Source organism: Streptomyces sp. NPDC087300 (assembly GCF_044744425.1).
In the GTDB taxonomy this organism is placed as follows: domain Bacteria; phylum Actinomycetota; class Actinomycetes; order Streptomycetales; family Streptomycetaceae; genus Streptomyces.
The window spans coordinates 111,908-293,461 of record NZ_JBIUYI010000011.1 but is presented as its reverse complement, the minus strand read 5'-3'; the positions used below and the strand labels follow the sequence as shown (position 1 = coordinate 293,461).

163 protein-coding genes and 4 tRNA genes (1 of these 167 running past the window's edge) are annotated in these 181,554 nt (G+C 71.2%); 79 read left to right on the top strand and 88 right to left on the bottom strand.

From position 1 onward, the window contains the following. Positions 1–90: 90 nt before the first annotated feature. The 3 genes from ACIO9J_RS37240 to ACIO9J_RS37230 all read right to left on the bottom strand — a co-directional run bounded on the left by ACIO9J_RS37240 (position 91) and on the right by ACIO9J_RS37230 (position 5,471). A complete protein-coding gene (locus ACIO9J_RS37240) occupies positions 91–1,740 on the bottom strand; it encodes a von Willebrand factor type A domain-containing protein (protein ID WP_402009363.1) in 1,650 nt (549 codons plus the stop codon). Positions 1,741–1,917: 177 nt separating this feature from the next. Further along, complete coding sequence (locus ACIO9J_RS37235) at positions 1,918–2,796, bottom strand: ABC transporter permease (protein WP_402009362.1); 879 nt, start codon at positions 2,794–2,796, stop codon at positions 1,918–1,920. Next, positions 2,793–5,471, bottom strand: coding sequence for an alpha/beta fold hydrolase (locus ACIO9J_RS37230; protein WP_402009360.1), 2,679 nt, complete (start codon positions 5,469–5,471; stop codon positions 2,793–2,795). Before ACIO9J_RS37230 ends, ACIO9J_RS37235 begins: the two co-directional genes overlap by 4 nt. 110 nt (positions 5,472–5,581) lie before the next feature. On the opposite strand from ACIO9J_RS37230, the gene ACIO9J_RS37225 reads away from it, so the two are divergent. Then, on the top strand, positions 5,582–5,998 hold the full coding sequence (locus ACIO9J_RS37225) for a GNAT family N-acetyltransferase (RefSeq protein ID WP_402009359.1): 417 nt from the start codon (positions 5,582–5,584) through the stop codon (positions 5,996–5,998). Here the strand turns inward: ACIO9J_RS37225 and ACIO9J_RS37220 are convergent. From ACIO9J_RS37220 to iolC, 7 genes are all read right to left on the bottom strand, one after another. Further along, positions 5,991–7,430: an APC family permease gene (locus ACIO9J_RS37220; RefSeq protein WP_402009357.1), complete on the bottom strand. Its 1,440-nt coding sequence runs from the start codon at positions 7,428–7,430 to the stop codon at positions 5,991–5,993. The genes ACIO9J_RS37225 and ACIO9J_RS37220 overlap by 8 nt on opposite strands. A gap of 387 nt (positions 7,431–7,817) precedes the next feature. Beyond that, the gene (locus ACIO9J_RS37215) at positions 7,818–8,165 is read right to left on the bottom strand and encodes a 5-carboxymethyl-2-hydroxymuconate Delta-isomerase (protein WP_402009386.1); all 348 of its coding nucleotides are present in this window, start codon (positions 8,163–8,165) and stop codon (positions 7,818–7,820) included. 104 nt (positions 8,166–8,269) lie between these two features. Then, a complete protein-coding gene (gene mmsA, locus ACIO9J_RS37210) occupies positions 8,270–9,772 on the bottom strand; it encodes a CoA-acylating methylmalonate-semialdehyde dehydrogenase (RefSeq protein WP_402009355.1) in 1,503 nt (500 codons plus the stop codon). 17 nt (positions 9,773–9,789) lie between these two features. Continuing rightward, positions 9,790–11,673 carry a 3D-(3,5/4)-trihydroxycyclohexane-1,2-dione acylhydrolase (decyclizing) gene (gene iolD, locus ACIO9J_RS37205; RefSeq protein ID WP_402009384.1) on the bottom strand — a complete coding sequence of 628 codons (1,884 nt, stop codon included), beginning with the start codon at positions 11,671–11,673 and terminating at the stop codon, positions 9,790–9,792. A 2-nt stretch (positions 11,674–11,675) separates the two neighbouring features. Next, positions 11,676–12,479 (bottom strand): 5-deoxy-glucuronate isomerase, encoded by an 804-nt coding sequence (gene iolB / locus ACIO9J_RS37200; protein WP_402009353.1) that lies wholly within the window; start codon positions 12,477–12,479, stop codon positions 11,676–11,678. 30 nt (positions 12,480–12,509) lie between these two features. Next, positions 12,510–13,490, bottom strand: a complete 981-nt coding sequence (locus ACIO9J_RS37195) for a deoxyribose-phosphate aldolase (protein ID WP_402009352.1) — start codon at positions 13,488–13,490, stop codon at positions 12,510–12,512. After that, on the bottom strand, positions 13,490–14,416 hold the full coding sequence (gene iolC, locus ACIO9J_RS37190) for a 5-dehydro-2-deoxygluconokinase (protein ID WP_402009382.1): 927 nt from the start codon (positions 14,414–14,416) through the stop codon (positions 13,490–13,492). The genes ACIO9J_RS37195 and iolC overlap by 1 nt, the downstream gene beginning before the upstream one ends. A gap of 193 nt (positions 14,417–14,609) precedes the next feature. Between iolC and ACIO9J_RS37185 the strand changes: the two genes are divergently transcribed. The 5 genes from ACIO9J_RS37185 to ACIO9J_RS37165 all read left to right on the top strand — a co-directional run bounded on the left by ACIO9J_RS37185 (position 14,610) and on the right by ACIO9J_RS37165 (position 20,003). Then, on the top strand, positions 14,610–15,509 hold the full coding sequence (locus ACIO9J_RS37185; protein ID WP_402009350.1) for a sugar phosphate isomerase/epimerase family protein: 900 nt from the start codon (positions 14,610–14,612) through the stop codon (positions 15,507–15,509). 89 nt (positions 15,510–15,598) lie between these two features. After that, positions 15,599–16,504 carry a helix-turn-helix domain-containing protein gene (locus tag ACIO9J_RS37180; RefSeq protein ID WP_402009380.1) on the top strand — a complete coding sequence of 302 codons (906 nt, stop codon included), beginning with the start codon at positions 15,599–15,601 and terminating at the stop codon, positions 16,502–16,504. 466 nt (positions 16,505–16,970) lie between these two features. Next, the gene (locus tag ACIO9J_RS37175; protein ID WP_402009348.1) at positions 16,971–17,168 is read left to right on the top strand and encodes a helix-turn-helix transcriptional regulator; all 198 of its coding nucleotides are present in this window, start codon (positions 16,971–16,973) and stop codon (positions 17,166–17,168) included. Positions 17,169–17,302: 134 nt separating this feature from the next. Continuing rightward, on the top strand, positions 17,303–17,626 hold the full coding sequence (locus ACIO9J_RS37170; RefSeq protein WP_402009346.1) for a heavy-metal-associated domain-containing protein: 324 nt from the start codon (positions 17,303–17,305) through the stop codon (positions 17,624–17,626). 103 nt (positions 17,627–17,729) lie between these two features. After that, on the top strand, positions 17,730–20,003 hold the full coding sequence (locus ACIO9J_RS37165) for a heavy metal translocating P-type ATPase (RefSeq protein WP_402009344.1): 2,274 nt from the start codon (positions 17,730–17,732) through the stop codon (positions 20,001–20,003). A 471-nt stretch (positions 20,004–20,474) separates the two neighbouring features. Here the strand turns inward: ACIO9J_RS37165 and ACIO9J_RS37160 are convergent, their stop codons facing one another. Continuing rightward, complete coding sequence (locus ACIO9J_RS37160; RefSeq protein ID WP_191094959.1) at positions 20,475–21,773, bottom strand: citrate synthase; 1,299 nt, start codon at positions 21,771–21,773, stop codon at positions 20,475–20,477. 133 nt (positions 21,774–21,906) lie between these two features. Beyond that, positions 21,907–24,213 (bottom strand): ATP-dependent RecD-like DNA helicase, encoded by a 2,307-nt coding sequence (locus tag ACIO9J_RS37155; protein WP_402009342.1) that lies wholly within the window; start codon positions 24,211–24,213, stop codon positions 21,907–21,909. A 282-nt stretch (positions 24,214–24,495) separates the two neighbouring features. Between ACIO9J_RS37155 and ACIO9J_RS37150 the strand changes: the two genes are divergently transcribed. Next, complete coding sequence (locus ACIO9J_RS37150; protein WP_402009340.1) at positions 24,496–25,062, top strand: DUF937 domain-containing protein; 567 nt, start codon at positions 24,496–24,498, stop codon at positions 25,060–25,062. A gap of 24 nt (positions 25,063–25,086) precedes the next feature. Here the strand turns inward: ACIO9J_RS37150 and ACIO9J_RS37145 are convergent, their stop codons facing one another. Genes ACIO9J_RS37145 through ACIO9J_RS37135 form a run of 3 tightly spaced genes read right to left on the bottom strand, consistent with a single transcriptional unit; the run spans position 25,087 to position 28,258 of the window. After that, positions 25,087–25,947, bottom strand: coding sequence for a sugar phosphate isomerase/epimerase family protein (locus ACIO9J_RS37145; RefSeq protein WP_402009338.1), 861 nt, complete (start codon positions 25,945–25,947; stop codon positions 25,087–25,089). After that, the gene (locus tag ACIO9J_RS37140; protein ID WP_402009337.1) at positions 25,944–27,101 is read right to left on the bottom strand and encodes a dihydrodipicolinate synthase family protein; all 1,158 of its coding nucleotides are present in this window, start codon (positions 27,099–27,101) and stop codon (positions 25,944–25,946) included. Before ACIO9J_RS37140 ends, ACIO9J_RS37145 begins: the two co-directional genes overlap by 4 nt. Next, positions 27,098–28,258 (bottom strand): Gfo/Idh/MocA family protein, encoded by a 1,161-nt coding sequence (locus tag ACIO9J_RS37135; protein WP_402009335.1) that lies wholly within the window; start codon positions 28,256–28,258, stop codon positions 27,098–27,100. Before ACIO9J_RS37135 ends, ACIO9J_RS37140 begins: the two co-directional genes overlap by 4 nt. Positions 28,259–28,428: 170 nt before the next feature. Here ACIO9J_RS37135 and ACIO9J_RS37130 point away from each other — a divergent pair, with 170 nt between their 5' ends. Next, a complete protein-coding gene (locus ACIO9J_RS37130; protein WP_402009333.1) occupies positions 28,429–29,484 on the top strand; it encodes a LacI family DNA-binding transcriptional regulator in 1,056 nt (351 codons plus the stop codon). 188 nt (positions 29,485–29,672) lie between these two features. On the opposite strand, the gene ACIO9J_RS37125 is transcribed toward ACIO9J_RS37130, so the two are convergent. Beyond that, entirely contained in the window at positions 29,673–31,217 is a 1,545-nt protein-coding gene (locus ACIO9J_RS37125; RefSeq protein WP_402009331.1) for a PLP-dependent aminotransferase family protein, read from the bottom strand. A gap of 28 nt (positions 31,218–31,245) precedes the next feature. Here ACIO9J_RS37125 and ACIO9J_RS37120 point away from each other — a divergent pair, with 28 nt between their 5' ends. The 5 genes from ACIO9J_RS37120 (at position 31,246) to ACIO9J_RS37100 (ending at position 36,780) form a co-directional block, all read left to right on the top strand. Beyond that, positions 31,246–31,857 carry a LysE family translocator gene (locus ACIO9J_RS37120; protein ID WP_402009329.1) on the top strand — a complete coding sequence of 204 codons (612 nt, stop codon included), beginning with the start codon at positions 31,246–31,248 and terminating at the stop codon, positions 31,855–31,857. Between the two features lie 120 nt (positions 31,858–31,977). Further along, positions 31,978–32,961, top strand: coding sequence for a GNAT family N-acetyltransferase (locus ACIO9J_RS37115; RefSeq protein ID WP_402009328.1), 984 nt, complete (start codon positions 31,978–31,980; stop codon positions 32,959–32,961). A gap of 31 nt (positions 32,962–32,992) precedes the next feature. Beyond that, on the top strand, positions 32,993–33,793 hold the full coding sequence (locus ACIO9J_RS37110) for a sugar phosphate isomerase/epimerase family protein (protein ID WP_402009326.1): 801 nt from the start codon (positions 32,993–32,995) through the stop codon (positions 33,791–33,793). 393 nt (positions 33,794–34,186) lie between these two features. Then, complete coding sequence (locus ACIO9J_RS37105; protein ID WP_402009324.1) at positions 34,187–36,028, top strand: glycoside hydrolase family 3 protein; 1,842 nt, start codon at positions 34,187–34,189, stop codon at positions 36,026–36,028. Positions 36,029–36,141: 113 nt separating this feature from the next. Next, the gene (locus tag ACIO9J_RS37100) at positions 36,142–36,780 is read left to right on the top strand and encodes a hypothetical protein (RefSeq protein ID WP_402009322.1); all 639 of its coding nucleotides are present in this window, start codon (positions 36,142–36,144) and stop codon (positions 36,778–36,780) included. A gap of 43 nt (positions 36,781–36,823) precedes the next feature. Here ACIO9J_RS37100 and ACIO9J_RS37095 read toward each other — a convergent pair whose 3' ends face one another. The 7 genes from ACIO9J_RS37095 to ACIO9J_RS37065 form a co-directional block, all read right to left on the bottom strand. Continuing rightward, positions 36,824–38,269, bottom strand: coding sequence for a S28 family serine protease (locus ACIO9J_RS37095; protein ID WP_402009320.1), 1,446 nt, complete (start codon positions 38,267–38,269; stop codon positions 36,824–36,826). 77 nt (positions 38,270–38,346) lie between these two features. Continuing rightward, positions 38,347–38,754: a hypothetical protein gene (locus ACIO9J_RS37090; RefSeq protein WP_402009319.1), complete on the bottom strand. Its 408-nt coding sequence runs from the start codon at positions 38,752–38,754 to the stop codon at positions 38,347–38,349. Between the two features lie 153 nt (positions 38,755–38,907). Then, positions 38,908–42,654 (bottom strand): ABC transporter ATP-binding protein, encoded by a 3,747-nt coding sequence (locus ACIO9J_RS37085; RefSeq protein WP_402009317.1) that lies wholly within the window; start codon positions 42,652–42,654, stop codon positions 38,908–38,910. Between the two features lie 101 nt (positions 42,655–42,755). Then, on the bottom strand, positions 42,756–43,682 hold the full coding sequence (locus tag ACIO9J_RS37080; protein WP_402009316.1) for a serine hydrolase: 927 nt from the start codon (positions 43,680–43,682) through the stop codon (positions 42,756–42,758). Between the two features lie 145 nt (positions 43,683–43,827). Beyond that, entirely contained in the window at positions 43,828–45,516 is a 1,689-nt protein-coding gene (locus ACIO9J_RS37075) for a thiamine pyrophosphate-binding protein (protein WP_402009314.1), read from the bottom strand. After that, complete coding sequence (gene speB / locus ACIO9J_RS37070) at positions 45,513–46,496, bottom strand: agmatinase (RefSeq protein ID WP_402009312.1); 984 nt, start codon at positions 46,494–46,496, stop codon at positions 45,513–45,515. The genes ACIO9J_RS37075 and speB overlap by 4 nt, the downstream gene beginning before the upstream one ends. A 51-nt stretch (positions 46,497–46,547) precedes the next feature. Beyond that, on the bottom strand, positions 46,548–48,014 hold the full coding sequence (locus ACIO9J_RS37065) for a sodium:solute symporter (RefSeq protein ID WP_402009310.1): 1,467 nt from the start codon (positions 48,012–48,014) through the stop codon (positions 46,548–46,550). A gap of 179 nt (positions 48,015–48,193) precedes the next feature. On the opposite strand from ACIO9J_RS37065, the gene ACIO9J_RS37060 reads away from it, so the two are divergent. Continuing rightward, entirely contained in the window at positions 48,194–49,654 is a 1,461-nt protein-coding gene (locus ACIO9J_RS37060; RefSeq protein ID WP_402009308.1) for a PucR family transcriptional regulator ligand-binding domain-containing protein, read from the top strand. A gap of 171 nt (positions 49,655–49,825) precedes the next feature. After that, entirely contained in the window at positions 49,826–50,623 is a 798-nt protein-coding gene (locus ACIO9J_RS37055) for a phosphatase (protein WP_402009306.1), read from the top strand. On the opposite strand, the gene ACIO9J_RS37050 is transcribed toward ACIO9J_RS37055, so the two are convergent. The 4 genes from ACIO9J_RS37050 to ACIO9J_RS37035 form a co-directional block, all read right to left on the bottom strand. Next, on the bottom strand, positions 50,584–51,564 hold the full coding sequence (locus tag ACIO9J_RS37050; RefSeq protein ID WP_402009304.1) for a cation diffusion facilitator family transporter: 981 nt from the start codon (positions 51,562–51,564) through the stop codon (positions 50,584–50,586). The genes ACIO9J_RS37055 and ACIO9J_RS37050 overlap by 40 nt on opposite strands. Before the next feature lie 68 nt (positions 51,565–51,632). Beyond that, a complete protein-coding gene (locus ACIO9J_RS37045) occupies positions 51,633–52,493 on the bottom strand; it encodes an acyl-CoA thioesterase (RefSeq protein WP_402009303.1) in 861 nt (286 codons plus the stop codon). 43 nt (positions 52,494–52,536) lie between these two features. After that, positions 52,537–53,694, bottom strand: a complete 1,158-nt coding sequence (locus tag ACIO9J_RS37040) for an acyl-CoA dehydrogenase family protein (protein ID WP_402009302.1) — start codon at positions 53,692–53,694, stop codon at positions 52,537–52,539. Between the two features lie 118 nt (positions 53,695–53,812). After that, positions 53,813–54,403 (bottom strand): TetR/AcrR family transcriptional regulator, encoded by a 591-nt coding sequence (locus ACIO9J_RS37035; protein ID WP_402009300.1) that lies wholly within the window; start codon positions 54,401–54,403, stop codon positions 53,813–53,815. Between the two features lie 133 nt (positions 54,404–54,536). Between ACIO9J_RS37035 and ACIO9J_RS37030 the strand changes: the two genes are divergently transcribed. From ACIO9J_RS37030 to ACIO9J_RS36990, 9 genes are all read left to right on the top strand, one after another. Continuing rightward, positions 54,537–56,153 (top strand): carboxyl transferase domain-containing protein, encoded by a 1,617-nt coding sequence (locus ACIO9J_RS37030; protein WP_402009298.1) that lies wholly within the window; start codon positions 54,537–54,539, stop codon positions 56,151–56,153. A 52-nt stretch (positions 56,154–56,205) separates the two neighbouring features. Then, the gene (locus ACIO9J_RS37025; protein WP_402009296.1) at positions 56,206–58,182 is read left to right on the top strand and encodes a biotin carboxylase N-terminal domain-containing protein; all 1,977 of its coding nucleotides are present in this window, start codon (positions 56,206–56,208) and stop codon (positions 58,180–58,182) included. Then, positions 58,179–59,123 carry a hydroxymethylglutaryl-CoA lyase gene (locus ACIO9J_RS37020; RefSeq protein ID WP_402009294.1) on the top strand — a complete coding sequence of 315 codons (945 nt, stop codon included), beginning with the start codon at positions 58,179–58,181 and terminating at the stop codon, positions 59,121–59,123. The genes ACIO9J_RS37025 and ACIO9J_RS37020 overlap by 4 nt, the downstream gene beginning before the upstream one ends. 6 nt (positions 59,124–59,129) lie before the next feature. Further along, on the top strand, positions 59,130–60,284 hold the full coding sequence (locus ACIO9J_RS37015) for an acyl-CoA dehydrogenase family protein (RefSeq protein ID WP_402009292.1): 1,155 nt from the start codon (positions 59,130–59,132) through the stop codon (positions 60,282–60,284). Between the two features lie 119 nt (positions 60,285–60,403). After that, on the top strand, positions 60,404–61,468 hold the full coding sequence (locus tag ACIO9J_RS37010; RefSeq protein WP_402009290.1) for an ABC transporter substrate-binding protein: 1,065 nt from the start codon (positions 60,404–60,406) through the stop codon (positions 61,466–61,468). Positions 61,469–61,686: 218 nt separating this feature from the next. Further along, on the top strand, positions 61,687–63,129 hold the full coding sequence (locus tag ACIO9J_RS37005) for a pyridoxal phosphate-dependent decarboxylase family protein (protein WP_402009288.1): 1,443 nt from the start codon (positions 61,687–61,689) through the stop codon (positions 63,127–63,129). Next, positions 63,113–64,402 (top strand): lysine N(6)-hydroxylase/L-ornithine N(5)-oxygenase family protein, encoded by a 1,290-nt coding sequence (locus ACIO9J_RS37000; protein WP_402009286.1) that lies wholly within the window; start codon positions 63,113–63,115, stop codon positions 64,400–64,402. The genes ACIO9J_RS37005 and ACIO9J_RS37000 overlap by 17 nt, the downstream gene beginning before the upstream one ends. After that, entirely contained in the window at positions 64,399–64,971 is a 573-nt protein-coding gene (locus tag ACIO9J_RS36995) for a GNAT family N-acetyltransferase (protein ID WP_402009284.1), read from the top strand. Before ACIO9J_RS37000 ends, ACIO9J_RS36995 begins: the two co-directional genes overlap by 4 nt. Then, on the top strand, positions 64,968–66,734 hold the full coding sequence (locus ACIO9J_RS36990) for an IucA/IucC family protein (RefSeq protein WP_402009283.1): 1,767 nt from the start codon (positions 64,968–64,970) through the stop codon (positions 66,732–66,734). Before ACIO9J_RS36995 ends, ACIO9J_RS36990 begins: the two co-directional genes overlap by 4 nt. A gap of 64 nt (positions 66,735–66,798) precedes the next feature. On the opposite strand, the gene ACIO9J_RS36985 is transcribed toward ACIO9J_RS36990, so the two are convergent. After that, the gene (locus ACIO9J_RS36985; RefSeq protein WP_402009281.1) at positions 66,799–68,412 is read right to left on the bottom strand and encodes a beta-N-acetylhexosaminidase; all 1,614 of its coding nucleotides are present in this window, start codon (positions 68,410–68,412) and stop codon (positions 66,799–66,801) included. A 172-nt stretch (positions 68,413–68,584) separates the two neighbouring features. Between ACIO9J_RS36985 and ACIO9J_RS36980 the strand changes: the two genes are divergently transcribed. The 3 genes from ACIO9J_RS36980 (at position 68,585) to glmS (ending at position 71,672) form a co-directional block, all read left to right on the top strand. Continuing rightward, positions 68,585–69,478 carry a DUF4429 domain-containing protein gene (locus tag ACIO9J_RS36980; RefSeq protein WP_402009280.1) on the top strand — a complete coding sequence of 298 codons (894 nt, stop codon included), beginning with the start codon at positions 68,585–68,587 and terminating at the stop codon, positions 69,476–69,478. Positions 69,479–69,563: 85 nt separating this feature from the next. After that, a complete protein-coding gene (locus ACIO9J_RS36975) occupies positions 69,564–69,821 on the top strand; it encodes a hypothetical protein (RefSeq protein ID WP_402009278.1) in 258 nt (85 codons plus the stop codon). 33 nt (positions 69,822–69,854) lie between these two features. Continuing rightward, positions 69,855–71,672 carry a glutamine--fructose-6-phosphate transaminase (isomerizing) gene (glmS, locus tag ACIO9J_RS36970; RefSeq protein ID WP_402009276.1) on the top strand — a complete coding sequence of 606 codons (1,818 nt, stop codon included), beginning with the start codon at positions 69,855–69,857 and terminating at the stop codon, positions 71,670–71,672. Positions 71,673–71,770: 98 nt separating this feature from the next. Here glmS and ACIO9J_RS36965 read toward each other — a convergent pair whose 3' ends face one another. Continuing rightward, positions 71,771–72,340 (bottom strand): GPR1/FUN34/YaaH family transporter, encoded by a 570-nt coding sequence (locus tag ACIO9J_RS36965; RefSeq protein WP_402009275.1) that lies wholly within the window; start codon positions 72,338–72,340, stop codon positions 71,771–71,773. Between the two features lie 219 nt (positions 72,341–72,559). Further along, positions 72,560–73,084, bottom strand: a complete 525-nt coding sequence (locus tag ACIO9J_RS36960) for a universal stress protein (protein WP_055551855.1) — start codon at positions 73,082–73,084, stop codon at positions 72,560–72,562. A gap of 544 nt (positions 73,085–73,628) precedes the next feature. Here ACIO9J_RS36960 and ACIO9J_RS36955 point away from each other — a divergent pair. The 5 genes from ACIO9J_RS36955 (at position 73,629) to ACIO9J_RS36935 (ending at position 76,615) form a co-directional block, all read left to right on the top strand. Then, positions 73,629–73,952 (top strand): hypothetical protein, encoded by a 324-nt coding sequence (locus tag ACIO9J_RS36955; RefSeq protein ID WP_402009274.1) that lies wholly within the window; start codon positions 73,629–73,631, stop codon positions 73,950–73,952. 396 nt (positions 73,953–74,348) lie between these two features. Further along, positions 74,349–75,581 (top strand): GlxA family transcriptional regulator, encoded by a 1,233-nt coding sequence (locus tag ACIO9J_RS36950; protein WP_402009273.1) that lies wholly within the window; start codon positions 74,349–74,351, stop codon positions 75,579–75,581. 10 nt (positions 75,582–75,591) lie between these two features. Continuing rightward, complete coding sequence (orn, locus tag ACIO9J_RS36945) at positions 75,592–76,194, top strand: oligoribonuclease (RefSeq protein WP_402009272.1); 603 nt, start codon at positions 75,592–75,594, stop codon at positions 76,192–76,194. A gap of 110 nt (positions 76,195–76,304) precedes the next feature. Then, a tRNA-His gene (locus ACIO9J_RS36940) sits at positions 76,305–76,377 on the top strand. Between the two features lie 109 nt (positions 76,378–76,486). Beyond that, positions 76,487–76,615: a hypothetical protein gene (locus ACIO9J_RS36935; RefSeq protein WP_402009270.1), complete on the top strand. Its 129-nt coding sequence runs from the start codon at positions 76,487–76,489 to the stop codon at positions 76,613–76,615. Here ACIO9J_RS36935 and ACIO9J_RS36930 read toward each other — a convergent pair. The 7 genes from ACIO9J_RS36930 to ACIO9J_RS36900 all read right to left on the bottom strand — a co-directional run bounded on the left by ACIO9J_RS36930 (position 76,609) and on the right by ACIO9J_RS36900 (position 81,535). Then, positions 76,609–77,247 carry a hypothetical protein gene (locus tag ACIO9J_RS36930; RefSeq protein WP_402009269.1) on the bottom strand — a complete coding sequence of 213 codons (639 nt, stop codon included), beginning with the start codon at positions 77,245–77,247 and terminating at the stop codon, positions 76,609–76,611. The genes ACIO9J_RS36935 and ACIO9J_RS36930 overlap by 7 nt on opposite strands. Before the next feature lie 40 nt (positions 77,248–77,287). Next, a complete protein-coding gene (locus ACIO9J_RS36925) occupies positions 77,288–77,917 on the bottom strand; it encodes a hypothetical protein (RefSeq protein ID WP_402009267.1) in 630 nt (209 codons plus the stop codon). Then, positions 77,904–78,317 carry a hypothetical protein gene (locus ACIO9J_RS36920; protein WP_402009265.1) on the bottom strand — a complete coding sequence of 138 codons (414 nt, stop codon included), beginning with the start codon at positions 78,315–78,317 and terminating at the stop codon, positions 77,904–77,906. Before ACIO9J_RS36920 ends, ACIO9J_RS36925 begins: the two co-directional genes overlap by 14 nt. 66 nt (positions 78,318–78,383) lie before the next feature. Next, positions 78,384–79,739 (bottom strand): hypothetical protein, encoded by a 1,356-nt coding sequence (locus ACIO9J_RS36915; protein ID WP_402009264.1) that lies wholly within the window; start codon positions 79,737–79,739, stop codon positions 78,384–78,386. Beyond that, positions 79,736–80,050 (bottom strand): hypothetical protein, encoded by a 315-nt coding sequence (locus ACIO9J_RS36910; protein WP_402009262.1) that lies wholly within the window; start codon positions 80,048–80,050, stop codon positions 79,736–79,738. The genes ACIO9J_RS36915 and ACIO9J_RS36910 overlap by 4 nt, the downstream gene beginning before the upstream one ends. A gap of 286 nt (positions 80,051–80,336) precedes the next feature. Beyond that, positions 80,337–80,468 (bottom strand): hypothetical protein, encoded by a 132-nt coding sequence (locus ACIO9J_RS36905; RefSeq protein WP_402009260.1) that lies wholly within the window; start codon positions 80,466–80,468, stop codon positions 80,337–80,339. A gap of 11 nt (positions 80,469–80,479) precedes the next feature. Continuing rightward, complete coding sequence (locus ACIO9J_RS36900) at positions 80,480–81,535, bottom strand: LacI family DNA-binding transcriptional regulator (protein WP_402009258.1); 1,056 nt, start codon at positions 81,533–81,535, stop codon at positions 80,480–80,482. Between the two features lie 320 nt (positions 81,536–81,855). Between ACIO9J_RS36900 and ACIO9J_RS36895 the strand changes: the two genes are divergently transcribed. From ACIO9J_RS36895 to ACIO9J_RS36865, 7 genes are all read left to right on the top strand, one after another. Further along, the gene (locus ACIO9J_RS36895) at positions 81,856–83,190 is read left to right on the top strand and encodes an ABC transporter substrate-binding protein (RefSeq protein ID WP_402009256.1); all 1,335 of its coding nucleotides are present in this window, start codon (positions 81,856–81,858) and stop codon (positions 83,188–83,190) included. 5 nt (positions 83,191–83,195) lie between these two features. Next, positions 83,196–84,212 carry a carbohydrate ABC transporter permease gene (locus tag ACIO9J_RS36890; protein WP_402009378.1) on the top strand — a complete coding sequence of 339 codons (1,017 nt, stop codon included), beginning with the start codon at positions 83,196–83,198 and terminating at the stop codon, positions 84,210–84,212. 9 nt (positions 84,213–84,221) lie between these two features. Then, complete coding sequence (locus tag ACIO9J_RS36885) at positions 84,222–85,097, top strand: carbohydrate ABC transporter permease (RefSeq protein ID WP_402009254.1); 876 nt, start codon at positions 84,222–84,224, stop codon at positions 85,095–85,097. 112 nt (positions 85,098–85,209) lie between these two features. After that, entirely contained in the window at positions 85,210–86,679 is a 1,470-nt protein-coding gene (locus tag ACIO9J_RS36880; RefSeq protein WP_402009252.1) for a glycoside hydrolase family 1 protein, read from the top strand. A 112-nt stretch (positions 86,680–86,791) separates the two neighbouring features. Beyond that, complete coding sequence (aspT, locus tag ACIO9J_RS36875) at positions 86,792–88,468, top strand: aspartate-alanine antiporter (RefSeq protein ID WP_402009251.1); 1,677 nt, start codon at positions 86,792–86,794, stop codon at positions 88,466–88,468. Positions 88,469–88,471: 3 nt separating this feature from the next. Further along, positions 88,472–90,175: an aspartate-alanine antiporter gene (aspT, locus tag ACIO9J_RS36870; protein ID WP_402009249.1), complete on the top strand. Its 1,704-nt coding sequence runs from the start codon at positions 88,472–88,474 to the stop codon at positions 90,173–90,175. 41 nt (positions 90,176–90,216) lie between these two features. Continuing rightward, complete coding sequence (locus ACIO9J_RS36865; protein ID WP_402009247.1) at positions 90,217–91,866, top strand: bifunctional aspartate transaminase/aspartate 4-decarboxylase; 1,650 nt, start codon at positions 90,217–90,219, stop codon at positions 91,864–91,866. Positions 91,867–91,920: 54 nt separating this feature from the next. Here the strand turns inward: ACIO9J_RS36865 and ACIO9J_RS36860 are convergent, their stop codons facing one another. From ACIO9J_RS36860 to ACIO9J_RS36850, 3 genes are all read right to left on the bottom strand, one after another. Next, positions 91,921–92,964: a chitinase gene (locus ACIO9J_RS36860; protein ID WP_402009245.1), complete on the bottom strand. Its 1,044-nt coding sequence runs from the start codon at positions 92,962–92,964 to the stop codon at positions 91,921–91,923. A gap of 287 nt (positions 92,965–93,251) precedes the next feature. Continuing rightward, positions 93,252–94,640, bottom strand: coding sequence for a sensor histidine kinase (locus ACIO9J_RS36855; protein WP_402009243.1), 1,389 nt, complete (start codon positions 94,638–94,640; stop codon positions 93,252–93,254). Next, complete coding sequence (locus ACIO9J_RS36850; RefSeq protein WP_402009241.1) at positions 94,637–95,341, bottom strand: response regulator transcription factor; 705 nt, start codon at positions 95,339–95,341, stop codon at positions 94,637–94,639. Before ACIO9J_RS36850 ends, ACIO9J_RS36855 begins: the two co-directional genes overlap by 4 nt. Positions 95,342–95,438: 97 nt before the next feature. Between ACIO9J_RS36850 and ACIO9J_RS36845 the strand changes: the two genes are divergently transcribed. Continuing rightward, positions 95,439–95,978 carry a hypothetical protein gene (locus ACIO9J_RS36845; RefSeq protein ID WP_402009240.1) on the top strand — a complete coding sequence of 180 codons (540 nt, stop codon included), beginning with the start codon at positions 95,439–95,441 and terminating at the stop codon, positions 95,976–95,978. Positions 95,979–96,047: 69 nt separating this feature from the next. On the opposite strand, the gene ACIO9J_RS36840 is transcribed toward ACIO9J_RS36845, so the two are convergent. Continuing rightward, a complete protein-coding gene (locus tag ACIO9J_RS36840; RefSeq protein WP_402009238.1) occupies positions 96,048–96,908 on the bottom strand; it encodes a spermidine synthase in 861 nt (286 codons plus the stop codon). Positions 96,909–97,008: 100 nt separating this feature from the next. Further along, on the bottom strand, positions 97,009–97,515 hold the full coding sequence (locus ACIO9J_RS36835; protein WP_402009237.1) for a hypothetical protein: 507 nt from the start codon (positions 97,513–97,515) through the stop codon (positions 97,009–97,011). 297 nt (positions 97,516–97,812) lie between these two features. On the opposite strand from ACIO9J_RS36835, the gene ACIO9J_RS36830 reads away from it, so the two are divergent. After that, complete coding sequence (locus ACIO9J_RS36830; RefSeq protein ID WP_402009235.1) at positions 97,813–99,267, top strand: tetratricopeptide repeat protein; 1,455 nt, start codon at positions 97,813–97,815, stop codon at positions 99,265–99,267. A 21-nt stretch (positions 99,268–99,288) separates the two neighbouring features. Here the strand turns inward: ACIO9J_RS36830 and ACIO9J_RS36825 are convergent, their stop codons facing one another. Beyond that, positions 99,289–99,882: a histidine phosphatase family protein gene (locus ACIO9J_RS36825; protein WP_402009234.1), complete on the bottom strand. Its 594-nt coding sequence runs from the start codon at positions 99,880–99,882 to the stop codon at positions 99,289–99,291. Between the two features lie 223 nt (positions 99,883–100,105). Between ACIO9J_RS36825 and ACIO9J_RS36820 the strand changes: the two genes are divergently transcribed. From ACIO9J_RS36820 to ACIO9J_RS36790, 7 genes are all read left to right on the top strand, one after another. Beyond that, positions 100,106–101,059: a phosphatase PAP2 family protein gene (locus ACIO9J_RS36820; RefSeq protein ID WP_402009376.1), complete on the top strand. Its 954-nt coding sequence runs from the start codon at positions 100,106–100,108 to the stop codon at positions 101,057–101,059. Then, complete coding sequence (locus tag ACIO9J_RS36815) at positions 101,010–102,158, top strand: hypothetical protein (RefSeq protein WP_402009232.1); 1,149 nt, start codon at positions 101,010–101,012, stop codon at positions 102,156–102,158. The genes ACIO9J_RS36820 and ACIO9J_RS36815 overlap by 50 nt, the downstream gene beginning before the upstream one ends. Positions 102,159–102,513: 355 nt before the next feature. Beyond that, positions 102,514–104,109, top strand: coding sequence for a hypothetical protein (locus ACIO9J_RS36810; protein WP_402009230.1), 1,596 nt, complete (start codon positions 102,514–102,516; stop codon positions 104,107–104,109). Next, positions 104,109–105,482 (top strand): AAA family ATPase, encoded by a 1,374-nt coding sequence (locus tag ACIO9J_RS36805; RefSeq protein ID WP_402009228.1) that lies wholly within the window; start codon positions 104,109–104,111, stop codon positions 105,480–105,482. The genes ACIO9J_RS36810 and ACIO9J_RS36805 overlap by 1 nt, the downstream gene beginning before the upstream one ends. A gap of 361 nt (positions 105,483–105,843) precedes the next feature. Beyond that, a complete protein-coding gene (locus ACIO9J_RS36800; protein ID WP_402009226.1) occupies positions 105,844–106,197 on the top strand; it encodes a hypothetical protein in 354 nt (117 codons plus the stop codon). Between the two features lie 172 nt (positions 106,198–106,369). Next, complete coding sequence (locus ACIO9J_RS36795) at positions 106,370–107,014, top strand: bifunctional DNA primase/polymerase (RefSeq protein ID WP_402009225.1); 645 nt, start codon at positions 106,370–106,372, stop codon at positions 107,012–107,014. Beyond that, positions 107,005–107,078, top strand: a tRNA-Lys gene (locus tag ACIO9J_RS36790). The genes ACIO9J_RS36795 and ACIO9J_RS36790 overlap by 10 nt, the downstream gene beginning before the upstream one ends. Before the next feature lie 70 nt (positions 107,079–107,148). Here ACIO9J_RS36790 and ACIO9J_RS36785 read toward each other — a convergent pair. Continuing rightward, positions 107,149–108,429 carry a M6 family metalloprotease domain-containing protein gene (locus ACIO9J_RS36785; protein ID WP_402009223.1) on the bottom strand — a complete coding sequence of 427 codons (1,281 nt, stop codon included), beginning with the start codon at positions 108,427–108,429 and terminating at the stop codon, positions 107,149–107,151. Positions 108,430–108,756: 327 nt separating this feature from the next. Between ACIO9J_RS36785 and ACIO9J_RS36780 the strand changes: the two genes are divergently transcribed. Further along, on the top strand, positions 108,757–110,580 hold the full coding sequence (locus tag ACIO9J_RS36780; RefSeq protein WP_402009222.1) for a putative bifunctional diguanylate cyclase/phosphodiesterase: 1,824 nt from the start codon (positions 108,757–108,759) through the stop codon (positions 110,578–110,580). 144 nt (positions 110,581–110,724) lie between these two features. On the opposite strand, the gene ACIO9J_RS36775 is transcribed toward ACIO9J_RS36780, so the two are convergent. Continuing rightward, positions 110,725–111,855, bottom strand: a complete 1,131-nt coding sequence (locus tag ACIO9J_RS36775) for an LLM class flavin-dependent oxidoreductase (protein WP_402009220.1) — start codon at positions 111,853–111,855, stop codon at positions 110,725–110,727. 121 nt (positions 111,856–111,976) lie between these two features. Here ACIO9J_RS36775 and ACIO9J_RS36770 point away from each other — a divergent pair, with 121 nt between their 5' ends. Together ACIO9J_RS36770 and ACIO9J_RS36765 are read left to right on the top strand one after the other, a co-directional pair. After that, the gene (locus ACIO9J_RS36770) at positions 111,977–112,225 is read left to right on the top strand and encodes a hypothetical protein (RefSeq protein ID WP_402009218.1); all 249 of its coding nucleotides are present in this window, start codon (positions 111,977–111,979) and stop codon (positions 112,223–112,225) included. Beyond that, a complete protein-coding gene (locus ACIO9J_RS36765; RefSeq protein ID WP_402009216.1) occupies positions 112,222–112,482 on the top strand; it encodes a hypothetical protein in 261 nt (86 codons plus the stop codon). Before ACIO9J_RS36770 ends, ACIO9J_RS36765 begins: the two co-directional genes overlap by 4 nt. A gap of 19 nt (positions 112,483–112,501) precedes the next feature. Here ACIO9J_RS36765 and ACIO9J_RS36760 read toward each other — a convergent pair whose 3' ends face one another. Both ACIO9J_RS36760 and ACIO9J_RS36755 read right to left on the bottom strand, forming a co-directional pair. Next, positions 112,502–113,239 carry a decarboxylase gene (locus tag ACIO9J_RS36760; RefSeq protein ID WP_402009215.1) on the bottom strand — a complete coding sequence of 246 codons (738 nt, stop codon included), beginning with the start codon at positions 113,237–113,239 and terminating at the stop codon, positions 112,502–112,504. Then, positions 113,236–114,075 (bottom strand): decarboxylase, encoded by an 840-nt coding sequence (locus ACIO9J_RS36755; protein WP_402009213.1) that lies wholly within the window; start codon positions 114,073–114,075, stop codon positions 113,236–113,238. The genes ACIO9J_RS36760 and ACIO9J_RS36755 overlap by 4 nt, the downstream gene beginning before the upstream one ends. Before the next feature lie 287 nt (positions 114,076–114,362). Between ACIO9J_RS36755 and ACIO9J_RS36750 the strand changes: the two genes are divergently transcribed. Both ACIO9J_RS36750 and ACIO9J_RS36745 read left to right on the top strand, forming a co-directional pair. After that, entirely contained in the window at positions 114,363–115,319 is a 957-nt protein-coding gene (locus ACIO9J_RS36750; RefSeq protein WP_402009212.1) for a D-2-hydroxyacid dehydrogenase, read from the top strand. Positions 115,320–115,381: 62 nt separating this feature from the next. Then, on the top strand, positions 115,382–116,800 hold the full coding sequence (locus ACIO9J_RS36745) for an amidase (protein ID WP_402009210.1): 1,419 nt from the start codon (positions 115,382–115,384) through the stop codon (positions 116,798–116,800). 158 nt (positions 116,801–116,958) lie between these two features. Here the strand turns inward: ACIO9J_RS36745 and ACIO9J_RS36740 are convergent, their stop codons facing one another. After that, positions 116,959–117,459 (bottom strand): DUF3830 family protein, encoded by a 501-nt coding sequence (locus ACIO9J_RS36740; RefSeq protein ID WP_402009208.1) that lies wholly within the window; start codon positions 117,457–117,459, stop codon positions 116,959–116,961. A 97-nt stretch (positions 117,460–117,556) separates the two neighbouring features. Here ACIO9J_RS36740 and ehuB point away from each other — a divergent pair, with 97 nt between their 5' ends. From ehuB to ACIO9J_RS36695, 9 genes are all read left to right on the top strand, one after another. Then, positions 117,557–118,489 carry an ectoine/hydroxyectoine ABC transporter substrate-binding protein EhuB gene (gene ehuB / locus ACIO9J_RS36735; protein ID WP_402009207.1) on the top strand — a complete coding sequence of 311 codons (933 nt, stop codon included), beginning with the start codon at positions 117,557–117,559 and terminating at the stop codon, positions 118,487–118,489. Beyond that, on the top strand, positions 118,486–119,223 hold the full coding sequence (ehuC, locus tag ACIO9J_RS36730) for an ectoine/hydroxyectoine ABC transporter permease subunit EhuC (protein ID WP_402009205.1): 738 nt from the start codon (positions 118,486–118,488) through the stop codon (positions 119,221–119,223). The genes ehuB and ehuC overlap by 4 nt, the downstream gene beginning before the upstream one ends. Then, positions 119,220–119,867 carry an ectoine/hydroxyectoine ABC transporter permease subunit EhuD gene (gene ehuD, locus ACIO9J_RS36725; RefSeq protein ID WP_402009203.1) on the top strand — a complete coding sequence of 216 codons (648 nt, stop codon included), beginning with the start codon at positions 119,220–119,222 and terminating at the stop codon, positions 119,865–119,867. Before ehuC ends, ehuD begins: the two co-directional genes overlap by 4 nt. Then, on the top strand, positions 119,857–120,672 hold the full coding sequence (gene ehuA / locus ACIO9J_RS36720) for an ectoine/hydroxyectoine ABC transporter ATP-binding protein EhuA (protein WP_402009201.1): 816 nt from the start codon (positions 119,857–119,859) through the stop codon (positions 120,670–120,672). Before ehuD ends, ehuA begins: the two co-directional genes overlap by 11 nt. A 147-nt stretch (positions 120,673–120,819) precedes the next feature. After that, the gene (locus ACIO9J_RS36715; RefSeq protein ID WP_402009200.1) at positions 120,820–121,587 is read left to right on the top strand and encodes an IclR family transcriptional regulator; all 768 of its coding nucleotides are present in this window, start codon (positions 120,820–120,822) and stop codon (positions 121,585–121,587) included. A 97-nt stretch (positions 121,588–121,684) separates the two neighbouring features. Beyond that, a tRNA-Lys gene (locus ACIO9J_RS36710) sits at positions 121,685–121,758 on the top strand. 143 nt (positions 121,759–121,901) lie between these two features. After that, complete coding sequence (locus ACIO9J_RS36705) at positions 121,902–122,588, top strand: DedA family protein (protein WP_402009198.1); 687 nt, start codon at positions 121,902–121,904, stop codon at positions 122,586–122,588. 172 nt (positions 122,589–122,760) lie between these two features. After that, entirely contained in the window at positions 122,761–123,918 is a 1,158-nt protein-coding gene (locus ACIO9J_RS36700) for a sensor histidine kinase (protein WP_402009196.1), read from the top strand. Continuing rightward, complete coding sequence (locus ACIO9J_RS36695; protein WP_402009194.1) at positions 123,909–124,553, top strand: response regulator; 645 nt, start codon at positions 123,909–123,911, stop codon at positions 124,551–124,553. Before ACIO9J_RS36700 ends, ACIO9J_RS36695 begins: the two co-directional genes overlap by 10 nt. A gap of 158 nt (positions 124,554–124,711) precedes the next feature. On the opposite strand, the gene ACIO9J_RS36690 is transcribed toward ACIO9J_RS36695, so the two are convergent. The 8 genes from ACIO9J_RS36690 to ACIO9J_RS36655 all read right to left on the bottom strand — a co-directional run bounded on the left by ACIO9J_RS36690 (position 124,712) and on the right by ACIO9J_RS36655 (position 133,323). Next, positions 124,712–125,086, bottom strand: coding sequence for a hypothetical protein (locus tag ACIO9J_RS36690; RefSeq protein WP_402009192.1), 375 nt, complete (start codon positions 125,084–125,086; stop codon positions 124,712–124,714). A gap of 61 nt (positions 125,087–125,147) precedes the next feature. Continuing rightward, positions 125,148–125,807, bottom strand: coding sequence for a response regulator (locus ACIO9J_RS36685; protein ID WP_402009190.1), 660 nt, complete (start codon positions 125,805–125,807; stop codon positions 125,148–125,150). Then, a complete protein-coding gene (locus ACIO9J_RS36680; protein WP_402009188.1) occupies positions 125,786–127,105 on the bottom strand; it encodes a sensor domain-containing protein in 1,320 nt (439 codons plus the stop codon). Before ACIO9J_RS36680 ends, ACIO9J_RS36685 begins: the two co-directional genes overlap by 22 nt. A 447-nt stretch (positions 127,106–127,552) precedes the next feature. Next, complete coding sequence (locus tag ACIO9J_RS36675) at positions 127,553–129,226, bottom strand: AMP-binding protein (RefSeq protein WP_402009186.1); 1,674 nt, start codon at positions 129,224–129,226, stop codon at positions 127,553–127,555. 156 nt (positions 129,227–129,382) lie between these two features. After that, a complete protein-coding gene (locus tag ACIO9J_RS36670; protein WP_402009184.1) occupies positions 129,383–129,985 on the bottom strand; it encodes a lytic polysaccharide monooxygenase in 603 nt (200 codons plus the stop codon). Between the two features lie 78 nt (positions 129,986–130,063). Beyond that, positions 130,064–130,723 carry a nucleoside/nucleotide kinase family protein gene (locus tag ACIO9J_RS36665; RefSeq protein ID WP_402009182.1) on the bottom strand — a complete coding sequence of 220 codons (660 nt, stop codon included), beginning with the start codon at positions 130,721–130,723 and terminating at the stop codon, positions 130,064–130,066. Beyond that, complete coding sequence (locus tag ACIO9J_RS36660; RefSeq protein WP_402009180.1) at positions 130,707–131,882, bottom strand: SPFH domain-containing protein; 1,176 nt, start codon at positions 131,880–131,882, stop codon at positions 130,707–130,709. Before ACIO9J_RS36660 ends, ACIO9J_RS36665 begins: the two co-directional genes overlap by 17 nt. Positions 131,883–131,973: 91 nt before the next feature. Then, on the bottom strand, positions 131,974–133,323 hold the full coding sequence (locus ACIO9J_RS36655; protein ID WP_402009178.1) for a peptidoglycan-binding protein: 1,350 nt from the start codon (positions 133,321–133,323) through the stop codon (positions 131,974–131,976). A 200-nt stretch (positions 133,324–133,523) separates the two neighbouring features. On the opposite strand from ACIO9J_RS36655, the gene ACIO9J_RS36650 reads away from it, so the two are divergent. From ACIO9J_RS36650 to ACIO9J_RS36635, 4 genes are all read left to right on the top strand, one after another. Next, a tRNA-Lys gene (locus ACIO9J_RS36650) sits at positions 133,524–133,597 on the top strand. A gap of 82 nt (positions 133,598–133,679) precedes the next feature. Then, positions 133,680–134,393, top strand: coding sequence for a FadR/GntR family transcriptional regulator (locus ACIO9J_RS36645; RefSeq protein ID WP_402009177.1), 714 nt, complete (start codon positions 133,680–133,682; stop codon positions 134,391–134,393). Between the two features lie 300 nt (positions 134,394–134,693). After that, positions 134,694–136,697, top strand: coding sequence for a glycosyltransferase family 2 protein (locus ACIO9J_RS36640; RefSeq protein ID WP_402009175.1), 2,004 nt, complete (start codon positions 134,694–134,696; stop codon positions 136,695–136,697). After that, positions 136,694–138,631 (top strand): galactose oxidase-like domain-containing protein, encoded by a 1,938-nt coding sequence (locus ACIO9J_RS36635; protein ID WP_402009174.1) that lies wholly within the window; start codon positions 136,694–136,696, stop codon positions 138,629–138,631. Before ACIO9J_RS36640 ends, ACIO9J_RS36635 begins: the two co-directional genes overlap by 4 nt. 167 nt (positions 138,632–138,798) lie before the next feature. Here ACIO9J_RS36635 and ACIO9J_RS36630 read toward each other — a convergent pair whose 3' ends face one another. Next, positions 138,799–139,830 carry a glycoside hydrolase family 6 protein gene (locus ACIO9J_RS36630; RefSeq protein ID WP_402009171.1) on the bottom strand — a complete coding sequence of 344 codons (1,032 nt, stop codon included), beginning with the start codon at positions 139,828–139,830 and terminating at the stop codon, positions 138,799–138,801. 157 nt (positions 139,831–139,987) lie between these two features. On the opposite strand from ACIO9J_RS36630, the gene ACIO9J_RS36625 reads away from it, so the two are divergent. Further along, positions 139,988–140,746 carry a GAF and ANTAR domain-containing protein gene (locus ACIO9J_RS36625; RefSeq protein WP_402009168.1) on the top strand — a complete coding sequence of 253 codons (759 nt, stop codon included), beginning with the start codon at positions 139,988–139,990 and terminating at the stop codon, positions 140,744–140,746. Positions 140,747–141,128: 382 nt separating this feature from the next. On the opposite strand, the gene ACIO9J_RS36620 is transcribed toward ACIO9J_RS36625, so the two are convergent. From ACIO9J_RS36620 to ACIO9J_RS36560, 13 genes are all read right to left on the bottom strand, one after another. Next, positions 141,129–141,797, bottom strand: a complete 669-nt coding sequence (locus ACIO9J_RS36620; protein ID WP_402009165.1) for a class F sortase — start codon at positions 141,795–141,797, stop codon at positions 141,129–141,131. Positions 141,798–141,813: 16 nt separating this feature from the next. Next, complete coding sequence (locus tag ACIO9J_RS36615; protein WP_402009162.1) at positions 141,814–142,362, bottom strand: hypothetical protein; 549 nt, start codon at positions 142,360–142,362, stop codon at positions 141,814–141,816. A gap of 146 nt (positions 142,363–142,508) precedes the next feature. Beyond that, positions 142,509–143,288 carry an HAD-IIA family hydrolase gene (locus ACIO9J_RS36610; protein WP_402009159.1) on the bottom strand — a complete coding sequence of 260 codons (780 nt, stop codon included), beginning with the start codon at positions 143,286–143,288 and terminating at the stop codon, positions 142,509–142,511. A 71-nt stretch (positions 143,289–143,359) separates the two neighbouring features. Further along, positions 143,360–144,853 carry an alkaline phosphatase family protein gene (locus ACIO9J_RS36605; protein ID WP_402009156.1) on the bottom strand — a complete coding sequence of 498 codons (1,494 nt, stop codon included), beginning with the start codon at positions 144,851–144,853 and terminating at the stop codon, positions 143,360–143,362. Positions 144,854–144,980: 127 nt separating this feature from the next. Next, a complete protein-coding gene (locus ACIO9J_RS36600; protein WP_402009153.1) occupies positions 144,981–146,060 on the bottom strand; it encodes a 2-aminoethylphosphonate ABC transporter substrate-binding protein in 1,080 nt (359 codons plus the stop codon). Positions 146,061–146,102: 42 nt separating this feature from the next. After that, positions 146,103–146,900, bottom strand: a complete 798-nt coding sequence (locus ACIO9J_RS36595; RefSeq protein ID WP_402009150.1) for an ABC transporter permease — start codon at positions 146,898–146,900, stop codon at positions 146,103–146,105. Further along, entirely contained in the window at positions 146,887–147,792 is a 906-nt protein-coding gene (locus ACIO9J_RS36590; RefSeq protein ID WP_402009147.1) for a 2-aminoethylphosphonate ABC transporter permease subunit, read from the bottom strand. Before ACIO9J_RS36590 ends, ACIO9J_RS36595 begins: the two co-directional genes overlap by 14 nt. Positions 147,793–147,853: 61 nt before the next feature. Beyond that, on the bottom strand, positions 147,854–148,906 hold the full coding sequence (locus tag ACIO9J_RS36585; RefSeq protein ID WP_402009144.1) for an ABC transporter ATP-binding protein: 1,053 nt from the start codon (positions 148,904–148,906) through the stop codon (positions 147,854–147,856). Then, positions 148,906–149,598: an HAD family hydrolase gene (locus ACIO9J_RS36580; RefSeq protein WP_402009141.1), complete on the bottom strand. Its 693-nt coding sequence runs from the start codon at positions 149,596–149,598 to the stop codon at positions 148,906–148,908. The genes ACIO9J_RS36585 and ACIO9J_RS36580 overlap by 1 nt, the downstream gene beginning before the upstream one ends. Positions 149,599–149,603: 5 nt before the next feature. Continuing rightward, the gene (locus tag ACIO9J_RS36575; RefSeq protein ID WP_402009138.1) at positions 149,604–150,728 is read right to left on the bottom strand and encodes a TIGR03364 family FAD-dependent oxidoreductase; all 1,125 of its coding nucleotides are present in this window, start codon (positions 150,726–150,728) and stop codon (positions 149,604–149,606) included. A gap of 132 nt (positions 150,729–150,860) precedes the next feature. Then, positions 150,861–151,643 carry a GntR family transcriptional regulator gene (locus tag ACIO9J_RS36570; protein ID WP_402009135.1) on the bottom strand — a complete coding sequence of 261 codons (783 nt, stop codon included), beginning with the start codon at positions 151,641–151,643 and terminating at the stop codon, positions 150,861–150,863. A gap of 161 nt (positions 151,644–151,804) precedes the next feature. Beyond that, a complete protein-coding gene (locus ACIO9J_RS36565) occupies positions 151,805–152,575 on the bottom strand; it encodes a hypothetical protein (RefSeq protein WP_402009132.1) in 771 nt (256 codons plus the stop codon). 240 nt (positions 152,576–152,815) lie between these two features. Then, complete coding sequence (locus ACIO9J_RS36560) at positions 152,816–153,949, bottom strand: ROK family protein (protein ID WP_402009129.1); 1,134 nt, start codon at positions 153,947–153,949, stop codon at positions 152,816–152,818. A gap of 56 nt (positions 153,950–154,005) precedes the next feature. Here ACIO9J_RS36560 and ACIO9J_RS36555 point away from each other — a divergent pair, with 56 nt between their 5' ends. The 4 genes from ACIO9J_RS36555 to ACIO9J_RS36540 all read left to right on the top strand — a co-directional run bounded on the left by ACIO9J_RS36555 (position 154,006) and on the right by ACIO9J_RS36540 (position 157,001). Then, on the top strand, positions 154,006–155,094 hold the full coding sequence (locus ACIO9J_RS36555) for a Gfo/Idh/MocA family oxidoreductase (RefSeq protein WP_402009126.1): 1,089 nt from the start codon (positions 154,006–154,008) through the stop codon (positions 155,092–155,094). Continuing rightward, positions 155,091–155,570, top strand: a complete 480-nt coding sequence (locus tag ACIO9J_RS36550) for a heme-degrading domain-containing protein (RefSeq protein ID WP_402009123.1) — start codon at positions 155,091–155,093, stop codon at positions 155,568–155,570. Before ACIO9J_RS36555 ends, ACIO9J_RS36550 begins: the two co-directional genes overlap by 4 nt. Positions 155,571–155,665: 95 nt before the next feature. Next, the gene (locus ACIO9J_RS36545; RefSeq protein ID WP_402009120.1) at positions 155,666–156,580 is read left to right on the top strand and encodes a radical SAM protein; all 915 of its coding nucleotides are present in this window, start codon (positions 155,666–155,668) and stop codon (positions 156,578–156,580) included. Positions 156,581–156,590: 10 nt separating this feature from the next. Beyond that, a complete protein-coding gene (locus ACIO9J_RS36540) occupies positions 156,591–157,001 on the top strand; it encodes an NUDIX hydrolase (RefSeq protein ID WP_402009117.1) in 411 nt (136 codons plus the stop codon). On the opposite strand, the gene ACIO9J_RS36535 is transcribed toward ACIO9J_RS36540, so the two are convergent. The 9 genes from ACIO9J_RS36535 to ACIO9J_RS36495 form a co-directional block, all read right to left on the bottom strand. Then, a complete protein-coding gene (locus ACIO9J_RS36535) occupies positions 156,973–158,727 on the bottom strand; it encodes a hypothetical protein (protein ID WP_402009115.1) in 1,755 nt (584 codons plus the stop codon). The genes ACIO9J_RS36540 and ACIO9J_RS36535 overlap by 29 nt on opposite strands. A gap of 46 nt (positions 158,728–158,773) precedes the next feature. Further along, entirely contained in the window at positions 158,774–159,529 is a 756-nt protein-coding gene (locus ACIO9J_RS36530) for a trypsin-like peptidase domain-containing protein (protein ID WP_402009112.1), read from the bottom strand. A 231-nt stretch (positions 159,530–159,760) separates the two neighbouring features. Then, the gene (locus tag ACIO9J_RS36525; protein ID WP_402009109.1) at positions 159,761–160,327 is read right to left on the bottom strand and encodes a hypothetical protein; all 567 of its coding nucleotides are present in this window, start codon (positions 160,325–160,327) and stop codon (positions 159,761–159,763) included. Between the two features lie 85 nt (positions 160,328–160,412). Continuing rightward, the gene (locus ACIO9J_RS36520; RefSeq protein ID WP_402009106.1) at positions 160,413–161,270 is read right to left on the bottom strand and encodes a fumarylacetoacetate hydrolase family protein; all 858 of its coding nucleotides are present in this window, start codon (positions 161,268–161,270) and stop codon (positions 160,413–160,415) included. Positions 161,271–161,383: 113 nt separating this feature from the next. After that, positions 161,384–162,145: a YidC/Oxa1 family membrane protein insertase gene (locus ACIO9J_RS36515; RefSeq protein ID WP_402009103.1), complete on the bottom strand. Its 762-nt coding sequence runs from the start codon at positions 162,143–162,145 to the stop codon at positions 161,384–161,386. Between the two features lie 106 nt (positions 162,146–162,251). Continuing rightward, positions 162,252–162,551: a DUF6412 domain-containing protein gene (locus tag ACIO9J_RS36510; RefSeq protein ID WP_402009374.1), complete on the bottom strand. Its 300-nt coding sequence runs from the start codon at positions 162,549–162,551 to the stop codon at positions 162,252–162,254. 238 nt (positions 162,552–162,789) lie between these two features. Then, positions 162,790–164,322 (bottom strand): sodium:solute symporter, encoded by a 1,533-nt coding sequence (locus ACIO9J_RS36505; protein WP_402009100.1) that lies wholly within the window; start codon positions 164,320–164,322, stop codon positions 162,790–162,792. Continuing rightward, on the bottom strand, positions 164,315–164,539 hold the full coding sequence (locus tag ACIO9J_RS36500) for a DUF3311 domain-containing protein (RefSeq protein WP_402009097.1): 225 nt from the start codon (positions 164,537–164,539) through the stop codon (positions 164,315–164,317). Before ACIO9J_RS36500 ends, ACIO9J_RS36505 begins: the two co-directional genes overlap by 8 nt. Before the next feature lie 69 nt (positions 164,540–164,608). After that, complete coding sequence (locus ACIO9J_RS36495; protein WP_402009095.1) at positions 164,609–165,463, bottom strand: class E sortase; 855 nt, start codon at positions 165,461–165,463, stop codon at positions 164,609–164,611. Between the two features lie 176 nt (positions 165,464–165,639). Between ACIO9J_RS36495 and ACIO9J_RS36490 the strand changes: the two genes are divergently transcribed. The 3 genes from ACIO9J_RS36490 (at position 165,640) to ACIO9J_RS36480 (ending at position 168,156) form a co-directional block, all read left to right on the top strand. Then, positions 165,640–166,686, top strand: a complete 1,047-nt coding sequence (locus ACIO9J_RS36490; RefSeq protein WP_402009092.1) for an SEC-C domain-containing protein — start codon at positions 165,640–165,642, stop codon at positions 166,684–166,686. Positions 166,687–166,861: 175 nt separating this feature from the next. Beyond that, entirely contained in the window at positions 166,862–167,677 is an 816-nt protein-coding gene (locus tag ACIO9J_RS36485; RefSeq protein ID WP_402009089.1) for an HNH endonuclease, read from the top strand. Between the two features lie 74 nt (positions 167,678–167,751). After that, entirely contained in the window at positions 167,752–168,156 is a 405-nt protein-coding gene (locus ACIO9J_RS36480) for a very short patch repair endonuclease (RefSeq protein ID WP_402009086.1), read from the top strand. Here the strand turns inward: ACIO9J_RS36480 and ACIO9J_RS36475 are convergent. Both ACIO9J_RS36475 and ACIO9J_RS36470 read right to left on the bottom strand, forming a co-directional pair. After that, positions 168,133–169,272: a DNA cytosine methyltransferase gene (locus tag ACIO9J_RS36475; protein WP_402009083.1), complete on the bottom strand. Its 1,140-nt coding sequence runs from the start codon at positions 169,270–169,272 to the stop codon at positions 168,133–168,135. The two genes, ACIO9J_RS36480 and ACIO9J_RS36475, sit on opposite strands and share 24 nt — an antisense overlap. An 89-nt stretch (positions 169,273–169,361) precedes the next feature. Then, the gene (locus tag ACIO9J_RS36470; RefSeq protein WP_402009080.1) at positions 169,362–170,015 is read right to left on the bottom strand and encodes an HNH endonuclease; all 654 of its coding nucleotides are present in this window, start codon (positions 170,013–170,015) and stop codon (positions 169,362–169,364) included. 152 nt (positions 170,016–170,167) lie between these two features. Here ACIO9J_RS36470 and ACIO9J_RS36465 point away from each other — a divergent pair, with 152 nt between their 5' ends. Next, a complete protein-coding gene (locus tag ACIO9J_RS36465) occupies positions 170,168–171,202 on the top strand; it encodes a DNA cytosine methyltransferase (RefSeq protein ID WP_402009077.1) in 1,035 nt (344 codons plus the stop codon). A gap of 28 nt (positions 171,203–171,230) precedes the next feature. Here ACIO9J_RS36465 and ACIO9J_RS36460 read toward each other — a convergent pair whose 3' ends face one another. The 3 genes from ACIO9J_RS36460 to ACIO9J_RS36450 form a co-directional block, all read right to left on the bottom strand. After that, positions 171,231–173,051: a DEAD/DEAH box helicase gene (locus ACIO9J_RS36460; protein WP_402009074.1), complete on the bottom strand. Its 1,821-nt coding sequence runs from the start codon at positions 173,049–173,051 to the stop codon at positions 171,231–171,233. Continuing rightward, on the bottom strand, positions 173,048–174,463 hold the full coding sequence (locus tag ACIO9J_RS36455; protein WP_402009071.1) for a transcriptional regulator: 1,416 nt from the start codon (positions 174,461–174,463) through the stop codon (positions 173,048–173,050). Before ACIO9J_RS36455 ends, ACIO9J_RS36460 begins: the two co-directional genes overlap by 4 nt. A gap of 107 nt (positions 174,464–174,570) precedes the next feature. Then, positions 174,571–175,254 (bottom strand): hypothetical protein, encoded by a 684-nt coding sequence (locus tag ACIO9J_RS36450; RefSeq protein ID WP_402009068.1) that lies wholly within the window; start codon positions 175,252–175,254, stop codon positions 174,571–174,573. A gap of 338 nt (positions 175,255–175,592) precedes the next feature. On the opposite strand from ACIO9J_RS36450, the gene ACIO9J_RS36445 reads away from it, so the two are divergent. Then, positions 175,593–176,306 carry a hypothetical protein gene (locus ACIO9J_RS36445; RefSeq protein ID WP_402009065.1) on the top strand — a complete coding sequence of 238 codons (714 nt, stop codon included), beginning with the start codon at positions 175,593–175,595 and terminating at the stop codon, positions 176,304–176,306. A 30-nt stretch (positions 176,307–176,336) separates the two neighbouring features. On the opposite strand, the gene ACIO9J_RS36440 is transcribed toward ACIO9J_RS36445, so the two are convergent. Next, positions 176,337–176,969: an ATP-binding protein gene (locus ACIO9J_RS36440; protein WP_402009062.1), complete on the bottom strand. Its 633-nt coding sequence runs from the start codon at positions 176,967–176,969 to the stop codon at positions 176,337–176,339. A gap of 212 nt (positions 176,970–177,181) precedes the next feature. On the opposite strand from ACIO9J_RS36440, the gene ACIO9J_RS36435 reads away from it, so the two are divergent. From ACIO9J_RS36435 to ACIO9J_RS36425, 3 genes are all read left to right on the top strand, one after another. Next, positions 177,182–178,027, top strand: coding sequence for a helix-turn-helix domain-containing protein (locus ACIO9J_RS36435; protein ID WP_402009059.1), 846 nt, complete (start codon positions 177,182–177,184; stop codon positions 178,025–178,027). Beyond that, entirely contained in the window at positions 178,027–178,263 is a 237-nt protein-coding gene (locus ACIO9J_RS36430; protein ID WP_402009056.1) for a DUF397 domain-containing protein, read from the top strand. The genes ACIO9J_RS36435 and ACIO9J_RS36430 overlap by 1 nt, the downstream gene beginning before the upstream one ends. 94 nt (positions 178,264–178,357) lie before the next feature. Continuing rightward, the gene (locus tag ACIO9J_RS36425; protein ID WP_402009053.1) at positions 178,358–178,660 is read left to right on the top strand and encodes a hypothetical protein; all 303 of its coding nucleotides are present in this window, start codon (positions 178,358–178,360) and stop codon (positions 178,658–178,660) included. Positions 178,661–178,747: 87 nt separating this feature from the next. Here the strand turns inward: ACIO9J_RS36425 and ACIO9J_RS36420 are convergent, their stop codons facing one another. The 3 genes from ACIO9J_RS36420 to ACIO9J_RS36410 all read right to left on the bottom strand — a co-directional run. Further along, positions 178,748–179,170, bottom strand: a complete 423-nt coding sequence (locus ACIO9J_RS36420; protein ID WP_402009050.1) for a hypothetical protein — start codon at positions 179,168–179,170, stop codon at positions 178,748–178,750. Positions 179,171–179,263: 93 nt separating this feature from the next. Continuing rightward, a complete protein-coding gene (locus ACIO9J_RS36415) occupies positions 179,264–180,268 on the bottom strand; it encodes a GlxA family transcriptional regulator (RefSeq protein ID WP_402009048.1) in 1,005 nt (334 codons plus the stop codon). 43 nt (positions 180,269–180,311) lie between these two features. Next, positions 180,312–181,554, bottom strand: partial view of an MFS transporter gene (locus ACIO9J_RS36410; RefSeq protein ID WP_402009045.1) — the 3' portion only. It continues 227 nt past the right edge of the window; 1,243 of the gene's 1,470 nt are visible here — the last part of the coding sequence; its start codon lies beyond the right edge, outside the window; the stop codon is at positions 180,312–180,314.

Here is a 181,554-nt window from a genome sequence, read left to right as displayed (position 1 = left end):
GAGGGGGCACCTCCCTGCTCGAGCGAAGCCGAGAGCTTGGGGGAGGGCGTGCCAGACCCCGCGAGCCCGGCCTGATCCAAACGAAAGACCCTAGGTCCCCCGGCTCGGATCGATCTCTCCCCTGGGCCCGGTACCGCCGGGCTCGGGGGCGGCGCCGTTCGTGAGGCGGACGGCCTGTTCGACGGCGGTGGTCAGTTCGCGGACCGGCTTGCTCTCGGCCACGCGGTCCGGCAACTCGTGGGCACGCAGGGCGAGTTCGTCCAGTGAGGGCGTGTCGGGGAGTGCCTTCATGCTCTGGGGCCTCGGGTAGCCGTCGGTGCCGGAGCGCAGCCCGTCGGCGAAGTAGGCGGCGATGGCGGTGACTTGGAGCCCGCTGTCGGCCCGCCAGAGGTCACCTTCCAGGTCGGCGGCCTCGATGCCGGCCGACTCCTCGTGCGGGGCGCGGCTCTCCGGGTCCAGCCAGCGCACGCTCGCCGTGGCGAGGTGCCCGTCGGCGCCGGGCTTGGCCCGCACCGCGTAGAGCGCCGTCACCGTGTGGCCGGGGCCGATCTCGCCGCCGTCCACCGAGTCGTCGCGGAAGTCCTCGTCGGCGACCCGGCGGTCGTCGTAGCCGATGAGCCGGAACCGCTCGACGGTCTCCGGGTCGAAGGCGACCTGCGCCTTGGCGTCCCTGGCGCGCAGTTCGATGTGGGCGGGCAGCTGCTCGCAGAAGACCTCGCGGGCCTTCTCGATGTCCGAGACGTACGTGGTGTGGCCGTCGCCCTTGTCGGCGAGCCGCTCCATCAGCGCGTCGCCGTAGTCGCTGCCGACGCCGACGCCGAAGAGCGTGACGCCGTGCTCGCGGCGGGCGTCGGAGATCCGCTCCAGGATGGCGTCGGCGCTGGTCTCGCCCGTGTTGGCGAGGGCGTCGGAGAGCAGGACGACCCGGTTGGTGGCGCCCTGTTTCTTGCCGCGCACGGCGGTGTCGTAGCCGGTCGTGATGCCCGCTTCGAGGTTGGTGGACTGGGTGGGTTCGAGGCGGTCGATCGCCGCGTGCACCCGGGAGCGGTGCTCCCCCGTGTCGCCGAGGCGGGTCATCGGCAGGACCGTCTCCGCGGTGTCGCTGAAGGTGACGAGGGCGAGGGAGTCGTCGGGTCGCAGGCGGTCGGTCATGAGGCCGAGCGACTTCTTGACGAGGTCGAGGCGGCCGGGCTCCGCCATGGAACCGGACACGTCGATGACGAACGTGAGGGCGGCGGGCGGCCGTTCGGACTCGGCGTCGGCGGCGCGCGTGGCGAGGCCGACGCGCACCAGGGACCAGCCGTCGTCGCCGGTGCGGGCACCGTCCACGCTCACCGAGAAGCCGTCGCCGTCCGGCCTTTCGTAGTCCTGCCGGAAGCTGTTGACGAACTCCTCGGGGCGGACCGTGGCCGGGTCGGGCAGCCGCCCCTCGGCGAGCGTGCGCCGCGCGAAGCCGTACGAGGCGGTGTCCACGTCCAGGGCGAAGGTGGAGAGGTAGTCGGGCGGGGGCGCGCTGTCGCTCCGCTCGTCTTTCTGCGCGCCGTCGGGCCGTGCGGCGTCGCCCGTGCCGGGTGAGGCGGGGGCGGGCAGCGGTCCGCTGCCGCCTCCCCGGCTCCTGCCGTCGGCGGTGGCGCGGTCGCCGCCGCCTCCGCCGCTGCAACCGGTGAGCAGCAGGCCGCCCGTCAGGAGCGCGGCCAGCACGCCGTGGCGTATGTTCCGGGTCCGCGTGTCTGCCCGCATCCTGTCCCCTCACGTCGTCGGCTTTCCTGACTGTGACGTGAGGAGTGGCTCGAACGATCGCTCGGGGACGTTGCGGAACCGTCTCGATGCGGATACGGCGGCGCCGGCGCGGCGGCCCCGATGCGGCTCAGCGCGCCGCGGAACACTCCTCTCCGCGGGTGCGTCGTGGCGGGGCACTCACGACACCACGTCCTTGCGCGCGAACCCGCGGAAGGCCAGCGCGAAGAGCACCAACGCGTACGTCACCGAGACCGCGGCGCCCTGGATCATGCCGCCCCACTCCATGCGCGGCTGGATGACGTCCGCCCAGGCGAACTGCCAGTGCGCGGGCAGGAAGTCGCGCCAGTCGCCGAGGGCGGTGACCGCGTCGAGCACGTTGCCCACGATGGTCAGGCCGACCGCTCCGCCGACCGCGCCGAGCGGTGCGTCGGTCTTGGTGGAGAGCCAGAACGCGAGCCCCGCGGTGACCAGTTGGGAGACGAAGACGTACGCCACGACGATCACGAGGCGCTGGGCCGCCGTGCCCGCGGGGAGCACGCCGCCGGTCGGGATCTCCAGCGGTCCCCAGCCGTACGCCGCCGTGCCGACGATCAGCGCGACCACCGGGAGCAGCACCATGGCGGCGGCGCTGAGCCCGAGCGCGACGGCGAGCTTGGACCACAGCAGGCGGGCCCTGGGAACCGGCGCGGCGAGCAGATAGCGCAGCGATGACCAGCTCGCCTCGGAGGCGACGGTGTCGCCGCAGAACAGCGCGACGGGGATGACGAGCAGGAAGCCCGCCGACACGAACAGGCAGGTCGCGGCGAAGTTCGCGCCGGACGCGGTGGCCGTGTCCATCAGGGTCACCCGGCCGTCGCGCGAGTCGGGCGAGCCGCCCGCGACGGCGAAGGCGATGACGAGCACGACCGGCAGGAGCGCCATGACGGCGCCCATCACCAGCGTGCGCCGCCGCTTGAGCTGGCGGACCGCCTCGACCCGCAGCGGCAGGGTGCGGCCCGCGCGGTAGCCGGGGGCGGTGTCCAGCAGGCCGGTTCCGGTTCCGGTGGGCGCGCTCACGCGGCACCGCCTCCGATCAGGGTCAGGAAGGCGTCTTCGAGGCGGCGGTGCGGGCCCATGGACTCCACGGGCACTTCCAGGCGCACCAGTTCGGGCAGGAGCCGGGCGGCGCTCGCGCCCTCGGTGCCGTCGAGGCGCACCAGGAGCCCGTCGTCCGAGCGGACCGCGGAGGCCACTCCGGGCAGCGCGGCGACCTTGTCGACCAGCGGGTCGGGGATCTCGGCGGCGAGTCCGACGGACAGCGTGTCCCCGGAGCCGACGATCTCGGCGACCGGGCCCGCCTGGACGAGGCGGCCACGGTCCATGACCACCAGGTGCGTGCAGGACTGCTCGACCTCGGCGAGGAGATGGCTGGAGACGATGACCGTGCGCCCGCCGCGCGCGTACCGGATCATGACCTCGCGCATCTCGCGGATCTGCGGCGGGTCCAGGCCGTTGGTCGGCTCGTCGAGGATCAGCAGGTCGGGCAGGCCGAGCATGGCCTGGGCGATGGCGAGGCGCTGCCGCATGCCCTGTGAGTACGTCCGCACGGCGCGCGCGAGCGCGTCGCCGAGGCCGGCGATCTCCAGCGCCTCGTCCAGGTGGGCGTCGTCGGCGGGGCGGCCGGTGGCCTTCCAGTACAGCTCCAGGTTCTCCCGGCCCGAGAGGTGCGGCAGGAAGCCGGCGCCCTCGACGAACGCGCCGACCCTGGAGAGGACGGGCGCGCCGGGGCGGATCGCCTGTCCGAAGACGCGGATCTCGCCCGCGTCGGGCCTGATCAGGCCCATCAGCATGCGCAGGGTCGTCGTCTTGCCCGCGCCGTTCGGCCCGAGCAGGCCGAGGACCTGGCCCTTCTCGACGGTGAAGGAGACGTCCTTGACCGCGTACCGGTCGGTGGAGCGCGCGTACCGCTTGCTCAGGTCGGTGATCTTCAGGGGCACTTCGGCGAGTGCGGGGTCGGGCGCGGGCGCCGTGGTCCGCCTGCGTCCGGCGATCAGGAGCAGGGCGGCGAGCACCGCTCCGGAGGCCGGCAGCCACCACACCCAGGAGGGCAGCGGGGCGGCTGCGGTCTCCACGCCGGGCGCCGTCGGCACCGTGAGGCCGCTCTTGAGGGAGGCGGTGTACGTGGCGGGCGCGGCCGGCGAGGCATAGCCGAGGTCGGTGGAGGCGAGGGCGAGGCGCAGCTTGTGGCCCTTCTGCACCTCGTGGTCGACGGCGGGCAGCGTCAGCTCGACGTCCTTGCCCTGCCGGGTGCCCTCGACCCGTACGGGAGCGACGAGTTGGGAGGGCAGCACCTGCTGCTTGCCGCCCGGCCCCACGTCGTACACCTTCGCGAAGAGCACCGTGTCCTCGCTGGAGGACTTCAGATGGACGCGGACCGTGGGCGATCCGGTGATCCGCAGGTCCTTGCCGAGCGTCGCGGAGTCGAACTTCGCGTACTGACCCGGGAAGTCGAGGGAGACGCCGACGCCGAGCGAGGTGAGCCGGGAGAGGCCGCCGCCGCCGAGTCCCGGCAGGGCGGAGATGGCGGGCGGGCTGGCGCCCGCGGGGTTGTCGAAGGTCTGCTCGCGGCCGCCGAGCGCCACCTCGCGGGGGCCGCTGGAAAGGCCCGGGTAGCGGTCGCCGCTCGCGCCGCGCAGGGTGGCGGCGCCGTCGGTGGAGTCGATGCCTCCGGTGCGCGTGACGCGGAAGGCGGGGCCGGTGTCGGCGCTCTTGTCGTCCTTCAGATAGCGGTCGAACCAGGCGCCGACGCGCTTCTCCACGCGGCCGCGCTCGCTGTCGCCGCCGTCGTGGCCGCCCGCGATCCAGTCGACGGACACGGGCGCGTGGTTGGCGCGGATCGCCTTGGCCATGGCGTCGGCCTGGCCGAGCGGGAAGAGCGAGTCGGTCTGGCCCTGCGCGATGTACGTGGGCACCTTGATGCGGTCGGCGACGGCGGAGGGGCTGCGTCCGGCGAGCAGCTCGCGCGCCCGCTCGTCCGGCTTGCCCGCCTCCGCGACCCGGTCGTACATGGCGCACAGCTGCTTCTCGAACTGGTCGCAGCCGCCCCCGGTGTTGACGAAGAGACCGGCCCAGAGCTTCTTGAAGACGCCGTCGGGGAACAGGGCGTCCGCCAGGTTCCAGTACGTGATCTGGGGGGCGATGGCGTCCACCCGCTTGTCGTACCCGGCGGCGAGCAGGGAGACCGCTCCGCCGTACGAGGCGCCGGTGACGCCCACGCGCGGGTCGCCCTTCCCGTCCAGCTGGACCTCGGGGCGCTTGGCCAGCCAGTCGATCAGCCGGGACACGTCGGCGACCTCGCCCTTGGGGTCGTTGAGCCCGACCTTGCCCGTGGACCTGCCGAAGCCGCGCGCGGACCACGTCAGGACCGCGTACCCCTCCCGGGCCAGGTCTTCGGCCTGCTCGCGCAGGTCGGCCTTGCTGCCGCCGAAGCCGTGCCCGATGAGGACGGCGGGGCGCTCGGTGCCGCGGTCGCCCGCCGTGAAGTACGAGGTGTCGATCCGGACGCCGCCCCGGCCGCCGTCGGTGTCGATCATCAGGTCCGAGCGGTGCACGGCGGGCCCGTCGTCCGAGGCGACCGCCGTCCACGTGCCCGCGCCGGCCAGCACCGCGACGGCGGCCGCCGCGGCGAGCAGCCTGCGCCTGCCGTGCCGCGCGAGGGGCCTGAGCCTGACCCTGGGCAGTCGTAGATCCATGCCGTCAACCGTACGGGCGCCGACTGACATCCGGGGCAGCCGCCGGTCTGAACCCGTATGCCTCCCCCGGGAGTAGACTCCGCGCTCCGCGTACCGCGATCGTGGTACGCATGGAGATCCGCCGCGCGACGACCGTCGCCGAAGTGACCGCTGCCGGACACCTCTTCGACGGCCCGGCCCGCCCCGAGTGGGCGCGCCGCTTCCTCGACACCCCCGGCCACCACCTCTTCCTCGCGTACGAGGAGGGGGCGGACGTTCCGGTCGGGTTCATCAGCGGCGTCGAGACGATCCACCCCGACAAGGGCGTGGAGATGTTCCTCTACGAGCTCGCGGTCGCCGAGGAGCACCGCGGGCGCGGCACGGGCCGTGCCCTGATCCAGGCGCTCGCCGCGCTCGCCGAGGAGCGCGGCTGCTACGGCATGTGGGTGGGCGTCGACACGGACAACGACCCCGCGCTCGCGGCGTACCGCAGTGCGGGCGCGCGGGACGAGGGGGAGTTCTCCTCGCTCAACTGGTCGTTCAGGTGATCGGAAGCTCGTCCTCCGGAATGCTCACCAGCCACCGCGTCTCCCGCCGCGGCCGCAGGTAGAGCGCCCAGTACAGGGTGGCCGCGAGGACGATCCCGCCGGTCCACAGGAGGTAGGGCACCTCCTGCTGGCTGAGGATGTACGCGAGTACGGCGATGAGCACCACAGGGACCGCGGGCCACAGCGGCATGCGCCAGGCCGAGCGTCCACCGTGCGAGCCCCGCCTGGCGAGCAGCGCGGCGACGGCCACCAGGAGGTACATGCCGGTGACGGAGACGCCGGTCACCCCGTAGAGCGTGTCCAGGTTGACGAAGCAGAGCACGGCTCCGGGGACGCCCACCAGGAGCGTGGCCACCCAGGGGGCGCCGGTGCCGCCGAGGCGCGCGAGGGCCTTGTTGACCGGCGCGGGCCATGCCTTGTCGCGGGCGGACGCGAACAGGACGCGGGAGTTCTGGATGACCATGACGATGCCCGCGTTGATGATCGCGAGGGCCACGCAGAGGCTGACGAACGTGCCGACCGCCGAGTTCGACCAGGCCGTCACCATGCCGCTGATGTCGCCCTCGGTCAGCGCGGTCAGGCTCTCCGCGCCCATGGTGATCGCGATCACCGGGACCAGGATGATGACCGAGGAGATGGCGAGCGTGGCGAGGACGGTGCGGGCGACGTTGCGGCGCGGGTTCTCCAGCTCTTCGGAGAGGTAGACGGCCGTCGAGAAGCCCTGCGTGACGAAGAGCGCGATGGCGAGGCCGGAGACGATCAGCATGGCGGTGACGGTGTCGACACCGCCGGAGCCCGACCCGGAGCCCGACGCCACCGACAGGTCCACCAGGCTGGCGGGACCGCGCTCGGCGTGCGTGAAGCCGAGTACGGCGACCACTCCGGCCGCGATGACTTCGAGGACCAGGAAGATGCCGGTGATCCAGGCGTTGGCCCGCAGGTCGAGCAGGCCCGCGAGGGTCGCGAGGATCATGACGCCCGCGCCCGCGTAGGACGGGTCGAGATGGACGACGGGGGCGAGGTAGTCGGCCGTGCCCATCGCGATGACGGGCGGCACGATCATGACGACGAGCAGGGAGAGGACGAAGACCAGCCAGCCGGCCAGGCGTCCCGCCATCGTCGAGACCATCGCGTACTCGCCGCCCGCGCTGGGGATCAGCGTGCCGAGCTCCGAGTAGCAGAAGGCCACGCCGACGCAGAGCAGCGAGCCGATCGCGATGGTGAGCGCGGTGGCGGTGCCGAGGGTGGAGAAGAGGTCGGGCACGACCACGAAGAGCGTGGAGGCGGGCGTCACGCAGGACAGCGTGAGGAGGGTGCCTCCCACGACGCCGATGGAACGCTTGAGCTTCTGGTGGCCGCCCTGACCGGCCGGGGCCGCCGAGGAGGGGGCCTCGGTGGCGGCGGGCGTGGGCGGGCGAAGCGTATCGGTCATGGAGCGCGGTTCCGATCGACTCGTGCGGCAGGTGCTGCGGCCGGGAGCGCTATCGCCTCCGAAGGCTGTCGAGCTGTGTGTTCCAGTGACTCCCGGCGCGTCATCGAACCCCGGCGGTAACCGGAACGTCAACGGTCATTTGCCTACGGAATCCGCAGGTGCGCCAAGGCCCAAGTCGCCTGGCTTTCCCAAGAGTTTGCCCCCTGGTGTTGCAATGAGCATGAGAACACCAGAGATGACCTTGCCTTTACAGGCATATGAACTCGAATGCTTTAGCTGCCCGAATTGCGCCCTGTGCACGGGAACCGCAAAGGAGCCGTTAAAAAAGAAACGGCACCGTCCGGAATCCGGACAGTGCCGCCGCACCCTCGGTCACCCCGCCATGACTCAGTGCGTCGGATGCAGCCGGTACGAAGGGTCGAGGTCGCGGACCTCCACCGAGTACGTCGCGCCGTCGACGACCCCCGACAGGTGCTTGCCGAGCAGCGCGAGCACGTCCTCGGAGAGCCTCGCCTTCACGCCGCTCGTGCGCCCTTCGAGCAGACCCACGGTGACGTGTACGAAGGGGGCTTCGGGCCTGCCGTCCACGAAGGCCGCGGCGGGCCGGCAGAACGTCTTGCCGACCCCCACCGAGTCCACCCGCTCCACGACCAGCGGATGCAGCTCCGCCACCAGGGCGGGCAGATCCAGGACGCCGGACAGGGTGTCGGCGTAGTCGATGTCGATGTGCGGCATGCTCACGGCCTCTCATGTAGTGCACACGCATCGTAGAACGGTGAACCAACGGCAGAGCCCCCGGCCGGGGTGGCCGGGGGCTCGGGAGCCGGTGAGGGGGCGCCTCAGTGGTTGCGCGGGAAGCCCAGGTCGACCCCGGACGGCGCGTCCGACGGGTCGGGCCAGCGCGTGGTGACGACCTTGCCGCGGGTGTAGAAGTGCGTGCCGTCGTTGCCGTAGATGTGGTGGTCGCCGAAGAGCGAGTCCTTCCAGCCGCCGAAGGAGTGGTAGCCCACCGGTACCGGGATCGGCACGTTCACGCCGACCATGCCCGCCTCGATCTCCAGCTGGAAGCGGCGGGCCGCGCCGCCGTCGCGGGTGAAGATCGCCGTGCCGTTGCCGAACGGCGAGGCGTTCATCAGCGCCACGCCCTCCTCGTAGGTGTCCACGCGCAGCACGCACAGGACCGGGCCGAAGATCTCGTCCTTGTAGGCGTCCGCCGTCACCGGCACCCGGTCGAGCAGCGAGAGGCCGATCCAGTGGCCGTCCTCGTGGCCCTCGACGGTGTAGCCGGTGCCGTCGAGGACGACCTCGGCGCCCTGGGCCGCGGCGCCCGTGACGTACGAGGCGACCTTGTCGCGGTGGGCGGCCGTGATCAGCGGGCCCATCTCGGACGCCGGGTCGTTGCCGGGGCCGATCTTGATCTTCTCGGCGCGCTCCTTGATCTTGGCGACGAGCTCGTCGGCGATCGAGCCGACCGCGACCACGGCGGAGATGGCCATGCAGCGCTCGCCCGCGGAGCCGTACGCGGCGGAGACCGCGGCGTCGGCGGCCGCGTCCAGGTCGGCGTCCGGCAGCACCAGCATGTGGTTCTTGGCGCCGCCCAGGGCCTGCACGCGCTTGCCGTTGGCGGAGGCGGTGGTGTGAATGTACCGGGCGATGGGCGTCGAACCGACGAAGGAGACGGCCGAGACGTCCGGGTGCTCCAGGAGACGGTCCACGGCGACCTTGTCACCGTGCACGACGTTGAAGACGCCGTCGGGCAGACCGGCCTCGCTCAGCAGCTCGGCGATCTTCATCGACGCCGAGGGGTCCTTCTCCGAGGGCTTCAGGATGAAGGTGTTGCCGCACGCGATGGCCAGCGGGAACATCCACATCGGCACCATGGCCGGGAAGTTGAACGGCGTGATGCCCGCGACGACGCCGAGCGGCTGGCGGATGGACGACACGTCCACGCGGCTCGCCACCTCCGTCGACAGCTCGCCCTTCAGCTGCACCGTGATGCCGCAGGCCAGGTCGACGATCTCCAGACCGCGGGCGACCTCGCCGAGCGCGTCGGAGTGCACCTTGCCGTGCTCGGCGACGATCAGCTCGGCGATCGCGTCGCGATTGGCGTCGAGCAGCGCGCGGAACTTGAAGAGGATCGCGGTGCGCTTGGCGAGCGAGGAGGTGCCCCAGGTCGCGAAGGCCTCGCGGGCGGCGGCGACGGCCGCGTCGACCTCGCCGACCGACGCGAAGGCGACCTGCGTCGTGACGGCGCCGGTCGCCGGATCGGTGACCGGGCCGAACGTTCCGGACGCGCCTTCGACAGGCTTCCCACCGATCCAGTGATTGACGGTCTTCGTCATGACAAGCATCCCTACTCTCACAGGTGGCGGCGTCGGGCGGTGACGTGCCGGTCGTACTCTTCCCTGGCCTTGACCGCCGACGCTCGGGTCGCGGTCTCGGCCACGGGCACATCCCACCACGCCTGTGCGGGAGGCGGGCCCGACACTGTGTCTGCCGTTTCCGTCTCCACGTAGACACATGTGGGACGGTCTGCCCCGCGCGCTTCGCGCAGCGCCGCGCGCAGGTCACGGATGGTCTTGGCGCGCAGGACCCGCATGCCGAGCGAGGCCGCGTTGGCGGCGAGATCGACGGGCAGGGCGTCCCCCGTGTACGTCCCGTCGGGCGCGCGGAAGCGGTAGTCGGTGCCGAAGCGCTCGCCGCCGACGGACTCCGAGAGCCCGCCGATGGAGGCGTAGCCGTGGTTCTGCAGGACGACGACCTTGATCGGGACGTTCTCCTGGACGGCCGTGACCAGCTCCGTGGGGTTCATCAGATAGGTGCCGTCGCCGACCAGCGCCCACACGGGCCGGTCCGGCGCGGCGAGCGCGACGCCGATCGAGGCCGGGATCTCGTATCCCATGCAGGAGTAGCCGTACTCGACGTGGTACTGCCGCGCCGAGCGGGCCCGCCAGAGCTTGTGCAGATCGCCGGGGAGCGACCCCGCCGCGTTGATGATCACATCCTCCTCGGTCACCAACTCGTCGAGCAGGCCGAGAACTTGGGGCTGCGTCGGGCGTACGTCCGGTTCGTCGGTCGCGTACGCGGCGTCGACGCGCTGCTCCCAGCGCTCCTTGTCGTCCGTGTACTCGACGACGTAGGCGGGCTCGACGCGGTGGCCGCGCAGCGCGGCCGTGAGCGCCCGGAGTCCGGCGCGGGCGTCGGCGATCAGTGTGGCGCCCGCCAGCTTGTGGCCGTCGAAGGGCGCGATGTTGAGGTTGAGGAAGCGCACCCCTGGACGCTCGAAGAGGGTGCCCGACGCGGTGGTGAAGTCGCTGTAGCGGGTGCCGACGCCGATGACCAGGTCGGCGGTGCGGGCCAGTTCGTCGGCGGTCGCGGTGCCGGTGTGGCCGACGCCTCCGACGTCCGCGGGGTGGTCGAAGCGCAGCGAGCCCTTGCCGGCCTGGGTGGCGGCGACGGGAATGCCGGTCGCGTCGGCGAGCTCCCGCAGGGCCTCCTGCGCGGCGCTGTGGTGCACGCCGCCGCCCGCGACGATCAGCGGCCTGCGCGCCTCGCGCACCGCCCGCACCGCGTCGGCCAGTTCGCGCGGGTCGGGCGCGGGCCTGCGCACGGCCCAGGTCCGCTCGGCGAAGAACTCCTCCGGCCAGTCGTACGCCTCCGCCTGGACGTCCTGCGGCAGCGCGAGCGTGACGGCGCCGGTCTCGGCGGGGTCGGTGAGCACGCGCAGCGCGGCGAGGGCGGCGGGGATCAGCGCCTCGGGGCGGGTCACGCGGTCGAAGTACCGCGACACCGGGCGCAGGCAGTCGTTGACCGACACGTCGCCCGCGTAGGGCACTTCGAGCTGCTGGAGCACCGGGTCGGCGGGCCGGGCGGCGAAGGTGTCGCCCGGCAGCAGCAGGACGGGCAGCCGGTTGACGGTGGCGAGCGCGGCGCCGGTGACGAGGTTGGTGGCGCCGGGGCCGATGGAGGTGGTGACCGCGTGGGTGGAGAGCCGCCCCGACTGCCGGGCGTACCCGACGGCGGCGTGCACCATGGCCTGCTCGTTGCGTCCCTGGTGGAACGGCATCTCGTCGGCGTGCTCGACGAGCGCCTGCCCGATCCCCGCCACGTTGCCGTGCCCGAAGATGCCCCAGGTCGCGCCGATCAGCCGCTGCCGGTCGCCGTCCCGCTCGGTGTACTGCCGGGACAGGAAGCGCACGAGCGCCTGCGCGGTGGTCAGCCGGACGGTCCTCGTCGGGGCCATCGTCATTGATATCCCTCCGTGTGATCGGGGTGGAAGCAGATCCGCCACTCCCTCTCCTGACCAGGACCCGCCATCACATTCAGGTAGTACATCGCGTGTCCCGGCTGCGCGACCGAGGGACCGTGCCAGCCGTCGGGCACCAGGACCGCGTCGCCGGTGCGGACCTCGGCGAGGACGTCGGTGCCGCCTTCGCGGGACGGGAACACCCGCTGGTACCCGAATCCCCCGTCGCCCTCGATCTCGAAGTAGTAGATCTCCTCCAGCTCGGCCTCGACGCCGGGGCGGTGCTCGTCGTGCTTGTGCGGCGGGTACGAGGACCAGTTGCCGCCCGGCGTGATCACCTCGACGGCGATGAGCCGGTCGCAGTCGAAGGCGTCGGCGGACGCGAAGTTGCGCACCTCGCGGGCGCAGCCGCCGCTGCCCCTGGACTCGACGGGAACCTCCGGCGCGGAGCCGTAGCGGGCGGGGAGTCGACGCTCGCACTTCGCTCCTGCCAGGGCGAAGCGGCCTCCCGCGCCGGAGGCGATCTGGATCTGGGCATCCCGGGGAAGGTAGGCGAAGTCGCTGACTCCGCTGAACACGCTCTCCCGGCCCAGCAGTTCGATGATCTCGCCTTCCGCGTGCACCGTACAGCCGCCGGTCAGCGGCAATACGATCCATTCACTCTCACCGGTGGCGAACGCGTGCGTTCCGCCGGGCTCCAGTTCGACGACCCGCAGCCCGGAATAGGCCCAGCCGGCCCTCTTGGGGTCGATGTCGAGGGCGTACGGCCCCTCGGCCGCGCTCCCCTTCGGTACGTACGTCATGCACACCTCCGCAACGTTCCTACCCCCTGGCTAGAGCAGCCCTACCGCGGTGTCGACCGCCCCCGCCACGTCCCCGTCGGGCGGGTAGAGCAGCGCCCTGCCCGCGACGAGGCCCTGCACGGTGGGCAGTTGCAGGGCGCCGCGCCACTTCTCGTACGCGGCGTCCTGATCATCCCCAATGTCCCCGCCGAGCAACACGGCGGGGAGCGTCGAGGTCTCCATGACCCGGGCCATGTCGTCGGGGTTCTCGGTGACGGGGACCTTCAGCCAGGTGTACGCCGAGGTGCCCCCGAGGCCCGAGGCGATCGCGATCGACGTGCTGACGGCGGTCGCGCTCAGATCGTTGCGGACGGGGCCCGTGCCGCCGCCGTCCCGCCGGGACAGGAACGGCTCGACGAACACCGGGAGCCTGCGCTCCGCCATCGCGTCGACGGCACGCGCCGCGGAGTGCAGGGTCTCCAGGGACCCCGGGTCGGAGTGGTCGACGCGCAGCAGCAGCTTGCCCGCGTCGAAGCCGAGCCGCTCGATGTCCTCGGGCCGGTACCCCGTGAACCGGTCGTCCAGCTCGAAGGAGGCGCCCGCGAGTCCCCCGCGGTTCATCGACCCCATGACGACCTTGCCCTCCAGGGCGCCGAGCAGCAGCAGGTCCTCCAGGATGTCGGCGCTGGCGAGCACCCCGTCGACCCCGGGCCTGCCCAGCGCGAGACGGAGCCGCGCGAGCAGATCACCGCGGTGGGCCATGGCGAACGGATCACCCCCGACCCCGAGGGCCCCACGCGCCGGATGATCGGCGGCAATGACCATCAACCGCCCCCGCTCCCCGAGCAACGCCCGCCGCTCCCGCCGGGAAGCGGCTTCGAGGATGGCTTCGGGCTGCTGCACACGAGTACGACAGAGCGCGGCGACGTCGACCGGTCGCAGCCCCTCCGCAGCTGAAGAATCAAGCCCCTCCGGCGTTTGAGGAGCGGGGTCTGGGGCGGAGCCCCAGGAGCCCCGGCCGACATCAGCCATCACGTCACCGCCCCCGCATCCACCACCAAGGCGACCTCGCCCGAAAACGGCATGGCGGAAGAACACTCCAACCGCGAAGCGACGATCGCCCCCGCCGCATTGGCGTACCGCATCACCCGCTCCAACTCCCACCCGCCGAGCAGTCCGTGACACAGCGCCCCGCCGAACGCGTCCCCCGCCCCCAGCCCGTTGAGCACCTTCACCGGCAGCGGCGGCACCTCCACGGACTCGCCGGAGCGGTGCACGGCGAGAACCCCCTCGGGCCCCTGCTTCACGACGGCCAGCTCGACCCCCGCGGCCAGCAACGCCCGCGCCGCGGCGTGCGGTTCGCGCTCCCCCGTGGCGATCTCGACCTCGTCGAGGTTGCCGACGGCGACGGTGGCGTGGGCGAGCGCCGCGGCGTAGTGCGGCCGCGCCGCGGCGGGATCGGCCCAGAACATGGGCCGCCAGTCGAGGTCGAAGACCGTGGTCCCGCCCGACCGCGCCGCGAGCGCCGCCAGCGTCGCCGTGCGGCTCGGCTCCGCGCAGAGCCCCGTCCCCGTCATCCAGAAGATCCGCGCCGCCGCGATCGCGCCGAGGTCGAGCTCGGCCTCGTGGATCTCCAGATCGGGCGCCTTGGGCAGCCGGTAGAAGTACAGCGGGAAGTCGTCCGGCGGGAAGACCTCGCAGAACGTCACCGGCGTCGGCAGCCCCGCGACCCCGCTCACCCAGCGGTCGTCGACGCCGAACTCGCGCAGCGCCCCGTGCAGATAGGCCCCGAAGGGGTCCTCGCCGGTGCGGGTGACGACGGCGACGCGGCGCCCGAGCCGGGCCGCGGCCACCGCGACGTTGCTGGCCGAGCCGCCGAGGAACTTGCCGAACGTACTGACCTCGGCGAGCGGCACCCCGGCCTGCAGCGGATAGAGGTCGACCCCGATCCGGCCCATGGTGATGACGTCGTACGGATCGACGTCACGCCGATCGACGTCGTACGGATCGCTCACCCTGCACGTCCCCTCGTCGGGCCGGTCGCTCGTGTGCCCCCAGGTCTAATCCCGCCCCAGGAACCCTGTCAACATTTTGTCCTTACATTCGGACCAGTCCTTGACACTCTTCTCCGGCGGCCGGGAGGCTTTCGGCATGACGACGCTGTCACGCATCCGCATCGGTTCGGCGCCCGACTCGTGGGGAGTGTGGTTCCCCGACGACCCCCGGCAGGTGCCCTGGCGCCGCTTCCTCGACGAGGTCGCCGAGTCCGGCTACGAGTGGATCGAACTCGGCCCGTACGGCTATCTGCCCACCGACCCCGCCGTACTGACCGAGGAGACCGCGCGGCGCGGCCTCAAGGTCTCCGCGGGCACGGTCTTCACGGGTCTGCACCACGGCCCGGCCGTCTGGGAGAAGACCTGGGCGCACGTCGCGGACAACGCCGCGCTCGCCCAGGCCATGGGCGCCGAACACCTGGTCGTCATCCCGTCGTTCTGGCGCGACGACAAGACCGGCGAGGTCCTGGAGGACCGGGTCCTCACCCCCGCACAATGGCGCGAACTGACCACCCAGACCGAGCGCCTGGCCCACGAGGTGCGCGAGCGGTACGGGCTGCGCGTCGTCGTCCACCCGCACGCGGACACGCACATCGACAGCGAGGAGAACGTCACCCGCTTCCTCGACGCCACCGACCCCGGCCTCGTCTCGCTCTGCCTGGACACCGGCCACTACGCGTACTGCGGCGGCGACAGCGTCAAGCTCATCGAGACGTACGGCGAGCGCATCGGCTATCTGCACCTCAAGCAGGTGGACCCGGACGTCCTGGCCGAAGTGCGGGCTGACGAGGTGCCGTTCGGGCCCGCCGTGGCGCGCGGCGTGATGTGCGAACCGCCGGCCGGTGTGCCCGCCATCGAGCCCGTGCTCGCCGCCGCGCAGGGCCTGGGCGTCGAGCTCTTCGCCATCGTGGAACAGGACATGTACCCCTGCGAGCCCGAGCGGCCCCTGCCGATCGCCCGCCGCACCCGCTCCTTCCTCCGGTCGTGCGGCGCTTAGGAGGCCCGCAAGGACCGGAACCCTTCCGGGGGCCCGACGGGGAGTGGGAGGCCGCCCTCGCGCACCCGCACCCCCGGCTGCGGCCCGGTGTGCTCAGCTACCGCGGCTTCCGGTTCGCGACGGGCGGGCCCCGGCGCCGCCTCGAGGTGCCGATCGGCGCGGTGACGCTGCTGCTCGGATTCGCCGGGCCCGTACGGATATCCGGGCTCGACGACCTGGGGCCGGGGCGCACCGCCCCCGTCCGGCCCCCCGTCTCGCTCGTCTCGGTGCTCTCCGGGCTCGGCACCACCCCGGTGCTCGGCGAGCACGACGGGCGGCTCGCGGGCGTCGAGGTGCTGCTCAGTCCGTGGGCCGCGTTCCCGCTCTTCGGCACCGCGCTGTACGAACTGGCCGATCTGACCCTCGATCCCGACGCGCTCGGCGTCCGGCCGGGCCCCGGCCGCTGGGACAGCGTCGCCGAACTCGCCGACGCGCTGGGCGCGCTGCCCTCCTGGCCCGCCCGCTTCGCCCTCCTGGACGACGCGTTCATCCGCTGGTCCGCGGCGGGCCCGCCGCCCTCGGCGCGGACCGTGCGGGCGTGGGGCGAGCTGGTGCGCAGCGGGGGCACGGCGCCCGTCGCGCACCTCGCCGATGAAGTCGGCTGGAGCGTACGCCAGTTGGAGAACCGCTTCCGGGAGCAGATCGGCATCGGACCCAAGGCGGCGGGCCGGGTGCTGCGGTTGCAGCGGGCCCGCAGGATGCTCGCGGCGGGACGCACCCAGGCGGAGACCGCGGCGGCCTGCGGCTTCTACGACCAGGCGCATCTGAGCGGCGAGTTCAGGGCGATGACGGGCTGTACGCCGCGCCAGTTCGCGGCGGCGCGCGGCACCCCGCCCGTCGCCCGGAGCGGGCCGCCGTCCGCCGACCGGGTCGACGGGGAGCCCACCAGCCTGGTGCTGCCCGCGGGGGCCGCGGCGCGGGGTGCGCTTTTCTCCAAGACCGGCGGGCGCCGCTGAGGGCAGGCTGTGGCCCTTGAGCCAACGGGCGACGGGGGACCCGCTCGCCTTCCGTGCCGGGAACCGGGAGGCCGCGGGACAGCCGGTGGGCCGGGCCCGGCGCAGCGGGCCCGGTCCACCACGGCCCCCGCCGGGTGGGCGGAGGTCCCCGGGCCGCTGCGCGGCGGATGTCCCCCCACCCGGCCCGCCCGCTCCCCCGCCGCGCCCCGACACCGGGGGTGAACGTGCGCCTCTCGCACGCCGGAGCAACGCGCTGCCGTCATGCGTCGCTTACGTCACAAACACTCTCTTCCTGTCACACATGTCTCGTATACGCGGGTCTTGCGTCACAGGCAGTCGACAGAGGCTCTCCCATAGTCACTCTGCGTCGTTCACCGGGCACAGGCTGAGTGATCGCCGCGCGCAGCGCCCAGCTCCCCCGTCGGCCTTTCCGGTCGCCCTGGGTGCGCGCAGGGAGGTGCCACCGATGACCGACCGAAGGCTCTGGTCCTACAAGGAGATCGCCGCGCACATCCGGGTGCAGCCCGACACCGTGCGCTCCTACCGCAAGCACGGACTGCTGCCCGAGCCCGACCACGTGGAGGGCGGCAAGCCGTACTGGTACGCGGACTCCATCCGCGCCTGGGTCGCGGCCCGTCCGGGCAACCGGGGCCGCAAGGACTGACGTCGCGTCCGACCTCGTTGAGAAATACCCCCTAGGGGTATAGCCTGGTGAGTGTCAGGAGGTCCCCGGGACTCCGGGGCCCCCTCCTGCACGTTACGTCGCACCCGTATACCCGCCTCCCGGAGGAGAACGACATGAGCGCCCAGACCGAGCTCCCGCAGGCCGCGTCCGAGACGACCGGCTCCTGCTGCTCGCCCAGCGGTTCCTGCCACTCGGACACCGCAGCAGAGACGCCGCAGGGCGCCGTCACCGCGGTGTACGAGGTCAAGGGCATGACCTGCGGTCACTGCGAGGGCGCCGTGTCCGGCGAGATCTCGGAGCTCGCCGGCGTCACCTCCGTGACGGCCGTCGCCGCCACGGGTCTGGTCACCGTGGTCTCCGCGGCCCCGCTCGACGAGGCCGCGGTCCGCGACGCCGTCGACGAGGCCGGTTACGAGCTCGGTGGCGTCAAGTCCTGAGTCTGTCCCACGATTCGCCGGGTACTCCGGGCCCTGTGGTGTCGACGCCGACACCACAGGGCCCGCCGCCGTCCCACCACCCCGGAAGTAGTACGAAAGAGCCATGACCGAAGTCGAACTCGCCGTCGGCGGAATGACCTGCGCCTCCTGCTCGTCGCGCATCGAGAAGAAGCTGAACCGCATGGAGGGCGTGACCGCCACGGTCAACCTCGCCACGGAGAAGGCCAAGGTCTCGTACGACGAGGGCGAGGGCGTCGCGGTCGGGCAGCTGATCGCGCTGGTCGAGAAGCTCGGCTACACGGCCGAGGAGATCGTGCCGCCCCCGCCGGAGCCACCGGCCGACGAGTCCGCCGGGTCCCCTGCAGGTACGGCGGGCGCGGCCCCGACCACCGCCGACATCACCGAGCCGGACACCCTGCGCCAGCGCCTGATCGTCTCGGCGCTGCTCGCGCTGCCCGTGGTGCTGCTCGCGATGGTCCCCGCCCTCCAGTTCGACAACTGGCAGTGGCTCTCGCTGACCCTGGCCGCGCCCGTCGTGGTCTGGGGCGGCCTCCCCTTCCACCGCGCGGCCCTCACCAACCTGCGGCACGGCGCGGCGACCATGGACACCCTCGTCTCCGTCGGCACGCTCGCCGCCTTCGGCTGGTCCCTGTGGGCGCTCTTCTTCGGCGACGCGGGGATGCCGGGGATGCGTCACGGCTTCGACTTCACCGTCTCGCGGGGCGACGGCGCGTCGACGATCTATCTGGAAGTGGCCGCGGGCGTCATCACGTTCATCCTGCTCGGCCGCTGGCTGGAGGCCCGCGCCAAGCGGAAGGCGGGCGCGGCCCTGCGCGCCCTGCTCGATCTGGGCGCCAAGGACGTCGCCGTGCTGCGGTCCGGCACGGAGACCCGGATCCCGGTCGGCCGCCTCGTCGTCGGCGACCATTTCGTCGTACGCCCCGGAGAGACCGTCGCCACCGACGGCACCGTCGCCGAGGGCTCGTCCGCCGTCGACGCCTCGATGCTGACCGGCGAGTCCGTGCCCGTGGACGTGGGCGTCGGCGACGCCGTCACCGGGGCGACCGTGAACACCTCGGGCCGCCTGGTCGTCGAGGCGACACGGGTCGGCTCCGGCACCCGGCTGGCCCGGATGGCGCGGCTCGTCGAGGACGCGCAGACCGGCAAGGCCCAGGTGCAGCGCCTCGCCGACAGGATCGCCGGGGTCTTCGTGCCGGTCGTCCTGCTCATCGCGCTCGGTACGCTGGCCGGCTGGCTGTTCGCCACCGGCGACCCGACCGCCGCGTTCACCGCCGCCGTCGCCGTACTGATCATCGCCTGCCCCTGCGCCCTCGGCCTCGCCACGCCGACCGCGCTCATGGTCGGCACCGGGCGCGGCGCCCAGCTCGGCATCCTGATCAAGGGCCCCGAGGTCCTGGAGTCGACCCGCCGCGTCGACACCGTCGTCCTGGACAAGACGGGCACGGTGACGACGGGGCAGATGGAACTGACCGACGTCCACGTGGTGGGAGACACCGAGGAGAAGGAGCTCCTGCGCCTCGCGGGCGCCCTGGAGCACGCCTCCGAGCACCCGGTGGCACGGGCCGTCACGGCGGGCGCCGTCGCGCACCTGGGGGCCGTGCCGCCCGCGCCGGAACGGTTCGAGAGCGTCGCCGGGTCCGGGGTGCGCGGGACCGTGGAGGGACACGAGGTGCTCGTCGGCCGCGAGCGGCTCCTCGCGGCCGCGGGCGTCACGGGCCTGGACGCCGTGAGCGCGCTGCGGGACGCCGCGGAGGCCGCCGGGCGCACGGCGGTCCTGGTCGCCTGGGACGGGGCCGCACGCGGCGTCCTGGCGGTCGCGGACACCGTCAAGGAGACCAGCCCGCGGGCGGTGTCCGAACTGCGCGCGCTCGGCCTGTCACCGGTGCTCCTGACCGGTGACAACAAGGCCGTCGCCGACGCCGTGGCGCGCGAGGTGGGGATCGGCCCCGACGCCGTGTACGCGGAGGTGCTCCCCGAGGACAAGGTCGAGGTCGTCCGGCGGCTTCAGGGCGAGGGCCGGGTCGTGGCGATGGTCGGGGACGGCGTGAACGACGCGGCCGCGCTCGCCACCGCCGATCTGGGCCTCGCGATGGGCACGGGCACGGACGCCGCGATCGAGGCGGGCGACCTGACACTCGTGCGCGGGGACTTGCGGGTGGCCGCCGACGCCATCAGGCTCTCCCGCAAGACACTCGCCACCATCAAGGGCAACCTCTTCTGGGCCTTCGGCTACAACGTCGCCGCACTGCCCCTCGCGGCGGCCGGGCTCCTGAATCCGATGATCGCGGGCGCCGCGATGGCGTTCTCCTCCGTCTTCGTGGTCACCAACAGCCTCCGCCTGAAGACGTTCGCATAAAGCCTTCACAAGGCCGTTTCAACATCCTCACGCGTGTGCCAGAATCCCCATATCGGGGTTCTTGCGCATGTACAGGACATATGCAAGAGACGCAGATCACAGTGATCCGAACGTAACCATTGGGGGAAGTCGCGAGTCTAATGGGGCGATGCAGGAAGATGTCTTGGGGGACATCTTCCGGCATGTGGGGACATCTTGGGGGATGTTCCTTGAATTGCGTTGCCGGGGCACGTGCACCGGGGAGCTTTGAGCGGCCCTCCCGTACGTACGCGTCCCGGCAGACCGCAGGGCACGACCACAGACGCCCGGCCGGATCCCGTGGGGGGAATCCGCACCGGGAAAAAGGGAAGCGCCCCGACCGTCGACCCGTGGGGGGATCGATGGCGGGGCGCTTTCCGCTTTAGGTGCCCTGCGAGGGGCGCGGGGAGCCGCGCGGCCGGCCGGAGCGGACCCGCGGATGCCCGGGAAGGGTCAGCGACCCTCGACCGGGACGAAGTCCCGCAGGACCTCACCGGTGTAGATCTGACGGGGACGGCCGATGCGCGACCCCGGCTCCTTGATCATCTCGTGCCACTGGGCGATCCAGCCCGGCAGCCGGCCGAGGGCGAACAGGACGGTGAACATCTCCGTCGGGAAGCCCATGGCCCGGTAGATGAGACCGGTGTAGAAGTCGACGTTCGGGTAGAGCTTGCGCTCGACGAAGTAGTCGTCGGCCAGCGCGTGCTCTTCCAGCTTCAGCGCGATGTCGAGCAGCTCGTCGGACTTGCCGAGGGCCGAGAGGACGTCGTGCGCCGCCGCCTTGATGATCTTCGCCCGGGGGTCGAAGTTCTTGTAGACGCGGTGCCCGAAGCCCATGAGCTTCACGCCGTCTTCCTTGTTCTTCACCTTGCGGATGAAGGTGTCGACGTCGCCGCCGGAGGCCTGGATGCCTTCCAGCATCTCCAGGACCGACTGGTTGGCGCCACCGTGCAGCGGGCCCCACAGGGCCGAGATGCCGGCCGAGATCGAGGCGAACATGTTCGCCTGCGAGGAGCCGACCAGACGCACGGTGGAGGTCGAACAGTTCTGCTCGTGGTCCGCGTGCAGGATCAGCAGCTTGTCGAGCGCGTTGACCACGACCGGGTCGAGCTCGTACTCGGCGGCGGGCACCGAGAAGGTCATGCGCAGGAAGTTCTCGACGTAGCCGAGGTCGTTGCGCGGGTAGACGACCGGGTGGCCCTGCGACTTCTTGTACGCGTAGGCCGCGATCGTCGGAAGCTTGGCGAGCAGGCGGATCGTCGAGAGGTGACGCTGCTTCTCGTCGAACGGGTTGTGGCTGTCCTGGTAGAACGTCGACAGCGCGCTGACCACGGACGACAGCATCGCCATCGGGTGGGCGTCACGCGGGAAGCCGTCGTAGAACCGCTTGACGTCCTCGTGCAGCAGGGTGTGCTGCGTGATCTCGTTCTTGAAGGTGGCCAGCTCGTCGACCTTCGGCAGTTCGCCGTTGATCAGGAGGTACGCCACCTCGGTGAAGGTGGAGCGCTCGGCCAGCTGCTCGATCGGGTAGCCGCGGTACCGGAGGATGCCCTGTTCACCGTCGAGATAGGTGATGGCGGATTTATAGGCGGCGGTGTTTCCGTAGCCGCTGTCCAGGGTCACCAGACCGGTCTGGGCGCGGAGCTTCCCGATGTCGAAGCCCTTGTCGCCCACGGTCGACTCGATCACCGGGTAGGTGTACTCGCCGTCGCCGTACCGCAGTACTACACCGTTGTTAGCGTTCTCGCTCACGTCATCCCTCACCGACGTTGTGCCTCTTCTTCGAGGTGCCCTGACTGTCTCTACCATCCCCCATTTGGCCCTGGAGAGTGCACTCGGGGTCGACCATTGGGCCTATTGGCGGCACTCAGTGCCGCCAACCTGCTCATCCTGCCCCCTTCGCCCCGGTTCCGGAAGTGCTGTGTGACGTTTGCGACTCGTTTGATCGATCAAATCGTCCAGGGCCTTCTCCGCGGCGCCCCGAGAGCCTGAAATCCAGGGCCGTACAGCGTCTGCCCGCGGAGACCGTGCGCACCGCCTGACCGAGAGCCTTGCGCGAACCGACAAGGACCACCAGCTTCTTGGCGCGTGTCACCGCCGTGTAGAGCAGATTGCGCTGGAGCATCATCCACGCGCCCGTGGTGACGGGGATCACCACCGCCGGGTACTCACTGCCCTGGGAGCGGTGGATCGTCACCGCGTACGCGTGCGAGAGCTCGTCCAGTTCGTCGAAGTCGTACGGGATTTCCTCGTCCTCGTCGGTCAGGACGGTCAGCCGCTGCTCGTCGGGATCGAGGGCGGTGACCACGCCCACCGTGCCGTTGAAGACGCCGTTCCGCCCCTTCTCGTAGTTGTTGCGGATCTGGGTGACCTTGTCGCCGACGCGGAAGACGCGGCCCCCGAAGCGCTTCTCCGGCAGGTCCGGCCTGGCGGGCGTGATGGCCTGCTGGAGGAGGCCGTTGAGGTTCCCGGCGCCCGCGGGGCCGCGGTGCATGGGGGCCAGGACCTGGATGTCGCGGCGCGGGTCGAGGCCGAACTTCTTGGGGATGCGGTGCGCGGCGACGTCCACCGTGACGCGGCCCGCGTCCTCGGTCTCCTCCTCGACGAAGAGGAAGAAGTCCTTCATGCCCTGGGTGAGCGGCGGCACACCGGAGTTGATGCGGTGGGCGTTGGTGACCACGCCCGACTCCTGGGCCTGCCGGAAGATGCGGGTGAGCCGGACGGCGGGGACGGGGCCGCCCTCGGCGAGCATGTCCCGCAGGACCTCGCCCGCGCCGACGCTCGGCAACTGGTCCACGTCGCCGACGAAGAGCAGGTGGGCGCCCGGCGGCACGGCCTTGACCAGCTTGTTGGCGAGCAGCAGGTCCAGCATCGAGGCCTCGTCGACCACCACCAGGTCGGCGTCGAGCGGCCGCTCCTTGTCGTACGCCGCGTCTCCGCCGGGCTTCAGTTCGAGCAGGCGGTGGACGGTGGACGCCTCGGCCCCGGTGAGCTCGGCGAGGCGCTTGGCGGCGCGTCCGGTGGGGGCCGCGAGGACGACCTTGGCCTTCTTGGCGCGGGCCAGCTCCACGACGGAGCGGACGGTGAAGGACTTGCCGCAGCCGGGACCGCCGGTCAGGACGGCGACCTTGCGGGTCAGCGCGAGCCGCACCGCCTCCTGCTGCTCGGGGGCGAGATCGGCACCCGTGCGGCGCGCCAGCCAGCCGAGCGCCTTGTCCCAGGCGACGTCACGGAAGGCGGGCATGCGGTCCTCCTCGGTCCTCAGGAGGCGCAACAGCTGGGCCGCGAGGGAGATTTCGGCGCGGTGGAAGGGCACCAGATAGACGGCGGTGACGTCCTCGCCGCCGTCCGGGCCCGGCACCGTCTCCCGTACGACCCCCTCCTCCTCGCCCGCCAGTTCGGTGAGGCAGTCGATGACCAGGCCGGTGTCGACCTGGAGGAGCTTGACCGCGTCGGTGATCAGACGCTCCTCGGGCAGGAAGCAGTTGCCCTGGTCGGTGGATTGCGAAAGGGCGTACTGGAGACCGGCCTTGACGCGCTCGGGGCTGTCGTGCGGGATGCCGACCGACTGGGCGATGCGGTCGGCGGTGAGGAAGCCGATGCCCCAGACGTCGGCGGCGAGGCGATAGGGCTCGTTCTTCACGACGGAGATCGACGCGTCCCCGTACTTCTTGTAGATGCGCACCGCGATGGAGGTGGAGACGCCGACGCCCTGGAGGAAGACCATGACCTCCTTGATGGCCTTCTGCTCCTCCCAGGCGGCGGCGATCATCTTCGTCCGCTTGGGCCCGAGCCCCGGCACCTCGACCAGGCGCTTGGGCTCCTTCTCGATGATGTCGAGGGTGTCCACGCCGAAGTGGGTGGTGATCCGGTCGGCCATCACCGGGCCGATGCCCTTGATGAGGCCGGAGCCGAGATAGCGGCGGATGCCCTGGATGGTGGCGGGCAGCACCGTCGTGTAGTTCTCCACGGTGAACTGCTTGCCGTACTGCGGGTGGGAGCCCCAGCGGCCCTGCATCCGCAGCGATTCGCCGGCCTGCGCGCCGAGCAGCGCGCCGACGACCGTGAGCAGGTCGCCCGCGCCGCGTCCGGTGTCGACGCGCGCGACGGTGTACCCGGTCTCCTCGTTGGCGTACGTGATGCGCTCGAGGACCCCCTCGAGCACCGACATCGCCGGTGCCTGACTCGACATGATCCGACGCTACCGCCCGGCACTGACAGCGCGGTGGGGGCGGGGGCGACTTCGGTCGTACGGACGTTTTGAGGGGGCCCGCTCCGTCGAACAGGCCCCCTCGGTTCCCTCCCCTGTCAGAAACCCCTTGATTCCCCCCGGAATCCCCCCAGATCCCCCCTCGGGAAGTCCTGACGCCAAGTACGACACGCATGGTGCCGGAAGGGTTGCACGCAGTCGCGAGGAAGTTTTCCGGCTCCGTTCCAGGTGCTGACAAAGCGGGGCAGACGTAGCGTTTGCCTCATGAGCGATTCCCAGTCCAGCGATTCCCGGTCCTTCGAGCAGGACGTGCTGCGCGAGCTCGGCGACGACAAGCTCCAGGAGATCGCCGGTCTGCTCGGCACGGACGCGACAGGGGCCCAGGAGGTCGTCGGCACCACGGTGTCCGCGCTCTCCGGAGACCTTCAGGACAAGGCCGCCGCCACGGACCCCGCGGAGGCGGAGGAGGTGCGCCAGGCGATCGCCGAGGCGGCCGACGCGCCCGCTCCCGGGGCCGACTCCGCCTCCGGTGACGCCCCGCTCCAGGGAGTGGCGGCGTTCGGCGGTCTCGGCGGGCTCGCCGCGGGCGGGATGATGTCCGGCGTCCTCGCGAAGATGAGCAAGCCGGTGGCCAACGCGGTCTCCAAGAAGACGGGCATCCCCGCGCCGACGGTCTCCCGCGTCATCGAGATGCTCATCCCCGTGGTCCTCGCCGTCCTCACCAAGCGCGCGGCGAGCACGAAGGGGTCGGGCGGCGCGGCACCGAAGGCGTCGGCCGCCTCCGGTGGCCTCGGTGACCTGCTCGGTCAGATCCTGGGCGGCAAGAAGTAGCCGTGCGTCACGCGTGCGGAAGCGTCACGCGTGCGTGCGGAAGCGTTCCGCCGTCTCCCGCAGCACCTCTCCCCCGTCCCTGGCCCACAGCGCCTCGTTGAAGATCTCGACCTCGATCGGTCCTTCGTATCCGGCGTCGTCGACCAGTGCGCGGAAGGCCTTGAAGTCGACGCAGCCGTCGCCCAGTTGGCCGCGTCCCAGCAGTACGCCCGCGGGCAGCGGTGTGATCCAGTCGGCCAGTTGGAAGGCGTGGATCCGGCCTTCGGCGCCCGCGCGTGCGATCTGCGCGGGTGCCTGGTCGTCCCACCACAGGTGGTAGGTGTCCACGACGACGCCGACCTGTTCCGCGGGGAAGCGTTCCGCCAGGTCGAGGGCCTGGGCGAGGGTGGAGACCACGCAGCGGTCGGCGGCGAACATCGGGTGCAGCGGCTCGATGGCCAGCCGGACGCCCCGCTCCTGGGCGTACGGGGCGAGTTCGGCGAGGGCGTCCGCGATGTGCTCCCTGGCCGCCGCCAGGTCCCTGCTGCCGGGCGGCAGGCCGCCGGAGACCAGGACGAGCGTGTCGGTGCCGAGCGTGGCCGCCTCGTCGATCGCCGCGCGGTTGTCGTCGAGGGCACGCGCGCGTGCGTGCGGTTCGGGGTCGGTGAAGAAGCCGCCCCTGCACAGGCTCGTGACGGTGAGCCCGCAATCGCGCAGGAGGCGGGCGGTGCGCTCGACGCCGTACTTCTGGACCGGGGCACGCCACAGGCCGACCGCGGTGATGCCCTCCTTCACGCAGCCCTCGGCGAGTTCGGGCAGCGCGAGCTGGCGGACGGTCTCCTGGTTGATGCTCAGCCGGGACAGCGGGACCGGGCCCTGGGGGCTCGGTGGGCTCTGCGGGCTCATTGCGGCACTCCGTGGACGGTGAGCAGGGATCGCATGCGGGCGGCGGCGAGGGCCGGGTCCGGGAACAGGCCGAGTCCGTCGGCCAGTTCGTAGGCGCGGGCCAGATGCGGCAGCGAGCGCGCCGACTGGAGGCCGCCGACCATGGTGAAGTGCGACTGGTGGCCCGCGAGCCAGGCCAGCAGGACGACGCCCGTCTTGTAGTAGCGGGTGGGCGTCTGGAAGAGGTGACGGGACAACTCGACCGTGGGGTCGAGGAGTTCGCGGAAGCCCTTGGTGTCGCCCGTGTCCAGGACGCGTACGGCGTCCGCCGCCAGCGGGCCCAGCGGGTCGAAGATGCCGAGCAGGGCGTGGCTGAAGCCGTGGTCGTCGCCCGCGATCAGCTCGGGGTAGTGGAAGTCGTCGCCGGTGTAGCAGCGCACGCCCCGGGGCAGCCGGCGGCGCAGCGCGATCTCGCGTTCGGCGTCCAGGAGCGAGACCTTGATGCCGTCGACCTTGTCGGGGTGGGCGGCGATGACCTGGAGGAAGGTCTCCGTCGCCGTATCCAGGTCGGCCGATCCCCAGTAGCCCGTCAGGGCGGGGTCGAACATCGGGCCGAGCCAGTGCAGGACGACGGGGCCCGCGGCCTGGCGCAGGAGGTGGCCGTAGGTGTGCAGATAGTCGTCGGGCGAGGTGGCCGCGGCGGCCAGCGCGCGCGAGGCCATCAGGATCGGCCGGGCGCCACTCGCCTCGACGAGCTCCAGCTGCTCCTCGTACGCCGCACGGACCGTCAGGAGGTCGGCGGGCCCGGTGAGTTGGTCGGTGCCCACGCCGCACGCGATGCGGCCGCCGGCCGCCCGCGCCTCGGCGGCCGAGCGCCGGATGAGCTCGGCGGCGCCCGCCCAGTCGAGGCCCATGCCGCGCTGGGCGGTGTCCATGGCCTCCGCGACGCCGAGGCCGTGCGACCAGAGGTGACGGCGGAAGGTGAGCGTGGCGTCCCAGTCGACGGCGGCGGGTCCTTCCGGGGAGACGTCGGCGTACGGATCGGCGACCACGTGCGCGGCGGAGAAGACCGTGCGGGAGGTGAACGCGGGGCCGCCGTGCGCCGGGCGGGGCTCGGCGCGCGGGGTGTACGCGCGCGTGCCGCCGTCCGCGGCCGGCAGCAGGACGCTGGTCACAGGGCGATCTCCGGTACGTCGATGCGGCGGCCCTCGGCCGAGGAGCGCAGGCCCAGTTCGGCGAGTTGCACGCCGCGCGCGCCCGCGAGGAGGTCCCAGCGGTAGGGCGCGTCCGCGTACACGTGCTTGAGGAAGAGCTCCCACTGCGCCTTGAAGCCGTTGTCGAACCCCTCGGGCCCCTGGTTGTCCGGGACCTCCTGCCACTGGTCGCGGAAGGAGTGGGTGGCGGGCAGGTCCGGGTTCCAGACCGGCTTGGGCGTCGTACTCCTGTGCTGTACGCGGCAGTTGCGCAGGCCCGCGACGGCCGAGCCCTCCGTGCCGTCGACCTGGAACTCGACCAGCTCGTCGCGGTTCACGCGCACCGACCAGGAGGAGTTGATCTGCGCGATCGCGCCGCCCTCCAGCTCGAAGATGCCGTACGCGGAGTCGTCGGCGGTGGCGTCGTAGGGCTTGTCGCGCTCGTCCCAGCGCTGCGGGATGTGGGTCGCGGCCAGCGCCTGGACGCTGCGCACCCGGCCGAACAGCTCGTGCAGGACGTACTCCCAGTGCGGGAACATGTCGACGACGATGCCGCCGCCGTCCTCGGCGCGGTAGTTCCAGGAGGGGCGCTGGGCAGGCTGCCAGTCGCCCTCGAAGACCCAGTAGCCGAACTCGCCCCTGACCGACAGGATACGGCCGAAGAAGCCGCCGTCGATGAGGCGCTTCAGCTTGAGCAGCCCCGGCAGAAAGAGCTTGTCCTGGACGACGCCGTGCTTGATGCCGGCGTCCCTGGCCAGACGGGCCAGGCCGAGCGCGCCCGCGAGGCCGGTGGCGCTCGGCTTCTCGGTGTAGACGTGCTTGCCCGCGGCGATGGCGCGCTTGATGGCGTCCTCACGGGCGGAGGTGACCTGGGCGTCGAAGTAGATGTCGACCGAGGGGTCGGCGAGGACCGCGTCGAGGTCGGTGGAGACGTGTTCCAGGCCGTGCTGTCCGGCGAGCGCGCGCAGGGCGTGCTCCCTGCGGCCGACGAGGACGGGCTCCGGCCAGAGCACGGTGCCGTCGCCCAGGTCGAGGCCGCCCTGTTCGCGGAGGGCGAGGATCGAGCGGACCAGGTGCTGGCGGTGGCCCATGCGTCCCGTGACGCCGTTCATGGCGATGCGCACCGTCTTGCGTGTCACGAAAGTCCCTCCGTAGGTGCGTAGCAAGCGCTTTCTATCCAAGGGCAAGCTAGCCTGCCGGACAAGGTTCGGACAAGGGCTTCGGACTTTCGGAGCGTGGTGGCGCCCAGTGGTGGCGCCCGGGGGATGGGCCGGCGCGCCGACCAGAGCAGTGACCGGAGGACGACGAGATGACCGTGACCCTGGCGGACGTGGCGGCACGCGCGCAGGTCTCCCCCGCCACCGTCTCCCGCGTGCTGAACGGCAACTACCCCGTGGCGGCCGCGACCCGCGAGCGGGTGCTGCGCGCCGTCGACGACCTCGACTACGTCCTCAACGGGCCCGCGAGCGCGCTCGCCGCGGCCACCTCCGACCTGGTCGGGATCCTCGTCAACGACATCGCCGACCCGTTCTTCGGAATCATGGCGGGCGCCGTGCAGTCCGAGATCGGCGGGCCCGGCGGGCGGGCGGGCGGCGAGCGGATGGCCGTCGTCTGCAACACCGGCGGCTCGCCCGAGCGCGAACTCACCTACCTCACCCTGCTCCAGCGCCAGCGCGCCGCCGCGGTCGTCCTCACCGGCGGCGCGGTGGAGGACGCCGAGCACGCGGCCGCGCTCGCGGGGAAGCTGCGGCGGCTCGCGGAGGCCGGGTCGCGGGTGGTGCTGTGCGGGCGGCCGCCGTCGCCCGACACCGACGCGTCGGCGGCGCTCACCTTCGACAACCGGGGCGGCGGGCGGCAGATCACGGAGCACCTGCTGAGCCTCGGGCACCGGCGGGTCGGCTACATCGCGGGGCCCGAGGAGCGCACCACCACCCGGCACCGCCTGGAGGGCCACCGGGCCGCACTCGCCGCGCGCGGCATCCAGGACGACCCCGCGCTGACGGTGCACGGCCCCTACGACCGCCGCTCCGGATACGACGCCACGGTCGAACTCCTGCGCCGCGCACCCGACTTGACGGCGGTCGTCGCCGCGAACGACACGGTGGCACTCGGCGCCTGCGCGGCCCTGCGCGACAAGGGCCTGCGCATCCCGGACGACGTCTCGGTGGCGGGCTTCGACGACCTCCCCTTCAGCATCGACGTGGTCCCCGCACTGACGACGGTCCGACTCCCGCTGTACGAGGCGGGCGCCCGAGCGGGCCGCATCGCCATGGGCAAGGAGAAGCCGCCGCCGGGCGGGGTGGCCACGGTGCACGGGGAGTTGATGGTGCGGGGGTCCACGGCGGGGCCGAGACGCTCGCGCTGAGCGGGGGCACCGGGTCGGCTCGTGGCGTGTCCGGGTGTGGTGCGTCGTGTCGTTGGGCCCCCGCGGGTTCGTCGTGGCTGGGCGCGCCCACGCGGCGGAGCCGCGAATGCCAGAGCCGCATACGTCTGGGCCGCATACGTCTGAGCCCCGCGCCCCTGACGGGGCGCTCCCTCATCCGCCCCCTGGTCTCATCCGCCCCCTGGCCCCATCAGGCGGCCCAGCACCCTCACCCCCTCCTCGATCTCCGCCGCGCCCGTCGCCGCGTAGCCCAGTACCAGGCCTGGCGCGTGCGGGAGTTGGGTGTGCCAGGACAAGGGGTGGACCTTGACGCCGTGGGTCAGGGCCGCCGCGGCGAGGGCCTTGTCGGACGCCTGGTACGTGGCTGCGTCGAACGTGATCGTCAGGTGCAGGCCCGCCGCCGCGCCGTGCGCCCTCGCGCCCGGCAGATGCCGCCCGATCGCCTCGATCATCGCGTCCCTGCGCCTGCGGTGATGCTTGCGGATGAGCCGCAGATGGCGTTCCAGGTCGCCCGATTCCATCAGGTGGGCCAGGACGAGCTGGGGCAGCGCCGCGTTACCCAGGTCGACCAGGCGCTTGGCGTCCGTGAGCGCGGCCCGGTACGCGGGCGGCGCCAGCAGCCAGCCCAGCCGCAGCGCGGGCGCGAGCAGCTTCGAGACGCTGCCCGCGTAGCAGACGTGTTCGGGCAGCAGGGCGTGCAGCGCGGGCACCGCGGGGCGGTCGTAGCGGTGCTCCGCGTCGTAGTCGTCCTCGATGACCAGGCCGCCCTCGCGCGCCCAGTCCATCAGCTCGCGGCGCCGCTCCCCGCCCAGCACCACACCGGTCGGGAACTGGTGGGCCGGCGTCAGCAGCACGGCACGCGCCCCGGTGGCCCGCAGCGCGTCGACGCGGATGCCCTGCGCGTCCACCGGCACGGGCGGGGTGGCGAGCGGCCGCAGGTGCTGGCGCACCCCGAGGGAGCCCGGTTCCTCGACGGCGACCCGGGAGATCCCGTCGGCCCGCAGCACGTCCACGAGCAGCCGCAGCGCCTGGGCGGTGCCGTTGACGATCAGCACGTCGGCCGGGTCCGCGACGATCCCCCGGCTGCGGGAGAGCCAGCGCGCGACGGCGCCGCGCAGGGCGGGGGCGCCGCGCGGATCCCCGTACCCGAAGTCCGCGGGGGCCAGCCCGGCGAGCACGGCGCGCTCGGCCCGCAGCCAGGCCGCGCGCGGGAACGCCGACAGGTCGGGCAGTCCGGGCGACAGGTCGATGCGGGCGGGGGCGGCGCGGATCGCGTCGAAGACGCCGAGGTCGTCGGGGGGTGTGGTGAACAGGCCGGAGCTGAGGGTCGACGTACGTGACGTCGAGTCAGACGGCTTGCTCCGCTGCCCAGTTGACGCCGTACGACTCGGTGCCGCGAGCACCACCGTCCCGCCCCTGCCCCGGCCCGCCACATGCCCGTCCTCCGTCAGGCGCCGGTACGCCTCGGTCACCACGCCGCGGGAGACGCGCAGTTCGTCGGCGAGGGCGCGGGTGGCGGGGAGTCTGCTGCCCGTGGGCAGGTGGCCGTCCGCGATCGCGCTCCTGATCCGCCGCGCCAGCCACTCCGAGAGTCCGCCCCTGGGAGCGTCGCCGGTGTCGAGCTGGAGGAAGTCGGAGGTGGCGGGGGCGGGGGCGGCCCGGGGCCGATCCGCCGTTATGGACCAGTCGGAAGGAGATCCTTTGGACCTGTTCATGGATCCATTGTGGCGCCAGGGTCGAGGCATGGAATTTCTGCTCACCTCCCTGGTCGTCTGTGTGACACCCGGTACCGGTGTCCTCTTCACGGTCGCCGCCGGCCTCTCCCGCGGCACCCGCGCCGCGGTGGTCGCCGCCGTCGGCTGCACGCTCGGTGTCGTGCCGCACCTGGTCGCCGCGGTCACCGGTCTCGCGGCGCTCCTGAACACCAGCGCGGTCGCCTTCCAGACCCTCAAGTACCTGGGCGTGGTCTACCTCTTGTACATGGCGTGGAGCACGCTGCGGGACAAGAGCGAGCTGACGGCGGAGGGCGCGGACGGGGGCGCGGACGAGCCGCGCTCCGCGGGGCGCACCATCCTCACCGGCGTACTGATCAACATCCTCAACCCGAAGCTCACGCTGTTCTTCTTCGCGTTCCTGCCGCAGTTCGTGGCCGCCGACGAGCCCTACGCGTTCCTCCGGATGACCGAGCTCGGCGCGTACTTCATGGTGATCACGTTCGTGGTCTTCGCGGCGTACGGCCGGTTCGCCGCGGCGATGCGCAGCCGCGTCATCGCGCGTCCGCACGTGGTGCGCTGGATGCGGCGCACGTTCGCGGCGGCGTTCGCCGCGCTGGGCGCGCGGCTGGCGTTCCTCTGAGGACGAGGCGCCCCCTTCCACCGCCCCGTTCCACCGCCCCCTTCCACCGCTCCCCTTCCCCCACCCCCCGCTCCGTCGTACCGTTGACTCAGTCAAAGGTGACCTCCGGAGTGATCCGACATGGCGAATCCGTCCCCCGCGGGCCGCACGCCGATCCACGAGATCCGTGCGTTCAACCGCTTCTACACCAACCTCATCGGCGCGCTCGACTACAGCCGCCACCTGTACGTGCCGTACACGCTCACCGAGTCGCGCGTGCTGTACGAGCTGGCGCAGGCGCCGCACACCGATGCCGCCGATCTGCGGGCCGAACTCTCCCTGGATGCCGGGTACTTGAGCAGGCTGCTCGCGAAGTTCGAGCGGGCCGGGCTCGTCGAGCGGGCGCCGTCCGTGCCCGATCCGCGGCGCCAGCGGATCACGCTGACCGCGCGGGGCAGGGACGCCGCCGATCTGCTCGACGAGCGCTCGCGGGAATCCGTGGGATCACTGGTCGCCGACGTGCCCGCCGCCGAGCGGGAGCGGCTCGCCGCGGCGATGCGCACGGTGCGGGAGATCCTGACGGACGCCACGGGGCGGAGCGGGCGGACCGGGCGGCGCCGGGCGCACGTGCTGCTCAGGGAGCCTGGCGCGGGTGATCTCGGGTGGATCGTGCAGCGCAACGCGGCCGTGTACGCCGCCGAGTTCGGCTGGAACGCCGACTACGAGGGTCTGGTGTCCCGTATCGTCGCCGACTTCGCCCAGGACCACGACCCCCATCTGGAGCGGGTGTGGATCGCCGAGCTCGACGGACGTCCCGTGGGGTGCGTGATGTGCGTGCGGGACGAGGCGCCGGGGACCGCGCGGCTGCGGCTGCTGCTCGTCGACGCGGACGCGCGGGGCCTCGGCATCGGCGATCAACTGATCGACGCCTGCGTGGAGTTCGCCAGAGGCGTCGGCTACCGGGAGCTCGTCCTGTGGACCAACGACGTGCTGGAAGCCGCCCGCACCCTCTACCAGCGGCACGGTTTCGTCCTCGCGGCGGAGAAGCCGCACCGCTCCTTCGGCGCCGATCTGGTGGGCCAGGACTGGCGGTTGCCGCTGGCGCACGAGCCGGTGCGGGGTTGACCCCTGACACGTGCCGCCTACTGTCGTGACCATGAAACTCGCCTTCTCCACCCTCGGCGTACCGGGGCTCCCGCTGCCCGACGTACTGCGCCTCGCCACCACCCACGGCTACCACGGCGTGGAGCTCCGCGCGCACCCGGAGGAGCCGGTGCACCCCGGGCTCGGCCTGGTCGAACGGGCCGACGTGGCCGCCGCGTTCAAGTCGGCGGGCGTGGAGATCCTCGGCATCGCGGGGTACGCGCGCGTGGCGGCCCCCGGCGACGACGAGCCCGTCCTCGACGAGCTGCGCGCCCTCGTCGCGCTCGCCCGTGACCTGGGCGCCCCGTTCGTCCGCGTCTTCCCCGGCGGCGGCACCGAGCAGAGCGCGGAGGAGGCCGACGCGACGGCGGCGAGGCGGCTCGGCACCGCCGCGCGGCACGCCGCCGACGCGGGCGTCCGCATCCTCCTGGAGACGCACGACTCGCACCGCACCGGCGCCGACGTCACCCGCATCCTCGGCACGGTCGGCCACCGGCAGGTCGGCGCGCTGTGGGACGTGATGCACACCTGGCTCGGCGGCGAGCCGGTCCCCGACACCTTCGCCGCGCTCTCCCCCTACCTCGGCTACGTCCAGGTGAAGGACATCGCGTCGGCCGACGACACGACCCCGCTCCCCCTCGGCACCGGCACCCTGCCGCTGGCCGAGTGCGTGGCCCTCCTCAACCAGGAGAGCTGGGACGGCTGGCTGTGCTGGGAGTACGAGAAGCGCTGGTACGAGGGCGCGGCACCGCTGCCGGACCTGCTCGGTCAGGGCCGCGAGCTGCTGACCCGGCTGGTGACGCGGACGGGCTGAAGGCCCGCGTCGGGCGCGGGGCCCCACGCCCGTACAGCCCCACGCCCGTACCCGCGCACCACGTTCCGGAAGGCGGCGCCCCACTTCGCGGAAATCAAGGACCGGACGGGAACCCGCCCGTCGGCGATTCCGTCCAACCGGCACGCTGCCGGTGAGTCTCCGCAAGGCGGTGTCGGCATCGCTGCTGGCTGCGAACGCTGACCACCCTCTCCGCCGCCTGCGGCCGGCAGCCCGCCGTCACCGGTGCGCCCCCCTCCACACAGCGCCGGTGACGGCCCCTCGCCACCGGCGCCCCCGCCGCCCCTCCGGTCCCCGCACTCCCTTGACCGGCAGAAAGCTTCGGGATATCCGTAGGGCCTGAAAGAAACTTTCCACCGGCCCGCAGGAGCGCACGTGTCCCAGACCGACGACCTCGACCGCCGCCTGCGCGGGATCATCTCCGGACTGACGCTGGAGGAGAAGGTCGGCCAGCTCTTCGTGATGCACGTGTACGGCGAATCGGCCACCGATCCGGACGAGGCGGACGTCGAGACCAACCTGCGCGAGCTCGGGGTGCGCGACGCCGCCGAGCTGATCGCCACGTACCGCCTGGGCGGCGTCATCTACTTCGGCTGGGCCCACAACACCCGCTCCCCGCAGCAGATCGCGGAGCTCTCGGCCGGGATCCAGCAGGCCGCGCTCGCCCAGCCGTCCGGCATCCCCGTGCTGGTCTCGGTGGACCAGGAGCACGGCATCGTCGCCCGCGTCGGCGCACCCGCGACCCTGCTGCCCGGCGCGATGGCGATCGGCGCGTCCGGCTCGCACGACGCCGCGCGCGAGGCCGCCCGGATCGCGGGCACCGAGCTGCGCGCCCTCGGCATCCGCCAGGACCACGCCCCCGACGCCGACGTGAACATCGACCCGGCCAACCCCGTCATCGGCGTGCGCTCCTTCGGCTCGGAGCCCGACGCGGTCGCCGGATTCGTCACCGCGCAGATCGAGGGCTATCAGAGCGCGGGCGTCGCGACGGCGGCCAAGCACTTCCCCGGGCACGGCGACACCACGGACGACAGCCACACCGACCTGCCGCACATCCACCACACCCGCGAGGAGTGGGACCGCTTCGACGCCCCGCCGTTCCGCGCGGCCGTCGCGGCGGGCGTCGACTCGGTGATGACCGCGCACATCGTGGTGCCCGCGCTCGACCCCGCGGGCGATCCCGCCACCCTGTCCCGGCCGATCCTGACCGGCGTGCTGCGCGAGGAGCTCGGCTTCGACGGCGTGATCTCCACGGACTCGCTCGCGATGCGCGGCGTCCGCACGAAGTACGGCGACGACCGGGTGGCGGTGCTCGCGCTGAAGGCGGGCGTCGACCAGCTCCTGAACCCGCCGAACCCCGAGGTCGCCTGGAACGCGGTGCTCCAGGCCGTCGCGGACGGCGAGTTGGCCGAGGCGCGCATCGAGGAGTCGGTGCTGCGCGTCCTGCGCATGAAGGCGAAGGTCGGCCTCATCGACGGCCCCGACCCCGCGGACGCCCCCGGCGCGGGGGTCACCGCCGGTGCCGTGGACGCCCTCGTCGGCACCCCCGAGCACCTCGCCGCCGCCGACCGCATCGCCGAGGCGAGCACGACGCTGCTGCGCGACGACCACGCCCTCCTGCCGCTGTCCCCGCGCACGCACCCCGAGATCCTGGTCGTCGGCGTGGACCCCGGCTCGCCGTCGGGCACCACGGGCCCGCCGACCTCGGTGCTCGCCGACGCCCTGACCGGCCTCGGCTTCACCGCGACGGCCCGCCCCACCGGAAGCGCCCCCGACGACACGGCCGTCGAGGAGGCCGTGGCCGCCGCGAAGGGCAGGGACGCGGTGCTCGTGGCGACGTACAACGTGGCGACGCGCGGCGCCGCACGCGACAACACCCAGGCCGCCAACGCCGCCCTGGACGCGATGTCCCGGCCGGGCAGGGCCGGGGCGTACGCCGCGCCTTCGAGCGACGGACAGGCCCTCCTGGTCGCCGCGCTCAAGGCCACCGGCATCCCCGTGATCACCCTCGCCGTGCGCAATCCCTACGACATCGCGCACCTGCCCGACGTGGACGCCTCGCTCGCCTCGTACTCCTGGACGGACGTCGAACTGCGCGCCGCGGCCCGGGTGATCGCGGGGCGCGCCGCGCCCCGGGGCCGGCTGCCCGTGCCGGTGCGGCGGGCGGACGATCCGGCGCAGGTGCTGTACCCGGTCGGCCACGGCCTTACGTACTGAGAGGTACGACGCACTACCGGCGCACCACCCCCAAATGACCCAAAGCGCCCTGTGCACCTGGCGTGCGCCCGCCCCGGCAGGTCACGCTGGGTGCACATATCGGGGGGACTGCCATGCTCGTCTGCACCGCGGCGCGGCCTCGTGCGGCCTGGGGGACGGTCTGCGCGCTGCTGCTCGTGGTCGCGCTGACGGGCTGCCAGAAGTCCGGGGAATCCCCGTCGGGCCGGAGCGACGACCAGGCGCCCACCGCCGCGCACCCCAGCGGATTCGGCGCGGTGTTCCTCGCGGTGGACGAGTGCGGTTCGCGCGGGCGCGACACGTTCACCGAGGTGCCGTGCACCAGCGAGCGGGCCGCCGCGCGGGTCGTCGCGCGCTACGACGGCGAGGTCAGGGAGGGCCCGGCCTGTCCCGCCCGTACGGACTTCGTGCTGCACATCAGCGAGAGCAGGCCCGCGGTCGACGAGGACGGCGACGGCGAGGTCCCGCGGGGCTACGCGTGCATGCGGAACCTGGAACCGCCGCACCCCGGTGACCCCGGGGGCGGCGGCGGGCCGCGGACCGTCGTCGGAGACTGCGTCTACGGCGCGGGGCGCGGCCGGGTGCGGGAGACCGCCTGCGACGGCTCCGGCAGGCGCGACCCGGAGTACCGGGTCGCGACGGCGGTGACGCGGCGGGCCGAGTGCCCGCCCGCCACCCAGCTCTACGTGTCCCTGGGCGGCGAGCGCCCGGTCGGATGTGCCGTGCGGATCTGACACGGTCCCGGCCGGGCGCCCCCGCCTCAAGGGCGCGCGCCCGTCACGGACGCAGCGTCAGCTCCTTCTGCACGTCGCGCCGGTCGAGCTTCTTGTCGTACGGGGCGAGCGGCTTGCCCGAGGCCGACGAGACCCCGGCCCACGCCTGGATCCGCTGCGTCGCCTTCGCCTTGTCGTCCGCGACGAGCTGCGACACGCTCGCGCCGTGGTTGGCGCCCGGCGCCGTGAAGACGTACGAGTCGTGCTTGGCGCCCTTGGCGGGCCGGAACTGCTCGGCGCCCCACGGGTCGAACTCGCCGTACACGTACAGCATCCGGTGCGCGTTGTGCCGCACCCAGCGGTCCACGTCGCTCATGGCGTGCGGCTTGAACCTCATGGGGATGTCGCGGGGCACGAAGTTCCGCGGCGGCTGGTAGCCGTAGCGGCTCAGCTTGCCGAGCCAGGGCTGCTTGATCGAGGGCGAGCCGAGCTCGGTGCCCGCCTGGTAGTAGTACGGCGTGTAGGTCTCAAGACCCTGGTCGGTGTAGGAGGACCAGCCGCCCACCGACTCCACGTAGTCGAAGATCTGCTGATCGGTCGCGGTCTTCGCGTCCGGGATCGTGCCGCAGGCGGTGGCGGCGGGCTGGTACTGCCAGAAGCCCCACACCAGGTCGAGGACGACGGCCTCGAACGCCTTGTCCAGCGTGCCGACGGTCTTGAAGGTGTAGCCCTCCGCCTCGGCGTAGGCCGCGAGCTTCTTCGACAGCGGCTCCCTGCGCACCAGCGCCTCGCGCTGCACGTCCTGGATCGCGGTGCGGCACTGGGTGGGGCCGACGCCCGCGAGGAACCTGTCGTACGCCGAGTCCTCCTTGTCGACCACGTCGTTGGGCGCGACGTAGGCGACCACGCCGTCCATGTCACGCGGGTAGAAGCGCTCGTAGTACGTGGCGGTCATGCCGCCCTTGGAGCCGCCCGTGGCCAGCCACTTCTTGCCGTAGATCGGCTTCAGCGCCTGGTAGATGCGGTGCTGGTCGCTGGCGGCCTGCCAGATGTCCAGCTTGCTCCAGTCGGCCGGGTCGGGGCGCGACGGGTTGAAGAAGCGGTACTCCATGGAGACCTGGTTGCCGTCGACGATCTGCGTCGGCTCGCGACGGCTGGGGGTCGTCGAGACGTTGTAGCCACCGGTGTAGAAGACCGAAGGACGGCCGGTGTCCTTGTGCAGCACGGTGATGCGCTGCTTGAAGGTGCCCTTGGACGGGTGCCGGTGGTCCACCGGCTGGGTGTAGTTCAGGACGAAGAAGCGGTAACCGGTGTACGGCTTCTCCTCGATCAGGCTCATGCCGGGTATGGCGAGCAGCCTGTCCTTGATGTCGGCGGCACTTGACATGTCCGAAGTACCTGGGACGTCCGGTTCCGCGGCGGTCGCCGCTCCCGTCGTCGTCGCCCCGGCCGCGCTCATCGTGCCTATCAGCACGACGAGCGACAGCAGCCATCTGAGCGCCTTGCGCATGCACCCTCCCCTGTCGACACAGCAATGCACCGGAACCTAACGGAGCAACTGGGTCCGCACCAGAGGAGATTGAGCGGTCAGCAGAGGATCCAGCCCGAACTGACCGCGCCCCGGCCGATCTTGCCGGTCACCCAGACGCAGCGGTGGCCCGCGTGGACCGTCACCGGGCCCGCGTGGTGGGTGTAGCGGCCCTTGTCGCGGGCCGGGCGGCTGCCGCGCGCCTTGATGCTGACCGACATCGACGTACGGGCGCCTGGCCGCTTGGCGAAGGCGATGGCGCAGAGGTAGCCGCGCGACTTGAAGATCTCGACCCGTCCTGTGGTGAACGGCAACGTGCGCACCTTGTGTCCCGCGCAGGACGCCTTGGCGGGCTTCGTGGCGGGCTTCGCCGAGGCGACGCCGGGGCCCGCGAGGACGAGCAGCACGGCGGCGGCGAGCACGGCGACGCCGAGCGCCGGCCCGCGTCGTGTCCCAGCACTGCTCACGTGTGTCCCTCCCACCCCTGTGGCATCAGCGTACTGATGTACGGACGCCACCCGAAGCCCGCGCGGTTGCGGGATCGGGGGCATTTTTGCCGCGGAAGGGATACCGCGGAGTAACCCCGGCATCGGCAGCTCCCCGCCGGGGCCCTCCCCGCCTCACGTCGACGTGCTCAGCTCCGGCTCGTCCTCGCCCACGAACGTCCGCCACAGCCGCGCGTACCGCCCGTCGAGCGCGAGCAGCTCCTCGTGCGTGCCGTCCTCCGCGACCTGCCCGTGGTCCATGACGACCACCCGGTCGGCGCGGGCCGCCGTGGTCAGGCGGTGGGCGACGACGAGCGTGGTGCGCTTGCCCGCTATGCGGTCGGTGGCCTGGTTGACCTGCGCCTCGGTGGCGAGGTCGAGCGCCGCGGTCGCCTCGTCGAGGAGCAGGATGTCCGGGTCGACGAGCTCGGCCCTGGCCAGCGCGATCAGCTGGCGCTGCCCGGCCGACAGATTGCGGCCGCGCTCGCTGACCTCGTGCAGATAGCCGCCGTCGAGCGTGGCGATCATGTCGTGCGCGCCGACCGCGCGGGCCGCCGCCTCGACCTGCGCGTCGGTGGCGTCGGGACGGCCGTAGGCGATGGCGTCCCTGACCGTGCCCGCGAAGAGGTACGCCTCCTGCGGGACGACGCCGAGGCGGTGCCGGTAGGAGGTCATGTCCAGGTCCCGCAGATCGGTGCCGTCGACGGTGACCCGGCCGCCCGTCGGGTCGTAGAAGCGGGCGACGAGCTTGACCAGCGTGGACTTGCCCGCGCCTGTCTCGCCGACGAAGGCGACGGTCTGACCGGCCGGGATCCGCAGGCGGATGCCGGTGAGGGCCTCCTCGTCGTCCGCGTAGGCGAAGTTCACGTCGTCGAAGGCGATGTCGCCGCGGAGCGAGAGGACGTCGAGCGGCTCGTCGGCGGCCTCGGTCGAGGTCGGCTCCTGGAGCAGCTCCTGGATGCGGCCGAGCGAGACCGTGGCCTGCTGGTAGCCGTCGAAGACCTGCGACAGCTGCTGCACGGGGGCGAAGAACAGGTCGATGTAGAGCAGGTACGCGACGAGCGCGCCGGTCGTCAGGGTGCCCGCCTCGACCCGGCCCGCGCCCACGATCAGCACGGCGACGACGGCCACCGACGACAGGAACTGCACGAACGGGAAGTACACGGAGATCAGCCACTGGCCCCTGATGCGGGCCGCGCGGTAGCTGGCGCTGCCCGCGGCGAACCGCTCGCCGCCCGCCCGCTCGCGCCGGAACGCCTGCACGATGCGCAGCCCCGCGACGGACTCCTGGAGGTCGGCGTTGACCACGGAGACGCGCTCACGGGCCAGTTCGTACGCCTTCACGCTGGCCTTGCGGAAGAAGTAGGTGCCGACCACGAGCAGCGGCAGCGTCGCGAAGACCACCAGGGCCAGCTGTACGTCGATGACGAGCAGCGCGACCATGATGCCGAAGAACGTGACGACGGAGACGAAGGCCGTGACGAGACCGGTCTGCAGGAACGTGGAAAGGGCGTCCACGTCGGTGGTCATCCGGGTCATGATGCGCCCGGTCAACTCCCGCTCGTAGTAGTCGAGCCCGAGCCGCTGGAGCTGCGAGAAGATCTTCAGCCGCAGCGAGTAGAGCACCCGCTCGCCGGTACGTCCGGTCATCCGCATCTCGCCGGTCTGGGCGATCCACTGGACGGCGACGGCCGCGAGCGCGAGCCCCGACGCCGCCCAGACCGCGCCGAGCGCGAGCTGGTTGACGCCCTCGTCGATGCCGTGCCGGATCAGGACGGGCAGCAGCAGGCCCATGCCCGCGTCCACGGTGACGAGCAGCAGGCTCAGGAGCAGCGCGGCGCCGAACCCGGCGAGCAGCCTGCGCAGTCCGTAGGACTCCTCGGGCGTGACGGCCCGCGCCTCGTCGATGTCGGGGGTGTCGACGGCCGGCGGCAGCGCGTCGACCTGGGCGAGCAGTTCGGGCGTCGACGGCATCCCGGAGAGCGCGACGTCCTTCGGTTCGCGGTCGCCGGTCCACAGCGCGGGCGTGATGCCGCGCTCGGCGTCGAACTCGGCGTCGAGTTCGGCGCGTACGGAGGTGTCCTCGGGCAGGCCCGCGGGGAGCGTGTGGCCCGGCGAGACGCCGCCGAGCTCGTCCGGGTCGGTCAGGAGCCGCCGGTAGAGGGCGGAGCGCCGCTCCAGCTCCTGGTGGGTGCCGATGTCGGCGAGGCGGCCCTCGTCCAGGACGGCGATGCGGTCGGCGAGGCCGAGGGTGGAGCGGCGGTGCGCGATGAGGAGCGTGGTGCGGCCCGCCATGACCTGCCCCAGGGCCTCGTGGATCTCGTGCTCCACGCGCGCGTCCACCGCGGAGGTGGCGTCGTCCAGGACGAGGAGGCGGGGGTCGGTGAGGATGGCGCGGGCGAGCGCGATGCGCTGGCGCTGGCCGCCGGAGAGGGTCAGGCCCTGCTCGCCGACCGTGGTGGCGTACCCGTCGGGCAGCTCGGAGATGAAGCCGTGGGCCTGCGCGGCGCGCGCGGCGGTCTCGATCTCCTCCTGGGTCGCCTCCGGGTGGCCGTAGGCGATGTTCGCGCCGACGGTGTCGGAGAAGAGGAAGGAGTCCTCGGGCACCAGGCCGATGGCCGACCTGAGCGAGTCGAGGGTCAGCTCGCGCACGTCCCGGCCGCCGATCAGGACGGCGCCGTGCGTCACGTCGTAGAAGCGGGGCAGCAGCAGCGAGACGGTGGACTTGCCGCTGCCGGAGGAGCCGACGACGGCGAGGGTCTCGCCGGGGGCTATCTGGAAGGAGAGGCCGTCCAGGACCGGCCTGTCCTCCTCGTACGCGAAGGAGACGCCGTCGAACTCGACGGTGGCGGGGGCGTCGGCGGGCAGTTCCTTGGTGCCGTCGGTCATGCTCGGCTCGGTGTCGATGAGTTCGAGGACGCGCTCGACGCCGGCGCGGGCCTGCTGGCCCACGGTGAGCACCATGGCGAGCATCCGCACGGGCCCGACGAGCTGCGCGAGATAGGTGGAGAAGGCGACGAACGTGCCGAGCGTGATCTCCCCGCGCACCGCGAGCCAGCCGCCGAGGGCCAGCATGGCGACCTGGCCGAGCATCGGTACGGCCTGGAGGGCGGGCGTGTAGCGGGAGTTGAGCCGGATGGTGCGCAGGCGGCCCGCGAAGAGCTTGCGGCCGACCTCGCGGAGCTTGCCGGTCTCCTGCTCCTCCTGCCCGAAGCCCTTCACCACGCGCACGCCGCTGACCGAGCCGTCGACCACACCGGCGACGGCGGCGGCCTGCGCCTGCGCGTACCAGGTGGCGGGGTGCAGCCGGGAGCGGGAGCGGCGGGCGATGACCCACAGGGCGGGGGCGACGGCGAGGGCGACGAGGGTGAGCGGCAGCGAGAGCCACGCCATGATCCCGAGGGAGATCACGAAGAGCAGGATGTTGCCGATGGTCATCGGCAGCATGAAGAGCAGGCCCTGGATGAGCTGGAGGTCGCTCGTGGCCCGGCCCACGACCTGGCCGGTGGAGAGCTCGTCCTGGCGCCGCCCGTCGAGCTTCGTGATCGTCCCGTACATCTCGGTGCGCAGGTCGTGCTGGACGTCGAGGGCGAGCCGGCCGCCGTAGTAGCGGCGGATGTAGGTGAGGACGTAGACGACGAGGGCGGCGCCGAGCAGGGCGCCCGCCCAGGGGCCCATGGTTCTGCCGCCGCCCTGCCCCTCGGCGCCGATGACGTCGTCGATGATCACCTTGGTGATCAGCGGGACCACGGCCATGACGGCCATGCCGGCCAGCGAGGAGCCGAGTGCGAGCACGACGTCCTTCGGATACCGCCAGGCGTAGCCGATCAGCCGTTTCGCCCAGCCGGCCGCCTGCTCCGACCCGCCCCGTTCCTCCGCCACCAGCTGCCTCCCGTCGACCTGACCTGCCGAGAGGCCCAACACGGCGGGATGCGGATTTCATCCCGCCGCAACAAATCAGGGCGCTCCCGGCGCTCGGCCGGTCAGCCCGCGGGCACCGCCACGAACGCTTCCTTCGGCGAGTCCGTGGGCGCGTACCGGGCCGCCGTACGGGGCGCCAGGTCCTTGTGGATGGCCTTGGCCACGCCCTGGATGGTGGTGACGCCGTAGTTCATGGAGCTGTTGCCGTGGGTGAGCACGGAGATCGTGTAGTCGTGGCCGCCGCCCTTGAACGCGCCGACGCTGTGCACCCGCCAGCCGTGCGTGGACCGCTGCAGCCAGCCGTTCTTGACGTGGATCTTGACGGCGGACGGGGCGCCCGCGGGGGTGCCCCAGCGCTGCGAGGAGACGACCTTGTTCATCAGCTTGAGGATGTAGGCGCGCGCGTTGTCGCTGAGGACGGAGTTCTTCGCGGTGATCAGCCCGAGGAGCTTCTGCTCGTCGGTGGCGTTGATCCGGGTCAGGCCCCAGTAGCCGCCGGAGCCGGGCACGGTCTTGGTCATCTTGGCGGCCTTGAGGAACGCCTTGATCTTGCCGGTGCCGAGCTGGCGCCAGAGCGCGCTGGTGGCGTTGTTGTCCGACTTGGTGATCATGGCGTACGCGAGGTCCGACTCACGGGTCGACAGCCTGCGCTCGGTCTTCTTCGCGTCCCACAGGAGCGTCGCGAGGACGGTCACCTTGACGACGCTCGCCGAGTCGAAGGAGTCGCCCGCGCGCAGGGTGCAGGTGGTCTTGGTGGTGCGGTCGTACAGCCCGACGGCGACGGTGCCCTTGCGGTTCTTCAGGGCCGCCGTGATGTCCTTCTTGAGCTTGGCGGCCAGGCCCGACTGCGCGGAGGTGCAGCTGACCTGCGGCGCCGCGGCGGCGGACGCGGGCGCGGCGGCCGCGGCGAGCGGCACGAGCAGCCCGGCGGCGACGCCCGCCGAGAGCACGCGGGCACGCCTGGATATACCGGATGTCCGGTGAGTCATGGAGCTTCCCATCCCCTGTGTGCGAAACGAGTGCGCCCCCGGCGCACTCGCCCCACATGACTCACCGATGGTGGTGAAAGGTTGCACGAAAACAGAGAAGTTGTACGAAACCTCTCGGCGGCCCGGTGCCGCGGTGCCCGGCGGCTCAGCCCAGGTGCGTCGGCGCGAACATCCGCAGCAGCGCGGGCAGCACCACGACGGAGGGACCCGGCTGCGCGAGGGCCTTCGCGAGGTCGTCGCCGAGGGTCTCCGGAGTCGTCCGCACGCCCGGCACCCCGAAGGACTCCGCGAGCGCCACGAAGTCGGGCCGCGCCAGCTCCGTGGCCGTCGCCTCGCCGAACGCGTCGGACATGTACTCGCGCAGGATGCCGTAGCCGCCGTCGTCGACGATCAGCCAGGTCACGTTGAGCCCGTACTGCTTCGCCGTGGCCAGCTCCGCGATCGAGTACATCGCGCCGCCGTCGCCCGAGACCGCGAGGACCGGGTGCGAGGGGTCGGCCGCGGCCGCGCCGAGCGCCGCGGGGAAGCCGTAGCCGAGGCCGCCGGCGCCCTGCGCCGAGTGCATCGTGTTCGGGCGCCGCGCGTCGAAGGCCGACCAGGCCCAGTACGCCAGGATCGTCATGTCCCAGAAGGACGGCGACGTGTCCGGCAGGGCCGCGCGGACGGCGCCGAGCACCTGCCGCTCCAGGGTGAGGTCCTGGGCGTCGATGCGCTCCTCGACCTTGGCCAGGAGCGCCGCGACCCGCTCGGGCGCCGAGGGGTCCTCCCTGGGCGCGTCGATCGTCTCCAGGAGGGCGGAGAGCGCGAGGCGCGCGTCCGCGTGGATGCCGAGCGCGGGGTGGTTGGACTCCAGCTTCCCGGCGTCCGCCTCGATCTGGATCACCCGGCCGCGGGGCTTGAACGTGTGGTAGTTCGAGGACAGTTCGCCGAGGCCGGAGCCGACGACGAGCAGGACGTCCGCGTCTTCCAGGAAGTCCGTGGTGTGCCGGTCCTCCAGCCAGGACTGGAGCGAGAGCGGGTGCTCCCAGGGGAAGGCGCCCTTGCCGCCGAAGGTCGTGACGACGGGGGCGTTGACCAGCTCGGCGAGCGCGCGCAGCTTGCCGGAGGCGTCCGCGCGCACCACACCGCCGCCCGCGATGATCGCGGGGCGCTCGGCGCGGGACAGCAGATCGGCGGCCACCGCGGTCAGTTCGGGGCGCGGCACGACCTCTTCGGGGGTCGCGTCCATCGCCGTGACCACCGGCAGCGTCGTCTCGGCGAGCAGCACGTCCTGGGGGATCTCGACCCAGACCGGGCCGTGCGGCGCGGTGAGGGCGGACTCCCAGGCGGCGGCGATCGCGGAGGGGATCTGCGAGGCCGTACGGACCGTGTGCACGGACTTGACGACGTCCCTGAACGAGGCCTGCTGGTCGCGCAGTTCGTGCAGATAGCCGTGGCGGCCGCCGCCGAGCCCGGCCACCGGGACCTGGCTGCCGATCGCGAGGACCGGCGAGGAGCCCGCGGCCGCCTCCTGGAGCGCGGCGAGCGAGGTGAGCGCGCCGGGCCCGGTGGACAGGAGCAGCGGGGCGACCTCGCCGGTGATCCGGCCGTACGCGTCGGCCGCGAAGCCCGTGTTGTTCTCCACCCGGAAGCCGACGTACGAGAGCGCGGAGCGGCGCAGCGCGTCGAACATGCCGAGCGCGTGCTGGCCCGGCAGGCCGAAGACGGTGGTGGCGCCGAGGCCCTGGAGGGTCTCGACGACGAGGTCGCCGCCGTTGCGCCCCGGGGGCGGGTTCAGGGCGGCCTCGGTCTGGGCGGCGGTGGGCCTCAGTACGACGTCGTGGTCGTGGGTCACTGGTCGCTCCCCGTCCCGCGGGCCTCCGCGATCTGGCGGGACATGATCGTCGTCAGTTCGTACGCCGTGTGGGAGGCGGCGACGGCGGTGATCTCCGCGTGGTCGTAGGCGGGGGCGACCTCGACGACGTCGGCGGAGACCAGGTTGCAGGAGGAGAGGCCGCGCAGGATCTCCAGGAGCTCGCGGGAGGTCATGCCGCCCGCCTCGGGGGTGCCGGTGCCGGGCGCGTGCGCCGGGTCGAGGCAGTCGATGTCGATGGAGATGTACAGCGGGCGGTCGCCGATGCGCTGGCGCAGCTGGTCGGCGACCTCGTCGGCGCCGCGGCGGTAGACGTCCGCCGACGTGACGATGCCGAAGCCCATCTTCTCGTCGTCGGTGAGGTCCTTCTTGCCGTACAGCGGGCCGCGCGTGCCCACGTGGCTGAGCGCCTCGGTGTCGAGGATGCCCTCCTCGACGGCCCTGCGGAACGGGGTGCCGTGGGTGTACTCGGCGCCGAAGTAGGTGTCCCAGGTGTCCAGGTGCGCGTCGAAGTGGAGCAGCGCGACCGGGCCGTGCTTCTTGGCGACCGAGCGCAGGAGCGGCAGGGCGATGGTGTGGTCGCCGCCGAGCGTCATCATGCGGGCGCCGGTGCCGAGCAGGTCGTCGGCGGCGGCCTCGATGGTCTCCACCGCCTCGTTGATGTTGAACGGGTTGGCGGCGATGTCGCCCGCGTCCGCGACCTGCGCGAGCGCGAACGGCGAGGCGTCCTGCGCCGGGTTGTAGGGACGCAGCAGCCGCGACGCCTCACGGATCGCGTTGCCGCCGAAGCGGGCGCCGGGCCGGTAGGAGACGCCGCTGTCGAAGGGCACGCCGACCACGGCGATGTCCGTCCTGCCGCCGACCTCGTCGAGGCGGGGCAGGCGGGCGTACGTCGCCGGGCCCGCGTACCTCGGGATGCGGGAGGAGTCGACGGGGCCGCGGGGCGTCTCGCTGCTGCTCATGGAGTGCCTTTCTTCTTACGCTTCGATGCGCTTTGTGAGCGTTTTCTGACTCTACTGAGGTACGGGGGCCGGTTCGGCCTCGGGCTCGGCACCGCGCCCCGCCAGGCGCTCGCGCCAGGCGGCGAGCACGGCCGCGTCGGTGGGCCTGGTGGCCAGGGAGACGACCACGTAGACGGCCAGTGAGGTCAACAGGCCGTAGTAGACGGGCTCGTTGGCGAGGATCCCGTACCACCACATCAGGCCGACGACCGAGAGCCCACCGGCGGCGACGGCCGCCAGCGCGCCAGGCGCCGTGCCGCGCCGCCACAGCAGCCCGCCGAGGATCGGCACGAGCAGGCCGGCGACGAGCAGGTTGTACGCGACGGTCAGCGCCTGGACGACGTCGTTGAGCGCGATGGCGATACAGATGACGGCGATGCCCATGACCAGGATGAAGAGGCGGTTGCCCTTCACCTCGTCGTGCGCCTCGTCCGCCCCCCTCGGGGAGACGACGCCCCGCAGCCGCGACCAGATGTCGTTGTTGGCGACGGTGGCGCAGGCGATGAGCGCTCCGGAGGACGTCGACATCACGGCGGCGAGCGCGGCGGCGAGGACCAATCCGCGCACGCCCATGGGCAGTTCGTCCTTGACGATGGTCGCGAAGGCCGCGTCGGCGCTCGGCAGCTTGGGGTACATGACCTTGGCGGCGGTGCCGATGACGGCGCCCGCGATCGCGTAGACCAGACAGTACGTACCGGCGACGGTGCCTCCGTAGCGGGCGACCTTGTCGCTGCGGGCGGTGAAGACGCGCTGCCAGATGTCCTGCCCGATGAGCATGCCGAACGTGTAGATCAGCACGTACGTGAAGATCGTCTCGCCGCCGATGCCGAGCGGGTCGAAGTACTCGGTGGGCAGCTTCGCCTTCATCTCGCTGAAGCCGCCCGCCTTGACGACGGCGATGGGCAGCAGGAGGAGCAGCACGCCGATGGTCTTCACCACGAACTGCACCATGTCGGTGAGCGTGATGGACCACATGCCGCCGAGCGTGGAGTACGCGACGACGATCGAGCCGCCGATGACGATCGCCACGGTGCGGTTCAGGTCGAACAGGACGTCGAAGATCGTGGCGTACGCGATGGTCGAGGTGACCGCGAGCATCAGCGTGTACGCCCACATGACCACTCCGGAGATGACGCCCGCGCGCCCTCCGTAGCGCAGGTCGAGCATCTCGGAGACGGTGTAGACCTTCAGGCGCGCGATCCGGGCCGAGAAGAAGACGCTCAGCGCGAGCAGTCCGAGGCCGATGGTGAAGACCATCCAGGCGCCGGAGAGCCCGTACTGGTAGCCGAGGCCGACGCCGCCGATGGTGGAGGCGCCGCCGAGCACGATGGCGGCCATCGTCCCGGAGTACATCCACGGCCCGAGGCGGCGTCCGGCGACCAGGAACTCGCTCTTGGACTTGGCGCGGCGCATGCCCCACCAGCCCATGGCCAGCATCCCTGCGAGATAGACGACGATCACTGTGTAGTCGACGGCCATGGGGGGGCCTCCTTCGCGCACCTCGGTGGCGTGTCGTGCAGATGGGGGTGAGGACCGGCCCTGGGGACATCCGCCCGTACCCACGGCCTCTGGTCGGCACGACCTTAGGTGGCCGGAAAGCAACGCTGAAGTGTACGTTTCCTCCACTCTCCACGATCGAGATGGATGGAACGTCCACCATGGCCGACCCCACGGCTCCGCCCACCCCGCCCGTCCCGCTCACCGCGCTGCTCGCCCGCGAGGACCTGGGCCTGCGCCAGATCGCGGGCCCGCCTGCGGCGGACACGGCCGTGCAGTGGGTGCACACCTCGGAGATGGCGGACCCCTACCCGTACCTGCTCGGCGGCGAGCTGCTCCTGACGGCGGGCGTGCACATCACCGACCCGGCGGCGGGCTCGGGCGGCCACCTGGACGCCTACGTCGCCCGCATCGTCGCGGCGGGCGGCGCGGCCCTCGGCTTCGGTGTCGCGCCCGTGCACGACACCGTGCCGCGCGCTCTCGTCGACGCCTGCGACCACTACGGCCTGCCGCTCCTCGAAGTCCCGCCGCGCACCACGTTCAGCGGCGTCGCCCGCGCGGTGTGGCGGCTGATGGCCGAGGCCAGGCACACCGAGCTGCGCCGGGTGACGGAGGCGCAGCAGGGCCTCGCCACGGCGGCGGCGCGGACCGACCCGATCCCGGCCGTGCTGCGCCAGCTGGCGGCCCGGCTCGGCGGGATCGCGGTCCTGTACGGGCCGGAGGGGACGGAGCTCCAGGCGGCGGGGCGGACCCCGGGCGCCGCGCGCGAGGCGCTGCGGGAGCTGACGGCGGTCGTGCGCCGCGCCGCGCCCACCGCGCCCGCGTCCGCCTCGGACACCGCCGACGCCGTCCACCTGGCCGCCTACGCGCTCGGCGGCGGCCGCGGCTTCGCGCTCGGCATCGCCACGGACCGCCGCGAACCGGGCGACCACACCATCGCGGGCGCCGCCGTCGTCCTGCTCTCCCTGCTCACCGGCGAACACCAGAGCACCTCCGAGGCGGCCCGGTCCGCCGCCCTGGTCCGGCTCCTGCTGGGCGCGTCGCCGCACGACGTCGCCCCGCTCCTGGGCAGCGACCGGTGGACCGTGGTGCACGCGCGCGGTGAGCACACCCCGCTGGCCGCGTCCGCGCTCGCCGCGGCGCTGGGCAGCGCCCTGGCCGACCCGCGCGGCGCCGACGACGTGGTCCGCCTCCTCGTCCCCGCCGACCGCGAGATCGCCCCCGCCGACGGCTGGACCCTGGGCGTCGCCGAGCCCGCGCCCGCCGCCGGCCTGGCGGCCGCGGACGCCCAGGCGGCCCGCGCCCTGCGCCGCGCGGAGGCCACCCGCGTCCCCCTGGTCCACCACCACGCGAACGGCCTCGCCGCCCTGGTCGCCCCCGAGGAGGCCGAGGCCCACGCGCGCGTGCTCCTGTCCCCCCTGTCCGACAACGAGGCCCTGACGACCACCTTGCGCACCTGGCTCTCCCTGCACGGCAGCTGGGACCGCACGGCGGTGTCCCTGGGCGTCCACCGCAACACGGTCCGCCAGCGCATCACCCGCTGCGCGACCCTCCTGACCGCAGACCTCGACGACCCGGACGTACGCATGGAACTGTGGTTCGCCCTGAACCGCACTTCGTAAAGGACAAGCCCGGCGGGGGCGCCCCTTTAGGGGCGCGGGGAACGACGCGACGAGCCACGACGAACCCGCAGGCGAAGACAAGGGGCGCGAGGAACTGCGCAAAGAGCCACGACGAACCCGCGGGTGAAGACGGACCAATCCCAGCCCAGCGCAGAGCACTCGTCCCGCACAATGGGGACCATGTCCATACCCAGCCGTGCCGCGCTCGTCGACCACCTCGTCCGCACCCGCATCGCGGGCGACGTCGCCACCCCCCGCGAGAACAACCTCAGCCACTACAGGAAGCTCGCGAACGGCGACCGCCACTACTGGCTCGGTCTGGAGCTCGGCGACCGCTGGACCGACGAGCAGGACGTCCTCGCGGTGATGGCGGAGCGCTGTGGCGTCGTCGACGACCCGCAGTTCCGGCACGGCCAGGACACCATCGACCCGGAGCTGACGGTGGACGCCCTGGAGCGGATGGCCGCCCGGCTGCGCAAGGCCGCCGCGGGCAAGCAGCGCGTCCTGTTCGCGACCGGCCACCCCGGCGGCCTGCTCGACGTGCACCGCGCGACGGCCGCCGCCCTGCGCGCCGCGGGCTGCGAGATCGTGGTGATCCCCGAGGGCCTGACGGCGGACGAGGGCATGGTCTTCCAGTTCGCCGACGTGGCGATGCTGGAGCGCGGCGCGACGCTGTGGCACACGCACTCCCCCGAGCCGATGAACGCGATCCTGGACGGCCTGGAGCGCGAGGGCCGCCCGGCGCCCGACCTGGTCGTCGCCGACCACGGCTGGGCGGGCCGCGCGGGCCAGCGCGGCCTGGACTCCGTCGGGTACGCGGACTGCAACGACCCGGCGCTGTTCATCGGCGAGGCCGAGGGCACCGTGCAGGTGACGGTCCCGCTGGACGACCACGTCACGAGCCCCCGGCACTACGACCCGATGACGGCCTACCTGCTGGACGCGGCGGGGCTGACCCCGGAGTCCTGAGCGGGTCCCGGCGTCGGGTCCAGGTACACCCGCCGCACCGCGGGGAAACGTTCCTGGATGCGCTGCGCCATCCGGTCGCAGGCCCGCTCGATGTCCGCGGCGCTGGACACGTCGCGGAAGTCGACCTTGGCCGCGACCAGCGCCTCGGCGGGCCCCTGGAGCAGCGTGGTCAGCTCCAGTACGTCGACGACGTGCGGATCGGCGAGCAGCTCGGCGCGGACCGCGGCCCGCATCTCCGGCGGCAGCGGACGGCCGATGAGCAGCTCGGAGTTGGCGTGCCCGAGGACGTAGGCGACGTACACGAGCAGCACGCCGATGCAGAGCGAGGCGACGCCGTCCCACACCCCGGACCCGGTGAGCTGCCCGCCGAGCAGGCCCGCCGCGGCGAGCACGAGGCCGACGAGCGCCGCCGAGTCCTCCATCACGACGGCCTTGACCGCGGTGTCGGGCGTGCGGCGCAGATAGCGCTTGAGGGGCACTCCGAAGCGGCCCGCCTCGTCGCGGGCCTGCCTGAGTCCGGTGCGCAGCGAGTAGCCCTCCAGGAGGAAGGCGATGGCGAGCACGACGTACGAGACGAGCGGGTCGCCCGGGTCCTCGCCGTGCGTGAGGGTGTGGATGCCGTCGTACACGGCGAAGACGCCGCCGCCGACGAAGGTGGCGACCGAGGCGAGCAGCGCCCAGATGTAGCGGGCCCCTCCGTAGCCGAGGGGATGCTCCTCGTCGGCGGGCTTGGCACCGGCCTTCAGGGAGACGAGCAGCATCAGTTCCGTGACGGTGTCCGCCACGGAGTGGGCCGCTTCGGAGAGCATCGCGCTGGATCCGCTGATGACGCCGGCGACGGCCTTGGCCACCGCGATCCCGAGGTTGGCGACGGCGGCGACGATGACGGTGAAGGTGCTCTCGCCGCCGCCTGCTTCACGCGCTGACGGTTGCTCACTCATGTTTCGGACGGTATGTCCGATCGGCGGTGAGCGCGATCCCCGGGACTCACCCGGGGCTCACCCAGGACTCACCGGGGAACGCGGACGACGCCTTCCTGGATGACGGTGACCGCGAGCCGCCCGTCCTGCGTCCAGATCCGCGCCTGCCCGAGGCCGCGCCCGCCGGAGGCCGAGGGCGACTCCTGGTCGTAGAGCAGCCATTCGTCGGCCCTGAAGGGCCGGTGGAACCACATGGCGTGGTCGAGGGAGGCGCCGACCACGTCGCCGACCGCCCAGCCGCCCCTGCCGTGTGCGAGCAGCACCGAGTCGAGGAGCGTCATGTCGGAGACGTACGTGGCGAGGCAGACGTGCAGCAAGGAGTCGTCGGCGAGCTTGCCGTTGGCGCGGAACCACACCTGGGAGCGCGGTTCGCGGGGCTGTCCGACGGTCGCCCAGGGCGGCACGTCCACATAGCGCAGGTCGACGGCGGCGCGGGCCTCCACGAGCCGCTCGGCGACGCGTGCGGGCAGATGGCGCGGCAGCATCTCGGCGGCCGTGGGCAGCGTCTCGGGGTCGGGCGCGGCCGGCCGCTCGCTCTGGTGCTCCAGGCCTTCCTCGTACGTCTGGAAGGACGCGGAGAGGTGGAAGATCGGCTGCCCGTGCTGGACGGCGACGACGCGGCGCGTGGTGAAGGAGCGGCCGTCGCGGATGCGGTCGACCGTGTAGACGATGGGCGCGCCGGGGTCACCCGGCCGCAGGAAGTACGCGTGCAGGGAGTGCGCGGGCCGGTCGTCGGGGACGGTGCGTCCGGCGGCGACGAGCGCCTGCGCGGCGACCTGCCCGCCGAAGACGCGGGGCACGAGCGCCGAGCGGCTCACGCCCCGGAAGATGTCCTCCTCGACCCGCTCCAGGTCGAGCAGATCGAGGAGGGCTTCAAGTGCCTGGTTCATGAAGGCAGTTCTACAGTTCTTGAGGAGTTCTACGGGCCGGTCCTTACAGGCCCATGTCCTTCGCGATGATCATCTTCATGACCTCGCTGGTGCCGCCGTAGATGCGGTTCACGCGGTTGTCCGCGTACAGGCGGGCGATCGGGTACTCGTTCATGAAGCCGTAGCCGCCGTGCAGCTGGAGGCACTTGTCGATGACGCGGTGCGCGACCTCGGTGTTGAAGAGCTTCGCGGACGCGGCCTCCGCGGCGGTCAGCTCGCCCCGGTCCAGGGCCTCGAGGGCGCGGTCGGCGACGGCCTCGGCGGCGTCCACCTCGGCCTGGCAGGCGGCCAGCTCGAACTTGGTGTTCTGGAAGGAGGCGACCGGCTTGCCGAAGACCGTGCGGTCCTGGACGTACTCCTTGGCGAACCGGACGGCGGCCTTGGCCTGCGCGTACGCCCCGTAGGCGATGCCCCAGCGCTCGGAGGGCAGGTTGCTGCCGAGGTAGTAGAAGCCCTTGTTCTCCTCGCCGAGGAGGTCCTCGACGGGGACCTTCACATCGACGAACGCCAGCTCGGCGGTGTCGGAGGTGCGCAGGCCCAGCTTGTCGAGCTTGCGGCCGATCGAGTAGCCCTCGGACTTGGTGTCGACGGCGAAGAGCGAGATGCCGAAGCGGCGGTCCTCGGCGGTCGGCGCGGAGGTGCGGGCGCAGACGATCACGCGGTCGGCGTGCACGCCGCCGGTGATGAAGGTCTTGGAGCCGTTGAGGACGTAGTGCGTGCCGTCCTCGGAGAGCTTGGCGGTGGTCTTCATGCCCGCGAGGTCGGATCCGGTGCCCGGCTCGGTCATCGCCAGGGCCCACATCTCCTCTGCGGAGACGAACTTCTCCAGGTAGCGCTTCTTCTGCTCGTCGGTGCCGAGCGCCTTGATGTACGGCAGGGCGAGCAGCACGTGCACGCCGGAGCCGCCGAAGGTGACGCCCGCGCGGGCCGTCTCCTCGTACTGGACGGCCTCGAACTTGTGCGATTCGATGCCCGCGCCGCCGAACTCCTCGGGGACGCTGATGCCGAAGAGGCCGAGCTCGGCCAGCTTGTAGTAGAACTCGCGCGGCACCTGGCCCGCCGCGAACCACTCGTCGTGGACCGGGACGACCTCGGCCTCGATGAAGGCGCGCAGGGTCTCCCGGAACGCCTCGTGGTCCTCATTGAAAACGGTACGGCGCACGGAGAACTCCTTCGGTACGGCACCAGGCACGGCCGGGCAGGATGCGACTAAGCGCTTGCTCAGATCAACGTTACCCGCCGGTCACCGGACCGTCCAGAGAGAGCCGCTGTCACACCGGTCACTCCGCGGCGGCGGCGAACGCGCCCCGCGCGAGGCGGTGCAGGAGCTCCGCCATGGCCGTACGACTGGGCAGGGCGTCGCGCCTGCTCAGGTGCGGCGTGGAGTTGAGCAGGCCGAAGACCGCGTGCACGGACACCCGGGCGGCGTTCTCGGCGAGGTCCGGATAGACCTTGCGCACCACGTCGACCCAGATCTCCACGTACTGCCGCTGGAGCTGGCGCACCAGCTTGCGGTCGCTGTCCCGCAGACGGTCCAGCTCGCGGTCGTGCAGGGTGATCAGGGAGCGGTCGTCGAGGGCGAAGTCGATGTGCCCCTCGATGAGCGAGTCGAGGACCCGCTCCGGCGACCCGTCGGTGTCGGCAAGGCACCGCTTGCCGCCCGTCAGGAGCTGTCCGCTGATGCCGACGAGCAGCTCGGCGAGCATCGCGTCCTTGCCCGCGAAGTGCCGGTAGAGACCGGGTCCGCTGATGCCGACGGCGGCCCCTATCTCGTCCACGCCGACCCCGTGGAACCCGCGCTCGGCGAAGAGCCGGGCGGCCTCCCTGAGGATCTGCTCGCGGCGGGTGGGGGCGTCGGTTCTCGTGGCCATGGAATTGATTCTAGACAGGGCGGTTAGCGCTCGTTAACCTGAACGAAACGCGTTAACGCTCACTAACCGATCCGGAGGTCACCGGACGGACCGGGCGGACCGAGTGCGTGGACCGAGCAAGGGGGCTCGACTGATGCGGCAGGCACCAGTGCTGACGAGCGCGGCTGATCCCGCGTCCGAGGCATGGCGGGCGAACGAGGCGGCGCACACCGCACTCGCCGAAGAGCTGCGGGAAAAGCTCGCGACGGCCAGGCTGGGCGGCGGCGAGCGCTCGCGGGCCCGCCACGTGGCGCGCGGCAAGCTGCTGCCACGGGACCGCGTGGACACCCTCCTCGACCCGGGCTCGCCCTTCCTGGAGCTGGCCCCCCTCGCGGCGGACGGGCTCTACGGAGGGGACGCTCCGGCGGCCGGCGTCATCGCGGGCATCGGCATGGTCTCGGGCCGCGCCTGCGTGATCGTGGCCAACGACGCCACGGTCAAGGGCGGCACGTACTACCCGATGACCGTCAAGAAGCACCTGCGCGCCCAGGAGGTGGCCCTGGAGAACCGCCTCCCGTGCCTCTACCTGGTGGACTCGGGCGGCGCCTTCCTGCCGATGCAGGACGACGTCTTCCCCGACCGCGAGCACTTCGGGCGGATCTTCTACAACCAGGCGCGGATGTCGGGCGCCGGCATCCCGCAGATCGCCGCCGTCCTCGGCTCCTGCACGGCGGGCGGGGCGTACGTCCCGGCGATGAGCGACGAAGCGGTGATCGTGCGCAATCAGGGCACGATCTTCCTCGGCGGCCCGCCCCTGGTGAAGGCCGCCACCGGCGAGGTCGTCACGGCCGAGGAGCTGGGCGGCGGCGAGGTCCACTCGCGCGTCTCCGGAGTCACCGACCACCTCGCCGAGGACGACGCGCACGCGCTGCGCATCGTGCGCACCATCGTCTCCACGCTCCCCGGCCGGAGCGAGCCGCCGTGGCAGGTCCAGCCCGCGGAGGAGCCCAAGGTCGACCCCCTGGGGCTGTACGGGGCGGTGCCGACGGATTCCCGCACCCCCTATGACGTACGCGAGGTCATCGCGCGCGTGGCCGACGGCTCGCGCTTCGCCGAGTTCAAGTCCGAGTTCGGCCAGACGCTGGTGACGGGCTTCGCGCACATCCACGGCCACCCGGTCGGGATCGTCGCGAACAACGGCATCCTGTTCGCCGAATCCGCCCAGAAGGGCGCCCACTTCATCGAGCTGTGCGACCAGCGCGGCATCCCCCTGGTGTTCCTCCAGAACATCTCCGGCTTCATGGTCGGCAGGGACTACGAGGCGGGCGGCATCGCCAAGCACGGCGCCAAGATGGTGACGGCGGTGGCCTGCACGCGCGTGCCCAAGCTGACGGTCGTGGTCGGCGGTTCGTACGGCGCGGGCAACTACTCGATGTGCGGCCGGGCCTACAGCCCCCGCTTCCTGTGGATGTGGCCGAACGCCAAGATCTCCGTGATGGGCGGCGAGCAGGCCGCGTCCGTCCTCGCGACCGTCAAGCGCGACCAGCTGGAGGCGCGCGGCGAAGAGTGGGCCGCCGAGGACGAGGAGTCCTTCAAGGACCCCATCCGCGCCCAGTACGAGCAGCAGGGCAACGCCTACTACGCCACGGCCAGGCTCTGGGACGACGGCGTGATCGACCCCCTTGAGACCCGCCAGGTCCTCGGCCTCGCCCTGACCGCCTGCGCCGAGGCCCCCCTGGGCGAGCCCGGCTTCGGCGTCTTCCGGATGTGAGGGGCCGACGATGAGCGACTTCCAGCAAGGGACCACCCCGGGGAGAGGGACCATGTTCGACACGGTGCTCGTCGCCAACCGCGGCGAGATCGCGGTCCGCGTCATCCGCACGCTGCGCGCGCTCGGCGTCCGCTCGGTCGCCGTCTTCAGCGACGCGGACGCGGACGCCCGGCACGTGCGCGAGGCGGACACGGCCGTGCGGATCGGTCCCGCACCGGCCACCGAGAGCTATCTGTCCGTCGGTGCCCTCCTGGAGGCGGCCGCGAAGTCCGGCGCCCAGGCGGTCCACCCGGGCTACGGATTCCTCGCGGAGAACGCCGGGTTCGCGCGCGCCTGCGCCGACGCGGGCCTCGTCTTCATCGGCCCGCCCGCCGACGCCATCGCCCTGATGGGCGACAAGATCCGCGCCAAGGAGACGGTGCGGAAGGCCGGTGTCCCGGTCGTCCCCGGTTCGTCGGGCAGCGGTCTGACCGATGCCCAACTGGCCGCCGCGGCACGCGAGATCGGCACCCCGGTGCTGCTCAAGCCGAGCGCGGGCGGCGGCGGCAAGGGCATGCGCCTGGTGCGGGACGAGGCACTGATCGACGAGGAGATCGCGGCGGCCCGCCGCGAGGCCCGCGCCTCCTTCGGCGACGACACGCTGCTCGTGGAGCGGTGGATCGACCGCCCGCGGCACATCGAGATCCAGGTCCTCGCCGACGGCCACGGGAACGTGGTGCACCTCGGCGAGCGCGAGTGCTCCCTCCAGCGCCGCCACCAGAAGATCATCGAGGAGGCGCCCAGCGTCCTGCTCGACGAGGCCACGCGCGCGGCGATGGGCGAGGCCGCGGTCCAGGCGGCCCGCTCGTGCGGGTACGCGGGCGCGGGCACGGTGGAGTTCATCGTCCCCGGCAAGGACCCCTCGTCGTACTACTTCATGGAGATGAACACCCGTCTCCAGGTGGAGCACCCGGTCACCGAGCTGATCACCGGGCTGGACCTGGTGGAGTGGCAGCTGCGCGTGGCGGCGGGCGAGCGGCTGCCGTTCGCCCAGGGCGACATCACCCTCACCGGGCACGCGGTCGAGGCCCGTATCTGCGCCGAGGACCCCTCCCGCGGCTTCCTGCCCTCCGGCGGCACGGTCCTCGCGCTGCACGAGCCGCAGGGCGACGGCGTGCGCACCGACTCGGGCCTGAGCGAGGGCACCGAGGTCGGCAGCCTGTACGACCCGATGCTGTCGAAGGTCATCGCGTACGGCCCCGACCGGGCGACGGCCCTGCGCAGGCTGCGCGCCGCCCTCGCCGACACCGTCACCCTCGGCGTACCGACGAACGCGGGCTTCCTGCGCAGGCTGCTCGCCCACCCGGCCGTGGTCGCGGGCGAGCTCGACACCGGCCTGGTGGAGCGCGAGGCGGACGCCCTGGTGCCCGACGGGGTGCCCGCCGAGGTCTACGAGGCGGCGGCGGCCGTCCGCGACGCGGCCCTCGCCCCGGCCGCCGAGGGCTGGACGAACCCCTTCTCCGTACCCAGCGGCTGGCGGCTCGGCGGCCCGCCCGCGCCGCTGACCCACTGGCTGCGCGTGCCCGGACTCGAACCCGTCACCCACGCCACCCAGGGGGCCCACACCGTCGAGGCCGGCCGCGTCCGCGTCACCGTCGACGGCACCCAGCACACCTTCCGCCGCGCGGGCGACTGGCTCGGCCGCGACGGCGACGCCTGGCACGTGCAGGACCACGACCCGGTGGCCGCGTCCCTGACCGGCGCCGCGCACGCGGGCGCCGACGCGCTCACCGCCCCCATGCCGGGCACCGTCACGGTCGTCAAGGTCTCCCCCGGCGACCGGGTGAGCGCGGGCCAGAGCCTCCTCGTGGTCGAGGCGATGAAGATGGAGCACGTCATCGCGGCGCCGCACGCGGGCACCGTCACCGAGCTCGACGTCACCCCGGGCGCCACGGTCGCCATGGACCAGGTCCTCGCCGTGGTCGAGCCCGACGAGCCCGCCGAGGCGGCCGGGGACGACCCGGCCGCCGCCCCCCAGGAGGCGTCATGACCGCCGCAGGACTCCCCATGGCCGTCCCCGCCGAGGGCCTGCCGCCCCGCGTCCGCATCCACGAGGTGGGCGCGCGCGACGGCCTCCAGAACGAGAAGGGGATCGTCCCCACCGAGATCAAGGCGGAGTTCGTCCACCGCCTCGCCGACGCGGGCCTGGCCACCATCGAGGCGACCAGCTTCGTGCACCCCAAGTGGGTGCCCCAACTGGCCGACGCCGAGCAGCTGTTCCCGCTGCTCGGCGACCTCCAGGGCGTACACCTGCCGGTGCTCGTGCCCAACGAGCGCGGCCTGGACCGCGCCCTCGCGCTCGGCGCGCACCGCGTCGCCGTCTTCGCCAGCGCCACCGAGTCCTTCGCCAAGGCCAACCTGAACCGCACGGTGGACGAGGCGCTCGCGATGTTCGACCCGGTGGTCTCCCGCGCCAGGGAGCACCGGCTGCACGTGCGCGGCTACCTCTCCATGTGCTTCGGCGACCCCTGGGAGGGCCCCGTGCCCGTCGCCCAGGTCGTCCGCGTCTGCCGCGCCCTGCTCGACATGGGCTGCGACGAGCTGAGTCTCGGCGACACGATCGGCGTGGCCACGCCCGGTCATGTGCGGGCCCTGCTCGCCGAGTTGAACGAGGAGGGCGTGCCGACCGACCGCGTCGGCGTGCACTTCCACGACACGTACGGCCAGGCGCTCGCGAACACCTTCGCGGCCCTGGAGCACGGTGTGACGACGGTGGACGCCTCCGCGGGCGGCCTCGGCGGCTGCCCCTACGCGAAGAGCGCCACCGGCAACCTCGCCACCGAAGACCTCGTGTGGATGCTGCAAGGACTCGGCATCGACACCGGGGTCGACCTCGGCCGTCTCAGCGCCACCAGCGCGTGGATGGCCGGCCAGCTGGGCCGACCCAGCCCGTCCCGCACCGTCCGCGCCCTGACCCCCCAGGAGCAGTGAAGAACGATGGACCACCGTCTGAGCCCCGAGCACGAGGAACTGCGCCGCACCGTCGAGGCGTTCGCGCACGACGTGGTCGCGCCGAAGATCGGCGACTTCTACGAGCGGCACGAATTCCCGTACGAGATCGTCCGCGAGATGGGCCGCATGGGCCTGTTCGGGCTGCCCTTCCCCGAGGAGTACGGCGGCATGGGCGGTGACTACTTCGCCCTGGGCATCGCCCTCGAAGAGCTCGCCCGGGTCGACTCGTCGGTGGCGATCACCCTGGAGGCGGGCGTCTCGCTCGGCGCGATGCCGATCCACCTCTTCGGCACCGAGGAGCAGAAGCGCGCGTGGCTGCCGAAGCTGTGCGCGGGCGAGGTCCTCGGCGCGTTCGGCCTGACCGAGCCGGACGGCGGCTCGGACGCGGGCGGCACCCGCACGACGGCGGTGCGGGACGGCGACGAGTGGGTGATCAACGGCTCCAAGTGCTTCATCACCAACTCGGGCACGGACATCACCGGCCTGGTCACGGTCACCGCGGTCACCGGGCGCAAGCCCGACGGGCGCCCGCTGATCTCGGCGATCATCGTCCCCTCGGGCACGCCGGGCTTCACGGTCGCGGCGCCGTACTCGAAGGTCGGCTGGAACGCGTCGGACACCCGCGAGCTGTCCTTCTCCGACGTCCGGGTCCCCGCGGCGAACCTGCTGGGCGAGGAGGGCCGCGGCTACGCGCAGTTCCTGCGCATCCTCGACGAGGGCCGCGTCGCCATCTCCGCGCTCGCCACCGGACTCGCCCAGGGCTGCGTGGACGAGTCCGTGAAGTACGCCAAGGAGCGGCACGCCTTCGGGAAGCCGATCGGTGCGAATCAAGCCATCCAGTTCAAGATCGCCGACATGGAGACCCGGGCGCACATGGCCCGCGTCGGCTGGCACGACGCGGCCTCGCGCCTGGTCGCCGGTGAGCCGTTCAAGAAGGAGGCGGCCATCGCCAAGCTGTACTCCTCGACGGTCGCGGTGGACAACGCGCGCGACGCCACGCAGATCCACGGCGGGTACGGGTTCATGAACGAATACCCGGTGGCCAGGATGTGGCGCGACTCCAAGATCCTGGAGATCGGCGAGGGCACCAGCGAGGTGCAGCGCATGCTGATCGCACGGGAGCTGGGTTTCGCCGGCTGAGGTCCCGGCAAGGCGCGGATGACGTGAGGGGTCACTGGAATCGAAGTGAGCTTAGGCTAGCCTAAGGTCTAATTCCGGCCAGTGGCCCCGACGCCATTCCGTCACGAAAGCAGAGACTCATGCCCCAGCTCCGCCGCCCGTCCGCCACGACCGCGCCGTCCCGCCGCGGCATCCTCGCCGCCGGCGGCGCCCTCGGCCTCACCGCCGTCCTGGCGGCCTGCGGCAGCGAGAAGAAGGACGGCGGCGGCGCGGGCACGAAGGCGGGGGGCGCGTCGGGCCCCTGGAGCTTCAAGGACGACCGCGGCGAGACCGCCAAGAAGGACACGACGCCGAAGAACATCGTCGCCTTCACCGGTGTCGCGGCCGCCCTGTTCGACTACGGCATCGAGGTCAAGGGCGTCTTCGGCCCGACGAAGACCAAGGACGGCAAGCCCGACGTCCAGGCCGGCGACATGGACATCAGCAAGCTGACGATCATCGGCAACGAGTGGGGCCAGTTCAACATCGAGAAGTACGCGGGCCTCGCCCCGGACGTGCTCATCTCCACGATGTTCGACGACCAGGGCACCCTCTGGTACGTGCCGGACGAGAGCAAGGACAAGATCCTCAAGCTCGCCCCGAGCGTCGGCATCAGCGTCTACGACCGCCAGCTCACGCACCCGCTCCAGCGCATCCAGGCGCTCGCGGAGTCGCTCGGCGCGGACGTGAAGTCCGACAAGGTCGTCAAGGCGAAGAAGCGCTTCGAGGAGGCGTCCGAGCGGCTGCGTAAGGTCGCCAAGGCGCACAAGGACATCAGGGTCCTCATCGGCTCCGCGAGCCAGGACCTCTTCTACGTCTCGGGGTCGAACCTCTCGGTCGACCTGGAGTACTTCAAGGCGCTCGGCGTGAACATCGTCGAGCCCTCGGAGAAGGCGAAGAAGGAGTCCGGCGGCTGGTTCGAGAACCTCAGCTGGGAGAACGTCGACAAGTACGACGCGGACCTCATCATGATGGACAACCGCACCTCGGCGCTCCAGCCCGCCGACTTCGCCGCGTCCAAGCCGACCTGGCAGAAGCTGCCCGCGGTCAAGGCCGGCCAGGTCATCCCGCGCGTCTCCGAGCCGATCTTCTCCTACGACAAGTGCGCGCCGATCCTGGAGGACCTCGCGGACGCGATCGAGAAGGCGAAGAAGCTCAAGAAGTAGCCCGTCCCACCACGAACGCCCCACCAACAACGGAGTCACCCGGTCAAAACGGACCGAGTGGCTCCGTTTTTGTTACCCCGTGAGACCGGATGAACCCCCCGGGTTCAATGAGGCGCGAGCTTAGGTTAGGCTAACCTTAGTTTCACACCGCGCCCTCGCCTCCCCCTAATCCTGTCCCCGAGGGCGCGGTTCTAGTCCCCTCACCTGGAGGACAGTTCATGCGCTCGCACCTGCTCAACGACACCACCGCGGAGCGGTACCGCAGCACCGTTACCGAAGGAGTCGAGCGGGTGGCGGCCCAACTCGCCACCACCTCCCGTCCGTTCACCGGGATATCCGTCGACGACCTCGCACCCCGCATCGCGGCCGTCGACCTGGACAAGCCCCTGCACGACACCGTCACCGCGCTCGACGAGCTGGAGGAGCTCTATCTGCGCGACGCGGTGTACTTCCACCACCCCCGCTACCTCGCCCACCTCAACTGCCCCGTCGTCATCCCCGCCGTCCTGGGCGAGGCCGTGCTCTCCGCGGTCAACTCCTCGCTGGACACCTGGGACCAGTCGGCAGGCGGCACCCTGATCGAGCGCCGGCTCATCGACTGGACCACCGAGCGGATCGGCCTCGGCCCGGCCGCCGACGGCGTGTTCACCAGCGGCGGCACCCAGTCCAACCTCCAGGCGCTGCTGCTCGCCCGTGAGGAGGCCAAGGGCCAGGACCCCGCGAAAATGCGCATCTTCGCCTCCGAGGTCGGCCACTTCAGCGTCCAGAAGGCGGCCAGGCTGCTCGGCCTGGGCGAGGAAGCCGTCGTGGTCATACCCACCGACCACGACAAGCGCATGCAGACCGTGGCCCTCGCCCGCGAACTGGAGCGCTGCCGCCGCGACGACCTCACCCCCATGGCCGTCGTCGCCACCGCGGGCACCACGGACTTCGGCTCCATCGACCCGCTGCCCGAGATCGCCGAGCTCTGCGCGCAGTACGGCACCTGGATGCACGTGGACGCCGCGTACGGCTGCGGTCTGCTCGCCTCGCGCAAGAACCGGCACCTGCTCGACGGCATCGAGCACGCCGACTCGGTGACCGTGGACTACCACAAGTCCTTCTTCCAGCCGGTGAGTTCGTCGGCCGTCCTGGTGCGCGACCGGGGCACGCTGTCCCACGCGACGTACCACGCCGAGTACCTCAACCCGCGCCGCGCGGTGCAGGAGCGCATCCCCAACCAGGTCGACAAGTCCCTCCAGACGACCCGCCGCTTCGACGCGCTGAAACTGTGGATGACGCTGCGCGTGATGGGCGCCGACGGCATCGGCGGCCTCTTCGACGAGGTCTGCGACCTCGCCACGGAGGGCTGGAAGCTGCTCGCCGCCGACCCGCGCTACGACGTCGTGGTGGAGCCGCAGCTCTCCACGCTCGTCTTCCGCTACATCCCCCGGTCGATCTGCGACCCCGCCGTCATCGACCGCGCCAACCTCTACGCCCGCAAGGCCCTGTTCGCCTCCGGCGACGCGGTCGTGGCGGGCACCAAGGTGGGCGAGCGGCAGTTCCTGAAGTTCACCCTGCTCAACCCCGAGACCACCACCGACGACATCACCGCCGTCCTCGACCTGATCGCCGGCCACGCCGAGCAGTACCTGGGAGACTCCCTTGACCGCGCTTCCTGAGCCCCTCGACTTCATCGGGATCGGCCTCGGCCCGTTCAACCTGGGCCTGGCCTGCCTGACCGAGCCGCTCGACGAGCTGACCGGCCTCTTCCTGGAGTCCAAGCCCGACTTCGAATGGCACTCCGGAATGTTCCTGGAGGGCGCCCACCTCCAGACGCCTTTCATGTCGGACCTGGTCACGCTCGCCGACCCCACATCGCCGTACTCGTTCCTCAACTACCTTAAGGAAGCGGGGCGGTTGTACTCCTTCTACATCCGCGAGAACTTCTACCCGCTGCGCACCGAGTACAACGACTACTGCCGCTGGGCCGCCGCGAAACTCTCCTCGATCCGCTTCGACACCACGGTCGCCGAGGTGTCCTACGAGGACGACCTCTATGTCGTGCGCACCACGGCCGGCGAGTTCCTCCGCGCCCGCCGCCTGGTCCTCGGCACCGGCACGCCACCGCACCTGCCCGAGGCCTGCGAGGGGATCGGCGGCGACGCGATCCACAACTCCCGCTATCTGCAGAGCAAGCAGGAGCTGCAGAAGAAGGAGTCGATCACGCTGGTGGGCAGCGGCCAGTCCGCCGCCGAGATCTACTACGACCTGCTGAGCGAGATCGACGCGCACGGCTACCGGCTCAACTGGGTCACCCGGTCACCACGCTTCTTCCCGCTGGAGTACACCAAACTCACGCTGGAAATGACCTCGCCGGACTACATCGACTACTTCCACGCGCTGCCCGAGCCGACCCGCTACCGCCTGGAGACCCAGCAGAAGGGCCTCTTCAAGGGCATCGACGGGGAGCTGATCGACTCGATCTTCGACCTGCTCTACCAGAAGAACCTCACCGGACCCGTGGGCACCCGGCTGCTCACCAATACCGCTCTGAGCACGGCGAGTTACGACAGCTCGGACCGGACCTACACGCTCGGCCTGCGTCAGGAGGAGCAGGAGAAGGACTTCGAGCTGCGCACCCAGGGCCTGATCCTCGCCACCGGCTACCGCTACCGGGTCCCCGAGTTCCTCGCCCCGGTGCACGACCGCATCCGCTGGGACGGCCAGGGCCGCTTCGACGTCGCCCGCAACTACAGCATCGACACCACCGGCAGCGGAATCTTCCTGCAGAACGCCTCGGTGCACACCCACTCGATCACCAGCCCGGACCTCGGCATGGGCGCGTACCGCAACGCGTACATCGTCGGCGAGCTGCTCGGCCGCGAGGTCTACCCGGTCGAGAAGTCCATCGCGTTCCAGGAGTTCGCCGCCCCCGAGGGGATCATCGCATGACCGACTCCACCCAACTGACGGCATCGGCAGGGGACTTCACCTTCCGGCCGCTCGACGCCCTGACCGACGCCGAGCTGGTGCACGGCTGGGTCACGCACCCCAAGGCCGCGTTCTGGCTGATGCAGGAGGCCACGCTGCCCGAGGTCGAGCGCGAGTACATGTCGATCGCCGCCGCCGAGCACCACGACGCCTTCCTCGGCCTGTACCGGGGCACGCCCGCGTTCCTGATGGAGCGCTACGACCCGGCACACGTCGAACTCGTCGGCCTGTACGAGCCGTTGCCCGGCGACGTCGGCATGCACTTCCTCACCGCGCCCTCCGACGTCCGCGTCCCCGGCTTCACCCGTGGCGTGATCACCGCGGTGATGCGGGAGCTCTTCGCCGACCCGGCGACCGAGCGCGTCGTGGTCGAGCCCGACGTGCGCAACACGGCGGTGCACGCCCTCAACGAGGCCGTCGGGTTCCGCCCCGAGACCGTCATCCAGAAGCCGGAGAAGGAAGCCCTGCTGAGCTTCTGCACCCGCGAGCAGTTCGAAGCAGCAGTACGTGAAAGGGAACTGGCGATATGACCCTGTCCGACGCCGTGGCGCACCTGTCCCCGGAGCGCTGGGCCACAGCCAACCGCCTCCTCATCCGCAAGGCGCTCGCCGAATTCACCCATGAGCGGCTCTTCGCCCCCGAGCCACTCGGCGACGGCGCCTACGCCGTCCGCAGCGACGACGCCCTCACCCGCTACCGGTTCACCGCCCGGGTCCTTCGCATGGACCACTGGCAGATCGACGCCGATTCGATCACCCGGCACCGCGACGGCGCCGAACTCCCCCTCAATGCCCTGGAGTTCTTCACCGAGCTGCGCGGCGCGCTCGGCCTGAGCGACGCGATCCTGCCGGTCTACCTGGAGGAGATCTCCTCCACCCTCTCCGGCATCTGCTACAAACTCACCAAGCCCGCGATCCCGGCCGCCGAGCTCTCCCGCTCCGGCTTCCAGGAGATCGAGACGGGCATGACCGAGGGCCACCCCTGCTTCGTCGCCAACAACGGGCGGCTCGGCTTCGGCGTGCACGAGTACCTCTCGTACGCCCCCGAGACCGCGAGCCCGGTGCGCCTGGTGTGGCTGGCGGCCCGCAAGGACCGCGCGGCGTTCACCGCGGGCGCGGGACTCGACTACGAGTCGTTCCTGCGCGCCGAGCTCGGCGAGGACACCCTGGACCGCTTCGACCGCATCCTGCGCGACCAGGGCCTGGACCCCGCCGCGTACCTGCTGATCCCCGCCCACCCCTGGCAGTGGTGGAACAAACTGTCGGTGACCTTCGCCGCCGAGGTCGCCCAGCGCCACCTCGTCTGCCTCGGCGAGGGCGACGACGAGTACCTCGCGCAGCAGTCCATCCGCACCTTCTTCAACACCACGTCGCCCGCCAAGCACTATGTGAAGACGGCCCTCTCCGTCATCAACATGGGCTTCATGCGCGGCCTCTCCGCGGCGTACATGGAGGCGACCCCGGCGATCAACGACTGGCTCGCCGGTCTCATCGAGAGCGACGAGACGTTCCGCGGCACCGGCCTGACGATCATCCGCGAGCGCGCCGCGGTCGGCTACCGGCACCTGGAGTACGAGGCCGCCACCGACCGCTACTCCCCCTACCGCAAGATGCTCGCGGCCCTGTGGCGCGAGAGCCCCGTGCCCTCCCTCGCCGAGGGCGAGCAGCTCGCCACGATGGCCTCGCTGCTCCATGTCGACCGGGACGGCGGCAGCTTCGCGGGCGCCCTGATCGAACGCTCGGGCCTGACCCCCGCCGAGTGGCTGCGCGGCTACCTGCACGCCTACCTCACGCCGCTGCTGCACAGCTTCTACGCGTACGACCTGGTGTTCATGCCGCACGGCGAGAACGTGATCCTGGTCCTGAAGGACGGCGCCGTACAGCGCGCGATCTTCAAGGACATCGCCGAGGAGATCGCGGTGATGGACCCGGACGCGGTCCTGCCGCCGGTGGTCGAGCGGATCCGGGTGGAGGTCCCCGAGGACAAGAAGCTCCTGTCGATCTTCACGGACGTCTTCGACTGCTTCTTCCGCTTCCTCGCGGCGAACCTCGTCTCCGAGGGCCTGGTCGACGAGGACACGTTCTGGCGTGCGGTCGCGGAGTGCGTGACCACCTACCAGGAAGCGACGCCCCAACTGGCGGACAAGTTCAAGCAGTACGACATGTTCACCCCGGAGTTCTCGCTCTCCTGCCTCAACCGCCTCCAGCTGCGCAACAACGAGCAGATGGTCGACCTGTCCGACCCCGCGGGCGCGCTCCAGCTGATCGGGACGCTCAAGAACCCCATCGCGTAAGGGAGTTCGCACAGGCCGGGCGGGGCTTCGGAGACGGTCCTCCGAAGCCCCGCCCTCATGTGCCCTAGCGGCTGGGCCAGGGCACCTGCGGCGACTTGTAGTAGCCGATGCCCAGGGCGTCCCAGCGGGGCGCCTGCGCGGCGAGCCGCACCTTGTAGGCGTTCCAGTCGTGGGTGGCCGCGGGCGACCAGCCGAGCTCGGCGATCCCGGGCAGCCGCGGGAACGCCATGTAGTCCAGGTGCGCCGGGGTCGACAGGGTCTCCGTCCACAGCGGCGCCTCGACACCGAGGACCGAGTCGGCGGGCGCGCCCTGGAGGTAGGTCGCCGGGTCCCAGTCGTAGGACCGCTGGACCTCGACGTAGCCCGCCCAGGACAGGCCGAGCGGGGTGTCCTTGGTGTACTTGTGGTCGATGTAGGCGCGGTCGGCCGGCGAGAGGACCAGCTTGGTGCCGTTCTTCGCCGCGTTCACGACCTCCGCGCGCTCGTCGGCGCCGGTCTTGTCGTAGCCCCAGTACTGCGCGACGGCCCCCTTGACGGGTTCGGCCGCGGCCAGCTGGTGCCAGCCCATGACCTTCTTGCCGTACTTGGCGACGATCGGCTGGACCTTCTCCATGAACGCCACGAAGTCCTCGTGGCTGGTGGAGTGCGCCTCGTCGCCGCCGATGTGGAGGTACTCGCCGGGCGTGAGGGCGGCCAGCTCACGGATGACGTCGTCCACGAAGTCGTAGGTGACGTCCTTCTTCACGCACAGCGAGCTGAATCCGACCTCGGTGCCGGTGTAGAGCGGCGGCGCGACGCCGTTGCAGTTCAGGTCGGCGTACGAGGCCAGCGCCGCGTTGGTGTGCCCCGGCATGTCGATCTCCGGGATGACCTCCAGATGGCGCGATGCCGCGTACGCGACGATCTCCTTGTACTGGTCCTTGGTGTAGTAGCCGCCGTTGCCGCCGCCGACCTGCGTGGAGCCGCCGTAGGTCGCCAGGCGCGGCCAGGAGTCGATGGCGATGCGCCAGCCCTGGTCGTCGCTGAGGTGCAGATGCAGCTTGTTCATCTTGTAGAGCGCCGCCTGGTCGATGTAGCGCTTGACCTGGTCGACGGTGAAGAAGTGCCGCGAGACGTCGAGCATCGTGCCGCGGTAGGCGTAGCGCGGGGTGTCCTCGATGGTGCCGCCCGCGATCCGCCACGGGCCGCGCTGCTTGGTCTTCTTCTCCAGGGCCGCGGGCAGTTGCTGGCGCACGGTCTGGATGCCGTGGAAGAGCCCGGCGCCCGACCCGGAGGTGATGGTGAGCGAGCCGCGCGCGGAGATGATCCGGTAGCCCTCGGCACCTAGGGCCTTGTTGGCCGGCTCCGCGCTGATGCGCAGCCGGATGCCGTCGCTGCCGCCGTCCGCGGTGACGGGCAGCTTGTAGCCGGTGGCCGGGCGCAGCACGCCCGCGAGGTACTCGCCGGCCCTGCGCTCCTCCGCGTTGCCGCTGCCGACGCGGATCCGGGTCTTGGCGGTGATCTCGAAGCCGGGCCCGCCGGGCTCGGCCTTCATCGGCGCGGGCACGATCTGGCCCAGCGGGGTGACGGCGGGGCCCTGGGCTTTCCCGGCGGGCGCCGCGGCGAACGAGGAGATTCCGGCGGCCGCCACGAGCAGCAGCGAGCCGAGGATGCGTGTCGTCCTGCTGTGCGATCTCACAAGCGGTTCCCTTCGACGGGCGGGCGCCGCGATGGGGCTGGTGTGCGACGCGCGTCTGTGGTGGCGCAACTGTGGTGCATCGCAATCGAACGGTTCCCATTGGTAACCCGCTCCTCACAGCGGGTCAAGGGTGTAGACCTTTTCTCCAACAGCTCGGTGCGAGAATCCATGCATGGCGGAAATCATCCAGCGTGACGGGACCTGGACCTTCGACGGCGAGACGCTGCGCCTGGTGCCGGGGCGCGACAAGAACGTGTCCCTGCTGCGCAAGACGCTGGGAGAACTGGCCGTCCCGCTCGGGGCGTTGGCGGGCATCGCCTTCGAACAGGGCAAGAAGTCGGGCCGCTTGAGGCTGCGCCTGCGGGACGGCTCGGACCCGCTTCTCCATGCCTCGGGCGGCCATCTCACGGACTCCGCGGACCCGTATCAGCTGACCGTGGAGGCGGACAGGTACGGCGTCGCGGAGTATCTGGTCGACGAGGTGCGCAACGCCCTCCTGATCGAACAGGTCCCGACGACCCCCTGCACGTCCTATCTCCTCGCGGGCCCCTCCGTACCCCTGTCGGTGTCGGCCGGTGACGGCACGGCGAGCTTCGACGGGGAGCGCGTGCGCCTGGAGTGGAACTGGAAGACGGAGGACGCCAAGTCCGCCGCGGGCACCCGCTCGATCGCCCTGGACGACATCGCCGCGGTGGAGTGGCAGCCCGCGGTCGGCCTGGAGAACGGCGGTCTGCGCTTCGCCGTGCGCAACGCGCCGACCAAGGCCCCGCCGAAGTACGACCCGAACTCGATCGAGCTGTGGGGCTTCAAGAAGGACCCGCTGATGGCCCTGGTCGCCGCCGCGGTGCAGGCCCGCCTCCCGCACCCCAACGCCGGCACGGCCCCCGCGCTGGACAAGGGCCCCGCCCCGGCGGCCGCGCCCTCCCCCTCGCCCGCCGACGCGTCGGGCGAGGACCACGACGCGCTCCTGCGCCGCCTGCGCGAGCTCGGCGAGCTGCACCGGGCGGGGATCCTCACGGACGAGGAGTTCAGCGCGGCGAAGCAGGCGGTCCTGAAGCGGATGTGACGCTTTCCGGCCCCGTCCGACACGAGCCTGCCCGATTCCGGGCAGGATTCTTGCGAAAGGGCATCCGATACCCCAGGATCATCGAATGCACGACGACCTGGTGGATCACCTCACCCGCAGCACCCCGCTCCAGCGGGGCGAAGCGCTGCGGGTCGTCCAGGACGTGCTCGCCTACTTCGACGAGACGACCGAGCAGTTCGTCCGTCGCCGCCACCGCGAACTGCAGGGTCAGGGCCTGCTGAACGCGGCGATCTTCCAGCAGATCGCGGCGGATCTCACCTACCGCGCGGTCGCGCCGCCCGAGCTCACCCTCAGACAGCTGCGCCGCATCGTCTACGGCTAGACCAGGGCCGCCCTCCTACGACTAGGACCCTCTATGTGTGGAATCGTCGGATATATCGGCAAGCGTGACGTCGCCCCGCTCCTCCTCGAAGGACTCCAGCGCCTGGAGTACCGCGGCTACGACTCGGCGGGCATCGCCGTCACCAGCCCCAAGGCCGCGGGCCTGAAGACCGTCAAGGCCAAGGGTCGCGTACGCGACCTGGAGGCCAAGGTCCCCGCCCGCTTCAAGGGCACCACCGGCATCGCCCACACCCGCTGGGCCACCCACGGCGCCCCCTCCGACGAGAACGCCCACCCCCACCTGTCCCAGGACGACAAGGTGGCGGTCGTCCACAACGGCATCATCGACAACGCCTCCGAGCTGCGCGCCAAGCTGACCGCCGACGGCGTCGAGTTCCTCTCCGAGACCGACACCGAGGTCCTCACCCACCTGATCGCCCGCTCCCAGGCGGACAAGCTGGAGGAGAAGGTCCGCGAGGCCCTGCGCCACATCGAGGGCACCTACGGCATCGCCGTCCTGCACGCCGACTTCAACGACCGCATCGTCGTCGCCCGCAACGGCTCCCCCGTGGTCCTCGGCATCGGCGAGAAGGAGATGTTCGTCGCCTCGGACGTCGCCGCGCTCGTCTCGCACACCCGCCAGGTCGTCACCCTCGACGACGGCGAGATGGCCACCATCAAGGCCGACGACTACCGCACGTACACCACCGAGGGCTCGCGCACGACGGCGTCGCCGACCACCGTGGAGTGGGAGGCCGAGTCGTACGACATGGGCGGCCACGACACGTACATGCACAAGGAGATCTTCGAGCAGCCCGACGCGGTCGACCGCGTCCTGCGCGGCCGCATCGACGACCGCTTCTCCACCGTGCACCTGGGCGGCCTCAACCTCGACGCGCACGACGCCCGCAAGGTGCGCCGCGTCAAGATCCTCGGCTGCGGCACCTCCTACCACGCGGGCATGATCGGCGCCCAGATGATCGAGGAGCTGGCCCGCATCCCCGCCGACGCGGAGCCCGCATCCGAGTTCCGCTACCGCAACCCGGTGGTGGACCCCGACACCCTCTACATCGCGGTCTCCCAGTCCGGCGAGACCTACGACGTGCTCGCCGCCGTCCAGGAGCTCAAGCGCAAGGGCGCCCGCGTCCTCGGCGTGGTGAACGTGGTCGGCTCGGCGATCGCCCGGGAGGCCGACGCGGGCGTGTACGTCCACGCGGGCCCCGAGGTCTGCGTCGTCTCCACCAAGTGCTTCACCAACACCACGGTCGCCTTCGGCCTGCTCGCCCTGCACCTGGGCCGCATCCGCGACCTGTCGGTCTCCGACGGCAAGCGGATCATCGAGGGCCTGCGCAAGCTGCCGGGTCAGATCTCGGAGGTCCTCAAGCAGGAGGACGAGATCAAGAAGGTCGCCAAGCAGTACGCCGACGCCCGCTCGATGCTCTTCATCGGACGCGTACGCGGCTACCCCGTCGCCCGCGAGGCCTCGCTCAAGCTCAAGGAGGTCTCGTACATCCACGCCGAGGCCTACCCCGCCTCCGAGCTGAAGCACGGCCCGCTCGCCCTCATCGAGCCCGCCCTGCCCACGGTCGCGATCGTCCCCAACGACGACCTCCTGGAGAAGAACCGCGCCGCCCTGGAGGAGATCAAGGCCCGCAGCGGCAAGATCCTCGCGGTCGCGCACCAGGAGCAGGAGAAGGCCGACCAGACGATCGTCGTCCCGAAGAACGAGAACGAGCTGGACCCGATCCTGATGGGCATCCCGCTCCAACTCCTCGCCTACCACACGGCGTTGGCGCTCGGCCGGGACATCGACAAGCCGCGCAACCTGGCGAAGTCGGTCACGGTGGAGTAGTCAGCGGCCACAGCGGAACGGGCCCCATGCGTGCCACCAGCACATGGAGCCCGTTCCCAGAGGGCCAGGGTCGCCCATTACCCCGGCCCGCGCCCGCCTCAGCCGGTGGCCGTCACCTGCCGCCCCGGGGAACGCCCCGGGAGGGCCGTCGGCCAGTCGGCGAGGGCGGCGGTCGCCGCGTACCAGGCGAGCAGGCCACCGGCGGCGGCGCACCAGCCGCCCGCCTCGGCCAGGCCCGCGCTGTCACCGAACCGCGCGATGGCGAGCAGGACGAGCGCCACGAAGAGCAGCCCGTACGTCACGCGCGTGAGTGTTCCCGCACCCGCCGCCCCGAGGGTCAGGCTGAGCGCGACGAGCGCGAAGAGCAGCAGGAAGAGACCCGCCGCGTTCGCCGACACCTGCGCGTCGGCCGAGACGCCCCAGGTGAACCAGAGCGCGCCGAGCGCCGTGAAGGCCGTGCCCGTGCCCGCGTCCCTGTCGCGCAACGCGACGAGACCGGCGACGAACAGGGCGATGCCACCGACGTAGGTGGCGAGGGAGACGGCGTCCGCCGCCGTCACGTCGTCGATCACCGCGGTGTGACCGAGGCCGAAGGCCAACAGCGTGATTCCCAGGGCGAGATGGCCGAGAGTCGAGGTGATGCTTCCCGCAGAGACGTCGTTGTCCACGGCGGGCTCCCTTCCGGTGCGGTGGTGCAGTCGTGCTGCGCGGTGCCGGCCCCGCCACCCGTACGCGGTGCGCGCCAGTGGCCTTTATGTACCCTTCACATGGGAACAAACCACCTCTACGCACGAGTAGATTTATCTACTCGTGCCACCTGCCACCGGGCCGCCCGGAAAAGGGAGTTGAAGCCTCGACTTCCCCACCCCACCAGCGGCGAGGGCTCGTTACGGAATGACGATGACGGGACGCTGCGCCCGCCGCGCGAGCCGCCCCGCGACGGAGCCGAAGATCCGGCCCACGATGCCGTGCGTGGAGCCGACGACGATCGCGTCCGCGCTGTACTCGCGGCCGACCTCCTCCAACTCGTGGCAGATGTCGCCGCCGCGCTCGACCAGGATCCAGGGCACCTCGGACAGATAGTCCGCACAGGCCAGTTCGAGCCCGAGCACCTCGGTGCGGTGGTCCGGCACATCGACGAAGACCGGTGGCTCGCAGCCCGCCCACACCGTGGTGGGCAGGCGGTTGGCGACATGCACGATGATCAGGCCCGAGCCCGAACGGTGGGCCATGCCGATCGCGTACGAGAGCGCCCGCTCACTGGACGTCGAGCCGTCGAAGCCGACGACGACGCCGTGTCGGAATGCGGGATCGCAGGAATGACGTGTTTCTTCCGCCGCCAGGGGGGTCGCTGTCGGATCGGCGACCTGCCGCTTGCGGTCCGCGGGTTCGGAGAATTCGTGACCGGCCATCGGTGTCTCGGCGAAGGAGTCCTCTGTGGGAGGGTCGGCTTGTTCGGGTGGTACGAAGGTTCAGGACCTGGAAGGTCGTCCGGGAATCATCTTCCCAACCCCATACCCCCAAGGGTACGGCGACACTCCTCTCCTGCCCAGAGCCTGCGAAGACGCCCGTACGGGCGTCTCCGGCCGGGCCGCGCAGGGGCCTCCGGCGTTCACCGGAGCATGCATGAGCCTCGCCCGTATGGCAATGGTTGCTGCCCCGTACAGGCGGTTTGCGCACCCGTCCGGGCCCTTCTGCCGCACGACCCGTGACCCGTGGGACCTTCGGCCACGCCGCCGCCCCGCGCGCGCATCCGGCGGCACGCCAGTGACCGGCCGCGCGACCGCGCGTTGAACCTCCGTACGCCACCGCCACAGGGAGCACGCCGTGCCAGGACCCTCGACCGCGTCCCCACCTTCCTCCACGCTCACTCCTTCACCCGAGCAAGGGGGACATGCCGCGACGCACAGCCGTCGGCGCCCGCCCGAGGGGGCGCACGAGCGCCGTCCCCCGTGCGTGCCCGCACCCCGCGCCCAGGAGCCACGGGAGGCGCCCGCACAGGAGTCGGCGAGCGACGTGGTCCGCTGGGCCGCGTTCAGCTGCGTGCTGGTTCCCGTCGTCCTCGTGGGGTACGGGACATCGCTGGCAGGCGCGGCGGGCTCGGCGCTCGGCCTGGTGGCCGTCACCGGGGTCTGCCGGCTGCTCCTGCGCCAGTCCGAGAGGGGCGCCGCGCGACTGCTTGCAGAACAGAACGCGGGACACCGCGGACGGCACGGCAGGACGGCCCCGGGGGCGTACGGGGGCACCCGTCACAGTGCCGATGGTGCGCCGGTCGACTGACCGATTCGTACGCACGCTCCCGTAGCTTTTCAGCCAACTTCCTACATGCGCGCATTCCTTGGCCGAACGGGCCCTCAACCCCCCTCCGAGCAGGGCTGAAAGGTGCCTTGAAGCCGCGCCCACCCTGCGGGGACCGGCCATGGCGCCGAGGCGCACTTCCCAGCAAGGCCCTTGAGTGCAACGCTTCGTGATCGAATGCTTCACGCCAAGTTGCCATGTCGACAATCTGCCGGGTGCTGAACTGGTCACCCCGGTAGCACGGGACGCAGTAGATTCGATCTTGACTGTATTACGGCGGGGGACTGGTGGAGGACCGAGGGGAAACGTGCAGGAGCGACAGGCCCAACAAGCACGTCAAGAACAGGGAGCCGCGACGCCCGAGGGGGGTTTAGCACCATGAGCCACGACTCCACTGCCGCGCCGGAGACCACGGCCCGGAAGCTGTCCGGGCGCCGCCGCCGGGAGATCGTAGCGGTGCTGCTGTTCAGCGGTGGCCCCATCTTCGAGAGTTCCATACCGCTTTCGGTGTTCGGCATCGACCGGCAGGACGCCGGTGTTCCCCGTTACCGGCTGCTGGTGTGCGCCGGTGAGGAGGGGCCGCTGCGGACCACCGGCGGGCTCGAACTGACCGCGCCGCACGGCCTGGAGGCGATCGGCCGCGCGGGCACCGTGGTCGTGCCGGCCTGGCGGTCGATCACGTCGCCGCCACCGCCGGAGGCCCTGGACGCGCTGCGCCGCGCGCACGAAGAGGGCGCCCGCATCGTCGGGCTCTGCACCGGCGCGTTCGTCCTGGCCGCGGCCGGACTGCTCGACGGACGCCCGGCGACCACGCACTGGATGTACGCGCCCACGCTCGCCAAGCGCTATCCGTCGGTCCACGTGGACCCGCGCGAGCTCTTCGTGGACGACGGGGACGTACTGACGAGCGCGGGAACCGCGGCTGGAATTGATCTCTGTCTGCACATCGTGCGCACGGATCACGGCAACGAGGCGGCGGGCGCGCTCGCCCGCAGGCTCGTGGTGCCGCCGCGCCGGGCCGGCGGCCAGGAGCGCTATCTCGACAGGTCTTTACCTGAGGAGATCGGCGCGGACCCGCTGGCCGAGGTCGTCGCCTGGGCGCTGGAGCACCTCCACGAGCAGTTCGACGTGGAGACGCTGGCCGCGCGCGCGTACATGAGCAGGCGGACCTTCGACCGCAGGTTCCGTTCGCTGACCGGCAGCGCGCCGCTGCAGTGGCTGATCACCCAGCGGGTGCTCCAGGCACAGCGGCTCCTGGAGACCTCCGACTACTCGGTCGACGAGGTCGCCGGGCGCTGCGGCTTCCGCTCGCCGGTCGCGCTGCGCGGACACTTCCGGCGCCAGCTCGGCTCCTCGCCCGCCGCCTACCGGGCCGCGTACCGCGCCCGCAGGCCCCAGGGCGAGCGCGCGCTGGAGCCCGCGACCGTCACGCCGCAGGCCGTGCCCGTCCTGGAGGCGGGTCCGGTCCCGACGCAGACCCGGCGTACGGCGGCCGCGAGCGCGATCGGCCCTTCGTCGGCCTCCGTGCCCGCGTCCGACCCCGGCAAGCCGCACTCGGACGTGTACGCGCCGGGCCGTCCGCCACTGCCCGGCCAGAGGAGTGCGCCGTAGGGTAAGACGCATGAACGATCGCATGGTGTGGATCGACTGCGAGATGACCGGGCTCTCGCTGACGGACGACGCACTTATCGAGGTGGCCGCACTGGTCACCGACTCGGAACTGAACGTGCTCGGCGAAGGGGTGGACATCGTGATCCGCCCGCCGGACGCGGCGCTGGAGACCATGCCCGAGGTGGTGCGCACCATGCACACCGCCTCGGGTCTCCTCGACGAGCTGGCGGCCGGCACCACGCTGGCCGACGCCGAGGAGCAGGTCCTGGCGTACGTACGTGAGCACGTCAAGGAGCCGAGGAAGGCTCCGCTGTGCGGAAACTCGGTCGGCACCGACCGCGGCTTCCTGCTCCGCGACATGGGGACCCTGGAGGAGTACCTCCACTACCGCATCGTCGACGTGTCCTCCATCAAGGAGCTGGCCAGGCGCTGGTACCCCCGGGCGTACTTCAACAGCCCGGACAAGAACGGCAACCACCGGGCGCTCGCCGACATCCGCGAGTCCATCGCCGAGCTCCGCTACTACCGCGAGGCGATCTTCGTCCCGCAGCCCGGCCCCGACTCGGACACCGCGAAGTCGATCGCGGCGAAGCACGTCCTGCCTGCGGAGTAACTCCGCGGAGCCCCCGTGTACGGGGTCCGGAAAACGTGTGCGCGAGCACCCCTTCGGACCCTGTACACTTTTTCTCGGCCGGTCGGAAGAAAGACAAACGACCGGACATGGTGGGTGTAGCTCAGTTGGTAGAGCACCTGGTTGTGGTCCAGGTGGCCGCGGGTTCAAGTCCCGTCACTCACCCTGATCGGCGAAGGCCCGGTCCGCGCAAGCGGACCGGGCCTTCGCCGTACCGGAGACCGGGCCGGACCTCTGACCCCGGGTCCCCGGCCTCCGGGGATATGCTCCCCACATGATCATCCCGTTCCTCGTCGGCATCACCGTCCTCGCCACCGTGGCCACGGTGGGCGCCTGGGTGTGCATGGAGTTCTGCAAGGCCCTCCGCGAGCGGCGGCAGAACCCCGGCGCTGCCGGCTACTGACCCGTCCCCGGCAGCCGCAGCGTCCGCGCGAAGTCGTCCAGCGGCTCCATGGCCGCGGCGACCACCTCTGGATCGTCGTGGTGCCCGCGCAGGAAGACGTCCGGGGTGCCGGGCGGCGTGTGCCAGTGATACGTCACCGACGTCATCATGATCGTGCTGTCCGCGGGGTAGGACCGGGTGACCCGGACCCCGTCCCCGCCCAGATACGGCGAAGCGAAGACAACACTCCCCGTGCGCTGCTGCCACTCGGGGATGTCCAGGTGCGGCACGCTGAGCGCGGCGATCCCCTCACAGGACGCCGCGTCGGCCGCCTCACAGTGGAACCGGGTCGCGTGCACCACCAGAGGCATGTAGGTCAAAGGAACCGGGTGATAGACGAACGCCTCGTCGGCCCCCACCTTGTCCCTCAGCGTCACGAGCGTCTGCTCGTAGAAGCTCTTGTGGAATTTGCGGAGCTTGCGGGTGAGGTCGGTGCCGTGGCTGGCCGCCAGGCCGGTCAGAAACTCGTCCAGCCAATCCTTGAAGGTCTTCTTGTCCATCTGAAGCCAGAGATAGCCCCAGAGACCCTGGTTGGCATCCGTGTCGATATGGAGCGCACCTAGGTCGGCGCTCCACAGGGGGCCTTCGGTCATGGGGCGTCTCTTTCGTCGGGGGCGCGGCGGTTGGGGGCCTTCACGCATAGCTCCAGCGGAAGGTGCTCATCACGGCGTCGAACAGTTCCACGAGGGTGTCGTAGAAAGCGGGATCCGAGCCGGGAGCGATGAGGGCGCTGAAGGAGAAGGTGATGTACCCGTCGGGGTCGCTGTCCGGGATCGGTACGAAGTACTCGACACGTCGGTGAGCGACGTCGATGCCCTGGGCGGCGTCGGCGGGGACATCTCGCTCCGAGCGCAGGGCCCCGGTGTCGTCGAGCTCCCGGATCTCGGCCCCGGGGGTCTCGGCGGCGAGCGCGAGCAGGACCGCTTCCGGTCCGCGGTCGGGCGTGACGCGCGGCTCGATCGGCTCGGAGGCGACGATCGAGACGGGCAGCGCGACACCGTGGAGGCGTTCGGTGGGGACGTAGAGCGTCATCCCTCCCTTGGCCCTGGCCCGGCGGACGACCTTCTTCATCTCCTGGGCGAGCTTCAGCCGGGCCTGCGGGATGTCGTCCTTGGGAAAGCCGACGGGCAACTGTGCGACGGCCTTGCGGACGATGCGGTCCATCGCGTCGTCGGTCCCCGTGTGCAGCGGAATCACGTCCCAGCCGGGCGGCGGCACCAGGTTGAAGCCGGTGGGGGCCCGGTGGTACTCAGCGGTGGCCACGGTGCTCCCGGACTGCTTCCACGGCATAGGAAACGCCGACGAAGAGCGCCCACGCGGGGGCGGCGAACATGCCCGGCCAGAAACCGAAGAACAGCGAGGGCAGGAAGAAGCCGCCGCCCATGGCTAGATCCCGGGTGAGGTAGGGCGGACGGGCCGCGTACCGGGGGTACTTCGTGAAGACCCAGACGTAATGCAGGAGGCAACCGATGATCCCTGCCTCATAGACGTACAGGACGTCGTTCGCCAGGGATCTCGGCACGAGGATCATGATCCCCAGTACCGGCAGGAACAGCGGCATTCCGATGAACAGGGTCAGCCGGAGCCGCCGGTTGGGGCCGGTGCCGATTCCGGTGCGGGCGGCTTCGGCCTCGGTGATGCGTTGCGCCGAGTACAGGTCCATGGTCGATCCTCAGGGCTGGGGTGCGGACGATGCGGAGGGGTACGTCGCGCCAGGTGGTCTGCCTCGCTACCAGTGGGTGTCGGGGGCAGGCTTCAGGGTGTTGTCCTTCCAGTCGGAGTAGCCCTGGTTGTACGGCTTCTCGCCGGTGCCGAACTTTTCGTCGGTCAAGCTTGTCAGGTCGCTCTTGCCCAGCACCTTGTCCGTGACGTCCATCCCCATGCCGGTCCAGGCGATGCCGAGGCCCGCTTGATACGACTTGTACGCCTTGTCAGCCGCGGCACCCGCGGCCTCCGGGAACGTGCCCTTGTTCGCCTGCAACATCTTCGCCATGCCCGCCATCTCCTTGTCGCCGAGATGCACCAGCGTCGACAGCGGGCTGACCCTCAGAGGCCCCTTGACCACCAGGCCGACGTTCTGGGAGATGGACTTGCGGATGGCGTTGCGGCTCGTCGCGACGACCTGCCGCCCTGGGCCTTGCGGCATTCTCGACATCGTCCTGCCCATGTCGTCCATGACACCCTTGACCCCGCGGAGCCCTCGGCTCAGGCCGGCGGTACGGGCGGTCTGAGCAGCCCCCACGGTGGCCTTGGCGCCGCTGGCCAGCTTCGCGGCCGCCCCGAGGCCACCCACGACGAGCAGCCCGCCCACGACGTCGAAGATGACGTCCGTCCAGGTGGCATCTCCGGATGCCACCAGCAGGAGTCTCAGCAGGATCGTGACCCCCGCGATACCCAGGACGAGCAGGTTCAGACCCGGGATGGCGAGTGCCAGGAACCCTGCCGCCGTCGCCACCCAGCCGAGCACGTCGATGAAGGCCTTGATCAGGTCCGCATTGTCATGGGCCCAGCCCTTGACGTCGTCCCACCACGAGTCCTCGATGACGTCGTCGATCTCATCCTTGATCTTGCCGGCGTAGTGGCCGGCGTCGGTGTCGCGATTCCCCGTGACGGTGTCCAGCCGGGTCCTGTACGTCCGCAGCGGATCGTCGTCGGTTCCGCTCTTCGGCGCCTCCGGCTTCTTGTCCTTGTCGGCCTTGCCGTCGTCCTTGGCCTTCTCCCGCGCGGCCTCCGCCTGCTTCTCCTTGGCCTCACGCAGGATCCGGTCGGCGTCGTCCTGGTGGTCGTCGAGCTTGTTCGCCCACTTGGTGAGGTGCCCGTGCACCCGCTCGTATCGGGAGGCCACCTCCCGCATGTGCTTCTCCAGCGTCCCGGAGTCTTCACGCAGCCGCTTGACGTACTTTCCCTTGAGCTTGTCCTCGTCCGAGATGGCCTTGAGGTTCCGCGCCTGCGTACGCAGCTTCTCCGCGACCGAGACCATGTGCCGGACCTCCGCCCGGATCTCCTCCGGGTCGCCGGGCACGGGGTCGGTCTCGCAGAGCGGCTCCCAGTCGGTGGGGCGGCGCTTCGAAGCGGCGGTGCTCACTGGCCCTTGCCCTTGTCCTGGCCCTTGCCCTTGCTCTGCTTGGCGAGCTCGTGGTCCAGGGACTCGAACGACTTCTTCGTCTCCGCGACGAGCTTGCCCGTCGATTCCAGGCCCTCGACGAGCCTGGTGCGGTAGTCATCCCAGTTGTCGACGAAATCACCCATGGCATCCGCGATGTTCCCGGCGCCCCAGTGCTTCTCCATGTCGTCACGACGGTTCTCGATGTTCTTGAACGTCGTACGCAGATTGCGGAGTTGACGTTCGCAACCGTTCAAGAACTCATAGTCGACCGTGAGGTCGCTACCGGACACGGCTCTCCCTCCCGTGGCCCACCTGCTGTACTCGGCGGACCGCAGAGCATGTTCAGTGCATGACCTGGAGCTTCTCGTTGGTGGCCATCCAGGACACTTCCGGGCAAAGTGCGAGACACGCGGTCGCCGGAGGAGCGATGGCGGACCACCCGCACCATCCGTCCCAGCCCCGGCGAGACTCCGGGGATCGTAGCCGACTCGGCTGAGCCGATCATCGGCGATCACCCGGGGGCTTTGCCTCAGCGTCCACTCGCGGACCGGGAGAGGCCTGCCATCGCGCTCGGCGTCAGCCGACGCGACGGCGGCGGTAGCGGCGGGATGCGAGCGTGCCTGCCGCCAGGCGCGGCAGCAGGCAGGCGAGGGCGACCAGGGCCCCGATCGTCATTTCGGGCCGCCAGTCGCGCGAGCTGTACTCCATGCCCGGGGCGCTCAGGACGACGCCCGCTCCACCAGTTCCGTGGGCAGCACGATCTGGGGGCGGTGGAGGCGGCGGGACGCGGCCGGGCGGTCGTCGGCTATTTCGGCGAGGAGGACGGCCGTCATCGTGCGGCCCATCTCGGTGATCGGCTGGCGCACGCTCGTCAGGGGCGGGTCCATGTGGCGGGCGATCGCCGAGTCGTCGAAGCCGACCAGGGCCACGTCGTCGGGTATGCGGCGGCCCGCCGTGCGCAGCACCTGGCGGGCGCCCGCCGCCATCACGTCCGAGCCGGCGAAGACCGCGTCGAGCGCGGGGGCCCGCTCCAGGAGTTCGGTCATCGCGCGGCGGCCGCCCTCCTCGGTGAAGTCGCCCTGGACGATCAGCGCCTCGTCGACCTCGTGGCCCGCCTCCGTCAGGGCGTCGCGGTAGCCGTCCAGGCGGCGCTGGGCGCCGTACACGTCGAGGCGTCCGGTGATCGTCGCTATGGTGCGGCGGCCGCGGGCGAGCAGATGGCCGACGGCCGCCCGCGCCCCCGCGAAGTTGTCCGAGTCGACCGAGGCCAGGGTCTCGTCCGCCGATCTGCGGCCGCTGATCACCGCGGGGATGTCCAGCTGTTCGAGCAGGTCGGGCAGCGGGTCGTCGGCGTGCACCGAGACGAGCAGGACGCCGTCCACCCGGTGCGCCGCCAGATACTGGGCGAGCCGCCTGCGCTCCCGGTCGCCGCCCGCGAAGGTCAGCAGGAGCTGCATGTCCGTCTCGGCGAGGGCCGCGCCCACGCCGTGGATGATGTCCGAGAAGTACGGCTCGGCGAAGAAGCGCGACTCCGGCTCGGGGACGACGACCGCGATCGAGTCCGTACGGTTGGCGGCCAAGGCCCGCGCCGCCGTGTTCGGGACATAGCCGAGCTCCGCCACCGCCTCCTCGACGGCGGCGCGCGTGCGCTCACTCACCCGGGGCGAGCCGTTGATCACCCGGGACACGGTGCCGCGCCCCACCCCCGCGCGGGCCGCCACCTCTTCGAGCGTGGGACGCCCCCCGCTCCGCCCCCTGGGCTGACGAGTCCCCATCTCTGCCTCCCAACGACGCGAATCTAACAGCAGGTCACACGACCGGTCTCCGCACTTCCCCGTCGCGGGCCGCCCGTCCACGCCCCCAGGGCCGGTCCCACGATCGGCCCCGGATGCCTACAACTCTTGGCGTCCGCCGCCTTGACACCCCCGCAGCGAGCCGCGACTCTTCAAGACATCACACATGGGAGCGCTCCCACCGTACCTGGCTCTTACATCACCCGCACGTTCCCCGCCCGAGTTGATTTTCCCCAACTCGCAGTCCCAGCACTCCAGTTGACCGAGGGCGGTCGGCACGTTCAGGGCACGAGGAGGACGCAATGCGCTACAGGACTCGCACGTACCGCAGGGTGACGGTCCTCGCGGCCGTCGCCGCCCTCGGCGCCGGCCTGCTGGCCGGCTGCGCCGAGGACAAGGAGGACGCGGGCGCCTCCTCGGGAGGCGGCGGAGGCGGCGGCAAGGGCAAGACCACCCTGACGGTCGGCGTCTTCGGCGCCTTCGGTCTCCAGGAGGCCGGTCTCTACAAGGAGTACGAGAAGCTCCACCCGGACATCTCCATCAAGCAGAACTCCGTACAGCGCAACGAGAACTACTGGCCCGCGCTGCTCACCCACCTCAGCAGCGGCAGCGGCCTCTCCGACATCCAGGCCGTCGAGGTCGGCAACATCGCCGAGCTGACCACCACGCACGCGGACAAGCTGGTCGACCTCGGCAAGGCCGACGGCGTCGACAAGAACGACTTCCTGGACTGGAAGTGGCAGCAGGGCACCAGCAAGGACGGCAGGACGATCGGGCTCGGCACCGACATCGGCCCGACCGGCATCTGCTACCGCAAGGACCTCTTCGAGAAGGCCGGACTGCCCACCGACCGCGAGGAGGTCGGCAAGCTCTGGGCCGGTGACTGGCAGAAGTACCTCGACGTCGGCAAGCGCTACCAGAAGAAGGCCCCCGACGGCACCTCCTTCGTGGACGGGGCGACCGGCGTGATGGCCGCCGTGCACGCCTCGGGCAAGGAGAAGTTCTACGACAAGGACGGGAAGCTGATCTACAAGGACAGCCCCACCGTCAAGGAGGGCTGGGACATCGCCGCCGAGTTCGCCGAGTCGGGTCTGACCGCCAAGCTCCAGCAGTTCCAGCCCAGTTGGGACCAGGCGATCTCCAACGGGTCCTTCGCCACCCTCACCTGCCCGCCCTGGATGCTCGGCTACATCAAGGACAAGGCGGGCGACAAGGGCGAGGACAAGTGGGACGTCGCCGCGTCGCCGAAGCCCGGCAACTGGGGCGGCTCCTTCCTGGCCGTGCCCGAGGCGGGCAAGAACAAGGAGGAGGCGACCAAGCTCGCCGCCTGGCTGACCGAGCCCAAGCAGCTCGCCAAGCTGTTCGACGAGCGGGCCAGCTTCCCGAGCGCCGACGCCGCGTACTCCCTGCCCGAGGTCAAGGACGCCAAGAACCCCTACTTCGGCAACGCGCCCGTGGGCCGGATCTTCTCCAAGGCCGCCGAGGGCGTGCCGGTCCAGCCCATCGGCCCGAAGGACGGGATCATCTCCCAGTACCTGGCCGACACCGGGATGCTCGGCGTCGACCAGAAGGGAACCACTCCCGACAAGGCCTGGGACAACGCCGTGAAGACGATCGACAACGCTCTGGACCAGTGACCGGGATGACGAGCGACGCCGGTACCGCCGCGCCCTCCCAGGAGGAGGGCGCGGCCCCCCGCGACCGGGCCGCCGCACGGTCCGCCGATCCGGCCGACCAGCGCCGCAGGGCCCGGCGCAGCCGCCGCTACCGCTGGGACGTCAAGTGGAGTCCCTACCTCTTCATCTCCCCCTTCTTCCTCTTCTTCCTCGCCTTCGGGCTCTTCCCGCTGCTCTACACCGGGTGGGCCTCGCTGCACCGCGTCGAGCTCGGCACCCCCACCGACATGGAGTGGGTGGGGCTGCGCAACTTCTCCCGGCTGCTCGACGACGAGTTCTTCTGGAACGCGCTGCGCAACACCTTCACCATCGGGCTCCTCTCCACCGTGCCGCAGCTCCTGATGGCACTGGGCCTCGCCCATCTGCTCAACTACCGGCTGCGCGGCTCGATGTTCTTCCGGGTGGCGATCCTCACCCCGTACGCCACCTCGGTGGCCGCGGCGACGCTGGTGTTCGTCCTGATGTTCAGCCGCACCGACCACGGGATGATCAACTGGGGGCTCGGGCTCGTCGGGATCGACGCGGTCGACTGGCAGAACGGCGACTGGACCGCGCAGTTCGCCGTCTCCTCCATCGTGATCTGGCGGTGGACCGGCTACAACGCGCTGATCTATCTCGCCGCGATGCAGGCCATCCCGCACGATCTGTACGATTCGGCGGCCCTGGACGGCGCGAGCCGCTGGCAGCAGTTCCGGCACGTCACCATCCCCTCGCTGCGGCCGACGATCCTGTTCACCTGTGTCGTCTCGACGATCGGGGCGACCCAACTCTTCGGTGAACCCCTGCTGTTCAGCCAGGGCGCGAGCCCCACCGGCGGCTCCGACCACCAGTTCCAGACGCTCGGCCTCTACCTCTACGAGCAGGGCTGGTTCAACCAGCACCTGGGCCGGTCGTCGGCGATCGCCTGGGCGATGTTCCTGATTCTCGTGCTGATCGGCCTCGTCAACTGGGCCATCAGCCGCCGGATCCGCAAGAGCACCTGAGGGGATGACGTGACCACCACCCTGTCGACCAGGTCCACCAGGCCGCGCAAGCGGGGCGCCGGACGCCAGCTGCACGGCGGCAAGGTGACCTACGCGGTGCTGATCCTCTTCACCATCGGCTCGCTCTTCCCGCTGGTGTGGACCGCGATCGCCGCGTCCCGCAACAACACCCGGCTGGCCGAGACGCCTCCTCCCTTCTGGTTCGGCGGCAATCTCTTCAAGAACCTGGAGATCGCCTGGACCGACGCCAACATGGGCACGGCCCTGCTCAACACCCTGGTGGTGGCGGGCACCATCACCGTGGGCACCGTCCTGTTCTCCACCCTCGCGGGCTTCGCCTTCGCCAAGCTCCGCTTCCGCTTCCGGGGCTTCCTGCTGCTCCTGGTGATCGGGACGATGATGGTGCCGCCGCAGCTCAGCGTCGTCCCGCTGTTCATGGTGGTGGCGAAGCTGGGCTGGACCGACCAGCTCCAGTCCGTCGTCCTGCCCACCCTGGTCAGCGCCTTCGGGGTGTTCTTCATGCGGCAGTACCTCAAGGAGGCGCTGCCCACCGAGCTGATCGAGGCCGCCCGGGTGGACGGCGCGAGCAGCTGGCGGGTGATCTGGCACGTGGTCTTCCCGGCCGCGCGTCCCGCGATGGCGGTGCTCGGCATGCTCACCTTCGTCATGGCGTGGAACGACTTCTTCTGGCCGGTCATCGCCCTGACCCAGGAGGGCGAGCCGACCGTGCAGGTGGCACTCGCCGGGCTCGGCCGCGGCAACATCCCCGACCAGTCCGTGATCATGGCGGGCGCGCTGCTCGGGACGCTGCCGCTGCTCATCGCGTTCGTGCTCTTCGGCAAGCAGATCGTGGGCGGGATCATGCAGGGCGCGGTCAAGGGCTGAGCCCTGCCCCCTCCCTCCGCCGCCCTGCCCCCTTCCTCCGCCGCCCCGCGCCCGGCCCCGCCCCACCGCCCCGTCAACTCCCCCTTTCCGTACGACTCATGGGAGCGCTCCTATGTCTTCGTCCACCGTGAACTCGACCTTTCCCGCCGGCTTTCTGTGGGGCGCCGCGACCGCCGCGTACCAGATCGAGGGGGCGGCGCGGGAGGACGGCCGCACGCCCTCCATCTGGGACACCTTCAGCCATACGCCGGGCAAGGTGCTCGGCGGTGACACGGGGGACGTCGCCGTCGACCACTACCACCGGTGGCGCGACGACGTGCGGCTCATGGCGGACCTTGGGCTTTCCGCGTACCGCTTCTCGGTGTCCTGGTCGCGGGTGCAGCCCACCGGGCGCGGGCCCGCCGTGCAGCGCGGGCTCGACTTCTATCGGGCGCTCGTCGACGAGCTGCTCGCGCACGGCATCCGGCCGATGCTCACGCTCTACCACTGGGACCTGCCGCAGGAGCTGGAGGACGCCTTCCCCAGCGGCTCCGCGGCGGGCGGCGGCTGGCCCGAGCGGGACACCGCGTACCGCTTCGCGGAGTACGCGGGGATCGTCGCCGACGCGCTCGGAGACCGCGTGGAGATGTGGTCGACGCTCAACGAGCCCTGGTGCAGCGCCTTCCTGGGCTACGGCTCGGGGGTGCACGCGCCGGGCAGGACCGATCCGGTGGCCGCCCTGCGCGCGGCTCACCATCTGAACCTCGCCCACGGCCTCGGCGTCCAGGCGCTGCGCGAGCGGCTGCCCGCGCGGGCGCGGATCGGCGTCAGCCTCAATCCGAGCGCCGTGCGCCCCCTGACCCCGTCCGCCGCCGACCAGGACGCGCGGCGCAGGATCGACGCACTGGCCAACCGCGTCTTCACCGGGCCGATGCTGCACGGCGCGTACGACGACGATCTGCTCGCCGACACCGCCCGCATCACGGACTGGGCCTTCGTCCAGGACGGCGATCTGCGCGCCGCCCACCAGCGCCTCGATTTCCTCGGCATCAACTACTACTCCCCCGCTGTCGTGTCGGCCGCCGCGCGCGACGGCGCCGACAGATCCCCCGGTCCGCGCCCTGACGGGCACGGCGCCAGCGCCCACTCCCCCTGGCCGGGCGCCGACGACCACGTCTCCTTCCACCGCGCGCCCGGTGAGCTCACCGCCATGGACTGGTCGGTGGACCCGACCGGCCTGAAGGACCTTCTCCTTGAGTACACCGCTCAGGCCCCCGGGGTTCCGCTCTACGTGACGGAGAACGGCGCGGCCTACGACGACGAGCCGGGCCCCGGCGGCCAGGTCCACGACCCCGACCGCATCCGCTATCTGCACGGGCACCTCGCCGCCGTGCACGAGGCGATCGTGGCGGGCGCCGACGTGCGGGGCTACTACCTGTGGTCGCTCCTTGACAACTTCGAATGGGCGTACGGCTACAGCAAGCGCTTCGGCGCGGTCCACGTCGACTACGCGACGCAGGTCAGGACCCCGAAGTCCAGTGCCCACTGGTACGCGAAGGTCGCCGCGTCGGGCGAGCTGCCCGGGGAGGTCACGACCGGCTGAGTCCCGCCGGGGCGGCGGGCGGAGCCGAGTGGCAGGGACCCACTCGGCTCCTTAGTTTGCCGGTATGTCGCCTTACGTATATTCCGCCACAGAACGGGCACGGTGAGTGCCCGTGGGAGTCCTCCGCGATCATCCCGAACTGGTGCTCTTCCTCTGTCTCGCCCTCGGCTACCTGGTGGGCAAGCTGCGCGTCGGCCCCATCACGCTCGGCGGCATCTGCGGCACGCTGATCGTCTCGCTGCTGCTCGGCGCGTGGACCAAGGTCACCATCTCCGACGACGTCAAGACGATCTTCTTCGCGCTCTTCATCTTCGCCCTCGGCTACATGGCGGGCCCCCAGTTCTTCGCCAACCTCAACCGCGGGAGCCTGCGCTTCTTCGCGCTCTGCGGCATCGAGCTGGTCTGCGTCCTCGCCATCGCGTTCGGCCTCGCCAAGGCGTTCGACCTGGACGTCGGCACCGCGTCCGGCATCCTGGCCGGGGCCGCCACCGAGTCCGCCGTGGTCGGCACGGCCACCGAGTCCATCGCCAAGCTCGGTGACCTCACCCAGGAGCAGATCAGCCAGTACCAGGGGCACGTCGCCACCGCGTACACCGTCTGCTACCTCTTCGGCCTGATCACCATCGTGATCTACACCAGCCAGATCATGCCGATGATGCTGCGCATCAACCTCAGGGACGCCTCGCGCGAGCTGTGGGAGAAGATGCGCGGGGGCGGCGGCCTGGAGGCCGACGAGCGCCAGGCGCTGCCCGGCATGGTCGGCCGCACCTATCTGGTGACGGCGGGCGACGGCAGGACCGTCGGCGCCCTGGAGACCGAGCTCGACGGCCGGATCACCGTGGAGGCCGTCAAGCGCGGCAGCAAGCTGCTCACCCCCGCGCCCGGTCTCGAACTGACCCTCTCCGACCTGGTCCTCCTCGTCGGCCGGCGCGCCAACGTCATCGAGGCCGGGCGCCTCATCGGCCCCGAGACCCCGGGCATCCCCGGCGTCGACACCCCCCTCGCCACCAGCCAGGTCGCCGTCACCGACAAGGCGACCGAGGGCAGGACCGTCGACCAGCTCCAGCAGGCGCACCCCGAGTTCATCAAGGACGGCGTGTACGTCACCGACGTACTGCGCGGCGACCAGCACCTGCCCGCCACCGCCGACACCACGCTGCACCGCGGCGACGTGCTCACCCTCGTCGGCGCCCGCTCGGGACTGAACAAGCTGGTCGCGAAGATCGGCGCGGTCGTCAAGAACGACGCCACCGACTTCATCTACCTGGGGCTCGGCATCGCGGCCGGCTCGCTGCTCGGGCAGGTCGTCGTGAAGTTCGGCGACGTCCCGATGTCGCTCGGCACCGGCGGCGGCTGTCTGATCTCCGGGCTGCTCTTCGGCTGGTTCCGCTCCCGCAAGCAGACCTTCGGCGCCTTCCCGCCGCAGGCCGCGAGCACCATCAAGGACATGGGCCTGGCGGTCTTCATCGCCTGTACGGGCCTGGTGTCGGGGCCGCAGGCCTGGCCGCTGCTCAAGGAGTACGGGGCGCTGCTCCCGTTCGCCGGCATCGCGATGGTCCTCGTACCCGCGACGATCTCGCTGATCGTCGGCCGCACGCTCCTGAAGATCGAGAAGCCGCTCCTGATCGGCGCCATCGCGGGCCAGCAGTGCTCGACGCCCGCGATCACCTCGGTCACCCAGGTGGCGCAGAGCTCCGTGCCGATGTTCGGCTACACGATCACGTACGCCCTCTCCAACTTCCTGCTGCCCCTGACCGGGCCGATCCTCGTCGGCGTCCTGGGAGCGTGAGCAATGATCGACTTCCTCAACCGGAACATCTTCCAGCCCCATCCCGAGCTGCTCGTCTTCATCACCGTGGCGTTCGGCTTCCTGGTCGGGAAGGTCCGCTACAAGGCCATCGCGCTCGGCGCCGTCACCGGCTGCCTCGTCGTGGGCCTGCTGTTCGGCGCGCAGTTCAAGGTGGCGATCGACGGGACGGTGAAGAACCTCTTCTTCACGATGTTCCTGTTCGCGCTCGGCTACAAGGTCGGCCCGCAGTTCTTCCGCGGCCTGAAGAAGGACGGCCTGCCGCAGGTCGTCAACGCCGTCGTGGTCTGTGTGACGGGCCTGCTCGTCTGCTGGGGCTTCGCGGCCATGCTCGGCTACGGTCCTGGGCTCTCGGCGGGGCTGCTCGGCGGCGCGCTCACCCAGTCCGCGGTGATCGGTGTCGCCCAGGACGCCATCGGCAACCTGCCGGGGCTCTCCGCGGGCGCCGTCAAGGAGCAGGAGAACCTCGTCGCCATCGGGTACGCGGTCTGCTATCCGCTCGGCACGATCCTGTGCGCGATGCTCCTCGCGAACGTGCTGCCCCGGCTGTACCGCAGGGACCTGGCGGCCGAATCCCTCGCGCTCGCCAAGGAGTTGGACGCCCCCGCCGACGACCCCGACCTGAGCGAGGGCTACTACGAAGTGGTCCTCCGCGCCTACAAGGTGGAGCGGCCCGACATCGTGGGACGCACCATCGACGACTTCGAGAGCCAGCAGAAACAGCTGGGCCGCCGCCTCTACATCACCGGCGTGCGGCGCGACGGGACGGTCCTGCCGCACGACCAGGGGACGGCGCTGCACGAGGGCGACGTGGTGGCGATGAGCGCGATCCGCGGCGACCTGGTCACCTATGACGCGCGCACCCACATCGGCGGCGAGGCCGACGACGTCGAGCTGCTCGGCTACCAGACCGAGAGCCTGCACGTGGTCGCCTCGGAGAAGGCCCAACTGGGCAAGACCATCGGCCAGTTGCGCGCCGAGCCGTTCATGGTCGGCGTCTACGTCGACAAGCTGTTCCGGGCCGGATCCGAGTTCCCCTACCGGCTCTCCACCAAGGTGGAACGCGGCGACACCCTGGTCCTGACCGGGCCCAAGCGTCTGGTGGACCCGGCGGGCCGGGAGATCGGCAAGCCGGTGCCGACGTCGTTCGCCACCGACATGGTCTGGGTGGGCCTCGGCATCTTCCTCGGCGGCTGCATCGGCATCCCCGCGCTGACCGCGGGCGGCGTGCCGATCTCGCTCTCCACCTCGGGCGGCGCGCTCATCATGGGCCTGGTCTTCGGCTGGATCCGCGGCAAGTACCCGACGTACGGCAACGTCCCGCCCGGCGCCCAGTGGTTCATGGACACGCTCGGGCTCTGTCTGTTCGTCGCGGTCGTCGGCATCAACGCGGGGCCGAGCTTCACCAGCGGCCTCTCGACGGCGGGCTGGGGGCTGCTGGTCTTCGGAGCCGTCGCCACGGTGATCCCGCTGATCGTCGGCTTCCTCGTCGGCCATTACATCCAGAAGATCCGCTTCCCGATCCTGATGGGCGTCCTGGCGGGCGGCCAGACCACCACGGCGGCGATCGGCGCGATCAACGAACAGTCCAAGTCCCAGGTGCCGACGCTCGGTTACACGATTCCGTACGCCGTGTCCAACGTCCTCCTGACGATCTGGGGCGCCGTCATCGTCCTCCTGCACCACTGACGTCCACCCACCATCCGTACGTCCGTACGTAAGGAAGCACCGTGCCGAAGACCACGTTCACCCGCGAGGAAATCCAGTCCTTCGCCCAGCTCAGCCCCTTCGAACTGAAGGACAAGTTCATCCAGATCGCGCAGGCGGTGCAGGAGGACAAGCCGGGCCAGAAGGAGAAGTCGAGCGCGCAGATGCTCAACGCGGGCCGCGGCAACCCGAACTGGACCGCGACAGGGCCCCGCGAGGCCTTCTACGCGCTCGGCTACTTCGCCCTCTCCGAGTCGAGGCGGGTGTGGACCGCGGACGACCTCGGCGGCATGCCGGAGAAGACGGGATCCGCGGAGCGCTTCGACACCTTCGTGCGCCGCCACCCCGACCTGCCCGGCATCGAACTCCTGGAGAAGTGCGTCGCGTACGCCGTCGAGCGCTTCGGCTTCGACCGGGACGAGTTCGTCCACGAACTGACCGACAGCTCCATCGGCGACAACTACCCCGTACCCGACCGGATGCTGACGCACGCCGAGCGGATCGTGCGCGGCTACCTCGCCGACGAGATGTTCGCCAAGAAGCCGCCGCAGGACACCCTCTCGCTGTTCGCGACCGAGGGTGGCACGGCGGCGATGTGCTACATCTTCGACTCGCTGATGAAGAACGGGATCCTGAAGAAGGGCGACAAGATCGCCCTGATGGTGCCGGTGTTCACGCCGTACATCGAGATCCCCGAGCTCGACACCTACGAGTTCGACGTCGTGAACGTCGAGGCGAGCCTGTTCACCGAGACCGGCGTGCGCGAGTGGCGCTACCCCGAGGAGGAGGTCGCCAAGCTCGCGGACCCCGCGGTCAAGCTGGTCTGCATCGTCAACCCGTCCAACCCGCCGTCCCTGGCGCTCAGTCAGCGCGTCGCGAACCAGATCAAGGACATCGTCGCGAACGACAACCCGAACCTGCTGCTCGTCACCGACGACGTGTACGGCACGTTCGTGGAAGGCTTCCGCTCGATCGCCGCCGACCTGCCCCGCAACACGTTGCTCGTGTACTCGTACTCCAAGCACTACGGCTGCACGGGCTGGCGCCTCGGCGTCATCGGCCTGCACGACGACAACGTCATCGACACGATGATCGCGGAGCTGCCGGACGCGGAGAGGAACCGACTCGACAAGCGCTACGGCACCCTGTCGCTCGAACCGTCGAAGATCCGGTTCATCGACCGCCTGGTCGCCGACTCGCGCCAGGTCGCGCTCAACCACACGGCGGGCCTCTCGCTCCCCCAGCAGGTCATGATGACGCTCTTCTCGCTCTTCGACATGCTGGAGGAGGGCCAGGCGTACAAGGAGCGGATCCGCGCGATCGTGCGGCAGCGGCTCGATCTGCTCCTCGAAGGCGCCCAGATGAAGATCTCCGACGATCCGCAGCGGGCCGCGTACTACATCGAACTCGACCTGCTCGCGGAGGCGGAACGCGTCCACGGCAAGGAATTCGCGGACTTCCTGGAGAAGAACTACGAGCCCGTCGACCCGCTGTTCCGCCTCGCCGAGCAGACCCACGTGGTGCTGCTCAACGGCGGCGGCTTCGACGGCCCGCAGTGGTCGGTGCGGGTCTCGCTCGCCAACCTCGACGACCTCGACTACCTGAAGATCGGGCACCATCTGCGGGGCATCTTCAACGACTACGCGGCGGAGTGGCAGGCGTCCAGGGCCTAGGGCCTGTGCCCCGGCCGGGTGGGGGGCTCCGGCCGGGGCACCTGGGGGTGATGGCTACTTGTACGCGGCGAACCCCTTGGTGAACGCCAGCGGCTGCTGCTCGATCGAACTGCACGTCGGCTGCGCGGAGTTGGTGGCGCCGCCGGGGCAGGCCTTGTCGCGGGTCGAGGACCACATCGACAGCTGGCCCATGCCCTTGGCCTCGGCGAACTTCACGAGCTGCGCGGCGTCCTCGACCTTGAACACCTCGGTCGCGACGTCGTTCACGCCGATCATCGGCGTGACGGCGACAGCCCCCCACGCGGCCTTGTCGGACAGACCGAGCGCGGTCTTGACCTGCTTCTGCGTGGCGGTGGCGGCCTGGGTCGCGTACGTGCCCATGTCGCCGCTGTAGGAGGGGCCGTAGTCCATCGCCATGATGTTGACGGCGGAGGCCTTCACGCCGTTCTTCTTGGCGTTGGCGAGCAGGTCGACGCCGGGCTGGGTGAGGCCCTCCGGCATCACGGGCAGCGTGAACGAGACGTCCAGGCCCGGGTGTTGCTTCTGGAGCCGGGCTATCGCCTGGGCGCGGCGGGTGTTGGCCGCGGTGTCCGGCAGGGCGGCGCCCTCGATGTCGAAGTCGACCTTCGTCAGCTTGTACGCGTCGACGACCTTGCCGTACGCCTTGGCGAGCGAGGCCGCGCTGTCGCACTTGAGCCCCAGCTCGGAGCCGGCCGCGCCGCCGAACGAGACGCGGACGTCACCGCCCTTGGCGCGCAGCGCCCCGATCTGCGAGGCCACCTTGTCGTCGCCGAGCGCGGTGGCGCCGCCCCAGAGGGGCTCGCAGGTGCCGCCGGAGGTGATGAAGGCGAGGTTGAACTCCTTGACGCCGGTCTTCGTCGCGGTGTCGACGAGGTCGTAGGCGGGGGCGAGGGAGGTGTCCACGAAGGGGGCGAACCTTGCGGGGGCCTTGGCGGTGGGGGTCTTCTCGGCCGGAGCCTTCGTCGCGAGCGCCGTCCCGGAGAAGAGGAACGCGCCGCCGCCGACGAGGGAGGCGGCGACGAGCCCGCCGACGACCTTGGACCGGGTGCTCACCGTGCGCCGGTGCGTGCTGCTCATGGCGTGCCTGCCTTTAGCTGTACGGGGGTGGGGGTGCGACTGCACGCTAGCCGCGTGGGGAGCGACAAATGGGGTGACTGGGGGCCGGGGGTGGGATCTTAGGGTGCGCTTAAGGGAGGGATCGGGGCGGATTAAAGGTGCGGGTGGGTGGGGGGTGCTCGCGCAGTTCCCCGCGCCCCTTGCGGGGGCGTGCCGAGCGTCGCGGGGGGCTTTTAAGGGGCGCGGGGAACTGCGCGGCCAGCCCACCGCGCGCCCGCGGGGAAGGACGGCGATGCGGGAGCGGGACGTCAGCCCGGACCCGGCCCCCGCCGGCGGCGACGTACGGACGCCCCCCGATGCCCCCGCCGCCCCACCGCGCCCCCGCGAGAATCACGCTGGATCCAGATCCGCACCTCCGTGCCCCCCAGCACCGAGCTCCCGATCCGCACGTCCCCGCCCGTCGACTCCGCGAGGCGGCGGACGATGTCGAGGCCGAGGCCCGTCGAGCCGTCCTCGCCCGAACCCGCCCCGCGGGCCAGCGCCGCCTCGGGGTCGGCGATGCCCGCACCCGCGTCGGAGACGAGGACGATCACCGCGTCCTCGCCGCTGTGCACGTCCACCGAGAACGCCGTGCCCTCGCCGGTGTGCCGGAAGACGTTCCCGAGCAACGCGTCGAGCGCGGCGACCAGTTCGGCCCGCGCCACCGGTATCCGTACCGGCCGCTCCACGCCCGCGACGCGCACCTCGCGCCCCTCGTCCTCGGCGAGCGCCGACCAGAAGTCCATCCGCTCCCTGACCACCTCGGCCGCGTCGCAGCCCGCGCCGGGCCCCACCGTCGCGGTCTGCGGCTTGGCGTCGCGCGCGGTGCGGATGATCGTGTCGACCTCGCGTTCGAGCGTCTCGACGGCCGTACGGGTCTGCTCCGCCACGGGCCCGTCGCCGAGCGACGCCGCGTTCAGCCGGAGCACGGTGAGCGGCGTACGCAGCCGGTGCGAGAGGTCGGCCGCCAGCTCCCTCTCGTTGGCGAGGAGTTGGACGACCTGGTCCGCCATCGAGTTGAACGCCACCGCGGCCAGGCGCAGTTCGGTCGGCCCCTCCTCGGGAACGCGCGCGCCCAGCTTGCCCTCGCCGAGGTCGTGCGCGGCGCCCACCAGGCGTTTGGCGGGCTGGACCATGCGTACGCCGAGCCGGTCCGCGACCGCGACGGAGCCGATGACCAGCGCGATGCCGACGCCCGCGAGCACCAGCCAGGCCGTGGTCACGCCGTTGCTGATCTCGGCCTCGGGCACGTAGATCTCCACGACGGCCGTGCCGGAGCTGAGCGCGGTGGGCTGGAGCACCACGAACCCGCCGGGCACTCCGGTGGTCCTGGCCCTGCCCTCCTTGCGGGTGGCCTCCACGGCGCGCGCCCCGGCCCGCGGGTCGCCGACCTCGAAGGCGGCCGCGTCGTCGATGGCGGGGACGTACACCGCCATCCGCCCGTCACCGCCCGCCTCGGACGTGGCGACGGCCCGGGTGAGCTCCTCGCGGTCGGTGGTGATGGAGAGCGTGGGGCCCATGCCCGCGCCGTGCCGCTCCGCGTTCGAGATGGCGCGGTCCCGCGCCATCTCCTTGACGACCAGGCCGAGCGGCACCGCGAAGGCCACCACGACCATCGTCGTGACGGCCAGGCACACCTTGACGAGGGCCCACCTCACAGCGGTGGCCCCGGCAGCGGTGGCTCCAGCTTCACGCCGACCCCGCGCAGCGTGTGCAGATAGCGGGGGCGCGCGGCCGTTTCGCCCAACTTCCGCCGCAGCCACGACAGATGTACGTCGATGGTCTGGTCGTCCCCGTAGCTCTGCTGCCACACCTCGGCGAGCAGTTCCTTGCGGGGGACGACGACGCCGGGCCGTCCGGCGAGGAAGGCGAGCAGGTCGAACTCGCGCCGGGTCAGATCGAGCCGCGCCCCGTCCAGCTCGGCCTGGCGCCGCAGCGGGTCGATGGCGAGGCCGCCGACCCTGAGCACGTCGCTCGGCGGCACGTCGCCCGCGGGGACGCGGGCGCGGCGCAGCACGGCGGCCATCCGCGCGGACAGGTGCTCGACGGAGAACGGCTTGGTGAGGTAGTCGTCGGCGCCGTCGTTCAGGAGCCGTACGATCTCCGCCTCGTCGTCCCGCGCGGTGGCGATGATCACGGGTACGTCGGTGATGCCGCGCAGCATCTTCAGCGCCTCCGACCCGTCGAGGTCGGGCAGTCCGAGATCCAGGATCACCACGTCAAAGCGGAAATGGGCGACCTCGCGCAGCGCCTCCAGGGCCGTGCCGACGCTGCGCACGGTGTGCGTCGCCTCGGTCAGGTGCCGGATGAGGGCGGAGCGTACGAACTGGTCATCCTCGACGACGAGCACACTTGCCATGGGCGGCACCGTACGCCATACGAGGGACCCCGGTCGCCGCCGGGAGCGCGGTCCCCCACGGGACACATGTGCGGCCCGTGGTGCAGTATGGCCCGCGATGCGCAGAGGACTCATGCACACGATCGCCTGGTCGCTGGCCACGGGCGCGGCGGTCACGCTGTCCTGGTGGGGCGTCCACACGGTCATGTCCGGCACCGTCTACGACCCGCCGCGCGCCCTGCCGCTCGCGGGCGACGACGGCGGCGGGAGCGGGCCGCTGTCCTCCTCGACGCACCGCCCCGAGCCCACCCCGAAGGACGAGCCGTCCAAGTCCCCGGACGAGGGCCGGGAGCCGACGAAGTCGCCTGATCCCACCAAGCCGTCCAGGAGCAGGACGAACACCCCCGAACCGCCGCCGCCCACCCGGTCCGGCACGGGCGCGGTGAAGGGCTACAACACCGAGGGCGGCCGCGTCGTCCTCGACATCGGCGACGACTCGGCGACGCTGGTCTCCGCGACCCCGGCCGCGGGCTGGTCGGTGCAGACGTGGAAGCAGGACAAGTGGATCCGCGTGGAGTTCACCGGGGGCGCGGCCAAGGTCTCGGTCTTCTGCACCTGGCACGACACCGCGCCGCGGGTCGACATCAATAAGTACTGATACGCGTACGGAAGCGGCTGCCGCCCGACGCGGCGCCGGAGCTCAGCGGAAGACCGAGGGCGCCGGCGCTCAGCGGAAGACCGAGGGCGGCGGCGCGGGCGACGCGACCGCGTTCGCGTCGGTGACGGCGACCGCTCCCCCGCCGAAGTCCCTGAGCCCGCGCCCGTGTTCGACCCTGCCGGGGTGCGGGTCCCCCGCGCTGCGCCGGGTCAGTTCGGCGATCGGCAGCGCCTGGTCGGAGCCGAGCAGCACCGCGTTCCCGAACCGTCTACCGCGCAGGACGGTGGGGTCGGCGACGAGCGCGAGTTCCGGGAAGAGGGCGGCCGCCGTGGCGAGTTGGCCGCGCAGATGCGTGAGCGGCGGCCCGTCGGCGAGGTTGGCCGCGTAGTACCCGCCGGGCTTGAGGACCCTGCGCACGTCGGTGAGGAATTCCGTGCTGGTGAGGTGGGCGGGGGTGCGGGCCCCGCTGAAGACGTCGGCGATGACGAGGTCCGCCCAGCCGTCCGCGATCTTCGCGAGCCCCTCGCGGGCGTCGGCACCGCGTACGCGCACCCGGGCGCCGGGGTCCAACGGCAGTTCGCGGCGGACGAGTTGGATGAGCGCGGTGTCGCGTTCGACGATCTGCTGGGTGGAGCGGGGGCGGGTCGCGGCTATGTAGCGGGCGAGGGTGAAGGCGCCGCCGCCGAGGTGCAGGGCGTGGACGGGCTTGCCGGGCGGGGCGACGAGGTCGGCGATGTGGCCGAGCCTGCGCTGGTACTCGAAGTCGAGGTGCTTCGGGTCGTCGAGGTCGACGTGGGACTGCGGGGCGCCGTCCACGAGCAGCGTCCAGGCGCGCGGCCTGTCCCGGTCCGGCATGAGTTCGGCGAGTCCGCCGTCCACCTTTTCGACGACGGCTTCCCGCGCTTCCCGGGTCCGCTTGTTCCTTGCCATCAGGCCATTATCGACGCCCGGCGCGGAAGCGGCCCGGCGACCATGGAGGGGCGGTGTCCAGGCGGTACGAGCAGGTGGCGCCGAGGGGGTGCGGGAGCGCTCAGCGGCAGTTGTCGGCGGCCTCGATGGTGCGGGCGGCCTGCCCGAGGGCGGCGCGCAGGACGGCCGGGTCGGTGACCGGGTCGGTCTCGCCGGGCGGCAGCAGCCAGCCGGTGCCCGCCACGGGCGGCTCGGGGACGACGGGGCCCGGATCGGGGGCCGCGTACACGCTCATGCCGCGCCCGAAGGTCTGCGTACAGGCGCTGCCCGGCAGGTCCCAGCCGTCGGCGGTGCCCGGCGGCACCAGGAAGCCGAGGGTGTCGCAGCTCCCGTCGTGCAGCACGGGCCCGATGGTGTCGCCCGCGCCGCGGCGCAGGATGTCGACCGCTTCGAGCCCTTGTCTGGCCGGGACCGTGACCAGGTCGCAGCATTCGTCGTCGCAGGACGCGGCGTACCCCGGCAGTTCGCTGCCGTCCTGGGTGGGCCAGTGCCGTGCCGTCGTCAGTGATGCCGGGGACGCGCCGCTCCCCGCACCGGAGCCGCCGTTCTCCATGCCGATCTCCAACAAGGGGACCCCTCCTCGCCAGTAGGGGAAGCCGCGTAGCTCCCCCTCCGCATGGTTCAACGCGAGCCGGCGTCAACAGGCACTGCGGCACGCCGCCGCAAAGGATGGCAGTTCATGGCGGATCCCGGGTGAGATATCCGGTTTGTAGCCAAACTCCGCGTGCCCGACCCCACACAGCCTGTACGTTCGTGCTCCGCCGGAACAGGGGCAGCCACGCGAGCGATCACGAGCGCGGGGGCGTGCGCGGTCCGGCCACGATCCACACCATGAGGGTCACGATCCGCACGAGGGGGTCCGGCCATGGCGTCGTCACCAAGGGCATCGTCAACTCAGTCCCCGCGACCGAATCTTGTCTTCCGCCAGCTGCGCGGGCCGCGCTCACCGGGCGAGTTCGCCGCGGCGGTCCGCCGGGCCGCCCGTGAGATCGGCGAGCGGGTCAGCTGCGACGCGCGCTACATCGGGCGCGTCGAGTCGGGCGAGATCCGTTGCCCCAACTACGCCTACGAGCGCGTGTTCCTGCACATGTTCCCCGGCAGGACGCTGACGGACATGGGGTTCCTGCCCCGCGCCCAGGTGCGCGGCCGGGGGGCTCGCGACAGCAGCGACGCGCCCCTGTCGCACACCAAGCTCCAACCCGAGCCCACGATCCAGTTCTACGAGTCCCGTCCGGACGGGTCCGACCCCCGCGCCTGCGACCCGTACGCGATCCAGATCCACGAGGAGAGCGACGTGCAACGTCGCGCGTTCATGACCGGCTCCACGGCCACCGTGGCCGCCGCCCTGGGGCCCATCGGGCTCTCCCTGGGCGGCCGGGCCGAGGCGGCGGGGCCGCGCGGCCGCCGGGTCGGGGCGGCCGACGCCTGCGCGGTCGAGGAGGCCGTCCGCAGGATCAGGCTGCTCGACGACCGGCACGGGGCGGACGGTCTCTACCGGCGCGCGGCCGCCCCGCTGCGGGCCGCCTACACGCTGCTCGACACGGGCACCACCCGGCAGTCGACCTCCGAACGGCTGTACGCGGGCGCCGGTGAACTGGCCATCTCCGTCGGCTGGCTGGCGCACGACTCGGGCCGCTTCGACGACGCCCGCTCGCACTACGCGGAGGCCCTCGCCACCGCGCGGATGTCCGGCGACCTCGGCGTGGAGGCGCACGCCTTCTGCAACTCCGCCTTCCTGGCGCGCGACGCGGGCCGGCCCCGCGAGGCGGTGCGGGCCGCGCAGGCCGCCACCGGCGCCGCCCGGCACCTCGGCTCGCACCGGCTGCTCTCCCTCGTCGCGCTGCGCGAGGCGGGCGGCTGGGCGGGGCTCGGCGACCGGGCGGGCTGCGAGCAGTCGCTGACCCGCGCGCACGCCCTCTTCGACCGGGGGGCCGCGGAGGACGACCCGGAGTGGATGAGCTTCTACGGGCCCGCCGAGCTGGAGGGCCTGGAGGCGCAGTGCTGGTCCGCGCTCGGCGACTGGGAGCGCGCGGCCAGGCACGCGCGGCTCGCGGCGGCCACCGCGCTCTCCCAGACGCCCCAGTTCACCAGGAACATCGCGCTCTACACCGCCGAGCTCGCCGACGACCTGGCCCGCGCGGGCCGCCCCGACGAGGCGGCGACGGCGGGCCTGCGGGTGCTCTCGCTCCTGGACGAGGTGCAGTCCTCGCGCGTCCAGTCGATGCTGGCGACGACGGCGCGGGTGCTGCTCCCGCACCGCAGGGCGTCCGGCGTGAGCGGCTTCCTGGAGCGGCACGCCTCGCTGCCCCGGGTGGGATAGCGGGACGGCACCGCCGGCGGGTCAGGACAGGTGCCCGGTCTCGTTCCACGACTCGACGGCGGGCTCTCCGTAGGCCCAGCCCAGGGTGGACAGGGACGTCGGGTTGAGGCGGATGCGGGCGGCGAACTCGATGCCGAGGCCGAGCCAGCGGGCGCCGATGACGCGCAGGATGTGGCCGTGCGCGAAGACGAGGACGTCACGGTCGGCGGAGCGCGCCCACGCCACCACCTCGTCCGCGCGTGCGGCGACCTGCGCCAGTGTCTCGCCCCTCGGGACGCCGTCCCGCCAGATGAACCAGCCGGGGCGGACCGCCTGGATGTCGGCCGGGGTCATCCCGTCGTACGCGCCGTAGTCGAACTCCATGAGCGCGTCCCAGGTGGTGGCGCGGTCCCCGAACCCGGCGATCTCGCAGGTCTCCCGCGCGCGGGAGAGCGGGCTCGTGCGCACCTCGACGTCGGGCAGACCGTCGTACGGGGCCCGGTGCAGCCGCTCACCCAGGAGCTTGGCGCCGCGGCGGCCCTCTTCCAGGAGCGGGATGTCCGTCCTGCCGGTGTGCTTCCCGGACAGTGACCATTCCGTCTGTCCGTGCCGGGCCAGCAGGATGCGGGGTGCCATGGGGGGACCTCTTCGAGTGGACTTTTACTGCTTTGTACGGACAGGGAGTGCCCGCCCTCTCCATCATCACCCACCCGCGATCAGCCGCTCGTCCGGGCTGGCAACCCGCTCGCCGATCTCTGCGTCTAAGACCACCGGGGGATGCCTCGGCTCCCTTCGCGTCACCGTAAGGTGATGCGGCGGCGTACGCCGCATGAACAGAGACGAGTGGGGGACCGACCGGATGCCGAAGACCGACGCGCCGGGCACCGGAGGCATATCCGAACACCGGCTTCGCTGGTACACGGAACTGCCGCTGATCGTGCTGGTGTACGCCGCGTACTCGGCGGGCCGGCTGGTCGTCCGCGGTGACGTGGCGAGCGCCGTGGACCACGGCATCGGGATCCTGAGAGTCGAGCAGTTCCTGCGGATCAACGCGGAGCACCCGCTGAACCGTCTCTTCACCGAGCACGCGTGGATCGGCGTCCCCGCCGACTTCTGGTACGCCTCGCTGCACTACCTCGTCACGCCCGCCGTGCTGATCTGGCTGTTCCGCAGCCGGGCGGTGCACTACCGCGCGGCACGCGCGTGGCTGATGATCTCCACCATGATCGGCCTGGTCGGCTTCACGCTGCTGCCCACCTGCCCGCCCCGGCTGCTCAGCGCGGGCCACGGCTTCGTCGACACCATGGCGCAGTACAGCAGCTACGGCTGGTGGGGCGGCGAGGCGAGCGCGCCGCGCGGGCTCGGCGGCATGACCAACCAGTACGCGGCGATGCCCAGCCTGCACGTCGGGTGGGCGCTGTGGTGCGGCGTGATGCTCTGGCGGCACGGGCGCACCCCGCTGGCCAAGGCGGCCGGTGTCGCCTACCCGCTGATCACCACCATCGTCGTGATGGGCACCGCGAACCACTACTTCCTCGACGCGGTCGCGGGCGCCGCCGTGATGGGCGTGGGCCTGCTGCTCGTCCGGCCGGTGCGACGCCTCACGGACCCCCTGATGGACCGGCTGCGTGCGCTCTTCGCGCGCACCACCGCCGCCCCTTCGGCCACTGCGCCCTCGATTGTCAGTGCCGGATGCCAGACTTCGGCGGGTGAGCGAATTCCCCGACAGCGCAAGCAGAGTGCCGACCCCGGCGCCGAGCCGAGTGCCAGCCCCGCCGACGCGGGGGACGGCGCTCCGGCACCAGCTCGCTGAGCTGCGCGGCCCCGACGTTCCGCCCCGTCCCCTCGACGCCCGCGCGCTCGCCGCGCTCGCGGCCAACCCCGGGTGCGCGCGCCGCGCGCTCCTGGACGGCGCGGGGGTGGACAAGACGGCGCTCGCCTCGTCCCTCGGCTCGCCCTCCGGCTTCGGCCAGTCCCAGTTCGCGTTCATGCGGGGCAATGCCTTCGAGGCGCGGGTCAAGGCCGACGGCGGCGCGGAGCTGCTGCGTCTGACGCACGGGCGCCTGGGCGGCGGGCCCGAGCCGGTGCCCGGCGAGTCCGCCGTGCCGGACCTGTCGGCCGCGGGCCCCGAGGGCCGCGCGGCCCGCACCGCGCTCGCGCTGCGCGAGGCCACCGGGTCCGGCGGCTGGACGCTCCTGGACCACCCCATGCTGGCGCTCGACGTCGCGGGGACGCCCGCCTTCCTCGAACCCGACGCGGTCGTCGTCCACCCCGACGGGGGCTGGACGGTCGTCGAGATCAAGTCCTTCCCGATGATCGACGGTTCGGCGGACGCGGCGAAGGTGGGCGCGGCGGCGCGGCAGGCCGCGGTGTACGCGCTGGCCCTGGAGCGGGTCGCCGAGCGTATGGAGAACCCGCCGCGGGTGCGCCACCACGTCCTCCTGGTCTGCCCCAAGGACTTCTCCAACTTCGCCACGGCGTCCGCGGTCGACGTCCGCAAGCAGCTCTCCGTGACCCGCCGCCAGCTGGCCCGCCTGACCCGCGTCGAGGACATCGCGGCGTCCCTCCCCGAGGGCACCACGTTCGACGTGCGGCGCCCCGCGGAGGAGCTGACGGCGGCCGTCGAGGCGGTCCCCGCGACGTACGCACCCGAGTGCCTGGCCGCCTGCGAGCTGGCCTTCCACTGCCGGGACCGGGCCAGGGACGAGGGCGAGGTGACCTCGCTCGGCCGCTCGATCCGGGGCGAGCTCGGCGGCCTGACGACGATCGGCGAGGTCCTCTCGGCGGCCCTCGGCACGAGCGGCGACCCGGACGACCCCGCGGTGGCCGCGCTGCGCAGGGCGGCGTCCCTGCGATCGGAGGCCCTCGCGGGAGCGGGCACGGTCGCCTCCGGCGGGGGTTCGGCATGCTGAGGCAAGGGGGCGGGCCGGTGGGTTCGCGTGGGGACGGGCGGCTGGGGAGCGGCGGGAATCCCCTGGCGGGCGGCGTACGGGACGGTGGCCGCGGCCGCGTCCTGCGGCCGGAGAGCACACGCGCTCGCGCGGACGGAAGCGCTCGCGAGGCGGGGCACGGCACGCCGAAGCCTCACGGCCTGCCGGTACGCGTACGCACCCGTCCGGACAGGACCGTCAGCCACGGGAATCCCCCGGCCGGCGACAGGCAGGGCGGGCACGGCGGTGTGCCGGTCCGCGCAGACGGGCACGGCCGTGTGCCGGACCCCGAAGGCGGGCACGGTGGGCGTGGTCCGTGGTCGGAGAAGGGGCGCATGTGTCACTGATCGACAGCCTTGCCCGGCTCGAAGCCGTCACCACGGGGCGCGCGCAGCCCCGTGCCACGGTGCGTCACCGGCATCTCTCGCAGCGGCCCCTCGTGCTTGTCCCGCTCACCACCGCGGGCGAGGCGGGCGCCCCGCTCGGCGCGCTCGTCGGGACCGAGCGCACAGCGCCGCGGCTCCTCGTCGTCCCCCAGCCCCGCGACCGCGACCTGCGCTTCGCCTTCCTCGCGGAGCTCGCCGAGATCGTCCTGCCGTACGTCGACGGGTTCGCGGCCGACGTCGAGGCTGCCGAGCGCAACGAGACCGACGCCGAGACCGGCAAGCGGGTCAAGGTCGAGGTCGAACTGTGCGCGGACGCGCCGCAGTTGATCGTGCCGAGCCGCGCGGGCATCGAGTTCGTGCGGCTGCTCGGCCGTTCCATGCGCTTTCGCAGGACCGCCGAGCAGGACCCCGAGACGCCCTATCCCGCCCCGCCCCGCGTCCCGCTGCTCGGCCGCTGGCTCACGCACTTCGGGGAGCGCGCGAGGGTGCCGGGATCGGCCCTGCTCACGGCGATGACCGAGCTGCTCTCGCGGCACTGGGCCACCGGCCAGTCCAGCCTGGAGGACCAGCACCTGGGCGCCCTGCTCGCCTGGATCGAGGCCCCCGATGGCACCTCGGGCGCCGAGGCCGCGCGCCGCGCCGAGCTGGCCCGCGACCCGGCCGGCCAGCTGCTCTGCCCGCCCGCGGGCCCGGCCACCGACCCGGCCTTCGACAACGACCTGCTCGCCCCCGCCATGGAGCGCTACGACCGCGCGAGGACCGCGCTCGCCGCCGCCGAGGACGGCGTCGAGGCGGACGCCAGGCTGGCCGCGCTGACCGCGGCCGAGCGGGAGATCCACGCCCTGGTCGAGAGCAGGACCCGCCCCACCTGGGACGCGGTGTGGCGCGGCCTGGACGCCCTGTGCACGCTCCCGACGGCCCCGCACGCCGCCGACCGGTGGACCCGTGACCGCTGGTCGTTCACCGGCCACCGGGACCGCGTCACCGCGGGCGAGCCCCCGCAGCCCCGGGTCGACGACGCGATCACCGCGGCGAACAAACTGGCCACGCGCGAGCGCGAACAGGCCCGCCTGGACGCCCAGGAGGCCCTCGACGACCCGCTGGTGATGGCGGGCAGGCGGCTCGCGGGCGAGGCGTTCACCGGGGAGGTGACCGAGGTCGTCATGGCGTACAGCGAGAGCAAGAACCCGCGCCCGCGCCCCCTGGTCACCGTGCGCACGGACGACCGTCCGCACCTGGGCGAGCGCACGAAGGTGTACCGCTCCCTCCAAGGCAAGCCGCAGACCGCCGAGTTCGTGGGGTACGAGGACGGGAGCCCCGACCCGCTCGTCGTCCTGCGCCTCACCGACAAGATGGGCCGCGGCAAGGAACCCGACGAGGGTTCGGTGCCGGTCAAGGGCGACCGGATCTGCTGGACCCTCTTCGAGCACGAGCAGCGCGGCGGGCCCAAGCTGCCCGACCCGGAAGCCACCCCGTGGACGCACGGCGGCCCGCCGTCGGACGCCGCGGAGAGCCCCGACCCCGTGACCGCGGAGGACACCCTGTGATGCAGCTCGCCCCGCCCGCGGGCGGCACCTTCGACCCCGGCGCGGAGGCGGCGCGCGCCACCGACGCGATCCTCCACGACACGCTGCACGGCGCCCACCGGGGCGTCGTGGTCGACTCGCCGCCCGGCGCGGGCAAGTCGACCCTGGTGGTCCGCGCGGCCCGCGAACTGGCCGCGGCGGGACGCCCGTTGATGGTGATCGCACAGACGAACGCGCAGGTGGACGACCTGGTCCTGCGGCTCGCCGAGAAGGACCCCGAGCTGCCGGTGGGCCGTCTGCACAGCAGCGATCCCGATCCGTACGACAAGGCGCTCGACGACCTGGCGAACGTCCGCAAGTCCACCAAGGCGGGTGACCTCGCGGGCCTGGACGTCGTCATCTCGACGGCCGCGAAGTGGGCGCACGTCAAGGTCGACCAGCTGGCCGCGCCGTGGGGGCACGCGATCGTCGACGAGGCGTACCAGATGCGGTCGGACGCGCTGCTCGCCGTGGCCGGGCTGTTCGAGCGCGCGCTGTTCGTGGGCGACCCGGGGCAGCTCGACCCGTTCTCGATCGTCGGCGCGGAGCAGTGGGCCGGTCTGTCGTACGACCCGTCGGCCTCGGCCGTGACCACGCTCCTGGCCCACAATCCCGAACTGCCGCAGCACCGCCTGCCGGTGTCCTGGCGCCTGCCTGCCTCGGCCGCGCCGCTCGTCTCGGCCGCCTTCTATCCGTACACGCCGTTCCGCAGCGGCACGGGGCACGACGACCGTGCGCTCGACTTCGCGGTGGCGTCGGACGGTTCGGGTCCCGACGAGGTGATCGACGAGGCGGCGCGGGCGGGCTGGGGCCTGCTCGAACTCCCCGCGAGGAACACGCCGCGCACGGACCCGGAGGCCGTGCGGGCGGTGGCGCTCGTCGTCCGCCGCCTCCTCGACCGGGGCGGCGCGGCCACCTCGGAGCGCTCCCCGGACCCGGCGCCGCTCACGGCCGACCGGATCGCCGTCGGCACGGCGCACCGGGACCAGGCGGCGGCGGTGCGGGCGGCCCTCGCGGGGCTGGGCGTCGCGGATGTCACCGTGGACACGGCGAACCGTCTCCAGGGGCGTGAGTACGACGTGACGGTCGTGCTGCACCCGCTCTCGGGCCGCCCGGACGCCACGGCCTTCCACCTGGAGACGGGCCGCCTGTGCGTCCTCGCCTCCCGCCACCGCCACGCCTGCATCGTGGTCTGCCGCGCGGGCGTCGACGCCCTCCTGGACGACCACCCCGCCACGGACCCGGTCCAACTGGGCGTCACGGTCAAGTTCCCGGACGGCTGGGAGGCCAACCACGCGGTCCTGGCCCGCCTCTCGGAACACCGAGTGAGGTGGCCCCACCAGCCGCCCCGCTAGCCACATCCGCACCGTGGTTTCGCGCAGTTCCCCGCGCCCCTCACCTGCCCCTGCGGACGCCCCCGTCAGGGGCAGGTGAGGAACTGCGCGCTCAGCGCGCGATGAGCCGCAGTCGCGTCTGCCGAGCGACCTGGCAGACGCGACTGCGGCTTTTTCGTGGTTGCTCGCGCCGTTCCCCGCGCCCCTTACGGGGCAGAGCCCACCGCCCCCTCCGACGGGGCAGAGCCCACCGCCCCCTCCGACGGGGCAGAGCCCACCGAGCCCAGAAGGGACAGAGCCCCCGGCCCACTTGTGCGGCGGGGGAGAATGGGTGGCGGTCGGAACCGGACGGACGGCCTGTGTCGGATGAGGAGGACGAACCATGGCGGAGCCCGAGCGGCCCCGGACCGAACAGCGCATGCGCCCCGCGCCGCTGCTCTTCGAACCGGCGGAGGCCGCCGCCGACCCGGAGCACTTCTTCGACCTGGAGTCGATGGAGGACCCCCGTGAGCTCCTGGACCGGGCGACCGAGCTGACGCACGCGTTCCGGGCCGCCACGGACCGGTCCGTGGAGTTCCAGGCCATCGCCGCGGCCCAGCTCGCCGACCCGCGCCGGTTCGACCGGATGACGACCGCGCTCATCGCGGAGCGCGCGGAGTGGACCGAGGACTACGCCGAGAAGATGGTCGAGTTCGGCAGGGACCTGCTGCGCGGGAGAGCCGAGCGCCAGGACTGAGCGCCGGAACTGAGCGTCAGCGCCGAGCGCCCGCCCCCGTGCGGCCACGCGCGGACCGAAAAGATCAGTTGGCATATGCCAGGAGGGCAAGGTACTCCACCTCACCCCCCGTTGTCCCGGTTTCCCGCAACTCTCAGAAATGGAATCCTCACTACCGGTAGACCTGTCTGCCATGAACGCCCCCACCCCCACGACCGCCACCCCCACGACCCTCACCCCCACGACCCTCGCCCGCGACGCCTGTGACGTGACCGCCGACGGCGCCGCCTGGCTCGCCTCCGCCGAAACGTATCCGCGCAGCACCCTCGCGTACTGGCGCTGCCGCCCCTGCGCCCCCGCCGTGCTCCCCTGCGGCGCCGCCTTCGACGTGGTCAGCGTGCCCGCCGTGTTCGGGCGGCGGATGCTCGACCGGTTATGGGAGGAAGGCCCCGGCTCGGGGCCCGTCGCCACGCACCGCGGCCGGATGCTGCTCTTCACGGCCCCCGGCACCGCCCAGCGGCTGCCGAGCCTGCTCGCCTGGGAGGAGTGGGGCCGCGCCGTCCCCTCCGTGCTCTGTCACGGCACCGGCGACGCGGTCACCGTGCCGCCGCCCACCGCGGGCGCCGGGGACACCGGCCGGACCGCCCCCGCCACCCACCTGGAATCCCGCTGGCTGGTCGCCCCCGACACCCGGCACCCCTGGCTGCCGGGGCCCGAGGTGATGCTCTGGGCCTGTGTCCGCGCGGCCCGCTCCGCCGCCTCGTCCGCGGTGCGCATATCGATTTTTCCTGGCGGCGATCAGGGTGCTAAGGTCTACGACGTCAGCAGGCGCCGCTAGCTCAGTTGGTTAGAGCAGCTGACTCTTAATCAGCGGGTCCGGGGTTCGAGTCCCTGGCGGCGCACAGACAACGAGAAGCCCCTCGCGAGAGCGAGGGGCTTCTCGCGTGTGCGGGGGCACCGGGCGCGGGCCCCTCAGCCCGTCGCGACCCGCACCGTCCACGCCCCCGACGCCGTCCGCCCCGCCACCTCGACGCGTACGTCCGTACCGGGCACCGTGAAGCTCTCCCCCGCCCGCACCGGGGCGTCCGCCAGCTGCGGATACACCGATTCGCCCCAGCAGGACTCCGACTCCGGATGGGCGTCGACGACCTCGACGGGGCCGCCGCCCGACGCCGTACCGCCGCGCACCTGGTAGATGAGCACGCCCTCGCTGCACGTCGCGTGGTCGTTGCCCGTGGCGCCGCGCGCCTCGATGGCGATCGCCGTGTCCCGGCCGGTGCGGACCACCGCGAGCTTGGTGCCGCCGAGCGCGCCGCGCGCCGGGACCGCCGACAGCGGTTCCAGGGTCAGCCGCTCCGTGCCGCCCGTCACGCACCGCACCTGCCGCGGCTCCAGCCAGCCGAGCTTCCACTTGTGCCAGCCGAAGAGGTCGGGGGCGAGGCCGAACTGGCTGCCCATGACGTCCCAGTCCCCGACGTAGGTGTCCCAGTCGCCCTTGCCGTCGGTGGGCCGGTGGTAGAGGTCGGGCAGGTCGAAGACGTGGCCGGTCTCGTGGGCGAGGACGTTGCGGTCCGGCGGGTGCCGCTCGAAGACCGTGACGATGCGCCGCAGGTCCGTGCCGTCGGCCCGCATCGGACGGTCGAAGTTCACGACCTTGGTGGCGTCCGAGTCGACGCCCGGCGCGTCCGGGTCGGCGACGAAGTAGACGATGTCGTACCGCGAGAAGTCGACGTGCGGATCGGCCGCGGCCACCGCGTCGCGCAGATAGGCGCCGCGCCGCTTGGCGTTCCAGTCGCGCTGTATGGCGTACGCCGTGGAGTCCTCCGGCATCTCCACCCAGGCACGCTGCGGGTGCGGGCGCAGCGCGAACTTGCCGTACGAGGCGCGCTCGAAGAACCGGCTCGTGGCCGGGAAGTAGTCGGCGGTGAGCTCTTCGGGGGTGGTCCGCGGCGGGGAGTCGGGGAAGGACAGGAAGACCATCACCGCGTGCAGGGTCCTTGCCGGGCGCGGATAGGAGGCGTTCCAGGTGTCGAGGCCCTCCGAGTGATGGGCGGGCGTACGGCGCAGGGCGCACGGGCCGCCCGCCGATTCGGCGATGGCGGGGCCCGCGACGAGCGAGGTCGCGGCAAGCGCGGTCAGCGAGGTGAGCAGGGCCGCGGTGGTGCGCAGGGAAGATTTCTCCCCTCCACGGGTGAGTCCCCAAGGGGGGAGCTGACGCGGCACGTCGACCTCCGGGTGCGGAATGCGGGACACCCCACCCACCCTGTGATGTTTTGTTGAAGTTCGCCCTGTTTGTCTGGCCCTTCCGAGTGAGCGAGGGGCATCCGGACGACACCCCGGACGCTCACAGAACGTCACAAGCGATCGGCTCGCAAAGGAACCAGTTCACTGCCGAGCAGAAACGATCTGCCGTCGGCCGTGGGCCGCACCCCGCACCGCGGCGCGGCTGGAAAGGGCCTCTGGCCTGCCTCTATGATCGGCACACTTTCCTGCGCGGGCCCCGGTTCCGGACCACGGCCCGCCAGCTGCCCGCCGCCCGACGAGACCTGTTCGAGAACAACAGCACTGCGGGAGCAAGCGGTGAACGGAACGTCAGAAGGGCCACCGCCCACGGCGGTCACGGCACCCGGCCGCGCCGGGCCTGCCGTCACTCAGAGTCGCCCCCCGGGGCCGGCCGACTACCGCGCCGCCTTCACCGGCGCCCCGCTCCCCCTCGCCGTCGTCGACGCCGACGGACGCGTCGTCTGCGCCAACGACGCCCTCGCCGAGCTGCTCGGCGCCGCCGCCGACGTACTGGCCGGACGCGCCGCCGCCGACCTGGTCGACCTGGCGTCCGACGCCCGCACCTGGCACGCCTACCGCGAGGTGCTCCGCGGCCGGCAGGCCAAGCTGCGCTGCACCCGCCGCCTGAAGCATCCCGACGGGCACTCCCTGTGGGTGCAGGTCACGGTCCAGCCGCTGCCGGACGCGCGGGGCAGGGGCGAGGGCGAGCGCGCCGTGCTGCTGTCCGCCGCCGACATCAGCGCGCGCCGCGAACTCCAGGCCAGGCTGCGCCATGTGCAGATGCACGACCCGGTGACCCGGCTGCCCAACAGGAACCTGTTCTTCGAGCGGCTCGCCTCCGCGCTCGAAGCGGGTGCGTACGACGACACGAGCACCGGCCGGATCGGCCTGTGCTACCTCGACCTGGACGGGTTCAAGGCGGTCAACGACACGCTCGGCCACCGGATCGGCGACCGGCTGCTCGCGGCGGTCGCCAAACGCCTCACGCACTGCGCCGACGGGGCAGCCGGGTACGGCAGGGGGTCGGCGCCCCTGGTGGCGCGCCTCGGCGGTGACGAGTTCGCGCTGCTCGTCGAGGAGTCGACCGGCACGGACCAGCTCGCGGACCTCGCGGAGGCGGTCCTGAAGGCACTGCAGGAACCGTTCGACCTCTCCGGGCAGCGGCTCTCCGTCTCCGCGTCCATCGGCGTCGTCGAACGGCGCGCGGCCGGCACCACCACGACGGGGCTCATGCAGGCCGCCGACACCACGCTGTACTGGGCGAAGACCGACGGCAAGGCCCGCTGGACCCTCTTCGACCCGGAGCGCAACGCCCACCGCATGACCCGCCAGGCGCTGGCCAGTTCACTGCGGCCCGCCGTCGAGCGGGGCGAATTCATCCTGGACTACCAGCCGTTGGTGGGTCTCGCCGACGAGGACGTGCGCGGGGTCGAGGCGCTGGTGCGCTGGCGGCACCCGCAGTTCGGGCTGCTCACGCCGAATCGGTTCATCGGACTGGCGGAGGAGGACGGGTCGATCGTGCAGCTCGGCCGGTGGGTCCTGCAGACCGCCTGCCGGCAGGCGCGGCGCTGGCAGCTGGCGCATCCGGAGCGGGATCCCGTCTTCGTGAGCGTCAACGTCGCGGTGCGGCAGGTGTGGGACTCGGACCTGGTCGCCGACGTCGCGGAGATCCTCGCCGAGACCGGACTCCCCGCGGAACTCCTCCAGTTGGAACTCACCGAGTCCGCCGTCATGGGCTCGGCGGGACGGCCGCTCCAGGCCCTCCAGGCGCTCAGCGACATGGGCGTGCGGATCGCCATCGACGACTTCGGCACCGGGTACTCGAACCTGGCGTACCTCAGCCGCCTCCCGGTGTCCGTCCTGAAGCTCGACGGGTCGTTCGTGCGGGGTTTCCAGTACGAGGAGGGCGAGGCGCATCTGAACCCCGCCGACGAGGTCATCGTCGAGGCACTCGTGCAGCTCGCGCACCGGCTGGGGCTCACGGTGACCGCGGAGTGCGTGGAGACGGCGTCCCAGGCCGGGCGGCTTCGGCGGATCGGGTGTGACACGGGGCAGGGGTGGCTCTACTCGCGGGCCGTCCCGCCGGATCGTATCTCCGCGATGTTGCGGGGCGCGCCGTAACGGGTGCCCTCGCCAGGGGCGCGGGGAGCTGCGCGCTCAGCGCGCGAAAAGCCGCAGTCGCGTCTGCCGAGTTACCTGGCAGACGCGACTGCGGGTCTTTCATGGTTGCGCGCGCAGCTCCCCGGGCCCCTTACGGGGCCCGACTCACGCCGTAGGCAACCCGTACGCGTCGGCGATGAGTTCGTACGAGCGCAGGCGCACGTCGCCACTGTGCGCGTTGCCCGTGATCATCAGTTCGTCGGCGCCGGTGCGCTTGGCGAGGTCGTCGAGGCCGGTGCGGACCTCGTCGACGCCGCCGTGGATGACGTTGGAGTTCCAGGTGGTCATGAACTCCCGCTCCATGGGGCTGAATTCGTACGCCTCCGCCTCCTCGGGGGTGGGCACGAGGCCGGGGCGTCCGGTGCGCAGGCGGACCATGTTCAGGGCGGCGGCCCGCACCTGGCGGCGGGCCTCCTTCTCGTCGTCGGTCGCGAGGGCCGAGACGCCGATCAGGGCGTAGGGGGCGTCGAGGACCGCGGAGGGCTTGAAGGACTCGCGGTAGAGGTCGAGCGCGGGGATGGTGTTCTGCGCGGAGAAGTGGTGCGCGAAGGCGAACGGCAGACCGAGGACACCGGCCAGGCGGGCGCTGAAGCCGGAGGAGCCGAGCAGCCAGATCGGCGGGCGGTGGGTGGACTGCACACCGCCGGGCGAGGTCGCCTGCACGGGACCGGGCACCGCGTGGATGCGGCCGTACGGGTGACCGTCGGGGAAGTCGTCGTCCAGGAAGCGGGTGAGCTCGGCGAGCTGCTGGGGGAAGTCGTCGGCGCCCTCGTTCAGGCGCTCGGCGCGGCGCAGCGCGGCCGCGGTGGCGCCGTCGGTGCCGGGGGCGCGGCCGAGGCCGAGGTCGACGCGGCCCGGGGCCATCGCCTCCAGCGTGCCGAACTGCTCGGCGATGACGAGCGGCGCGTGGTTGGGCAGCATCACGCCGCCGGAGCCGAGCCGGATGCGGCCGGTGTGGGCGGCGAGGTGGGCGAGGATCACGGCCGGGGACGAGGAGGCGACGCCGGGCATGGAGTGGTGCTCGGCGACCCAGTAGCGGTGGTAGCCGCGGCCTTCGGCGAGCTTGGCGATCTCGACGCTGGTGCGCAGCGCGTCGGTGGCGGTGCGCCCCGCGCCGACGGTCACCAGGTCGAGCACGGACAGGGGCACGGGCGCGGTGCCGTGCCGCTCCCCCTGGATGCCGTCGTCACGGGTGCCGCGGTCACGGGTGCCGTCGCCGGTCGGGTCCACTGTCACTGAGGGTGCCTCCTGCACTGCGTACATGCGTCACGTGGGTACGGCGGAGCCAACAGGAGGCTCTCTCCGTTTATTCCCCCCGCCCGCTTCCCCTGCCGCCCGCACCACTACCGTGCCGACCATGGCTGAACCACTGAAGACCCTCGTCGACGGAGTCGAGGTCGAGGTGCCCAACACCATTCCGGACATCCGTGCCGCCCTGCCCGACGAGCGCCGCGCGGAGTTCGACCGGGCCATCAACGCGGCCGGGGTCGACGAGATCCACGCGGTGATGCGGCACTGGATGCTGGAGGCGGTGCCCGATCCGGACGCCGAGGAACGGCTCGCCAGGCTGGCCTCCGACGAGGCGGAGCGGCGGGGCCCGTCATGAGCCCCCGCCACCGCCGCGGCCACCGCGTCACCTATGCGCCGCCCGCCGACGACACCCTGGCCAAGATGGGCGAGGCCGACGCGTTCCGGGCCGCGCTGACCCGCACGGTGGCCCGTGATCCGTACGGCCACGGCTCCACGCCCGTGCGGGACGACCCCGACCGCAGGGAGGCGACGGTCAACGGCGCCATCGTCCTGTACTACGTCTCCGGGTCGGTCCAGACGTTAACCGTGGTCCGGCTGATCCTCAGTCCCTGACCTCTCAGCCGCGACCTCCTCAGTCCCTGACCTGGACCAGCGGTTCCTTGGTGAACAGGGAGCCGAGCGCCGGGGCGTTCAGACGGCGCGAGGCGAGCCGAAGGGCCTCCCAGACCGTGACCTGGTTGGCCGTCAGGACCGGCTTGCCGACGGCCTCCTCGACCTCGCGGACGTACGCCGCGGTGTGCAGCGCGGTGTCCGGCAGGAGCAGCGCCTGGGCGTCCGCGTGATCGCCTTCGCGGGCCAGCGCGAGGACCTCGTCGCGGCCCCAGGTACCGACCTCCGCGGCCGTGATGATGCCGCTCCCGCGCACCGAGACGACCTCGGCGCCCGCGTCCTTCAGGAACGCGGAGAAGTGCCCCGCCACGTCGTCCGGGTAGGTCGCCGCGATCGCCACCCGGGTCGCGCCCACCTCCTTCAGGGCGTGCGCGAAGGCGAACGACGTGGAGGACGCGGGCAGCCCCGCCGCACGGGCGAGGCCGCGCACCTGCTCGTGCGCGCCCTCCCAGCCGAAGACGAAGCTGGCGCTGGTGCACGCCCAGACCACCGCCTCCGCGCCGGAGAGCCTGAGTTCCTCCACGCCGGCGGCGAGCCGGTCGGCCGAGCCCATCTCAAGCAGTGCGTCGACCCGGTGGGCGTCCACCCCGATGTCCGTGTGCACGACCTGGAGCCGGACATCGCTGCCGAGCATCTGCTCCATGCGGGGGTAGTCGTCCTCTGCCGAGTGCCCCGGGTAGAGAAATCCGAGTGCCGTCACGTCCAGCCTCCTCCTTCTGCGGGTGGTCCCGCGGCCGGCCCGTCGGGCAGGCCGTGGCCCTGGGGCGGCGCGGGCGGGTTCAGCGGACTCGCGCCCGGCCTGGCCGCGGGATCGATCAGTGCCTGATAGGGCCCTACCGCACGCGTACCCAGCCTGCGCAACGCGGACCACATCGTCACCTGGTTCGCCGAGAGCACCGGCATGCGCAGCTCCGCCTCCAGCTGCGGGATGACGTCGTACGTCGGGAGGTTGGTGCAGCTGATGAAGAGGGCGTCGACCGCGCCCCCGACCGCGCGCCGCGCCATGTCGGCGACGTCCCGGTAGGGGACCTTCCAGATGTGCCGGGTGAGGCCGAGATAGGCGCGGCCCGTGACGTGGACACCGGCCTCGGCCAGGTACTGCTCCAGGGCCTGGGTGACCGACCAGGTGTAGGGCGTCACCAGTGCGATGCGCCGGGCGCCCAGTTCGTCGAGGGCTTCCAGGAGCGCGCCCGAGGTGGTCACCGAGGCGACCGCGCCCTCGCGCGTCATGGCCTCGCACATGGCCCGCTCGCCCGCGGTGCCGCCGACGAAGCTGCCCGAGGTGCAGGCGTAGGCGAGGACTTCGGGTTCGGCGGCGCTGAGCGCGCGTACCGCCTCCCCCAGCGTCTCGTGTTCGCTGACGACGCGTGCCAGGTCGAGGCTGACCTCGACGGGCACGTACGGCGTACGGGTCAGATGGAGGGAGATCTCGTCCGGGATCCACCGCCACAGTTCGCGGTCCAGGGCGAAGTCGAAGGGGGCGACGACACCGACACCGCGTTGCGGTTGCGGTCCGCCGAGAAAGGAGACGTCCATGAGCAGGCCCCAAGTTCGTGCGTGCTGATCAGGGACCGGCCGGGGGCCGGGACGAGCGATGCCGGCGACGCGCCGGGACGTCGGGACGGGGATGCCTGTGCGGCGGGCCGCACAGAGTGTGCTAGCGGATGCACGGACAGTACTCGGTTCGCGAGGCGCCTGTACGGCAGTACCTCTGTTGACGAAGGTAGGTTCGGGTGCCAGCGTGGTCAATCCGCACATCTCAGACGGCCGAGCAAATACTTCTCCAGGGAAGCGGAACCACATTGCGAAACGGTTTCCCCTCGATGTCCGAATCAACTGTTCTCGTCCTTGACGCCGAGCCTCCGGAGCCCCCGCCCCGGCTCGGCAGACTCACCGGCCGGGCCCGGATCCTGCACGCGGACGAGTCGAATCTGGCCGACCAACTGCCGCTCGCGGACGTCCTGTTGGTCTGGGACTTCAGTTCCCACGCGGTCCGCGACGCCTGGCCGGGCGAGGGGCCGAGGCCCCGCTGGGTGCACACGGCGAGCGCGGGCGTGGACCATCTGATGTGCCCGGAACTCGCCGCGTCCGACACGGTGGTCACCAACGCCCGCGGCGTCTTCGACCGGCCGATCGCCGAGTACGTCGCGGCCCTCGTGCTCGCCATGGCCAAGGACCTGCCGCGCACCCTCGATCTGCAACGCGAGCGCGTCTGGGAGCACCGCGAGACCCGCAGGGTGGGCGGCACCCGGGCGTGCGTGGTGGGCTCGGGGCCGATCGGCAGGGCGATCGTCGACACGCTGAAGGCGCTCGGGATCACCACCGCGCTGGTCGGCCGCACGGCGCGGTCCGGGGTGCACGGGCCCGCCGACCTGGACAGACTGCTCGCCCGCGCCGACTGGGTGGTGTGCGCGGCGCCGCTGACCGACGACACCCGGGGCATGTTCGACGCGCGGCGGTTCGGCGTGATGCAGCCTTCGGCGCGGTTCGTGAACATCGGGCGCGGCGCCCTGGTCGTCGAGGCCGATCTGGTGGAGGCCCTGACCAAGCGGTGGATCGCGGGCGCGGCCCTCGACGTCTTCGAGCAGGAGCCACTGCCCCGCGAGAGCCCGCTGTGGACGGCGCCGGGGCTGCTCGTCTCGCCGCACATGAGCGGCGACACGGTCGGCTGGCGGGACGAACTGGGCGCGCAGTTCGTCGAGTTGTACGAGCAGTGGGCGGCCGGAGAGCCGCCGGCGAACGTGGTCGACAAGAAACGTGGGTATGTCCCAGGACATTGATCGCCCGCCGATCGCCCGCTGATCACCCCCGATCACTCCCGACCGCCTCCTGAGGAGCGTGCATGACTGAGCTCACGGATCTCACCGCCGTACAACTCGTCGACGGCTACCGCAAGGGCGAATTCAGTCCGGTCGACGCGACCCGTGCCGTGCTGGGGCGGGCCGAGGAGAGCCAGGGCGCGGTGAACGCGTTCGTGCGGATCGATCCCGAGGAGGCGCTCGCGCAGGCCACGGCCAGTGCGGAGCGGTGGCGGCGGGGTGCGCCGCAGGGTCTGGTGGACGGCGTTCCGGTGTCCGTGAAGGACCTGCTCCTGATGCGCGGCGGGCCGACCCTGCGCGGCTCGCGGACGGTGCGCGCGGAGGGCAAGTGGAACGAGGACGCGCCCGCGGTCGCCCGGCTGCGCGAGCACGGCGCGGTCTTCGTCGGGCGCACCACCACTCCGGAGTTCGGTTGGAAGGGCGTCACCGACGGTCCGCAGAGCGGCATCACCCGTAATCCGTACGACACTTCACGCACCTCGGGCGGCTCCAGCGGGGGCAGCGCGGCCGCCGTGGCGGCCGGTGCGGGCCCGCTCTCGCTCGGTACGGACGGCGGCGGTTCGGTACGCATCCCGGCGGCGTTCTGCGGGATCTTCGCGCTGAAGCCGACGTACGGCCGGGTGCCGCTGTATCCCGCGAGCCCCTTCGGCACGCTCTCGCACGTCGGGCCGATGACCAGGGACGCGGCGGACGCGGCGCTGATGATGGAGGTCATCACCGGCCCCGACGCGCGCGACTGGTCCCAGCTGGGTCCCGTGGCGGGCAGTTTCCGGGCCGGCGTCGAGGGCGGTGTGCGCGGTCTGCGCGTCGCCTACTCCCCCTCGTTCGGCGGGCAGGTCGCGGTGCGGCCGGGGGTCGCGGCCGCGGTGCGCCGCGCGGTGGAGTCGCTCGCCGCGCAGGGGGCGTACGTCGAGGAGACCGACCCCGACTTCTCGGACCCGGTGGAGGCCTTCCACACCCTGTGGTTCAGCGGGGCCGCCCGCGTGGTGCAGCACCTGGCGCCCGCCCAGCGCGAGTTGCTCGACCCGGGCCTGCGGGAGATCTGCGGGCAGGGCGCCCGCCACAGCGCGCTCGACTATCTCGCCGCCGTCGACGCCCGGATGGACCTCGGGCGCCGGATGGGCCGCTTCCACTCGACGTACGACCTGCTGGTCACGCCGACGCTGCCGATCACCGCGTTCGAGGCGGGGGTGGAGGTCCCCAAGGGTTCTGGCCACCGGCGCTGGACGGGGTGGACCCCGTTCACGTACCCCTTCAACCTCACCCAGCAGCCCGCGGCGACGGTGCCGTGCGGCGTCGACGAGGACGGGCTGCCGGTCGGCGTACAGATCGTGGCGGCGCGCCACGCGGACACGGTGGTGCTTCGTGCGGCGCACGCGTTGTACGAGGCGGGGGCCGGGGGGATCGCTCCGCCGGCCCCTGCGTGGGGCCAGGGCGACTAGGGTCTTTCGTTTGGATCAGGCCGGATCAGGGAGCGGGGTCTGGTGCGTGCGATCGCAAGGCGGAGGAGGGCGGCAACGCGGAGCGTTGGCAACCGACGACAACGCCGCGAGCGGGCGTGCCAGACCCCGCGAGCCCGGACTGATCCAAACGAAAGGCCCTAGGCGCGCCGGAAGTTCAGCGACTCCCCCTGCGCGCCCGCGCGCCACAGGTCGTTGCAGGCCTCGGCCATCCGGTCGAGGCCGTCGACGATCTGGCCCCAGACGATGCCGGGCACCCAGCCGACGTCACCGTTCAGGAGCAGGTTGTTCCGCTCGTAGAAGAGGGCGAGGTCGACGACGGTCGTGCCCGCCCTGACGTCGGCCTCCGCCTCGTAGCCGTACGCCTGGGTCCCCAATTCCGTACCGGAAAAGGAGAAATAGCAGAGATCTCCCGGGATGGGGGTGACTGTCGGATTTTCCAGGGGCGGCTCGCGGTCCGCGAAAGCCGGAAAGAGGGCGTAGATCTCATTGCGGGCGTATTTCGCGTGATAGACCTCCGAGCCGAGCGGAAGTGCCTCCCACACCGCCGCGCAGGTCACCGGGGCCCGGTCGTCGAGCAGTTTTGCCGTGCACTGAACTCCCCGCTTGGCGAGGGAGACTTCGATGTATCGGTCTGCCATGTGTCCCATGCTCCTCCCTGGGTCAAGACCACAACGATTGCATCAGGGGCCTGAATTCACCGGCATATCTCGTGTCGAGTCGGGTAGCCGCGCGCCCATGGCTCCACCACTTGGGAACGACGAGGGATTCACAGGCAGAGCGGTACGCCGCCGCGCCCTGCTCTACGGAGCGGGCGGGGCGGCCGTGGCCGCGTTCGGGCTCTCGGCATGCAGCCGGGTGCCCGAGGAAGGGAAGGTCGAGGGGGGCGATCTGCTGGACCGGCTGCGCGACAGCGGCACGGTCAGGATCGGTGTCGCGGGCGAGGTCCCGTTCGGCTACATCGACGAGAACGGCGAGGTCACCGGAGAGGCTCCGGCGATCGCCAAGGTCATCTTCCCGCGCCTCGGGATACCCAAGGTCAAGGCGGTGCCCACCAAGTTCGGCGCGCTGATCCCCGGCCTGACCCAGGCCCGGCAGTTCGACGTGGTGTCGGCGGGCATGTACATCACCCCGGTGCGCTGCGCCCAGGTGCTCTTCTCCGACCCCGACTATCTGATGCTCGACTCCTTCATCGTGAAGAAGGGGAACCCGCACGGCATCAAGTCCTACGAGGACATCGCCAAGAAGGGCCTGAAACTGGCGAGCGGCACCGCCTACGCGGAGATCGACTACGCCAAGGCCGCGGGCGTGAAGTCCGTCCTCGTGCTGCCCGACCAGGTGGCGGGCATGGACGCCGTGGCCCAGGGCCGGGTGGACGCCTTCGCCGGCACCAACGTCACCGTACGCACGGTGATCAAGGGCAATCCGCGCGTCGAGGCCACGAAGCCCTTCCAGCCCGAGGTCGATGGCAAGCCCGCCTACGGCGCGGGCGGCTTCGCCTTCCGCACCGGTGAGAAGAACCTGCGGGACGCCTTCAACAAGGAGCTGCACAAGCTCAAGGAGAGCGGCGAGCTGCTGCGGATCGTGAAGCCGTTCGGCTTCACCGCGGCCGAGATGACGGATCTGACCGTCGAGAAGCTGTGTCCCCCGGCGAAGGGCGCCTCGTCATGATGTCGTCCGAGTTCTTCTCGAACTGGTTCCTGCCCGGGGTCTGGATCACCGTCCAGGTCACCCTGCTCAGCGCGGCCCTCGCCTTCGTGATCGCCTTCCCGATCGGCGTGCTGCGCACCTCCCGGCTGTGGATCGTGCGCTTCCTGGCCGGGGCCTACTTCGAGATCTTCCGCAGCACGTCGTCGCTGGTCTTCATGTTCTGGATCGCGTTCACCGTGCCGCCGGTCTTCCACATCAGCTTCCAGCCGATGGCCGCGGGCATCATCGCGCTCGGCATCACCTACGGGGCGTACGCCTCCGAGATCGTGCGCGGCGCGCTCGCCGCGGTGCCGCCCGCGCAGCGCGAGGCGGGCATCGCCCTGAACTTCACCCCCTTGCAGCGGCTGCGCCGCATCGAACTGCCGCAGGCCTGGCCGGAGATGATCCCGCCGTTCAACAACCTGCTGATCGAGCTGCTCAAGGGCACCTCGCTGGTCTCGCTCATCGCGGTGGCCGACATGACCTTCGCCGGTGACCTGCTGCGCCTCGTCAAGAACGACAGCGCGCCGATCTACACCCTGCTGCTCGCCCTGTACTTCGTCCTGGCCTTCCTCCTCACCCGCGGCATGCGGCTCCTGGAGCGGCACGCCAAGAAGCGGGTCGGGCAGGCGCCGCCCGCGAAGTCCGGCCTGTTCGGCGGGATGCGCTCGTCGTCGTCGATCGATGCCGTCACCGGCACGGGGGGTGCCAAGTGAACTGGAACTGGTCGAACGTCGACGACTTCATGCCGCTCTTCTGGGACGGCGTGGAGCTCACCCTCAAGGCGCTGCTCTTCGGCACCCTGATCGCCTTCTCGCTGGGCCTGGTCTGGGCGGTCGCCCAGCGCTCGGAGAAGAAGTGGATCCGCTGGCCCGTCACGGTGGTCACCGAGTTCATCCGCAACACCCCGCTCCTGGTGCAGCTGTTCTTCCTCTTCTACGTGGTGCCCGAGTGGGGCCCCTCGATGTCCCCCCTCACCACGGGCATCGTCGGCCTCGGACTGCACTACTCGACGTACACCTCGGAGGTCTACCGGGCCGGCATCGAGGGCGTGCCCGCGGGCCAGTGGGAGGCGGCGACCGCGCTCAGCCTCTCCAAGCGCCGCACCTGGACGGCCGTGATCCTGCCGCAGGCCGTGCGCAGGGTGATCCCCGCCCTCGGCAACTACGTGATCGTCATGCTCAAGGAGTCGCCGCAGATGGCCGCCATCGGCGCGCTCGACATGCTGGGCCAGGCCCAGGGGTACAGCCAGGCGACCTTCACCTACGAGGCGATCAGTGTGGTCGGTGTCGCCTTCATCGTCATCGCCTACCCGGCCTCTCTTCTTCTGCGAGTTTTGGAGCGTCGCCTTGTCCGCTGACAGCAGTACTTCCCAGGAAATCCCCAACCCGGCCGTCGATGGCAGCGAGCTGATCCGCTTCGACAAGGTCGTCAAGCGCTACGGCTCGAACGTCGTCCTGGACGAGCTGGACTTCTCGGTCGCCTCCGGCAAGCACGTGACGCTGATCGGGCCCTCCGGCTCCGGCAAGACCACGATCCTGCGCCTGCTCATGACGCTGGTGAAGCCGGAGCAGGGCACGATCAAGGTGGGCGGCACCTACCTCACCCACGAGGAGAAGAACGGCAAGCTCGTGCCGGCCGGCGAGAAGCACGTGCGCGAGGTCCGCAAGAACATCGGGATGGTCTTCCAGCAGTTCAACCTCTTCCCGAACATGAAGGTCCTGCGCAACGTCATGGAGGCGCCGGTCACCGTCCTCGGCCTCTCCAAGGACGAGGCCGAGCAGCGCGCCCGCGAGCTGCTCGACCTGGTCGGTCTCGGCGACCGCTGCGACGCGTATCCGACGCAGCTCTCCGGCGGCCAGCAGCAGCGCGTCGCGATCGCCCGCGCCCTGGCGATGCGGCCGCAGGTCCTGCTGCTCGACGAGGTGACGTCCGCGCTCGACCCCGAGCTGGTGGCGGGCGTCCTGGACGTGCTGCGCGACATCGCGCACACCACGGACATCACGATGCTGTGCGTGACCCACGAGATGAGCTTCGCCAGGGACATCTCGGACCAGGTGCTGATGTTCGACTCGGGCCGGGTCATCGAGTCCGGTTCGCCGGAGAAGATCTTCACCGACCCGGAGCACGACAGGACCCGCGAGTTCCTCAGCGCGGTCCTGTGACCTAGGCATATGCCAGGGTGGCGCGTTCCTGCTGACGGGGCGGGAGCGCGTCACCAATCTCCCCAACAGACGCTCCGAATGCGCCACTTGGCAGCTATCGTGGGACGGAGCCCAGCTGTCCGGAACCGTTCCACGCAGGGGGAAGCCGTGGCGTTGCAGCACGAGGCGACCACGCCGCACCACTCCGTCCAGAGCGCTCTGCGGGTGCTCGAGGTCGTCGCCCGGCACAACACCGGAGTGACCACGGCCGAAATCGCCCGCGAGACCCGGCTGCCCGCCACCCAGCTCGCGCCCCTGCTGCGCATGCTGCGCCGCGAGGGGTACGTCGAGCAGCTCACCGACAGCGCCACCGGGGCGTACGTGACCGGTGAATCGTTCGCCCGCCTCGGCTCCGCCCACCAGCACGACCAGGCGCTGCGCGAGAAGCTCCAGCGCACCCTGGACGGGCTGCGCGACTCGATCGGCGCGGCCGTCTACATCAGCCGTTACGTGGACGGCGAGGTCAAGGTCACCGACTTCGCCGCGGGCCCGTGCACCCCGGCCGTCAACGAGTGGGTGGACTTCCGCTCCTCGGCGCACGCCAGCGCGGTCGGCAAGAGCCTCCTGACCCAGCTCGACGTGAACGGGCGCAGGGACCACCTCTCCCGGCACAAGATGGCCCGCCTCACCTCCCGGACGATCACGAACGAGCGGGTCCTCCTGAACCGCCTCGCCGCCCAGCCCGCGACGGTCCCGGTCCTCGACCTCCAGGAGTACGCGGTGGGCACGGTGTGCGCGGCCGTGCCGATCACCGCCGGGGCCGCGGTGGGGTGCCTCGCCCTTTCGCTGCCGGTCGAGCACGCGCATCGGCTGCGGGAGGCCGCGGACACGCTCAATCGCGGGGCGGCGCCGGTGCTGCTCTCGCTGGCCATCTAGGGCGTCCCGCACCCGCGGCCGGCAGGTGGTCGGGCACCTGGTCGGGCACGTGGTCGGAGGCACCCTCTCGGACCAGGTAGTATTTTCTTGTCAGCAGGCGCCGCTAGCTCAGTTGGTTAGAGCAGCTGACTCTTAATCAGCGGGTCCGGGGTTCGAGTCCCTGGCGGCGCACTTGCGAATGCCGAAAGGGCGTTCCCGGTCTCCGGGGACGCCCTTTCGCGTACGGCACGTTCACCGGGGGTGCGGAAAACCGCACCCCGAGTCGACGGCAACCCTCATACCGTCGCTGACCTGCACTTTCTAGCGTTACTCCTATGGACCTCATGACTCTCGCCCTCCCCCAGGAGCCCGCGGGCGGCATCGCGGGCTGGGCCGCCGACCTCGTGGACACACTGGGCGGTCCTGGCGCCGGTCTCGCCATCGCCCTGGAGAACCTCTTCCCGCCGCTGCCCAGCGAGGTGATCCTGCCGCTGACCGGCTTCGCCGCCGGGCAGGGCGTGATCAGCCTCGGCTCCGCGCTGTTCTGGACCACGCTCGGCTCGGTCGTCGGCGCCGCCGCCCTCTACTGGATCGGCGTGCTCTTCGGCCGCGAGCGCATGCACGCCCTCTGGGCGAAGCTGCCGCTCGTGAAGACCTCCGACCTGGAGCGCACCGAGGCGTGGTTCGCCAAGCACGGCACCAAGGCCGTGCTGCTCGGCCGGATGGTGCCGATCTTCCGCAGCCTGATCTCCGTCCCCGCCGGGGTGGAACGCATGCGCCTGCCGGTCTTCCTCGCCCTCACCACGCTGGGCAGCCTGGTCTGGAACTCCGTCCTGGTCATGGCCGGATACTGGCTCGGCGACCAGTGGGACGCGGTCGAGACCTACGTCGGACTGCTCTCCAAGGCGGTCCTCGCCCTGGCCGTCGTGGCCGTCGCGGCCTATGTGGCGGTGCGCGTACGGTCCAGGAAGCGGACCGGCACCGCTACCGCCTCCGCGCCCCGGCACCGTCGCGTCGGCTAGGGTCTTTCGTTTGGATCAGGCCGGATCAGGGAGCGGGGTCTGGTGCGTGCGATCGCAAGGCGGAGGAGGGCGGCAACGCGGAGCGTTGGCAACCGACGACAACGCCGCGAGCGGGCGTGCCAGACCCCGCGAGCCCGGCCTGATCCAAACGAAAGACCCTAGTGGTCGGCTAATGTCGGACGGCGTGAAGGAGCCCGTGGCCGCCCCGTTCCTGCTCAGAGTCGCCGGCGTGCTGATCGGCTGTCTCACCGCCCTGCTCGGGCTCGGCTACTTCGTGCTCGCCGGTGCGGCGCTCGGCGCCTTCCTGCTCTGGCCGCGCACCCGCCGCCGCGCCCACGCGCTGCTCGCCTCGGGCGCGCGCAGGCTGACCGGCGTCGAGCGGTGGCGCAGGTCCGTCTTCTTCCACGACGCCTTTCCCGAGCACCGCGCCTCCGACCAGCAGATCCTGCGCTACCTCGCGGCCCGTACGTACTCGGGACTGCTGTGTGCCGTGGTGGTCGGCCTGGTCGACTTCGGCGCGGTGCTCGCCGGGATCTTCGCGGTCTCGCTCACCCGGTCCCCCTCGATGGCCTGGGTCGACGTGCTCAGCCAGGTCGTACTCGGCGGCACCCTGCTCTTCCTCGCCGTGCAGGGACTGCGCGCGCTGACCGACCAGGACGCCAGGCTCGCCCGCGAGTGCTTCGGCCCCTCCGAGCGTGAGCTGCTGCGCCGGCGCATCGACGAGCTCGCCACCAGCAGGGCCGCGGTGGTCCAGGCCGTCGACGTGGAGCGCCGACGCGTCGAGCGCGACCTGCACGACGGCGTCCAGCAGCGGCTCGTCGCGCTCGCCATGCTGCTCGGCAGGGCCCGCCGCGGCCGCACCCCCGAGCGGGCCGACGCGCTCCTGGAGCAGGCCCACAAGGAGGCCCAGGAGGTCCTCACCGAACTGCGCGAGGTGGCCTGGCGGGTCTACCCCACCGCGCTGGACAGCCTGGGGCTGCGCGAGGCCCTCGGCGGGGTCTCTGAGCGCAGCGCGATACCCGTACGCATGGAGTACGACGTGCCCGAGCCGCTGCCCGCCGCCGTCGAGACGGCCGCCTACTTCGTCGTCTCGGAGGCCGTCACCAACGCCGCCAAGCACTCCTCTGCCGACGAGGTCCACGTGCGGGTGCACGGCAGCGGGACCGCGCTCACCGTCGTCGTCAGGGACACCGGGGCCGGCGGCGCCGACCCCGCGGGCAGCGGTCTGACCGGGCTGCACAGCCGGGTCGCCGCGCTGGACGGGACACTGCGGGTCGACAGCCCCCTCGGGGGACCCACCACCATCACCGCGGAGCTGCCGTGCGCGTAATCCTGGCCGAGGACTCGACCCTGCTGCGAGAGGGCCTGGTCCGGCTGCTCGCCGAGGAGGGCCACGAGGTCCTCGCCGCCGTGGGCGACGCCGACGCGCTGCTCAGGGAGGTCGAGGCGCACACCCCGGACGTCGTGGTCACCGACATCCGCATGCCGCCCGACCACACCGACGAGGGGCTGCGCGCCGCCGTGCGGATCAGGGAGCTGCGCCCCGAGATCGGCGTGGTCGTCCTGTCCCAGTACGTGGAGCGCAACTACGCGGCGCAGCTGCTCACGTCGAGCGCCGAACGCGTCGGCTATCTGCTCAAGGACCGGGTCGCGCAGGTCGAGGAGTTCCTGGACGCGCTGGAGCGGGTGCACGCGGGCGGCGCGGCCATCGACCCCGAAGTCGTACGGCAGTTGCTCATCCGCACCACGCACAGCGATCCCCTGACCCGGCTCACGCCGCGCGAGCGCACCGTCCTGGAGGCGCTCGCCGAGGGCCACACCAACGCGGCCATCGGGGAGAAGCTGCACATCTCGCTGAGCGCGGTCGAGAAGAACCTCAACGCGATCTTCGACAAGCTGGGCCTGCACCGGACGACCGGCTACAGCCGCCGGGTGCTCGCGGTGCTGCGCTACCTGGAGTCCTGAGGACGTCCGCGGCCCGGCGCGGGTCTCCCTCGCAGATCCCCCGCACCGGTGAGGACGGCGGCGCGGCCGCTGCTGGCCGGCCGTCTCCCACCGGCCGCTGCGCCGGCTCCACCGGCCGTTCGGCGTACGGGAGTCGGGGCCCGTCGGTGCCGCCGTGCCTACGACAGGACGACCCCGTCCATGAGCAGCGCCGCCACGAGCCCCGCGGCGAGCAGCCAGGTGCCGAGCCTGGTGCGGCCGCGGCGGCTCAGCTCGATCACCAGGCCGCAGAGGATGAGCAGCAGACCGTAGACCCCGACGACCAGCACGGAGGATCTGCTCGCCAGACGCAGCGCGAGGACGACCGCCGCGGCGGCCATCAGCACGGAGGCCGCGACGACGCGGGCTCTGCGGGCGCGGGCGGCGGGGGTCGGGCCTTCGTGCGTGGCGTCGTTCGTGCCCTCATGGGCGTCCTCGGCCGCGTCCTCCTGCGGCTGGGGCTCTGCTTCCGGGGGGCTGTGCGGTGCGGGTTCTGCCTGGTCTGGCGTGCTCATGTCGTGGATCGTAATCCCGTCGGAGTGTTCGTACGTTCCGTCACCACGGATCCCTCACGCCTCATGCCCGCAGATATGTGAGGACCGCGAGCACCCTGCGGTGCGTGCCGTCCGCCGGGGGCAGGTCGAGCTTTCCGAGGATGTTGCCGATGTGCTTGCCCACCGCCGCCTCGCTGACCACGAGTTCCTGGGCGATCGCCGCGTTCGACCTGCCCTCGGCGACGAGCCCTAGCACCTCGCGCTCGCGCGGCGTCAGCGCGGCGAGGGGGTCCCTGCGGCGGCGCAGCAACTGCCGTACGACCTCCGGGTCGACGACCGTGCCGCCCCGCGCGACCCGGGTCAGCGCCTCCACGAACTGCTCGACCTGGCCGACGCGGTCCTTGAGGAGATAGCCGACGCCGGTGCCGTCGCCGGTGTCCAGGAGCTCGGCGGCGTAGGACCGTTGGACGTACTGGCTGAGCACGAGGACCGGCAGCGCGGGCCGCGCCGCCCTGAGCTCCACGGCCGCGCGCAGCCCCTCGTCCTGGAACCCCGGCGGCATCCGCACGTCGGTGACCACGATGTCCGGCTCGTACGCCGACACCGCGTCCCGCAGCGCGTCCGCGTCGCCGACCGCGGCGACCGTCTCGTGGCCGAAGCGGGTCAGCAGGCCGACGAGTCCCTCGCGCAGCAGCACGCTGTCCTCGGCGAGGACGACTCTCAGTGGACTCGTGCGGGGCAAGGGATCTCCACGGAGAGGACGGTCGGGCCGCCGGGCGGGCTGGTGACCGTCAGTCTGCCATCGAGCACCGCGAGCCGGTCGGCGAGTCCCGTGAGGCCCGTCCCGCACGCCGGGTCGGCGCCGCCGCGGCCGTCGTCGTGCACGTCGACGCGGAGCATGCCTCCGGTGTGGGCCGCCGTGATCCTGGCCTTCGTCGCGCCGCTGTGCCTGCCGATGTTCGTGAGGGCCTCGCGGACGGCGAAGTAGCCCGCGGACTCCACGGGTTCGGGCAGCCGGGGCAGTTCGACGTCCGCCGTGTCCACCGGGACGGCCGAGCGGTCCGCCGCGTCCTCGATCGCGGCGGTGAGGCCGTAGTCGGCGAGCACCTGGGGGTGGATGCCGCGGATCAGCTCGCGCAGCTCGGTGAGCACGCCGTCCGCCTCGGCGTGCGCCGTGGCCAGCGCGGCGGCCAGCCGGTCCGCCCCTGGCCCCTCAGCAACCGCCGCGACGTCCAGCCTGGCCAGGCCGAGCGACATCGTCAGGGCGACGAGGCGCTGCTGGGCCCCGTCGTGCAAGTCCCGCTCGATGCGCCGCCGTTCGGCCTCGAAGGCGTCCACGAGGCGGGCCCTTGACCGGGTCACCTCGGCGAGGCTCGCGGCCAGTTCGGACTCGCGCGGGGCGAGCAGGAAGCGGGTGAAGGCGGCACGGGCGGTGGCGTACGCGCCGAGTGGGTGGAGCAGCACGAGGAGGAGCACCAGGCCGAGCAGCGCGGTCGCCGTGGCCTCCGGGTAGCCGTCGACCAGCCACAGCTTGGCCGGACGGATCCCGCCGCCGGTGGCGCCGCCCGCGAGGGCGAGATGGGCCGGGGCGACGACGAGCAGCACGGGCAGCGCGACGGCGCAGGCCACGACGAGGAGGTCGAGCGGCCACAGGACGAGCGCGAGCAGCACGGTGTAGGCGAGCTCGCGCCAGGTGGCCTGCTCGCGCAGACGCAGCTGGAACCAGGCGGGGATGCCCGGGGTGTCCGGGGTGCGGTGGGGGGTGGGGGCGGGAGGTGCGTGCGGGTGGAGGAGGCGGAGGCGGCGGCGTTCGAGGGCGGCGAGGGGGAGGCCGGAGAGGGTGAGGGCGGCGAGGAGGGGGAGCCCGACGAGAACGAGGACGAGGAGGCCGGCGAGGGCGGTGAGGACGGCGCCGAGCAGAAGAACGACGACGCCGAGGAGCACCCCGGTCCCGAGATACCCCGCGCTACGCCACGGGGCACTCCCCCGGAGATACCGCCGCGTCCACAACTCACTCCATGCGCTTGTGCTGCTGGCCATGGGGGTCACGTTAGAGGGGGTCGCGGGGGCTGGGCGCGGGCCGGGGCGGGTTCGTCTGCGGGTCCGGGTGGGCTGGTGCGCGGGGTTCGTCTGTGGGGCGGGGCCGTGGGGGTATGTACGTACTCGCTATCCCGGGGCTGAACTTGGTCGGGCTTGCTTCCTTGCCTCGGTGGCCACTTGTGCTCCGTGCGCACATACCCCCACGTCCCCTCAGGACGGTCCCGCGACCGCGCCCCGGCGGGGGTGGCCCCACATACACCCCGGACCGTGCCGCTGCCCCACCGGCCCGCAGCCGCGAGCGTTCCTGAGGGGACGTGGCGGTATGTCTGCCCGGAGCACAAGTGGCGGCGTACCGAGGTGCATGACGGTGGCGGCTCACCGGGATAGCGAGGACGGACATACCGCCGCGGCCCCGCCCCACAACCGCACCCGAGGCGCACGACCCCATCACGGCGAGAGCAGAGCCGTCCGGTTCTGGGATTCGTACTGGAGCAGGAGAGACGCCAAGTCAGGCCGCGTCAGCCGCTCGTACGACGCCCGCCCCGGGCGACGCCACCAGACGGGATCCCCGCAGCGGAACCCCTCCCCGCGCAACACCCCCCGCGCCACCTTGTTCGTCGCCGTCACCGGCATCCGTTCCACCACCCGGACGAAGCTGGGCGTCATCTTCGTCCCCAGGTCCGGCTGGGAGAGCAGGAATTCCGTGAAGGCGAGCGGGTCGAAGGCCGCACCCGACGGCGGCGCGAGCGCGGCCATCACCTGGTCGCCCGCCACCGGATCCGGCACCGCGTACACCGCCACCGCAGCCGCCCCCTCGTACCGCGCGAGAATGTTCTCGATCACCGCCGCCGCGAGGTTCTCGCTGTCGACCCGCAGCCGGTCGTCGGTGCGTCCGGCGAAGTAGAGGTGGCCGTCGGCGTCCCGGTAGAAGAGGTCACCGGTCCAGTACCAGCCGTCCCGCAGCCGCTCCGCCTCCGCCTCCTCGTTGCGCCAGTAGCCCTCGAAGGGGTTCCTGCCCCGGTTGACCAACTCCCCTATCGCCGCAGCGCCGTTGAGCAGCCTGCCGTCCGCGGCGAAGACCGCCGGTTCGCACTCCTCGCGCGTCCCGGGGTCCACCACCGCCAGGTCGTCCCCCGGCGCCGCCCTGCCGATCGCGGCCGGCGGCGTGTCGGGGGCGCGCTGGATCGCCGCGCCGCCCTCGGACGAGCCGTAGCCCTCGACGAGCCGTACGCCGAACCGTTCCTCGAAGCGCGCCGCGTCCACCGCCCCCGCCTCGGTCCCGAACCCGGTCCGCAGCGGGTTCTCGCGGTCGTCGGGGCGGGCCGGGGTGGCCAGGACGTACTGGACCGCCCGGCCCACGTAGGTGAAGTACGTCGCCCTGAACTCCCGTACGTCGGACAGGAAGTGGGACGCGGAGAAGCGGCGGCGCAGCGCCACCCCGGCCCCGGCCGCCAGCGCGGGCGCCCAGTCGGCGATGACCGCGTTCCCGTGGAACATGGGCATGCAGACGTAGTGGGTGTCCGTAGGGCGGACCCCGAAGTGCCGCACCAGGGAGGCACCCGCCGCCGCGAGCCGGCCCTGGCTGCAGATCGCCGCCTTGGGCGCGCCGGTGGAGCCGGAGGTGAAGTAGAGCAGCATGCGGCTCTTGGGCGTGACCGTTCGCGCCATCTCCGGCTTCGCGCCCGCGTAGGGCGCGAGCAGCTCCGCGTAGGCGTCCGTGTCGGTCACCAGGATGCGTACGGAGGGGAGGGGGAGTCCGTCGAGGAGCGGGAGGTGGGCCCGTTCGGTCACCAGGACCGCGCAGTCGGTGTGCAGGATGTCGCGGGCGAGTTCGGCGCCGCGCCGGGTGGGGTTGATGCCCGCGACGGCGGCTCCCGCGAGTGCTGCCGCGCTCAGCCAGAGCGGGAATTCGGGGGTGTTGTCGAGCAGTACGCCGATGTGGGGTTCGCCGCCGCGCGGCAGCAGGTCGGCGAGCAGCGCGGCTCTCGCCGCCGCCCCCGCCGTCACCTCGTGGTGACTGAGCCGCCCCTCGGCGAAGCGCAGGCCGGTGCGGTGGTCGCCCCAGCGTGCCAGTACGAGTTCCGCGACCGTGGCCGCGGCCGTGCTCCCGGTGCTCTCCATGGCCGCGCACCATAATTGACGGGCCGTCACATTGGCAGGGGGCCCGCGACACCCGCGCGGCCCCGCGCACGCCGTGTGGTCGGCACGGCGTGCGCGGAACCTACCCGTGGGGTGTGGGGACGGGGCGCGAGCGAGGTCCGGAGCCGCGGGGGCGGTTCAGAACTGGACGTCCGAGCAGGCGTAGAACGCGTTCGTCGTGTCCGCGACCGTCCAGACGGCGACGATCACGTGGTGTCCGCTGCGGCCGCCGGGGATGGCGCCGCTGTGCGAGAGCGTGGCGGGCGGCTGCTGGCTGTTGTAGGGGACGGTGAGGAACGGCGTGGTGTCCAGGGCGGCCCTGGTCACGGCCTTGCTGTCGTCCCAGCCCTGCTTGGTGATGAAGTACTTGAAGTCGGTCGTGCGGTGCCGCGCGGTGAACTGCCAGCGGAACGTGTAGTTCTGACCGCCGCTCACCTTGGTCGTCGGCCAGGCCCCGCCGCCCGGGGTCTTGGGCGAGTTGAGCTGGTCGAAGCCCGCGATGCCCGCCGAACAGATCTTGCCGTCGGCCGGACCCGCCGCGGGGAAGCCCTTGAGCCCCTCGACGCTCTGCGGTTCGTACTGGATGGAACCGCAGTTGCTCACCACGCCCTTGGCGCAGTTGATCTGCCGGCTGGCCGGCAGATCGGTGTACCCGTGGCTGCTGGCGCCGCTGGTGGACAGCGCGAAGGCGCCGACCGTACCGAGGCCGACCAGGGCCGCGTACATCTTCTTGTTACGCATGTGCCGCTCCTGCCGAACGTGGGGAGTTCCGTGGGACGTGCGCGCACTGCGGTCTAGACCAAGCTCAGATTATTGCCGTTAGTTGAACATGTCCATACCAATCCTGGAGAGGATCCGTCCGCATCGCCCGCGCGACGTCGCGACGAGTTCACCGTTGGGCCGGTCGTTCCCCGCGACCCAGGCCGCGGCCTCGTCGGCCGATCTGCCGCCCGCCAACTGCCGCTCGATCAGCCGCTGTTGACGTACCTCTCCAGGTGAGTCCAGATACCAGCACGCCGCCATCAGCGCGTGCGCGGCCCGCCAGCCCGGCAGATCGCAGGCGAGATAGTTCCCCTCCGTGACCACCAGACGGGCCTCCGGAGCGACCAGATGCCGGGCCGCGACGGGCTCGTGCAACGTGCGGTCGTAATCGGGTACGTAGATGTCCCCGGCCGGATCGTCCAGGACGCGGCGCAGCAGCGCGACATACCCGGCCACGTCGAAGCTCGGCTCCGAGCCCTTGCGGTCGGTGAGGCCGAGGCGGGCCAACTGCGCGTTGGACAGATGGAATCCGTCCAGCGGCAGATAGGCGGCGCCGGCCCCGATGCGCGCCACGAGCGCCCGCGCGAGCGTCGACTTGCCGGTGCCCGGCGGCCCGGCGATGCCGAGGACGGCCCGCGGGGCGCGGGCCGTCAGCCGCCAGGCGTCGTCGGCCAGCCGGGCGAGGGACTCCCGTTCATGGTCATCGGTGTTCTCCATGGCCCGTATAGAACGCCACCGTCAGGTCCTTCACCAAGGCCTTGCGCTCGTAGTCGTCCAGCTCGACCAGGCCCCGGGTGGTCAGCCGCGTCACCGTGTCCTCGACCGAGTCGACCACCGAGGTCAGCACGGTGTCGCGGTGCCGTGCGTCGAGTGCGGCGACCCTGCGGCGCTGCATCGCGGCGGCCACCTCGGGGGCGTACTCGATACGGGTCGGCTGCGCCGAGAAGACCTCCACGCCGACCGCCTCCGCGTCCACGGCCAGCGCCTTCGTCAGCGCCTCGCCGACCGCCTCCGCGTCGCGCAGGGTGGGCGCGTCGTCGTGGAAGGCGTCGGCGGGCAGCCGCGAGAGCACCCGTGCGGTGGTCGCCTCCACGCACTCGCGCAGATACTCCTGGTGGTCGGCGACCGCGAGCGTCGCCCGCGCGGTGTCCTTGACCCGCCACACGACGAGCACGACGACGCGCAGCGCCACCCCCGAGCGGTCCACGGCCGGCATCGGCTCGCTGCGCCAGTGCCGCAGCCGTACGTCCACGCGGCGCCGCAGCAGCAGCGGGTTCACCCACAGAAGTCCGGTGCGCCGGACGGTCCCCCGGTAGCGGCCGAAGAGGCTGAGCACCCAGGCCCTGCCGACCCGGCCCCTGGCCAGACCGCCGAAGCCGAACAGGGCGAGCGTCCCCGATCCGGCGAGCGAGGCCCACTGTTCGGCGCCGAGCCCGGCGCCCGCGTACCCGGGCAGCCCCGTCACCTGGACCGCGGGGGCGGGCAGCGCGCCCGCCCACCACAGCGAGAGCACGCACCCGGCGGCGCCCGCGCAGCCGCCGAGCACCCCCGCGATGCCCGGCAGGACCCGCGCGCGCCGCTCCGCCAGGGCCGGGTCGACGTCCGGCACGGCGCGCCTCGGCGGCTCGGCGACGACCGGCCGGCGGGCGGCGGCCCGCGGCTGCTCCCCCGTCCCCTGCCTGCGCCGCACCACGGCGGGCGACAGCGGCACCGCCGTCGCTCCGCCGGTGTCGTCGGGCTCGTCGCGGAAGAGGAGGTGGACCGGGATCTCGGTGGTGGCCTCGCTCTGGATCACCCGTGGCGGCCGGGCCGTGCCCGGCTCGGGCGCCCCCGCGGGTCCCGGGGACTGCGGCTGGGAAGCTGCCGTCGCACTCATCCGTGCCTCCGACTCGTTCGTGCCTGGATCTCATTGCTGCCGGAGCCACGTCCCTGCCCGGGTCCGCTCCCCCTGCCGTTCACCGTGCCGCTCACCGGAACAGCCGCCGCCACGTCTCGGGCCCGGGGAAACCGTCGGCCGCGGCCCCCCGCCAGCCCTGGGCCCGCTGGAACGCCTCCACGTTGCGCCGGTCGCTCTCGCTCCAGCTCGGCCCGGGGCCGCGCGCGTAGTACTTGCCGAAGCCCTTCTTCACCAGCTGCCTGCCGAGCCGCTCGATCGCCGGGTCGGTGCGTCCCGGGCGGAAGACCCCCGTGCCCGGGTAGGCGGGGGCGCCCTTCGCCCCGGTGCTCTTGCCGCCTCCGCCGACGGGCCCCGCCGTGCCCGCGCCGATGTTCTTGCCCTTCCCCGACATCAGGTACGACCAGGTGGTGGGCCCCGGCAGGCCGTCCGCCTCCTTGCCGCGCCAGCCCTGGGCCAGCTGGAAGGCCCGCGTCGCCCTGCGGTCCGCGTCGCTCCAGCGCGGCCCGGGTCCCGAGCGGTAGTAGCGCTTGCCGCCCCGGGCGACCAGGGCCTTGCCGAGCTGGGTGACGTACTTGTTGTTCGCGCCGGGGCCGAACGAGCCCGCGCCCGGGTAGCGCTTCGCCGAGGCGCCCGAGCCGCCCGGTGCGCCGCCCTTCACCCCTTTGTAGCGGTAGGCCACATAGCGGTCCCCGTTCGACCAGTAGCCGTACGGAGTGGCCTGTCTGCGGGCGTGCGGGCGGGCCTGTTCGTAGGCGATGTAATGCGTGTGCGTGTAATCCGTCCAGCCGCCGAAAATCGTCACGTGCGAACCCTCCGTGGGGTTCGCCGGATTGTGGAAGAGCAGAATGTCGCCGGACTGGAGCTGGTTCTTCGAAATGCGGGTCCCGTAGCTTGCGAGACTGCCCGTCCATTCGTTCCCGCTCAGGTTCCACGCCATGGAGACAAAGCCCGAGCAGTCCTGCCGGTAGCCGTCGGACCAGTACTTCTCCATGCTGTACGGCACCTGCGCGGCGACCCACTTCTTGGCCCTGTCGATGATCGCGGAGCGGGTCGTGGACCGGTAGGCGCTCTTCGGGACCGTGCCCGCGGACACCGGTGTCGCCGAGGCGCCCGGCCTGCCGTGCAGCGGGCTCGCGGTGCCCTGCGGCATGCCGGGGCCGTCGTCGGCGGGGACCGCGCCGGGAGCCGCCGCCAGGCCCCCCACCTCGGTGGACGCCACGGCCGGCAGGCTCTGGCCGCCGCCGAGCACGGTGCAGGACGCGGCCGCGAGCACCAGGGCCCTGCGGGCGCCGTGCGCCGCCGGATGGCCGCCGAACCGTACCGGAAGAGCATGCGCCGTCGTACGTCGCCAGTGAATACAACCGGGACAGTCGCAGTCGCTCTCGGGGTCGAATTCCTCGAATACCGGAGCGTCCTCCATGCGATTCCCCTCACACCCCAGAAAAGAATGTCCGCGCATCTGCACGTCCGTCAGTTTCTCAACTGTCCCGGGATACCGCATGTTGACGGTCCGAATGATGCATTCGCCCACGCCAGGGGGCACGGGCCGGGCCCCGGGGGCCGGTCGGGGGGTGGTCGGGAGCACCCCCGCACATCCGGTAGAGTTCTCCAGGTCAGCAGGCGCCGCTAGCTCAGTTGGTTAGAGCAGCTGACTCTTAATCAGCGGGTCCGGGGTTCGAGTCCCTGGCGGCGCACAGACAGCGAAGGCCCTCCGTTCACGCGGGGGGCCTTCGTCGTTCCCTCGTGCGCCGGATGACGTGCCGCTACCGTTGCGCCATGGCGCGGGACATCCAGGAGCGGATCAAGAAGCTGATCATCGACCAGCGGCTGCCCTCCGGGGCCTCGCTGCCCACCGAGCCCGAGCTGATGGCGCGCCTCGGCGTCAGCCGGAACTCCGTGCGGGAGGCCCTCAAGGCGCTCCAGGCGATGGGGATCGTGGAGATACGGCACGGTTTCGGCACCTATGTCGGCCCGATGTCGGTGGCACCGATGATCGAGGGACTCACCTTCCGTACGGTCGCGGGGCACTACCGGGGCGAGGACAGCCTGCTCCAGCTCCTGGAGCTGCGCGAGGCCGTCGAGACCGGCCTGATCGCGCGCCTCGCGGGCCGCATCCCGGACGCCGATCTGGCCGAACTGGACGGCTTGGTGGACCGGATGGACGCGGAGGCCGCCTCTCCGGAAGGCGCCGTGCGGGCCGAGACCGACCGCGCGTTTCACGCCACGCTCTACCGCGGCCTGGGGAACGTGCTGCTCGGCGAGGTCCTGGAGGCGTTCTGGGACGCCTTTCACAAGGTCCGCACAGATCTCGTGGCCGTACCGCAGGATCCCAAGATCACCTGCCGTCAGCACCGCGAGATCCTGGAGGCAGTGCGCTCGGGCGACGCCCTCCGCGCTGAGCAGGCCATACGTGAGCACTTCGGGAACATCCGCGCCCGCCTGAGCTCACCCGCCCCAACAGACGCCTCAAATCGCTCGTATGACCGGTAAACCCCTTGTTTCGCCCTTGCGATCATGGCTAGGGGCGTAGAACCCTGTCATGGAGCCATTGGCTCTCATGAGGCGGACGATACGGGGCAGTTGGGGGCCCGAGACGACCGCGGCGGGGCAGGGACGGGGGCCCCGTTCATGAAGCGATGCCGAGGGGGGCATCATGCAACCGGAAGGTAGTCGTTCCATGTCTAAGGAGACGACGGCCTGACACTGATGCGTCCGTGAAGGTCTAGGGGGACCCGACCGGACGGAAGGACCAACGAACACGCGGGGGACCCGCGTGCGGGGGGATGACTCATGACGTCGACGCCGACGGGCGCCCGACAGAACGACCCGTCAGAGACGACCCAACTACGGGTGCCGTCGCACAGGACGGGCGGATTCCGCAGAATCAAGAAGACCCTGCCGCGCTACGACTACGAGCACTACAGCCGGCTCGCCGGGCCGCTGACACAGCCCGACCCGAGCAAGCCGTACAAGGTCAAGTACCGCTCGCTCCTCTCGCAGGAGCCGCACAAGGTACGGGCCGCGCTGATGCTGGGCGCGGCCCCGCTGCTCTCCCTGGTCCTGCTCGGCTGGCTGCTCCAGCCCGAGCACTGGACCGAGCGCGACTACGTGGCCAACGACTGGCTGCCGGTGCTCGACATCGTCATGCTCGTCTCGATCGGCCTGATCGAGTTCTTCCGCTGCATGAACGTGCTCTCCAACGCGCACGCCACCCTGGTGGCCCGCGACCCGATCCCGGTGGTGCCGGAGACCGGGACCAGAGTCGCCTTCCTCACCTCGTTCGTGCCCGGCAAGGAGCCGATCGAGATGGTGACGAAGACGCTGGAGGCCGCGGTCAAGATCCGTCACCGCGGTCTGATGCACGTCTGGCTCCTCGACGAGGGTGACGACCCTGAGGTCAAGGAGGTCTGCCGGCGGCTCGGCGTGCACCACTTCTCCCGCAAGGGCGTGGCGAAGTGGAACATGACCAAGGGCCCGCACCGCGCCAAGACCAAGCACGGCAACTACAACGCCTGGCTCGACGCGCACGGCGACGACTACGACTACTTCGCGTCCGTCGACACCGACCACGTCCCGATGCCGAACTACCTGGAGCGGATGCTCGGCTTCTTCCGCGACGAGAACGTGGGCTTCGTCATCGGCCCGCAGGTCTACGGCAACTACGACAACTTCGTCACCAAGGCCGCCGAGTCCCAGCAGTTCCTCTTCCACGCGCTGATCCAGCGCGCGGGCAACGCGTACGGCGCCCCGATGTTCGTCGGCACGTCCAACGCGGTGCGCATCAGGGCCCTGAAGCAGATCGGTGGCCTGTACGACTCGATCACCGAGGACATGGCGACGGGCTTCGAGATCCACCGCGCCACCAACCCGGTGACCGGCAAGAAGTGGAAGTCGGTCTACACGCCCGACGTGCTCGCGGTCGGCGAGGGCCCGAACGCCTGGACGGACTTCTTCACCCAGCAGCTGCGCTGGTCGCGGGGTACGTACGAGACGATCCTCAAGCAGTTCTGGAAGGCACCCTTCTCGCTGCCCCCGGGCCGTCTCTTCAACTACACGATGATGGTCATCTTCTACCCGATGTCCGCCATGAACTGGATCCTGGCCGCGCTCAGTTGCGCCCTGTTCCTGGGCCTCGGCGCGTCCGGCGTGAACATCGACCCGACCATCTGGCTGATGCTGTACGGCAACGCGTCGGCGCTCCAGATCGGCCTCTACATCTGGAACCGCAGGCACAACGTCTCGCCGCACGAGCCCGAGGGCTCCGGCGGTGTGGCGGGCATGGTGATGTCGGCGCTCTCCGCGCCGATCTACGCCCGCTCGCTCCTGGACGCCGCCCTGCGCCGCAAGAGCAAGTTCGTGGTGACCCCCAAGGGCGACTCGGCGAGTCCCGACACGCTGTTCGGGACCTTCCGGATCCACCTGTTCTTCATCCTGGTCTTCGGCGGTTCGATGGCCGCCTCCTTCGTGTACGGGCACTCCCACCCCGCGATGATCACCTGGGCCACCTTCGCCCTGCTGATCACGGCCGCGCCGATCTTCGCCTGGCGCTGGGGCATGCGGCAGGACAAGAAGAAGTCCAAGTCCGGTGGCACGCCGGGGGCTTCGGGGCCGTCTCAGGGGGCGGACGCGGTGGTCCCGCAGCAGCGCGACGTCACGGCGCCGCTGCCCCAGGTCCAGCAGGGACCGCCGCCACCGCACGGGACGCCCGCCGCCCCGCACGCGCCGCAGCAGAAGCCCAGCTGGGCGGCGCCCGACCAAACCATGCAGATTTCCCTTGGGGGACGTAAGAAATGAAAGACCGTTCCAGCCGCCGCCGCGCCCGCCGCATCGCGATAGGCGCGGCGGTGGTCATAGCGCTGGCCGGGATGAACGGCCCGTGGCTCTGGCGCGTCGGCTCCGAGAAGTACCACGACTACAAGATCAACAAGCCGGAGTACAAGGCCGACAACGGCCACTGGGAGGTCCTCAACTTCCCCGAGGAGTACCGCCAGAACACCATCCACGCGGCCCTCCTGCACACCGGCAAGGTCCTCCTCGTCGCCGGTTCCGGCAACAACCAGAAGAACTTCGACAAGAAGCAGTTCGACACGCGCCTGTGGGACCCGGTCAAGAACACGATCAAGAAGATCCCGACGCCCGTCGACCTGTTCTGCACCGGCCACACGCAGTTGGGCAACGGCAATCTGCTGATCGCGGGCGGCACCCAGCGCTACGAGAAGCTGAAGGGCGACATCACCAAGGCCGGCGGCCTGATGATCGTCCACAACGAGGACCCGGACGAGCCGAAGACGATCCCCGCGGGCACGAAGTTCACCGGCAAGAAGAACGGCAAGACCTTCGTCTCCAAGGACAACATCCTCGTCGAGAAGGCCAAGAAGGTCTTCGACCCGCAGACCGGCGCATTCGTGCGCACCGAGCCGGGACTCGGCCGCGTCTACGTGGAGGCGCAGCGCAGCGGCACCAAGTACGAGACGGGCACCCAGGACAACTACCGCATCCAGGGCCTGAAGGGCGCCGACACCCGCAACGTCTACGGCATGGCGCAGAAGCTCGCCCTGGACAAGAAGGACTTCCAGGGGATCAAGGACAGCTTCGAGTTCGACCCGGTCGCCGAGCGGTACATCAAGGTCGACCCGATGAACGAGGCGCGCTGGTACCCCACGCTGACCACGCTCACCGACGGCAAGATCCTCTCCACCTCGGGCCTCGACGAGATCGGCCAGCTCGTCCCCGGCAAGAACGAGGTGTACGACCCGAAGACCAAGAAGTGGACGTACACCAAGGGGATCCGCCAGTTCCCGACCTACCCGGCGATCTTCCAGATGGCCAACGGCAAGCTCTTCTACTCCGGTTCGAACGCCGGCTACGGCCCCGACGACGTCGGCCGCAAGCCCGGCATCTGGGACCTGAAGACCAACAAGTGGCAGGGCATCCCCGGCCTCGGCGACCCCAAGCTCCTGGAGACCTCGGGCACGGTCGAACTGCCGCCCGCCCAGGACCAGAAGTACATGGTGGTCGGCGGCGGTGGCGTCGGCGAGTCCGAGGACTCCAGCAACAAGACGCGCATCGTCGACCTCCTCGCCGAGAAGCCGATGTTCGCGAACGGCCCCGAGCTGGAGAAGGGCACGCGCTACCCGCAGATCTCCACGCTGCCCGACGACACGGTGCTGATCTCCGGCGGCTCGGAGGACTACCGCGGCCGCGGCGACTCCAACATCCACCAGGCCCGCATCTACGACGCGAAGACCGGTGAGATGAGGCGCGTCGCCGACCCGGAGGTGGGCCGCAACTACCACTCGGGCTCGATCCTGCTGCCCGACGGTCGCGTGATGTTCTTCGGCTCCGACTCGCTCTACGCCGACAAGGCCAACACCAAGCCGGGCGTCTTCGAGCAGCGCATCGAGATCTACACGCCGCCGTACCTCTACCACGGCTCGCAGCCGGAGCTGGGCGCCGGGCCGAAGACCATCGCACGGGGCGGGTCCGGCACGTTCCCGACGGAGCACTCGTCGTCCATCAAGACGGCCCGCCTCATCAAGCCGAGTGCCTCGACGCACGTCACGGACATCGACCAGACGTCGATCGCGCTCGACCTGAAGAAGTCGAAGGGCGCGGTCACCGTGACGCTGCCGAAGAACCGGTCCCTGGTGGAGTCGGGCTGGTACATGCTCTTCGTCACGGACGACCAGGGCACGCCCAGCAAGGCCCGCTGGGTCCGGGTGCCGTAAGGAACGCCCCGTCAGGGGCGCGGGGCTGTGACCTTCGCGGCTCCGCCGCGTGGGCCCGCTCAGCGCGTGAAAAGCCGCGGTCGCGTCTGCCGAGTTACCTGGCAGATGCGACCGCGGCTTTTCTGTGGTTGCTCGCGCAGTTCCCCGCGCCCCTTACGGGGCCGCCCCTACCCGGTCGCCTTCGCGAGGTCCAATGCGTACTCCGGCCACCAGTCGCCCGCCTTGGGACCGCCCCGGCACGTCCCGTCCGACTCGCCGGGCCGCTTGACCCACAGATACGCGTCGACCAGCGGGTCGTCGGTCTTGGTCGTCGGCGCCTCGCCGAGCGCGCGGCCCGGCGGGTTGCACCAGGGGTCCTTGCCCTTGGTGTACGGGCCGTTTCCGTTGCGCGCCGTGTCGATGACGAACGGCTTGTTGCCGATCTTCGCCGACAGCTTCTTGCCGAAGTCCGTACTCGCCCGCGTGGTCTGGAAGTTGGAGACGTTGACCGAGAAACCGTCGGCCTGCTCCACACCCGACCACTTCAGGGGCTCCCAGAGCGAGTCGGGGTTCTTCCAGCCCGCGTTGCCCGCGTCCAGGTACACCTTCGTGTTCTTCAGGGACTTGAGCTTGCCGATGGCGCCCTTGAGGAGGTCGTAGCGCTCCTCGTGGAACTGCTCCGGCGTGCAGTTGTCGACCATGTGGAGCACCGCGTCCGGCTCCAGGATCACCGTGGCGTGGCGGTCCTCGATGCCCTTGGCGAGCTGGTCGATGAAGGCGCGGTAGGCGTTGCCGTCGGCCGCGCCGCCGCCCGAGTACTGGCCGCAGTCGCGGTGCGGGATGTTGTAGACGACCAGGAGCGCGTCCCGGTCGGCCTTCTCCGCGGCCTCCGTGAAGCCGCGCGCCTGGTCCTCCGCGTTCTCCGGGACGATCCATTCGGCGACGGGCTGCTCGGCGATCTTCCGGATCAGCCCGGCTTCGTCCTTCTTGCCGTCCTTGTCGTACGCGGCGACCTGCTTGGCCGCGTTCCCGTCCGGGTTGACCCAGTACGGGTCCTTGCCCTTGGGCTGCTGCTTCACCGGCGGACTCGACGTGTCGCCGTCCGAGTCACCGCTGGAGGAGCACGCGGAGAGCAGCAGCGCGGCCCCCGCGAGCGCCACTCCCGTCCTCACGCCCCTGGCCGCGAAACCGTGCCCGCGACCGGTGCTTTTGCGGTACATCCACTCCCCCTTGGGTGCACTGTCCGTCACTCAATCCTGGCACACGTACTCCCTGCCCACGAGGTCCGGCCGCCCGGCGTGAAGACCTGTAGGAGAGCTGTTACAGCACGCCACGCGCGGGTAGGCGCAGTGCGCGGGGAGCGGTGGGAGGAGGGTCATGCGAGACGGGGAGAGTGAACTGCGGCTCGCCGACGTCCTGGTGGAGAGTGCCGACACGCTGACCGACGGCTTCGACCCCGAGGCTTATCTGAGGTGGCTCGCCGACCGCTGCGTGGAACTGCTCGGCGCCCAGGGCGCGGGCGTGATGTACACGGGCGAGGGCGAGGCGGTCCAGCTGATCCCCGGCACCCGCGAACAGCACGTGGTGCACGACCTGTTGGCCGTGCAGCGGCTCGGCGGCCCGTGCCTGGAGAGCCTCGGCACCGGCGAGCCCGTGCCGCCCGTACCGATCGACGCGCGGGGCGCGGGCGCCCGTTGGCCCGCGTTCGCCGAACGGGCCGATCTGCACGGCATCGCGGGGACGTACGCCGTGCCGTTGCGCAGCGGGGGACCGACGCTCGGTGTGCTCAACGTCTTCGTGCCGCACGCGCCCCGGGTGGACGGCTCCCGGCACGAGTTGCGGGTCGCGCAGACCCTCGCGCGGGCGGCGGCGGTCGGCCTGCGCAACCACCGCACTCACGCGGAGTGCCGAACGCTCTCCGATCAGCTCCAGACCGCGCTGGACAGCCGCGTCCGCATCGAACAGGCCAAGGGCATACTCGCCGAACGGTGGGGCACCGGCATGGACGAGGCATTTGACGTGCTGCGCCGCTTCGCACGCAGAGAACGCCTGGTCATCGACGCGGTCGCGACACAAGTGATCAAGGGCGAGATCAACAGCGGGGCCTTCGCGCAGGACAGCTCCGAACCTTCCTGAGATCGGGCCCCACCTGGGATGATCACAGAGGGAAAGCGCTGCACGACTTGGCGTCATTCCACCTCTAGGCTCACGCGGTCATTCGTTCTAAAGTCTGTTCCAGGCCCAAGCCCCCGGCCTTGTCGACCGTTCCGCGCGAGCGGAATGGCCCCCGAACCTCCCGCGCCGACGCCGGGTTTCTCCCGCAGCTCGTGCGCGCGCGGTCGAGGACCAGCCCGGTCGGCGGCTCCGGGGGGAGCGGGCCGCCGATCGGGCCAGGTGGCACCGGTTTCCGGGCCCCTGCGCCACCCGGGCCACAGGGCTGCGGGGGGACGGGGTCACCTCGGCCGGTGGCCCCGTCTCGCGAACGGCACCGGCGCCCACGTCCCGGCCCACCAGGGCCCTAGTGGCCGCGGACCCCCGTCAGATACGCCGAGACGACCACGTTCGCCGTGTACGTACGGGTCGCCCTGTCGAACGTGCCGCCGCAGGTGATCAGGCGCAGCTCCGCCCGGCCCGCCTCGCGCGGGCCGTACGCCTTCTTCGCGTCGAACCGGTCCCTGGTGAGGACCTGCACGTCCTCCACCGTGAACTCCGCGACCGTGCCGTCCTCGCGGGTCACCCCGACCCGTTCGCCGGGGCGCAGCGCGCTCAGGTCGTAGAAGACGGCGGGCCTGGTCTCGGTGTCGACGTGCCCGACGAGCAGGGCCGCGCCGGGAGACCCGGGGCGGGTGCCGCCGCCGTACCAGCCGACCGTGCCCGGCTGCTCGAAGGGCGGCGGGTCGATGGCCCCTTCGGCGTCCAGGCCGCGGGCCGCCACGGGGGCGCGCACCTCCAGGGCGGGCACGTCGACGCGCTGCGGGCGCGCGGGCGCCAACGGCTCGTGCGCGGGCGGCAGTTCGACGCCGAGCGGGCGCCCCACCGCGGCCACGTCGCCGGTCGCGGGCGCGGACATCCCGCCGCGCAGGTCCGCCATGTCGCTGCCCCACAGCCACAGGCCGACCAGGAGGACCGCCCAGGCCACGCCGGTCAGCAGCCGGCTTGTCCCGGACGTGCGCTCGCCGCCGGACACGGGTGCGTCCCGCCCGTCACTCGGAGCGGCGTCGGCGGACGCTGCGGAACGCCACGGCGACCGCCGCGACCCCCGCGAGGACCAGGCCGATCACCGCGTGCCGGGTGCCGGGGCCCGCTTCCTCCGCGCCCTGCGTCGAGGCGGTCGCGGCCAGCTCGGCGGTGCCGCCGCCACCGGCGCGCACCGGGGAGACCGGCGCCGGGTTGTGCTGGATGACGTGGACGGTGCCCGCGCCCTGGTGGGGGTGGCCGTCGCAGTTGACGGTGACGTCGTAGCTGCCCGCCACACCGTGCTTGATGCGGGCGCTGCCGTTGAGCGAGTACTTGTCGCCGTCGCGCCCGGTGAGCCTGACCTCGCCGTCGAAGGCGCCGGACGAGGCGGACCCGGTGGTGCCGTCACAGCCCGAGACGCTCACCTCTACGGTGGCGCCGGGCGCGGCACTGGACGGGGTGACGGTCGCCCGTACGGAGTCGTGGTCGTGGGCCTGGGCCACGCCGAGGGGCAGGGCGGCCGTCAGGGCGACGGCCGCCACGGCACCACGCAGGACAAGGGGACATATACGCATCGTGAACCTCCTGCTACCGAGATTCACGCGCGGTGACGCCGCCCGCATCCCTGAGGCACCCGTATGGAGACGAGGGCCCCTACATCGGCGGGTCGGCGCGGAGAAACGGGTGGGCGGGCGGGAAAGCTATCGCCGCGAAGCGGCGCTCAGACCCGCTCCACGAGATCAGCGATGGATTCCACGATGTTCGAGGGCCGGAAGGGATGCTGATCGACGTCCTCCCGGGAGGTGAGCCCCGTGAGCACCAGGAACGTCTCCATGCCCGCCTCCAGTCCGGCAAGGACATCCGTGTCCATGCGGTCCCCGATCATCGCGCTCGTCTCCGAGTGCGCCCCGATCGCGTTCAGCCCCGTCCGCATCATCAGCGGATTCGGCTTGCCCGCGAAGTACGGGTTCCTGCCGGTCGCCTTGGTGATCAGCGCCGCGACGGCCCCGGTGGCGGGCAGCGGCCCCTCGGTGGAGGGCCCGGTCTCGTCCGGGTTGGTGCAGATGAACCGCGCCCCGCCGTTGATCAGCCGCACGGCCTTGGTCATGGCCTCGAAGGAATACGTCCGGGTCTCGCCGAGCACCACGTAGTCGGGGTCGTGGTCGGTCAGGACGTACCCGATGTCGTGCAGCGCCGTGGTCAGCCCTGCCTCACCGATGACGTAGGCGGTGCCGCCGGGCCGCTGGTCGTCCAGGAACTTCGCGGTGGCGAGCGCGGACGTCCAGATGTTCTCGACGGGCACTTCCAGACCCATACGGGTCAGCCGGGCCTGGAGGTCGCGCGCGGTGTAGATGGAGTTGTTGGTGAGGACGAGAAAGGGCTTGCCGGACTCGCGCAGCTTCTTGATGAAGGCATCGGCCCCGGGAATCGGCACCCCCTCGTGGATGAGCACGCCGTCCATGTCGGTGAGCCACGATTCGATGGGCTTGCGCTCTGCCATGGGGTGCACTCCTGCGGTGTACGGGTTGCCTGGGGCGCCGGGACAGCGCTGTGCCGGCGCCCCCAGCCTAATCAGGAAGTCGTGATCTTGACCCCGTCGATCGTCCAGTACCAGTTGTTGCCCCCGGTGTAGCGGAAGCGGACCTGGGCCTTCCGAGCGCCTGCGGGGACCTGGAGTGCGATGGTCTCCACGACGGATGCCGTGTCCGCCGTGTACGTCTTCACCGCGACGGGGGTCCCGCCGTCGTACGAGACGAGGACCTCGCCCTTCTGCGGGGCCTCCTGGCGGTAGTACGTCGTGTACGTGAGCGTCGCCCGTCCGCCGCCCTGCACGTCGTACGGCGGGCTGATCAGTGTCGAGTCGAAGGTGCCCGAGAAGGACTTGTCCGACCACTCGTCGCCGTCGGCGACCGCGAAGACGCCGCGGGCGCGGATGTTGTTCTCGCGCCGCTGGTCGCGCTCGGCCTTGGTCCAGAACTCGTCGGTCGTGAAGGACCAGCCGCGCCACTCGGTGATGCCGCCGGTGCCCATCTTCGTGTTGTCGACGCTCCAGCCGCTCGGCGGCGTGTGCGTGAAGCCGATGACGCCCGCGCCGATGCCGCCCTCGTCGACCGGGCCGGTCAGCTTGGTGCGCAGCGTGTCGAAGTCGTCGGGCCGGGGCTGCTGGATCGGGCGGCCGTCGAAGCCCCAGGACGGGTCGATCGCCACTCCCAGGTGGGCGAGGGCGGACGCGGCGATGTCGGGCATGCGGACGTCGTGGCGTACGGAACCCGCCGTGACCGTGCCACCCGTGGCGATCATGAAGGTCTGGCGCTCGGGCCAGCTGGAGCCGCCGTGGCCGCCCGCGTCGGTGTGCCCGTGGTCCGCGGTGATCATGACGAGCCAGTCCTCGCTGCCGTACGTGGCGCGGGACTTGACGGCGGCGAGGATCTGGCCGACCTGGGTGTCGACGCCGTGCAGCGCGTCCAGGTACGCCTGGCTCGCGGCGCCGCTGGAGTGGCCCGCGTGGTCGACGTTGTCGAGCTGGACGAAGACGGCGTCGGGGTTGCCGTTCTTCACCTCGGCGACGGCGCGGGACGTGGTGCCCACGTCGTACTCGGCGGCGGGCGTGGAGACCCGGGTGTCGACCTTCGCGGAGAAGATGATGTCGGTGATCGGCGCCCAGGACGCCACGGCGTAGGTCCGCAGGGACGGCTTCGCCGCCTCGATCCGGGTCATGAAGTCCGGGTACTTGGCGAGCTGGTGGCCGGTGAACTCGTTGTTCACGACCTTGTGCTTGTCGGGCCAGACGCCGGTGATCAGCGTCGACCAGCCGGGTCCTGACGAGGTCGGCGCGAGCGGCTGGGCGTAGAGCGCGCTGGGCGCGGTGAGGCCCGCGCTCATCAGGCCCTTGAGGGTGGGCGTTTCGGCGTCCTTGACTCTGTTGAGCAGCGCGCCGTCGAGGCCGATGACCAGGACCTTGGGGGTCCTGGCCGCGGCTCTGGCGACGGCTGCGAGGGGGCCCGCGGCGAGTGCCGCGGCCGCGGTGGAGACGAGCAGGGAGCGGCGGGTGATGCCTGACGACACGTGGTCCTCCGGGTTCGGGGCGGGGGCGACGCACACCAACGCCCCTGGAGAACCAGGGGCGTTGGGTCCATACCCGTTATCTTTTCGCTACCTGACACCCCCGGACCAGGGGTGCGACGGTGAACTCTCAGCTACCGGTCGCCGACTTCCAGTCCTCCACGTACGACTGGAGGTTCTTGGAGATGTCCGCCCAGTCCGGCTCGAAGACCTCGACACCGTCCACGATCTTGTCGAGGGCGACCGCGTTGGCGTCGGTGGCCTTGATGTCCTTGCGCGCCGCGAAGCCGCCGCCGATCTCGCTGACCTGCTGCTGGGCCTTGCGGCTGAGCAGGTAGTCGAGGAACTTCTTGGCGTTGGCGTCGTGCGGGGCCTTGCTGACGAGCCCGGCGGCGTACGGCAGGGCGAAGGTGGTCGGCTTGCCGCCCTGCTTGGCGGGGAACCAGATGCCGAGGTTCGGCATGTCCTTGGACTGCGCGTAGTTCATCTGGACGTCGCCGTTGGCGGCGAGCAGCTCACCCTTGTCGACCTTGGGCGCGAGCTTGCCGGTGGAGGCGGACGGGCCGACGTTGTTGGTCTGGAGCTTCTTCAGGTACTCCATGGCCGGCTTCTTGCCGCCGAAGTCGTGCATCGCCTTGATGAGCACGGCGGTGCCGTCGCCCGCGACGCCGGGCGTGGAGTACTGCACCTTGTCCTTGAACGAACCCTCGGTGAGGTCCTCCCACGTCTTGGGCGTCTTGCCGCCCGAGAGCTCCTTCTTGTTGTAGATGAAGCCGAAGTAGTTGTTCACCACGGAGGTCCACTTGCCGCCGGCGTCCTTGTCGGCGCCGTCGACCTGCTCGGACCCCTCGGGCTGGTACTTCTGGAGCAGGCCCTTCTCGTCGGCCTGCTGGATGAACGGCGGGAGCGTGATGATGACGTCGGCCTGCGTGTTGGACTTCTCGCGGACGGCGCGCTGCACCATCTCGCCGGAGCCGCCCTCGACGTAGTTGACCTTGATGCCGGTCTTCTTCGTGAAGTCCTTGAAGACCTGGTCGTACCAGCCGTCGCCGTTCTCGCCCTTGAGGCCGTCGGCGCTGTAGACGGTGACGGTCTTCTCGTCGGACGCGGCGGAGCTGCCGCCGCAGGCGCTGAGGGATCCGGCGAGGACGATGCTGCCGGTGACGGCGGCGAGCGTGCGGGCGCGGGGCAGGGTGCTAAGGCGGGACATGACGTTTCGTACTCCTTGAAGAACCGTGGGACGGGGGTGAGTTCAGCGATAGGAGGCGCGGGTGCGGACGCGGGAGACGGCGAAGAGCACCAGCAGGGTCGCCGCCATCAGGACCACCGCGAGGGCGGCACCGGTGAAGAGGGAGCCGCGGTCGGTGGCCGCGTAGATCCGCACGGGGAGCGGCATCCAGTCCGGCGGGTAGAGCATCATCGTGGCGCTCAGCTCGCCCATGGAGAGCGCGAAGCAGAGTCCGGCGGCCGCGTTCAGGGACGGCAGCAGGAGCGGCAGCTTCACCTTCCACAGGACGTACGAGGGCCGGGCACCGAGGGATGCGGCGGCCTGTTCGTACGCCGGGTCGAGACGCACGATGGCAGCCGAAACCGACTGGTAGGCGAACGCCGTGACAAGAATGGCGTGCGCGAGGATCACGATCCAGCGCGTGCCGTTGAGGATCATCGGCGGCTTGCTGAACGCCACCAGGACCGCGAGGCCCACGACGACGGACGGCACGGCGACGGGCAGCATGAACAGCGCGTCGAGCGCCCGCTTGCCGCCCTTCCTCAGCGAGGCGGCGGCGAGCGCGGCCCAGGAGCCGACGGTCAGCGCGAGCAGGCTCGCGGTGACCGCGGTGACCAGGCTGGTGGTGAGGGCCTGGAGCGACTCCCCGCGGGTCGCCGACGCGTAGTGCTCGGCGGTGAACCCGGAGGGGAAGGCCCCCGACCAGTGCTCGGAGAACGACGCCGCGAGGATCACCAGGAGCGGCAGCGCGAAGAGCGGCAGGAAGAGGACGAAGAAGAGCGCCCAGGTGGCCCACTTCCCCTTGCGGCTATGCACCAACACGACGGCTCACCACCCGGTACAGGCCGTAGAGGCCCACGGAAATCGCGATGTTGACCACGGCGACGACACAGGCCGCCGGATAGTCGGATTCGAGAATGGCCTTGCCGTAGACGAGCATCGGCAGGGTCGTGACGCCCTTGGCGCCGGTGAAGAGCACGATCCCGAACTCGTTCAGGCACATGACGAGGACGAGGCTGCCGCCTGCGGCGAGCGCGGGCAGCGCCTCGGGCAGGATCACCCGGCGCACGATCCGCCAGGGCCTGGCGCCCAGGCTGGAGGCGACCTCCAGCTGCGCGGTGTCGATCTGGGAGAACGCGGCGAGCAGCGGCCGCATCACGAACGGCGTGAAGTACGTGATCTCGGCGAGCAGCACGCCCCACGGGGTGGTGAGGAACTGGAAGGGCCCCTCGGCGGCGCCCGTCGCGTCCGTCCACACCCCGTTGGCCATGCCCTTCGTCCCGTAGATGAAGAGCAGGGCGAGCGTGATCAGGAAGGACGGGAAGGAGAGGAAGACGTCGATGAACCGGGATACGGCCTTGCCGCCGGGGAACGGCACGAAGGCGATGATCAGCGCGAGGGCGGACCCGAGCACGAGACATCCCACGGTCGACCCCACCGCGAGCCACACGGTGGTCCCGAGCGCGTCCCGGAACGCCTCGGAGGCGAAGACGTCGGAGTACGGCTGGAGCGAGGTCCCCCCCGTATCGGGCCGCACGGACTGCTGGACGACGAGCCCGAGGGGGTAGAGGAAGACGAGACCGAGAACGGCGATGGGGGGCAGGGCCCAGACGAAGGCGGGCACACGACGCCGCGCCCGCTCCTGCTGCGGCAGACCGTGCCGTTCCCGCTGCGGCGAGCCGTGCCGCTCCCGCTGTGGGCAATTGTTCCGCACGGCGGAACGGGTGGGCACAGCCCCCGTCGCCGGTTCACTTTTCGCGAGGCGCTCAGCAGGACTACCCATCGGTCACCCCGCCGGAGAGCAACACCGCGTCCTCAGCAGCGAAATGCAACGTCACAGAGTCCCCGATGGCAGGAGGCGACTTCAGCTCAAGAAGATCCGCCTTGACCCGCTCCCCGGCGACATCGACGTACAACCGGTGCGTGGCACCCCGCCACTGGACCTCAGTCACCTTCCCTGTAAGGGAATTGGGCCCCTCCCCCAGCCCCACCAGATGCGGCCGCACGCACAACGTGGCCGTCACCCCGGCGGCCACACCCCCCGTGTCGACCTTGAGCTCGGCCCCGCCGAAGGAGACGCCGCCCGAACCCACCGTCACCGGAAGGAGATTCGCGTTGCCCACGAAGGACGCGGTGAACTCGGTCCGGGGCGAACGGTAGAGCTCCTGGGGCGTCCCGCAGTCCCGCAGCCGGGCGCGGTCCATGACGGCGATCCGGTCGGCCAGGGTCAGCGCCTCGACCTGGTCGTGGGTGACGTACAGGATGGAGACGTCGGGCAACTCCCGGTGCAGCCTGGCCAGTTCGGCCAGCATCCCCGAGCGGAGCTGCGCGTCGAGCGCGGACAGCGGCTCGTCGAGGAGGAGCACCCCGGGCCGGATGGCGAGGGCGCGGGCGATCGCGACCCGCTGCTGCTGCCCGCCGGACAGCTCGCGCGGATAGCGCTTCGCGTACGCGGCCATGCCCGTCATCTCAAGGGCCTCGGCGACCCGTCCGGGGATCTCGCCCTTGGCCACCTTCCGCGCCTTCATGCCGAAGGCGACGTTGTCCGCGACGCGCATGTGCGGGAAGAGCGCGTACTGCTGGACGACCATGCCGATGCCCCGCTGGTGCGGCGGCAGGCCCGTGACGTCGCGCTCCCCGATGAGGACGCGCCCCGAGGCGGGCCGCACGAAGCCCGCGACGGCCCGCAGCGCGGTGGTCTTGCCGGACCCGGAGGGGCCGAGGAGGGCCATGACCTCACCGGGCTCGACGGTCAGGTCGAGGGAGTCGAGGACGGTGGTGCCGCCGTAGGCGACGGACACCCGGTCGAAGCGGATGCCGCTGCCCATCAGCCGACTCCCCTGAGTATCGCGGGCAGTTCGGCGACGGAGCCGAGGACGTGGGTGGCTCCGGCCTCGCGCAGCGCGGCGTCACCGTGGGCGCCGGTGAGCACCCCGGCGACGACGGGGGCGCCGGAGCGTACGCCGCTGAGCATGTCGTACGCCGTGTCGCCCGCGACCGCGACGTCCTGGACCCCGGCCACGGCGCCGGTGCGCAGGAACGCGGCGAGCACCATGTCGGGGTAGGGCCTGCCGCGGCCGCCCGCGTCGGCGGGGCACAGGGTCAGCTCGACGAGGTCGCGCCAGCCGAGCGCGTCCAGGATGGCGTCCTGGGTGACCCGGGCGAACCCGGTGGTCAGGACGACGGTCCTGCCGTCGTCCTTGAGCTCCTCGATGGCCTCGCGGGCCCCGGGTACCGGGGCGATGCGGCCGCCTTCGACGAGCGCCCCGTACGCCTTCTCGAAGGCGACGTTCGCCTGCTGGGCGAGCGCCTCCTCGCCGAAGAGGTGCCGGAAGACGGAGATCTTGGACTCGCCCATCGTGGCGCGGACGTACTCCAGTTTCGCGGCGTGGTCCGCGGAGTCGGGCTCGACGCCGAGTTCGCGCGCGGCGGCGGCGAAGGCCTGCTCGACGAGGCCGCCGTCGGCGACGGTGGTCCCGGCCATGTCCAGTACGACGAGGCCCGTGCGGTGCGTGGTCATTTCGGTCACCATCCCAGCTGGTCCGCGGTCTTTTCGGCGATGGCGGGTGAGCAGGTCATGCCGCGCCCGCCGGGCCCGGTGACCAGCCACACGCCGGGGCGCAGCTCCTGTCGGTGCACGACCCTGCTGGTGTCGACGCACTGCGCGTACACCCCGGCCCAGCGCCGCCTGATCTTCGGCAGCGGGCGGCCGAGGAAGCCCTCGACGACCTCGGTGAGGTGCTCGTAGGGGTCTTCGAGGGTGTCGAAGGCGAAGGGGTGCTCGTACTCGTGGGTGTCGCCGATGGTCAGGCCGCCGTCCGCGCGCTGGACCATGAGCAGCTGCATCTTGTGCGCGGCGGCGGTCGGCGTCTGGGCCTGGCCCGCGTTCAGCGCGTCGAGGGCGTCCGACTTGTAGGCGGGGTAGTAGCGGAAGCTGTCGGCGTCGGCGACGGAGGTGGTGAGCGTCTCGCCGAGCGGTTCGGTCTGCATCATCTGCAGGCGCACGCGGCGTACGGGCAGGTCGGGTCCGGCCAGTTCGCGGACGAGGCCGCCGAGCCAGGCGCCGGTGGCGAGGACGACGACGTCGCCGGTGTGCACGTCGCCGTGGTCGTCGCGGACGCTGCCGGTGCCGACGACCTCGCGGACCTCACGGCCCGGCAGGAAGGTGTAGCGCGGGGACTTCAACAGGGCTTCGCGCAGCCGCAGTTGGGCGGTGCGCGGCTCCACCGCGGCGTCCCGCTCGCACCACAGGGCGGCGCTGAACTCGCCGCGCAGCGCCGGGTTGACCTCGCGCGCCTCGTCGGCGGAGAGCAGCTTGTAGCCGCGGGCGGCCGCGTCGGGGCGGGCGAGCGCCGCCTCGGCGACGGCGCGCTCGCGGGCGTTCCGCACCAGGGTCAGCGAGCCGATGGCCCGGAAGCCGAGGCCGGGCACGCGCTCACCGATGCCCTCCCAGAGCTCCCTGGCGCGCAGCGCGGTGTCGAGCTCCTCGCCGCCCGCGCGGCCGCTGACCCATATCTGTCCGAAATTGCGCAGCGACGCGCCGCGGGCCTCGCTCTCTCGCTCGATCTGTACGACCTCGTGGCCGCGTTCCACTGCGTGCCAGGCGTGCATGGTTCCCACCACGCCGGCTCCTACGACGATGACTCTCACGGCGGCAACGCTCCTGTGGGTGAGTGACCCGCGTGGGGCCGACGGGCAACGGGACGGTGAACGGGCACCCAAGCTTGGCCTAGACCCGTTATCTTCTCGTTACCCCAGGAGGGCGGCAAGGCCGCGAACGGCTCAGCCGAGATGCGTGGTGAAGGAGAAACGGTCGCCCCGGTAGAGGGTCCGCACCCGTTCGAGGGGGCGCCCGGAGGTGTCCCGCGAGAGCCGGTGGATCAGCAGCATCGGCAGCGCGGGCGGCGTCCCGATGAGCAGCGCCTCGCGCGGCGTCGCGAGGACCGTCTCGATCCGCTCGTCGGCGTCCCCGAAGGCGATGCCGAGTTCGTCGCGCAGATAGGCGTAGAAGGACGAGTCCGGCTCGAAGTCGCCGTCGAGCCGGGGCACCCGGTCCACCGCGACGTAGGTGCTCTCCAGGCCGACCCGCTCGTCGTCGGCGAGCAGCACGCGCTCCATGTGCCAGACGGGCTCGCCCGCCGCCGCGCCGATCTCCGCGGCGAGCGCGGGCGGGCACGGGAAGCGGTCGAGGGAGATGAGGTTACGGCCCGGCCTGCGCCCCTGCCGTCGTACGCCTTCGGTGTAACTCGCCAGCGAGAGCGGCTGCTCCAGCTTGGGGCCGGCGACGACGGTGCCGCGGCCCTGCCTGCGGAGCCTGCCCTCCAGGAGGAGTTCGCGCAGCGCCTGGCGCACGGTCTCGCGCGCCACCTCGTACCGCACGGCGAGGTCCCGCTCGGTGGGCAGGGCCTGGCCGTCCCCCAACTCCTCGATGAGGGCGGCGATCCTGGCCTTCACCGCGTAGTACTTCGGGATGCGTCCGTGCTCGGGAATGCCGGAGCGCACGGGGGCGCCGGGGGCCTGGTCGAGCAGGTGGGCGGGCGGCTGCGCGGCGTTCGGGTTGTCCACCCGGGGATGTTCGCAGACGTTCGTGAACTGGAAGGTGAACGGCGGATGCCGGTCGGCCCCTTCGGACCTCCGGCGGAGGCGACCGCGCCCGCGGCCGCCGGGACTGTCACAACGGGGCGGCGCGGGCGCGGTCCTTCCGGCAGGTGGCGGGAACGGCTGGGTCAGCGCCCTCCGGCCCGAAGGCGCCTGGTTCCCGCCACAAGGGCACCGCCGACGAGGAGGAGGGCGCCGGCGGTGGCCCCCAGCCCGAGCACGGCGCCCGGACCCGTCTCCGCGAGCTGTGCGGCGGCCGGCGTCCTGGGGCCGCCCGCCACGATGTCGAACGGATAGTCGTTGGACTCGCCGACCCAGTCGCCGTCGTCGTCCCTGCGCTGGACGACCGCGGCGGACGCCACGACGCGGTCGGGGCGCGCGTCGGCGGTGAAGGCGAGCCGGACCTTGACGGAGACCGTCCTGCCGGGGCCGACCGTGAAGCCGGGGGCGCCGTCGCCGAAGACCCCGATGTTCTCGTCCTGGTCGGTCCGCTCGAACGGCACGGGGCGCCAGCGCGTCCCGTCGTGGAACTCCAGCCGGATCTGGCGCGCCCGCAGCCCCTGCTTCCGGTCCACCAGGACGAGAATCGGGTGGACGTCGCCGCAGGAGTCACCGGTGGTGTTGGTGAGGTCGATCGTCCAGTTCCGCCGGGGGCCGCCCGCGCGGTAGGTGTCCGGGCCCTCGTGGACGCGGGTGTCGATGGGGAAGTCCGCGCTGTCCGCGGCCGCGCAGCCGGGCCCCCGCACCGCGCCGGTGTCCCCCAGGTGCCACGCGGCCGTCGCGGCGGCCGGGTTCCTGACCGCCGACCCGGCGGCCGCGGCGGTCGCGCCCGCCGCCGCGGTGGCGAGGGCGGCGGCCGCGGCGGTGGCGCCGAGGGCGAGGGAACTGCGGAGTCGCATGACGGACCTTTGCTGAACGGGGCGCCTTGCTGAACGGGGCGCGGGACGGGCGACGGGCGGGCCGCCGACCGGTCCCGGCCCTCCGCGGCGACGGGATCGGCGCCGCGGAGGAGGCGCGGGAGGCGGGCGGACGGCGGACGGAATTCCACCCGGTCGTGGCCAGCGACCCTGCCACGCACGCGCGAGCGCACCGGCGCGCCACCGCCCGAAGGGACCGATCGGCCGCCCAAGTCCCCTCGATCAGCCGATCTTCCGTCCCTTTCGATGGGCGGGAAAGGCCACTTCCGCCCGGCCGAAGACCGGCGCGAGGACCAGTTGGGCCGCGCCCTCCGCGACCCCGCGCTCCCCGCCGGGCGCCGGTGCGACGGGCACCCGCGCCGCCCCGCCGCCGCGCCGCACCCGCGCGTCGACGACCGCGCCCACCCCGCGTACGAAGAGGTCCTCGGCGGCGAAGACGGTCCGCCCGCCCAGCAGCACCCGGTCGATGTCGAGCAGCCCGACCAGGTTGCCCGCGGCCGTGCCGAGGACCCGCGCCGCCTCGTCGAGCGCGCCGCGGGCGACGGCCGCGAGGCAGAGCGCCTCGACACAGCCGCGGTCCCCGCACGCGCAGGCGGGCCCGTCCAACTGGAGCACCTGGTGGCCGAATTCGCCCGCGCCGGTGCGGTCGCCCCGGTACAGGGCGCCGCCGAGCACGAGTCCTGCGCCCAGCCCGGTGCCCAGGTGCAGATAGGCGAAGGACTCGGCGGCGCCCGCGAGCGCGAGGCCCAGCGCTGCGGCGTTGGTGTCCTTGTCGACCACGACGGGCAGCCCGAGCCGCTCCGCGAGCGCGTCCCCGAGCGGGAAGCCGTCCCAGGCGGGGAAGCCGGTCACGCGGTGCAGCACGCCGTCGGCGTGGTCGAGCGGGCCCGGCAGCGCGACGCCGACGCCGGACACCGGACCGTGCCCGGCGAGCAGCGCCCGCACCTCCCCCGCCGCCGCGTCCACGACGGCGTCGGCGCCCGCGCCGAAGGCGAGCGGGGCGCGGCGCTCGGCGACCACCGTGCCGGTCAGGTCGACCAGGACGGCGGTCAGCGCGTCGCGGTCGAGGTGCAGGCCGACGGCGTGCCCTGCCTCGGGGACCAGCCGCAGCACCGTGCGCGGCTTGCCGCCCGTGGAGGCGCGGCGGCCCGCGTCGGCGGCGAACCCCTCGGCCCGCAGCCTCGCGGTGATCTTGCTGACCGCCTGCGGGGTGAGCCCGGTGCGCTCGGCGAGCTCCAGACGGCTGATGCCGCCCTCACCCGCCGAGCGCAGCAGATCGAGCACGAGCGCGGCGTTGTGGCCGCGCAGCGCAGGCAGGTTCACTCCGGGTCCGACCCTGTTCACGTACGACTTCACGGGGCCATTGTCCCTTCCGCTTGCACTTTGGCAACACCGTTGCTTAAGTGGAGTGCATGACTGGTACAGGCTCTGGCACCCCCCTCCGCGTCGGCCTCGTCGGATACGGCCTCGCGGGTTCCGTCTTCCACGCCCCGCTGATCGCCGCCACCGAAGGGCTCGTCCTCGACACCGTCGTGACGTCGAACCCGGAGCGGCAGGCCCAGGCCCGCGCCGAGTTCGGCGACGGGCTGCGCACCGCCGCGTCGGCCGACGAGCTGTGGGAGCGCGCCGACGAGCTCGACCTGATCGTCATCGCCTCGCCGAACAAGACCCATGTGCCGCTGGCCACCGCCGCGCTCAAGGCGGGCCTGCCGGTCGTCGTGGACAAGCCGATCGCGGGCACGGCCGCCGAGGCCCGCGAGCTCGCCGCCCTCGCCGACGAGCGCGGACTGCTCCTGTCCGTCTTCCAGAACCGCCGCTGGGACAACGACTTCCGTACGCTGCGCCGGCTGATCGCCGACGGCGAGCTCGGCGACGTATGGCGCTTCGAGTCCCGCTTCGAGCGGTGGCGCCCGCAGCCCAAGGGCGGCTGGCGCGAGTCGGGGAACCCGGAGGAGATCGGCGGGCTCCTCTACGACCTGGGCAGCCACGTCGTCGACCAGGCCCTGATGCTCTTCGGCCCGGCGGCCACCGTGTACGCGGAGGCCGATGTGCGCCGCCCCGGCGCGGAGGCCGACGACGACACGTTCATCGCGCTCACCCACGCGAACGGCGTCCGCTCGCACCTGTACGTCAGCGCCACCACCGCCCAGCTCGGCCCCCGCTTCCGCGCGCTCGGCTCGCAGGCGGGCTATGTGAAGTACGGCCTCGACCCCCAGGAGGCCGCCCTGCGCGACGGCAGGCGGCCCGCGTCCGACGCGCCCTGGGGCGTGGAGCCCGAGGCGATGTGGGGCCGGGTCGGCTCCGGCGAGTCCCCGCTGACCGGCGGCGGCCGCCCCACCCCGACGCTGCCCGGCGACTACCCCGCCTACTACGCGGCGGTCGCCGACGCCCTGCGCGGCACGGGTGAGAACCCGGTCACCGCGCACGAGGCGGCCGCAGCCCTCGACGTCATCGAGGCGGCCCGCCGCTCGGCGCGCGACGGCGTGACGGTGACGCTGTGAGCGCCGCCCCCGCCCAGGCCCCCTCCATCGCCGAACTGGAGGCACAGGAGGCCCGTCTGACGCTTCCCCGCTTCACGTACGACGACGCGTGGGCGCTCGGCACGCTCCTGGTGGAGCTGGCCCGCGAGCGCCGGGCGCCGGTCGCGATCGACATCCGGCGCGGCGGCCAGCAGCTGTTCCACGCGGCGCTGCCCGGGTCGACGCCCGACAATGACGCCTGGATCGACCGCAAGCGCCGTGTCGTGGAGCGCTACGGCTGCTCCTCGTACCTGGTCGGCTCGCGCTTCCGCGCCAAGGGCACGACGTTCGAGGACGCGTCCCGGCTCGACCCCGACGTGTACGCGGCGCACGGCGGCGCCTTCCCCCTCGCGGTGGAGGGCGTGGGCGTGGTCGGCGTGGTGGTGGTGTCGGGGCTTCCGCAGATCGCGGATCACGCGCTGGTGGTGGAGGCGTTGGAGCGGTTCACGGCCGGGTAGCAGGGGTGCGGACCAGGCCCGGACCGGCCCTTCGCAGGACAGCGCAATCACCCGTCCCGGCGCAGCCGTAATGGAATTGTTCAGCGGAACGGGTGATGCGGGCCCACAGCGGGCTCACAGAACCCTTATCGTCCCCTTCCATGCAACTGCCCCCGTACGTAGATCTACGCCCCATCGGCCGTTGCAACCTGAGCTGCCCCTTCTGTTTCGGGCCACGGCACGAAGTCCCCTCGATGGACGAGGAAACGGCACTGCGCGTCGCCTCCGTCCTGCGGGACGGGGGCGTGCAGGGCGTCGTGATCTCGGGCGGCGAGCCGACGCTCCTGCCCTATCTGCCGGAACTGGTGCGGGAGTTGAGTGCCCCGCTGCCGGACGGCCGGCAGATCCGCGTGGTCCTGAGCACCAACGGCCTCGCGCCGCTGCGCGCCATGGAGCGCGTCCTGCCCTGGCTCTCCTGGATCGCCCTGCCGCTGGAGTCCAAGGACGAGTCGGAGCACCGGCTGCTGCGCACCGGCGTCGCGCCGCACCGCGACAAGGTGCTCGTCCTGCTCAGGGAGATCCGCAAGAACCACCCGCACGTCCGGGTCAAACTCGGCACGGTGGTCACCCGCCTGAACACCGCGGGCGCCCCGGGGGTCCTCGACCTGATCGAGGACGAGGCGGCGCTCCCGCACGTGTGGAAGGTCTACCAGATGTCGGAGACCAACTACGGGGCCGACAACCGGGACTGGCTCTCCCTCGACGACGCGGAGTTCGAGGCCGTGGTGGCCCGCTGCGAGGAGGCGGCCGAGCGGCACCGGGTGCCCCTGCGCGTCTACCGCAACTCCACCCGCACCGGCAGCTACTTCTTCGTGGACCCCGACTGCGAGATCGTCGTCGTCGACGAGGGTGGGGAGCGGCGCACCGGGAATCTCTTCGAGAGGCTGGCGGCGGGCACGCTGCGTCCCGCCGAACTGCTCACCCCGTCACGGAATGCCGAGAATTTCGACGGTACGTACCCGGATGCATGAGGAGTTCCCGATGACGGCACACGTACGCGTAGGCGTCCAGGCGATCGTCCGCCTCGGCGGTGACGTCCTGCTCGGTCTGCGGTCCAACTGCTTCGGCGCCGGCACCTGGGGCCTGCCCGGCGGCCACCTCGAACTGGGCGAGTCCCTGACGGAAGCCGCCGGCCGGGAACTCGCCGAGGAGACCGGCGTGCGGGCCCTCGACCTGCGGGTCGCCTGCGTCACCGACCCCGACCCCGCGGCCAACCACCACATGCAGGTCGGCGTGGAGGTCGTCGACTACACCGGCGACATCCGCGTACGCGAGCCGGAGCGCTGTCTGCGCTGGGAGTTCTGGCCCTTGGACGCGCTGCCCGAGGAGCTCTTCGTCGGCTCGGTGGACGTCCTCCGGAACATCAGGGCCGGCGCCCTGCACCGCCCCTGAAGCCCGCGTCGCCCGCGCCCTCCTCGCCGTCCTCCTCGTCGCTCTTGGTCAGCCGGTCGTCGGACTGCGCCGCGAGCAGCGCCCGCAGCCGCCCCTTGTGCTTCTCCTCGTGCGTCCTGAACTGCTTCCAGGTGCTGGTAAGTTCCCACTGCGTGAGGAAGGCGTCCAGGCTGTCCGCGTAGTACTTGCTGTCCTTGCGGAACCGGTGCTCGAAGACCATCAGGCCCCGGCGCGTGCGGTGCTGCGGATTCGTGGTGATGTACGGCTCGAAGAAGCTCACGTCCGAGGTGATCAGCGTCGAACCGGAGAGATCGGTGGGCGTCACCTTCAGCTCCACCTGGCCGGGGAACTCCTCGCGCAGATCGAGATAGGAATGGATCACGGGCACATAGGTCTTGCGGTAGTAATCGCTCGCCTTCACCCGGTCCACGATGTTCTCGCAGGCCCGGTCGGAATCCGTGCCGTGGTGCATGAAGATCGCGAGATTGTTCCAGGGGCTGCTGAGGATCACGTGGAAAAGGGCCCCGCGTTGCAGGGCTTTCCTGATCTGCCAGTAGAAGATGTCGAGATCGTCGAGGAAATACGAGGCGCCGGCGTGGGCGATCAGCCGGATGACGTTGTCCTCGGTGTCGATCGCCGCCCGCTTCGCCTCGTTGCGCAGGTCGTTCTCCTGCGGCGTATAGGTGTGGTCGATGAGATACGGCAGGTCGTCCTGCTGCACGGTGGCCACCCGCAGATGCGCGAGCGCCTCCCGTATCGCCAGCGTCTGGGCGTGCCCCCTGCCGAGCACCTCCACCGCCATCTCCTCGGCCGTCTCCAGGAGACACACGGCCCGCTGCCTGCGCAGCAGACTGCCCGAGCCGCCGCTCGCCGCGTCGAACTCGGCGACGGCCAGGGCCGCTTGGGCCACGATGGTCTCGCGGTGGCGCGCCCCGAGCAGCGCCGACGCGTTCAGCTTGACGATCTCCATCTCGCCCAGCTGGTGCTCGCTGCGCTCCACGTCGTGCGACGCGGCCGCCGTCTCGAACTTCGCCGTGGCCAGGGCGCGCCGCGCGGCGATGGCGGTGGGATGGTCGCCGCCCTTGAGCCGGATGACGCCGTCGGCCGACCGGTCGAACTGGTCCATGGCGGCGTTGAGCCTGCCGATGTCCTCGTGGGCCCGCGCGACCTCCAGGAGGACCCAGTCCGCGGTCATCCGCGCCTCGCGGTCCTCCTCGCCCCAGTACGTGTCCAGCTCCCGTAACGCCTTGCCCGCCCAGACGTCGGCGTCCGCGATGTCCCCCATCCGCAGGCTGACCGCGCCCAAGTTGGCGAGTATCCGGCCCCGTTCGGGGACGCCGTCGCCCCGCTTGGCGCCGCTGAGGGCGCGGCACAGGACGAGCCTGGACCGTTCGAGCTCGCCGTGCTCGGCGAACAGCGCGCCCAGTTCGTTCCACACGGCCGACGCGTAGACCTCGTGGTCCGCCTCCGAGATCTCCATGTGCCGCAGCGTCATGCCCGCCACGTTCAGGGAGAGCGTCTTCATGCCGAGCGCGCCGAGCAGCTTGGCGAGGTGGGTGAGTTGTTCGGCGAAGGCCTGCTGGGGCTCCGCCGCGGGTTCCGGCCTGCCCACGGACTTCACGTAGTCCGCGAGGCGGTCCTTGTCGCTGCTGCGCGGCGCGGCCGGCGCGAGGAGCATCTCCTCGGCGACCGCGATGGCGTGGTCCAGGTATTCGGTCGTGGTCATGGTTCCTCCTGGGATGCCGCCGGCCCGCCGCCGGTCGGGCGCGGTGTCAGCGGCGTTTCCACGTCAGCCTCACCGCGGACGAGTAGCCCCCTCTGTCGAGGGCGTCCCGTACCGCGGCCTTGATCCGGATGTTCTCCGCGGGTTCGGTGGGCTCGACGCGGTACGGGCTCACCGACAGGGGATACGGCTCCCGGCCCAGGCCTTCGATGCGGAACCGTCCGAACCGCCGGACGGCTTCGCGCACCGTGCCCGCGTAGACCGTCTTGGGATCCGGGCCCGCTCCGGGCCGCAGCTTGACGAGGATCCCGAGGACGACGGGCGGCCGAAAGGGATCGCCGCGCTCCACGGGGCTCCCGGCGAACCTGTCGTAGTCATGGGGTACCCGGTGGCAGTCGAGCCGCAACGCGGATACCCGGGCGCCGTCCCCCGTGCTCCGGTACAGCGTGCCGATCTCGGCGACGCTTCCCCTCAACTCGTTGCCGTTCTCCGGCAGTTGATGGGTCGCCTGCCACAGCTCGCCCTCCCGCGCCTCGTCGAAGCAGACCCCCGGCAGCTGTACGTCCTCGTCCTTGTGGAAGATGAGCCGCAGCAGCGCGAGATCGGAGAGGCTGTCGTACTCCTGCACCTCTCCCATGGCCTGCTTGCCGTCCGGCAGGCTCAGCCGCACCGCGGACCTGCCCTCGAGCTCGTTCTCCTCCAGGCAGTGCGCGGCGGTGAGCGCGAAATCCCGGGTGAGCCGCACGCCGGATCCCAGCCGACAGTCGTCCCGGAAGATTTCGATGAAGTACTCGTCGTAGACCACGGGCCACCCCCCGTACCTGACCCTGAGCGAACCCCCGCTTTCGCCCGGAAGACGCAATGGTAGCCAGGAACGGTTTCGGACGTGCCACGTCGTGCGGGCCTCTTGGGGAATATGCCGGAAGAAAGGCCGAATACCGTTGTCGCGACGGCTCGTTGGGGGCTTTGCCGCCCCTTCAGGAAATGCCGTCCGCCCCGGCCATTTCCTCCCCCTGTTCCCTTCCGCGCCCGGAGTTCAGTTCTGTCCCACCCGTCTCCTGCGCCATTGGTGCCGCTCCCGCAGCTTCCACCACGTGGGCGGGCGTTCGAGGTGCACTTCGGCCCGCAGCAGCCCGATGACGCGGCTCTCGGCCGCGCGTGACGCCGCCACCGCCTCCAGGAACCGCACCCACCGCGGGTCGGACATGCTGCGCCGGGGGTTGGTCTCCTGCTGGGTGTGCCAGGCGCCCCACGCCCAGTTCCAGCCATCCAGCGCCTCGGAGGCCCGCTCACAGGCCGCCAGGAGTTCATCGCTGCCGTAGATGTCCATGCGGGCCACGAGCGCCGTCATGTCGCCCAGCGGGTCGGGGGCACCGGCGGGGCGCTCGGGGAAATCGCCGAACTCCTCGACCTCGTCGCGGAGATGACCGATGCGGTGCATCACGATCACGGCCTCGTCGTACACGTCCCTGCGCCGCTCCCAGACGCGGTGCTCGCGCTCGCGCCGAGTGGTGGCCCGCTGGATGTACCAGGCGCTGGAGAAGGTCATGAGGGAGCCGAGCGCCGTGCCGGTGAGCGCGGCTTCGGCCGCAGTCAGTCCCACGCCGACATCATGCATCGGCCGCACGCGGGGCGGCAGTCCGCGCTCCCGGCGCACCGGAAGCCGACTGCCGCCCCGTCGGCCGCGGCTACGCGCCCTTCAGCTCCTGGCGCTGTCGTCCGAGCCCCTCGATCTCCAGCTCGACGACGTCACCGGCCCGCAGGTACCGCTTCGGCTCGGGCTGGCCCATCGCCACGCCCGCGGGCGTGCCGGTGTTGATGACGTCGCCCGGGTAGAGCGTCATGAACTGGCTCACGTAGCGGACCACTTCGGCGACCGGGAAGATCTGGTCGGCGGTGCTGCCGTTCTGCTTCAGCTCGCCGTTGACCCAGAGCTTGAGGGGCAGCGCCTGCGGGTCCGGTACCTCGTCGGCGGTGACCAGCCAGGGGCCGAGCGGGTTGAACGTCTCGCAGTTCTTGCCCTTGTCCCAGGTGCCGCCGCGCTCGATCTGGAACTCACGCTCGGACACGTCGTGCGCCACCGCGTACCCCGCGACGTGCGCGAGCGCCTCCTCGTGCGACTCCAGGTAGCGCGCCGTACGTCCGATGACCACGGCGAGCTCGACCTCCCAGTCCGTCTTCACCGAGCCGCGCGGCACCAGGACCGTGTCGTCGGGTCCCACGACCGTGTCGGCCGCCTTGAAGAAGACGACGGGCTCGGCCGGGGGCTCGGCGCCCGTCTCGGCCGCGTGGTCGTGGTAGTTCAGCCCGATGCAGACGACCTTGCCTATCCGCCCCACCGGCGGCCCGACGCGCAGCCCGTCGGCCTGGAGTACGGGCAGGTCACCGGCTTCGGCGGCGACCCTGATCCGGCCGAGTGCGGCCGCGTCGGCGAGCACGGCGCCGTCGATGTCGGCGACCACCCCCGACAGGTCCCGCAGGGTCCCGTTGGCATCGAGCAGCGCCGGACGCTCCGCGCCTGCCGTACCGACTCGCAGCAGCTTCATGGTCAGACTCCATTCCTTCGGTAGCCCGGCCGATGGGTTGCGGCCATCGGAGGTTTGGTCGATCGTCCAAGGTCCGCGTGCGGTATGCAATACCCCGTTCACGTACTGGACCTTTACCCGGCGGTAGCCAACGCCCCCGCGCCGACCGGCATGTCCCGGTACAGCACGGCCCGCTCGACCGCGCTCCACGTCGTACTGGTCACCACGTACAGGGCGGCCGCCAGCGGCACCACGGCCACCGTGAACAGAGTCATGAACGACATCAGCGGCATGACCTTGGTCATCGCGGCCATGCCCGGCATCTGCTGGTCCCCGGCCCCCGGCTGCGGGGTGGCCGCCATCTGCCGCTTCGTGCGCCGGAAGTTGAACGTGGCCACGGCCGCGACGATCGCGAACAGACCGAGGTAGACGAGCCCCTGCGCCCCGAGCACGCCGCCCTCGGAGAGCGCGTCCGCCCAGCGCCCGCCGAGCGGCGCGGCGAACAGCGTGTGGTCGAGGAGCGTGTTCGCCTCGCCGCCGATGCTCGTGTTCGAGAACAGGTGGTAGAGCAGGAAGAACGCGGGCAGCTGGAAGAGGCTCGGCAGGCATCCGGAGAGCGGCGAGACCTTCTCCTTCCGGTGCAACTCCATGACGGCCTTCTGGAGCTTCTCCGGGTTCTTGCCGTGCTTCTTGCGCAGCTCCGCGATCTGCGGGGAGAGCTTGGCGCGCGCCTTCTGGCCACGGGCCGAGGCCCGCGACAGGGGGTGGACGAGGAGGCGCACGCAGGCGGTGAACAGGACGATCGCGGCGGCGGTCGCCGAGGCGTGGAAGAGCGGGTCGAGCGCGTCGGCGAGGTGCTCGACCAGGCTGGCGAACACGGACATGAAAGCGGACATGGAGAAGCCCTCCGAGGGTTTCGTCGTGCCGGACGGAAAGGCGATGGCGTGCATCGCGTCGGCATGACGACCCGCGAGGGGCTGGTGGTGCGGTGGTGGTGTGCCCCTACGCGGCCGTCAGGAGGGGACGGCCGGGTGCTCGGGGGCGCCTGCGGCCCCGGGCGTCGGGGTCGCGCTGGGGCAGGAAGGCGGTGCGCAGCTCGCGGTCGCGGATGGCCGTGCGCACTCTGGTGCGGGGCACGGCGGGCGCGCAGCGCGCGGCGATCACCGAGCAGACCGCGAGGGCGGAGCCCGCGGCGGCCGTGGCGGCGAGCGCGACGGCGGCGGTGAGGCTGCCGGTGTCGACGAGGACGACCTCGACGAGCAGGAACAGCATGAGCAGGGCGGGGCGGGCGGCCGCCTTCATGGTGCGGAACAGGTCGCGCACGGGCCGTCCTCCTCTCCTGGCTCCGGCCGGACGGTCGGACGGTCGGACGTACTCCAACGTACTCCGACGCAGTCCGACGTCATTCGACGTAAGTCGTACTGACGTTTATACAGGATCCGTCCCGACGGGCCGCGAAAGCGTGCGCGGACGGCAGCCCGCCGGGCGGTCCCGGCGGGCGGTCCCGGCGGGCCTCCGGGTATCCCCCTGCCCGCGACGGTCAGCGTCCAGCCCCCGCGGGCGCGCCGGGGCCGAGCGCGCCCTCCTCGTCCTCGCCCACGGGATCGCGCGCGAGCACCTCCGCGTCGGGGCGCTCGTCCGCGTCGGCGGGCCCCGCGTACGTCACCGCGAGCGCCACCGCCAGGTTCGCGGCGAGCGCGACGATCCCCGCGTTCACCCCGAAGACCGGATCGTGCTCGCTGAAGACCAGCGCGCACACGACCGCGACCCCCACGACGAGCCCGCTCAGCGCCCCCGCGAGCGTCAGCTTCCGCCAGACGAGCCCGAGCAGCAGGATCGGGACGAGCTGCGCCATCCCCTCGTACGAGATGAGGGAGAGCCGTACGAGGGTGTTGGGCGCCGCGTAGGTGAGCACGAGGGCGAGCCCGCCCGCGACGACGACCACGGCCTGCGAGGCGATCTTCTGCCGCTGCTGCCCGCGCCACCTGGGCAGCAGCGAGAGCACGCTGCTGCCCCACATCGTGCCGATGACCAGCATGAACACGGCCATCGGCACGATGGAGGAGAGCGCCGCGGCGACCCCGATGACACCGACGGCCCACGCGGGCAGCGAGTCCACCACCAGCTTGAAGAGCGCGAGGTTCGACTCGGCGCCGGTGAGCCCGGGGACCACGAAGAGCGCCGCCATGCCGAGCAGCATCGGCACGAAGAGCAGCACGTTGTAGGCGGGCAGCCAGATGGCGTTGCGCCGCAGCCCGTCCGCGCTGCGCGCGCCGAGATAGCCGGCGACGGTGGTCGGGAAGATGACGACGGTGAGCGCGTTGAGGAAGGAGGTGGTGGCGAACCACGCCTCCCCGTAAGGACTTTCCCCGCTCCCCGGCAGCGTGAGCCACCGCGCCTTCTCGTCGACGATCCGGCCGAGGAGATCCCCGTACCCGTCGAAGTAGTGCAGCGGTACGTAGACGGCGAGGAAGGCCAGCGTCCCGATGACGAGCACGTCCTTGAGCACGGAGACCCAGGCACTGCCGCGCAGCCCGCTCACCACGACGAATCCGGTGGTGACCGCGAATCCGATGAAATAGGCCCAGTTGAGGCTGATCGCCCCGTAACTGATGGTGGAGACGACGACGCCCATGCCGGTGATCTGCAACTGAATGTAAGGAAGCAGGAAAACGGTCACGAGAATCGCGACGCCCGCGCCGAGCCAGGGCCTGGCGAATCGGTGGGCGACCATGTCGCTGATGCTGACGAGACCGTGCGTACGGGCGTAGTTCCAGAGCATCGGGCCGACGACGTATCCCACGGCGTATCCGCAGGACATATAGGCGACGACGTAGAGCACCGGCGCCCCGTAGTTGTACCCCCACCCCGCGGCGCCCAGATAACTGAAACTCGTGTACCCCTCCCCCGCCATCAGCACCCAGATGAACACGGCCCCCAGACTGCGCCCGCCCACCGACCACTCGGTGAGCCCGCCCTGCCGCCCGCGCCCGCGCACGGCGGCGAGCCCGAGGGCGACGGTGCCGACCATGAAGACGGCGAAGATGCTGGTGGCGACGGCACCGTCACTCATGCCCGCCCCTCCCGCCGCGCTCGATCAGCTTCTGGTCACCGCGCCGGGCGAGCCATACGCACAACGGCGTGAGCAGCGTCGCGGCCAGCAGCCAGAAGAAGAGAAAGGGCAGCCCGAGAACGACGGGCCGCACGCGATTGGCGAAGGGCAGCGCGCCGATGTAGAGCACGAAGGGCACGAGCAGCCACAGCAGGTGGGGACGTCGTCGAACGATCACGAACGCTGAGCTTATCGGTGGCGTGTCTGTCGAGAGCGTCCTCTCACAGGCTCCCTCATCTCGCGCTGCCTATCGCGGGCTCATGGAGCGGAGCTTGCCCCACACCACGAGCCGGTACTTGGACGTGTACTCGGGAGTGCAGGTGGTGAGCGTGATGTAGAACCCGGGCCCGGTGTACCCGAATCCCCTGCGCACATCGCTGCGCGGCACGCTCTTGATGACCCCGCCGTCGCGGGCCGAGGTCTGCGCGAGCGTCTTGTCGACGACGTACGTATAACGGGCGCTTTTGGTATCGACGGTCACTTCGTCCCCGTCGCGCAGCCGGTTGATGTACCGGAACGGCTCGCCATGGGTATTGCGATGCCCCGCGACCGCGAAATTCCCGGCCTCGCCGGGCTGGGCGGTACGGGGGTAATGCCCGACGTATCCGTGATTGAGAACGGCACTCTTGCTGATGCCTTCGGCGACGGGGACGCGGATGCCGATGCGGGGAATGCGGAGGACGGCGTAGGCCTGGTCCCAACGGGGGGTGGGGGCGGGTGGGTTGGCGCGGGCGGGGGGCTGCGAGGCGGATGTGCCGGGGGTGCCGAGGGCGCTCTCCCCGTCCTTGCCTCCCTCCCGGTCCGACGAGGGGTGGTCGGCCTCTTCCTGGTCCGACGAGGGGTGGTCGGCGCCGGGCTCCCCCGCCCACTCCCTCTCCAGGGCCTCGACCTTGCGCTCGGCGGCGGCGCGGGCCTGGCGGTTGGTCCACCACAGCTGATGGGCGACGAGCAGGAGGAGCACGAGCCCGAGGGTGACGGCGGCTTCGGCGCCGTGCCAGAGGAGGCGGGCGACGGGCCCGCGCCGCGCTCCCCGCCCTCCCCGTCCGCCTCGTCCGCCTCGTCCGCCCCGTCCGTGCTGAACCACGGGCACCCGTTCCCGCACGCCACCCCTCCCTTCCCTCCGCAGAGGGCCGCACGATAGGCGGTGCCCGCACAACAATCCATGCCGTACGCGAGGCTGATCCATGCCGTACGCGGAGCTGTTCGCGGTCCCGTACGCCGCTACGCCCCCTGCTGCGGCCCTGCTACAAGGAGGCGCTCGGCAGTACGGTGTCCCGTATGCGCCCCGACAAGCCTGCTGCTGCCGACCACGTCGACGTCGACCACATCGCTGAAGCCGCGCGCCTGGAACGCACGGCCGGTCTGTACCCGGAGGACGCCGAACAGCTCCTCCTCCAGGCCGCGGCCCATCTCGAACTGGCCGGCGCCCGCGACCGCGCGACGACGCTCTACGACAGCCTGCTGTCCCCCTCCGCTCCGGAGCCCCCTTCCTCACCGGCCCTGATCCGCGCCCTGAAGGCGTCGAACCTCTGGGAGTACGGCCACGAGGCGGAGGCTCGGGCGATCATCGACGGCATCCGCACGGCGGCCCCGCGCGAGCCGGCGCCCTGGGTGATCGTCGCGGAGTCCCTGGAGTCCCACGACGAGCTGGAACAGGCGCACGACACGTTCACGGAGGCGGCGACGCTGCTGGTCCCGGAGGACTCCGTGGACCCGCCCTACGCCACGCACCCCCTGCTCTTCGGCCGCCACCGCGTACGCCGCCTCATGGGCGCGGAGCACGACGCGTGGGACAGCCTGGCGGACCGCGTCCACACGGCCCGCGCCACGGTCTCCCTGGACGAACTCCACGACCCGAAGCGGATCTGGTCCCTCGGCTCGGAGAACCCCGCGGAGCTCCGCGCGGAAATCTCCCGCATCCAGGCGGAGTTGGGCTCCTACCGCGAGGCGCTGTCGCGCCCGTTCCCGGTGGCGATCCTGCACTGGCCGTCCACGGAACTGACGGAACTCCTGACGGCGTACCCGTCCCTCACCACCGAATACCCCTCTCACGAGGCGCACTTGACGACCATAGAGTCCTCCCTCCGAGAACTCTCCGCGTCGGGAACCCCGAACCTGGGCGTCGTGACGGGGACGGTGCCTTCGTACGAAGCCTTCGCAGCCTCGGAGGGCGCCTCTCCCGAGGACTCGTCCTTGCTTCCCCAGTACGCGACGACGCTGGCGGCGCGGGGGCGGGCGGTGGGGTGGCCGCCGGAGGCGGGGGATGGGTGTTGGTGTGGGTCGGGGCGGGTCTATGCCCAGTGCCATGGAATCGATGGCGCCTAAGCCGGCACACGGGGCCGTGCCCCAGGGCTGTCCCCGACCGTCGTCAGCCGCGACCGCCGCCAGGCAACCGTCGCGGCTCGCACCCGTCCAGTGAGCGAATCCGCAGGATTACATGTCAGAGAAGAATGAAGTACGCCCCCTCCCCTCCCCTGAAAGCGAGGAGCTGCGGGGACTGGTGCCTGACGCTGAGACCCGGGCCGTGTACCAAGTGCTCTACCAGTCGCGGGACGAGCCCTTGGCGATGCCCGCCATCAGGGAGCGCGTCAACGCCCTTACCGGCAAGGCCAACCTGCAGATGGACCGGCGGCTTCGCTCTCTGCGCACGCACTTCGACGTGCCCGCGCAGCGTGTTCCCGGGAAGAGCAACCTGTTCGTCTACCCGCTGCTCGGCTGGAATCCCGACGCCGACAAGCGGACAGCGCGGAAGAGCATCCCGGCCTCAGTGCGCGCCCTGGTCCACCAGACCTACGGCAACCGCTGTGCCGCATGCGGCCGCACCCCTAAAGACGACCAGGTGAAACTGGTCATCGACCACATGGTCCCGCTTGACCTGGACGGAACCAACGAACCAGACAACCTCCAGCTGCTCTGCGAGGAGGACAACCATGACAAGCAGGCACTCTTCGCCGATCACCAAGAGAACGCGGCTGCTCTGAGAAAGTCGCTCAGCCTGCCCGAAGTCCATCTGCGGATCGGCGAGTTGCTGAAGGCAATGCCCGGCGAGAACGTCCCGAAGGAGCTCATCGTCCTCGTCGCCCGGGAGGAGAACCACGGCGATCCGACCAAGCGGATGCGTGAGCTCAGATCCCTTGGCTGGGTCATCAGGAACTCCCAGCGCAAGGAAGGGCGGCGCGTCCTTTCGTTCTACCGGCTGGAGCACTGGGAACCGTGGCCGCCCGGCGGCCCTCAAGCCGCGGTCGCGAGCCTTGAGCGGGCGCGCAGGAGAAAGAAGCGTACGCGGGAATCAGCCGCGAACAGCTCACAGGAGTAAGACAGTTGAGTGATCCACAGCCGTGGTCTCCGCCGGAAGGCTCATGGGCGTCCTCTGCCGCAAGACGCCGCAATATGCAGGCGATCCGAAGCCGGGACACCAAGCCTGAGCGCCTGATCAGGCGGCTCGTGCACGCCAACGGCCTACGGTATCGGGTGTCGACGCGCCCGCTGCCCGGCCTTCGCCGGACAGCGGACATGGTTTTCCGGCCGACGAAAGTCGCCGTATTCGTCGATGGCTGCTACTGGCACGGGTGCCCCGAGCACTACGTTCCGCCGAAGACCAACCAGGGATACTGGTCCGAGAAGGTCCTGCGGAACATGGAACGTGACCGGGACACCGACGAGCGCCTGACGGAAGCCGGCTGGCTTGTCCTGCGCTTCTGGGAGCACACACCCGCGGAAGAGTCGGCCGCCGAGATCATCCGGCTGGTCTCAGACAGGCGGAACTCCCCATCAGATGAGGGTGTCACGCCCTGAGTCGCAGGTCGTTCCGTCCAGCTCAAGATCCCCGTCGGGCGCGTCCAGCAGATCCCCCGTGCGCTCCAGCGCGTCCTTGATGGCCCGCCCAACAGCCTCAGCTACAGGCGGGGGGAACGCGTTGCCCACTTGTCTGTACTGAGCTGTCTTACGGCCGGCGAATTCCCATTCCTCGGGAAACCCCTGAATGATCGCCGCCTGCTCGACAGTGAGCATCGGACCCACGAGCTTGGCTTCCGGGACGCCGGTCACCAAGTCCCTGTTCCCGAGGTCCCTTTCGATGTTGGGATCACTCTCTTCGTTAGCGACACCCATCCCGTTCACACCAAGAGCCGCCCAGGCCCTCTTGGCGCGAGTCGGCCCGAGGTCAGCGCCGCCATGCTTCTTGGAGCCGCCCACCAAGGTAGGGGCCACCGTTCCGGCCTCGGTGGCTTTCTTCAGCCACTTTTCATACCCCTCAGGCCTGCCCGCATCAGTGAAGCGGCGCTCCATCGTCTCCTTCAGCGCCTGAGCGACCGTCTTCAGCTCACCTGACGGCTTGGGCCAGTCGAATCCGCGATAGCAATCCGTCCGGATCGCCACCAGGATCGCCCGGGGACGGAGCTGAGGGACGCCAAAGTCAGCGGCCTCAAGGAGGCGCCAACCGCACACGACGTACCCCATGGAGCGAAGCGCCCGCTTGATGTCCTCTCGATAACTGAGGAATTTATCGAAAGGCTTAACAAGACCGGCGACGTTCTCAATCATGACCGCGCGCGGATTCAGCTCGTCTACAAGTCGCAGCATTTCCGGGAAAAGGTCACGCTCATCATCTTTCCCGAGCTGCTTGCCAGCGACAGAGAATGGAGGGCATGGAACCCCGCCGGCGAGGAGATCGAGCCCCTCCACGTCCGGCTTGAAATCCTTGACATCCATGGAGAAGATCTGGCACTCGTTCGCCTCTTCTTCCCCCCACATCCGGTTCGTCACCACGTTGAGCTTTAGCGTCGCCGCCGCGTGCTTGTCGATCTCGACGAGTGCGCGATGGCTGAAGCCCGCGTTGTGGAGGCCGACCGCCTGGCCCCCAGCGCCCGCACAGATCTCAATCGAGGTCAGCGGCTGACCGCTGGAGCTCACAACGCCTCCCGGTGGTGTACTTACAGACACGCAAGTGTCGCATCTGCAGGCACCAGAACCAGCCCGCGCGGCAGCTTTCCCGGTGGGCGTCAGCTCTTAAGCAGATCCTCCAGATCCCGCCTGACGCCATCCCGCAACTCCGCCGGCAGCTGCCGGTACATCCCCCAAGCGCGTTCAGCACTACTCAACGGCCGCGCGTCGGCAGCCATCCACAGCAGCAAGTCCTTCTTGAACCGCACGGGCAGCTCCTTGACCCTGTCCCACACCTGCTCGCGCGTCATCTGCACCCCGGTCAGATGCTTGACGGTCTCGTTGCACCGGGCGCACTCGGTGATCAAGTCCTCGGGGTTCACCCCGCTACCGGACTTGTGCGGGTTCACGTGCCCCAGAGTCAACCGCGCGCGGGAGCCCGGCTCACCCGGATACTCTTCGGCCGCGGCCACGCCACACCGACGGCACATATGGCCATCGCGCTCGAAGACGAACCGCCGCGTCTTCGCACTGATCTGCCTCAGACCCGCCGCACGGTGCTCCTTCTCCCAGACGGGGAGCCCGATCGTCTCCAGGTAGAGCTCGTCGGCCTGCAAGCTGGGTTTGTCACGGTAGGTCTTGATGTCCCACCCCGCGGGCCGCAGATCCCTCATGCGGCGGTCCACCTGCTCCGAGCCAGGGATGGCGGTCCGCAGCGCCTGCTTCTTGAAGGTCTTCCCTTCACCGACTTCATCGCGAAGCCACAGAGCCACCCTCACGCGAGTACCGAGCGTCTCGTCACGCCAGTCCGGTCCGCTTCCCACGGCACACCCTCCAGTCGAACACCTATCCACCGCATCCTTCGTTCGCGGCGGAACCTTAGCTTGCCGTCACTTGCCGCGGCAAGTGACGGCAAGCTGGCCTGATGCATCGGACAGCCAAGATCACCCGCCGTTCCTGCCTCGAACTCTGCGCAGGCGCCGGAGGCCAGGCTCTCGGCCTGGAACAGGCCGGTTTCCAGCACCAAACGCTGATCGAACTGGATGCGGATGCCTGCCGCACCCTGCGCGCCAATCGGCCAGGCTGGAATGTCATGCAGGCGGACCTCCGGTTCCTTGATGCCGCTCGCATCGCCGGCATACGGCATCCCGACCTCCTCGCGGCAGGCGTGCCCTGCCCGCCCTTCTCGCTTGCCGGTCAGCAGCTGGGGGCCGACGACGAGCGTGATCTCTTCCCCTACGTCTTGTCGCTGGCTTCGGCGGTCAGACCGCGAGCCGTGCTCATCGAGAACGTGAAGGGACTCCTTCAGAGCAAGTTCGCCGCATACCGGTCCGGGATCATCCAGGCTCTCTCGGCTCTTGGGTACACCGCGGAGTGGAGACTGCTCTACGCCAGGGATTTCGGGGTCCCTCAGCTCCGGCCACGTGCGGTCCTCGTCGCTCTGGAGCCCGACGTCTTTGACCACTTCCAGTGGCCGGACGAGCCTCTGCCTCCCTCAGGGACCGCGCTCGTGGGAGGTGTCCTTCGCGAGTCGATGGCATCGCGCGGATGGGAGCTAGCCGATCTCTGGGCGGAACAGGCCCAGAGGATCGCCCCCACTCTGTGCGGTGGATCAAGAAAGCACGGCGGCCCGGATCTCGGCCCGACGCGCGCGCGGCAGGCCTGGGCGGCGATCGGCATCAACGGATCAGGGGTGGCTGACGCACCACCCGCCCCAGGTGACCCGCTCCCAGTGAAGCTGACCGTTGGGCAGATGGCCCTCTTGCAGGGATTCCCTCCGGAGTGGAAATTCGTAGGACGCAAGACATCGACGTACCGGCAGGTGGGCAATGCCTTTCCGCCACCAGTAGCCCAGGCGCTTGGCCGCAGAGTCGCGAATGCCTTGGACCATGCGGATCGTGCGGCGAAGTCTGGCGCTGGCGCCAGACCCTGCAACGGCGTGGCCAGCGGCACGGCCTAAGCCGCGAACTGACCGCCGTCGCGCTTCATCAAGCGGTATGCGAATCAAGGTGACGGAGCAGGGCTCGGACATCGGCCATGTCCATCCCCGCGGCAAGCGACGGTTCTTCCTGCAGATCCGCCAGCTGCTGTACGGACGGATCATCGAGGATCTGCCCCATGAACTCGAGCTTGTCCTCCAGCCGCAGAGCCACCACCTCATCGATCGTGTCCTCCGCGGCGAGGACCGTGACCCGCGTCTCGGTGCCAGGCGCGAGCCCCAGCCGGTGAATCCGGTCGAGGCTCTGCAGGAAGCGGCCTGCCATGAAGTCGCGGTCTACGTAGACAGCGTCATGACAGACCTGGTGCAGGCTGATGCCCTCGCCCAGGGTCGCCGGGTTGGAGAGGAGCACATGGCAGTCCGGGTCCTCCCTGAACCGCTTGATCTGGTCCTCGCGGTCCGGTGTCCCCCCGTGGACGACGGCTGGCTGGAACGCGGAGAAGAGCCGTTCCATCGTGGTGAGGCTGCGTACGAAGGTCGTCCACACCAGCGTCTTCCGCCCCATGGCCGCGTTCTCCGCGACGATACTGAGCGCCTCCTTGTACTTGGGAGAGAGCTCATAGTCGGGCAACTGCTTGAGCAGCGAGTACAGCGAGTCCGTCTGCGGCACCTCCAGCGGCGGGACCCGGTAGTCGAGCGGCGCGTACCGGCTCTCGCCCTCCAGCAGCAAGGCGGGACTGGTCGCCGCCATGAGCAGACGCAGCATCGCCTTGCCCAGGGCATCGAAGTCCTCCCGGCCCGCCTCGGCCCGGGAGGTGTACCGGCCGACGAGCGCGTCATACACCTCCCGGTGCAGCGAGGGCAGCGGCACGTAGCGAATGCGCGTTTCGAAGGGGGGCAGCCCCAGTTCGTTCTTGGTGGTCCGGGTGAACAGAGGCCGCAGCACCGTACTGGCGTGCGCGAGATCGCCACCGGCCACCGCGCTGGTCACGACTCGGCGGCCGTGCCCCGGCCACACGAAGGACAGCAGGTTCTCCAAGTCGCGGGCCCCGTTCGGTGCGGGGGTTCCCGTGAGGATGAGCCGCCGACGGGCCAACGGGCCGAGCGCCATGCAGGCGCTGCCGTAGATGCCTCGCGCCCCGAGCTTCATCCGGTGCGCCTCGTCAAGAATGATCATCGAGGGAGCGCCGCGGAGCCAGGTCGCGAGCGTCGCCAGGGACCGGTCGAGCCGCTCGTAGTTCACGATGAGGACGTCTGTTCCCGGACCGGGAGCGCGGTCCATGACTCGGGTGACAAGCGGCTCCTTGAAGCACACCTCGCTCTCGTAACCCCACGATTCGTAAGCGGACTTGGGACTCACGACGAGCAGCCTCCGCACCTCCCCCCGCTCCCGCATCGCGGCGAACACCGCGAGTCCGACACGGGTCTTGCCAGCGCCCGGAACCGAGAAGTTCGCACCGTGCTGGAGTGACAGCAGCCGCGCGATGTCCCGGGTCTGGAAATCAGTGAGATCCGCGCACCACTCGGGACCGAGCTGGTCCAGGACCGCGTCCGGTGCGACGGCAGCGGCGCCGGGATCCTCCAGCCACCGCTCCGCCCGTTCCGCGTCGTCAAGAACACCCCCGACGAGGGTGGCCAGCTCCTCTTCCCACTCCACATCCGGGGACGGCCAGATGGCCAGTGCCTCAAGCCCGGTGAGGAAGTCATCGAGGTCGACCTCGACGGACAGCACGGTGCGCTGCCCGGCAGCGGGAAAACGTGCTGCCAGCTTCGCGAAATCGCCTTCGCGTCCCGGTGCCGCACGCAGAACTGCGCGCGTGCGGGTGACATCTGAGGCGATGCGCAGAGACGGTTCCGCAGCCGTGGTCACACGTCCTCCTGCCTGACCGAGTCACGGAGCCAGGAGACACCGTCACCGGGAGCCTTGATGCTCCGCTGAGTCGCTACGGCGAGCTTCGTCAGGGTCTCGCGGAGGGCCAGGACCGCCTCGTCGAACGCCTCTTCATCGAGACTCCCCGACGCCTTGGCCAGCGCGAGGTCAGTGATGCACTGCTCGATGTCCTGGCAGGCATCGGTGATGCGGTCCTGCGCCGCCTGCTTCCGCTTGCGGACCCGCGCGTCCTTGCCAGCCGGTTCCAAAGCTCCCTCGACCGCCTCACGGGCGGCCCCGAAAGTCTCAGAGGCCGACTTGCTCCGCTCAGTCAGCAGTCCGTCCTCCGCCGTCTCGACCGCCTTAGCCTTCAAGATCGTGTCCGTCAGGGCCTTCGCCTGGGCGACCTTGGGCTCGGCCGACTTCATCGTGCGGTTGAGGCCCGGAATGGCCACGGTGGCCGGAGCCTCTTCCGCCGTCTTCATTCCGTCCGGCAGCCTCTTGTCCAGGTACCGGTCCCTGAAGTCGGGTTCGATCAACCGCACGTCCGTCTTGGAGAATCCGAGAACGATGGCCGCGAGCCGCGTCTCCTTGAGGACCTCCGCCTTGTCCTTGTTTACCGCTGACTCCTTGGCGTACCTGCGGTAGAGCTCACGGAGCTTCTCCTGGTGCTGCTCGAAGTCCAGCAGACGAAGCTGCGCGCCGCCGTCCCTGGACCGCTCGATCAGGTCGCGGAGGCAGGAGAGGATCCACAGGTCCTGCTCGCAGGTGGTGGCACGGATACGGAACTCCCGCGCCACATCGGCCAGTGCGCGGCCCATGAGGTGCTGCTCCTCCATGGCCAGCAGCCGGTTCACGTACGAGTAGTCACGGCGCTGATCCGGCCGGAGCTGGAGAGACAGCTCCACCGCGTTGATGTCATCCCACGTGCACGACTCCGGCAGCACTCCGACCCGGATGTGCGGGGTGCCCAGCTCCTTGAGGGCCGCGCGACGGGTGTTGCCGTTGACCAGAATGCCGTCCCGCGTAATGAGTCCGGGCTCGTTCTGGCGGTAGACGCGGAGGCTCTCCTGCAGTTCCTCGAAGTCAGGATCCTTCTTGTTGGGATCCGCCGGCAGCATCTGCAGCAGGTAGTGCAAGTAGGCCTGGCTCTCCGGCGCCCAGGGCTCCTCTTCGAGCACCCTGTCCTGCGCGGGATCGTGGCTCCGCTGAGCACGGACGCGGTGCGTTCCCGGGTTGTAGTAGAGCGCGTCCACCGGCATGTCGATGACCTCGACGTGCAGCGGCTGCGTACGCCATTCAACGGTGAGCGTCTCCCGGACACCGTTCCCGTCCGAGATCTCCTTCAGCCGCTTCTCGACCTGCGCCTTGTTCTCTTCCGCCCGCGGCGGCCGGCCGAATTCCTTGCCCACCAGAATCTCCTCAAGAGCATCAGGGTTGTTACTGCTACCACGGAGGCCGCTTCCCGTCCTGGTCTGGGAAGCAGGTCCTCCGGAGTCATGGAAAGGGGTAGTACCGGCTACTCAGCCGGCGGCTTCAGCGCGTCACGGACCTTGGCCCTCGACTCTCCGGGAAGCGTCCGGTAGTCGGCCCAGAACCTCTCCGCAGCGCTGAACTCACGCCGGTCCCGGTCCATCCAGACCGAGAGCATCCTGCGGTCCAGACCGCTGAGGCCCTCCGCGCGCCTCAGCATCTCACCCAGGTCCGTCACGGCCCCGCGCCCACCCACCCGGCAGCGGTTGCACTCGGCGACGAGCTCCGTCTTCTCGGTGCCGTCCTGCTGGCGCACCACCCTGCGGGCGATGTCGATCTGCGCCGACTCGTAGGTGCCGGCGTAGATCTCACCCGGCGCGATACCGCACGACCGGCAGAAGTTCCCGTCCCGGGAGAGCACCTCACGCCGCTGTGTCTGCGTGATCGCGGTGCTGGGACGCGTCCCCTTGCCCGGCTGCCACACCGGCTCGCCCTGCTTCACGAAGCGCTGCTCGTGCTGGCCCAGCGAGGCGTCCTCACGGTTGGTGTCGATCTGCCAGCCGTGGTCCCGGAGGTCGCGCACCCGGCGATCGGCCTGGCTGATCCCGGGAAACGCGGCCTTCACGTCCTCCTTCGTGAAGATGTTTCCTTCACCCACCACGGTCACCAGCCACAGGCCGGCGCGCTTCATGGTGCCGAGCTTCTGGTCCGTCCATGACGGCATGTCCACCTCGTACCCCTCTCCTTGTGCTGGGTCGGCTGAGTCCGCATGCAGCGGAGGGTCCCGCCAACCGTGCGGCTCTAGAAGCGTCGCTCAGCCAGCGGCGGGAAATCCAGTACTGCCCGGCAATTGCGCTGGCGCCATAAATTGCGCTTCCGCAATGGCCCGAAGTCCCTATTCAAAGCGCCGGAGACTCCAGCAAGATGGAAGGTCCAACTCGGGCACTCACGACGCACGGAGAGGCCGACCTTTATATGGCGACGAGATCTGCGGGCGGACATCCTCCGCAGGATGACGATGCTGTCCCGCTCTCGCCCAGAGAGGTGTTCCTCAGCGCTCTTCATGACGTGCTGAACACCGTCACGCTCGCCCACAACGCAATCGCCAAGCGGGCAGGCGTCAATCAGTCGAGCCTGTCCTGCTACAACACGGGCAGGCGAGTGCCTGAACCAGGGCCCCTGGAACGGATCTACAAGGTCTTGGAGCGCGAGGTCCAGCGGCGTGCCGCGAAGGCCCTGCCGCACTCCCTCCCCTACCTGCTCCAGCTCCGTGATGCCGCCCGCGCCCAGTCCTTCGCTCCTTCGGCGGCTGACGCCGCGCTGGCCGCATCCGCCTCGGCGTCTGCTGGGCGGCGGCCGGCTTCCCCGGCGTTCCGCGAGCGGCGCCGGACGAAGCGACGTCGGCTCGCGCGCCGCAAACTTGCGGGCCTGTCGGCGCAGGCAAAGGTGCCGGTCCCCCACCGAGCGGGGGACCGGCACCCTGCCGAGAACGCGCACGCCGCCGACATCGCCGCATACCGCGGCCACGTGGCGGCAGGCCGTTACCGGGATGCGCAATTCATCGCCTGGGCGATGGGGAACAACCTCGCCCCACGAGATTTCCCTGACGCCGTGGCCTCCTACCGGAGGGCGGGCGCGGGCGAAGGAGCCGAGGCCATGCTCAGCGCCGCCGCGAACCGGGATGACGTCCAGGCTTCCATCAACATCACGGCCGCGTTGGTCGACGAAGGTCAAGTAGCTGATGCCCAGGCCATATTGGCCGTCATCCGCACCGATCAGTAGCGCGCACCCGCGCCGGCGGGGCCGTACCGCCTACGCCGCGTCAGCCTCCGCCTCAAAGTGCATCTGCGCCCGGTCGAGCGTCTCGTCCGGATCCCCTCCCTGCGCGGCAAGCCAGTGCAGGAGGTCCGCGATCACATCGGCGACTGACTCCTCAAGAACGGCGAAGGCCGGCATTACGGCAGAACCCGCGCCGGCCGCACGCCGGTATTCCTCGATGACCATCGCCGCACGCCGCACGCGCATGCAGTGACGCGTGGGTTCGAGGGAGAGCTCGCACCACACGGCTTTGCCTGTCGCCGTAAGAAGGGTGCCCCACTCCTCGCACATCGAGGCCAGCAGGTGAAGACCCCGCCCGCACTCCGCCTCTCCGCAGATCTCGCGCAGCGCCGGCGCACGGCGGCTCTTGTCGTGCACCTCCACCCGCAGCCGGTCACCCCTCGATTCGAGGACCAGCGTCGCGGATGCCCCTTCGCCCACGTGCTTGATGACGTTCGTTGCCAGTTCGGTGACGACCAGCCCGGCCTCGTCGGCGAGTTCTTGAGCGCCCCACTGCCCCAGATTGCGTTTAACAGCCCTGCGGAGCAGCCGTAGTTCCGCCGGCACCGCCTCGAATGGCAGGACGCAGCGAAGTCGCCGTCCGCCCTCTTCCTCGTACACGGACATGGAGAGTCTCCCTCCCAGGCCACACAGCGCTGCGCCCGCCGTATCCACACGACTGCACCGCGTAGCGAACTGCTTCGAGCATGGCACAGAGAAGTCTCGCTGTGTAACTTCTCACGGGTACCCATCGAGTGAATCGGCTGGAGCCTCAACCCACCCTCCACATAGCCTGGTTGAGCCCTCGGGGCGGCACCTGGAGTCCTGGGAGGAATCACGTGTCCGTACGGACCACCACGCGCCGGCGTCAGCTGGGCGCCATGATGCGGAAGCTACGCGCTCGCAAGGGCCTGACCCTGGAGGAAGCCGGCACACTCGTTGGCGTATCGAAGGCGACGGTCAGCCGGTACGAGACGCAGGCCGGCCCGGTCAAATGGCTTGTCGTCGACGCTCTTTGCCGTGAATACGCGGCAACGGACGTCGAACGCCGCGCAGTTGTATCTCTCGCCAAGGACGCCAGACAGCAGGGGTGGTGGAGCTCCTTCACTGACTCGATCCCCGAGAGCATGAACCTTCTGCTCACCCTTGAAGACGAGGCGGTGCGCGAAGACCACTTCTCTTGCGTCTACGTTCCCGGACTGCTGCAGACCCGCGCCTATAGCACCGCCGTGCAGCGGGCCAACGAAGTGCGCCTCACACCAGCGGAGATCGAGCGACTCGTCGACATCCGCATGAAGCGGCAGGAGATCCTGAGCCGGGCGGAGCCCCCTCGGCTGCGGGCGATCCTCGACGAGTCCGTCATCCGCCGGGTCGTCGGCTCCCCATCCGCGATGAAGGAGCAGCTCGGCCGCCTCCTCGAAGCGAACGAGTCTCCTGGGGTCACGCTTCAGGTTCTGCCGTTCTCCAAGGGAGCCCACTCCGCCGCGCTCGGCAGCTTCGTGATCATCGGCGGCGGTGAGCCAGCACTGGACGTGGTCTACGTAGACCTGCACACGGGGTCGCTCTTCCTGGAGAAGGAAGAGGAACTGGAGCGCTATCGGCTTGCGTTCGACTATCTCCGCGCACAAGCGTTGGACATGGAGGCTTCCTCTTCCATGATTCAACGCGTCCGCAAGGAGCTGTAATGCCTGTCGAACCGATGCCGAATCCTGCCCTCTCGTGGTTCAAGTCGACGTACAGCGGAGGCAACACCACGGAGTGCGTGGAGGCCGCGTTCATACCCAGCGGTGTCTTCATACGTGACTCCAAGCGCACCGACGGCCCTCACATCCTGATCTCCGCTCAGGCCTGGGCACGTTTCATCGGGGACAGCGCGACCGGCAATGGCGCCGTCGGCCAGCCCCGCCACCCCGAACTCTGAACCCCCGCCCAAACCCCCTCACCACCCCGCGTTAGCCTCGCCAAGGACAACAAGCAAGGACAACAAGGACGTACCCCCGAGAGGCGGACCCACCATGGCGAAGATTCCGGCGGCGGTTGTGGCGGCTGGAGGGCTGGTTGGGGGCTATGCCACCGCCCGGTTCACGAAGAAGCGGCCCCTCGGGGGTGTCGTGCTCGCCGCCGCCGGTGCCGTCGCCGCGCGGCAGTGGACGGAGAAGGCCGGGGGCAGGACCGCCGCCGCGCTCAGCGCCGCGTACGTCGCCGGGTTCGCCGGGTCGCATCCGCTGGCCAAGAAGGTGGGCGCCTGGCCCGCCGTCTTCGGGGTCGCGGGTGGCGTCGGGGTCGCCTCGTATCTGCTTGCCGACCGGCGGGCCTGAGCCCGGCTGAGGAGCACTCCAGGGGCGGGCGGAGTAGCGGCCCTGGAGTGCCGCTCACCCGCCCCGGGGCAGGTGAAACCGCTCCGCTCACCCACCCCGCCGCCCGAACCTCCGCGCCACCGACCCCGCCACCAACGCCCCCGCCCCCATCAGCAACGCGAACGAACCCCACGTCAGTGGCCACGCGTTCGCATCCAGGGTGGGGTGGGTGTCGAAGGAGATGTACAGGAGCGTTGCCGGTGGGGTCGCTACTACCAGGAGGGTCCAGGCCAGGCGGTCCCTGATGCCGAAGTAGGCCGCGAGGGCCAGCAGGGCGGCGGTCAGGGCCGTGATGCCCTGCGGCGTCACCGGTGACGTCTCGGCGGTCGCGCCCGCCGTCTCGGCGCTGTTGCGCAGGTCCCAGGGGAGGCACACCACGTACGCGGTCGCCGACAGCACGGCGCCCAGCAGGCGCGTCGCGTACCTCGGCAGCGGCGTGCTCTTCGGAAGAGGAGTCAGCAGCGTGTTCATGCCTACGACCATGGCTGGCGCCACGCCCGACCGGACAGAGTACGGGTACCTAGGTACAGGGGGGCGGACCCCACTAGCCCTCACTTGCCCCCGCTAGCCCCTGAACGTCGACCGGTACGCACCCGGCGACACCCCGAGCCCCAGCGCGAAGTGCTGCCTCAGCGACGCCCCCGTGCCGAAGCCCGACTCCGTCGCGATGCGGTCGACCGTGTGGTCCGTGGATTCCAGGAGTTCGCGCGCCCTGTCCACCCGCCGCTGCGTCAGCCACTGCATCGGCGTCAGGCCCGTCTCCTCGCGGAAGCGGCGGCTGAACGTGCGCACGCTCATCGACTCGACCGCCGCCAGGTCGGACAGGGTCAGGGGGTCCGCGAGGCGGGTCAGGGCCCAGGCGCGAGCCGCGCCCGTCGACGTCAACCGCGGTTCCGCCAGCGGGCGTTGGATGTACTGGGCCTGGCCGCCCTCCCGGTGCGGCGGTACGACCGTGCGGCGTGCGGCCTCCGCCGCGACCGCCGCGCCGTGGTCGGAGCGGATCAGATGCAGGCACAGGTCGATGCCCGCCGCCTCGCCCGCCGAGGTGAGCACCTCGCCCTCGTCCACGTACAGGACGTCCGCGTCGACCCGCACCGCAGGGAACGTCCGCGCGAAGAGGTCCGCCGACATCCAGTGCGTCGTCGCCCTGCGGCCGTCCAGGAGGCCCGCCGCCGCCAGCACGAACGCGCCCGTGCAGATCGAGGCGATCCGCGTACCGTCCGCGCCGCGCGGCAGCGGGGCCAACGCCGCCGCCAGCGGTGCCGGCAGGCCCGCCGGGCCCAGCGACTCGTCCTCCTCGTGCGAGGCCACCACGATCACCGTGTCCGCCCAGGTCAGCGCCTCGGGGCCGTGCGGCGCGCCCACCGGGAAGTCCGCGTCCGTGCGGATCGTGCCGGGGCCCGTCACCGCGCAGGTGCGCACCTCGTACAGACGCTCCCCCGCGCCGTCGCGCGCGGCTCCGAACAACTGGTGGACCAGGCCGAGTTCCATCGGCAGCACACCGTCCCGTACGAGAACCGCCACCCGGTGTCGTACCGCCGTCTCCGTCTCGGGCACCTCAGGGATCATGGCCGGATTCTTACAGACAGGGGTCTCACGGCCACCCCGCCGCCTAAGACCCCGCCGCCGACAACGGCGTAGCGATGTCCTCCAGCGACCTCCGCTCCGCCTTCACCGCGAACACCGCCGCCACGAGCCCCGCCGCGCACATCAGGCCCGCGCCGATCCGGAAGGCGAGGACCGTGTCGCCGACGACGCCCGACTCGGTCAGGTCGGCGAAGATCAGCGGGCCGCTGATGCCGCCCGCCGCCGTGCCGATCGCATAGAAGAAGGCGATCGCCATGGCGCGGGTCTCCATCGGGAAGATCTCGGAGACCGTCAGATACGCGCTGCTCGCCCCGGCCGACGCGAAGAACAGCACCACGCACCAGCAGGCGGTGAGCGTCGTCGCGTCCAGCGAGCCGCGGCCGAAGAGCCAGGCCGTGCCGAAGAGCAGGACGCCGGAGAGCAGGTACGTCGAGGAGATCATGATCCGGCGGCCGACCGTGTCGAAGAGCTTGCCGAGGAAGAGCGGGCCGAGGAAGTTGCCCGCGGCGATGACGGCGAAGTAGTAGCCCGTGTGCCCGGACGGCACGTCGAAGAACGTGGTCAGGATGGCGCCGAAGCCGAAGGTGATGGCGTTGTAGAGGAACGCCTGGCCGATGAAGAGGGACAAGCCGAGCACCGCGCGCCGCGGGTAGTCGCGGAAGACGGTCTTCGCGATGAGCCCGAAGCCGATGCTCTTGCGCTGGTGGATGGTGATCTCTCGGTCGGGCGGCGGCAGCGGCTCGCCCTTCTCCGCCTCGATCTCCCGCTCCACCTCGGAGACCAGCTCGTCGGCCGCCTCGCCGCGGCCGTGGATGAACTGCCAGCGCGGGCTCTCCGGGACGTGCCGGCGCACCAGCAGGATGACCAGGCCGAGTACGACGCCGAGGGCGAAGGTGAGCCGCCAGCCGATGTCCTTGGGGAAGATGTCCGTGTTGAGCATCAGGACCGAGAGCAGCGAGCCGCCGATCGCGCCGAGCCAGTAGCTGCCGTTGATGATCAGGTCGACGCGGCCGCGGTACTTGGACGGGATCAGCTCGTCGATCGCCGAGTTGATGGCCGCGTACTCGCCGCCGATGCCGAAGCCGGTGAGGAACCGGAAGAGGAAGAACCACCAGGCGTCGAAGGAGAGCGCCGTCATCGCGGTGGCGCCGAGGTACACGGCGAGCGTGACCATGAAGAGCTTCTTGCGGCCGTACTTGTCGGTGAGCCGGCCGAAGAAGAGGGCTCCGGCGCAGGCGCCCGCCACGTACAGGGCGGCCGCGGTGCCG

Excerpts from the sequence above, each read along its gene's own strand:
- ACIO9J_RS36960 (WP_055551855.1), bottom strand. The coding sequence starts at position 73,084 with ATGGCCGGTCACGAATTCTCCGAACCCGCGGACCGCAAGCGGCAGGTC.
- ACIO9J_RS37100 (WP_402009322.1), top strand. The coding sequence starts at position 36,142 with ATGCTCGTCTGCACCGCGGCGCGGCCTCGTGCGGCCTGGGGGACGGTC.
- ACIO9J_RS37215 (WP_402009386.1), bottom strand. The coding sequence starts at position 8,165 with ATGCCGCACATCGACATCGACTACGCCGACACCCTGTCCGGCGTCCTG.
- mmsA (WP_402009355.1), bottom strand. The coding sequence starts at position 9,772 with ATGACGAAGACCGTCAATCACTGGATCGGTGGGAAGCCTGTCGAAGGC.
- ACIO9J_RS37225 (WP_402009359.1), top strand. The coding sequence starts at position 5,582 with ATGGAGATCCGCCGCGCGACGACCGTCGCCGAAGTGACCGCTGCCGGA.
- ACIO9J_RS36640 (WP_402009175.1), top strand. The coding sequence starts at position 134,694 with ATGACGTCGACGCCGACGGGCGCCCGACAGAACGACCCGTCAGAGACG.
- ACIO9J_RS36625 (WP_402009168.1), top strand. The coding sequence starts at position 139,988 with ATGCGAGACGGGGAGAGTGAACTGCGGCTCGCCGACGTCCTGGTGGAG.
- ACIO9J_RS37130 (WP_402009333.1), top strand. The coding sequence starts at position 28,429 with ATGACCGTGACCCTGGCGGACGTGGCGGCACGCGCGCAGGTCTCCCCC.
- ACIO9J_RS36770 (WP_402009218.1), top strand. The coding sequence starts at position 111,977 with ATGGCTGAACCACTGAAGACCCTCGTCGACGGAGTCGAGGTCGAGGTG.
- ACIO9J_RS36680 (WP_402009188.1), bottom strand. The coding sequence starts at position 127,105 with ATGGCCAGCAGCACAAGCGCATGGAGTGAGTTGTGGACGCGGCGGTAT.
- ACIO9J_RS36840 (WP_402009238.1), bottom strand. The coding sequence starts at position 96,908 with ATGGCAAGGAACAAGCGGACCCGGGAAGCGCGGGAAGCCGTCGTCGAA.
- ACIO9J_RS36655 (WP_402009178.1), bottom strand. The coding sequence starts at position 133,323 with ATGGAGGACGCTCCGGTATTCGAGGAATTCGACCCCGAGAGCGACTGC.
- ACIO9J_RS36675 (WP_402009186.1), bottom strand. The coding sequence starts at position 129,226 with ATGGAGAGCACCGGGAGCACGGCCGCGGCCACGGTCGCGGAACTCGTA.
- ACIO9J_RS36895 (WP_402009256.1), top strand. The coding sequence starts at position 81,856 with ATGCGCTACAGGACTCGCACGTACCGCAGGGTGACGGTCCTCGCGGCC.
- ACIO9J_RS36920 (WP_402009265.1), bottom strand. The coding sequence starts at position 78,317 with ATGGACCTGTACTCGGCGCAACGCATCACCGAGGCCGAAGCCGCCCGC.
- ACIO9J_RS37125 (WP_402009331.1), bottom strand. The coding sequence starts at position 31,217 with ATGAACAGGTCCAAAGGATCTCCTTCCGACTGGTCCATAACGGCGGAT.
- ehuC (WP_402009205.1), top strand. The coding sequence starts at position 118,486 with ATGATGTCGTCCGAGTTCTTCTCGAACTGGTTCCTGCCCGGGGTCTGG.
- ACIO9J_RS36565 (WP_402009132.1), bottom strand. The coding sequence starts at position 152,575 with ATGCGACTCCGCAGTTCCCTCGCCCTCGGCGCCACCGCCGCGGCCGCC.
- ACIO9J_RS36850 (WP_402009241.1), bottom strand. The coding sequence starts at position 95,341 with ATGGCAAGTGTGCTCGTCGTCGAGGATGACCAGTTCGTACGCTCCGCC.
- ACIO9J_RS36980 (WP_402009280.1), top strand. The coding sequence starts at position 68,585 with ATGGCGGAAATCATCCAGCGTGACGGGACCTGGACCTTCGACGGCGAG.
- ACIO9J_RS37035 (WP_402009300.1), bottom strand. The coding sequence starts at position 54,403 with ATGGCCACGAGAACCGACGCCCCCACCCGCCGCGAGCAGATCCTCAGG.
- ACIO9J_RS36630 (WP_402009171.1), bottom strand. The coding sequence starts at position 139,830 with ATGTACCGCAAAAGCACCGGTCGCGGGCACGGTTTCGCGGCCAGGGGC.
- ACIO9J_RS37170 (WP_402009346.1), top strand. The coding sequence starts at position 17,303 with ATGAGCGCCCAGACCGAGCTCCCGCAGGCCGCGTCCGAGACGACCGGC.
- orn (WP_402009272.1), top strand. The coding sequence starts at position 75,592 with ATGAACGATCGCATGGTGTGGATCGACTGCGAGATGACCGGGCTCTCG.
- ACIO9J_RS36765 (WP_402009216.1), top strand. The coding sequence starts at position 112,222 with ATGAGCCCCCGCCACCGCCGCGGCCACCGCGTCACCTATGCGCCGCCC.
- ACIO9J_RS37220 (WP_402009357.1), bottom strand. The coding sequence starts at position 7,430 with ATGACCGATACGCTTCGCCCGCCCACGCCCGCCGCCACCGAGGCCCCC.
- glmS (WP_402009276.1), top strand. The coding sequence starts at position 69,855 with ATGTGTGGAATCGTCGGATATATCGGCAAGCGTGACGTCGCCCCGCTC.
- ACIO9J_RS37150 (WP_402009340.1), top strand. The coding sequence starts at position 24,496 with ATGAGCGATTCCCAGTCCAGCGATTCCCGGTCCTTCGAGCAGGACGTG.
- ACIO9J_RS36890 (WP_402009378.1), top strand. The coding sequence starts at position 83,196 with ATGACGAGCGACGCCGGTACCGCCGCGCCCTCCCAGGAGGAGGGCGCG.
- ACIO9J_RS37080 (WP_402009316.1), bottom strand. The coding sequence starts at position 43,682 with ATGACTCACCGGACATCCGGTATATCCAGGCGTGCCCGCGTGCTCTCG.
- ACIO9J_RS36505 (WP_402009100.1), bottom strand. The coding sequence starts at position 164,322 with ATGAGTGACGGTGCCGTCGCCACCAGCATCTTCGCCGTCTTCATGGTC.
- ACIO9J_RS36645 (WP_402009177.1), top strand. The coding sequence starts at position 133,680 with ATGGCGCGGGACATCCAGGAGCGGATCAAGAAGCTGATCATCGACCAG.
- ACIO9J_RS36830 (WP_402009235.1), top strand. The coding sequence starts at position 97,813 with ATGGCGTCGTCACCAAGGGCATCGTCAACTCAGTCCCCGCGACCGAAT.
- ACIO9J_RS37110 (WP_402009326.1), top strand. The coding sequence starts at position 32,993 with ATGAAACTCGCCTTCTCCACCCTCGGCGTACCGGGGCTCCCGCTGCCC.
- ACIO9J_RS36750 (WP_402009212.1), top strand. The coding sequence starts at position 114,363 with ATGTCCGAATCAACTGTTCTCGTCCTTGACGCCGAGCCTCCGGAGCCC.
- ACIO9J_RS36670 (WP_402009184.1), bottom strand. The coding sequence starts at position 129,985 with ATGCGTAACAAGAAGATGTACGCGGCCCTGGTCGGCCTCGGTACGGTC.
- ACIO9J_RS36420 (WP_402009050.1), bottom strand. The coding sequence starts at position 179,170 with ATGAACACGCTGCTGACTCCTCTTCCGAAGAGCACGCCGCTGCCGAGG.
- ACIO9J_RS37175 (WP_402009348.1), top strand. The coding sequence starts at position 16,971 with ATGACCGACCGAAGGCTCTGGTCCTACAAGGAGATCGCCGCGCACATC.
- ACIO9J_RS36805 (WP_402009228.1), top strand. The coding sequence starts at position 104,109 with ATGCAGCTCGCCCCGCCCGCGGGCGGCACCTTCGACCCCGGCGCGGAG.
- ACIO9J_RS36520 (WP_402009106.1), bottom strand. The coding sequence starts at position 161,270 with ATGAAGCTGCTGCGAGTCGGTACGGCAGGCGCGGAGCGTCCGGCGCTG.
- ACIO9J_RS37120 (WP_402009329.1), top strand. The coding sequence starts at position 31,246 with ATGGAATTTCTGCTCACCTCCCTGGTCGTCTGTGTGACACCCGGTACC.
- ACIO9J_RS36690 (WP_402009192.1), bottom strand. The coding sequence starts at position 125,086 with ATGAGCACGCCAGACCAGGCAGAACCCGCACCGCACAGCCCCCCGGAA.
- ACIO9J_RS37145 (WP_402009338.1), bottom strand. The coding sequence starts at position 25,947 with ATGAGCCCGCAGAGCCCACCGAGCCCCCAGGGCCCGGTCCCGCTGTCC.
- iolD (WP_402009384.1), bottom strand. The coding sequence starts at position 11,673 with ATGGCCCCGACGAGGACCGTCCGGCTGACCACCGCGCAGGCGCTCGTG.
- ACIO9J_RS37060 (WP_402009308.1), top strand. The coding sequence starts at position 48,194 with ATGGCCGACCCCACGGCTCCGCCCACCCCGCCCGTCCCGCTCACCGCG.
- ACIO9J_RS37185 (WP_402009350.1), top strand. The coding sequence starts at position 14,610 with ATGACGACGCTGTCACGCATCCGCATCGGTTCGGCGCCCGACTCGTGG.
- ACIO9J_RS37055 (WP_402009306.1), top strand. The coding sequence starts at position 49,826 with ATGGGGACCATGTCCATACCCAGCCGTGCCGCGCTCGTCGACCACCTC.
- ACIO9J_RS36635 (WP_402009174.1), top strand. The coding sequence starts at position 136,694 with ATGAAAGACCGTTCCAGCCGCCGCCGCGCCCGCCGCATCGCGATAGGC.
- ACIO9J_RS36660 (WP_402009180.1), bottom strand. The coding sequence starts at position 131,882 with ATGAGTGCGACGGCAGCTTCCCAGCCGCAGTCCCCGGGACCCGCGGGG.
- ACIO9J_RS36880 (WP_402009252.1), top strand. The coding sequence starts at position 85,210 with ATGTCTTCGTCCACCGTGAACTCGACCTTTCCCGCCGGCTTTCTGTGG.
- ACIO9J_RS37050 (WP_402009304.1), bottom strand. The coding sequence starts at position 51,564 with ATGAGTGAGCAACCGTCAGCGCGTGAAGCAGGCGGCGGCGAGAGCACC.
- ACIO9J_RS36935 (WP_402009270.1), top strand. The coding sequence starts at position 76,487 with ATGATCATCCCGTTCCTCGTCGGCATCACCGTCCTCGCCACCGTGGCC.
- ACIO9J_RS36950 (WP_402009273.1), top strand. The coding sequence starts at position 74,349 with ATGAGCCACGACTCCACTGCCGCGCCGGAGACCACGGCCCGGAAGCTG.
- ACIO9J_RS36800 (WP_402009226.1), top strand. The coding sequence starts at position 105,844 with ATGGCGGAGCCCGAGCGGCCCCGGACCGAACAGCGCATGCGCCCCGCG.
- ACIO9J_RS36490 (WP_402009092.1), top strand. The coding sequence starts at position 165,640 with ATGCGCCCCGACAAGCCTGCTGCTGCCGACCACGTCGACGTCGACCAC.
- ACIO9J_RS36905 (WP_402009260.1), bottom strand. The coding sequence starts at position 80,468 with ATGGAGTACAGCTCGCGCGACTGGCGGCCCGAAATGACGATCGGGGCC.
- ACIO9J_RS36580 (WP_402009141.1), bottom strand. The coding sequence starts at position 149,598 with ATGACCACGCACCGCACGGGCCTCGTCGTACTGGACATGGCCGGGACC.
- speB (WP_402009312.1), bottom strand. The coding sequence starts at position 46,496 with ATGAGCAGCAGCGAGACGCCCCGCGGCCCCGTCGACTCCTCCCGCATC.
- ACIO9J_RS37025 (WP_402009296.1), top strand. The coding sequence starts at position 56,206 with ATGTTCGACACGGTGCTCGTCGCCAACCGCGGCGAGATCGCGGTCCGC.
- ACIO9J_RS36515 (WP_402009103.1), bottom strand. The coding sequence starts at position 162,145 with ATGTCCGCTTTCATGTCCGTGTTCGCCAGCCTGGTCGAGCACCTCGCC.
- ACIO9J_RS36615 (WP_402009162.1), bottom strand. The coding sequence starts at position 142,362 with ATGCGTATATGTCCCCTTGTCCTGCGTGGTGCCGTGGCGGCCGTCGCC.
- ACIO9J_RS36795 (WP_402009225.1), top strand. The coding sequence starts at position 106,370 with ATGAACGCCCCCACCCCCACGACCGCCACCCCCACGACCCTCACCCCC.
- ACIO9J_RS36975 (WP_402009278.1), top strand. The coding sequence starts at position 69,564 with ATGCACGACGACCTGGTGGATCACCTCACCCGCAGCACCCCGCTCCAG.
- ACIO9J_RS36610 (WP_402009159.1), bottom strand. The coding sequence starts at position 143,288 with ATGGCAGAGCGCAAGCCCATCGAATCGTGGCTCACCGACATGGACGGC.
- ACIO9J_RS36600 (WP_402009153.1), bottom strand. The coding sequence starts at position 146,060 with ATGTCCCGCCTTAGCACCCTGCCCCGCGCCCGCACGCTCGCCGCCGTC.
- ACIO9J_RS36510 (WP_402009374.1), bottom strand. The coding sequence starts at position 162,551 with ATGAAGGCGGCCGCCCGCCCCGCCCTGCTCATGCTGTTCCTGCTCGTC.
- ACIO9J_RS37165 (WP_402009344.1), top strand. The coding sequence starts at position 17,730 with ATGACCGAAGTCGAACTCGCCGTCGGCGGAATGACCTGCGCCTCCTGC.
- ACIO9J_RS37010 (WP_402009290.1), top strand. The coding sequence starts at position 60,404 with ATGCCCCAGCTCCGCCGCCCGTCCGCCACGACCGCGCCGTCCCGCCGC.
- ACIO9J_RS37045 (WP_402009303.1), bottom strand. The coding sequence starts at position 52,493 with ATGAACCAGGCACTTGAAGCCCTCCTCGATCTGCTCGACCTGGAGCGG.
- ACIO9J_RS37020 (WP_402009294.1), top strand. The coding sequence starts at position 58,179 with ATGACCGCCGCAGGACTCCCCATGGCCGTCCCCGCCGAGGGCCTGCCG.
- ACIO9J_RS36745 (WP_402009210.1), top strand. The coding sequence starts at position 115,382 with ATGACTGAGCTCACGGATCTCACCGCCGTACAACTCGTCGACGGCTAC.
- ACIO9J_RS37015 (WP_402009292.1), top strand. The coding sequence starts at position 59,130 with ATGGACCACCGTCTGAGCCCCGAGCACGAGGAACTGCGCCGCACCGTC.
- aspT (WP_402009249.1), top strand. The coding sequence starts at position 88,472 with ATGATCGACTTCCTCAACCGGAACATCTTCCAGCCCCATCCCGAGCTG.
- ACIO9J_RS36740 (WP_402009208.1), bottom strand. The coding sequence starts at position 117,459 with ATGGCAGACCGATACATCGAAGTCTCCCTCGCCAAGCGGGGAGTTCAG.
- ACIO9J_RS36440 (WP_402009062.1), bottom strand. The coding sequence starts at position 176,969 with ATGTCCGTGTACGAGGAAGAGGGCGGACGGCGACTTCGCTGCGTCCTG.
- ACIO9J_RS36535 (WP_402009115.1), bottom strand. The coding sequence starts at position 158,727 with ATGACCACGACCGAATACCTGGACCACGCCATCGCGGTCGCCGAGGAG.
- ACIO9J_RS36555 (WP_402009126.1), top strand. The coding sequence starts at position 154,006 with ATGACTGGTACAGGCTCTGGCACCCCCCTCCGCGTCGGCCTCGTCGGA.
- ACIO9J_RS36585 (WP_402009144.1), bottom strand. The coding sequence starts at position 148,906 with ATGGGCAGCGGCATCCGCTTCGACCGGGTGTCCGTCGCCTACGGCGGC.
- ACIO9J_RS36990 (WP_402009283.1), top strand. The coding sequence starts at position 64,968 with ATGACCCTGTCCGACGCCGTGGCGCACCTGTCCCCGGAGCGCTGGGCC.
- ACIO9J_RS36545 (WP_402009120.1), top strand. The coding sequence starts at position 155,666 with ATGCGGGCCCACAGCGGGCTCACAGAACCCTTATCGTCCCCTTCCATG.
- ACIO9J_RS36665 (WP_402009182.1), bottom strand. The coding sequence starts at position 130,723 with ATGGAGAACACCGATGACCATGAACGGGAGTCCCTCGCCCGGCTGGCC.
- ACIO9J_RS36415 (WP_402009048.1), bottom strand. The coding sequence starts at position 180,268 with ATGATCCCTGAGGTGCCCGAGACGGAGACGGCGGTACGACACCGGGTG.
- ACIO9J_RS37005 (WP_402009288.1), top strand. The coding sequence starts at position 61,687 with ATGCGCTCGCACCTGCTCAACGACACCACCGCGGAGCGGTACCGCAGC.
- ACIO9J_RS36820 (WP_402009376.1), top strand. The coding sequence starts at position 100,106 with ATGCCGAAGACCGACGCGCCGGGCACCGGAGGCATATCCGAACACCGG.
- ACIO9J_RS37230 (WP_402009360.1), bottom strand. The coding sequence starts at position 5,471 with ATGGATCTACGACTGCCCAGGGTCAGGCTCAGGCCCCTCGCGCGGCAC.
- ACIO9J_RS36930 (WP_402009269.1), bottom strand. The coding sequence starts at position 77,247 with ATGACCGAAGGCCCCCTGTGGAGCGCCGACCTAGGTGCGCTCCATATC.
- ACIO9J_RS36845 (WP_402009240.1), top strand. The coding sequence starts at position 95,439 with ATGCGCAGAGGACTCATGCACACGATCGCCTGGTCGCTGGCCACGGGC.
- ACIO9J_RS36860 (WP_402009245.1), bottom strand. The coding sequence starts at position 92,964 with ATGAGCAGCACGCACCGGCGCACGGTGAGCACCCGGTCCAAGGTCGTC.
- ACIO9J_RS37115 (WP_402009328.1), top strand. The coding sequence starts at position 31,978 with ATGGCGAATCCGTCCCCCGCGGGCCGCACGCCGATCCACGAGATCCGT.
- ehuB (WP_402009207.1), top strand. The coding sequence starts at position 117,557 with ATGGCTCCACCACTTGGGAACGACGAGGGATTCACAGGCAGAGCGGTA.
- ACIO9J_RS36705 (WP_402009198.1), top strand. The coding sequence starts at position 121,902 with ATGGACCTCATGACTCTCGCCCTCCCCCAGGAGCCCGCGGGCGGCATC.
- ACIO9J_RS37195 (WP_402009352.1), bottom strand. The coding sequence starts at position 13,490 with ATGGCTGATGTCGGCCGGGGCTCCTGGGGCTCCGCCCCAGACCCCGCT.
- ACIO9J_RS37240 (WP_402009363.1), bottom strand. The coding sequence starts at position 1,740 with ATGCGGGCAGACACGCGGACCCGGAACATACGCCACGGCGTGCTGGCC.
- ACIO9J_RS36700 (WP_402009196.1), top strand. The coding sequence starts at position 122,761 with ATGTCGGACGGCGTGAAGGAGCCCGTGGCCGCCCCGTTCCTGCTCAGA.
- ACIO9J_RS37065 (WP_402009310.1), bottom strand. The coding sequence starts at position 48,014 with ATGGCCGTCGACTACACAGTGATCGTCGTCTATCTCGCAGGGATGCTG.
- ACIO9J_RS37155 (WP_402009342.1), bottom strand. The coding sequence starts at position 24,213 with ATGTCGAGTCAGGCACCGGCGATGTCGGTGCTCGAGGGGGTCCTCGAG.
- ACIO9J_RS36480 (WP_402009086.1), top strand. The coding sequence starts at position 167,752 with ATGCAGGCGATCCGAAGCCGGGACACCAAGCCTGAGCGCCTGATCAGG.
- ACIO9J_RS36995 (WP_402009284.1), top strand. The coding sequence starts at position 64,399 with ATGACCGACTCCACCCAACTGACGGCATCGGCAGGGGACTTCACCTTC.
- ACIO9J_RS37095 (WP_402009320.1), bottom strand. The coding sequence starts at position 38,269 with ATGCGCAAGGCGCTCAGATGGCTGCTGTCGCTCGTCGTGCTGATAGGC.
- ACIO9J_RS36900 (WP_402009258.1), bottom strand. The coding sequence starts at position 81,535 with ATGGGGACTCGTCAGCCCAGGGGGCGGAGCGGGGGGCGTCCCACGCTC.
- ACIO9J_RS36755 (WP_402009213.1), bottom strand. The coding sequence starts at position 114,075 with ATGGACGTCTCCTTTCTCGGCGGACCGCAACCGCAACGCGGTGTCGGT.
- ACIO9J_RS37030 (WP_402009298.1), top strand. The coding sequence starts at position 54,537 with ATGCGGCAGGCACCAGTGCTGACGAGCGCGGCTGATCCCGCGTCCGAG.
- iolB (WP_402009353.1), bottom strand. The coding sequence starts at position 12,479 with ATGACGTACGTACCGAAGGGGAGCGCGGCCGAGGGGCCGTACGCCCTC.
- iolC (WP_402009382.1), bottom strand. The coding sequence starts at position 14,416 with ATGGGCCGGATCGGGGTCGACCTCTATCCGCTGCAGGCCGGGGTGCCG.
- ACIO9J_RS36540 (WP_402009117.1), top strand. The coding sequence starts at position 156,591 with ATGACGGCACACGTACGCGTAGGCGTCCAGGCGATCGTCCGCCTCGGC.
- ACIO9J_RS36465 (WP_402009077.1), top strand. The coding sequence starts at position 170,168 with ATGCATCGGACAGCCAAGATCACCCGCCGTTCCTGCCTCGAACTCTGC.
- ACIO9J_RS36430 (WP_402009056.1), top strand. The coding sequence starts at position 178,027 with ATGCCTGTCGAACCGATGCCGAATCCTGCCCTCTCGTGGTTCAAGTCG.
- ACIO9J_RS36425 (WP_402009053.1), top strand. The coding sequence starts at position 178,358 with ATGGCGAAGATTCCGGCGGCGGTTGTGGCGGCTGGAGGGCTGGTTGGG.
- ACIO9J_RS36825 (WP_402009234.1), bottom strand. The coding sequence starts at position 99,882 with ATGGCACCCCGCATCCTGCTGGCCCGGCACGGACAGACGGAATGGTCA.